Raw genomic sequence first — 226,283 nt, forward strand, 5'->3', positions numbered from 1 at the left:
CGGATCGGCGGCGCGATCGCCGGCAAGGCGACGAACAGCCTGATCGTCAAACACCGCCGGCTGGTACCCCGTCGGCCCCCGGTCGACCGTCTACGCCGGCCTGCTGGCCAACGGCAAGTACGCCGACCCGTTCTACTCGACGAACATGAAGAACGTGCCGACCGCGGACTTCAAGGTCCCGTGGTGGTACCGCACCGACCTCACCGTCACCGACACCACCCAGCGCACCTACCTCGACTTCAGCGGCGTCCTCTCGAAGGCCGACGTCTGGGTCAACGGGACGCGGATCGCGGACAAGACACAGGTCACCGGCGCCTACACGCGCCACGACCTGGACATCACCGCGCAGGTGAAGGCCGGGACGAACAGCATCGCGTTCAAGGTCTACCCGAACGACCCGAACAAGGACCTGTCGATGGGCTGGATCGACTGGGCGCAGACCCCGCCGGACCAGAACATGGGCATCGTGCGCGACGTCCTCGTGCGGCGCAGCGGCCCGGTGGCGCTGCGCGGCGGTCACGTCGTCACGAAGCTGACCGGCCTCAGCCACGCCGACCTCACGGTCAAGGCCGACGTCCGCAACGACTCGGCGAGCGCGGTGAGCACGACGGTGTCCGGCACGGTCGCCGGCAAGGCGATCAGCCAGACGGTGAGCCTGGCGGCCAAGGAGAAGAAGACCGTCACGTTCCCGGTGACCGGGATCGACAACCCGCAGGTCTGGTGGCCGGCCGGGATGGGCGGGCAGCCGCTCTACGACCTCGACCTGACCGCGAGCGCCGGCGGCACGGCGTCCGACTCCGCACACGAGAGCTTCGGCGTGCGCCAGGTGACGGCGAACAAGAACTCCAGCGGCGGCCGGTCGTACACGATCAACGGGCGCCCGCTGCTGATCAAGGGCGGCGGCTACTCGCCGGACCTGTTCCTGCGCTGGAACGAGCAGTACGCGGCGGACAAGCTGGCCTACGTCAAGGACCTCGGACTCAACACCGTGCGCCTGGAGGGGCACATCGAGCCGGACGAGTTCTTCGACCTCGCCGACCGGATGGGCGTGCTCACGCTGCCCGGCTGGGAGTGCTGCGACAAGTGGGAGGGCCAGGTCAACGGCGACGAGAAGGGTGACCCGTGGACGGCCGCGGACTACCCGGTCGCGAAGGCGTCGATGACCGCGGAGGCCGAGCGCCTGCGCGACCACCCGAGCGTCATCTCGTTCCTGATCGGCAGCGACTTCGCGCCCGACGCGACGATCGAGAAGAACTACCTCGACGCGCTCACGGCCGCGGACTGGCCCACCCCGGTGGTCCCGGCCGCGTCGGCGAAGTCGTCGCCGCAGCTCGGCTCGTCCGGCATGAAGATGAACGGGCCGTACGACTACGTCCCGCCGAACTACTGGTACGACAAGGCGCACACCGACCTCGGCGGCGCGTGGAGCTTCAACTCCGAGACCAGCGCCGGGCCGGACATCCCGACGATGGACACGCTCAAGCGGATGATGTCCTCGAGCGAGCTGGACACGCTGTGGAAGAGCCCGTCGACCGCGCAGTACCACCGGTCGTCGTCCTCGACGTTCGCCAACCTGAAGCTCTTCGGCGACGCGCTGACCGGCCGCTACGGCAAGCCCGCGAGCCTCGACGACTTCGTCCGGAAGGCGCAGCTGGCGCAGTACGAGAACGTGCGCGCCGAGTTCGAGTCGCACTCGCGCAACTTCAGCGACAGCTCGAACCCGGCCACCGGGATCATCTACTGGATGCTCAACAGCGGCTGGACGTCGCTGCACTGGCAGCTGTTCGACGCCTACCTCGACCAGAACGGCTCGTACTTCGGGGCGAAGAAGGCGAACGAGCCGCTGCACATCCAGTACTCGTACGACACCAAGTCCGTCGTGGTGGTGAACCACAACCACGACGCGGCGTCGAACCTCACCGCGTCCGTCAAGCTGTACAACCTGGACGGCACGGAGAAGTTCAACCAGTCGAAGGCCGTGTCCGTGGGCGGTGACGGTGCGAAGACCACCGCGCTGACCATCGGTTCGGTGAGCGGGCTGTCGACGACGTACCTGGCGAAGCTGGTCCTGACGGACGGATCGGGTAAGGAGGTCAGCCGCAACGTCTACTGGCTGTCCACCAAGGCCGACACGCTGAACTGGGACGCCAGCGACTGGTACTACACGCCTCAGTCCGCCTACGCGGACCTGTCCGGGCTGAACGGCCTGGCCCAGGTCAGCCTGGGGTCGACCGCGACGTCGACCACCAACGGCGACGGCACCACGACCACCAAGGTGACGCTGACGAACGGGTCGGCGAACAAGGTGCCGGCGTTCTTCGTCGACGCGCACGTCCTCGGCGCGGCGGGCGCGCCGGTGCTGCCGGTGCGGTGGACCGACAACCAGGTCACCCTCTGGCCCGGCGAGTCGACGACGCTGACGGCGACGTACCGGACCGCGGACCTCAAGGGCGCCAAGGCGTCCGTGCGGATCGCGGGCTGGAACACCGGGACGAAGACGATCCCGGCCGACGGCACCACCGGCCCGGGTCCGGGTGACCCGGTGGACTACCAGGCGGAGAACGCCACGATCACCAACGGCGTCGCGGAGTCGAACCACGCCGGGTTCACCGGCACCGGGTTCGTCAACTACGACAACGCGACCGGCAGCGCGGTGGAGTTCTCGGTCAACGCGGCGGCCGCAGGCTCGGCGAACGTCGTCCTGCGGTTCGCCAACGGCACCACGGTGAACCGGCCGATGGACGTCACGGTCAACGGCACCAAGGTGGCGTCCGCGGTGGCGTTCGGCGGCACGGGCAACTGGGACACCTGGCAGACGGTCACGATCCCGGTGACGCTGACCGCCGGGACGAACAAGATCAAGGCGACCGCGACGACCGCCAACGGCGGCCCGAACCTCGACAAGATCACCGTCTAGCGCGGTTTCCTGAGGGGCACCTTCACGGCGGTGAAGGTGCCCCTCATGCCATCCAGAGCAGGCGCTGCTCGCGGTCCGGGTCCGAGACCGTCGCGGAGACGTCGTCGAAGAGGCGCGTGACGCGGTCTTCCCGCGTGTAGCGAGGCCAGCCCGGGTCGCCGGTCGCGATGAAGCGGACCCAGGCGCCGAACATCTCGTTCGCCATCGCCTGCATGCGCTCGGCCGGGAACGTCCGGCCGGCGAAGAGGAACCGCCAGTTGCGGTTGCGGATGTCGTCGAACGTCAGCGGCAGGTCCAGTCCGTGCGGCGCGCCGAGCCCCTTCCCCCGCGGCGCGATCCGCCAGTCCAGCCGGTACATCCACGCGTCCGGCTGCTTCTCGGCGAAGCGGATCGCCGGGATCCACCAGTCCCCCGCGGTCAGCGCGCGGTTGCGGATCTGGTCCGCGGGCCAATCCAGCAGCTCGGCATAAGCCGCGACGGCCTTCTCGACCTCGGCGGCGTCCAGCATCGTCGAGCCGACGCCCAGGAGCTTCGCGCCGCCCGACTGCAGCCAGCTGAACAGGTCCTCTTCGTCGGCCGTCGTCCCGATCAGCAGCGGGACCTCGCGGACGGCGTCCAGCGGGCGTTGCGGCAGCAGCTCGTCCCCGACGACCACGCGGTAGGTCACCTTCGTGCCGGAGACCGCCGAAACCCGTTGCTGCGCCTGAAGAATCTCTTTCACCGGCAGCGTCGCGAGGTCTTCCGGCGAGGCGGCCAGCTCGGCGAGAACCGCCGAAGCGATCGCCTCGCCTTCGGCCGGGGTGTGCACGACCGAGCCGACGCCGGTCCCGCTCTGGACGATCGCCTGCCGCACCAGACCGCGCGTCGCGGGCACGGCCAGCAGCGTCCCGACGGTGCGGCCGCCGTTGGACTGCCCGGCGAGCGTCACGCGGTCCGGATCGCCCCCGAACGCGCCGACGTTGTCCCGCACCCACTCCAGCGCCGCGACCTGGTCGCGCAGGGACAGGTTGGAGTCGGCGACGCCGGGCAGGTGCAGCATCCCGAGCACCCCGAGCCGGTAGGCGACGGTCACCACGACGACGCCTCGCCGCGCGTACGCGGACCCGTCGAACTGGTGGGGCGCGCCCATCACGCCGCCCCCGCCGTGGATCCAGACGAGCACCGGGTACGAGCCGGGCGACGCCGGCGCGTAGACGTTCAGGTAGAGGCAGTCCTCGTCCCCGGTGAAGCCGCGCCCGGTCAGCTCGGGCTGCGGCGCGCGTGGCGCCCACCCGGTGGCGTCCCGGACCCCCGGCCACGGCGGCACCGGCCGGGGCGCGCGGAACCGCAGCTCGCCCACCGGCGGCTCGGCGTAGGGCACGCCGAGGAACGTCCGCACCCCGTCCCCTTCGGACCCGCGCAGGGCGCCGGCCGTGATCTCCACCGTCGTCACGAACCCAGCCTAGGAGCTTGCGCTGGAGCGCGCTCCAGCGTGTTGACTGGGCCACACACACTGGGAGGGAACCATGAGCGCGTCCGAAAACAAGCAGCTGCTGAGAACCGCCTTCGACGCCTGGGGCACCGGCGACATCCGGCCGCTGATCGCCGCGATGGCCGACGACGTCACGTGGACGGTCGGCGGCCACACCAGCTGGTCCGGCAGCTTCCGCGGCAAGGACTCCGTCCGCCGCGACCTGCTGGCGAAGCTCGGCGAGCAGTTCGACGGCACCTACACCAGCACCGCGAGCCGGTTCGTCGCGGAGGACGACGTCGTCGTGGTCGAGACGCGGGGCAGCGTCGCCACGAAGGCCGGGGCGCGTTACGACAACCAGTACTGCTTCGTCGTCCGGCTCGAAGGCGGCCGGATCCGCGAGATCACCGAGTACCTGGACACCCAGCTGGTCGCCGAAGTGCTCCCCGACCTGGCCAGGTGACATCCGGGGCGGCCGACGGGTAATGATTACCCCGTGCACATAGCGGCAGAGATAGTGGCGCTGGTCGTGACCGTCCTCGTCGTCAGCGCGGTGGCGCGGCGGCTGGACTGGTCCGCTCCGCTGTGCCTGATCGCCGTCGGCGTCGTGGCGTCGTACGTCCCCGGCGTGCCCGAGTACCACCTCGACCCCGAGGTCGTGCTGCTCGGCCTGCTCCCGCCGCTGCTGTACTCGGCGGCCATCCAGACGTCGCTGGTCGACTTCCGGAAGAACCGCGGGGCGATCGGGCTGATGTCGGTCGGGCTCGTCGTGTTCACCACCTTCGGCGTCGGGCTGGTCGCCTGGGCGGTGATCCCCGGGCTCCCGCTGGCCGGCGGCATCGCGCTCGGCGCGATCGTGGCCCCGCCGGACGCGGTCGCGGCCAGCGTCGTCGCCCGCCGGGTCGGCATGCCCCGCAAGCTGATCCGGCTGCTGGAGGGCGAGAGCCTGTTCAACGACGCGGCCGCGCTGGTCGCCCTCCGCACGGCCATCGCGGCGCTGGCCGGGTCGGTCAGCCTGTGGCAGGTCGGCGCCGACTTCTTCCGCGCGGCCATCGGCGGCGCGGTCGTAGGGCTCGTCGTCGGGTTCGCGGCCGCGTTCGTCCGCGCCCGGCTGAACGAGCCGGTGCTCGACACCGCGCTGTCGTTCGCCGTGCCCTTCATCGCCTACATCCCGGCCGAGGCGATCCACGGCTCCGGCGTGCTCGCGGTGGTCATCGCCGGGCTCATCCTCGGGCACAAGGCACCGCAGATCCTCTCCGGCTCGACGCGCCTGGCGTCGCGGCTGAACTGGCAGACCATCGCGTTCCTGCTGGAGAACATGGTCTTCCTGCTGATCGGCCTGCAGCTGCGCCGGATCCTCTCCGAGGTCGGCGAAAGCGGGCTGTCGCTGGCGATGCTCGTCTGGATCTGCGTCGCCGTGCTGGGCGCGACGATCGTCACCCGGGTGCTGTGGATGGCCGGGATCGGCACCGTGAAACGGCTGGAGCGGCGCCTGCTGCCGGCGAAACCGCGGGCGAAGATCTGGCCGTGGCGCTACTCGGCCGTCATCGCCTGGGCGGGCATGCGCGGCGTGGTCACGCTCGCCGCGGCGTTCGTGCTCCCCGCGGACACCCCGCAGCGGGCGGTGCTGGTGCTCGCGGCGTTCGTCGTCGTGGCCGGCACCCTGGCCGTGCAGGGCATGACGCTGCCGCCGCTGATCCGGAAGCTGCGCCTGCCGCGGCCGGACCCGGCGGAGGACGCGCTGCAGGAGGCGGCCGTCCTGCACGACATGACCAGCGCGGCGCTGACCCGGCTCGAGGAGATCCGGCAGCCCGACGACCCGCCGGAGATCATCCAGCGCCTGCGCGACCGGCTCCAGCACCGCACCGACTCGGCGTGGGAACAGCTCGGCCGGCAGAGCGCACTGACCGAGACGCCGAGCGACGCCTACCGCCGCCTGCGGCTGGACCTGCTCGACGTCGAGCGCCGCCAGTTCCTGAAGGCCCGCGACAGCGGCAGCGCCGACGACGAAGTCCTGCGCAAGGTCCTGGAGCGGCTCGACATCGAAGAGTCCATGCTGGACCGGGACGAAGAGGAGCCCGAGGTCGAAGGCCGCGAGCTGCGCACCCCGGCCGCGACGGCCGGTTCGTGCAAGCACCTGGCCCACGAGTGGGTCGAAAAGGAGCCGAGCTCGCCGGACGCGTGCGCCGCCTGCATCGCCGAAGGCACGACGTGGGTGCACCTGCGGATGTGCCTCAAGTGCGGCAACGTCGCCTGCTGCGACTCTTCACCGCGCCGGCACGCCACGCAGCACTTCCACGAAAGCCGCCATCCGGTGATGCGCAGCTTCGAGCCCGGGGAGACGTGGCGATGGTGCTTCGTGGACAAGCAACTCGGATAATGTCGGGGCCATGAGCACGCCCGAGCAGGAGATCGAGTACCGCCAGCACCGCTTCAGCCCACCGCCGGGCGCGACCGAGATCTTCCTGGTCCGGCACGGCGAGTCCGCGCCGGCGCGCGGGGACAACCCCTTCACGCTGGTCGAAGGCCAGGCCGACCCGGAGCTCGCGCCGGACGGCCGCGACCACGCCCGGCGCGTCGGCGACCGGCTGGCCGGCGAGCGGATCGACGCGATCTACGTGACGACGTTGCGCCGCACGGCGGAGACCGCCGCGCCGCTGGCCGAGAAGCTCGGGCTGACCCCGGTCGTCGAACCGGACCTGCGCGAGATCCACCTGGGCGACTGGGAGAACGGCCTCTTCCGGAAGTACACGGCCGAAGGCCACCCGATCGTCGAGCGGCTGTGGACCGAGCAGCGCTGGGACGTCATCCCAGGCGCGGAGTCCGACGAGCGGTTCGGCGCCCGGCTGCGCGGCGCGCTGACGAGGATCGCCGCCGCCCACCCGGACCAGCGCGTCGCCGTGTTCACCCACGGCGGCGTGATCGGCGAGGTGTTCGCGCAGGCCAGCCGGTCGGTCGAGCGGTTCGCGTTCCTCGGCGCCGACAACGGGTCCGTTTCGCACCTGGTGCTGCACGGCGACAACTGGATCATCCGGCGCTTCAACGACACTTCGCACCTGGCTACGCCGCTCGGCTGAGCTTCCCGGTCGCGACGAACTGGACGGTCACCAGGATCGAGACGGCTTCCGCGGCGAGCAGCCCGATCAGCACCAGCACCTGCGTCAGGCCCGCCTGGATCGGCCCGGCGCCGCCCAGCAGCACGCCGACGTAGGCGCCCGGCAGCGTCACCAGGCCGACCGTGCGGGTCTGGTCCAGCGCCGGGATCAGCGCGTGCCCGGCGCTCGGACGGCAGATTTCGAGAGCGGCCGCGCGCGGCATGAACCCCAGGGCGAGCGCGGCTTCGTACTCTCCGTGACGGGCCTTCAGCTCGTCGAGCGCCCGGCGCGCGGCCTGGGACGTCGCGGTCATCGCGCCGCCGATGACGATGCCGGCGATCGGCACGACCGCGATCGGTTCGAGCGGGACGACCCCGGCGCCCAGCACCAGCGCGAGCACCGGCACGACGCCGGCCGCGATCGCGAGTGCCGTCCACGGGAGGTTCGCCCAGGTGCCGGCGCGGCGCGCCGACGTCACCGCGGCGATGGCGAACATCAGCAGGACGAACAGGCCGGTGAGCGGGGCCGACCGCAGGACGGCGGTGATCACCAGCGACACGAGGGCCAGCTGCGCGACCGCCCGGACGGCCGCGATGACCACGTCCCGTCCGCGGCCGAGGCCACCGGCCTGGACGACCGCGGTGGCGGCGACGGCGAGCAGGACCAGCACCGCCACGAGGGCGGGCCCGAAGGTGATCGCGGCGTTGTTCACGCCGACGATCCTGCTCTCAGACGGCGCAGCTGAACTGGCGGCCCGGCTCGGCGACGCTCTTCTCGGCGACGACGACCCCGTCGACGACGATCCGGCAGCGCAGCTCACCGGGCCCGGGGTTGCGGGCGGCGATGCTGTAGAACTCGGTGCGCCCGGCCGGACCGACTCGGGTGAATTCCACCGACCACGGCGTCGTCACCTCGGCGTGCTGGGTCAGCGCGGCACCCGCGGCGGCGTAGGTGACGTCCTGGGCGCCGTGCGCGCCGAGCAGCTCGTAGACGACGGAGTGGCTCGCGGTGGCGACCGCGGCCGGCACGACCGGCGCGGCCACCGGCGCGGGCTGGGCCGGTCCGCGCGCGGACCGGGGCACGACGAACGCCGTCACCGCGACGGCGGCGGCGAGCACGCCCAGGACGACCACGACGCTGCCGGCCGACCTGGCGCGGCCAGGGCAGTCACGGCGGGGCGGGATCGCGGTGGGAACACCCATGAAGAGGTCTTCTCTCGTCGCGCGCGCTTCCGTCGAGCGCGTCGCCTATATCTCGCCGTGACCTCACGGCGCGTTAGCCCCTGATACGCGAGATGTCCAACTTTCACCCAATCGGGGGCCCGCGGTTTTGTCGTACCCGGGGTGCATCATCGGGGTGTGTACGAGGAGACGGCACCACCCGGTCCGCTGGCGGGCGTGGCCCGCTGCGTGTGGCGGTTGGCTTCGGCGGCGCCGAAGCGGATCGTCCCCGACGGCTGCCTCGACCTGGTCGTCGGCGACGGCGAGGCGTTCGTCGCGGGCCCGGACACGGCGGCGTGGTCGTCGGTGACCCGGCCGGGCGCTGAGCTGCGCGGAGTCCGGTTCACGCCGGGCCGGGCCCCGGCGGTCCTGGGCGTGGCGGCCGACGAGCTGCGCGACCGCCGGGTGCCACTCGGCGAGTTGTGGGGGCACGCCGGAGAGCTGCTGACGGAGCGGCTGCTGTCGGGCGACGTTACGCCGGCGCAAGCGGTTGCGTCGAGGCTGGCGGAGGTGCCACCGGCGGATCAGGCGGTGGCGGCGTTGATCGCGAGGCTGGACGCGGGAGCGGCGCGGGTATCGGAGGCGGCGGCGATGATGACGGGGGCTGCCGGGACTCCCGCAGCGCCGGAAGCACCCGAAGCCGCGACGCTCGCCCGGGGTGCCGATCCGGACCGGATCGCCGCCGCGGTCGCCCGCGGAGGCTTGAGTCCGAAGCAAGTCGCCGCCCTACTCGCCCGAGGCACCGACCCAGCCCGAGTCGCCGCCGCACGTCTCGAAGAGCCCGTCGCGGTGAGCGAACGGCGGCTGCGGCGGCGTTTCGTCCAAGCCGTCGGGTACGGGCCCGCCACCTACCTCCGCGTCGCCCGCTTCCAGCGGGCCGTCGCCCTCGCTTCGCGCGCCCCCGGGCTGGCCGCGCTGGCCGTCGCAGCGGGGTACGCCGATCAGGCGCACCTCAGCCGGGACTGCCGGGCCCTGACCGGCCTGACTCCCCGCGGCTACTTCGGCACGGCCTCCACTGTGGACTCGACGCACAGTGATCGACTCCGTTCGGCGTAACCCCTGCGGGCAACCGGAAGTGGGGCCTCACCCGAGAAGGTAAGCGGACGGTAAACGACTACCAAGAGCGCTATTCTCCGTTCGACCAGTGATCAGGGAGGGCGTGTGGCCACCATCAGCGACGTCGCGGCCAGGGCCGGCGTCTCCACGGCGACCGTGTCGCGCGCGCTCAACGGCAAGTCCACTGTGGACCCGATGCTCGCCGCGCGCGTCCAGGAGGCCGCCGCCGAGCTCGGCTATCACCCGAACGGGCTGGCGCGGAACCTCCGCCGCCAGGAGACCGCCGTGCTCGCGCTGATCATCTCCGACGTCGAAAACCCGTTCTTCACGGCCATCGCGCGCGGCGTCGAGGACCTCGCGCAGCGGTCGGGCTACTCCGTCGTGCTCTGCAACTCCGACGAGAACGAAGACAAGGAGCGGCGCTACATCGAGGTCGCGCTGCAGGAACGGGTGGCCGGGGTCGTGCTGTCCCCCACCGGCCGGTCCACGAACGTCGAGGGCCTGCGACGCCAGGGCACGCCGCTGGTGGCGGTGGACCGCCCGCTGCCCGCCGACACGGGCGACCAGGTCCTGGTCGACACGCGCCACGCGGCCGCCGAAGCCACCCGGCACCTGCTGGCGGGCGGCTACCGCCGGGTCGGCTGCCTGACCGGGCCGGCCGGTGTCCGCACCGCCGACGACCGCCTGGCCGGGTATGCCGACGTCGTCGGCGAGGCGAACGTCGTGTCCCGGCGGGCGGAATACCGCGCCGAGGGCGCCCGGCTGGCGGCGCTGGAGCTGCTCGACGAGCCGTCTCCGCCGGACGCGCTGCTGGTCGCGAACAGCACGATGGCGATCGGCGTGCTGGAGGCGTTGTCGTCGCGCGGCCTGCGTGCGGGCCGCGACGTCGGGATCGTCTCGTTCGACGACGCCCCGTGGACGACGCTCATCGACCCGCCACTGACGGTGGTCGCCCAGCCGGCGTATGAGGTCGGCCGCGTGGCGGCGCAGCTCCTGCTGGCCCGGATCACCGACAGCAGCCGCGAAGCGACGACCACGACGCTCGAAGCCCGGCTGATCGAGCGGAAGAGCTCCCGTCGCTGACCCGTGTGACCACCGGTTCGCACGCGGCAAGGGCCGACTCGCGTACCTGGATGGACGACTCACGTACGCAGACAGCCGACTCGCGTACCCAGACGGACGACACGCGTACCTGGAAGGCCGACTCGCGCACCTGGATGGACAACTCGCGTACCCAGACGGACGACTCGCGTGCCTGGATGGACGACACGTGTGACTGGGGAGCCGACTCGCGTGATTGAAGGGTCGACTCGCGTGATGGGGAGGTCGACTCGCCTGTGCCGGGGGAGCGACGTGCCTGGGGGCCGGCTCGTGCCGGGCCCCCCAGGCACGCCCCACCCCCTGTGTCCCCCATGGCCGGCGCCAACCCGCCGGATCCTGTGAGCACGGAGCGGAAATCGTTTACTCACCCGGAACGTAAGTCCGGGGAAGCACTCTGTCAAGCCTGGACAACGTCCTCCGATGCGGGCAAACTGGCCGGAAGTTGTTTACTCAACGTGTTGACTGATGTGCGGTAAGTGTCGATCTCTGGTGAATTCACCCACAGTCAGGGCAAGAAACCGCACGAACCCGCACACGCGCGCTGTTTCGGGTTAACCTCAGTCTCATGTCTGTAGCGCTGGAGAACATCCTCGCCAAGGCGGGCTTGAAAATCGACGCGAACGAGTTCCTCACGCTCGTCGAAGACGCGGCGCGCAGGCTGTCCCCGCCGAACCCCGATCCATCGCACTACTTCTCCGCCGATCAGCGCGCCGCGCTCACCGACGTCGGTCTCGACCTGTCGCCGCACCGCGAAGGCGAGCCGGACTTCCGGGCGCGAACCGTCGCCGCGCACGCCGTGCTCGCCGAGGGCGCGCTCAGCGTCAACGAGGCGGCGCGGGCCCTCGGCGTCGACGACAGCCGGATCCGCCACCGCCTCAAGGAAGGCAGGCTGACCGGCTGGAAGGACGGCGGGTGGCGGCTGCCGGCGTGGCAGTTCGCCGGCTCGGGCGTGCTGCCCGGCCTCGAAGTCGTGCTCAAGGCCCTCCCCGAAGACCAGCCGGCGCTCGTCGTCGCCGCGTTCATGAGTACCCCCCAGCCGGACCTCGTCATCAACGAGCATCCCGCGACCCCGCGCCAATGGCTCCTCTCCGGGGGTGACCCGGACCACGTCGCCCGCCTCATCGCCACGCTCGGCTCGCCGTTCTAGGCTGGAGCACCCCGAGCAAGATCACCGACAAGGACGGACCACCCCCGACCCATGGCCCGGCTCCCGCTGCCGCCCGCCCGATCCGTCCTGGTCCGGCAGCTGAATCGCGCCAATGACGTGGTGACGGTCCAGCCCACGACCAGGCTCGTCCGGATCTTCACCGCGCACGGCAACCACCCCCAGCAGTGGAACTCGTTCCGCTACACCGGCCCGCTCCCGCACGGCCGGTTCGACCAGCAGTCGCCCGGGCGCGGCGGCGCCCCGGTCACCGACCCCGCGAACGGGGTCCTCTACTTCGGCCTCACGGTGCGCACCTCGGTCGCCGAGGTCTTCCAGACGAGCTCCGCGGTCGACCGCCGCACGCGCGGTCCCCGGCTCGTCGTCGTCCGCCCGACGCGCACGCTGCGCCTGCTCGACCTGACCAGCCTGTGGCCGACGCGGGTGGGCGCGTCGCAGGAGATCTCCAGCGGCCCGAAGAAGCTGACGCAGGCGTGGGCCCGCGCGATCCGCGGCGCGTTCAGCGACCTGGACGGCCTCTGGTACCGCTCCTCGATGGACTCCGGCGACCCGGCGATCTGCCTGTGGGACCCGCCGGCGGGCGCGGCGCTGCCGATCGCGCCGGACGTGCTGCTGCCACTGGACCACCCGGGCCTGGACGTCCCGCTGGGCCGGGTCTGCGAAGAGCTGAACTACACGCTGCTGAACTGAGCTTCGAGCAGCGGGACGATCGCGGTCAGGTCACCGGAGTCGACGACGTGGGTCGCGACGGCGCGGGCCGGCGGCGAGGCGTTGAAGCCGATGCTCATCCCGACGGCGGCGAACAGCGGCAGCTCCGACCGGCCGTCCCCGACGGCGACGCACCGCTCGGGCGCGATGCCCTGGGTTAGCGCGAAGTCCCGACGCGATCAGCCCCGTCTGCTCCGCCGGGTCGGCGTCCAGGATCACGCGGGTCTCCGCCTCCGCCGTCCGGAAGAACGCCCACCACGGACGTTCGCAGGCGCCGACGACCGGTACAAGAGGCCTAAAGGTGCCGCCCCCACCACTCGAGGATCGCCTCGAAGCGCTGGACGCGGTGCCGCGGACGCCCCGACCGGGACAGTTCGTGGCCTTCCCCGGGGAACAGCAGGAACTCCGCCGGCGCGCCCGCGCGGCGCAACGCCACGAACATCCGCTGCCCCTGCTCCAGCGGGCACCGCCAGTCCTGCTCCGAATGCGCCACCATGAACGGGATCTTGATCTGCGCGGCGTATGACAGCGGCGAACGGGCGCGCTGCTCCGCCGGATCGGCGCCGATGTACGCGTCGACGAACGTGTAGCCGATGTCGGAGCTGCCGACCATCGAGTCCCACGCGTTGACCGCGCGCTCGCTCCACGCCGCCTTGAAGCGCTCGCCGTGGTGGGCCGCCAGCCAGCTCGTCATGAACCCGCCGTACGAGCCGCCCATGATGCCGACGCGGGAGGCGTCCAGCTCCGGGCGTTCGAGGGCCTTGTCCAGCAGCGCCAGGACGTCGTCGACGTCGACCGTGCCGAAGGCGTGCGTGATCGCGTGGCCGTGGGTCTGCCCGTAGCCCGCCGACCCGCGCGGGTTGCCGAGCACCACCGCGTACCCCGCGGCCGCGTACACCTGGGCCTCGTCGAACACCGCCCAGTCCTGCTGGGTGAACGGGCCGCCGTGCACCACGCGCAGGACCGGGTGCGGGCCGTCGCCTTCGGGCAGCACCAGCCAGCCGTGCACCGGGTAGCCGTCCGGCGCGGTGGTCTCCAGCTCGATCATCGGCCGGATGCCCTTGTCGCGCACCGGCTTCGCGTAGTCCGTCAGCACCTGCGGGGTGCCGTCCCGCAGCAGCACGACCTCGCCCGCGGTGTCCGGCGTCGCGATCACTGCCGCCAGCACCGAGCCGTCCAGGGTGAACGACCGGAGCGCGGTGCGGTCCGCGTAGACCACCGGCAGGTCGGCCAGCGGGGCGTCCGCGGCGTCGACGGCGACCGCGCGCAGCTCCACCGCGCCGCGGTGGCGGACGGCCACGAGCACGTCGCCCTCGCGCGGCGCCGGCGGGCCCGCCGAGGTCTCGCAGTCGACGGTCTCGATGTCGGTGAGCCGACGCGCCTTGACCGGGCCGGCGCCGAACTCGGGTACCGCCGTGTACAGGCCGGTCATCGCGGCTTCGTGGTGCTCGCCGAAGTCCTGCCCGAAGTAGAACAGCGTGCCATCGGCGCCGAAAACCGGGCGCTCCGAGTACCCCTCGCCCCGCACGAGAACCTCAGGCTCCCCACCGTCGGCGGAGATCGCGCAGACGTCGCGGAAGTCGCTCTCGGCCGCACCCCAGTCCGGCGGCGCGGTGAAGACGACGCGGGTGCCGTCCGGCGTCCACGCCGGGTAAGTCACGTCGAAGCCGTCGCCGGTCAGCGGCTCGGGCTCCGCCAGGTCCTCGGCCAGCGCGTCGACCACGAACAGCCGCTGCACGCGGTCGCGCAGGAACCCGAGGTCGTCGATCCGGTAGTCCATGCGCGTGATCCGGCGCGGGGCCTCGGCGGCCGGTTCCGGGGTTTCGCCGTCGGCGTCCGCCGTCCCGTAGCGGCCGACTTCGGGCACGCGCGCGGTGAAGGCGATCCGCCGGGAGTCCGGCGCCCAGACGGGTTCGCCTGCCCCGAGGTGCAGCGACGTCAGCCGGCGCGCGTCACCCCCGTCGGCCGGCATGACGTGCAGCTGCGGGCTGCCGTCGGCGCCCTTGCCCTCTCCCGAGCGGAGGAACGCCACCCAGCGCCCGTCCGGGGAGATCGACGGCGCCGAGTCGCGCGGACCGTGCGTCCACGCGGACTCGCCGCCGTCGAGCGAGACGCGGCGCAGCGCGCTGTGCGCGGCGTTCGTCTCGAGGTCGGGCTTCTTCAGCGCGGTGAGCAGCAGGTTCCCGCGCAGCGCGGGACGGCCGGGGACGACGAGGGTTTCGATGTCGGCAGGACGCACGTCCCCGACGGTACCGGAAATCCTTAGCGCTGCGAACGACCTTCGTCGGGTCTTACGCGGCGACCTGCTTGCGCTCGTCGCGCCGGGCCTTCGCCAGGCTCGCCACCGTGGTCACGGTGAGCACGACGATGATGACGCCGAGGGAGATCCAGTTGTTGATGTCCAGCCAGTCCGGCACGACGTGGTACTCGTGCAGCGCGTGCAGGAACAGCTTCGCGCCGATGAACGCGAGGATCACCGCGAGGCCGTAGGTCAGGTAGACCAGCTTCGTCACCAGGCCGCCGAGCAGGAAGTACAGCTGCCGCAGGCCCATCAGCGCGAACGCGTTGGCGGTGAAGACGAGGAACGCCTCCTGCGTGATGCCGAAGATCGCCGGGATCGAGTCGACCGCGAAGAGCAGGTCCGCCGAGCCGATGGCCACGATGACCAGCAGCATCGGCGTGATCATCCGCTTGCCGTTCAGCTTCACCGTGTAGTGGTGGCCGTGGTAGTCGTCGGTCACCGGGGCGAACTTGCGGACCTGCCGGGTGACGGCGTTCTCGTGGTACTCCTCGTCCTCTCCCTTGCCGCGCAGCATGCTGACCGCGGTCCAGACCAGGATCGCGCCGAAGAGGAAGAACACCCACACGAACTGCGCGATGAGCGCGGCGCCGACGGCGATGAAGACGCTGCGGAAGGCCAGCGCGAGCAGGATGCCGACCAGCAGCACGCGGTGCTGGTGGATGGCGGGCACCTTGAACGACGCCATGATGATCATGAAGATGAACAGGTTGTCGACGCTCAGGGAGTACTCGGTGATGTACCCGGTGAAGAACTCGACGCCCGGGTCGTGCCCGGCGAAGAACCACACACCCGCACCGAAGAGCACCGCGCAGGAGACGTAGAAGATCACCCAGCGAGCGGCTTCCCCCGTGGTGACTTCGTGCGGCTTGCGATCGACGATGACCAGGTCCAGCGCGATGAGCGCGAGCAGGCCACCGATCGTGGCGATCCACAGCCACAGGGGGACAGTCATGAAACCGAAACCTCCGGATAGTGCGCATGAGCAACTAACCGGAGGTCTCTCCCGCCGGTGAAAACACCGGCCGACGGTGCCGGGGGCGCAAGGCCACCGTGCTGACGACACCGCCGCGAAGGAATACTCCCCTCACAGCGCGTCCAGTTTGCCGGTTCTCCCGTCCTCAGCGCCAGTTGGAATCGCGCACGTCACCAGGTTGGTCCTGTAATTTCGGTCACCTCGGTCCACCAGGCGGTCTCGCGCGTGTGATCGAAGTGAGCCGGTGAGGACACTCTCAGGAAAGTTCACATACGGTCACCTCGTGCCCCGACTCCCGCTCCCGCGCACCCGCGGAGCCCGCCTCACCGCGCTCGCCGCCGTCGTCGTGGTCCTGGCCGCCGGTGCGGTCTTCTGGATCACGCGCCCCGCGGCGCCCGCGCCGGTGCCCACCCAGGACGCGCTGATCGACATGCCCGCCGCCCCCGGTTCGGCGGAGCAGGTCAAGATCGACACGACCACCTACCTGCCCGCCACCGTGCCCGCACCCGCGGTGCTGCTCGCGCACGGGTTCGGCGGGGACAAGAACAGCGTCGCCGACGACGCGCGCGAACTCGCCAGGAAGGGCTTCGTCGTCATGACGTGGTCCGCGCGCGGGTTCGGCAAGAGCACCGGCAAGATCGGGCTCAACGACCCGGACGGCGAGGTCGCCGACGCGAGCCGCCTGATCGACCGGCTCGTCGCGCAGCACCAGGTGACCACCGACGCCGGGGGTGACCCGAAGGTCGCCGTCACCGGCGCTTCCTACGGCGGTGCGCTCTCGCTGCTGCTGGCCGGCACGGACAAGCGCGTCGACGCGATCGCCCCGGTGATCACCTACAACGACCTCGCGCAGGGCCTGGTCCCGAACGCGGCCACGCCCGGCCTCCAGGCTTCGGGCACCCCGGCCGCCGGCGCCTTCGCGACGGACGGCGTGTTCAAGAAGAGCTGGGCCGGGATCTTCTTCTCGGCCGGCTCCGGCGCCGCCTCCAGCGGCTCGCCGTCGGCCGAAGCGCCGGAAGCCGGCCAGCCGACGGACGCCGGGTCCACCGGCGCGGCCGGGGGTGCCGCGGCAGCCGTCCCCGCCGTGCCCCCAGGGGCGGGCGGCGGCCGGCAGAGCGGCCCCGCCGACCCGTGCGGCCGGTTCACCGCCGCCGTCTGCCGCGCCTACACCGAGCTGGGCACCACCGGGCAGGCGAGCCAGGCGAGCGTCGACCTGCTGCGCCGCGTCTCCCCCGTGTCGGTGACCGGCAAGATCACCGTCCCGACCCTGCTGGTCCAGGGCGAGAGCGACACCCTGTTCGGCCTCGACCAGTCCGACGCCAGCGCGCGGCAGATCACCGCGGCGGGCGGCAAGGTGCGGACGATCTGGTACACCGGCGGCCACGACGGCGGCAAGCCGGGACCGCAGCTGCGCGGCAAGATCGGCGACTTCCTCTGGACCGCGGTGAACGGCGGCGACCCGGGCACCGGGTTCAGCTACGACGTCCAGGGCACGTTGCGCGCCAACGGGACGCCCTCGGTCCGCACCGTCAACGCCGACACCTACCCCGGCCTGACCGGCCCGGCCACCGAGCGGCGGATGCTGGCGATGGCCGGTCCCGCGCAGGCGATCGTGCGCCCGGCCGGGGCGAACCCCTCCGCGGTGAGCGGGATCCCCGGCCTCAACGGCGTCGCGAGCAGCACGTCGCGCCTCGGCGCGCTGTTCAGCAACGACCCGCCGGGCCAGGCGGCGCAGTTCACGACCACGCCGGTCGACGGGCAGATCGTCGTCAGCGGCTCCTCCACCGTGCGGCTGCAGGTCGCCGCCGACCCGGCGCACCCGCAGCCGGACGCGGTGCTGTTCGCGAAGCTCTACGACGTCGGCCAGGACGGCTCCCGGGTACTGCCGGCCAACGCGATCGCCCCGTTCCGGGTGAGCGGGCTGCCGGCCGACGGCACGCCGGTCGACGTCACCGTGACGCTGCCCGGCATCGTCCGGCCGATCGAGGGCGGGCACTCGCTGCGCCTGGTCGTCGGCACGACCGACCAGGCGTTCGCGACCCCGGCCGCGCCCGCGGTGTTCCGGGTCGCGCTCGCCGGCGGCACCGCGCTGGCCGTGCCGGTCGTGCCCGGGACGTCCGTCGGCTCGCCGGCTCCGGTCGGGCAGCTCGTGGGCATCGGCGTGACGCTGGCGATCGCCGGGGCCGCGGTGCTCTTCGCGGCCCTGCGCCGCCGCCGGGCCACCGACATCGACCCCGAGCTCGCCACCACCCCGCTGGTCATCGAGGGGCTGCGCAAGGAGTACCCGGGCGGGTTCGTCGCGGTGAACGACCTGTCCTTCCGCGTCGAGCCGGGCCAGGTGCTCGGCCTGCTCGGGCCGAACGGCGCGGGCAAGACGACCACGCTGCGTATGCTGATGGGCCTGATCACGCCGACGAAGGGCCAGATCCGGGTCTTCGGGCACAAGATCACCGGCGGCGCTCCGGTGCTCTCGCGCATCGGATCGTTCGTGGAGGGGTCCGGCTTCCTGCCGCACCTGTCCGGCCGGGCGAACCTCGAGCTGTACTGGGCGGCCACCGGGCGACCGGCGGAGAAGGCGCACTTCGGCGAGGCGCTGGAGATCGCCGGGCTCGGCGCCGCGGTGGACCGCCGGGTCCGCACCTACAGCCAGGGCATGCGGCAGCGGCTGGCGATCGCGCAGGCGATGCTCGGCCTGCCGGAGCTCATGGTGCTCGACGAGCCGACCAACGGGCTCGACCCGCCCCAGATCCACCAGATGCGCGAGGTGCTGCAGCGCTACGCCGCGACCGGCCGCACCGTGGTGGTCTCCAGCCACCTGCTGGCCGAGGTCGAGCAGACCTGCACGCACGTCGTGGTCATGCACCGCGGCGCGCTGGTCGCCTCGGGCGAGGTCGGCGAGCTGGCCGCGGCCGGCGGCGAGGCGACGTTCCGGGTCGACGACCCGGAGGCGGCGGCCGCCGCGCTGAAGGCGGCCGGCGGGGTCACCTCGGTCGACGTCGACGGCGACCTCGTGCACGCCGACCTCGACGGGCTGCCGCGCGCCGAGGCGGTCGCGGCACTGGTCCGCGCCGGCGTCGCCGTGGAGCAGGCCGGGCCGAGGCGCCGGCTGGAAGACGCGTTCCTGCAACTGGTCGGAGAGGAATCATGAGCGAGGGTGTGCACACCGACCCGCACGCGCTGGACGAGCTGAGCGACGTCGCGTCGCACGAGCACGCCGGGTTCGGGCCGGACGGTGCCGTCGAGGGCTACTCCGCCCGGCGGACGCTGGGGCTCGGCGTCGAGCTGCGGCGCCAGCTCAAGCGGCGGCGCACGCAGTTCCTGCTCGGGTTCGTCGCGATCCTGCCGTTCATCCTGGTGCTCGCGTTCGAGGCCGGGCAGTCGAACCCGAACCGCCGCAGCGGCGGGTTCGTCGACCTGGCCACAGCGTCCGCGCCGAACTTCGTCGTGCTGGCGCTGTTCGTGTCGGGGACGTTCCTGCTTCCGATGATCGTCGCGCTGTTCTTCGGCGACACGATCGCGAGCGAGGCGTCGTGGTCGAGCCTGAAGTACCTGCTGGCGATCCCGGTGCCGCGGCAGCGGGTGCTGCGGCAGAAGGCGATCGTGTCCGGGCTGCTGTCGGCGGCGGCGCTGATCCTGCTGCCCCTGGTGTCGCTCGGCGTCGGGGTGCTCTGGTACGGCGCGGGCGACGCGATCAGCCCGACCGGCGACGCGGTTTCGTTCGGCGACAGCCTCCTGGCGATCGCACTGTCCACTGTGTACATCATCCTGCAGCTGGCCTGGGTGGCCGGGCTGGCGCTCGCGCTGAGCGTGTCGACCGACGCCCCGCTCGGCGCGGTCGGCGGCGCGGTGCTGGTGGCGATCCTGTCGCAGATCCTGGACCAGATCACGGCGCTGGAGGGCCTGCGCAACTACCTGCCGACCCACTACGCGTTCTCCTGGATGGACCTGATCTCGACCGACGTCGACTGGACGAACCTGGCGAGCGGCATGCTGTCGGCGGTCATCTACGGGACGGTGTTCTTCCTATACGCCGGGCGCAGGTTCGCACGCAAGGACATCACGAGCTGAAGCCGGTACGGTCTGACCGTGCCGATCACCCTGGAGAGCCACCACGACCTCGCCGTGCTGCGGATCGACCACGGCGGCGGGAACACGCTCGACACCTCGTCGTGCCGCGAGCTCGTGCTCCGGCTGGAGGAGGCCTCGCAAGCCCGCGCCGTGGTGCTCACCGGGACCGGCCGCATCTTCTCCGCGGGCGTGGACCTCAAGCGGATCCACGACGGCGGCGCGGCGTACGTGTCGGAGTTCCTGCCGCTGCTGTCGGACGCGCTGCTGGCCGTGTTCGGCTGCCCGCGTCCGGTGGTCGCCGCGCTGAACGGGCCCGCCATCGCCGGCGGTGCCGTGCTCGCCGCGGCCTGCGACCACCGCGTGCTCGGGAGCGGCACCGTCGGCGTGACCGAGCTGCTGGTCGGGGTGCCGTTCCCGCTGGCCGCGCTGGAGATCCTGCGGTGCGCCTACGGCACGGCACCGCTGCCCGCCCTCACCTACTCGGGTTCGACGTACGGCGGAGAGGACGCCCTCGCCCGCGGGCTGGTCGACGAGCTGGCGCCCGCAGCCGAGGTGCTCGACCGGGCGCTCGCCGTCGCGGCCCGCCTCGGCGAGCTGCCCGCCGAGGCGTTCGCGCACACGAAGGCCCAGATCCGCCAGCCCTTCCACGAGCGGATCGCCGAGCACCGCCACACCGACGACCCCGAGGTGGAGCGGCTGTGGCGCTCGCCCGCGGCGCTCGCCGCCGTGAAGTCCTATGTGGACAAGGTGCTGCGCTAGGCGGCGCGGACGCCGGTTTCGGCGAGGGCCTTGATGCCTTCGACCGTCCGCTGCATGTTGCCCTGCAGCTCGCCCAGCCGCATCGCGACGATTTCTTCCTCGTGCTCGGGCATCGAGCCGATGATCGTCGTCAGGTTGGACGGGCCGGGGCCGATCTGGGCCCACTGGCGCAGGATCGTGCCGTCGCCGTCGGGGACGAGCTCGAAGCGCCACGACGCGGCCGGGTTCGCCACGTCCATCACGGCCCACGCGAAGAGCCGCTCGGGCTCGTAGCCGGTCACCGTCGAGACCGTCTCCCACTCCCCGGCGACCGGGTGGGAGTTGCGGCCGCGGAACCGAGCGCCCAGGCCGGGCTCGGTGCCCTCGACCCAGCCGCCTCCCTGGAACTCGGTGGAGAACCGGGCCGGCAGGTCGATGTCGAGCAGCCAGTACCAGACCTCGGCCGGTCGCGCGGCGATGCGGACTTCGACCTGCGTCGTAGGGCAGTCGGAAACCTTCATGGCGGACCCCTCGCTCGATGCCGGTGCCTACGGTTTCGGACCGTAACGTGGCGCTGATCACCCGGACAACTCGCACGGTGCCCGCGGTTGCGCACGGTTGAGGACGCGCGCGCCACCCGACGAAAGTCGGAACCTGACCGATTCTGCGCCCGGACAGCCGATTGCCGACCGCGGCCGGTTCTGTGAGGGTCCCACGGTGGGATCCGAAGCCGGGGAGGGTGCGTCCATGCGCAGACTGTTCACCGCTGTGGCGGCCGTGGTGATGGCGGTGGGCCTGGCGCCCGCCGCGAGTGCGGACACCGGCATCGAAACCGCGTTGGCCCGGATCCCCGGCCTGACGGTCGTCAAGGAGGACCCGGCGCCGGCCGGGTACCGGTTCTTCGAGCTGACCTTCACCCAGCCCGCCGACCACCGCCACCCCGGCGCGGGCGCGTTCCAGCAGCGGTTCACCCTGCTGCACCGCGACTTCGCGGCGCCGACCGTCGCCTTCACCAGCGGCTACAACGTCAGCACCGCCCCGAACCGCTCGGAGCCGACGCAGATCGTCGACGGCAACCAGCTTTCGATGGAGTACCGGTACTTCACGCCGTCGCGGCCGCAGCCGGAGAACTGGGCTCAGCAGCTGACGATCTGGCAGGCCGCGGCGGACGAGCACCGCGCGGTGCAGGCGTTCAAGGCGATCTACCCGGGCAAGTGGCTGGCCACCGGCGGCAGCAAGGGCGGCATGACCGCGACGTACTTCCGGCGTTTCTTCCCCGACGACGTCGACGCGACGATCCCGTACGTCGCGCCCAACGACGTCATCGACCCGCTCGACGTCTACAACCGGTTCCTCTCCCGCGTCGGCAACGACCCGGGCTGCCGGGACGCGTTGAAGGCGATCCAGCGCGACGCGCTGAAGCGGCGTGCCGAATTGGGCGTGATCGCCGCGGCCGACGCGGCTCGCCGCGGGTTGACGTTCTCGATCGTCGGCTCGGCCGACAAGTCCCTCGAGATCTCGGTGATCGACTCGTACTTCGCGTTCTGGCAGTACCAGAAGCAGGCGGACTGCGCGACGGTCCCGAAGGCCGGCGCGCCCGCGGCCGACGTCTACGCCTGGTACGAAAAGGTGGAGAGCCTCAACACCTACTCCGACCAGGACCTGGCGCCCTACATCCCGTACTACTACCAGGCGGCGGTCCAGCTGGGCTCCCCCGAGGCGTACGACGGCTACCTGCGCGACCTGCTCCGCTACCCCGGCGCCGACCAGCCGAAGACGTTCGTGCCGTCGTCGATCAAGCTCCCGCGGTTCGACTACCTGGCGATGCCGGACGTCGACTTCTGGGTGAAGTCCCGTGGCACCCGGCTGCTGTTCGTGTACGGCTCGAACGACCCGTGGGGCGCCGAGCCGTTCGAGCTGGGCTTCGGCAGCCGCGACTCGTACCGCTACTACGTCCCGGGCGGCAACCACGGCTCGAAGATCGCGCAGCTGCCCGCGGCCGACGCCGCCGCGGCGACGGCGACGGTCCGCCGCTGGGCCGGCTTGCCCGCCTCGGCTGCGTTGACGGCGAGGAGCGCCCCGGCCGGGTTCCCGGACTTCGACACCGACGTCACCCTTTCGGCGCGGCCGCCGCTGTGACTTGTGTTTCCCCGGGCCGGGCGTAGTCTCACGTCGACTTGACGGCCCCGGCCCGAGGAGACGCCCATGCCTCGTCCCGTCCACTTCGAGATCCACGCGGGCGACCCCGAACGCGCGGTCGCCTTCTACACGGCGGTGTTCGGCTGGAAGTTCGAGCGCTGGGGCGACGTCCCGTACTGGGTGATCACGACCGGCGAGGGTGACGGCATCGACGGCGGGCTCGTGCCACGGGTCGGCCCGGCGCCCGCGGAATCAGCGCCGGTGCACGGTTTCGTGAACACGATCGACGTCGCCGACCTCGACGCGTCCCTCGCCGCGGTGAGCGACGCGGGCGGATCGCTGGCGCTGCCGAAGAACCCGGTGCCGGGCGTCGGGTGGCTGGCGTACGTCAAGGACACCGAAGGCAACATCTTCGGCATGCTGCAGCCGGACTCCGAAGCGCCGGCGCCGTCTTAAGGACGTTTCGCCTTCGGCAGCCGCCGGACGACGTCGTCGTAGGAGGCGTCGATGAGCTCTTCGAGTTCGGCACCGGGAACAGCGGCGCCGAGCGCGACGCGGTTCCAGCCGTAGCGGCCGAGGTAGTCCATGACGGTGACGGAGTCGGGGTACCGTTCCCGGACCTCGGCGGCTTCGTCCCGGGTGGCACCGCATTTGAGGGCGACACTGCCGGGCTCGTCCTGCCCGATGAAGGCGAAGCCCTTGCCCCCGACCTTGGCGACGAGCACGTGGTCACCGAAGGGGTAGGTCTCCTCGGCCCCGGGTTTGCCAAGGCAGTAGGCGACGACGGCTTCGATGTTCACGGTTGAGGCCTCCTCAGTGCACAACGGACCAAGCACGAGCCGCCGACGACGGCCGGCGGAGGAACACTCGCGCCGCTGGGCGGCAGCGCTCGTCGGTGCGGCTGACCCAGCGGCGGGTAGCCGACCTCCGGGCAAGGCCACCGGTCAACGCCGCCGCTCGGCGGCGGCATCGTCGCGGCGGCACCATCGCGGCTGCCCCAGCGACGCCATCCGACGGCGGGTAGCCGACCTCGGGACAAGGCCACCGGTCAGCGCCGCCGCCCGGCGACGACATCGTCGCGGCTGCCCCAGCGACGCCATCCGACGGCGGGTAGCCAGCCTCGGAACAAGGCCACCGGGTCGGCGCCGCACCACCTCGCCAGCAGACCACTGCCCCGCTCGGCCCACAGCCCCACCGGCCCGCCAACCTCCCCCGGCCCAACCGGCCCGGCCCGCGCCCCACCTGCCCCTGCCCCTGCCCCTGCCCCTGCCCCTGCCCCGGCCCCGGCCCCGGCCCCGGCCCCGGCCCCGAGCGTCGCCTACTTGATGCCGGCCGCGTCCATGCCCCTCAGCTCCTTCTTCAAATCCTGGATCTCGTCGCGAAGCCGAGCGGCCAGCTCGAACTGCAGATCGCGGGCCGCCTGCATCATCTGGTCCGTCATCTGCTGGATCAGGTCCGCCAGCTGGGCGCGCGGCATGGCCGACACGTCCTTGTCCACCAGCATCCCCGAGCTGCGCACCCGGTCGCCCTGCTCCGGCTTCTTGCCGCGCGACGAGTTGCGGCCCGAGCCGCCCACCGAGACCTGCTCGGTGTCCTCCGCCTCGCTGTACACCCGGTCGAGGATGTCCGCGATCTTCTTCCGCAGCGGCTGCGGGTCGACCCCGCGCTCCACGTTGTAAGCGACCTGCTTCTCCCGGCGGCGGTCGGTCTCCTCGATCGCGTGCCGCATGGAGTCGGTGATCTTGTCCGCGTACATGTGGACCTCGCCCGAGACGTTTCGCGCCGCGCGGCCGATCGTCTGGATCAGGGACGTCCCGCTCCGGAGGAAGCCTTCCTTGTCCGCGTCGAGGATCGCCACCAGCGACACCTCCGGCAGGTCGAGACCCTCGCGCAGCAGGTTGATGCCGACCAGCACGTCGAAGTCGCCCGCCCGCAGCTGCCGCAGCAGCTCCACCCGGCGCAGCGTGTCGACCTCCGAGTGCAGGTAGCGCACCCGGATGCCCAGCTCCAGCAGGTAGTCCGTGAGGTCCTCGGACATCTTCTTGGTCAGCGTGGTGACCAGGACGCGCTCGTCCTTTTCCGCGCGCTCGCGGATCTCGTGCACCAGGTCGTCGATCTGGCCCTCGGTCGGCTTCACGACCACCTTCGGGTCGACCAGGCCGGTCGGCCGGATGACCTGCTCGACGAACTCGCCGCCCGCCTGGCCCATCTCGTACGGCCCCGGCGTCGCCGAGAGGTACACCGTCTGCCCGATCCGGTCGGAGAACTCCTCCCAGGTCAGCGGCCGGTTGTCGACCGCGCTCGGCAGCCGGAAGCCGTACTCCACCAGGTTCCGCTTCCGGGACATGTCACCCTCGTACATGCCGCCGATCTGCGGGACCGTCTGGTGCGACTCGTCGATGACCAGCAGGAAGTCGTCAGGGAAGTAGTCGATCAGCGTCGCCGGCGCCGTGCCCGCCCCGCGGCCGTCGATGTGGCGCGAGTAGTTCTCGATGCCGGAGCAGAACCCGACCTGCCGCATCATCTCGATGTCGTAGGCCGTGCGCATCCGCAGCCGCTGCGCCTCCAGCAGCTTGCCGGACTTCTCCAGCTCCGCCAGGCGATCCTCGAGCTCCTTCTCGATGCCCTGGATCGCCTTTTCCATCCGCTCCGGGCCCGCGACGTAGTGCGTCGCCGGGAAGATCCGGACCTCGTCGACCTCCTTGACGATGTCCCCGGTCAGCGGGTGCAGGTAGTACAGCTTCTCGACCTCGTCGCCGAAGAACTCGACGCGGATCGCCAGCTCCTCGTACGCCGGGATGATCTCGACCGTGTCCCCGCGCGCCCGGAACGTGCCGCGCGCGAACGCGATGTCGTTGCGCGTGTACTGCACGTCCACCAGCGCCCGCAGGAACACGTCCCGGTCGAGCTGCATGCCGACCTTCAGCATGGACGACCGGTCGAGGTAGGACTGCGGGGTGCCCAGGCCGTAGATGCACGAGACGCTGGCGACCACGATGACGTCCCGCCGCGAGAGCAGGTTCATCGTCGCCGAGTGCCGCAGCCGCTCGACGTCGTCGTTGATCGACGAGTCCTTCTCGATGTAGGTGTCCGTCTGCGCGATGTACGCCTCGGGCTGGTAGTAGTCGTAGTAGCTGACGAAGTATTCGACCGCGTTGTGCGGGAACAGCTCGCGCAGCTCGTTGGCCAGCTGCGCGGCCAGGGTCTTGTTCGGCGCCATCACCAGCGTCGGGCGCTGGACGCGCTCGATCAGCCAGGCCGTGGTCGCCGACTTGCCGGTGCCGGTGGCGCCCAGCAGCACGATGTCCTTCTCGCCCGCGCGGACGCGGCGTTCGAGCTCGTCGATGGCCGCCGGCTGGTCACCGGCGGGCTGGTAGTCACTGACCACCTCGAAGCGGCCGCCGGTCCGGGGGATCTCCGAGACGGGCCGGAAGTCGGACTGGGCGAGCACGGGGTGTTCGGTTGCGAAAGCCACGTCGACCAGAGTACGACTCACCACCGACAATTTCCGTCGGCCCTGGTCAGGAGGGTCGGAACACCGTGACGGACGTGACTTCGCCGCCGGTCACGACGCAGTGCAGGACGGCACCGGGCACGGGGGCGTCCCCGAAGCACGACACGAGCACCCGGTCGGGTCCGGTCGCCTGGACCTCGGTGCGCGGGAGCTCCCCGAGCACCTCGGCGACCTCGGCTTCGGGCTCCGCGAGGTACGTCAGCACGACCTCACGCGGCGACGGCGGAGGCGGGATCGGCAGGCCGTGGCCTTCGAAGAGGCGGTTCAGCTGGTCGGCGGCCGAAACCGCACGCGGGAAGCCCGCGAAGGCGGCCGTCTGGACGACGACTTCGCAGATCTCGGCCGGCGAAAGCCCCGAGGCGAGGCCGGTGCGGAGGTGGACGCTCAGCGGCGGCCCGACCATGCCCGCCGCGACGATCGCCGCCAGGGTGGCCGCCTCCCGCGTCCGGGCGTCCAGGGCCGGGCGTTCGTGCAGGTGGCCGTAGACGGTGCCGACCGCCAGCTCGCCCAGCGCCGGGACGGTGGCGAACAACGCGTCGAGCCGCTCCGCGCCGCCGTCGACGAGCCCGGCGAAGGTCTCGCGGCCCCGGTCGTGCAGGTCGTCCATCGTCATCTCGCTGCCCCCTTCAGCAACTGCAGTCACAGCAGTCGCAGCAACCACAGTCGCAGTCACAGCCGCCGCAGTCGCAGCCGCCGGTCGTGTGCGGTTTCCCGCTCCACGGCCCAGGATAGGGATCGCGGCAGCAGAATTGGCAGGTGCAGCACATGTAGGGAGTGAGTGCGCAGCCGAGGAGGAAGTTGCGCTTCTTCGCCGGGACGGCGAACTTCGGGTACCAGAGGCCGCCGCCTTTGCCGTCGAGCGGCTCCGGGCCGTGGGAATCGCCGGGTCCGTCGGGTCCATCGGGGCCGCCTGGACCACCGGGACCTCCAGGGCCGCCCGGGCCACCAGGACCTCCTGGGCCGCCCGGGCCACCAGGACCTCCTGGGCCGCCAGGGCCGCCGGGTCCGCGGCCACCAGGTCCGCCCGGGCCGGGTGCGCCGGGCGGCGGAAAGCCCTGCGGCACACCGGACCCCGGACCGCCCGGCGGCTGGTGCGGGTACTGCTGGGGCGTCGGCCCCCGGCCGATCCAGCCCGGCGGAGGCTGCTGCGGGTGCTGAGGTGGAGTGGGCCCCGGCCCGATCCAGCCGGGCGGCGGCTGCTGCCCGAACTCGACATCCGAGGTACTCCCGGTCGCCGGACCGGCACCGGAAGCCAGGCCGTGACTGTGGCTGTGGCCGTGCGCCGAACCGTGTCCGAAGGCGCGCCGGACCGCTTGCCGCAGCTCGTGGACCAGCAGTGCGTGCACCAGCCCCGGCTTCGCGAACTCGGCTTCGCGCAACGCCAGTTCCACCCCGAGCACCGCGTCGTCGCACAACCGGCGCGCCTCGTCCAGGGAAGTTCCCGTGGCCCGCAACGGGTTCCACGCTCCCGCCGCCGCGTCCGCCGCGTGGTCCTCGACCGCGTCCAGCAAGTGCGCCACCCGGCCGAACAGCCGGCCCGCCTCCGCCAGCGGGGCCACGTTCCCCGGGCGCCCGGCCAGCTCCGCCGTCCGCGCGAAAGCCGCGGAGGTGGCCAGCTCGGCGGGCTCGGTCGCGGCGAGCGCCGAATCCCCCACCCCGAGAGACCGCTCCAGCGAACCCTGCCGCGAGACCGCCTCCACCACCACCGAAGTGTCGAACCCCACCCGGCCACCGGTGCTGCTGCCCTGCGACGCCCACCGGGCCGCGCCCCGCCGCGCGGCCAGCGCCACCGGACGCCGGCCGAAAGCGCCGTCGCGGTCCTCGACGTGGTCGTCCACCTTCGCCGCCGCCAGCACCAGGGACACCGCCGCCGCGAGCTGGGCGCCCTCCCCGCGTGCCACCGACGCCGCCCGCATGCCCCGCAGCGGGCACGGCCCGGCGTCGCGGCGCAGCTCACCTCGCGGTGCCTGTGCCTCGACCAGCGCGGAGATGATCAGCCCGTCGTAGTTCGTGACGACGCGGGCGAGCTGCCCGTGCTCGTCACGCAGCGTGAGACACAGGCCGCACAGGTGGGCCAGCCAGTCCGCGTGCAGGCCTTCGGACAGCCGATGGCGGCACGGCCTGATGATCCCGAACATCCCCAGTCCCCTCACTCACAGTCGGCGCACCTTAGCCCGAACGTGTGGCGCGCGCGTCGCGTCTGCTCGATTCGTGACCCGCCGGGCAGGATGAGCGCCATGGCCGCACTGCACCCGCCGAAGGTCGAGGTCTTCGACCCCGCCGCGCGCGCGAACATCGACCCGAAGGGCATCGTCCGCGAGGTCGACGAGTACCGCGAGGAGCCGTTCGGCCTGTACCTCGCCCGCCCCGCGCCCGGCCGCGCCCAGTTCCACTACCTCGAGTCGTGGCTGGTGCCCGGGCTCGGGCTGCGGTTCACCGACTTCTGGTTCACCCCCGGCCACGAACGCGACCAGGACTTCTACCTCGACGTCGTCCGCGTCCGCCGCGACGGCCCGCGCTGGGTCGCGACCGACCTCTACGTCGACATCGTCCTCAAGGACAAGCTGTCGCTGCGGGTGATCGACACCGACGAGCTCCTCGAAGCCCACGCCGCCGGTCTCGTCACCGCCGAAGACGCGCAGTACGCCCTCGAAACCACCTACGCGGCGGTGGAGGGGCTGGCCGCGCACGGCTACGACCTCGCCGCCTGGCTGTCCACGAAGGACATCACGCTGACCTGGCGCCGGCACCCCTAGGGGCCGTCGCATCCACCGGATGACGGATGCGACGCGGACCGTTCCGACGACGTGCCGGACCGGGCCGGCGCGGGATTCTCGATCCAGCGACAACGGATCGAGAAGGGGGTCGGCGCCATGCCGGTCATCGAGGTCGAACACCTCCACAAGCGGTACGGGGACAAGGTCGCGGTCGACGACGTGTCGTTCACGGTCGAGCGCGGCGAGATCTTCGGGATCCTGGGCCCGAACGGCGCGGGCAAGACCACGACCGTCGAGTGCCTGGAGGGCCTCCGGACGCCCGACGGCGGCCGGCTTTCGGTGCTGGGTCGCGACCCGCACCGGGACCGGGCCGAGCTGCGCCAGCGCGTCGGCGTGCAGCTCCAGGAGGGGCGGCTGCAGGACAAGCTGCGGGTCGGCGAGCTGCTCGACCTCTACGCCGCCTTCTACCGCACCCCGGCGGACCCGGACACGCTGCTCGACACGCTCGGGCTCACCGAGCACCGCGACAAGGCGTACAAGAAGCTCTCCGGCGGTCAGCAGCAGCGGCTGTCCATCGCCCTCGCGCTGATCGGGAGCCCGGAGCTGGCGGTGCTCGACGAGCTGACCACCGGCCTCGACCCGCAGGCCCGCCGCGACACCTGGGACCTCATCGAAACCGTGCGGGCCCAGGGCGTCACGATCCTGCTGGTCACGCACTTCATGGCCGAAGCCGAGCGCCTCTGCGACCGGATCGCGGTCATCGACGCCGGGCGCGTCGTCGCCGTCGACACGCCGGCCGGGCTGGTGGCGCGGGTGGCCGACGAGCAGGTCGTGCGGTTCCGGCCGTCGGCTCCACTGGACCCCGCCGCGCTCGAGGCGCTGCCGGAGGTCCGGAAGGCCGAGCGCCAGGGCGACCGCCTCGTGGTCAGCGGCACCGGGAACGTGCTCCACGCGGTGACGGCGCTGCTGGCCCGGCTCGGCGTGATCGCCGGGGACCTGCGCGTCGAGCAGGCCGGCCTCGACGACGCCTTCGTCGCGCTCACCGGCCACCGGCCGGAATGAAGGGGGAAACCGTGTCCGTCCTGACCAAGCTGACCGCCGCCGAGGCCAAGGTGTTCCTGCGCGACCCGGGTGCCCCGGCCATCGTCGTCGGCATCCCGCTCGCCCTGCTGCTCGTGTTCGGGCTCCTGCCCGGCGCGAACGAGCCCGATCCGAAGTACGGCGGGCACAGCGCACTGGCCACGGTGATCGCGCCGATGGCCGTCACGATCCTGCTGGCCATGCTGGCCTTGACGCTGTTCCCGAACACGATGGCCACCTACCGTGAAAAGGGCCTGCTCAAAAGGCTTTCCGCGAGCCCGGTGCCGCCGAGCCGGCTGCTCATCGCGCAGCTGCTGGTGAACCTGGCGGCCGCGGTCGTCGTGGTCCTGCTCGTCGCGGGCGTCGGCCGGCTCGTGCTCGGCATCCCGTTGCCGGGCAACCCGGGCGGCTTCCTGCTCTCGATCGTCCTCGGCGCGCTCGCACTGTTCTCCGTCGGGCTCCTGGTCGCGGCCCTGGCACCGACCGGTCGCGCGGCGAGCGGCATCGGCAGCGCGCTGTTCTTCCCGATGCTGGCGCTGGGCGGGGTCTGGGTGCCGAAGGAGCAGCTGCCGGTCTTCCTGCAGCACGTCGCCGACGTCCTGCCGCTCGGAGCGACGCTCAACGCGCTGCGCGCCACCTGGGCCGGCGACGCCCCGGAGCTGTTGCAGCTCGGCGCGATGGCGGCTTTCGCCGTCGTCTGCACCACCATCGCGGTGCGGGTGTTCCGGTGGGAGTGACGCTCGCGCCCGCCCCGGCCCGGATCCGACCGGTCGCCGTCGTCCCGGTGGCGGTCGTCACGACGCTGATGGCGATCCCGTTGCTGCTGACGGCGAACCGCTACGGCTACTTCGGCGACGAGCTGTACTTCCTCGCCGCCGGACGGCACCTGGCCTGGGGGTACGTCGACCAGCCACCGCTGCTTCCCCTGCTGGCCAGGATCATGGACGAGGTCGGGCATTCGCCGTTCGTCCTGCGGATCCCCGCGATGCTGGTGACGCTCGGCGGGGTCGTGCTCACCGCGCTCATCGCCCGCGAGCTGGGCGGCGGCGCCAAGGCGCAGACGCTCGCCGCCGCGACCTTCGCCGTCTCGACGAACCTGCTGGCGGGCGGGCACTACCTCGCGACGTCCACAGTGGACCCGTTCCTGTGGACGCTGCTGCTGTGGCTGCTCGTCCGGTGGCTGCGCACCCGGGCCGACGGCCTGCTGGTCCTGGCCGGCGTGGTGACGGCGGTCGCGCTCTACGCGAAGTTCCTCATCGGCGGGTTCTGGCTCGCCGCCGGGGTCGCGCTCCTGGTCCGCGGTCCCCGCGAACTGCTGCGGCGCCCGGCGTTGTGGCTCGGCGCCGCGATCGCGGTGGCGGCGCTGGTCCCGACGCTGGTCTGGCAGGCCACGCACGGCTGGCCCCAGCTGGGCATGGGTGCGGCGATCTCGCGGGAGGTCGCCGACGGCGGGGGCGGACGGCTGCTGTTCCTGCCGACGGCGCTGCTCACCGCCGGGCTCCCGGTGGGTGCCGTCCTGCTCTGCTACGGCCTGTACCGGCTCCTGCGCAGCCGTGAGCTGCGCTTCCTCGGCTGGACGACGCTGCTGCTGACCGTCGTGTTCCTGACGGTGAACGGCCGGTTCTACTACCTCGCCGGGATGTACCCGCTCTGCTGGGCGATGGCCGCGGTCGCGCTCGAACGCCGGGAGCCGGCCCGCTGGTGGCGGTGGGTCGCGACCTGGCCGTGCTACGTGCTCGCGGCGGTGCTCGTCCTGCCCGTCTCGCTGCCGGTCTGGCCGCGGGCGTGGCTGACCGAACACCCGGCGCTGCCGGCGCCGGCGCTCGCTTTCGCGGAGATCGGCTGGCTGGAAGGGACGAACTCGGTGGCAGGCGCGTTCGCCCGGCTGCCCGGCCCGGAGCACACGGCGGTGGTGACCGAGACGTACTGGGAGGCCAGTGCGCTCGCCCGCTACGGCCCCGGTCTCGGCCTGCCCGAGCCGGCCAGCGGCAACCGCGGGTATGCGACCCTGGAAGTGCCGCCCGAGACGGCGACCGACGTCCTGTTCGTGGGCGCGGACCCGCGGCCGCTGCTCGGGCACTTCGCCGGCGTGCGGCCGATCGGCAAGGTGGACACCGGTGCCGCGAAGCCGAGCTACTTCGACGGCGTGCCGCTATGGCTGGCGACCGGCCGGACCGGGCCGTGGTCCGCGCTGTGGCCGGAGCTGGTCAACACCCACCCGTGAGCGTGTGCCCGGCGTCACCTTCCGCGCGGTGGCGCCGGGTGGGCCCCCGTAGGGTGCGGAAGGGACCGGGCCGGACGACGACAGGAGCATGATGGACGCCGTATCCACGGCCCCCGACCAGGCGAAAGCCGCCCTCGCGCCGTTCGCCCGGCTGCCGGTCGCCCTGCTCGCGGCGGGCACCGCCCTCGCGCTCCTGCTGACGGCCGGCCGCTACGGCTACTTCGGGGACGAGCTGTACTTCCTCGCCGCCGGCAAGCACCTCGCGTGGGGCTACGCCGACCAGCCGCCGCTCGTCCCGTTCCTGGCCTGGGCGATGGATTCCCTCGCGCCCGGGAACCTGGTCGTGTTCCGGCTGCCGGCGATCGCCGCGACCGCCGCGGGCGTGGTCGTCACCGCCCTGATCGCCCGCGAGCTCGGCGGGCAGCGCAAGGCGCAGGCACGCGCGGCGGCGGCGTACGCGATCTGCGGGCAGTTCGTCGGCAGCGGCCACTACCTGGCGACGTCGACGATCGACCCGCTGCTGTGGACGCTCGTGCTGTGGCTGCTGGTCCGCTGGGTCCGCACCCGGGCCGACGCGCTCCTCGTGTGGCTCGGGGTCGTGACGGCCGTGGCGCTGAACGGAAAGCTGCTCATCGGCGCGTTCTGGGTGGTGGCCGGGCTCGCGGTGCTCGTGTTCGGGCCGCGAGAGCTGCTTCGCCGCCCGAAGCTGTGGCTGGGAGCGGTGATCGCCGCCGTTTCGCTGGTGCCGACGCTGCTGTGGCAGCGCGCGAACGGCTGGCCGCAGCTCGGTATGGGCGACGCGGTCGGCGCCGAGGTCGACGCGGCGGGCGGGCGCGAGAGCTTCGTCCCGAACCTCCTGGCCGGCGCCGGCTGGGTGATCGGCGCGCTCGGCGTCCTCTACGGCGTCGCCGTGCTGCTGGGGAGCGAGCAGCTGCGGCCGTACCGGTTCCTCGGCTGGACGGCGCTGGGTGTCGTCGCGGTCTTCCTGGTCGCCAACGGGCGGTACTACTACGCCGCCGGCATGTTCGGCGTGCTGTGGGCCGCGGCCGCCGTGCACTTTGAAGCTCGCGAGCCGTCCCGCTGGTGGCGATGGGTGCCGACCTGGCCGATGTTCGTGCTGTCGGCGCTGTTCAGCCTGCCGTTCACGCTGCCGCTCTGGCCGGTGCACTGGCTGGCCGACCACCCGGCCGCGCCGCGGCCCGCCTACGCGGCCGAAGAGATCGGCTGGCCGGACCTCGCCGACGACGTCGCCGCGCTGTACCGGACCGCCCCGCCGGGCACGGCGATCGTCACCGGCGGCTACTGGCAGGCGGGCGCGCTCGGCCGCTACGGGCCCGAACGCGGCCTGCCCGAGGCGTACAGCCCCAGCCGCGGCTTCTGGTACTTCGGCCGGCCCGCCGACAACGCCGACACGGTGCTCTTCGTCGGCTACGACCCGTCGAAGCTCGCGAAGTACTTCGGCAGCACGCGCATCGCCGGGCAGGTCGGCAACCGGCTCGGCGTCGCCAACGCGAGCGAGCACATGCCGGTCTGGCAGCTCACCGGCCGGACCGCGAGCTGGGACGTGATCTGGCCCCGGTCGAAGGACATGAGAGCGTGAGCCTCGATGTCGACTGGAGCCGGCCGATGTGGCCGCCGGAGTCGGCGCGGACCCCGGATGGCTGGCAGCCGTGGCTGTTCCGGGCCGAACGGATCCTGCCCGGCGTGCTGCTCGCCGTCGCGACCGCGGTCACCCTGGGCGTCGGCGGCCACGACGCCCGCTGGTGGGCGGTCACCGGCGCCTGGGTCGCCGCGGCCGTGCTCTGGGTGCTCGGCACGGTGGTCCTCGCGCCGCCGCGGCTGCGCGAACAGCCGGCCTTCGCCCTGCTGACGTTCCTCGGCATCGCCGGGCTGGGCAGCGTCCTCGAAGTCCGGGACATCACGTTCCTCATCTTCATGATCTTCACGTTCCTGGCCGCCATGCGGCTGCGGCCCACGTGGCTCGCGTTCGCCGCGCTGGCGGTGACCTCGCTGCTGATCAACACCCTCGGCAACGGCGGTCCCGTGCACGCCCTGCGCGAGCGGCCGGCCATCTGGATCACGATCATCGTCGTGCAGACCGCGGCCATCGGGGGCGGCGGCCTGCTCTCGACGGCCATCGCCCGGCAGAACGAGGAACGCCGGCGCATGCTCGACGACCTCGCCGCGGCGCACGCGGAAAACGAAGGGCTGCAACGGCAACTGCTCAGCCAGGCCCGGGAAGCCGGGATCCTCGACGAGCGGCAGCGGCTGGCGCAGGAGATCCACGACACCCTGGCGCAGGGCTTCACCGGCATCATCACGCAGCTCGAAGCCGCCGCGCTGGCCAAGGACGAGCCCGCGGAGTGGCAGCGGCACCTGGACTCCGCGAACGCGCTCGCGCGCGAGAACCTCACCGCCGCCCGGCGTTCGGTGCGCGCGCTGCACCCGGAAGCCCTCGAGACCGCGTCGCTGCCCGAGGCGCTCGCCGGCATCGCGGCGCGCTGGAGCGAGCGGACCGGCGTGCCCGCCGCGGTCACGGCCACCGGCGACCCGCGTCCGCTGCACCCCGAGATCGAGTCGACCATCCTGCGGGTCACGCAGGAAGCGCTGTCCAATGTGGACAAGCACGCCGCGGCGGGCCGCGTCGGCCTCACCCTGTCCTACATGGACGACGAGGTGACCCTCGACGTCCGCGACGACGGCGCCGGGTTCACCCCCGGCCCCGGTCCGGGTTTCGGGCTGCCCGGGATGCGGCGCCGGGTCCAGCGGCTCGCCGGTACGCTCCACGTCGAGTCCGAGCCCGGCGGCGGTACCGCGATCTCGGCCGTCCTGCCCGCCGTCCCGTCCCCGCCGGAGGCCTCCGCATGACGATCACCGTGCTCATCGCCGACGACCACCCGGTCGTCCGCGACGGGCTTCGCGGCATCTTCACCGGCCGCGGCTTCGAAGTCGTCGGCGAGGCGGCGAACGGCGCCGAAGCCGTCGCGCTGGCCGAGCGGCTGCGCCCCGACGTCGTGCTGATGGACCTGCGGATGCCGGGCACCGACGGCGTCGCCGCGATCACCGAGCTGGCCAGGCTGGGCAATCCGGCGCGGGTCCTGGTGCTCACGACCTACGACACCGACTCCGACGTCCTGCCCGCCGTCGAGGCCGGCGCGACGGGCTACCTGCTCAAGGACGCCCCGCGCGAAGACCTCTTCCGCGCCGTCGAAGCCGCCGCCCGCGGCGAGGCGGTGCTCTCCCCCGCGGTGGCCAGCCGGCTGCTGGGCCGGATGCGCGCGCCGGTGCCGACCGCCCTGTCCCAGCGCGAACTCGAGGTGCTCACCCTGGTCGCCCGCGGCTCGACCAACAAGGAAGCGGCGAAGAAGCTCTTCATCAGCGAAGCGACGGTCAAGACGCACCTGATCCACGTCTACGCGAAGCTCGGCGTCAAGGACCGCGCGGCGGCCGTCGCGGTCGCGTTCGAACGCGGGCTGCTGGGGTCCTAGGGCGTCCAGCCGGTGGTCGCGGCCCACTTCTCCGCGCGGGCGAACACCCCGTTGACCCATTCCTGCTTCTCGTCCGCGTAGGCCGCGACGTTGCCGTCCTCGGCATGCTCGCCGGCCAGCCGCAGCTTGACGTCGCGGTAGTCGTCGCGCTCCTCCGGGTTCGCGCGCAGGTAGTCGCGGAACAGCAGCGCGAGCCGCCACGCGGGCGTCTCCTCGGACCGGACGTGCAGGTTCACCGGGCGTTTCGGGTCGGCGCCGACGTGCAGGCGCTTGGGCCACGTTCCGGTGCCGTCCTGGGCGTCGTCGACCCAGTCGCCCTCCATGCGCGGGAACCCGGCGTCGGACAGGAGCTCCCGGAGCGTGTCGGCGTCGTCCACCGTCGGCACCGTGAGCTGGAGGTCGAGGACGTCCTTGGCCGGCAGGCCCGGAACGGCGGTGGAGCCGATGTGGTCGGCGCGGCGGGCCAGCTCCCCCGCCGTGGCGCGGACCCGGGCGAGCACCCGCTCGGCCTGCACCGGCCAGGTCAGGTCGTACTCGGCGATCTTCGGGGACACCGGCGGCCGCGGCCGCCGGAGCCGGACGTTCGCCTCGAACGGCACGAGCCGGTCGGCCCACAACGCGTCGACGTCGGCGAGCACCGCGTCCTCGGCACCGCCGTTGTCCAGCCAGACGTCGGCGACGGCGCGACGCTGCTCATCGCTCGCCTGCGCCCGGATCCGGGCCCGCGCGTCCTCCTCGGCCATGCCCCGCGCCGTCACCAGCCGGCGGACCCGCACCTCGACCGGCGCGTCGACGACCACGACCAGGTGGTACGCCGTCGCGAGGCCGTTTTCGACCAGCAGCGGGATGTCGTGGACGATGACCGCGTCCGGCGCGGCGGCGGCCATCAGCTCGCCGGTGCGGGCGCCGACCAGCGGGTGCACGATCGCGTTCAGCCGGTGCCGCGACTCGTCGTCGGCGAACGCCTTCGCGGCGAGCGCGGGCCGGTCGAGCGACCCGTCGGCGGCCAGGATCTCCGGCCCGAACTCCTCGGCGAGCCGGGCGAGCCCTTCGGTTCCGGGTTCGACCACCTCGCGGGCGATCCGGTCGGAGTCGATCAAGACGGCACCGTGCTCCGCGAGCCGGTTCGCCACGGTCGACTTGCCGGCCCCGATCCCACCCGTCAGCCCCACACGCAACATGCCGATCACCCTAGTCAGGCCGGACGGCCCGCTGGGCGGTGCGCCCATTCGTGTGACGCACCGGCCTGCCCCGTAACACGGGTAATCGTTTTCCGATCGGACCGGCAGCGGGTTACCACCCGCCTGGTCAAGGGAGGGACCATGAAGATGACGAGGATCAGCCGGGCGGCGGTCGTGCTGCTGGGGGTGGGCGGCCTCGCCGTGGGGGCGCCCGCGTTCACGGTGGCCGCCCCGGCCGAGCCGGTTCACTGCCTGTCCGGCGTCTACCGGGTGCGGGCCCAGCCGTCGGGCCCGCTGTACGCGGTGAAGAGCGCCTGGATCCCATTCCCCACGACGTGCACGAACAGCGAGGTCAGCGGCCCGCCCGCCTGACGGCGGAGCGAGGGCATACGAACGGGTGACCCGCAAGGCGATCGTGACGCGTGACTCAACCGATATCCGGACACGCCGCGTTGCTTCCTCACCTTCACGGGCCCGGCTGCGTACCGTGCGCGCGACAGGGTCGCCCACACGGAGGAACGATGGCGGACAGCAAGCACGCCGGGAAGCACCGGCTCGGCACGCCGGGGCTGGTGCACTGCCTTCTCCACCGCACCGTGGCCGAGGCGTTGGCGGACTACCGCCGGACCTGGCTCAGCGCCCTGCTCGTACCGGCCAAGCACAGCTTCGCCGGCCTCCGCCGCAAGGCCCGCGCCGCGGCACTCGAGCGCATCTGGGTCCCCGCGGTGGGCACGGCGGCCATCCGCCCGGCCACCGTCCACGCCGCCGCGGCCTGACGGCCGAAGCCCCGCTCAACCTCAGCGACCGGTCTCGCGCGTCTCGATCGCGATCTCCGCGGACAGCGTCCGGTGCACCGGGCACTTGTCGGCGATCAGCATGAGCTTCGCGCGCTGGTCGTCGTCCAGTTCGCCCTCGAGCTCGATCTCGCGGGTGATCCGGCTCAGCATCCCGCGCTCGGTCTCGCACTTGGCGCAGTCCTCGGCGTGGATGCGGTCGTGCCGGAGCCGGATCGTCGCCCGGGTCAGCGGGATGCCCTTGCGGTCCGCGTACAGCCGCAGCGTGATCGCCGTGCACGAACCCAGGGACGCGAGCAGCAGCTCGTACGGGTTCGGACCGGCGTCGGCGCCCCCGACCGCGACCGGTTCGTCGACGAGCAGCTCGTGGGTCGCCGTCGTGACCTGCTGCGTGTAGGTGCCGTCGCCGGTCGCGGTGACGACGACCGTGCCGGGCTCGGGGTGCTCCATCGGTGTCAGTCCTCCCAGGGTGAGTCCAAGATCGTGGTGACGAAGTCCGTGCGCACGAAGCCTGGCACGAACCGGGCCAGCACATCGGCTTTGACGTTCCCGAACGCCGTGTCGGGCCGGTCACGGATGCCGTCGGTGAAGGCCGCGAGGATGCGGCGCTTGAAGTCCGGCCGCGGGTGCGCGGCCACGACCGCGGCCCGGGCGTCGGCGGGGAGGTCGTGGTACCCGATGCCCAGGACGTCGTACTCGACCCCGGCCGTCACCAGCGCGACCTCGGGTTCCATGTGCTCGGGGATGCCCGGGGTGGTGTGCAGCGCGATCGCCGTCCAGGCGACCCGGGCGCGTTCGGCGTCGACGCCGTGGCCGAGCAGGAACTGCCGGGCCTCGTCCGCGCCGTCGAGCTCGAAGCGCCGGTCGGTGCGGTGGCCCGCGACGAGCCCGAGGTCGTGGAACAGGGCCGCCACGTAGAGCAGCTCGGCGTCGAAGCCGAGGCCGCGGCGGCGGCCCTGGAGCGCGCCGAACAGGTAGACGCGGGCGGAGTGGTCGTAGAGGAGCGGGCCCGCGGTGTCGCGGACGTACTCGGCGGCTTCGCGGGCGAGGGCGGTGTCGGGGACGTCGATGGTCATGACGCCGACGATGCCCGCCCGCGCGGTGCTCGGACATGCGTCCACCGGACGGGAATCCCGCACATCCGGACATCGGGCACATTCCCAAGACGCGCCGGATATCGTATCTTTTGCTGCGAGTGGGTCACCCGGACGTCGTTGTGCGCGAAGGGGGTGCGCCGTGGCCACCAGGCACCTGTCGATGCGCCCCGCCGAGCAGGGCAACCGCGAGCGCTTCCTGGACGCGGCGCTGGCGGTGCTGTTCGACCGCGGCGTCACCGGGCTGACGGTCCGCGGGGTGGCCGAGGCGGCCGGCGCGTCGACGATCTCGGTGTACGCGCGGTTCGGCGGCCGCACGGGCCTGCTCGACGCGCTGTACGAGCGCACGTTCGACTCGCTGCGGGAGCTGCTGGAGGGCCTGCCGCCCGCCGGCCCCGACGGGGTCGCGGACCTGCTGCACCTGGCGGTCGAGTACCGGCTGTTCGCCCGGGAGAGCCCGGTTCGGTACGCGCTGATGTTCGAGCGCCCGGTCCCGGGGTTCGACCCCGATCCGGCGCTGCGCTCGGCGGTGCTGCGGACGACGTTCACCCTGTTCATCGCCCGGGTCCAGCGGGTGTGCCCACCGGGAGCGGACGCCCGCGAGACGGCGTACCAGCTGTGGACGGCGATGCACGGCCTGGTCGGGGCGGAGCTGATGCTGGCTTCGCGGACGCCGTTGCCGGACTGGTTCATCCCGCCGACGGACGAGGCGAACGAGCGCATGTACCGCCGCGGAGTGGTGGCGATGATGACCGGGCTGGGCCTGCGGAACCGCTGAGGCGGGCCGGAGTCAGCGGCCGAACCACCGCGAGACCCCCGGAACGCAGCGAACCCCCGGTCCACTCGGGACCGGGGGTTCGCTGTCAGCTCAGAGCGCTAGTGCTCACGCACCGCCGGAGAGCTTCTCGCGGAGCGCCGCGAGCTGCTCGTCGGAGGCGAGGGTGCCGCCGCTGCTCTTCGTGTCGGTCGAGGTCGAGCCCGAGGTGTAGCTCTCCGAGCCACCCTCGACGCCGGTCGCCGCGTCAGCGGCGGCTTCCGCGTCGGCCTCGACGGCCTTCACGACCTGCTTCATGTGGGCCTCGTAACGAGTGTGCGCCTCGGCGTACTGGCGCTCCCACTCCTCACGCTGCTTGTCGAAGCCTTCCTGCCACTCCTGGGTGTCCGGGTCGAAGCCCTCGGGGTAGATGTAGTTCCCCTCGGTGTCGTACTCGGCGGCCATGCCGTACTGGGCCGGGTCGAACTCGGTGTCCGGCGTGACACCCTCGTTCGCCTGCTTCAGCGACAGCGAGATGCGACGGCGCTCGAGGTCGATGTCGATGACCTTGACCATGACGTCGCCGTTGACCTGGACGACCTGCTCCGGGATCTCGACGTGGCGCTCGGCCAGCTCCGAGATGTGGACCAGGCCCTCGATGCCCTCTTCGACGCGCACGAACGCACCGAACGGGACCAGCTTGGTGACCTTGCCCGGCACGATCTGGCCGATCGCGTGGGTGCGGGCGAACTGGCGCCACGGGTCTTCCTGGGTCGCCTTCAGCGACAGCGAGACGCGCTCGCGGTCCATGTCGACGTCCAGGACCTCGACCGTGACCTCCTGGCCGACCTCGACGACCTCGGACGGGTGGTCGATGTGCTTCCAGGACAGCTCGGAAACGTGCACCAGGCCGTCGACGCCACCCAGGTCCACGAAGGCACCGAAGTTGACGATGGACGACACGACGCCCTTGCGGACCTGGCCCTTGGCGAGCGCGTTGAGGAACTCGCTGCGCACCTCGGACTGGGTCTGCTCGAGGTAGGCGCGGCGGGACAGGACCACGTTGTTGCGGTTCTTGTCCAGCTCGATGATCTTCGCCTCGAGCTCGCGGCCGACGTACGGCTGCAGGTCGCGGACGCGGCGCATCTCGACCAGGGACGCGGGGAGGAAGCCGCGCAGGCCGATGTCCAGGATGAGGCCGCCCTTGACGACCTCGATGACGGTGCCCTTGACGGGCTCGTCCTTCTCCTTGAGCTCCTCGATCGTGCCCCAGGCGCGCTCGTACTGCGCGCGCTTCTTGGACAGGATCAGACGGCCTTCCTTGTCCTCCTTCTGGAGAACCAGGGCTTCGACCTCATCGCCGACGGTGACAACCTCAGCCGGGTCGACATCGTGCTTGATGGACAGCTCACGCGAGGGGATGACGCCCTCGGTCTTGTAGCCGATGTCGAGCAGGACTTCGTCGCGATCGACCTTGACGATGGTGCCCTCGACGATGTCGCCATCGTTGAAGTACTTGATCGTCTTGTCGATAGCCGCGAGGAAATCTTCCTCCGACCCGATGTCGTTGATGGCGACCTGCGGGGCCGCGTTCGGGGCGGTCGGGGCGGTGGCGGTGTCGATGGTCATTAGGCGGGTTGCTCCGGTGGATGGGATCGAGGGTTGGCAGTTGTCGGCGCGATGGGCTGTTGTGAGCATGCGACGACCCTGCGAGCAAACGTCCACCAGTGAACGACCGCGGCATGACCCGCATAACGGTGCGCGACCCCGAGCCCGACCAGGAAAAGCTGAGCGGAAGGCAGCGCGAACCCACTGCGCTAACACTTATCCTACGCGGCGGCCGCTAGGCGGCACAATCAGGGTCCCCCTCGGTCGCTAAGGTCCTCGCGGAAGCAAATCGCAGGCACCAGGACGCAGGACCGGAGACCACCATCATGCCACCGGAGGAGCCGCCCGCGCCGGGGCGCCACGAAGCGGCCGAGCACCGGCTGGGCACCACGGCCGTCGCCTACCGCGAGGTCGGGGGCCCCGAAGCCGCGGCCGCGAACCTCGCCTGGTGGGACGCCGACGCCGACGACTACCAGGCCGAGCACGGCGGGTTCCTCGGCGACGCCGACTTCGTCTGGTGCCCGGAGGGTGTGCGGGAAGCCGATGCGCGGCTACTCGGCGACGTCCGCGGCAAGCGCGTGCTGGAGGTCGGCTGCGGGCAGGCCGCGTGCTCGCGCTGGCTGGCGGCCCAGGGCGCCCGCGCCGTCGCGACCGACCTGTCCGCCGGCATGCTCCGCCACGCCCGCGAGGGCAACGAGCGCACCGGCGCCGGCGTCCCGCTCGTGCAGGCGAACGCCGAGTACCTGCCGCTGGCGTCCGGCAGCTTCGACGCGGCCTGCTCGGCCTTCGGCGCGATCCCGTTCGTCGCCTCGGTGGACGCCGTCTTCGCCGAGGTGCACCGGGTGCTGCGGCCGGGCGCGCCGTGGGTGTTCTCGGTGACCCACCCGATGCGGTGGATCTTCCCGGACGACCCCGGCCCGCAGGGGCTCACCGTGACCCAGCCCTACTTCGACCGCACGCCGTACGTGGAGGTCGACGACGACGGCACCGCGACCTACGTCGAGTACCACCACACCCTCGGCGACTACGTGCGCGCGCTGGCCTCGGCCGGGTTCACCCTGACCGACCTCGTCGAGCCCGAGTGGCCGGCGGGGCACACGCGGGTATGGGGCCAGTGGAGCCCCTTGCGCGGCCGGCTCTTCCCGGGCACCGCGATCTTCCGCACGCACCGCTCGTGAACCCCCTGGAAAAGGAGCAGAACGCCCGGTTCGCCGCGCTCGACCCGCTGCTGCCGCCGATCGCCGCCCCGCCGTCGGCGGCGAGCGAGCCGCTCGTGGTGACCACCGGCGGGCGCCGGGCGGGCGGCCTGCTGACGCACGTGGTGCACGCGCCGGGGGCGTGGCCCGCGCTGTGGGGCCCGCTGGAGATCTGGGACCTGACCGCGGTACCGGGCGACAGCGGCGCGGCGGGCCTGGCCGCGCTGCTGGCGGCGTGGCGCGACCGGATGCGCGGCACGCGGCCCGAGCCGGACTCCGGCTGCACGCTGGCCTGGCCGAGCCGTGACGCCGAGGCGTCGGCGGTCCTGCTGGCGCACGGCTTCGCGCCGATGACGTGCCTGGCCGTGCGGCCCCCGGAGCCGCCCGCGGACGAGGGGCCGTCGCGGGTCACCGTCCGCCGCGCGGGCGACGGCGACGTCGAGGCCCTGACCGACCTGCGCGTGGCGGAATGGCGCTACACGTCGCTGGTCGGCACCGCGGTGCCGCGCCCCGGCGCGCGGGCGCTGCTGCGCGCGGAGGTCGTCCGCGCGCTGCGCTTCAGCGGCCTGGTCTGGCTGGCGGAGGACGACGGCGTGCCGGTCGGCCTGGCTTCGTGCGCGCTGGCCGCGCCCGCGCCGGGCGACGGCATCCACGGCCGGCTGCGGCCGGGCCGCTGGGGATACGTCGACACGCTGTCGGTCGCGCCCGGCGCGCGGGGCGGGGGCGTCGGCCGGGCGCTGATGGCGGTGGCCCATCGCGAGCTGCTCCGGCCGGAGCTGCGCGGTACGTTCCTCTTCTACCACCCGGCGAACCCGCTCTCGCCGGTGTTCTGGCACCGGCAGGGCTATCGTCCACTGTGGACGATGTGGATCCGGCGCCCCGCCTGGTCCTGACCGACGCACCACCAGGGGGACCCATGGACATCGCCGAGCCGCTGCTCGCCGCCCACCGCGCGCGCTTCGCGGCGGTCGACGCGCTGCTGCCGCCCGCCGCGCCCCCGGCCGAGGGACAGCGGCTGGACGTCGCGACCGCGGACGGCACCCGGATCACCGGGGTGCTGCAGCGGCACCGCTCGGCACCCGGCGACGTCACGATGCTGTGGGCGGCCGCCGACGTCCGGCAGCTCTTTCCGTACTTCGGCGCCACCGGCACCGAGGGCGTCGATCTCCTGCTCCGCGCGCTCAAGGGCGTGCTGGAGGCGGAGGAGATCGGCGACGACTCGTCGTGCGTCGTCCTCTGGCCCAGCCGGGACGCCGAGGCGATCCGCGCCTTCCTGGACCACGGTCTCGTCCCGCTCTCCGCGGTCGGCGTGCGCACGGCGCCCCCGGTCGGGGCGGCCCCGGCGGTCGCCGTCCGCCGCGCCCGGCCGGACGACTTCGCCGCGGCGCTGGAGCTGGCCGCGGCGACGTTCGACTACACCGGCCTGGTGGCCGCGCCCCGCCGGGCGAACACGGCCGAGCTGCTGGCCCCCGCGTTGCGCGACGCGCTGGCCGAGGACGAACCGGCGGTGTGGCTGGCCGAGGAAGACGGTGAGATCCGCGCCGTCGCGCACTGCGCGTGGATCGACGCGACCCCGGGGAGCGAGGCGGCCGAGCTGCTCCCGCCGGGGCGCTGGGGTTACGTGAACAACGTGGTGACGGCGCCCGGCGAGCGTGGCGGCGGCTTCGGCCGGGCGCTGATGGCCCACGTGCACCGGGAGCTGGACCGGGGCGGGGCGAGCAGGACGTACCTCTACTACAACCCGACGAACCCGCTCGCCTCGGTGTTCTGGCACCGGCAGGGCTACCGTCCACTGTGGACCAGCTGGGAGGTGCGCCCGGCGTCGGCGCTCCGCTGAGCGGCACCCCTCCCCCGGCCGGGGCCGCCGAGTGGGCACCGCGACCGGCGAGCTGCGAAAGTCACCCACGAGTGTGACGTGCGTCCGGTGATCTTGCCGCACCCCGCCGCGAGGGCTAGCTTTTGAACTGACCGGTCAGTTCAAAAAGTTCCCGACGCTGGAGTAACCGTGCAGGTCCGCGCCGATCGGGTGTCCCTCGAAGGACACCACGGCCCCTTGTTACCGCCCACCTCGCTGACCGTCGGCGAGGGCGACCTGGCGATCGTGCACGGCGAACCCGGCGTCGGCGTCACCGCGTTCGGCCTGGCGCTGGCCGGGCGGCTGAAGCCGACCACCGGCACGGTGCACGCCGAGGGAACCGACACCGCGCTGCCCGGGCTCGTCGCGGTCGTCGACGCCCCCGGCGTCAGCGAGCCCGACGACGCCCTCCCCCTGCGCGTCGTCGTCGGCGAGGAGCTGGCGCTGGCCCACCGCCCGGCGGGCAAGGAAGACGTCGCCCGCTGGCTCGCCGGCCACGACGCGGCGCCGTTCGCGGGCACGCGGTTCGAGAACCTCGCCCCGGTCCTGCGCACGCGGCTGCTGACCGAGCTGGCCGCCGAGCGCGAGGGCGTCCGGCTGCTCGTCCTCGACACCCCCGACCGGCACACCAGCGACGTCGAAAGCTGGGCCGGGCTGGCGCGCGAGCAGGCCGAGCGCGGCTTCGCCGTCGTCGTGCTCGCCGCGACGACCCCGCTGTCCGCCCTCCCCTTCACGCCCGCGCGCCTCGGCTCGGCCGAGCAGCCCGAGCCGCAGCACCACTCCCCCGAACCCACCCCCACCGAAGAGCTCCCCGCGAGCACTGACGAGGTCACCGAATGAACGCCTTCCGGATCGCGCGCAACGAGCTGCGCCGCCTCTCCACCGGCACGATGCCCAAGCTCGCGCTGGTCGCGCTCGTGCTGGTGCCGCTGCTCTACGCGTCCTTCTACCTCTACGCGAACTACGACCCGTACGGCCGCCTCGACAAGCTGCCCGCCGCCGTCTTCACCAGCGACACCGGTGCGAAGGACGCGAGCGGCCAGCAGCGCAACGTCGGCCGCGAGGTGACCGACGAGCTGACCAAGTCCGGCACCTTCCAGTGGCACGAGGTGTCCGAGCAGGAGGCGCGCGACGGCGTCCGCGACGACAAGTACTCCTTCGCGATCGGCATCCCCAGCGGCTTCTCCGCCGCGCTGCTCTCGGTCGGCAACTTCCAGCCGCAGCAGGCGACGATCACGCTGACCACCAACGACGCCAACAACTACCTGTCCGGCACCATCGCGAAGCAGGTCGCCGAGCAGGTGCGCAAGACGATCGCGGAGAAGGTCGGCAGCGAGGCCGCGGACCGGTTCCTGGTCGGCTTCTCCACGATCTACGCCAAGATCCAGGAAGCCTCGACCGGCGCGGCCCAGCTCGCCGACGGCGCCACCCAGCTCAAGTCGGGTCAGCAGAAGCTGGCCGACGGCGCGGCGAAGCTCGCGGACGGCTCGTCGACGCTGGCGACCGGCCTCGGCACGCTCAAGAGCGGCACCGCCTCCCTGCCTTCGCAGACGCAGCAGCTCGCCAGCGGTGCTTCGCAGGTGGCAGCCGGGGACCAGAAGGTCGCCGACGCGGCTTCGGTCGCCGCGACGGCGTCGTCCGACATCCAGGGCAAGCTCGACTCCTACCGCAGCCAGCTGCAGACCGACCTGCGCGACGCCGGCGTCCCGGAGGCGCAGGTGCAGGCGATCCTGGCGCACGCCGACCAGCTGCGCTCCCCCGTCGACCAGGCGAACAGCAAGATCCAGCAGGCCAACGGCGACCTCGCGAAGCTGGCCGACGGCGCCCGCCAGGTGTCCGACGGCGCGGCCAAGCTCGCCGCGGCGTCGCCGCAGCTGGCGAGCGGCATCGCGCAGGCGTCCGACGGCGCGAACCAGCTGAAGGACGGGGCGTCCCAGCTCAGCGACGGCGAGAAGACCGCCGTCAACGGCACCAACCAGCTGGCGGACGGCGCGGTGAAGCTGCGTGACGGGCTTTCGGCCGGGCTCAAGGAGATCCCGAACCCGGACGACCCGACCCGCTCGGCGACGGCCAACACCATCGCCGACCCGGTGGCGGTGAACGCCAACGGCGAGGCGTCGGCGGGGACGTACGGCGCCGGTCTCGCACCGTTCTTCATCTCGCTGGCCACCTGGATCGGCGCGTTCGTGCTGTTCCTGATCCTGCGGCCGCTTTCGACCCGGGCGCTGACCGCGGGCGCGGCCCCGTTCCGGGTCGCGGTGGGCGGCTGGCTGTCGTCGGCGTTGCTCGGCATCGCGCAGGTGGTGGTGCTGTTCGGCGCGGTGACGTGGCTGGTCGGCATCCACATCGCGCACCCGCTGGGCGCGATCGGCTTCGCCGTGCTCGTGTCGCTGACGTTCACGTCGGTGGTGCACGCGCTCAACGCGTTCTTCGGCGCGGTCGGGAAGTTCCTCGGGCTGGTGCTGCTGGTGCTGCAGCTGGTCAGCGCGGGCGGGACGTTCCCGTGGCAGACCATCCCGGACGCGCTGTACCCGCTGCACGTGGTGCTGCCGATGGGCTACGCGATCGACGGCTTCCGCCACCTGTTCTACAGTGGCGCCACTGTGCAGATCCTGGGGGACATCGGCGTGTTGCTGGCCTACCTGGTGGGCGGGATCCTCGTGTCCACGCTGGCCGCGCGCAAACGTCGCGTTTGGACGGTGTCCGCGCTCAAGCCCGAGCTGAGCCTGTGAGCGGCGGGACGAAGCAGAAGCTCTTCGAGGCCACGCTGCGGCTTTCGAAGAGCCGGGGCCTGGTCGGCCTGACGGTGGACGACATCGCCGCCGAGGCGGGCGTCGCGAAGGGCACGGTCTACTACAACTTCGGGTCGAAGGACGGCCTGGTCGACGGGCTCCTGCGGTACGGGGTGGACACGCTCGCCGAGCGGCTTCGTCTCGCGGTGTCCGACGCGGATCCGCTCGACGTGATCGAGGCGCAGGTCGACGTGACCTTGGAGTTCATCGCCCAGTACCCGGGGTTTTCGCAGATCCTGGTGAGCGAGCTGTGGCGGACGCCGGGCCAGTGGCACGGCACGCTTTCGTTGCTGCGCGAGGAGATCATCTCGATCGTGAAGGGCCAGCTGTCGCGGCTGGAGTCGGCCGGCCGGCTGCCGGAGGGAGTGCAGATCCCGACGGCGGCGGCCGGGCTGTTCGGCACGATGCTGGTGGTGGCGCTGGACTGGCAGGTGTTCGGACCGCAGCGAACGCGGGCCGAGGTGCGGGAAGCGGTGATGGTGCTGATCCGTGGCTTGGGTCGCCGCTGAACAGCACTGCTCGCGGGGCGCCCCCCGTTCTCTACTTTACGACAGTTTCGGCGCGCGAAAGCCGTGGCTCGGTCAGCCGCGATCCTCGATGCGGGCCCGGACCGCCGCCGCGTACGTGTCGACCGCCGTGGCCGCCGCCGTCAGCTCGCACGGGCCGTCGATCAGCAGTCTCTTCGCCGGCATGTACGCCTGCTCCAGCTCCGGGTCGCCGTCGAGGCCGTGCTCGCGGGTCAGTTCGTTGTCCGCCGCCAAGCGCGCACGCAGTTCCTCGCGGCGGGCGACCAGGCCGTCGAGCACCGCGCGCTGGCGGCGGCCGTCCTCGACCGCCGGGGCGACCGCGTGCTCGTGGCCGTCGATGTGCTTCTCGACCCACTCCGCGTCGCCGTCGACCTCGGCCGAGCGCAGCTGCTTCAGCGCGCCGCGCAGCCGCTGGGCGCGGGCCGGCAGCATCGCGACGCCGGTGAACCGGGTCGCCACGCGCAGCTGGTACGCCTCGATCTCGGCGAGCTCCTCCACGGACTGCGTCAATACGTCGAGACGGCCCGCGAGGTCGTCCCGCGCCGGGCGGGCCCCGAGGGTGCCCGCCTGGACCGCCGCGACGCCGGGCGAGGACTCTTCCCGGAACCCGAGCAGCAGGCGGATGCCGAGCTCGGCCGCGCGGCCGGCCAGCGGGGCCAGCACCTCACCGACGAGCCGGTCGGGTTCGGCGGAGTCGTCGATCGCGTCGATGACGAGGGTGCGGCCCGCGACGCCGGTCGTGAGCCGGTCGGCGATCCGGTGGCGGACGGCGTCCGCGGTGCGGCCGGTGGCGTCGACGGCGAGGTCGACGCTGCCCGCCGGCGGCATCTGGCCCAGGGCGGGCGGCAGGCCGGACACACCGAGGGAGCGTTCGCGGTCGGCGAGGACGATCCCGAACCGCAGGGCCGCGGCGACGGGCGACCCGGCCTCGCCGGTGTCGACGACCCAGACGGTGCCGGGCTCGGCCTTGGCGAACCAGTCGGCGACGCGCTGCACGAAGGAGACGTCGACGGCTTCGCCGACGGGCCGCGAAAAGCTGGCGTCCACGGCCGGGCTGCCCGAGGTCCAGATGCTCAGCTGCGGCAGGTGCCCGAGCATGGTCTCGACCGGGATCATCCAGGTGCCGGTGTCCTTGCCGACGACCACGCCGACGAGGTGGCCGGTCGCCTCGTCGAGCACCGCCGTGCCTCCGAAGCCGGGGCCGAGCGGTTCGGCTTCGGCGGTGCGGAACAGCCGGACCCACTCGCCGCCGGGGCCGCCGGGGTGCTCGGGACCGCCGAGCCGGGCGTGGGTCCAGCGGCCGACCGAGCCGGGCGGGAAACCGAAGGCGCGCACGAGCTGGTGCTCGCCGATCGGCATGCGGTGCAGCGGCGCGCGGAAGACGCGGGATTCGGGACGATCGAGGCGGAGCACGGCGAGATCGCCGCGCCCGCCGCCGTCGGAGGGCACCCAGCAACCTTCGACGACGGTGGCCGTGCCGGGCATCGCCTCGGCCAGGCCGACGAAGTCGACGCTCAGCGCGGACCGCGGTCCCCCGGCGGTTTCGACGACGTGCGCGCTCGTGAGGACGTGGTACTCGTCCAGCACCGTGCCCGCACCGCACACCCGGCCGAGTTCGTCGTGCAGCCGGACCCGCCAGCGTCGTCGCTCACGCTCGAACCCCATTCGGCGGACCCTACGCCGTGATCGTCGCGCCTCGGGCGCCGACCTCCCTACCCAGCGGTAATGGCTCACCCGAACGGAGTCAGCCGTTCGTAGTAATGCCAACGATTTCTGCGTCCGAGTGAGCGGACGGGCACGCTCGGAGACCGCTCAGCGGGACAATGGCCCGTTGAGCGACTGCCCGAACGATCACCGAAGAGTGCCCCGGCGCCTCAGACCCGGCCGAAGACCGCGCTCCCCGGGGCCGCCGGGTCGTCGCCCGCCCAGAACTCGTACCAGTGGCCCGTGAACTCGTCGTGCGAGAGGCGGCCGTCGCCGTCGGTGTCCAGCAAGGCGAACACCTCGGCCGTCGGGACGCCGGTGCCGCTCCAGGCCTCGATCATCCGGCGGTACTCCGCCGCCGAGATCGCGCCGTCCCCGTTTTCGTCCACCGCTTCGAACATCGCGTCGGCGGTCCCGGTGACCGCGCCGGGCATCTTCGGCAGCTCGTCGACGACGCTCAGGACTTCGTCGAGGGAGACCTTGCCGTCGCGGTCGCGGTCGGACGCGTCACGCAGCGTCGCCCACCAGCCCATCATGATGGCGGCGAGCTTCTCCCCTTCGGGCGTGCTGCCGTCGGTGCCGCGGAGGTCGAGCCACCTCGCCGTGAGCGCCCGGAAGTCGGACTCGGTCAGGTAGCCGTCGTCGTCGGCGTCCATCGCGCCGAAAATGCCGGAGATCTTGCGTCGCTGGAAGTCACTGGCCATGCACGACAGCTTCGCCGCGACGACCGCCACCCGACGACGTCCGCCCGAGTACACCCGCGCCACGACCCGGTGATCCGGGCCGTGACGCTCGGTGAGATCAGTGCGCGGCTTCGTTCCAGGACCGGCCGTAGCCGACCGAGACCTCCAGGGGCACGGCCAGGTCGTAGGCCGAGCCCATGCCGTGGCGGACGAGCTTCTCCAGCTCCTCGCGCTCACCTTCGGCGACCTCGAGCACCAGTTCGTCGTGCACCTGCAGCAGGATCCGGCTCTTCAGCTTCGCCTCGACCAGCGAGCGGTGGACGTTGAGCATCGCGACCTTGATGATGTCGGCCGCGCTGCCCTGGATCGGGGCGTTCAGCGCCATCCGCTCGGCCATCTCGCGGCGCTGGCGGTTGTCGCTGTTGAGGTCCGGCAGGTAACGGCGGCGGCCGAAGACCGTCTCGGTGTACCCGTTCTTCGCCGCGACGCCGACGACCGAGTGGAGGTAGTCGCGCACCCCGCCGAAGCGGTCGAAGTACGCCTCCATCTGGGACTTGGCGTCCTCGGTCGAGATCCGCAGCTGCTGCGAGAGCCCGTACGCCGACAAGCCGTACGCGAGGCCGTACGACATCGCCTTGACGCGGTAGCGCAGCTCCGGGGTGATCTCCTCCGGCGGCATCGAGAACGCGCGGGACGCGACGAACGTGTGCAGGTCCTCGCCGGAGTTGAACGCCTCGATGAGGCCCTCGTCCTTCGACAGGTGCGCCATGATCCGCATTTCGATCTGGCTGTAGTCCGCGGTCATCAGCTCGCTGAAGCCCTCGCCGACGACGAACGCGTCGCGGATGCGGCGGCCTTCTTCGGTGCGGACCGGGATGTTCTGCAGGTTCGGCTCGGTCGAGGACAGCCGCCCGGTGGCCGCGATGGTCTGCAGCAGCGTCGTGTGGATGCGGCCGTCGTCGGCGACGGACTTGATCAGCCCCTCGACGGTCGTGCGCAGCTTCGTCGCGTCGCGGTGCTCCAGCATGTGCTGCAGGAACGGGTGTTCGGTCTTCTCGAACAGGCCCTGCAACGCCTCGGCGTCGGTGGTGTAGCCGGTCTTGGTGCGCTTGGTCTTCGGCATGCCCAGCTCGTCGAACAGCACGACCTGCAGCTGCTTCGGCGAACCGAGGTTGATCTGCTTGCCGATCACCGCGTACGCCTCTTCGGCCGCCTGCGTGACGCGCGAGAGGTAGTGCGCCTCGAGCGTGGTCAGCTGCTCCAGGTCGACGGCGACGCCGGCGATCTCCAGCTCGGTGATGACCTCCAGCAGCGGCAGCTCCAGCTCGGCGAGCAGCCGGGCGCCGCCGATCTCGTCCAGCTCCTTCTCGAGCGCGCCGGCCAGCTCGAAGATCGCGCGGGCCTTGACCAGCTCCTCGTCGATCTCCTTCTGTTCGAGGCCTTCCGCGCCGCCGTCGAGCAGCGACAGCTGGCCGTCGCCGCCGTCGGTCTCCGAGCGCAGCTCGCGGTGCAGGTACCGCAGCGCGAGGTCGTCCAGCTCGAACGTGCGCTGCCCGGGCCGCACGAGGTACGCGGCCAGCGCGGTGTCCATGGCGAGCCCGGCCAGCGTCCAGCCGCGGGAGCGGATCGCGTGCAGCGGGACCTTGAGGTCGTGGCCGGTCTTGCGGACCTTCGGGTCGGCGAGCCACGCGGCGAGCGCGGCGTCGTCGGCCTGGTCCATCGCCGTCACGTCGACGTACGCGCCTTCGCCGTCGGCCGACGCGAAAGCGATCGCGCGCAGGTCCGACCGGACCGACGCGCCCGCGGTGCGGAAGGCCAGCGCCACCGGCTCGCCCTCGCCCGCGTGCGCCGCGAGCCACGCCGCGAGCGCGCCCGGCGCGAGCGCGGAACCCGAGACCTCGAAGCCTTCGTCGGCCTCCGGCTCGGCGCTCTGCAGCGTCGCGAACAGCCTGTCGCGCAGGACGCGGAACTCCAGCTCGTCGAACAGCGCGTGCACGGCCTCGCGGTCCCACGGGCGCAGCTCCAGCCCGGACGGGCCGACCTCCAGCTCGACGTCGCGGATCAGCTCGGTGAGCTGGCGGTTCAGCTGGACCGAGCTGAGGTGCGCGCGCAACGCCTCGCCGGCCTTGCCCTTGACCTCGTCGACGCGGTCGATCAGGTCGTCGAGCGAGCCGAACTGCTTGATCCACTTGGCCGCGGTCTTCTCGCCGACGCCGGGGATGTTCGGCAGGTTGTCCGAGGGGTCGCCGCGCAGCGCGGCGAAGTCCGGGTACTGCTGCGGGGTGAGGCCGTACTTCTCCTCGACGGCGTCCGGCGTGAACCGCGTCATCTCCGAGACGCCGCGCTTCGGGTACAGCACGGTGACGTGGTCGGTCACCAGCTGCAGCGCGTCGCGGTCGCCGGTGCAGATGAGGACGTCGAAGCCGTCCGCCGCGGCCTGCGTCGTGAGCGTGGCGATGATGTCGTCGGCTTCGAAGTTCTCCTTCGTCAGCGACGGGATGCCGAGCACGTCGAGGACCTCCCGGACCAGGTCCACCTGGCCGCGGAACTCGTCCGGGGTCGCGCTGCGGTTCGCCTTGTAGTCCGCGAAGGTCTCCGAGCGGAAGGTCTTGCGCGAGAGGTCGAACGCCACCGCGAGGTGGGTCGGCGCTTCGTCGCGCAGGAGGTTGATGAGCATCGAGGTGAACCCGAAGACGGCGTTCGTGACCTGCCCGGTCTTGGTCTTGAAGTTTTCCGCGGGCAGGGCGAAGAACGCCCGGTAGGCCATCGAATGGCCGTCGATCAGCAGCAGCTTCGGCCGCTCGGCGACAGTGGTCGTTCCTGTGGCGTTGGCAACGGTCGTCTTCTCACTCGGGCTCACGGAGCCGAGTCTAGGCTGAGGGTCCGACACTCTTACGTGTCGCATAGGAACAGGAGCATTGCGTGACCGAAAGTGCCCCCATCGACGTGGACCGGCTGTCGGGCATCGACCCGGCGGCCGCGGACCAGCAGCTGAACGACAAAGTCGGCATGAAGCTGCTGGAAGCGACGGCCGAACGCGTGGTCGGCACCATCCCGGTCGAGGGCAACCTCCAGCCGTACGGCCTGCTGCACGGCGGCGCCAACGCCGTGCTCGCCGAAGCGCTGGGCTCGACGGTCGCCGCGCTCAACGCGGGCCCGGGCCGCGCGGCGATGGGGCTGGAGCTGTCCTGCACGCACCACCGGGCGGTCCGCTCGGGCACCGTCACCGGGGTCGCGACGCCGCTGCACGTCGGCCGCGGCACCATCACCGCGGAGATCGTCCTGACCGACGACGAGGGCCGGCGCACCTGCACCGCGCGCCTCACCTGCGTCGTCCGGGACCGCCCGCCGGGCGCCTGAGCCGGTGGACCTCGACCTCGCCCAGGTGCGGGCGTTCGTCGTGACCGCGGACCAGCGCCACTTCGGGCGGGCGGCCCAGACGCTGTTCCTCACGCAGCAGGCGCTGTCGAAGCGGATCCGGAAGCTCGAGGAGACGCTGGCCACGCCGCTGTTCCTGCGCACCAACCGGTCGGTCGAGCTGACCGCCGACGGCGAGCGGTTCCTCCCGCACGCGCGCGAGCTGGTGCGGGTGGCCGACGCGGCGGTGGCCGCCATGAGCGCCGACGACCGGCCGCTGCGCCTCGACGTCGTCGACTTCCGGCTCTCCCCGATGTTCCTGCTGCGCCGGCTCGCCGAACGGGAGCAGGCGCTGCGGATCGACCGGGTCGCCGGCGGCGGGTTCGCCCACGCCGTCGAGCCGCTGCTGTCCGGGGAGCTCGACGCCGCCGTCGGCCGCGTCACCGGCTTCGGCCGGCCGCTGCCCGACGAGCTGGAGCACCGGACGGTCCGGCTCGAACCGCTGGTCGCGCTGCTCGCGCCGGAGCACCCGCTGGCCCAGCTGGACGCGCTGCGGCTCGACGAGCTGCGCGCCGAGGGCATCTGGCTGCCCGGGTCCGGCGGGGCGGCCGAATGGCTGTCCTACCTGCAGGCGATGTGCGGCCGGTTCGACGTGCCGATCGACGACTCCGGCGTCAGCTACGACCTGCGGCACACGCTCGAGCAGACGCGGTACGGCAAGCGGCGCGTCACGCTCGCCGGGGCCGACATGGAGCTCGCGCCCGACCTCGACCTGAAGGTGCTGCCGTTCGAGCCGTCCCCGCTGTTCCCGTGGTCACTGGTCTGGCGGCGCGGGAAGGCGCACCCGGCGCTGCGGCGGCTGCTGGCGCTGGCCGGGCGCACCAGCCGTGAAGAGAACTGGTGCGCCTACGACCCGGCGCACGCCTGGCTGCCCGACGACGACCTCAGGCTCGCAACCGCCGCGCGAACCACTCGCTGAACGCCGCGTCGACCTGCTTCGCTTCCGGGCTCCCCGGAGCGAACTCGTGCCCCATTCCTTCGACCGTCACCAGCTCGGTCCCCAGCTCCTCGCGCAGGGCTCGCGCCGGTTCGCGCACGGCGCTGTCGTCCTCGGCCCCGGCGACCAGCAGCAGCGGCGCGGTCAGCTCCCCGGCCCGGCGCACGAAGTCGTAGTGGTCGGCGACGGCCCGCGACCGCGGGGACCAGGGGTAGGTGACGTCGAAGAGCCGCTCGTTGCGCCCGATCACCGGGCCCAGCCGCGCGACCGGGCTGACCACCGCGGCGGCCTCGACGGCGACGTCCCCGCGGGCGAGCACCTCCAGCGCGACCAGCGAGCCCGCCGAGCCGCCGAAAACGCCGAGCGGGCCGTCCGCGCCCGGGAGCCGGTCCCGCAGCTCGGCCAGCGCCGCGGGGAACTCCGCCACCGCCTGCTCGGTGACCGGCTCGAAGACGTTGAGCACCGCGTCCTCGCTCGCCCGCCGGAACAGCTCCGCCGGACCGCCCTCGGGCAGCCGGGCCCCGGTCAGCGGCAGGCCGAAGTACACCCGCCACGCCTGCAGGCCGCTCATCGGCACCGCTTCGGCGAAGGCCCGCTCGCTCGCGGGCACCTCCATCAGGTGCCAGCCCGCCACCAGCGCCGCCGTCGCCCCCGGGTCCGCCGGCGCCAGCGCCACGAACGGCACGCCCGCCGCGACCCCCTCGACCACTTCCCGCATCCGTCTCTCCCTGTCTCTCGGCTGCCTCCAGCGAACCGCCGGGGACGGGTGCGGGTCCAACAGCCGTTCCGGCGTCCACGACAACCGGTGGTTGTGACGGCCGGGTGCCCCTTCGGGCAGACCTGAGGTTCCCGGTGACCGGGGGGTGGTCCGTTCGGCCGCCCGAACCGGACGTAAGGTGCATCCCTGCGGCGGTGCCCGCCGCGCGGGGCCCCCGCCAGGGTGAACAGCGGAAAGCCGGGAAACCGGCCACGCACCGCCCGGCGAAATGGACGATGACATACCGCGGAAACACGGCTGTCACCCATTCGCATAACGGGCCCCGATACTTAGTATCGCTACGTGACCAGCGGCGGGCTGTAACGAAACGTCGTTCGGCTTTTCGTGCAATTCGTGTCGGTTGCGATCGTCACGATGTGGACACAGAGTAGTGAGGCCGCCTGTGCACATGACGGGCGAGAGGGATATCTTCCTGCCCTAACCTAGCCCCTGTGTCGGGGGCAACGCCTACCGGCGGCTGGTTGGTCATGGGAGGTAGTCGGTGTCAGGAGTGCGTTTTGGACGGGTTCTCGCCCTCGCAGCGGCGACGTCGCTGGCGCTGGCGGGCTGTGCCGGCGGCAGCAGCTCGTCGGGCAGCGGTGACAGCAGCACGCTGAAGATCGGGTTCATGGGCGACCTGACCGGGGAGAACTCCGGGATCGTGATCCCGCCCAACAACGGGGCGAAGCTCGCCATCGACGAGTACAACGCCACGAACCCCAAGGTGAAGCTCGAGCTGAAGAACTACGACAGCCAGGGCAAGCCGGAGCAGGCCACCTCGCTGGTGCAGACCGCGATCGGGACGGACAAGATCACCGCCCTGATCGGCCCGGCGTTCTCGGGTGAGTCGAAGGCCGTGGGCGGCGTCCTCGAGCAGGGCAAGGTCCCGAGCGTGTCGCCGTCGGCGACCAACCCGGGCCTGGCCTCGAACGGCTGGAAGTACTGGCACCGCGTCGTCGCGAACGACAACGACCAGGGCCCCGCGATCGCGAACTTCCTCATCACGGCGAAGTCGCCGAAGAACGCGTACGTCCTCTCGGACGACCAGGAGTACAGCGTCGGCCTCGCGGACGCGTTCGAGAAGACCTTCAAGGACAAGGGCATCACGACCGAGCGCGACAAGTTCGCCAAGGACGCGTCGGACTACTCGTCGACGGTGCAGAAGGTCAAGGCGGCCAACCCGGACGTCATCACCTTCGGTGGCTACTACGCCCAGGGCGGCCGGCTGCTCAAGCAGCTCCGTGACGGCGGCGTGAAGGCCGTCTTCGCCACCGGTGACGGCTCGCTCGACCCGCAGCTGGTCTCGGGTGCGGGTGCCGCGGCCGCCGACGGCGCGGTCATCGGCTGCCCGTGCAACATCCCGGACGCGGGTGCCACCAACGAGTTCGCCACCAAGTACAAGGCCAAGTTCAACGTCGACCCGGCGATCTACGCCACCGAGGGCTACGACGCGGCGACCGCCATCATCAACGCGGTCAAGGCGGGCAACACCACCGGTGAGAAGATCAACGACTTCCTGAAGACGGAAGACTTCAAGGGCGCGTCGAAGCAGGTCAAGTTCAAGGAGAACGGCGAGCCGCAGACGAACGCGATCTACGTCTACCAGGTCGTCGGCGGGGTCATCAAGAACCTCGGCGACTCGACCACCGCCAAGATCACCGGCTGACGGAGCAGTAGAAACACCTAACGGGAGCGGGGGCGCTGTGAACCACAGCACCCCCGCTCCCCGCCAATGTGGCGACCATCCTCGCCCCGTCAGGTAAGGCAACTACGTCATGTTCCAAGATCTGCAGAGCCAGTTTCTGGGCAGCACCATCGGCGGCCTGGTAGCCGGCTCCATCTACGCCCTCATCGCCCTCGGCTACACGATGGTCTACGGCGTGCTGAGGCTGATCAACTTCGCGCACTCCGAAATCTTCATGATCGGGACGATGACGTCCCTGTTCATCCTCATCGCCATCGCCGGTGGCACCGCCCCGATCACGGTCGGCGTGTTCGGGATGATCGGCATCCTCCTGCTCATCGCGGTGGCTTCCGCGATCACGTCCGGCGGCTCCGCCATCGTGCTGGAGCAGCTGGCCTACCGGCCGCTGCGCAAGAAGGGCGCCACCCGGCTCGCCGCCCTGATCTCCGCGATCGGCGCCTCGCTGTTCCTGCAGGAGCTGTTCGGTCTCGCGATCATCCCCGCGCTGTCGGACAAGGCGGGCAAGGTCCAGCAGAACGCCCCCCGGTTCGTACCGCACGACGAGCTGTTCCGGATCGGCAACGGCGTCGTGCGCACCGACCACGTCTTCGTCATCATCGCCGCCGTCGTCGTGATGGTCGTGCTCGACCAGCTGGTCAGCCGCACGCGCATCGGCCGCGGCATCCGGGCCACCGCGCAGGACCCCGAAGCCGCCGTCCTCATGGGCGTCAGCATCGACCGCATCGTCCGGATCACGTTCCTGCTCGGCGGCGCGATGGCCGGCGTCGCCGCGGCGCTCTACGTCATGGAATACGAGAACACGGACTACCGGGTCGGCTTCCTGCTCGGCATCAAGGCGTTCACCGCGGCGGTGCTCGGCGGCATCGGCAACCTGCGCGGCGCCCTGCTGGGCGGCATCGTCCTGGGCCTGGTCGAGAACTGGAGCTCCATCTTCCTCGGCTCCGAGTGGAAGGACGTCACCGCGTTCGTGGTCCTCGTCCTCGTGCTCATGCTCCGGCCCACCGGCATCCTCGGTGAATCCCTGCAGCGAGCACGCGCATGAAAGGCGACGGAGTGGCTGACAACAACGAAACCCCGGCGCGCAAGGGTTTCCATCCCATCGACGGGATGCGTGACTGGTGGGCCGACGCGCCCACGTGGCAGCGCTACGGCGTGTACCTCGCCCTGATCGTCCTGGTGCTGATCCTGCCGGCGCCGTGGATCGGCTCGTTCATGTCGCCGTACTCGGACTGGACGACCGTCCTGATCTTCCCGGTCGGCACCTACATCCTGCTCGCCGTCGGCCTCAACATCGTGGTCGGCCACGCGGGCATGCTCGACCTCGGGTACGTGGCGTTCTTCGCGATCGGCGCGTACACGTGGGCGTCGATCGGCACGACCTACGGCTGGTCGTTCTGGCCGACGGTGCTGATCGGCATCTTCCTGGCCTCGGTGTCGGGCGTCATCCTCGGCGCGCCGACGCTCCGGCTACGCGGCGACTACCTGGCCATCGTCACACTGGGCTTCGGTGAGATCGTCCGGATCACGGCGAACAACACCGACGGCATCGGCGGCGCGCGCGGCATCACGAACGTCCCGCACCCCGAGCCGCTGTTCGGCATGGAGTTCTTCCTCGACCCGGCGCCGTACTACTACCTGATGGTGTTCGCGATCGCGCTCGTCATCGTCTTCTCGGTGCGGCTCACCAAGAGCCGGGTCGGGCGGGCGTGGGCGGCGATCCGCGAGGACGAGGACGCGGCCGAGCTGATGGGCGTGCCGACGTTCAAGTTCAAGCTCCTCGCCTTCGCCATCGGCGCCATGATCGGTGGCTTCGCCGGCACGATCTACGCCAGCAAGGCCGTGTTCATCGAGCCGAACAACTTCCCGTTCATCCTGTCCGCGACCATCCTGGCCGCGGTCGTGCTCGGTGGCTCCGGCAACCTGCCCGGCGTCATCCTCGGGGCGTTCGTGATCGCGTGGCTGCCGGAGCGCTTCCGCCAGTTCAACGACTACCGCGTCCTCATCTTCGGTGCCGTGCTGGTGCTGATGATGGCGCTGCGGCCCGAAGGCCTGCTGCCGTCGCGGCAGCGCAAGGCCGAACTACGGGAAGGAACCGGCGGCATGGGCGCCATGGGCGCGGAAGTGGCCGGCCCCGACTCCGAGGCTTCGGCGGAGGTGACGAAGTGAGCCCGCTGCTCGAATTCGACAACGTGACCATGCGCTTCGGCGGCGTCACGGCGTTGCGCGAGGTCAACCTCACCATCAACGAGGGCGAGATCTTCGCCCTCATCGGGCCGAACGGCGCCGGCAAGACCACGGTGTTCAACGTGGTCACCGGCGTCTACCAGCCGACCGAGGGCGAAGTCCGCTTCGACGGCGACCGCATCGACGGCATGAAGCGGTTCAAGGTCACCAAGCGCGGCATCGCCCGGACGTTCCAGAACATCCGGCTGTTCCACAACATGACGGCGCTGGAGAACGTCATGGTGGGCGTCGACGCGCACCACAAGACGGGCGCGATCGGCGCGACGCTCGGCCTGCCGTGGCACCGCAAGGAAGAGAAGCACGGCCGCGAGCGGGCCCGGGAGCTGCTCGACTTCGTCGGCATCGGCCGGGTCGAGCACAACGTCGCGAAGAACCTCTCCTACGGCGACCAGCGCCGGCTGGAGATCGCGCGTGCCCTGGCGACCGACCCGAAGCTGCTCCTGCTCGACGAGCCGGCCGCGGGCATGAACCCGGCGGAGAAGAACGCCCTGCAGGCGCTGATCCGCAAGATCCGGGACGACGGCCGCACCGTGCTGCTCATCGAGCACGACATGGGCCTGGTCATGCACATCAGCGACCGGCTGGCGGTGCTCGACTTCGGCCAGAAGATCGCAGAAGGGCTGCCGCACGAGGTGCAGAACAACCAGAAGGTGATCGAGGCGTACTTGGGGGTGTCCGAAGATGCTTCTTGAGGTCGAGGACATCAACGTCCACTACGGCAAGATCGCGGCCCTGAAGGGCATGAGCATCCAGGTCGACGAGGGTGAGATCGTCTCCCTCATCGGGGCCAACGGCGCCGGCAAGACCACGACGCTCAAGACGATCTCCGGGCTGCGGCCGCTCACCAGCGGCCGGATCCTGTTCAACGGCCAGGACATCTCGAAGACCCCGGGGCACAAGCGCGTGCTGCTCGGGATCGGCCAGTCGCCGGAAGGCCGGGGCGTGTTCCCCGGCATGACGGTGCAGGAGAACCTCCTGATGGGTGCCTACACCCGCAAGGACGACCTCGACGCCGACCTGGAAGAGGTCTTCGAGCTGTTCCCCCGGCTCGCGGAGCGGAAGACCCAGTTCGGCGGCACGATGTCGGGCGGCGAGCAGCAGATGATCGCCATCGGCCGCGCGCTGATGACGAAGCCGAAGGTGCTGCTGCTCGACGAGCCGTCGATGGGCCTGGCGCCGATGCTGATCGCGCAGATCTTCGACATCATCCGGGAGATCAACAAGCGCGGGACGACGGTGCTGCTGGTGGAGCAGAACGCCCAGCAGGCGCTGAAGCTGTCGGACCGGGCGTACGTGCTCGAAACGGGCCGTGTGGTCCAGAGCGCGCCCGGGGCCGAGCTGCTGAACGACCCGAAGGTGCGGGCCGCCTACCTCGGTGGCGACCTCGGCGTCTGAGTGTTTCTTTGGTGAGGGGCCCGGCATTCGTGCCGGGCCCCTTTTTTTCACAGCTTGATGTCGGTGCCGTTGACGTTCTTCATGTCGGTGATGGTGGGGCCGCCGAACACCCTGAGCGCGACCGGTTTCCGGTCCTTGGGGAGGTCCCAGTAGAGGTCGAACTCGACGCGCACGCTGTGCCCGAGGTCGAACTGGGCGGGCTGGCGCTTGATCAGCATGGCCTGCTCGTCCGGGGGGTGGGTCGCGCCCTGGTCGTCGACGAGCAGCTGCCGTTTCGGGTCGAACAGGACGCTCGAGGTCCCGGTGTTCGTCACGACGAGCCGCAACCGGACGTACTGGCCCTTGGGGAGCATTTCGGCGTGGCTCCCGGTGATGCTGGGCAGGCCGGCAGCGAGGCCGATCAGGGTGAACTCGGTGTCACCGTTCTTCGCGGGCGGCACCTTGAGGGCGGTCTCGTCGGGCCGGACCGGCCGCGGCGGCAGCTCGTAGGTGGTCGTCGGCGCGGGGGTGCTGGGGGCGGCTTCGCACCCGGCCAGCAGTGCGAGGGCGACGACGGCCGGCAGCAGTTTCACGCTGGTGATTCTGCCCGCCGGCCGTCGGTCCGGCTAGGTTCCGATGCTCTCGACAACGGCCTCGGCGACGGTCTTCATGGTGGTCCGGCGGTCCATGGCGGTGCGCTGGATCCAGCGGAAGGCGTCGGGCTCGGTGAGGCCTTGCCGGCTCATGAGCAGGCCCTTGGCGCGGTCGATGACCTTCCGCGTCTCGAGCCGGTCGGTGAGCCCGGCGACCTCGGCCTCGAGGGCCTGCAGCTCGGAGAACCGGCTGACGGCGAGCTCGATGGCGGGCACGAGGTCCCGCTTGGCGAAGGGCTTGACGAGGTAGGCCATGGTGCCGGCATCCCGGGCGCGTTCGACGAGATCACGCTGGCTGAAGGCGGTGAGGATGACGACGGGCGCGATCCGGTCACCGGTGATCTTGGCCGCGGCCTCGATCCCGTCCAGCTTGGGCATCTTGACGTCGAGGATCACGAGGTCGGGCTTGAGATCGGTGGCGAGGGAGATGGCCTGTTCGCCATCCCCGGCCTCGCCGACGACTTCGTAGCCCTCTTCGCGCAGCATTTCGACGAGGTCCAGCCGGATGAGCGCCTCGTCTTCCGCGACGAGCACCCGACGCTGCGGCACGGTGGCGGCACCGTTGGCCTCGGTAGCCTGATCGGTCACCGGGGTCCTCCTGAAGTGTCGGCGGGACGGTCGGTTTCGCGGCTTCCCGCGAACCTGAAGCCTACCGGGAACGATCCAGAAGCAGAGATGGCGTTCACCACGTAGTGGCGGGCGCGACACTCCCCGCCCCGGTAGCTGTCGGCGCCCGGTGATCCCGTAGAGTCACTGCGTCACGCCCCCGTAGCCCAACTGGCAGAGGCAACGGATTCAAAACCCGTCCAGTGTGAGTTCGAATCTCACCGGGGGCACGATCCAGAACCCCAACAGCACGCCCCTCGGGCGTCCTTGCCGGGTTCATCTGGTCGCCAATCCTCTCTGCTGTGCCCGCGACCTCGCTGACGTGGTCGGCGGGCAGGGTGATCGTCATTGTCGCACGCTCGCCCTCATCGTGGACCTGGATGCTGAGCTGAACCACCTCGAAGAGGGTCCTCAGGAGATCTTCTGGCGCCTTCGCGAGGTTCACCGCCAAGACCGGCAACGCATCGAGGAGCGACAACGCATCGTGCCCCGGCTTGTCGGACTCTGTCCCGGCCGACTGGTCGACGGCTGCCAGTTTCGCGGCCAGATCGGCACGCTGGGCTTCCAGGTCGTTGTACCGCCCTCTCAGCGCCTTCGTGAACGCGTCATCGGGGTCTCCGTTCATCGCTTGCCCGAGGACCGACTCCTGTTTCTTGACGAGATCAGCCATGGCCTTCTTCAGCTGCGTACGTTGAGCTTCACGCTCGTCGGCCTCGCCGGTGTCCATACCTGCCAGCTGGGCATCGAAGATCGCTCGGCGTTCCGGGCCGAAGACGCGGTCGGCGAGGAAGGCGGCGACGGCATCGAGGAGCGCATCTTCGCGCAAGTAGAGCGTCTTGGGATGGCCGAGGTAGTTGTCCGGCCGGCCGCGGTTGTTGTTGCTCGGTCGACATAGGTAGTAGGCGCGTTCGCGGCGAACTTCGCCGACCATGCGACGGCCGCAAGGGCAGAACACTTTGCCGCGGAAGAGGTAGGTCCGTTTCGTCTGCGGGTGCGAGTTCGGCGCGTTGCTCGTGCGGGATCGCTCCTTGCTCCTCCGGCGACCGATGAGCTCGTCGTACATCCACTTCGGGATGAGCGGCTCGTGAGCGGGCTCGGGCGACCAGACCCACTTGACCGGGTCGTTGTGCTTGCCCCGGCCCGACCTGGTGGCTCGGCGGTTGTAGACCTGGTAGCCGGTGTACTTCGGGTTCCTGAGGATGTCGTTGATGCTCGACCGGCTCCAGCACCCCCGCGCCCGGCGACCACCGGGTGGACTCGGCGGCGGATGCTTCACGAGGTCTTGGTTGAGCAGGTCCGCGATGACGTCGGTGCCCAAGTGGTCGCAGTAGACCCAGGATGCGATCTGCGTCACAGTCTCGCCGCACGGTCCGTCGGGCTCGAGGCGGGTCTTCGTGATGCCCTTGGCCGCCTTCGCCGGGTTCGGGTGCCGGAAGGTCTTGGCCTTGTAGCCGTAGCAGGGCTTGCCGATGTTCCAGCCTTCTCGCACGTGGGTGCAGAGGCCACCCCATGACTGCTCGAGGGTGTTCAGGACTTCGTACTCGGCGACGGATTGGTTGATTCGGCGCTGCAGGATTCTCTGCGCTCGGCTGCCCGAGACGCTGATGGTCTCGTTGGCCGCGAACAGCGAGACCTCGTACCGCTCGAGGTCTCGCTCGACCGAGAGTCCCTCGTAAGCGCGGCGAGCCACCCGCGCGATGCTCTCGCAGATGACGACGTCGAACCGGCGGTCCGGTCTCGCTGCTTCCGAGAGCAGGTCGGTAATGCCGCCATCGCGGGCAATCGGGATGTCGAAGCGGTCGTAGTGGTCGCCGCGTCCACGGCGCTCGAGGTCCATCCGTCCCGACTCGACGTCGTAGAAGTGCGCGACGATGACCCAGGATTGGGGCAACGCGGTCTTGGAGTTGCCCAGCTGGCGCAGGATCGACTGCCGGGGGTCCTGCTGCTCTTCGGTGGACGTCCGGCCCAGAAAGGCGACGCGGACTTCGTCACGCAGGAGGGCAAGGGGCATGCCGAGGGGCGAGACAGCGTGGTCGGAGAGTCCCGATGGCCCCGAGACAGCTCGGTCTCGCTGGCCGAAGTTCGTCAGGCCGGGCACCGGCGGGTTGATGATCACACGATCGTATGAAGTCATGGCGGGTCAGGTGTCCTCAGAAGACTCGGTGGAATGCATGTCCGCAGCCCAGCGGAGGAGGTCTACGGATACGCGGGCAAGGCGCGCATGCAGGTTTTCCGCATTTGCTCCGTGAATTAGTTCGACGTGGCCAGAGAAACGACATCCTTCGCCGAGCGAACGCCCCTGATCGTAACACCATTCAGACGCAGTCAGCCGAGTCGTCATCTCCGATACAGCGAGATGACTCCGTCCGACTTGCCCCTTCGTGCCAACAGATTCATCCATCGAGACCTGCCCCGAGACGTCGAGCGAGACCGCCGAGACCCTGAAGTCCTGAGATCTGCACTCTTGCGAGACTCGACGAGATTGGCTAACTGTCCGAGACACGCGGAACCACACATGCCGTTCATTCACGGGGATACGAGAGCACTCAGACGCCCAGGTCTCGTAACAGCGGACGGTGCCGGCACGACTAGCAAGAAGCAGAAGTCTGCGCGCCGTCGCGTGGGACTGCTCGTTTGGAGGTGCGGTGCGCACGGACCAGGTCTTCAATGAAATCAGCCGCTTCGTTTACAGCAAGTGGGGCTTTCTGAGCGGGTTCCTGATTGGACTCTTGGTCATGATCGGCACTCGCTACTGGCCTTTCGGCGACGACTCGGACAGCTGGGCCGGACTCGGCCAGTGGATGGGCGGCTTCGGAGCGTTCTCCGCCGCCTGGGCAGCTCTTCGGATAGCCCGGAAGGAAGTGACCCGCGCCAACCGGCGTGAAGCCGAACGAGCTCGGGTGCAGGCGTTCTATGTGAAGGTGTCGCAGCTCCAGACCACCGATCAGGGCGTCCGCGTGCAGGTCGAGAACAGAGGTGACACACCGATCATCGATGTCGATGTCGTCGCCATCCACATCCACCTGCCGTCCGAAGACCGCCGAGTTCCCTGTGCGGCCACCGGCGGGAAGCGTTCGGTCCTTCTGCGAGAGGACGGGCTGTGGGAACCCTGGGCATGGCCCGCGGACGGCGAGGTCGACGAAACGATCGCGGCCATGACCGCCAGCAACGGCAATACCGAGATCGAGATCGAGTTCAACGACGTCGGCGGCACAAGGTGGCACCGAATCGGTTCCCGGCCGCCCGAGCAGACGGAGTCTGGGAGGCCGTCGTCGCGACGTATCGGTCAGCCGGTCCGTAAGGCGCTCACCAGCTGAATCGTCTCTTCATCGAGTTCGGTTTCGAGCGCGGCGGCGGTCGAACTCAGCCTGTCCGTGATCTCGCGCACCGCGGCCGCGTTGCCGGCGCGGTGTTCGGCCCGGAGCAGGTCTCGGTAAAGGAGCTCGCTCACCGGATCGGCTTGGATGCCGCGGCCGGCCGCGCGACGCGCAGTCGTGAGGTCGCCGGCCGCCAAGCTGACGGCGGCCAATGCGTGAGCCACCTCGACGACGGCGTCGATCATCTCCCGCTGGATCCACGAGCTCCACGCATACCGATCCGCTGGCACGTTGCTCAGCGGCAGGCCCGAGACCAGCTCCATAGCCTGTTTCAGGTAGTCGACCGAAGTCTCGGGGTCTGCGAGACCGCGCCGAGAAAGGTCTCGGAACTGGTCCCAGTCGCTCTCGAAGGAGTCTGAGAGGCGGTAGCCGCCTCGTCTCGCGTCGACGTTCGGGAGGTACAGCTCGCCGTTGGCGTCTCGGCCGAGCCAGGTGCGCAGGCGCGAGATGTAGCCCTGGCGGGTCGCTGCCGACCACGGCGCGGTGTCGGTGCCGAGCTGGCGGGAGATCTCGTCGGCGTTCGCTCCGGGGTGGAGGCTGAGGAACGCCGCCAGTTCGGTCAGCCGGTTGATCTTCTTCGCCTCGACCGCCGTAGGGTCGACGCCGGTCAAGCTGACCGGGCCGAGCAGCCTGATCGCGGGAGTCGGGATCTCGTGGGTAGCAGCAGGTGGCTCGCGTTCAGGTTCCGGCTCGCGGATTGTCGGTTCGATGAGGTTCGTGGTGAGCTGGGCGACCTGATCAGGCGTCAGCCGTTGCAGCTCGACGTCCGTGCCGAGCTCGTCGACGAATGTCCTGTCACCCCCGACGTCCAGTCGCCAAGCACCCGGCAGCAGAGCGGTATCGGGGGCGGCCGTCACGATGGCGGCGACGCGTTCCGCCACGGCCGCGAGGTCGCTGAGCTCGGCGTGGTCGAGCGGTAGAGCCGAGAGGACCACGGAGCGACGTAGCTCGGTCGCAACGGCGTCGAGGGCGTCACTCCATGTTTCCGCGAGCCGGATTCGGTCTGCGGTGCGCTCGCCGGTTCCGACCAGGACGATCACGATGTCGCTGGTCCACGGAGCGGAGAGAAGGTCCCTTGCCATCGCGGCCAGCACAGCGTGGACCTCCTCCAGCTCGCCTCGGAGCGCGATCACGCCCGCTTGCTCGAGATTGGCCAGCACCAGTTCGCCTTCGCTCGTGTGGCCGAGCGAGACTAAGGCTGGATAAGGGGCTGGCTCCTGGTTGTCCACCTCGGATCCGCTTGGCTGCTCGCTCAGTACCCATTCGCTGTCCGAAGCAGCGGTGAAAGGGCGGATGGCGTCGGCAGGGCGAGCGAGCCGGAGACGGATCCCGTTTGCTCCGATGCGTGCCCCCGCGACCGCGGGTAGCTCGATGCCGCGGTGGCGAGCGTTCTCGGCCATCTCTCGCAGCGCGTGGTCGAGCTGGTTGACCGTGGGTACCTCGATGACGACTTGCTGGCGCACGCGGCCGCGGCGGGTGGTCATCAGCAAGAGCAGCGACGCGACGAGTACTCCCCCAGCACCGGCCAGCAGGGCGGGGCTCACGCCGCTGCCCTGCTCGGGCGGAGACGCGACCTCGGTGGGCGGTGGCGTCGCAGGCGGGACGGCGGCCGCAGGATGCGGCGGAGACGAGGGAACCACCGAGACCGCCGGCGGGGGCGGGGTGGGCTTCGGGTGGCTTCCCGGCAGCTGGAGGACGTCGCCGGGGTACAGACGGTCCGGACTGGTGAGCGGCCGTCCGAACGGCTGCGGGCGGTCGCGATTGAGGTCGAAGATCTCCTGGTAGCGGTCGGCGTCGCCGAGCCGGTCGCGGGCGATCTGGGACAGGGTCTGGCCTGGCCGGACGGTGACCTCGTCGGATCCGGGCAGCTGGAGAACCCAGCCCGGCTTCAGCAGGTCAGGGGCGCGAAGTGCATCGCCGTCGGGCTGTGGGGCTCCGTGGTTGAGCTCGTAGATCTCTTGGTAGCGGTTCGCATCGCCGAGTTCGGCCGCGGCGATCGAACTCAGCGTGTCGCCGGTGACGACGACGTAGGGTGGCGCCTCGGCGGCTTCGGCCGTTGCCGTGCCGGCCAGCAGCAGGAGCAGCGCTCCGGCGGCGAGCCGCTGCGCCCAGCCGAAGCCCGGCAGCCGCACAGCCGTTGCCCCGCGAAGAGCCGCCGCGGCTTCGACGCCGAAGGCCACGAGCAACTGGAACCACGCGATGACACCGACGACCGCCAGCAGGAGCAGAAACAGGCTGCCGTCGTCACGGATGGTCAGCCAGGTGACGAGGTCGTCGAACCGGTCCGGCAGGTACACGGTGCGGAAGTGCCATAACGCCGCGGGCGGTCCGCCGATCAGGGCAGCGATCGCCGCGATGCCAGCGAGGGTTCGGGATGTCGTGCGCATGGTGGGCTCCTCCCGGCTCAGTCCGCCGAGACGAGGACGGCGGCGCCGTGGCCGTGAACGGTGAACTCGGCGATCCCGATGGAGCCGAGAAAGATCGTGGTGCGGGTGATGACGGTGTCGACGACGACCTGGTACTCGTCGGCGTGTGCGGTGCCGGTGGCGCCGGACGTCGCGATGTACCGCTGTGCTTCCGCTTCGGCGACGGCCGGCTCGACGGCGGCGTCGGTGCCGTCGGCGAGGGCGCGGACGCGCAACGCCTGCGCGCCGGCGCGGGCGGCTTCTTCGGCGATCGCCGTCGCCTGCGAGTAGGCCAGGCCTTTGCGTGTCCCGTCGACCGCGAAGCCGAGCGCGGTGAGCAGCGCGAGGCAGAGGCCGACGATCAGCACCGACGTGGAGCCGCGCTCGTCGCGCAGGACGTTCATGATCGTGCGCCGTAGCGATCGATCGGCGAGCGGAACTGCGCTTGCAGGGTCTTCGCTCCGCTGATGCCGGGGATGGCGAGGTCGTCCAGCGGGACGTCGCAGGTGATCGTCGCGACGACGTAGCCGGTGTCGCCGAAGGGTTTCGCGAAGTCCGCGGCGTCGACCACCACGTCCAGGCTGACGCAGGTCAGGTGCTGCTCGGCCAGGACCGCCCGGGCACGGCGGTCGGCGGCGACCGCCGCGGCGTGGCCGTCGCGGGCGATGGACGCGGCGCGGGCGGCCGAGCGGGCGGCTTCGTCGATCGCCGCGTCGGCGACCATGACGCGAATGCCGACCAGGCCCAGTCCGAGGAGCAGGAACAGTGCGGTCACGCCGATCGCCGTCTCGACCGTGAGGTCGCCGCGCTCGTCGCCGGTCATGGCTCGAGCCGTTCGATCGGGCCGGACGCGGTCTGGCTGATCGGGAACCGGGCGAAGGGCACCAGCGAAGTGGCCCGGCCGGTGACAGTCACGGTGACGCGCTCGCCGTCGGTGCTGGCGTTCGCGTGCACGTCGGACAGCCAGGTGCCGGTGGCGTCGCGGGTGTAGGTCTCGGCTGCCGCGGCCGCGGTAGCCGGGTCTGCCGGAGGGAGCCGGGCCGAGCGCACGCCGTCTCGTGCGGCTTCGAGGGCTACGCCGCGGCCGAGCAGGACGACGGCGATCTGGATGACGGCCCAGGCCACGAGCAGGATCGCGCTGTAGATGACCGCGGCGGCGACGTTGTCGTCGCCGCGTTCGCCACGCATCAGTGGCCTCCGATCAGCGGGAGCTTGCCGTTGATGAACGCGGTGATACCGGCGCCGATGAGCGTCGCGACGGTGATGCCGAGGGCGGCGTAGAACGCCTTGGTGATGTTCTCGTCCCCGCGCTCGTCGCGGGCGAACTGTGCGGCCCGGTCGCGGACGGCGAGCCAGAGCTTCAGGGCAATGGTGTTGATCATGTTCTTCTCCTGTTCAGACGTGGAGCATCAGGTAGATCCCGGGGAACGCGAGGAAGCCGATGAAGGCCAAGCCGAGCAGGGCGAGGGGCATGTCCATGCGGTCGGAGCGGACCGACGCGCCGGTCTTGCGGGACGCCAGCTGCTGCTGGGCCAGCGATGTCGCTTTGGCGCGGAGGGTGTCGGCGATTCCGGCGCCGTCGTGGCCGGCGCTGGCGATGATTTGGCCGATGTCCTTGAGCTCGCGGACGCCCGTGGTCTCGGCGAGGTCGATGAGGCCGTCCCAGGGCATCCGGCCGCGCAGCGCGGCCTCGTCGATGGCGAGCTTGATCCGTTCGAACGCCCAGCCGGATCCGAGCGTCGCCGGGTAGCGCAGGGCTTCGGCCGGGCCGCGGTCGCCGAGCCTGCCCAGCGCGACCAGCCGGCAGTACGCGGCCAGCGCGGTCGTGAACGTCGTCCGGGCGCGCTGGACCTTGGCTTTCAGCAGGAGCGCCGGGAGTTGCCAGCCGAGCAGAGCGGCTCCCAGGGAGGCTGCTCCGGACAGGAACACCGGCGGCGCCGCGCCGAGCGCGACCAGCAGCATCGCCAGGAGCGGGATCCAGAGGGCGCCGCCGAGCAGCAGGCCGACGCGCTGCAGTAAGAATTTTTCCCGCGTTTGACCGACCAGTTCCAAGTCCGTCGGCGACGCGGCGAGGTGCCACCGGTCCGCGTACTGGATCGCCAGTTTGGCGAGGCCGGGTTCGGCTGCGCGGTCGTGCAGGATGTCCGCGAGCCGCGGTCGCGTCGGGGCGAATGCGGCGACGACGAGCGTGACGCCCGCCGAAGCACCGATCGCCGCGAGGATGAGGATCACCTGGGCGGTCATGCCCGATCTCCCGGCGTGAGGAATCGCGATGTGCGTGGTTCGAGGCCGAGCCGGCGCAGCCACACGACAGCGAGAGCGACGACGCCCAGCACGGCGGCGAGGACGACTTGGCCGCCGGGACTGTCGTAGACGGAGGTGTAGCTGGAGCTGTCGAAGGCGGCGAAGCCGACGAACATCGCGCTCCACAGACTGAGCAGGATCCTGGCGGCGGATCGGCGGCGCGCGCGTTCGGCTTCGGCGTCGCGGCGGGCGGCGACGTCGTCGGCGATCTGACCTGCCAGGGTCCGCAGCAGGTCGACCATGCCGCTCCCCTGGGCGTAAGCGACGCACAGACCGGCGGCCGCGGCGTCGCCGACTTCGTCGTCCAGGTCGTCGGCGAGGCTCAGCAGCGCCTTCGGGACGTCCCACGTCCGGAGCCGCTGCGCGAGCTGGGCGACCTCGCCGGCGATGGCGGCCGGCGCCTCGGGCGCGGAACCTTGCAGCGCGCCGACAAGTCCTGCGCTGCCGGCCTGCAGGACGTCGGCGAGGCCGCGGAGCCAGTCCGCCAACGCTTCCAGCCGCTCGATGCGCTGTGCCGCGGTATTCCCAGCACCGAACAGCCACGGCCACAACATGACCAGCGCCGCGACGGCGAGCCCGGCGACCGGCCAGCCGCTCGTCAGCCAGGTGCCGGCGCCGAGGCCTCCGGCCGCTCCGCCGCGCATCGCGGTGCGGCGGTCTGTCCGCCACCGACGAGGCCGCCGGAAGCTCGGACGCTGCGGTTCGTCGCTGCCGAGTGCGCCGGCGACGATCATGGTCACGGCCGCCCCGCCGAGGAGGACCGCGACGGCCAGGATGAGTTCGCTCATGGCGTGCTCCAGCCGCCGTCGCCGCTCGCGGTGAGCCAGGCGCGGTCGACTCCGCCGCGTTCGTAGTCGGCGAGGTCGGTCGGCAGGTTGCCGGTAGGCTGCCCGCGCCGGTCGTTGGCGCTGGCCTTGAACAAGTAGGTTCGCGCGGGTCTTCCGTACTCGCCGGGCTCGATCGAGACGATCTCGGCGACGTGCCGGTCCAGGCGGTCCTGCTGCTGGACGAGGTCGACGTGCACGATGAGGTCGATCGTGTTGGCGACGAGCACGTAGGCGAACTCCGGCGTCCACGCCGCGTTCGCTTCCAAGCACAGCAGGACCATGCGGTGCACGGCTTGCGCGGCACTGCGTGCGTGCACAGTGGACAGAGAGCCGGCGCCGCCGGAGGACAACGCGTTCAGCATCGGGATGATCTCGTTGCCGCGCACCTCTCCCACGACGGTTCGTGCTGTGTGCATCCGCAGCGACTGCGACACCAGCCGCGGGAGGTCCACCCCGCCGTCCAACCGCTCAGAGTTAGCTTCGCGTTCCTCGAACGCGATCACGGCCGGAAAGCGGTCGCGGTGGCGGTGCAGGCCCAGCTCGAACTCGGTCTCGAGCGTCGCGAACCGCTCGGTCGGCGGGATTTCCCAGCAGAGCGCACGCAGAAGCGTGGTCTTACCGGCCTTCTGGCGGCCGCAGACGACGACGTTCTTGTCCGCGCGAACGGCCGCGCGCAGGAGCATCAGCTGCGCGGCCGAAATCATCCCGCGCTGCCGCAGCTCCTCGAGTCCCGCGGTCGGCAGCCGGTGCCGGCGGATCGAGATGTGCGGCCGGTTGGTGACGCCGATGGCTGCCGCGAGCCGCTCCCCTCCCGGCAGCTCCATGTTCAGCAGGGGCCGGGCGTCGTTGATGGTGTGCTCGGTGCGCCCCATCCGCGCGGCGATGCGCTGCAGCCACTGGACGACCTCGGCGTCGGTGGCCGCAATGCGAGGGCCGCGCGTGACCCGGCCGTCGTGGTGGGACAGCCAGGCGGGTTCGTTGCCGATGATGTCGATGTTCTCGATGGCCTCGTCGGCCAGGAGCTGGTCGAGGCTGCCGAGGCCGAACATCTCCGCGAGGACGGCCTGCCTGACGGTCTGCTCCTCGCGGGCGTTCAAGAACTGCTGCCCGGAGCTGGCCCAGTCTTTGCCGACCGCGGCCAGCACGTTGTCGACCAGTTCTTCGGCCACCTCCCGCTCGGAGCGGGACTGCCGTGCGGCCTCTTGCTGGACCAGCGGTGCGAGCTGCTGCTGGGCGCGGGCGACGAGCTCGTCAACGGACATGGCGCACCGCCCTCCGGCCGATCTCGTCCGCGGCCTTGCGTGCGGTGGTCAGCAGCGGCGAGGACTCGAAGCGCCGTCCCGGCCGGTGCAGGTTCGTGAACTGCGCCGCGCTGACCGGATCCCACGGCAGCCAGCCGGCCATCGGCACGCCCTCGGCGGCGAACTGGTCGGCGATCTCCCGGTGCGGGAACCGCTGGTGCGTGCGGGGGTCGGGGTCGACGACCAGGAGCGCCAGGTCGTCGCCGGCCCGGCCTGTCTCCTCGCGCAGGACGTCCAGCGACGCAGCGAGTTTGCGCAGTGAGCTGCGGGAGTTGGTGACGACCAGGACCATAAGCGCGGCGCCGGTGAGGACCGCGTAGGGTGCGCCACCCGCTCGGACGCGACCGCAGTCGGCGAGGACGTCGACGGTCTCCAGCTCGAGGAACAAGTCGGTCAGCCGTCGCCAGTCCAGGCTCTCGGCTTCCCGCGGCGAGCGGGCCCCCGGCAGCAGGTGATGGCACGCCGTGCCATCGGGCAGTACCACCAGTTGGCTGGACATCGCCCGGTGCAGCGGCATCGAACGGGCTTGGACCAAGACCTCGAAGACGCTGGGCTGGCCGTGACCCCCGTCGGGGTCGAAGACGTCCAGCGCTTGAGCGCCGGTCGGGTCGCACTCGGCCAGCACGGCGTGGCGCGGCCAGACCCAGGTCAGCGCCGCCACCGCCGTGGAGACGCCGGGGCTGCCCTGCAGGGAAGCGAACGCGATCAGCATGCCGGTCACCCGCCCTTCGGCAGGGCAACGATCGCGACACCGCCGGTCGACGCGCGTGCGGCAACCTGGGCGCCGTCGTGCTCTCGAACGACGATGTCGACCACCTGCAGCGACGAGCTGTCGCGGGCACCGACGCGCAGCACCGAACCGCGGACCGGTGTCCAGGCGTTGTCCGTCGAGCCGACCGGGACCAGCAGCACGGGCTGCCGGGGCTCGAGAGGTGTCGTCGGCAGCTGACCCGGCTTGACCGCGACGCCGACCAACTGCTCACCCGGCGCCGGAATCGACGGGCTGTCGGCCGCCAGATCCGAGGTGAGGATCGCGCCTGGTCGCAGGTCGGTCGGGGCCGGTTTGCCGATGAGTTCGAACCGCTGGTCCCAGGCCAGGGCGTGCACGCCGGGATCCGGTCGCACGTGGACCTCCAGCAGCGCTTCGGCCGTGATGACCTCGCCGTAGCGGACCGGGGCCGCGACGCCAACGGCCGCGATCGAGTCGTCGACGGTTCGGAACACCCAGACCACGCCGATGGCCGAGACCGCGGAGAGGACCAGGCCGAGCAGGATGAACAGCTTCGACCGGCGCCGCCGCGGCGGTCGTAGTGGTGCTGGCTCGGGCGGTGGGGTTTCCGGGACGGTTCGCAGCGGACCTCGGGTGGTCATCGCGGCCCTCCCGTGTTCAGCGTCCGGACCTCGCGAAGGGCCAGCCGTGCCGAGGACGTCAGGTTCAACGTCCGGAACGCGCTCTGGCCGCCGCCGGACCAGCTGATCTCCCACCTACTCGTCGCGTTGATCTCGGCCACGCCGCCGGCCACGAGCCGTTCGTAGACGTGCCCGCAGGTCGGCGACGGCTTCCCTGCCTGATCGTCGGTGAACGGCGTTCCCGGATTTGAGCAGCGCGTCGTCGTTTCGTCGCCCATCGACCAGTCGATCCGCGCGAGCGTCGCCGTGGCGGTGACGCTGATCGGGCCGGCGGTCGCCGTCCGGGTCACGGGGCCGGTTGTCGCCTCTCGGCGGGCGGTCCACATCCAGACCGGAAAGCCGATCGTGGCTCCGCGCGGCGAGTTCGCGGATGGGCTCAGCTGGATGTCCGGAGCCGACAGGCTCATTTCGGCGATCGCTTGCTCGGCCAGCTCCACCGGGGAAACCTGCGGCACGGCGATCGGCTGCCCGTTCGGCGCGAACACCACCCGCGGCCACCCCTGCAGCGCGCCGCCACCTCGGCAGATCAGCAGCTTCAGCGACCCTTGCGACGGATCATGGCCACCCCACAGCGGGTCCCCGGCAGGTGGCGGCGTCCAAGGTTGGTCGACGCACGGATACTGCGGAGCGCCGCTGTTCCGGCCGCCGGATGCGGTCGCCGGACCTGCGGGCCCAGCTGGACGGCCCGGATTCGCCGCTGTCACCCAGCATCGACCTTGGCTTCCTGCGGCGGTGCATCCACCGGCTTCCTGAGCATGCGCCATCGCTGGAACCGCGGTCATGCCGAGCACAGCCAGAACGCGCAACCACGCCTCAACATGGCTTCTCCAATCGCGCCTGTACCTGCTGGACGAGCCAGCGGTCCGGATTCGGGTAACGGACGATCTGGGCTTCGAACTCGTAGCGCTTGGGCTGGTCGGGATGGTCCAAGCTCCGCCCGCCATCGCCCGGCTTCTCGCTGATCAGGTGCTCATTCGTCGCGTCGAGGCAGTCGATCACGACGACCCGTGGCGGTGGCGCCAAGGCCACGGTCGTCACCTTGGGCGATCGGCCGTATTGCCCCCTGCTGTGCGCCGGCACGGAGGCGAGGTTCGCCAGCTCGCCGATGTAGGCGGACAGCGCTGGGTCCGCCATCACCTTCGCCAGCTCCGTGGGCCAGTCCACGCCGCGCGGCGAAGCAGCAGCTTCCTCGCTGATCCGCCAGTACCGCTCGTACACGCGCAGGGCCTGCTCGACTGCCTGATCCTCCGGCCCGTGTGGCTTCGGCGGCGAGGGCGCCGCAGCCGGCGGGCCGACCACCGTCGGCTCGCCCCCGCCGGTGCACGCGGTCATCGGCGCCAGCAAGCAGAGCAGCCCGATGAGTCGAGTTCGGAACACCTCAGGCCTCGCCGTAGAAGCCCGGGATGCAGTTGACTCCGCCGTTCCACCAAGCGCCGGTCACGCGCCACCTGATCACCGGCTGGAGGTCGGTAATGCCGGGACCGACGCAGTAGTGGTAGATGTTGCCCCAGATGTCTTCGACGTCGAGCATGACGGTGGAGCCGGTGCCGCCGTCGCAGTGCCGGTACTCCCCCCAAGCCAGGTAGCCGCACTTGTCGCGAAGCTTCACCTGAGTTGCAGCGTCAGCCGGAGTCGCGACGACGCCGAAGGCGGTTGAGGCGACCAGGGCGACGCAGAGCACCCTGGCCAATGTCCTGAAGCGAAGAGTGCGAGAGCTCATTTGTCCTCCGCGAATTCGTTCTGAGCCAACGAGAACTCGATGACTTGATAAATCCACTGTGGAACGAACAGCGATTCTGCGGAACCGCGCGAGCGACCCAGCGCTGTGCCGATTTTGTGCCAGAGGTGTGCCAATCGAGTCAAGACGAGAACGATTTTCAAGTCCCTGAGATCGTTACGTTCGCCATGGCTGCGACGACTTCATCAACATGGCGAACTCTGAGCCCTTCGCTCGGCACCGGCGGCCGTTCTACGCGATGGCCATCGCACCGGACGGCCGCTGGCTCGTCGCTAGTGGCCGCGACGGCTTCCTCACGCGCTGGGACACGACCAACGGCCGCCCCAGTGGTGCGCCCATCGAGGCCGACTCGAACTCGGTGCTCGCTGTGACCGTGACACCGGACGGCCGGCAGATCGTGAGCGGCGGTTACGACGGCGTGGTACGCGTCTGGGACGTCGAGACAGGTAACCTCACCCGCTCGTTGGGCAACAGCATGCGCGCAGTCTGGACGGTCCGAGTCAGCTCAGATGGCACACGCGTACTCGCCGGTGGTGCTGATGGAGAGTTGCACGTGTGGAACCTCACCGACGGTCAGCTCACCAACACGTTCTCACACGCAGGATCGATACGAGCGATCTGCGTTTCGCCCATCACCGAAGAAATCATCTGGGCCGGCAAGGAGACCTCAATCCGACGCGCGTCGTACGATGGACGACTCAAGGAGCCTCTCCTCGGCCACGTCGGCTTGATCCATGCCTTGACCTTGACGCCCGACAGCGCACGGCTTGTCAGCGGTGGCGGCGACGGCACGATCCGTCAGTGGGACCTCAGCAGTGGTATGGAGATCGGCGAAGCCGTTCACGGCCACGAGGGTGCAGTGTTCGCAGTAGCCGTCACCTCGGACGGAAGCCAGATTCTCAGCGGCGGCGGTGACGGCACCGTTCGTCGCTGGAACCTCGCTTCTGGCACAGCAATCGGTGACCCGCTTCGCGGTCACACGGACTCGATCCGCTCCATACAGGTCAGCCCGACCGATAATCGAGCGTTCAGCTGCAGTAACGACGGCACAATCATCCAGTGGTCCTTCAATGCCACGACAGTAACCCGGGAATCGCTTCCGGGACCGAGCGTGCCGGTCAACGCACTTGCCGTCCAAAGCTGGCCGCCAGAAGTGTTCAGCGCGAGCATCGACGGAGCCATCCGCCGATGGGATGGGGCGACCGGTCGCTCGCTCGGCCGATTCCGAGCCCCGGACGGCTGGGTCAACGCGATCGCGCTGTCACCCGATGGCAGACTCCTCGCTCGAGTCGGCGAAAGCGACACCATTGTCTGCTCGAATGCCCACACCGGCGAGTACGTCGGCGAGCCGCTGACCGGCCACCCCGGCGGCGTTCGCGCAGTCACGTTCACGCCCGACAGCCAGTTGCTTGTCAGCGCAGGCGCAGACGGCACCGTACGTCGATGGAACTCTTCGACGGGAGAACCCCTCGGTAAGCACTTGACCGGGCACCGTGGCCCAGTGAACTCCGTTTGCGTGAGCCCGGACGGGAGCCAGATCATTGCGGCCGGCAGCCAGGACGGTCGGTTGCTGCGTTGGGACGTCGCAACCGGAGACCGTGTTGGTGACCCGATCAACGCGCACTCGCCGGCTGCTTTGACCGTATCGATCGATCGGACCGGGCGGCGCATCGTCAGCGGCGGCAGCGACGGCCGAATCCGAGTGTGGGACGCCAGTAGCGGCCGAGCAATCACCTCGCCGAAAGTAGGTCACATCGGATCCGTGACCGTCGTCCGGTTCAGTCCTGACGGAAACCGAATCTTCAGCGGCGGAACGGACCATGTCATCTCCGAGTGGGACACCGTAACGGGTGAGCGTGTCGGTGACGCCTATATAGGGCACGAGGGCACGATCACGTCACTTGCCTTCCTCGACGACGGCGGCGCCGTACTCCTCTCCGGTTCCGCCGACGGGACCGTGCGCAGATGGGATATCGCCCACCAAAAGGAGCTTCCCGCCGGAGCCGATCTTCCGACCGTCGTGAAGGAAGTAGTCGCCGACGTCCAGAGCGATTTGGAAAGCAGCGACGATCGCCTGGGCATCGGCAACGACGTCCGCCTGATCGGCGCGATGCTCGCGGCGACCACCGTGCGACCACCGTTGTCCGTGGCACTCCTCGGCGACTGGGGGTCGGGTAAGTCGACCTTCATGGTGCAGTTGCGGCGATGGCTTGTGGATGCTGCAGAGCGCGCCGAAGGGTCACTCACCAGCACATTCGTCTCAAACCTCAGGCAGGTGACCTTCAACGCTTGGCACTACAGCGACGACCACCTGTGGGTCGGGCTCGTCGAGCACATGTTCCAGGAGCTCGCCGTAACCGATGCGGTGGTCGACCAGGCCACCGCGGAGCGGGTCACCGAGCTCAAAACGGCCCTCTCGACACGTAAATCCGATCGCGAACGGCTGACAGCAGACCTCGAAGCGATCGATCGAATCGAAGCCGACCGAGGCTGGTTCGCCGCCGCCCGGGCGCCGCTGCGCAGCGCCCGCGTGGCAAGAGCCGCGGTGACCAGCGGCTGGCGGGAGCTCCGCACCCACCGAGGCTGGCCGTTCCTTCTCGTAGCTGTTGTCGGCATTGCCGGCGTGGTTTTCAGCATTCGGTTCGGACAGGATCAGCTCGCGTGGATCGCTGGCGCGATCGCGGCGCTGGCGCCGGTCGCCGCTGCCTGGCGCACGTTACACGAGTCCACGGAGAACGTCCGAAAGCAGTTGTTGCGCCGGAAGGACGAACTCGACGCCGATATCAAGAAGACCGATGACGCACTCGCTCGCGTCGAGCCGGCGCACCGGCTCGACCGGTTGCTCGCGGAGATCAGTACGGCCGAGCGGTACGAGAGCTTCCGCGGTCTCACCGGTCGCATCCACCATGACCTTCGTCGCTTGAGCGACGACCTGGCGATGGCTCGAGCAGCCTGGTCCGACGACGGCGCGCGGGGCAGGCCACCATTGCAGCGCATCGTCCTCTACGTCGACGACCTCGACCGCTGCACGCCCCAGCGGGTCGCTGACGTACTGCAGGCCATCAACCTCCTGCTCACCATGGACTTGTTCATGGTCGTCGTGGCAGTCGACCCGCGATGGCTGATGAAGGCGCTGAAGCGGTACCACCTGGGTCTTCTGCACGATGCGGTCACGCCGTTGGACTACTTGGACAAGATCTTTCATATTCCCTTCGCGTTGCGACCGATGGGCGCCCAAGCTTCGGACTACCTGAGATCGATGCTGCCGGTAGACACTGGGCCACGACCGGCAATTTTGCCCAGGGTCGGCTACCGGCAAAACCCTGCGCAGCCTGATACAGAGAGCACCGCCGTCGAAGCCGACACCTCCACCGAGATCGAGCAACCAGACCCGGTTCAGTTCCAGAACCGCCCGCGCCGGCGCCCGGCCAATTATTCGCCGAGCGACCTCGCTCCGGAGGGCATGAAGCTTCAGCCCTTCGAGCAGGACTTTCTGGCGAACCTCGTGTCCCTGCTCCCGACACCCCGCGCGGTCAAGAAACTGGCAAACCTCTACCGGCTCATTCGCCTGTCCGTAGCACCGGAGCAGCTCGACATGTTCCTCATCAGGCAAGAGTTCCACGCCGCGGCGCTGCTCCTTGCTGCACTGGTCAGCGACCCACGGGGGACCCGAGAACTAATGATCCGGCTCGGCGACGCAGCCGGTCAGGACATCGTCGATGTCTTGGAGGGCAATGGACTCCCCCATCGATTGTCCGTGCTGATCAAGGCTGAGCGCGTCGCGGGGCGAGAGGTCCACGGCGAACTCGGGACGTACCAGAGATGGGCGACTGCGATCGCTCGGTACGGATTCGAAACCTACGACCTCTTCGTCGCCACTCGCTGATCGCTTGATATCCAGCACGTCGTCAAGCGGAGATCGCCCCGAGAGAGGCAAGGCGCGTTCGGACCTCCAACGCACGTACATCTCGGAGGCCTTCGAGGATGCCCAAGCTTCGCACGTACGCGTCGCAATCTTGGTCGACCTGCCGAATTTCGAGAAGCGCATCAGCCCGGGAAATGAGCGTGTCGGCAGCACTCCACCGCTGCCAGCTCTTGCTACGAAGCGCCAGCGCTTCATCAAAGTGCTTCAGTGCCGTGCGGTGGCGGCCGCGCCGGCTGAGCAAGACACCGAGCCGTTGGTGTGCGATGCCGAGCGCCGCCTTCGACGTGAACATCTGCGCGCGATTCGGCGCGTCAAGGGCGCACTCCATCCCCAATTCAAGATCGACAATAGTCGAGATTCCGCGCTGACGTCCGAGATCGACAGACGACGTCAGCGTGTCGGCAGACAGCCGTAACAGCTCGCACACCCTGCGCGACTCTACTCAACAACGGTCTCGATTACGGAGGACGGCTCGTTCACGAGCGATACCCGACACCGCTCAGCACCAGCGAGCCAGTTACTTGCACCAAGGGTTACCGAGGATGCCTACCCGTTCCAGTCACACACGAAATATCAGGAAGGTCAGCTTAATGAGCCTCTTGCGAAGAATAACGCGGGGCATCCTGATATTTTCTACACTATCTTTCCTAACGCTCTCGATGTTCTTCCTAAACAACATCTTCGACTCGGATAACTTGCCGATTCTATTCGGAAATGAATCCGAATCAACATTTTACAACGAGCTCACAGAGGAGAAGTTCACAGGATCCAGATCGAACGATACCACTATCTCGTACATAAATGATTCCGACGACTGCCCGATAGCAAAGCCGTCAAAACTGGCACGCACCACCGAAACGCACGTAAGCGTGAAATTAGTGCCAGGAAAAAAGGACAGCACAAAAGTATACGTTGAGTCACAACTCTTACTGGACAAGCTCGACCCCCTCCTGACTTGCTTGAATAGCACAAGGTTTGAGCAGGTCGAGAGGTTCATGAGCAATGCAGCAGGATTGGTGCAAATTCAACTCAGGTCACACATATCGAATATAGCCGTAAGCAATCTGACAACTACCATACCTGTCGAAAATGGATTGGCGAAGGTAACCGCATCAGCAGAGGGTGAAACACCCACATCTCACCTGAACATCAGCATTCTAAAGAACAGGAAATCGGTTGCCGACCTAGGAATCGATCGCTCCTCGGCGCAGATCGAAGTAGACGGCTATCAGATCATCGGCGCCGACGGAGCTCCGATAAGCAGTCAGAATTCGACCTCAGTATCATTCTTACCAACAGCACCAACCGCATCGGGAAATGTCTCCCTGAGCCCGCGCGACGGCAGCAATAATTCCTCCATCCCGGGATCCGATCCTGACGATCAGGACGTTCCAAATTCTGTGCTACTTTTCCCCCTTGCAGCACTCTTTCCATGGTTGGGATTCCTCTACAGCGGTCGGTCCTCCAAGTCCGAAGCACATCGGCGAGTGAAGAAGGTTCTACCATGGCTGGCGATCGCGGTTGTCACCGTCGGAGCCTTGACAACCGTTGGCTTCCCAGTCTTGAGCTCGAGCTTCTCATTGGTGATCCTCCTGATTCTTGTGCCGATCTTGTTGGGCTTCGCCTCGATGCGAAATGACGCCGAATCAGGTCGATCAGTTCACGGTAGAATCGTGCTTTCTCTCACCATAATTGCAGTAGCCACAGTGCTGGCGATAATCTTAGAAGGAAGAGCCTTTCTGAACCCTAAAATCGCACTATTCACCACAACTTGCATTCTGGGCGGCATACTACTGGCGAGCACATGGACACGGAACCTGCAAAATTGGCGGTACGGGTTGGAACTTGGCATCTCCTGCGCTACCGGAGTTATTCTGCTCCATGCATGTCGACTGGAACCCTACTCGATACTTACACCACTATGCTTGATCGCTTGGGCGGCATACATATATTTCGCATCGAGGCGACTCAAAGTACGCAAGTACTTTTCATTCATACTGGCCGCACTGACAATGCTTTCCTTTTCTCCAGTTCAAACAATACTTGACAACTGGTCAAAGTCGACATTTACACCTTGGGCTTGGCCTTTCGGTTTTACGACACACAAAAATTGGCCATGACCATGCTTCTTATGGCCAACGTATTTTTCCTATCCTACTTGGTCAGGATCTTGTGGCTACTTCGAGACGAAGCACTGTCCAGAAATAGAATCTTGATCAAAGCTGCCGCCATCGGCATTCTTCTGGTCGTATCATCCGTTCAAGTGGAGTTGATCTCGACTTATTCGGCCATCGGCGCCGCAGTGGCATGCTTGGCCGGATTTCATTGGTTGATCAATATCGACGAAAAATCGAGCAGACTCGCCCGAGTCACCCGTTCGGCGCATGCTCGCCTCCTGCGCCTAAGTGGCCAGCGATCCAAAATATCGAATCTCGCGTCCGCGACGTTCAGGACGCAGGTGAGTCGAAATGAGTCCGGGGAGTTCGATTTACAAAAACTTGTCCAAGAACAGTACCGACTCGATCGGGCCGCTGGCATGTATCGAGCGGTCCCGGCAGAACATATCGGAATAACCCACGCCGCACAGGGGTCCAACGGTGGATACAGTGAGGCGGAAAACGCCAAATTTGGCTTGGTCGTAGCGTTCTCGGTCAGCTTTCCATTCATGATTTATGAACTACTTCCCTTCATTTCATCGCTTGCCGCAAACCTATCTTCGTATGCCCCATTGGAAATCCTTGTGACAGTAGTGCATTATCTCCGATGGGTTGCTTTTGGCGGCGTTTTTGGCTATTTTTACCCGGCGATCCGGGGTCAAGTTCCGATCAGAAAGTCCATGGCCTTACTCCTGACCCTCGTTCCGATCGAATTTTTCAGCGTAGATTTTGCAGCTCCCGCTGGCGTGGTTATCCCAGCCCTTGCGATCAAAACCGGGTTCCTGCTTTTCTTCGCCTTGAGCCTCGGACTGGCATGGGAATGGCGCCTGGCCAAAGCGGCAAGCGTGCACTGGGGAAGAGTCCGGGATTTCAGCCGCGTCAAGTCCTTCTTTGTCCCTGTATCGACGATAGTAATCGCTGGAGTTACAGCCTTGGCGACCAGCCTGGCCAGTGCCGCGGTGAACGAGATGGTCCAGCCCAGTCCGCCACAAAACGGAACGTCGTCCCTTCCCACCCAGCCAGCGAAATAGTTCCGGCGTAACGACTTCGCATTTGGCCGCATCGCAGTCTCGGAGCCAGTCTCGCCTGTTTCCCGGCCTCACGCGCCCAGACCGACACCGTCGCCTCATCAGGCGCATGGTCAGGCACCGAGACGGCGGCCGAGGCGGCCGGTGCCGCCAGCACCGGCAAACCGGCGACGCCGACGACGGCAGGCAGGAAAAGAGCGCGCCAAGGCACGCCGGAAACCCCCACGAGATCCCCCTCGTCCAAGAGCGCCAGCACACAGCCGGGCCCCCGACGAACCCAAGATCACCTTGCCAAATCGGCCTACCGGCGAAAATAGTTCAACCAGCTCAATCGGTGCAAAGTTACCGAATCTCCATAATGGACGGCAACATGGTGTCGTTCGTGACTTATTGGACGTTTTGTTCGATTAGGCCAAGCCGTCGGCGCCCGAGCACACGCCGCCCGTAGTTGCCGTGCCGGCGACACGATCGAGATCCGGCCCGGTTGGAGTACGCCCAGCGGCTTGTTCCTCGATGTGACTCCGCAGCAAGCAAAGGGTCAGCGGAGGGCAAGCAGCGATGACCACCGAGAACACCGATCCCGAACCACAGCGACCTCGGTCCGGCGTTGCGGACTCAGCCGGCCGGCTCCAGCCGGATCCGGACGTCCAGGTTCCGCTCGACCTCGCCGCGGCTGTACAGCAGCGGGAACGACCCACCCGAGGCCCACAGGCCGTTCAAATCGCTGAAATGCGGACTACGCGGGTCCCCCGACTGCCCCGGCGCGTTGATCGCCGCCGAGTCGTTCCAGTTGCCCACGTCCAGGGCGATCTTGAACGTCGCTCCGATGATCTGCGCGTACGTCAGCGGGTGGAAGAACGACGGGTGGATCGTGTGGTAGTCGCCGCCGATCGGGGTGGGGCCGACGTTCGGGGTGCCCAGCGGGTGCTTGAACTCGTTGTGGTGCAGCGTCCCCCAGTGCCACGTCGAGGGGTCCGGGCCGAGCTGGCCGGCGACGTCGCGGAAAGCCACCGGCAGCGAGCTCAGGATCAGCTGGTCGCGCACCGCTGCTCCGTCCGGGCCCAGCCATCCGGCCGGGTCGCGGAATGAGGCGATGATCAGGCTGAAGTCGGGGTTGATCGTGCGGACCAGCGCGTCCGCCGCGGCCTGGGGCAGCACCGCGTGCGCCCACACGTAGTGCAGGTATTTCATGATCCACGTCTCGTACAGCGCGGCCGCCGGCGATCCCGCCGATGCGACGCCGTCCCAGCCGCGCAGCAGCTCCAGCGCCTTCGCGGTGTCCGGGTCCGATGAGGACAGTCCGCGCACGAACTCGAGGAGCTGCGTGGCCACCAGCGACTTCTCGTCCTTCTGCAGCGCCAGCGAGTCGGCGACGGTCGCGCCCGGGTGGGACTCGATCAGCTCGTCGATGCGCTGCTTGCGGTACGGCAGCTGCCATTCGTAGTTCGACACCACCGGGTGGCCCGGCGGGATGTTGAAGTCGTTGGCCGAGGCGAAGTAGCCGGACGGCGGGTTGTACTGCCCCGGCAGCTCGCGGTTCGCGTAGAAGCCGTTCCAGTCGTAGCGACCGTCACCGGGGACCGGCAGCAGGCCGTCGTAACCGGCGCCCGTACGACGCGGCGTCAGCCCCGCCGGGACGTAGCCGATGTTCCCCCGCACGTCCGCGTAGACCAGGTTCGAGCCCGGCGTGCCCCACTTCCGCATGCCCGCGGTGAACTCGTCGAAGTTCGTGGCGCGCTGGTAGTTCAGGCTGCCCAGGTACGCCGCGCTGCCCGGCTGGGTCCACGCCGTGCGGACCGCGAACGCCCGGTGCGCCGCCTCGTCGACCTTGACGACCGGGCCGTGCCGGGTGAAGGACAGCTCCCGGGTCACCGGGGTGCCGCCGCGCACCGGAATGGACTCGGTGAGCGTGGTCATCCGCTCCCAGCCGGTGCCGTAGCGGTAGCGGGTGTGGTCGTTCGGGTCGAGCTCGTAGACGTAGAGGTCGGTCTGGTCGATCGGCAGGTTGGTCAGGCCGAACGCGATGTTTTCGTTGTGCCCGATGGCGATCCCCGGGTTCCACGGCTCACCCGCCCCGGCGAGGTTCAGCCCGGGCGCCGACAGCTGGGCGACGTAGCGGCCCGAGGGCAGGGCGTCCGCGCCGCGGTGCGGGTCGTTGGCCAGGATCGGCCGGCCCGACGCCGTCCGGCCCGGCCCGATCGCCCAGGCGTTGCTGCCGGATGTCGCGTCGGCGATGTCCTTGGTCTGCAGACCGGCGCCGGTGAAGTTCACCGAGGCGGTCGCCAGGTCGTACACCTTGAGCACGTCGTCCGGCACCGAGCACGGGTCGAGCCCCGCGGGCACCGCCGCCTCGTGGTCCGGGTGGAGGGAACGCAGGTAGCGGCTCGCGCCGGGGCCGGCCAGGCAGACCAGCTTCGCGCGGGCGACCTCCCACATCAGGTTCTCCCCGATGGCGTGCGTACGGATCCGGACCACGTCCTGCGGGCGCCAGCGGGCGGGCTGGTAGCCGAGCTTGGCGAACTCCGGCGGGAGCGCGGCGGGGTTGCGGCCCAGCCAGTCGACGTAGGAGTTGATGCCCTCGGCGAACCGGGTCGCGGCGAGCCTGCCCTCCGGACCGTAGGACGCCCACTCGGCGTCCATGTCGCCGCGGTAGAGGAACAGCCGGGCGGCGCGGTCCTGCTCCACATAGGACGGACCGAGCACGTCGCTGAGCGTCCCGAGCCCGCGGCGGCGCCAGGTGTCGATCTGGAACAGGCGGTCGCGGGCGATGTTGAAGCCCTGGGCGAAGAAGAGGTCGCTGGTGTCGGCCGCGTAGATGTGCGGCACGCCCCACTTGTCGACGAGCAGCTCGACCGGCCGGTGCAGGCCGGCGACGGCGTACCGCGGGCCGGTCGCCGCCTCGACACCCGGGACCGGCGCCAGGAGGAGCACGACCAAGGCGAGGATCAGGCCGCGGATGACCGGCCGGCGTGTGGCCATGGTGCTCTCCTCGTTCGGGGCTCGATACCGGGTTCGTCCGGTATGTTCCCCGCCCGCGGCACGGTCCCACGAGCCCCTTAGGGGTCCAGGGCCGCGAGCGCGAGCCCCGATCGGCTAGGGCTCCACGAGCACCGCTTCCGGGTCCTGCGGGTCGTACCGCACCGTCACCGCCGAGCCGCGGGACGGCGCCTGGAACAGCGACGTCACCATCGTCGCCACCACCGTGCGCTCCCCCGTCTCCGCCGGGAACCGGACGTGGACGACGAACCGCGGGTTCCCCATCACCCAGACGTTGGTGAACTCGACGTGCACCACGTGCCCGGTGACCCGCCGCCCCCGCTGCCGCAGCGCCTCGGTCCGGTCCTCCGCCTCCGCTTCGCTCAGGAACGCCCGCAGCAGCACGACGATCAGGACCAGGGCCACCAGGGCGGACACCGCCGGGACCAGGTACGGCTCGTAGTACACGACCCAGTCCACGTCGGACCACGGCTCGGCCTTCCCGTCGAGGAACGGCAGCCGCTGCCCCACCGACTCCGGCGGGGTCCACGACGGGATCGCGACGCCACTGCCCAGCGCCACGCCCAGTGCCGCGGTCAGCGAGCTCGCCCGGAAGCCGATGCCGAGGCGGTTCACCGACATCCCCGCGCCCCACAGCATCGCGAACCCCAGTGACGACGCCACCGTGACCGCGACGCTGAAGAACAGCACCAGCGACGCCGCCGAGCCCGCGTCGACCCCCCACGAGTCGAGGCGGTTCAGCGACATCAGCCGGAAGCCGTCCAGCATCCCGAGCGCTCCGGACCAGCCCGCGGCCGCCCACGCGAGCGTCGTCGGGATCCCCAGGAGCCACAGCCGACGGCCGGCCCGGCGGCCGCTGCGAGGCGGGTCCGACAGGCTGGACATGAATCCGTACACGGCGGCCGCCTAGTCGATCGGGCCGAACACGGCGACCTTCGCCGGGTCGGCGGGGTCGACGCGGGCCTCGTGCCGGGTGCCGGGCGCGTACTGCTGGATCGTCGCCTGCGGCGCGATCAGCCGGGTCACCGTCCGGTAGGGGGTGCCGCCGGTGCGGGTGACCTCCAGCGTCGCCGTGTACTGCGCCTGCCCGGCGATCGTCTTGCCGGTCGGCTCGAGGGCGCGGATCACCAACGTGGCCGGCTCGCACGTGTCGTACAGCCGCCGCAGCTCGGTGCCGTAGGCCTGCAGCTCCTGCTGCTGGCGCAGCTGCTCCTCCGGAGGGAGCGCCATGAACGCCGCCATGTCCGGGTCGGCGGCCAGGCCGCGCAACGCCTGCGCGGCCAGCTGCGGCGTCGGCAGCTGCGGGGTGATGTCGTACCCCTGCGCCGCCGCGGCCTGCCGGAACTGCTCGGCGTGCTGCCGGAAGTCCTGTGCGCCGCGGGCCATGCCCTGCTGGGTGGCTTCGTTGACCTTGTCGCGGATCTTCTTGAACATCGGTCCCGCCTTTCGCTGTGTGTTGTGCACACAGCTTCGGCGGAGCGCGCTGCTACCGAACCCAGGTTTGGCCGTCATCGGAGGCATCGAGGCAGGTCAGCGCCGCCCAGAAGACCGGCGAACGCGCCGGCTCGGCCCGTTCGCGCCACCGCGCGAGCCGGGTCCGCTGCCACGCGCAGAGCTCTCCGACCGGGTCGTCGCCGGCCAGTGCCGTGTCGACGGCGATCACCAGCTCGGCCATCGGGTCCGCGCCGGGGACGGCCGCCGACGTCGGCAGCGCCCACAGCGTCGCGGCCACCAGCCGGGCCCCGGCCGCGACCGCGGCGAGCAGGACGCCGAACGGCTCGGGCAGGCCGAAGTCGCTCGCGCTGGCGCAGCCGATCAGCGCCACCCGCGCCGGCATCGCGTCCACTTCGGACAGGGCGAGGTCCGCGGCCGTGAAGGGCCGGTGCGCCCCGATCGGCTCGGCCGTGCCGGGCAGGTCGGCCGCGCAGGACAGGTGCAGCGCGGTCTGCGCGCCGTGTTCGTCGCGGACCCGGCTGACGTGCCCGGCGTACACCAGCCGCGAACAGGGCCCGGCCAGCAGCCGCGCGAGCAGCCGCCGGTCGGTGTCGGTGCGGCGGACCAGGTCGAGGCCCCGTGCGGCGGCCGGCCGGACCGCGCCTTCGGCGATCCGCGCGTCCAGGTGGCGGATCAGCGGCGACGCCGGGTCCTGCTTGCCGAGCACCGAGCCCAGCTCGCCGAACGCGCTCTGGCCGGGGATCCGCGGGTCGAGCAGGTACACCGGTGGCCCGGGCGGCGCCGGGGGACGGCGCGGGATCCCGACGGGCGCGAGCAGCGAGACGTCGGCGACGTCCAGGACACGCTCGTCGCCGTCGAAGCAGCTGCTTTCCTCGCCGGGTTCGAGCACGCGGTCCGGCCGCCGGTCGGGCAGGGCGAGCAGCGCCCACGGCACCGCGGCGAGGCTCGGCGACGGCTGCACGCGCAGCAGCGGACGCCGTCCTCCGGCCGCGGCCTCCCGCAGTCGCGCGACGAGATCGGCCGGCAGCAGGTTCAGGCCGAGGACCCGGGCCAGGCGTTGTTCGCCGGCGAAAGCGGACAGCGCGCGGCCGACGGCGTCGGGCACGCTCTCACCCTCGTGCGGCGTCGGGGAAGCCGCGTCCAGGTACTCGCGAGCCGTCGCGACGAGGGCGGCGTCGACCGGGTGGGTGTGGACGTCGTCGAGGTCGCCGGTCGTCCGCCAGGTGAGGTAGGTGTGCCCGGCGTCGGCGTAACGCAGGAGGAACGTCTCCCTGGCCGTGGCCGGCCAGGTGCGCACGACCGGAGTTTCCTTCGGGGGCAAAGAGTACCGCTCGGCGGCGATGTCGAGCCAGCGATCGAGTTCCATCGGCGACGCCGGGGACCACCGCAGGGCGGGCGGCGGGGCGAGGCGCAGCGGCAGCGACGCGGTCACGCTGCCCAGCGCGGCGAGCGGGAGCCGGTCGCCGTCGGGCGCCCCTTCGAGCGGGGGAACCGTCCCGGTGAGTTCGAGCGCCGGTCCCTCGGTGTAGGCCCCGACGGCGCAGGTGCGTTCGACCAGCTCCGCCGCCAGCCGCGGCTCCCGCAGCCGCATCAGCAGCGCCATCACCAGTTCGGTCGCCGGTCCCGCGACGTCGCGCGCCCACGCCGTGCGGGCCCGCGGCGACGCGAACTCGAAGCGGTAGTCGGCCGCCGCCAGCGCCAGCGGCAGCAGCAGGTCGAGCAACGCGCGCAGGTCGTCGCCGCGCGCGTAGCCGATCGTGGCCGCGACGAAGTCCGTGTGCAGGCACTCCAGCCACTCGCCGGACGCGCGCGCCGACTCCCACGCCCGCGTCGCGTGCTCCTCGGCGGTCGTCCAGTCGCCGTCCGCCGCGGCGCACCGGGCCAGCGCCACGTCGAGCCGTCGCAGGCCGGGCGTGTCTTCGTGGGCCGTCCAGATCTTGCCCGCGTGCTCGAACTGGTCCCGCGCCTGCCGGGCGTCGCCCGCGAGCAGGAGCAACGTCCCCAGCGCGTGGCTCGCCTCCGCCACGTCGCCGGACGCGCCCGCCGTCGCGAGGTCGTCGCGGGCGGCGACGATCGCGGCGACCGCGCCCGGGAAGTCACCGGCCAGCGCACGGTCCGTGGCCAGGTCGACGGCGTACTTCGCCGGGTGGTCCGTGGTGAGCCGGAGGAGGTCGGCGCGCGCGTCGGCGTCCTGACCGCCGGCGCGGCGAAGGCGGGCGCGCTCGGCCTGGGCCATCGCCTTCAAGGACGGCGCGTGGTCGCAAGCCGGCGTGCTCAGGATCTCGTCGAGCGCGGTCAGCGCCCCGGCCGGATCGCCGGCGGCCACCTGGACGCGTACCTCGAGGATGCGCAGCTCCAGCTCGTCGGTGCCGTGCGGGTCGAGCAGCTCGGGCGGGTACTGCTCCGGCCCGGCGGCCTTCCGCAGCGCCGCCCGGTGCCGCTGTCCGGCGATCAGCTCACGGGCCCGCGCGATCTCACCGTCCTCGGTGGACAGTGAGATCAGCACGCGATCGGCCACCTCACGGGAACCTTCCATCGTCCGCAGCTCGGCGTACTGTCCGAAGTGGACGGCGGCGGCCGCGCCCACCTCGAAGGCGGCGAGCACGGCTTCGGCGCATTGCCGGGCGTTGCGCAGGTCCCCCGCGGAGTAGCAGACCGTGGCGAGGTCGCTGACCGCGGCGAGTTCGAAGTCGCTCCGGTCGAGCCGCTGCGCGATCTGCCGCATCCGGCCGTACAACCGTTGTGCGCCCCCGATGTCCCGTGCCGCGGCGAGCCGTTTGGCCTCCCGCTGGATCTCGACGGCTTCACCGGCCAGCTCCTGGTACTCGGCGTCGGTGAGCGAGCACGCGGGCAGTTCGCCGTAGGGTGCCGGGTCCAAGCCGAAATGAGCGGCGACGCACCGGCAGTTGTAGCCGTGCGAACTCGCCCCGGCCAGCGCGTCCGGCACCGGCCGGTCCGGCGGGGAAAAGGGCGGCGGCAAGCCGACGAGCACGTCAGAACTCCCCGTCGGTGGCCGCGCGCTCGGCCAGCGTCCGGGCTTCCGGCGGCAGCGCCTCGCGCGCCCGCACGAGCGCCACCACCTCGGCCCGGTCTTCGGCCGTCGTCCCGGCGAGGTCCTCGGGAGTCACGCCGACGAACAGTCCGATGGGGACGGGAGGGGCGAGATCGACGGCGCCGGCGAACCGCCCGACGCCCCAGCGCAACGGGACTTCCGCGACGACCTCGCCGTCCCGGGTCGCGAAGGCCGACAGCGTCGCGTCGGCGAACGCCCCGGCGACCTCGACCTCCAGCCGGGTGGCCGTCGGCGCCGCGACGACCCGCCAGGTCACGGTGTTCTCGGCGGCGTCGAGGATGCCCGGCGGCACCCGCGCCCAGTCGACGCTCTCCCGGCCCTCGGTCACGACACCTTCCCCGGACGCGGCCGGCTCGATGCCCGCGGCCAGGGCATACGCGCGCTGCCCCGGCGTCACGGCGGCCGCCAGCCGGGCCGCGGCTTCGGCGCGCACGACGTCGTCCTGGCCGTCGAACCAGGCCGACAACCTGGTGCACAGGCCCCGGACCTCGTCCGCCACCGGCGTCGCGGCGAGCCCGTCGACGGCCGCGTCGAACAGGTCCGCCGGGGTGGCTTCGAAACCATCGAGCATGCCTTCGGCCACCTCCGCGGTGGCGACCGCGGCTTCGAGGTCCAGCAGCGCCGGGTCCAACGCGGGAATCCCGAGCGTCGGGCTCGCGGGCCACCACCGGCGAGCCCACAGCAGCAGCGCGAGGGTGGCGAGTTCCGGCCGGGCGGGGACGTCCACGCGCCCGGACACGAGGGCCTCGAGGGCGTGTTCCTCGCCGACGAGCCGGGTCAGCCAGGGTTCCGCGGCCCCGGCGTCGGTGAGTTCGACGCGCATCGAGCCGGGGACACCGGCGAGCAGATCGGCGAGGGCGAAGCGGACGAGGCCGCCGTCCGCCGCGACGACGGGGGTGTGCACCGGGTGCGTCACGAGACCGCCTCCAGGTCCGGCAGCCGGGCCACGAGCGCGCGGCGCACCTTCGTCCGCAGGTCCAGGGAGGTCGACCGGACGACGCCGGTGACGAGGTCCCGCACGTCCGCCGCGTCGGCCGGGAGGTCACCGCGCACGTCGAAGCCGTGCAGGCGGATCCACAGCCGGCCGAGGAACTGCTTGCCGAACTCACGCAGCTCGCGCAGCAGCTCGTCGTCGGGCCGCGGGGTGAGCGGCGTGGTGCCGGCCAGCGCGCGGCGCGCGTGGAGCACGTACCCCTCGCGCGCGACCTGGGCGTTGAGCTGCCGCGCGAACCCGGGGACGGTCCCGGGTGCGACGCCGTCGAGCGGCCGGAGGGCGGGCGCGAGGACGACGCCGAGCGCGAAACACGTGGCCAGCGCGGGCAAACCGAGCCCGAACCCGGCGACGACGCGGCGGGCTTCGTCGTCGACGAGCTCGGCGACGGCTCCCCGTTCGCCGGCGGGGAGCCGGCGCAGGGTGGCGCGCACCCGCCGTTCGACGCTGCGTTCGAGGAGCTCGGGGCCGGCTTCGTCCTGCCGCCGCAGCGGCGGGACGGCGGTGCGATCCCCGCGCTGCAGACCGAGATCCGGCGCCGGGGAGCCGGAAACGGCCTCGGCGGCCCGGGCGAGCGCGTCGGCTCCCCCGGGCCGGCGCAGCGCCAGGCCGAGGGCGTGCCCCGCGGCGGAACCGGCCAGCCACGCGGCATCGGTGAGGGTTTCGGCGAACCGGCCGAGCAGCACCACGGCGTCATCCGGCGAGAGACCGGCGTCGGTGTGCCAGCGGCGGTGCAGCGCGGCGGTCAGGTCCGCGGCCGCCCGGGGATCGGCGAGATACGCGATCAGCTGCGCTACGCCGGCTTCGTCGCCTTCGCCGTGCAGCTCGCGCAATGCCGACGCCGCGGCTTCCGGGGCGTCCGGTCCGGGCATGCCGTACCCCGTCGCCAGCTCGTACGCCAAGGGGAAGCAGACGTCCTGGACGTCGCCCGCGGTGATCCGCAGCGCGCGCCGCTGCCGTTTGAGGTGCACGAACCACGCGGCCGTCGCCCGCAACCGCGATGCGTCGGCGAGGACCAGCTCGGTGACCTCGGCCGCCGCGGCGGGCTCCAGCAGCGGACGGCCCAGCTTCGGCCGCGCCGCCGTGCGGACGACGAGCGGGTCGATGATCTTCTTGACGGTGCGGGTCAGCGGGCCGCCGTCCCCGGCCGAGAGGACCTCGACATCGGGAATCCGCCGCCACACCGCCGCGAGCACGACCGAGCGCAGCCGGGGCTTGCCCGCTCCCGTCACCGCCACCCCCTCGCTCCGATCGCACCCTACGCGACGGCCCCGTCAGTTCCGCCGCTCCGGCGGCACGTACTCGAAGGTCGGCCCCGCCGTCGTCCGCCCGTCCCCGCTCGGCAGCTTCATCAGCGCCACCGCCTGGGCCCGCAGCGCGTACATCGTGCCGATCGCGTCCCGCAGCTGCCCCGGTTCGCCGGTGAACGCCTGTTCCAGCTGGTAAAGCAGCACACAGTAGGTCTGGTTGAACGCCTCCTGCGCGACGCGGACCGCGCTGCCTTCCGGGTAGTCGGCCGTCCGCGGATCGGGACGCATCGGCAGCACCCCGTCGGGGTCGATCGCGATCTCGTCCCCGGTCGGGCCGGACGCCGGGGTGTCGCCCGTGCGGTAGCGGCGGCCGAGACGCAGCTCCTGGAAGCGGTAGTAGTGCGCCACCTCCTCGCGGTCGGGGTGGAAGACGTCGCGGTCGCCGTCCCAGACGTCGGTGCGGGCCGCGCCCTCGCCCTGCTCGACGACCTCCGCCAGCGCCGCCACCGCGGACTTCAGATCGTGCACCGCGATGACCTCACCGCCTCCGCCGCGGAGGTGGAACGCGTCGATCTGCCGGGCCGGGTCGCCGGTGAAGACCGCGGCTTCGCCCAGCTCGTCGCACAACGTGTGGAAGCCGGCCTCGATGGCGGCGTAGAACTGGCCGATCGTCTCGTACTCGTCCGATTCCGGCGGCGCGTCCGCCGACGCGGGCCGCTCGATGCGCAGGAACAGCTCAAGAGCTTCGGCACCGAACGGCGCCAGGTGGACGTGCACGGAACGGTCGCCGTGCGGCAGCGGATGCGGGTAGGGCGGCAACAGCGCGGGGGTGTCGAGCGCGGGCGAACCGCCCACGGCGTTGAGCAGGTTCGCGGCCAGCGCGAGGTGCAGCATCTCCTCCGCCAGGACCGACCCGACCACCTGCACGGCTTCGGGATTGCGGGCCGGGTCGAGCGAATACAGCGCGCACAGGTAAGGGGGAATCGTCGCGTGCTCGAGCTCGATCGCCCACTGCAGGTGGCGGCGGAGATCGTCCAGCGTGTCCATGGCTACCTCGGTTCGTCAGGTCGGTTGCGGCAGCTGAGACAAGACGCCGCACCGGCTTGTGACTACTGAGGGCCGTTGGTCAGCGAGAGGTTGAACGCGTAGCGGGACGCGCGGTAGACGTGCCAGCCGTACTCGACCACGCGGCCGGAGTCGTCGTACGTCGTGCGCTGCATGGTCAGCAGAGCCGCTCCCGGCGTCTCGTCCAGCAGCTCCGCGTCCTCTTCGGTCGCCAGCCGGGCGCCGATGTGCTGCTCCGCCGCGTGCAGGCGGACCCCCGCCGAGCGCAGCAGCTGGTAGAGACCCTTGTCGCGCAGCTCTTCGTCGGTCGGGTCGATGACGCCGTCGGGCAGGTAGTTGTTCATCAAGGCGAGCGGTTCGCCGTCGGTCGAGCGGATGCGGGTCAGCCGCCGCACGCGCGTCAGGCCCGGCGCTTCCAGCAGCTCGGCCACCTTCGCGTCGGCGTCCGCCACGCTGTTGGCCAGCACCACCGACTCCGGCTTGCCGCCGAGGCCGGCGAGGTCGTCGAACAGGCTGCTCAGCCGCAGCGGCCGCGCCACCTTGGTGCGGACGACCTGGGTGCCGACGCCGCGCCGTCGCACGAGCAGGCCCTGGTTGACCAGCGTCTGGATCGCCTGCCGGACGGTCGGGCGCGACAGCCGCAGGTTCGCCGCCAGGTCCACCTCGTTGCCCAGCCGGGCACCCGCCGGGAGCCTGCCGTCCTCGATCGCGGCGTGCAGCTGCTGCGAAACCTGGTGGTACAGGGGCTCGGGGCTACCCGGGTCCAGCACGATCTCCCGGCCGGGGTCCCAGGCCGGGTGCGTGACGTCCACGCGGGACGACGGCGGCGGGGTGCTCATCGGGGGAAGCCTACCGCGCTCCGCGGTGCGGTAGGGATGACCTGTTGTCCATATGTCTTGACAAAGTCTCCGGGACTCTGGCACTGTCGTTCTCGGACCGGCCGAAGGAGCGGAACTGTGACCGACATGCTGCGACGTCTCGTCGCGAAACGGGTGCACGACCCGGAAGCGATCGCTGAGGCGGCCGCGAACCGGGTGCGGGCGAGGTCGCCGTTCAACGACAAGGGCCGGACGATGATCATCGCCGCCGACCACCCCGCCCGCGGCGCCAACGCGGTGGGCGGCAACCCGTCGGCGATGGCCGACCGGGGCGAGCTGCTCGAGCGCCTGTGCCTGGCCCTGGAACGGCCGGGGGTCACCGGCGTGCTCGCGACCGCGGACGTAATCGACGACCTGCTGCTGCTCGGCGTCCTCGACGGCAAGACCGTGATCGGGTCCATGAACCGCACCGGGCTGGCCGGGTCGAGCTTCGAGATCGACGATCGCTTCGCCTGCTACGACGCCGAAGCGATCGAGCGGATGCGGTTCGACGGCGGCAAGACGCTCACCCGGATCTGCCTCGACGACCCGGCCACGCCGAGCGTCCTGGAGAACACCGCGAAGGCCGTCAACGCGCTGGCCGACCGGAAGCTGATCGCGATGGTCGAGCCGTTCCTGTCGGTCCGGACCGACGGCCGGATCAAGAACGACCTCTCCCCCGACGCCGTCATCAAGTCGATCACGATCGCCGCCGCGCTCGGCCGCTCGTCGGCCTACACCTGGCTCAAGCTGCCGGTGGTGGACGACATGGAGCGCGTGCTCGCGTCCTCGTCCCTGCCGGCCGTCCTGCTCGGCGGCGAGGTGAAGGACGCGGACGCGGCGTTCGCGGCCTGGCAGCGGGCACTGGCGCTGCCGACCGTGCAGGGCCTGGTCGTCGGGCGCTCACTGCTCTACCCGCACGACGGGGACGTCGCCAAGGCCGTCGACACCGCGGTGGGGCTGTTGTGAACCCAGCAGGCTCAGCGCCACTACCGGTAGGGAGCACCGTGAACACCATCGAACACTGGATCGACGGCACCGCCACGTCCGCGGGCTCGACCCGCACGGCCCCGGTCTACGACCCGGCCACCGGGAAGCGGCAGGCGCGGGTCCTGCTCGCCGAAGCGTCCGATGTGGACACCGCGGTCGCGTCCGCGAGCAAGGCTTTCGAGGCGTGGGGCGACTCCTCGCTGTCCCAGCGGACCAAGGTGATGTTCGCCTTCCGCGAGTTGCTGGTGAAGCACGAGGACGAGCTCGCGCGGATCATCTCCGGCGAGCACGGCAAGGTCGTCGAGGACGCCCGCGGCGAGATCGTGCGCGGCCGCGAGGTCGTGGAGTACGCCTGCGGCATCGCCGACGCGCTCAAGGGCAGCTTCTCCGACCAGGTCTCGCGCGACGTCGACGTGCACGACTTCCGGCAGCCGCTCGGGGTCGTCGCCGGGATCACGCCGTTCAACTTCCCGATCATGGTCCCGCTGTGGATGCACCCGGTCGCGATCGCCACCGGCAACACGTTCGTCCTCAAGCCGAGCGAGCGTGACCCGTCGGCGTCGAACTTCGTCGCGCGGCTCTACGCCGAGGCCGGTCTGCCCGACGGTGTGTTCACCGTCGTCCACGGCGACAAGACGGCGGTCGACGCGATCCTGGACCACCCGGACATCGCGGCGGTGTCGTTCGTCGGCTCGACCCCGGTCGCCAAGTACGTGCACGAGCGCGGGACCGCGGCCGGCAAGCGCGTCCAGGCACTCGGCGGGGCGAAGAACCACGCGGTCGTCCTGCCCGACGCCGACCTGGAGTACGCGGCTAACCAGCTGACCGCCGCCGCGTTCGGCTCGGCCGGGCAGCGGTGCATGGCGATCTCGGTCGGCGTCGCCGTCGGGGCGGCCGGCGACAAGCTGGTCGAGATCCTCGAGCGCAAGGCCCGCGAGGTGAAGGTCGGTCCCGGCTCGGACCCGGCCAGCGACATGGGCCCGGTGGTCACCGAGGCCGCTCGCGAGCGCGTGGTGAACGCCGTCGCGCGGGGCGCGGAGCAAGGGGCGTCGGTGGTGGTCGACGGCCGCGGCCTGACCGTCGACGGGCACGAGGAGGGCTTCTTCGTCGGACCGTCCCTGCTGGACCACGTCACCACGGACATGCAGGCCTACCGGGAAGAGATCTTCGGACCGGTGCTGGCGGTCGTCCGCGCGGAGACCGTGGCCGAGGCGATCGCGATCATCAACGCCAACCCCTACGGCAACGGCACGGCGATCTTCACCGGCAGCGGCGAAGCGGCGCGCACGTTCCAGCGCGAGGTCAAGGTCGGCATGATCGGGGTCAACGTGCCGATCCCGGTCCCGATGTCGTACTACTCCTTCGGCGGCTGGAAGGACTCCCTCATCGGCGACAGCCCCATCCACGGCCCGGCGGGCGTCAACTTCTACACGCGCGCGAAGGTGGTCACGACGCGCTGGCCGCACACGAGCACCTCGGCGGCGGGGTTCACCTTCCCCACCTCCAGCTGAGGCCCCGGGCAGAAGCGGAACACTGGTCTCCGTTTCTTGGTAGGGTGGCCGTCATGGGTTACCGAGGTCCACTCCCGAAAAACGCCGTCGTCCGCTTCAACACGTGCGTCGGCTCGCTGCGGACGTCCCCGCGCTGGGGAGGGCTGGTCCGTCGCCACCTCACCCAGGTCACGTACACGGGCCGGCGGTCGGGCCGCACGTTCAGCACTCCCGTCGGCTACCGGCGGACGGGCGATGTCGTCACCATCGGCGTCATGCTGCCGGAGGCGAAGAAGTGGTGGCGCAACTTCACCGGCGACGGCGGTCCGCTGTCCCTCGAACTCGACGATGCGGAACGCACCGGTCACGCCGTCGCCCGGCGCGACGAGAAGGGCCGCGTCACCGTGACGGTCCGGCTCGACGGCGACGCCTAGGACGCCATCCCGTGCCAGAGCAGCTCGGCGAGCCCCGCCGCGTCGCCGCGCCAGTCGGCGTTCGGGTCGAGCAGCAGCAGCCCGGCCAGGCCTCGCAGCACCACCAGCGGGTCGAGGTCCGGCCGCACGGTGCCGGCCGCCTCGTTGGCCTTCAGCAGCTCCGACACCGCGCCGACCATCGCCTCGTACGCGCTCGCCGGCAGCTCGCCGCGGGATGCCGTCGCGCGGCGCAGCGCGTCGGCCAGCCCCTTCTTGGTCATCATGTAGTGCGCCAGATGATCGGTCACCCACACCCGGAACGCTTCGTCCGGGGCGTGTCCCTCCAGCAGCACCGGCACGATGTCGACGATCTGCCGCACCTCGCGCTCGTACACCGCGAGGATCAGCGACTCCGGCGTCGGGAAGTGCCGGTACACCGTGCCGACGCCGACCTCGGCCTGTTTCGCGATCGCGTTGAACGAGACCTCGCCGGTGCGGGCCAGCGACTCCGCGGCCACGACGAGGATGCGCTCGTGGTTGCGCCGGGTGTCCGCGCGCCGGGGGCTGACCGAACCCGTCGTCATCGTCCCTCCCGTCCACCGAAGTTGTCGTTCGCCGAATCTAACCCAGACCTGGAGCGACTCCAGCGTGACTGGTTCGTTGCGAACCGGATTGTAATCCGCTAGCCTCACGAACGGGTGAAGCGGATGACTATCCGCTCCCCGTTCGCCGCCACCACCACCGTCAGGCACCCACCCGGACGAGCTGCGGAAAGAGACCAGTGGACATCTCACTCGAAGTCAACGGCAGTACCGAACACCTGGACGTCGATCCCGGTGTGACCCTCCTCGACGCGCTGCGCGAGCGCCTCGACGTCACCGGCCCGAAGAAGGGCTGCGACCGCGGGCAGTGCGGCGCCTGCACCGTGCACGTCGGCGGCCGGCCCGTGCTTTCCTGCCTCACCCTGGCCGCCACCGTCAAGCAGCCGGTGACCACCGTCGAAGGACTGTCCACAGAGAACCGGCTGCACCCGGTGCAGCAGGCGTTCGTCGACCAGGACGCCCTGCAGTGCGGGTTCTGCACCGCCGGGCAGGTCATGTCGGCGGTCGCCGCCGTCGAGCAGGACGTCGAGGACGTGCGGGAGTTCATGTCCGGCAACCTGTGCCGGTGCGCGGCCTACCCGAACATCGTCAAGGCCGTCGAGCAGGCGAGGCGGGCCGATGCGTCCCTTTGAGCTGACCGCCCCCACCACCGTCGACGAGGCACTCGCGACGCCCGGCACCTTCCTGGCCGGCGGCACGACGCTGGTCGACCTCATGAAGCTCGACGTCCTCACGCCCCAGCACGTCCTGGACATCAACCAGGTCCCGCTGCGCGGCATCGACACGAGCGACGGCCTGCGCTTCGGCGCGCTGGAGCGGATGAGCGCCATCGCCGCGCACCCGCAGGTGTACCCGGCGATCTCGCGCGCACTGCTGCTGAGCGCGTCCCAGCAGATCCGGAACATGGCCAGCATCGGCGGGAACCTGCTGCAGCGCACGCGCTGCTCGTACTTCCGCGACGTCGCGATGCCGTGCAACAAGCGCGAGCCCGGCACCGGCTGCTCCGCGATCGAGGGCGCCAACCGGATGCACGCGATCCTCGGCACCAGCGACTCCTGCGTCGCCACGCACGCCAGTGACGTCGCCGTGGCCCTGGTCGCGCTCGACGCGCGCCTGCTGCTGGCCGACGCCGAAGGCACCCGCGAAGTGGCGCTGCGCGACTTCTACCAGCTGCCCGGTGACACCCCGGCGCTGGAGAACGACCTGCGTCCCGGCGAGCTGATCACCGAGGTCGTCGTGCCGCGGCTGGACTGGGCGGCGAACTCCACCTACGTCAAGGTGCGCGACCGGCAGTCCTACGAGTTCGCGCTGTGCTCCGCCGCCGTCGCGCTCGACGTCCGGGACGGGAAGATCGCCGACGCCCGGGTCGCGGCCGGCGGCGTCGGGACGGTGCCGTGGCACCTGCCCGCCGTCGAGGACGCCCTGCGCGGCGCCCCGGCGACCCAGGCCTCGTTCGAAGCCGCCGCGGCCGTGGCCGCCGACGGCGCGCACCCGTTGTCCGACAACGGTTTCAAGGTGTCGCTGCTGAAGCGGACGATCGTCCGCGCCCTGCTCGAACTGACCGAGGGGAGCTCCCGATGATCACCCGGCTCGACGCGCCGCAGAAGGTCACCGGCGAGGCCAAGTACGGCGCCGACCGCACCTTCTCCGGCATGGTCTACGGCTACGTCCTGCTCAGCACGATCGCGCACGGCGAGATCGAGGCCGTGGACGCCACCGCGGCGAAGAGCGCACCCGGCGTGCTCGAGGTGTACACGCCGTTCGACCCCCTGACGCTGCAGACCCCGAGCATGCCGCCCTTCGGCGAGACGTGGGTTCCCTTGCAGAACAAGGAAGTCACCTACTACGGCCAGCCGATCGGGTTCGTCGTCGCGGAGACGTTCGAGCAGGCCCGGGACGCGGCGGGGCTCGTCGAGGTCGCCTACCGCGAGCGGCCCGCCCGGACCTCGCTCGCCGAACACCTCGACTCGGCCGAACCCGCGCCCCCGGCCATGGACGGCGCACCGCCGGAAATCGAGGTGCTCGAAGACGGCGTCGAATCCTTCGACGCCGCCCTGGCCGCGAGCCCGGTGGTCGTCGAGGCGACCTACACGACCGCGACGCAGAACCACGCCGCGATGGAGCCGCACTCGGCGGTCGCGGTGTGGGACGACGGCGAGCTGACCATCTACAGCGGGAACCAGGCGTCGAACATGCAGGCGGCGGAGGTGTCCACCGCTCTCGAGCTGGCACCGGCGGCCGTCCACGCGATCAACCCGTTCGTCGGCGGCGCGTTCGGCGGCAAGGGGCGGACGTCCACGCCGGCGTTCCTGGCCGCGGCCGCGGCCCGCGCCCTCAACCGGCCGGTGAAGGCCGCGCTCACCCGCGAACAGGTCTTCACCGCGACCGCCGGCCGGGCCGCGACAGTGCAGAAGCTCGCGCTCGGCGCCGAGCCGGACGGCACCCTGGTGGCCCTGCGCCACGACTCGTGGTGCCACACCGACACCGCCCGGTCGTTCGTCGAACCGACGTCGCACGGCACCTCGCGCGAGTGGTACGCCACGAAGAACCTGTCCATCTCCCAGAAGATCGTGCCGCTGAACGTCCCGCCGACGACGTTCATGCGGGCTCCCGGCGAGGCACCCGGGTCGTTCGCGCTGGAGAGCGCGGTCGACGAGCTCGCCGTGAAGCTGGGCATGGACCCGATCGAGCTGCGCGTCCGCAACAACTCGACCGCCCCGCCCGGCCACGACCTGCAGTGGTCGAGCAAGCACCTCGACGAGTGCTTCCGCGTCGGCGCGGACCGCTTCGGCTGGGCGCACCGCCCGGCGGGCTCGCGCACCGACGGCGACTGGCTCGTCGGCATGGGCGTGGCCACCGCGGTGTTCCCCGCCCTGCGGTTCCCGGCCACCGTCGGCATCACGCTGCGGGCGGACGACACCGCCGTCGTCGCGACGAGCGGCGCGGACCCCGGCACCGGCCTGCTCACCGTGCTCTCCCTGGTGGGCGCCGAATCGCTGGACATCCCGGCGGACCGGATCACCCCGCGCCTCGGCGACTCCGCCCTCCCGCCGGGCGGCATGTCCGGCGGCTCGACGGCGACGGCGAGCGCCGGCACGGCGATCATGCTCGCCGCCACCAAGGCGATCGACGAACTGACCGCGCTCGCCGCCGACCCCGGCGCGCCGTTCGAAGGGCGGGAGGTCACCTACGCCGACGGACAGGTCTTCGCCGACGGCGAGTCGATGACCTTCGGCGAGCTGCTGCGGACCGTGGGGCGCGAATCGCTCGAGGTGACCGGCACGTCGGCACCCGGGGAGGAGCTGACCAAGCACTCCTTCGCCTCGTGGGGCGCCCAGTTCGTCGAGGTCCGCGTGCACAAGTGGACGCGCGAGGCCCGGGTGTCGCGGATGCTCGGCGTGTTCGACGCGGGCCGGATCATCAACGACAAGGCGGCCCGCAGCCAGATCATGGGCGGCATGATCTGGGGCGTCTCGGCCGCGCTGCACGAGGGCTTGGAGATCGAGGCGAACGGCCGGCTCGCCAACGGCGACTTCGCGAGCTACCTGCTCCCGGTCAACGCCGACATCCCCGAGGTCGGCGTCCACTTCGTCGAGTACCCGGACACCCTCCACAACGCGGTGGGCGCGCGGGGCCTCGGCGAAATCGGCACGGTCGGCATGGCGGCGGCGGTGGCCAACGCCGTGTACAACGCCACCGGCATCCGGGTCCGGCACATCCCGATCACCATCGAAGATCTGCTCGAAGACTGATCGCCCGGGGTGGGACGCGCGTGCGTCCCACCCCGGCGTTCGGCCACCTGGCGCAACGAGCCCGGCGCCGTTATCCATCCGCGACAACTCTCGGCGGATCGCCCATGACGGCGGCCCGTCCCCGGTCCTAGGCTGACGGGCGCTCGCCCGATCTTCCTCGAAGGGACCCCCCGGCATGACCGACCCCGTCGTCCCCACCACGTCCGGCGCGGTCCGCGGTCAAGTCACCGCCGCCGGCTTCGCGCTGTTCCGCGGCATCCCGTACGCCGCCGCGCCCGAGGGCGACCTGCGCTTCGCCGAACCCGTCCCGGCCCCGCCGTGGGAGGACGTCCGCGACACGAGCAGACCCGGACCGACCGCACCGCAGCGCCGGCACGACGTGCCCGGCCTCGACCTCTCCCCCCTCACCGGCACCGGCTGGCGGCCGGGCCCGGAGTACCTGACGGTCGACGTCTGGACCCCGCAGCTCGGCGCGGCCGGACTGCCGGTCCTGGTGTTCGTGCACGGCGGCGCGTTCCTCGGCGGCACCGGGTCGGCGCCGGTCTACGACGGCACCTCGTTCTCGCACGCCGGCGCGGTGCTCGTGACCGTCCAGTACCGGCTCGGCGTCGACGGCTTCCTGCCGCTGGACGGCGGCACGACGAACCTCGGGCTGCGCGACCAGCTCGCGGCCCTGCGGTGGGTCCAGGAAAACATCGCCGGGTTCGGCGGCGACCCCGGCAACGTCACCTTCTTCGGCGCCGCCTCCGGCGCGGTCAGCGTCGCCTGCCTCCTCGGCTCCCCGCTCTCGACGGGACTCTTCCACCGCGCCATCGTCCAGAGTGGACACCCGGACATGGTGCGCGACGGCGTCCAGTCCCGCCGTCTCGCCCGGGTGATCGCCGACGAGCTGAAGGCCGAGCCGACCGCCGAGGCGTTCCGGAAGGTCTCGACCGAGCAGCTGCTCGACGCCCAGGACGCCGTCCTGCGGCCCGGCGGCGCCCCCGACCTGCGCGACGCGCTCGGCTATGACCGCGGGTACGGCCTCAGCCCGTTCCTCCCCATGGTCGGCGACGACGTCCTGCCGCAGCACCCGGCCAAGGCGATCCGGGCGGGCGCCGGGCGCGACGTCGACCTGGTCGTCGGCAGCTGCAGCGAGGAGATGCGGCTCTACCTCGTGCCCACCGGCGCGCTGGACGCCGTCACCGACGACCAGGCCGTGGCGTCGCTGGCGGTGTCGCACCCCGACCCGGCCGGCGTGCTCCAGCGGTACGGCCTCGGCTCGGACCGCTCGGCGGGCGAGGTCCTCGTCGCGGCCCTCACCGACCTGGTCTTCCGTGACGGCGTCCGAGACCTGGCCGAGCACCACGGCGGCCGGACCTTCCGGTACGAGTTCGAGTGGGGTTCGCCGCTGCTCGACGGCGCGCTGGGCGCGTGCCACGGGCTCGAGCTGCCGTTCGTGTTCGACGCGCTGGGGCCGGTGTCCGGGCCGCGTGGCCTGCTGGGCGAGCAGCCGCCGCGGGAGCTGGCCCGCGACCTGAACGGCGCCTGGTACCGCTTCGCCGCCACCGGCGCGCCCGGCTGGGCGGAGTACACGGACGAGGACACGCTGTTCCACACCTACTGACCCCTGCTCGGCCCCACCCCGCGAGCGGTTGACGACGCCCCTGCCGCGCTGCCAGGCTCAGACCGCCCGGACGGCCGGATGAAATGGGGACCACCGATGCCCGAGGCGGGCTCCGCCGCGCCGCCGCGCGCGCTCGTTCGCACGCTGTTGCGCAGCGGCACACCCGCGGAACCGGCCGAGCCTCCCGACGACCACAGTGATCTGGCCGCCATCGGGGACGCGACGCTCGCTCGTGCCGCGCGCTACTGGGTCGTCGTGCCGCTGGCCTACCGGATCGCGGCGTTCGTCAAGGTGTTCATCGGGTTCGCCGCGGCCAACGGCGGGCTCGGGCTCGGGCCGGTGCTCGCCGCCACGGTGTTCGCCGTCGCGGCCAACGCCGGCGCGGTGGCCTGGGTGCTGCGCGCGGGCGGCCTGCGGGCCCGCGTCACCGGCCGCGCGCTGGCGCTGGACCTGGCCGTCGGGGTGGCGCTCAACTTCGCCGTCGCCGCGACGGCCCCGGCGGCGGTGCAGCCGTTCGCGGTCGACGTGGCCTGGACCTGGGTGGTCAGCGCGGTGGCCATGTGGGCGGGTACGTCCGGGCTGCCCTCGGCGCTGTGGCTGGTGGTAGCGGCCGTCCCGCTCCGGGCGGCGCTCACCCTGGCCGGCGGCCTGCCGCTGACGAACCAGCTCGCGATCACGCGGTCGATCGGCTGCATGGTCGCGCTGGGCGTGGCGATCGTGCTGGCCGCGGGCATCCTCATCCTGCTCGGCGCCGGCACCCGGTTCGCGGTCGACATCGGGATCCGGCGCGGGCGCGAGGCCGAGCGCCGCCGGACGCGGCGCATCATGCACGACAGCGTGCTGCAGACGCTGGAAGCGCTGGCCATCTCCGCGCCGGGCGACGACACGCACGCCGTGAGCCGGCTGTCCGAGGTGCGGTCGGTGGCCAAGGCCGAGGCCGCCGAGATCCGCCGCCAGATCACCGAGCCGATCCCGAACGGGACGGCGCGCGGGTTCGCGGTCGAGCTCGCCGACGTCGCGACCGAGATGGCCCGCGACGGCCTGCGCACCCAGCTCGTCGCCGCGGACTTCGCCGACGACGACAAGCTGTCCCAGGACCGCCGCACGGCGATGTGCGAGGCGGTGCGGGAAGCGTTGCGCAACACGGTGAAGCACTCCGGGACGAAGCAGGTGGTGCTGCGAGTGGAGGAGCGCGACGGCGGGATCGCGGTGGTGGCGCGCGACCAGGGCCAGGGCTTCGACGTCCGCGACCGGCCGCCGGGCTTCGGCATCACCCAGTCGATCGTGGCCCGCCTGGCCGAGGTCGGCGGCCACGGCACGGTGGACTCCCAGCCGGGCCGCGGCACCCGCGTGACGATGTGGGTGCCGAGCTAGTCAACGCTTCTGCGCTGGGGTCCAAGACCGCGGTGACCTCCCGGGCGCACCATGCCCGGACAAGCCACCGCGGGAGGAGATTCCCATGTCCGACGGACTGCGCCGGGACGCGCTGGGCACGCCGGGTGTCGTCTTCCTCGTGCTGGCCGCCGTCGCGCCGCTCACCGGCATCGTCGTCATCGCGGCGCTGGGCATCGCGCTCGGGAACGGCGGGGGCATGCCCGGCGCGTTCCTGCTCGCCGCCGTCATCCTCGTGCTCTTCGGCGTCGGCTACGCGCAGATGAGCAAGGTCGTCACCGGCGCCGGCGGGTTCTACGTCTACGTCACCAAGGGCCTCGGCCGCCCGCTGGGCCTGGTCGCGGCACTGATCGCGCTGCTCGGCTACAACTGCTTCGTCGCCGGTGCGGTCGGGACGAGCGGGTTCTTCACCGCGAACGTCGTCGAGCAGGTCTTCGGGTGGCACACGCCGTGGCAGCTGTGGAGCCTCGCCTCCGCCGCCGCGGTGTTCGCGCTCGGCCGGCGCGGGGTCGACGTCAGCGCGAAGGTGCTCGGGGTCTCACTGGTCCTGGAGGTGTCGATCCTGCTCGTCCTCGACGTCGCGGTCGCCGTCCGGACCGGGCTGGACGTCCACGCCTTCGCACCCGGCGTGGTGTTCTCCGGCTCGGTCGGGGTCGCGTTCCTGTTCGCCTTCAACGCTTTCGTCGGCTTCGAGGCCACCGGGCTGTTCAGCGAGGAGGCCCGGGACCCGCACCGGACGATCTCCCGCGCGACCTACACGGCGATCGTGCTCATCGGCGTCTTCGCCGCGTTCACGACGTGGGCGGTCGTCAGCGCGACGAGCGTCGCCGAGGCCGGCAAGACCGCGCAGGACCACCTCGCCACCGGGGACCTTGTCTTCTCGATCAGCCACACCTACCTCGGCTCGCTCCTCACCGACGTGATGATGCTGCTGCTGGTCGTCAGCCTGTTCGCGGCGCTGCTGGCCCTGCACAACTCGGCGACGCGCTACCTGTTCGCGCTCGGCCGGGCCCGGGTGCTGCCCGCGGTCCTCGGCCGGACGAACGCGAGCAACGGCGCGCCGTACGTCGCCAGCGGGACGCAGATCGGGGTGGCGACGCTGATCGCCGCGGTCTACGCGCTGGCCGGGCTGGACCCGCTCGCCGACCTCACGGCCAGCATGACCGGCATCGGGACGCTCGGCGTGATCGCTCTGCAGGCCTTGGCCGGGGTCGCCGTCGTGGCGTTCTTCCGCCGGCGGCGCGACCCCCGGATCTGGCGCACGGCGGTGGCGCCCGGCCTCGGTGGGCTCGGCCTGATCGCCGTGACGACCCTGGCGTTCCTCAACTTCCCGACCCTAGCCGGGTCCGACGCGCCGGCGATCGCGCTGCTGCCGTGGCTGCTGGCCGTCGCGGTGGCCGGCGGGCTCGGGCTCGCGGTGTGGCTGCGGCGCCGCCGGCCGGACGTCTACGCGGGCTTGGACGAACTCGGCCTCGAACCCGCGTCCAGCTAGGCGGCGCGCCGGGCGTCGCGCTCGGCGGCCAGGCTCGCGCGGCAGGCCGTCGTCAGCCGGGAGGTGGCGGCGCTGCCGCCGTGGCCGCAGCGCGGGCAGGTCATGGCGACGGCCAGGGACAGCTCGTCGACGGCGACGCACAGCTCGGTTCGGCAGCCGCGGCACCAGCGGTGGCGGGTGACCGGGCTGACGTGCGCCGGCGAGGCGACGCACTGGTGGATCCACCGGCCGTGCACGTGGCAGGTCAGGCGATCGTCCGGCGCCAGCAGGCCCATGTCCTCGGCGTCGTCTTCGGTGGCGAGCAGGACCGGCAGGCTGCGGATCCGGGCGGTGGTGCGGGTCGTGGCGGTCATCGTGGTCCCCTTTCGCTACCTGTTCGTCGAAGGGCGGCGATCGGATTCGACATCCGGAGGTGGTTGGCCGGAACTCGGTGGTTCTTGGCATTCCAGCCACTGCCCGGCCCGCGCGAAGATCGGTAACTTCGGCGCGTGTCGAAAATCCTGCTCTCGGTCCACGTCCTGGCGGCGATCCTCGCCGTCGGCCCGGTCGCCATCGCGGCCAGCATGTTCCCCGCCGCCGTCCGGAAGGGCGATCTCAAGATCGCGAAGGTGCTGCACCGGATCTGCCGCGTGTACGCCTACGCCGCCATCGCGGTGCCGGTCTTCGGCTTCGGCGTGGCGGGCACGATGCACGTGACGGGCGACCCGTGGCTGCTCACGTCGATCGGGCTGACCGCCGTCGCCGCCGCGGTGCTCGCGCTGCTGGTCCTGCCCCGGCAGCGGCGGCTGCTGGCCGAAGAGTCCACCTCGGGCAAGCTGAGCAGGCTCGCCATGGTGACGGGCGTGTTCAACCTGCTGTGGGCCGCGGTGACGGTGCTGATGATCGTGCGGCCCGGCTCCTCGACCGGCGCCTAGCCGGGCACGCGGACCGCGACGAAGTCCGGCCGCTGCCGCAGGGCGAAGCCGAGCGAAAGGTAGAGGCGGATCGCGGAGGTGTTGCTCGCGGCCGCGTGCATCATCGGCGTCTCGCCGCGCTCGCGGATGCCCGCCGCCACGGCGAGCACGAGCCGCGTCCCGAGACCCTGCCCGCGGTACGCCGGGTCCGTGCACACCGCGCTGATCTCCGTGAAGCCCGGCGGGTGCAGCCGCTCGCCGGCCATCGCCACCAGCGCGCCGCCGCGCCGGATCCCGAGGTACGTGCCGAGCTCGACGGTCCGCTTCCGGAACGGCCCGGGCTTCGTCCGCTCGACGAGGTCCAGCATCTCCGGCACGTCCGCGAGCCCCAGCCGCACGGCTTCGGGGTCCGGCGCGGCCGCGACACCCTCGTCCACGAGCTGGACGCCGGGAAGCGCGTCGAGCACCTCCCAGCCGGACGGCGGCCGCGGCGCGGTGGCGGCAGTGAGCACGACGACTCCCGGCCCGGCCAGCTCGGCGACGTCCCGCCAGTCCTGCTCGTCCGGGTCGCCGGGGAGGCCGAGGAAGGGCGCGACGTCCTCGGGGTAGCGCACCACGCGCCCGCGTCGTTCCGCGAAGCGGGCGTGCGGCCCGGTCAGCGACGCCCAAACGGGGTTGTCCAGCGGAGAAGCCATGCCGCCAGGATCCCCGGAACCGCCGGTCGCGCGGCGGCGCTCCCACATCCTGAGCAAGCGCTCAGCCGACGGTGGTCAGCTCGTCGTCCGAAAGCACGCCGGACCCGGCCGACACGACCAGCCTGCCGCCACCGACCTGGTACGTGTAGTCCCCGTTCTTCGCGACGAACCCGTCGCCCGAGGCCTCGGCGGGCAGCATGATGTGGGTGTCGCCCGAGGCCGCCTGCCCGCGGGCCTGACCGTCGTAGAAGATCCGCCCGTCGGGCACCCGGCAGATCGTGATCAGCGACTTCACCGTCTGCGCCACCAGCAGCGCCGTCCCCTGGCCGCCGGGCAGGTAGCGGGCGGCGTCACCCGGGCACGGCTTCCCCGCCGGCGTGGGCGACGGCGAGGTCGACGTGGACGGCGTCACCGGCGGGGTGACGCCGTTCGCGGTCGTGACGACGGTCTTGGTCGTCGGGAGGGCGGGCGTCGTGTACGAGGGGAACGGCCCGGCCGAGTCCGGCGTGGGCTTCGAGCGCGCGCTGAACAACAGGACCCCGCCGATCGCGACCCCGGCCACCAGCATCAGGGTCAGCAGCACCCACAGCGCCCGCGCGCGAGCCCGGCCGGGAGCCAGGCTCTGGCAGGTACCGCAGCGTCCGGCCGCGGGGTCGTTGACCGCGCCGCACTGCGCGCACGTCCAGGGGACACCCGCCATCGGGCCTCCTTCTCGCCCGGCGCGGAAGCACGCCGGCCCCTCATCGTCACCGACGCGGGTCCCGGCTGCAACGTCCCGTTACGCTTGATGGACGACGTTGACCATCCACGGGATGCCGAACTTGTCGATGCAGGAGCCGAATTCGTCGCCCCACATCTGCTTTTCGAACGGAACCGTCACGGTGCCGCCCTCGCTCAGCTTGTCCCAGTAGCCGCGCAGGTCGTCCGCGTCGTCGCCGCTGAGGCTGACCGTGATGTTCGTGCCCGGGTTGTGGTCCATCCCGGTCGGGGTGTCGGCCGCCATGAGCCGGTAGCCCTTTTCGGTCTCCAGCTGAGCGTGCATGATCTTGTCCGCGTCCGCCCCTTCGGGTGAACCGAATTCCCCGAACGTGTTCACGGTCAGAGTGCCGCCGAAGACGCTTTTGTAGAACTCCATGGCCTGCCGCGCCTCGGCGCGGAAGCTCAGGTACGGGTTGAGCACGGAAGCCACTGCGGTCTCCTTCTCGTCGGAAGAGAGCAGCATCTTCGCAGAAGCCCGTGACCTCGACAAACGCGAGAATTTCAGACGACGAACCGGCGGTGCGCGTGCGGTTCCAACGGCAGCGCGCCGTGCAGGGCGGCGCGGGCGCGCAGCTCCAGCGCGGGGTCGAGGGGCGCGTTCCCGGCGACGGGGGCGGTGTGGAACGTGCCGCGGTCGAACAGGTACACCAGCGCGAGCTTGCGGTCGCGGCGGCCGCCGGGCTCGGCGAACTCGACGGTCGCCGACCGCAGGCAGCCGCCGTAGCCCGCCCGGGCCAGCCGGTCCGCGACGTCGACCAGGTCGCCGGTCAGCACGCGCAGGTCGTGGTTGCGGCGCCAGCACCGGACCGTCGAACGCCCGTACAGGTCCTGCGTCACCAGCGGGTGCACCGGCAGCCGGGCCGACGTCGCGGCGAGCAGCTCCGCCTCGGTGCGGGCCAGCGCGTCCCCGTCCACCTTGAAGCCGATCGTGCCGCCGCCGGTCGGCGTGAGGCCGAGCGCGGCGCGCATCCGCGGGGCGGCCGCGGCGAGGGTGTAGAGGGACTGCAGGTGCGGACGGGACGTCCAGCAGCGGACGAGCTTGCTGTCCAGCAGGGTCACGACGGTGTGTCCTATTCCGGTAGTGAAGGACCGCCGGGCCGGGCGCACTGGCAGTGTCCACTGTGGACGTCAGGCGCGGGGACGCGGGGTCGGAAAGGACAGCATGCTCCCGCGGCCGCCGGTTCCGGACCGGAACCCCGCGATCACGCGGCGAGCGGCAGCACTTCGCCGCCGAACGGTCACTCCGCGTCAGGTTCAGCCGATCAGCGGTATCCCTTTCGCCTCACGCGGCGAACGGATCCCGACTTTCGCCACCATTTTTCCACTACCAGACATTTAGCGTTGCTAATAGATCTGAGTCAGAGCTACCTTGACGGTATGACCGAACTCGCCGAACGCCTGCTCGGCGCCGTCCAGGGGATCCGCCGGGTCGTGCGCCGCCGCGTGCGCGCCGAAGTGCCCGGCTTCCCGCTGCCCGGCGCGCAGGTCGAGGTCCTGCGCGTCGTGGCCGACCGGCCCGGCATCGGTGTCGCCGCGGCCGCGCGCGAACTGCACCTGGCCGCCAACTCGGTCAGCACGCTGGTGAACCAGCTCGTCGACGGCGGCCTGCTGCGCCGGGAGGCCGATCCCGCCGACCGGCGCGCGGCCCGGCTGGAGATCACCGACGCCGCGCGTGACCGGATGGCCTCGTGGCGGCGCGCCCGCACCGGGCTCGTCGCCGAAGCGCTCACCGGACTGTCCGAAGAGGACACGGCGGCGATCGAACAGGCGTTGCCGGCCCTGGAAAAGCTCATGGGCATCCTGAAGGAGCAGCCATGACCGAACCCGCGGTGCGATGCACCGGCCTGAGCCACTCGTTCGGGACGACCCGCGCGGTGGACGGCGTCGACCTGGAGATCTCCCCCGGCGAGGTGTTCGGCCTGCTCGGCCCGAACGGCGCCGGCAAGACGACGACGCTGCGCATGATCACCACGCTGCTGCCCACCGCGACGGGCCGCATCACCGTCTTCGGCGTCGACGTCGCGCGCCGGAGGATGGCCGTGCGGCGGCTGATCGGCTACGTCCCGCAACAGCTGTCCGCCGACGGCGCGCTCACCGGGCGCGAGAACGTCGCGTTGTTCGCCCGGCTCTTCGACGTGCCCCGCGCCCGGCGCGCCGGCGAGGTGCGACGGGCCCTGGACCTCGTCGGGCTGGCCGACGAAGCCGATCGCGTCGCGAAGGGCTACTCCGGCGGCATGATCCGCCGGCTCGAGCTCGCCCAGGCCCTGGTCAGCTCGCCGCGGCTGCTGATCCTCGACGAGCCGACGATCGGGCTCGACCCGGTCGCCCGCTCGGCCGTGTGGGAGCGGATCACGCAGATCCGCACCGACACCGGCATGACCGTGCTGGTCACGACGCACTACATGGACGAGGCCGAGCAGTACTGCGACCGCGTCGCGCTCATGCACGCCGGCCGGATCCGGGCGCTGGGCACCCCCGCCGACCTCGAGACCGACCTCGGCCCCGGGTCCACATTGGACGACGTGTTCCGGGCGGTCACCGGCGACCGCCTCGAAACCGACGAAGGAGGGATCCGCAGTGTCCGTGCCGCTCGCCGCACCGCCCGCCGTCTCGGCTGACCCCGGCCCGCTGCGCCAGGCGCGGATCCTCGCCGCGCGCGTCGGCGCGATGTGCCTGGTGGAACTGCAGAAGCTGCGCCGCGACCAGACCGAGCTGCTCACCCGGGCGATCCAGCCCGCGCTGTGGCTGCTGATCTTCGGCGAGACGTTCACCCGGCTCAAGGCGATCCCGACCGGCTCGACGCCGTACCTCGACTACCTCGCGCCCGGCATCCTCGCGCAGTCGGCGTTGTTCATCTCGATCTTCTACGGCATCCAGATCATCTGGGAACGCGACGCGGGCGTGCTCGCCAAGCTCCTGGTGACCCCGACCCCGCGCGCCGCGCTCGTCGCGGGGAAGGCGTTCGCCGCCGGCGTCCGCGCGCTCGTGCAGGCGTTGATGGTGCTGTTCCTGGCGGCGATCCTCGGCGTCGGGCTGACCGTGAACCCGCTGAAGCTGCTGGCGATGGCCGTCGTGCTCGTGCTCGGGTCGGCGTTCTTCTGCTGCCTGTCCATCGTGATCGCCGGGATCGTGCTGTCGCGCGAACGGCTGATGGGCATCGGCCAGGCGATCACGATGCCGCTGTTCTTCGGCTCGAACGCGCTGTACCCGGTGGACCTCATGCCGTCGTGGCTGAAGGTGCTCAGCCACGTCAACCCGCTGAGCTACCAGGTCGACGCGCTGCGCGGGCTGCTGATCGGCACCCCGTCGCACCTCGGGCTCGACTTCGCCGTGCTTGCCGCGGCGACGGTCGCCGCGGTTTCGGTCGCTTCGGCCCTGCTCGGCAGGTTGGCCCGTTGAGGCACATGTCTCACCGAACGGAAGCTTCATTCCCGGATGGCTAATCTCGGATTCGTGAATGGTCGCCCGGGCGTGTTCTCTTTTGCCGGTTTGTGCGTTCTCGCCGGAATCCTGGTGGCGGGCACGATGGCGCCCGCCGCCATCGGCGCCGGCCTGCTGTCGAATCAGGTCAGCGATTCGGTGGACGCCATTTCCGCCCAGCTGGCCGCGGCCGATCCGCCGCTGACCACGACGGTGACCGACCGGGACGGCACACCGATCGCGACGCTCTACGCGCAGTACCGGCTGCCGGTCACCGCGGCCGGGATCGCGACGACGATGAAGGCCGCCATCATCGGGATCGAGGACCGCCGCTTCTACACCGAAGGCGGCGTCGACGTGCAGGGAATGCTCCGCGCGGCGGTCAACGACAGCGCGGGCGGCTCGCTGCAGGGCGCGTCGACGATCTCGCAGCAGTTCGTCAAGAACTACCTCGTGAACGTCGTCGACCGGAACGACCCGGTCGCGCAGCAGCAAGACCGCGAAGACTCGCTCGCGCGCAAGCTGCGCGAGGCGAAAATGGCCGTCCAGCTCAACAACACCATGAGCAAGGACGACATTCTGGCGAATTACCTCAACGTGGTCGAATTCAGCGGAACGGTGTACGGGGTCGGCGCCGCGGCGAAAGCCTATTTCGGGACGACGGCGGACAAACTGACCGTCCCGCAGGCGGCGTTGCTCGCCGGGATGGTGAACAACCCCAGTGTCTACAACCCGTACACCCACGCGGACAAAGCACTGCAGCGCCGCAACCTCGTCATCGACGCCATGGTCACCAACGGCTCCATCCCGGCGTCGTACGCGGCGACGGCGAAGGCGGCGCCGCTCGGGCTGCTGCCGGACGGCCCGGTGACGCCGTCCGGGACGTGCATGGGCGCGGCGCCGGACGCGGGCTTCTTCTGCGCGTACGCCGAGAGCTACCTCGTGCACGCCGGGTTCACCGCGGACCAGCTCGCCACCGGCGGCTACACGATCAAGACCACCCTCGACCCGCGCGTCTCGCAGGTGGCGAAGGACTCCGTCGACGCGAACGTGCCGACCACCCAGGACGGCGTCGCCAACACCTTCGCCGTCGTGCAGCCGGGCTCGACCGGCCACCAGGTGCTCGCCATGGTCGCCAACCGGAACTACGGCACCGACCCGGCGCGGGGCGAGACGTCCACGGACATCGTCGCCGACGCGAGCAACGAGTTCGGCGCGGGCTCGTCGTTCAAGATCTTCACCTCGGCCGCGGCGCTCGTCACCGGCAAGGCGGGCCTGGAGACGCCGCTGCCCAACCCGGACAGCCAGTGCTTCCCGGTGCCGGACACTCATTCGGCGTGCTACACCGTCCACAACGACGGCCACTACGCCGACCCGATCAGCCTCGCCGACGGCCTCGCGACGTCACCGAACGTCGCCTTCGTCGGGCTCGAGAGCCAGGTCGGGATGCCCGCCGTGCTCGACATGGCCTACAAGCTGGGCCTGCGGAACACCCTCGCGACCAACGACGCGGGCGCCGTCCCGGACCCCGCGTCGGGCAACCCGCAGTACAACGAACCGCAGTCGAAGTACTTCCAGAACCTGCTGTCGTTCACCCTCGGCAACAGCCCGGTCAGCCCGCTGGAGATGGCGAACGTCTCGGCGACGCTGATGAGCGGCGGTGTCTGGTGCCCGCCGAACCCGATCCTGTCGATGACCGACCGGAACGGGAACGCCGTCCCGGTGCCGCAGCAGGCGTGCGAGCAGGTCATCCCGACCGGCGTGGCGGACACCCTCGAAGCGGGCCTGAGCAAGGACACGACGGACGGCACATCGGCCCAGGCCGCCCACGCGGCCGGCTGGACGCGCCCCGACATCGGCAAGACGGGCACGACGCAGCAGAGCGAGTCCGTGGCGTTCGTCGGCGGCGTCGACGGCTACGCGGTGTCGTCGATGGTCTTCGCCGACGGCCCCCGGCCGCGCGAGATCTGCCCGGGCACCCCGGTGCACCTGGGCAACTGCGGCCACGGCGCGTTCGGCGGCACGGTCGCCGCGCCGCCGTACTTCCACGCGATGAGCCAGTTGCTCGCGGGGGTGCCGGACCAGCCGATCCCCGGTCCGGACCCGGAGTACCTGAGCGCCCGGAGCTAGCGCGGCTCGAGGAAGACGAGCGGGATCTCGCGCTCGGTCTTGGTCTGGTACTGCGCGTAGTTCTTGAACTCGCCGGAGATCTTCGGCCAGAGCTCGGCGCGTTCCTCCGCGTCGGCGACCCGGGCGAGCATCGGCCGCTTCGGCGAGCCCTTCAGGGAGACTTCGACGTCGGGATTGTCGCGCAGGTTCAGGAACCACGCGGGGTGCGTGTCGTCCCCGCCGCGCGACGCCACGACGACCAGGGTGTCGCCTTGCTGGTGCGGCGAAGTCAGCAGCACCGACCGCGGCTGGCCGCTCTTGCGGCCGATCGTGGTGAGCTCCAGGACGGGCATGGCCGCGTGCCAGCCCACCTTCCCGCGGGTGAGCTTGATCAGGCCGCGGTGCACGGCGTTCATGGTCTTGAGGGCGAAATCGCTCGGCATGATCACAATCTAGTCCCCGAGTTCCGCGAAACCGCCACGCGGCGGCGCGCCGGTGTGCGAGGCTGCGCGGCGGAACAAGACCTGGGAGAAAGAAGTACCGATGCTGATCTGGGGCTGGCGGACGCGGATCTACGTGCTGGCGATGACGACCTTCCTGTGCGGCCGGTGCGGCAACCCCGCCTCGCACGCCGTGCGCAAGGCGGTCACGAAGTTCACCCTCTTCTTCATCCCGCTCTTCCCGATCAGCGTGAAGTACTCCGCGCAGTGCACGTTCTGCGGGATCGAGAACCGGATCCCCAAGGAGGACGCCGTCCGCCTGCAGGCGCAGGAGGAGCAGGGTCAGGGTGCCCAGTCCGGCTACCCGCAGCAGCCGCCGTCGCAGGGTTTCCCGCAGCAGGGGGCTCCGCAGGGCTTCCAGCCTCCGCACCCCTCGCAGCCGCAAGGTTTTCCGCAGCCGCAGCACCCGTCGCAGCAGCAGTACCCGCAGCAGGGTCAGTTCCCGCAGCAGGGCAGCTGAGCGCTCGGTCGCCGTCCTTTTCGGACAACCGGGGCGAGTTCGACTTTTCCGGCATCTTCCGCTGCTCCCGTCAAGCGCCGACCGGCGCGAATCCCGAGGCCCGGCGGGCGATCACGGCCGAGGTCCCGGCGAACCGGCCGTAAACCGCCGCCAGCAGCACCACGTCGACGGCGGCCCCCGCGCCACACCCGCGCGCTGCTTCGCGCAACCCACGCTCCGCGGCCTCGGCGAGCACGACCGCATCGGCCGGCCCGGCACCGCCTCCCCCGGCGAGCAGCTCCTGCAGCGCCCGGACCGCGGCCACCGCATGCCCACCCAGCCGCCCGAGCGCCGGCCGCACCTCCACCGGCACCCGCCGCGGCTCCGCGACCTCCCGCGCAAGACCACCCATCCGAGTGAGATCCGCGGCGGTGTGGACCGCGGCGACGACCGCCTTCACGTCCGCCTCCCGCGGCGCGTGCAGGGCCAGCAGCGCACACGCCTGGTCCTCGCACGCGGCCCCGAGCGCGGCGACCGCGGCGACGTCTTCCCGCACGCGTCCGCCCAGCGTGTGGTCACTTTCGAGCACGGAACGCGTGGCCCCTTCGAGCGCGGTCGCGACCAGCGCACACAGGTCCGCGAGCCGGTGGGCGAGCGTGCCCAGCTCCTTCTGAAACGCCGTCGGCATGGCGGCAGGAAACCAGCCCGGCCGGGTACCGGCATCTCGTCGCCCGGCCCGGAACTGTCGGTCCCCCGTGCTCTCCTCATCGGCGAGAGCGGTGCACCCCGCACCCGGAGGAGAAGGAGGAGCCCGATGGCAGGCGAAACGCTGGTCACCGTGGTCGGCAACCTGACGAGCGACCCCGAGCTGCGGTTCACCCCGGCCGGCGCCGCGGTCGCGAACTTCACGGTCGCGTCCACGCCCCGCACGTTCGACCGAGAGTCCGGCGCCTGGCGCGACGGCGAGGCGATGTTCCTGCGCTGCAGCCTGTGGCGGCAGTACGCGGAGAACGTCGCGGAGTCGCTCGGGCGCGGCGCCCGCGTGCTCGTCCAAGGCCGGCTGAGACAGCGGTCGTACGACACGAAGGAGGGCGAGAAGCGCACCGTGACGGAGCTGGACGTCGACGAGATCGGCCCGGCCCTGCGGTACGCCACGGCGAAGGTGACCAGGCTCAGCCGGGCCGCCGGCGGCGAGGCGACGAGTTCGTGGACGCCGGAGCCGGCGGTCGCGGGGTCGCCCCCGTTCTGAGCCCATCCGGTCGCGTCCTGAGTCCGAACAGCCGTCGACGGGGAGTCGACCCGGGCTCGACCGGCGGCGGTGACGATGGACGCACGCTTCTGGCCGGGCCGTTCCGGATGTGCTGTCGAAATCCCCTCAGCTGGTTCGACGCACGGGTAGGACGAGATCGGACCACGAGCGGGAGGGACCGAGATGAACAGGAACGAACAGCCCGGAACACCGGTCGTGCGACCCCTGGTGAACCACCGGATGCTGGCGATGCTGCGTGCGGTCGGCGCGGGCCGCGGCCAGGTGTCCTGCAGCAGCGAGCCCGACCTGTTCATCGACGGCCTGTCGTGCGGCGACCAGTTCGCGGCCCACGCGCTGGCCCACCAGGGCCTGGTCCGCGCGGCCCGCCCCGGCCTGCCGGGCGAGCTGGTCCCGGCGGTCCTGACGGCCGACGGACAGGCGATCGTCACGGCGCAGCAGCACCACGCCGCCTGACCCGGCGGCGCGCAGCTTGACAACTCCACAACGCAAACGCGGCCGCGTTGCCCGCAACCGGTCAGCGCGACTCGGGTCGCCGTGGGCCCGGCTCGCGTGTCCCGCCCGCCGAGGCCGGGTCCCCGTCGCGACTACCGTGGCGGGCATGAGCAACACCGAGGCCGCGCCCACCGAGCTCGCCTGCGTCGACCGGCCCGCGACCGCCGATCCCGAGCACCCGGCCGTCGAGATCCTCACCCCGCGTGAGGTGCCCCTGGGCGGCCCGCGGGCGATGCGGGTCCGGCGGACGCTCCCGCAGCGCTCCCGGTCGCTGATCGGTGCCTGGTGCTTCGCCGACCACTACGGCCCGACCGAGATGACCGGCGCGATGGACGTCGCCCCGCACCCGCACACCGGCCTGCAGACGGTGAGCTGGTTGTTCGAGGGCGAGATCGAGCACCGCGACAGCCTGGGCACGCACGCGCTGGTCCGGCCCGGCGAGCTGAACCTGATGACCGGCGGGCACGGCATCTGCCACTCGGAGGTCTCGACCGAAGCCGCGAAGACACTGCACGGCGTCCAGCTCTGGGTGGCGCTGCCCGAGCGGCACCGGCACACCGCACGCGCTTTCGACCACTACGTGCCGTCGGTGAACCGGATCGAGGGCGCCGAGATCCGGGTGTTCCTCGGTTCGCTGGCCGGGCGCACGTCCCCGATCCCGACGTTCACCCCGCTCCTGGGCGCGGAGATCGTCCTGGGCCCGGACGCCCACATGTCCCTCGGGGTCGACCCGCGCTTCGAGCACGGCGTCCTGGCCGACACCGGCGACGTCGTCGTGGCGGGCACGCGCGTCCGCCCGGCCGAGCTGGGCTACGTCGGCACCGGCGTGCGCTCCCTGACGCTGAGCAACCGGGGTACCGGGCCGGCCCGGTTCCTCCTGCTAGGCGGGACCCCGTTCGACGAAGAAATCCTGATGTGGTGGAACTTCGTCGGCCGGACCCACGAGGAGATCGCGGCGTTCCGGGAGGCCTGGCAGGCGGAGTCCGACCAGTTCGGCAGCGTGACCGGCTACACGGGCACCCCGGCGCGGCTGCCGCCGCCGGAGCTGCCGGCGGTCCGCATCAAACCGCGCCGGAACCCGGCTTCAGGCCAGGAAGCCGGCCACAGCTGAGACGAACGCGGGCGAGTCGTCCAGCCAGGGATAGTGCGCGGCGCCGGGCAGGACGGTGACCCGCGCGTCCCGGAACAGCGCGGCGAACTCGTCGGCGACGGCCGGGCTGGCGATCCAGTCCAGCTCACCGGCCAGCACGAGCACGGGAGCCTCGACCACCCCGAGCTCGGCCCGCGTGCGCTCGGGTTCGAAGGCACCGTCGGCGTTGTAGACGCGGGCGGCGGCACCGTTGCGCTGGCCGGCCTCGGCGGCCTGGTGCCGCCGGGCGGCCTCGTCCCACCGGCCGTAGTACATCGGGGCCATGGCGGCCCAGTCGGCACGGGTCGCGGTCCGGGCGGCAATGGACTCGTAGGCCGCGGCGGCGGCATCGAACCAGGGAGCACCGGCCCGCCGCGCCATGATCCGCCGCCGATCGGCCACGGACAGCTGCAACCCCACGGCCCGCGGACTGGGCGCGACGAGCACAAGCCGGCGCAGCCGCCCGGGATACCGAGCGGCGTAGAGAACGGCAAGACTCGCCCCGGCCGAGTGCCCCAGCAGGTCGAGCTGTTCGAGGCCGAGGTGCTTGCGCAACGCTTCGACGTCCTCGACCTGCCGGTCGCACCGATAGGTCGAGGGATCACCGGGCACCTCGGAGCCCCCGGTCCCCCGCGCATCGAGCACGGCGAGCCGACGCCGAGCACCCAGCCCCCCGAGATCCCCCAGATAGGCCCCGGCCCGCATGGGCCCACCGGGCAGGCAGACAAGGGGCGCACCACCGGAGCCGAAGAGACCGAAACAGAGCGCAGTCCCGTCCGGCGCGGAGAAGATCGGCATCCCCGACCCTGACACTCCGAAGGCGGCCCGGGCAACCCTCACCCGAGCACCAACCGGCCACACACTCCGGCGGCCACGCTCGCGCGGCAATTCCGTGCCAGCCCGGCACGCGACCAGACCAACCCCCACGCCTACCGCACATCACCGGGCTACCCGCACCTGCCCACCACTCGCGCAACCTCGGCTACGCCAGCCGGGCAACCCAACCCGCGCCCGCCAGGCACCTCGCGGCACGTCTGCCGGACAACAATCGGGCCAGCCAGCGCACCCAACCCGGCATCAACCCCGCCCAGCCAGTCCCGGCGCCCTCACCGCTCCCGCGCGAGATAAGCCTCCAAGGTCGCCAACCGATGCCCCCGCGCGAACCGCTCGACCTCCGCCGGATCGCCCCCGCCCTCGATCAGCTCGAGCAGCCGCTCGTGTTCCTCGACCGACTGCGGCGCCCGGCCCGGCACGGACGCGAACGTGCTGTCGCGGACCGCCGCCAGCCTGGTCCAGCAGCGCTGGACCAGGTCGACCAGGTTCGGGTTGGGGCAGGCGCCGAACAGCACCTCGTGGAACTCCGCGTTCAGCGCCGTGAACGCGAGCGGGTCGAACTCGGCCAGGCTCCGCCGCATCCGCTCGTTCAGCGACCGGGCCCGCGCCAACGCCGAAGGCGTGAGCAGCGGCGCGGCCAGCCCGGTCGCCGCGCCCTCGACGATCGCCACCGTCTCCATCGCGTGCCGGTACTCCGTCGGGTCGATGGCGACCACCCGGGCGCCGACGTTCCGCTCGAACTCGATCAGCTCCTCGGCCTCGAGCCGGCGCAGGGCCTCGCGCACCGGCACCGCGCTGACCTCGAGCTCGCGGCCGATCTGGTCGAGCACCAGCCGGTACCCGGGCCCGTAGCGGCCGTCGAGGATCCTGGCCTTGATCGTCTCGTAGGCCAGCTGGGACTTCGTGACCGGTCTTCCCGAGGACGCGCTGATCATGTAGGAAACCATATATGGTCCCGCCGACGGACGACGCCCAGGAGGCCGTGCCGATGCCGCTTACCCCGCCCGCCCCCACCGCGGCCGACCTGATCGTCGACGGGCTGCGGGCCCACGGCGTCGACACCGTCTTCGGGCTCCCCGGCGTGCAGACCTACGACCTGTTCGACAGCCTCGCCCGCGCTGGCGAAGACATCCGGGTGATCGGCGCCCGGCACGAGCAGACCGTGGCCTACATGGCGTTCGGGTACGCCCAGGCGACCGGCCGCACCGGCGTCTACACGGTCGTGCCCGGCCCCGGCGTCCTCAACGCTTCGGCCGCGATGCTCTCGGCGCACGGGGCCAGCGCACCCGTGCTGTGCCTGACCAGCGAAATCCCCCGCGCGTACCTCGGCCGCGGCCTCGGGCACCTGCACGAGATGCCCGACCAGCTGGCCACTCTCCGGACTCTGACCAAGTGGTCGGCGCTGGTGGAGCACCCGGTCGAGGTCCCGGACGCGCTGGCGACCGCCTTCCGCGAAGCCGCGGGCGGGCGGCCGCGGCCGGTCTCCCTGGCGGTGCCCTGGGACGTGCTCGGCCTGCGCGCACCCGCCGAAGCGGCCGGTCCGCTGCCGCTGCCCCGCCCGGCCGTCGACCCGGCGGCCGTCGCCGCGGCCGCGGAACTGGTGCAGGGCGCGAAGAACCCGATGATCATGGTCGGCGGCGGCGCGCGGCACGCGGCCGCCGAGGTCCGGGCGCTGGCCGAACGGCTGCAGGCGCCGGTGGTGCCGTTCCGCGGCGGGCGCGGCATCGTCGGCGACGACCACCCGCTGGGCTTCACCTGCGTCTCCGGCTTCGAGCGCTGGGCGGAGACCGACGTCGTGATCGGCATCGGGTCGCGGATGGAGCTGTCCTGGTTCCGCTGGCCGGACAAGCCCGCGGGCCTGAAGACGATCCTGCTCGACATCGACCCGCGGCAGGCGACCCGGCTGGAAGCGGACGTGGCGATCGTCGCCGACGCCGCCGACGCCACGGCCGCGCTGACCGAGGCCGCCGGTCCACAACGGACGGACCGGACCGAGGAGTTCGTGGCGCTGAAGGCGACCGTGGCCGAGCACTTCGCCGACGTCGGCCCCGAACTGGAGTTCCTGCGGGCGATCCGGGACGTGCTGCCGCGCGACGGGTTCTTCGTCGAAGAGATCTGCCAGGTCGGCTTCGCGTCCTACTTCGGGTTCGAGGTCTACTCGCCGCGCACCTTCGTCACGTGCGGCCACCAGGGCACGCTCGGCTTCGGCTACCCGACGGCGCTCGGCGTGCAGGCGGCCTTCCCCGGCCGCCCGGTGGTTTCCGTGGCCGGGGACGGCGGCTTCATGTTCGCGGCGCAGGAGCTGGCCACGGCCGTCCAATATGGACTCAACGTGGTGGCGGTCGTGTTCGACAACGGCTACTACGGCAACGTCCACCTCGACCAGGAGCGGCTGTTCGAGGGCCGCGCGCTGGGCGGACGGCTGCGGAACCCGGACTTCGCCCGGCTCGCCGAGACCTTCGGTGCGCTCGGCCTGACCGCGCGCACCCCGGACGACCTGCGCGGCGCGCTGGACAAGGCGTTCGCAGCAGGCCGGCCGGCGCTGGTCCACGTGCCGTGCGAGCTGGGTGCCGGCGCCTCGCCGTGGAAGTACCTGATGCCGAAGTCGGACCGCAGCTAGCCGGCGGCCACGCGCTCGAGCGCGGCGAAGACGCGGTCGACGTCGGCCGCGGTCGTCCGCCAGTTGCTGAAGGCCGCACGCAGCGCCGGGCGGCCGTCGTACACGGTCGGGGTGAGGAAGGTGGTCCCGTCTTCGGCGATCGCGCGGACGAGGGCGTCGATGCGGTCCTGGGTGACGTCCTCGGCCGGGGCGAAGCACACGACGTTGAGCCGCACCGGCGCGAGCAGCCGCCAGTGGGGCGAACCGTCGAGCCGCGCGCCGAGGTCGCGCGCGAGCGAGACGCAGCGCTCGACGATCTCGCGGTGCCCGTCCCGGCCGTAGGCCACGAGCGAGAACCAGGCCGGGAGGGCGCGCAGCCGCCGGGAGTTCTCCGGCGTGAGGTGCAGGAAGTCCGGGGTTTCGCCGATCTCGCCGAGGTAGGCCGCGTTGTTGCCGAACACGCGCAGCTGCAGGTCGCGGCGGCGGGTGAACTGGACGGCGGAGTCGTAGGGCACGTTGAGCCACTTGTGCAGGTCGACGACCACCGAGTCGGCCTGGTCGAGGCCCGCGGTCAGCACCGCGTGCTCCGGCGCGAGCGCGGCGAACCCGCCGAACGCGGCGTCGACGTGCAGCCAGAAGTCGTACCGCTGCTTGAGAGCGGCGATCGCGCGCAGGTCGTCGAAGTCGACGGTGTTCACGGTGCCCGCGTTCGCGACGACGACGGCCGGCCCGTCGAGCGATCCGAGCGCTTCGGCCAGCTTGGCGACGTCGACGGCTTCGCGGCCCGGAAGCACCGGCACCTTCCGCAGCGCCGACCGGCCCATCCCGAGGAACGACAACGCCTTCGGGATGCTCGAGTGCGGCGAGCCGGACAGCACGGTGACCGGGCCGAGCGCGGCGGCGCCGTCGTCGGACACCGACACTCCGGCGCGCTCGCCGAGCCATTCGCGGGCGATCGCGAGGCCGGTGACCGTGGACATCGTGGCGCCGGTGACGAACGCGCCGGAGAACTCCGCACCGAGCCCGAACAGCTCGGCCAGCCAGCCGACCGTCTCGCGCTCCAGGTTCTGCGCCGAGGAGTCCATGCCGTTGGCGGGGTTCTGGTCGAAGGCGGACGTGAGCCAATCACCGGCCAGCGACGCCGGAGTCGCACCACCGGTGACGAACCCGAGGTAGCGAGGCCCGGCGCTGCCTGCGAAGCCGGCTTCCCAGCGCTGCGAGAACTCCTCCAGCGCGGCCCGGCCCCCGCCACCGCCGAGCGGCAGCGGCGCCCGGGCCACGGCACCGGGCGGGACGGCAGCGGGCCGGTCGGGCAACCCGGCCAGCGCTTCACCGGCGAGCTTCCGCGCGGCGTCGAGCAGCTCGGGCAGGGAGTTCAGGTCTTCGGCGAGCCTCGGATGCACGGCACCGACGCTAAGCGCCGCGACCAGCGCTGTCGCGGTCCAATCCCCCGAAACTGGCCCGCTCGCCGGCGGTGCGCGCTGCCCGCTACCGACCGTGGAGCACGTATCGTTCCTCTGTAACGACCGGAATCGCCGAACCGATCACCCAACGGCGCTCCGGACGGCCGGGAGGGGGTGGCGACGTGCTGGTCGTGGTGCAACACCCGGTCGTTGACGTGCGCGGGCTGCTGCCCGGTCCGGACCACCGCATCGACTCGCCGAAGTGGCCGCACCCGCTGCGGGTCCACCCCCGCGGCTCACAGGACGACTGCCGGACGGACTTCATCCGCGGCCTCGGACCGGTCCGGCGGCGGATGCGCGGAAACCCGTCGCCCTGGTTGAACGAGTCGTTCTACGTCGACGCCCGGAACAGGATCGTCCTGTCGAGGATGCGCGGGACGGAACCCCGGCTCCCTTTCCGGGTCCGGCTCAAGCCCTTGTTCCGGCGGTTCTACAGCGACGGTGTCGTCGGCCGGTTCGAGATCGGGTTCTTCTGCGATCTCGACTTCCGGGGGTTGGACCTGGCGACGATCACCTCGGGAGCGCGGACAGCGCTCGGTGTGCTCGCACGGATCCGCGGCGGCGCGGCCGAACCACAACCCCTGGCGCACTTCGGCCAGGCTCTCGCCGGCCACCTGCTGAGCGCCACGACGCGCCGCACCGCCGACGGTTTCACGCCGCCACGCTGGTGGGTTTCGGTGGGCACTCCCGGCGTCTTCCTGGAACTGCAGCAACGCTCGAAGGACGAGCCGCCGCCGGTCCGGCTCTGGCACACCTCGCCCATCGTCACGAACACGCCGGTGTCGTGCTGGACCATCGCCGACTCGGCGGATTCGGACCGTGAACTCCTGCGGCGGCTGCGCGTCCAGGTGTCGCACCTGCACGCGGACCTGGCGGCGCTGGAGACCGTGCTGGGGTTCTGCCGGTCCGGCCGGCTGGCACCCGGCGCCGGGATCGAGGATTTCCTCGACGACATGTGCGGCAAGCTGCTGCGCCCCGAACGGCACGGGCTGACGCAGCGCGAGTACCTGACCGAGGTGATCGACGCGGCGCACGGCTACTACGCCGACCGCATCTGGATGCTGCAGGTGCTGAGCAACCAGGTGTCGAGCAAGGGTCTCGCCCGCAAGCTGACCGACGCGGCGACCATGCTGTCCGAGGCGCTGGAGCGCCCCAGGGGAAACTTCTACCTGATCAACGGAGGAGATCTCGTGCAGGAGAAGAACGAAACCGTCGTCCACGGCTCGGCGGGCGTCGTCGCGTCCAAGTCCACGGTCACCATGCGCGACGTGAACATGGGCACGCAGGGAGCCGACCTCGCGGCGCTCGTGGAGAAGCTCGAGGCGGAAGTCGCCGCACTGCGCGGCAAGGTGACCGACGAAGCCGCCGACCAAGCCGAAGACGCTGTCGCGAGCGTGAACAAGGAACTGGCGGCCAAGGAGCCGGACAAGCCCGGGATGCTGCGCCGGCTCAACGCCCTGGTCGCTCTCGCCAAGGGTGCCGGTGGAGCGGGAACGGCCGTCGCGGCGGCGGTCACCGCGCTGCGGGCGGCACTGGGTCTGTGATCGCCGGGTAGTCCCCGGCCGATGACGGACGACCGGGGAAGCACCGGATCTGCACTCGGCGGTGCCGCTCCCCCCGAGTGGCCGGTCAAGCGCCGGCGCCATGAGGGAACTGTTACCGCCTACCCTGTACCAGTCGGTATCTCATCCTCTGGATCTCACACGCAGGCCGACTCTCTCGAGCCGACCTCCGGTCGGGACGCGATGCCCATGCCTTCATCGCCGCAATCGGGCACCCGATGTGCTGTCGATCCCGGCAGGCGTTTCGAACGATAACACGGACTCCCGGTCCCGCCGGGGCGATCAGCGGCGCCGGAGCCGCCGGACCCGGGCCTCGGCCGGGTCGAACGCCACCCGCCGCAATGGCGCCGCCAGCAGCAGCACCACCGCCATCGCCGACAGCGCGGCGAGGACCATCGCGGCGACGAACTGGGCGGCGCCGGACGTCGCCGTCCCGAGGATCAGGTAGCCGGCCAGAACCAGCGCCACCGGCGCCAGCAAGCCGCAGAGCACCGGGACCGGCGGCACCCGGTCACCGTCGGGGCGGCGGGCGGACACCACCGCCGCCCCGGCGCAGGTGACCGCGGCGACCAGGAGACAGCCGCCGACGGTGTCGCTCAACCGGTGCCAGCCCAGCGCCACGGCCGCGGCCGAGACCCAGGCGACGCCGACCCCGCCGGCGATCAGGGCCTGCAGGCGGAAGCGGCGTGGCAGCACGATCGCGAGCGCGACCAGGACGGCCATCGCCGCGCTGACGTGCCCGCTGGGGAAGCTGTTGTGGCTCGCGACACCGAACCGGTCGCCCGTGCTCGGGCGGTCCAGGACGTACAGCTTGAGCAGCTGCGCCACCATCAGTGGCGCGGCGAGCATGAGCAGGGCCGTCACGCCGAGCGCGAACCGGCGCCGCACCAGGGCGATCACCACCAGCAGCACCGCGACGCCACCGAGCACGACCACCAGATCGGTGTCCCGGAGCGAGGCCGCCCACTCGACCGTCGCCCCCGCGGACTGGGCGCTGCGGACGACGCCGTTCTCGACGCCGCGCCCGGCCTCCGTGCGGACGAAGAGCAGGTAGGCCGCGACGAAGGCGAGAGCGAACCCGCCCGCGCTCGCCGCGAGCACGGCGGTGCGGGACACGGCCCGGGTCACGAGCGCATGGCGCCCGGCCGGCGGGGTGGCGGGGCGTACGTCGGAGATGATCACTGCCATGTCTTCGAGTCTGGCTCCGGCATTTCGAGATCCCGTCAGGGCGATGTCATGGTTTTGCTACAAGATCGGCCCGGGTCGCCACGACGTGCGCTTTTCCGAATAATGGCGCCGTGGCCGAGGTACTGGTGGTGGAAGACGACGCGGCGGTGCGGGAAGGACTCCAACTGGCCCTGCGCCGGCAGGGACACGTGGTGCACACCGCGGAGTCGGGTGAGCGCGGCATCGAGGTGCTCGTGCACCAGCATCCCGACATCGTCGTGCTCGACCTGATGCTGCCCGGGATGGACGGCTTCGAGACGTGCCGCCGGATGCGCGCGTCGGGAGCGATCCCGATCATCATGCTCACCGCGCGCAGCGACGACTTCGACGTCGTGGCCGGGCTCGAAGCGGGCGCGGACGACTACGTCGCCAAGCCGGTCGAACCCCGCGTGCTGGACGCGCGGATCCGGGCCGTGCTGCGCCGGGCCGTCAGCGAGCGGCCGGGTGAGCGTCCCGGTGAGCAGCCGGCGCCCGAAGAACGCCACGGCGACCTGGTGATCGACCGGGCCGCGCTCGAGGTGACCAAGCGCGGCGCCCCGGTGTCGCTGACCCCGACCGAGCTGAAGCTGCTGCTGGAGCTCTCGCGCACGCCCGGGCAGGTGTTCAGCCGCCAGCAGATCCTCTCTTCCGTCTGGGACCACGACTACCTCGGCGACTCGCGGCTCGTCGACGCGTGCGTGCAGCGGCTGCGCGCGAAGATCGAAGACGTGCCGGCGAAGCCGGAACACGTGCAGACGGTCCGGGGGTTCGGCTACCGGTTCGGCCGGTCGTGATCCGGCAGGTCCGCTCGTGGCTCGCCGGGCTGAGGCCCCGGCTGGTCGCCGCCTTCGCGGTCATCATGATCCTCGGCGCCACCGCCGCGGCCGGCGCGAGCTACGTCTCCGCGCGCAACGCCATCCTCAAGGGCATCCAGGACCAGACGATGCTGAAGCTGCGCGACCAGATCGTCGCGTACCTGCCGACCGTGTCACTGCCGCCCACCCAAGCCACGCTCGACGCGTTCGCGGCGGCGCTCAAGCCGAGCGGCGCGCTGGTCGTCTACCACAACCTGCACTCGACTTCGGGCATGTCGCTGGAACAGGTGCCCGCCGAACTGCGCCAGACCGTGGCGAACAGCACGTACACCCAGTTCCAGCGGGTCGACGCCCAGGGGTTCCCGCAGTTCTACGTCGGGATCCCGGTGCAGACGGCGTCGGGCACGCCGAGCGGCCTCGAGGTCTTCGCGGGGACATCGCTCGACCAGCAGCAGGCCGCGATCGACGAACTGGCCCGCCAGGCCTGGCTGGTCTCCGCGCTCGCGCTGCCCTTCGCGGTGGGGGTGGCCCTGCTGGCCGCGCGGCAGGTGCTGCGGCCGGTCCGCGCGCTGAACACCGCGGCCGACCAGCTCGGCCGGGGCCGCCTCGACGTGCGGCTGCGGGTCAAGGGCTCCGACGAGCTCGCGCAGCTGGTCACGACGTTCAACCACACCGCGGCGGAGCTGGAGCGCACGGTCGGCACGCTGCGCTCGATGGAGGCCGACGCGCGGCGGTTCGTCGCCGACGTCTCGCACGAGCTGCGGACGCCGCTGGCGGCGATGAACGCCGTCACCGACGTCCTCGACGAGGACGCCGGCCAGCTGCCCGCGGACACCGCGGTCGCCGCGCGGCTGGTGTCGGCGGAGACGAAACGGCTGACCCGGCTGGTGCAGGACCTGATCGAGATCTCCCGGTTCGACGCCGGGCGGGCCGAGCTGCGCCGGGAGGAACTGGACGTCGCGGCCGCGGTCACCGACAGCCTCGCCGCGCGCGGGTGGGAACCCGGTTCCGAAGACTCCGCGGTGGTCGCCGACCTGCCGGCCGGGATCACGGCCGCGCTCGACCGGCGACGGCTGGACATCGTCGTGGCGAACCTGGTCGGCAACGCGCTGCGGCACGGCGCGCCCCCGGTCGAAGTGGTGCTGCGGGCTGAGGGTGCCGACGTCGTGCTGACCGTCACCGACCACGGGCCGGGCATCCCGGACGAAGTCCTGCCCCGGATCTTCGACCGCTTCGCTAAGGCGGACACGGCCCGGGCGCGGTCGGAGGGCAGCGGGCTCGGGCTGTCCATCGCGCGCGAAAACGCGCGGCTGCACGGCGGCGACATCCTCGCGGCCAACACCGGCGTGGGAGCCCGCTTCGAGTTGCGCCTGCCCCGGCAGGCCCTGGTCGTGGAGGCGCGGTGAAGAAGCTCTTCGTCCTGGTCGTCCTGCTGCTGGTGAGCGCGTGCGGCGTCAAGCCGACCGGTGTCGTCTCGGCCGGGCCGGCGCCGACGCTGCGGAACCCGGGCAGCAGCGGGCGCGGCACCGACGCGATCCTGTACTTCGTCATCGGCGGGCGGGTCGCCCCGGTGACGCGGTCGACCGGTACCACCGTGGGGGTCGAAACGGCGCTGTCGATGCTGCTGGCCGGGCCGAGCACCGACGAGGCGGCCGACGGCTACGTGACGAACCTGCCGTACCGGACCGGACCGATCGAGCTGGCTCCCGGCCCGAAGGCGACGATCACCTTCGCGTTCCCGCTGAAGCCGATCGCGGGCACCGGGATCAACCAACTGGTCTGCACCGCGTTCGCGGCGCTGGCCGCGCAGGGCGGGTACTCGGTCGACGGCACCATCGCCCTCGTCGGGACGGACGTCCAGCTGCCGTACCAGGCGTGCCAAGCATTCTGAGCACTGTCTATAGTGGACTGACCGCCACAGTGGCCCAGGCACGAAGATCGGGACGGCCCGGAAGACCCGACCGGGTGCGCCCCCCTCAAACCGACCTGAAGTCAAGCTCCGGGGTACGGCCGGACCGTCCGGGCCTCCGCCAGCGACCGGGCCCACCAGCCCAGCTGGTCGAGCATCGCCTTCGCCGCGACCGCCGCCGCCGCGTCGGTCGGCGTTCCGTCCGCGCCGAAGCGGGCGTGGGCGCCGTGGAAGCTGACCGTGTCGCGGATCGTCACCGCGTGGAGCTCGGCGAAGACCGCCCGCAGGTGCTCGACCGCGCGCAGGCCACCCGACATCCCGCCGTACGAGACGAACGCGACCGGCTTGGCCGTCCACTCCGCGCGGTGCCAGTCGATCGCGTTCTTCAGCGAGGCCGGATAACTGTGGTTGTACTCCGGGGTGACCACGACGAACGCGTCGGCGGCGAGAAGCCGCGGCGTCACCTTCGCGACCTCGGCGACCACCGCCGCCGGCGGCACCGCGCCGAACGCCGGCAGCACCATCGGGAGGTCGGGCTCGGCGAGGTCGACGACGTCGACCTCGAACCCGCCGTGGTCGCCCGCGACGCCGGCCAGCCAGTCCGCCACTACCGGGCCGAACCGTCCTTCCCGGACACTTCCCACGATCACCGCGACCCGCACGGGAGCTTCGGACACACTTCCTCCTTGGCACAGCGGCGTTGTTGCCGTCCGGACCAGGATCAGACCTCAAGCTCGCTTGAAGTCAAGCGTGTGGCTGTGATTGGCTGGAAACCATGGTCACCACCAAGCTGCCCGAGCTCACCGTCGGCGAACTCTCCCGGCGCAGCGGGGTGCCCGCGTCGGCCCTGCGGTTCTACGAAGACGAAGGCCTCATCCGCAGCCGCCGCACCGCGGGCAACCAGCGCCGCTACTGCCGCGACGCGCTGCGGCGGGTGACCTTCATCCGGATGTCCCAGCGGGTCGGCATGCCGCTGTCGACGATCCGGGAGGTGCTCGCCCTGCTTCCCGACGACCGCACCCCGACCCGGGCCGACTGGGCCCGGATCTCTCAGTGCTGGCAGCACGACCTGAACGCGCGGATCCGTCAGATGGAACAGCTGCGCGACCAGCTCACCGACTGCATCGGCTGCGGCTGCATGTCCCTGGCCAAGTGCCGGCTCGCCAACCCGGGCGACCAACTCGGCGCCGACGGGCCCGGCCCGCGGCGCCTGGCCGATCACCGTGGGGACGGCTACGAAGATTAGCGGCGTTCCAGCACGCCGCGGACGAACATCGCCTGCCCGGCGTGCTGGATGTCGTCGTCGAGGACGCTGACCAGCCGCACGCCCAGTGTCACCGGCGGATCCCACGCCTCGTCGACGACCCGGTCGAGCGCCGAGTCGTCGAGGTTCTCGAGGTAGCGGACGGTCTGCTCGTGCACCGCGTCGTAGTAGCCGGTGAGCAGGTCCGGCCGGTCGACCCGGACGGCCTCGACGTCGGCCGGGCGGTGCCCGTAGCCGGTGTCGGCCGCCGGGAACGGGAGACCGAACCGCGAAAGCCAGTCCTGGCCGGTCCACACCTGCTCGGTCCCGGCCACGTCCGCGACGTGGTCGTCCTGGACCCGGGTCAGGTGCCACACCAGCCAGGCGATCGAGTTGGCCTCGTCGTCCAGCCGGGTCCGGAGCTGCTCGGCGGTGAGACCTTCCACCGCCGCGTGCACGTTCTCCCGGACCCGGCCGAAGCCGTCGACGAGCAGATCGGCCACGTTCATCGACTGCCTCCCGTTGCTGAAGCCGTTCACCGGCGTGCTACCCGATCATGCCCGCCGGCAAACGGTTCCGGCTACCGGGGCAGCAGCTGGTCGAAGAACGAGCGGTAGCGGCGCAGCGCGATCCGCAGTTCCTCGGTGGCCGGTTCGCCCTGCCGCCACTGGCCTTCCAGCTCGCTCTTGTGCTCGGCGAACGTGGTGGCCAGCGCGCTGATCACGGCCGCGACCAGCTCGTCGGCCTGGTGCACCGCCTGCTTCGGGTCATCGACGAAGCCGGTCTGCACGTTTTGCCAGCGGTCCCGGAAGCCGGTGACCTTGTCCTCGTCGATCAGCGGCTGCGCCTCGACGTCACCGCCCGACTTCGCGGGTGCCTCGACGTCGCCACCCGACTGGGCGGGCGTGGCGTCGGTGTGGCCGTCGTCGGCGGTGGGCTGGGCCGACGCCGAAGCCAGGTCGGCCGTGCTCAGGTTCTGGTCGCCGTCGCGGTCGAGGTCGGTGTCACGATCGGTGTCGCGGTCGGCGTCGCGATCGGCGTCATAGCCCTCGTCGACGCCCGGTTCGCGGAAGTCGGCCCGGTCCCCGGGAACTCCGGCGGTGTCCGGCTCGCGGCCGTCCTCGTGTCCGGTGAAGTCGTCGTCGTGTTCGGCGCTGTGCCGGGTCAGGTGCTCGGTCATGGTCAGCGTCCTCCGTTCCACTCGGTCCGCGGCTGCGCGGACGCCTGGCGTTCGTCCTGTCCGGTTTCGTGGGTCTCGTGCCGGTCGTCGTCGCGACGGTCGGCGCGGTCACGGTCGTGCCCGTTGTGGTCGTGCCCGTTGCGGCGGTCGTGGTGGCCGTGCTGGTCGTCATCCGCGCCGTCGGTCAGCAGGTCCTCGAACACGGTGCGGTAGCGCACCATCGCGTCGCGCAGGTCCTCAGTGGACGCTCCGTCGCGCTTCTGCTGCGTGGTGTGCGCGGCACGGTAGTGCTCGAGGGTCTTGGCGTGGCGCACCGAAAGGTCGGCCACCTGCTGCTCGTACCCCTCGGTGGGATACCCGCGCTCACCCATCAGCGCCACGAGGAGCTGGTCCGCTTCGGAGACCGCGGTGGACGGCTCGTCGACGAACTTTTCCTGCACCTGCGTCCATTCCCGGGCGTAGCGCTCCCGCGCCGACGCCGACAGCGGACGGATGTCGAGTTCCTTGTGCCGGCGCTCGCGCTCGGCGAGTTCACGCTGTGCGGCACGCGGGTTTTCGCTCTCCTCGACCGTCCGGTCGTACTCCGGGCCGAACCGCTGCTGCAGCCGCTTGCGCTGCATCTCTTGCGACACAAGCCAAATCACGGCACCGAGCACCGCGATGGCCACGACGACGATCACGACGATCAGCCATGTGGGCATTGCACAAACTCCTTAACGGATGTCGCCCCCGACGCGTCCGGAGTTCCCGCCCACCGGGGCCGGAAACCGTGTTGACCCGCGATTCGGCCGACCGGCCGCGCGGATACGGCCGGATGCCGACCACGACCCACGGGTGTAACGACGATAACACCAGATGACTAGCGCCGTTACCATCTCGGTGCTATCGTCGATAACAGAATGACGGAAGCGGTGATACCACCACCGCACTGACCGGAAGAAGGAAGACCATGACCACCACCGGAACCCGCGTCGCGATCGTCACCGGCGGCTCCCGCGGCATCGGCCGCCAGGTCGCCGAGCGGCTGGCCGCCGACGGCATGGCCGTCGTCGTCAACTACGCCGGCAACGAGAAGGAGGCCCAGGCCGCGGTCGACACCATCACCGAGCGGGGCGGGCGGGCGATCGCCGTCCGCGCCGACGTGGCCGACCCGGCCGCGGTCGCGGAGCTGTTCGACACCGCGGAGGCCACGTTCGGCGGCGTGGACGTCGTCGCCCACCTGGCCGGCGTGATGAACCCGCCGACCCCCATCGCCGACACCGATTTCGAGGTCCTCGACCGGGTGCACCGCACCAACATCCGCGGCACCTTCGCCGTGGCCCAGCAGGCCGCGAAGCGGGTGCGCGACGGCGGCGCGGTGATCACCACCTCGACGTCGGTGCTCGGGCTGAACCTGCCCGGCTACGGGATCTACAACGCGACCAAGGGCGCGGTCGAGGCGATCACCATGATCCTGGCGCGCGAGCTGCGCGGCCGCGACATCACCGTGAACACCGTGGCACCGGGCCCGACGGCGACCGCACTGTTCCTCGACGGCAAGGACGAGGAGACCGTCGGCCGGATGGCCAAGCAGCCGCCGCTCGAGCGGCTCGGCAAGCCCGAGGACATCGCCGAGGTCGTCGCGTTCCTCGCCGGCCCGGCCCGCTGGGTCAACGGCCAGGTGCTGCGCACCAACGGCGGAATCGTCTGAGAGGGAAGACCGTGATCATCGTCGTCACCGGCGCCTCCAGTGGGATCGGCGCCCTCTCCGCCCGGGCGCTGGCCCGCAACGGCCACACCGTCTACGCGGGGATGCGCGCCACCGGCGGCCGCAACGCACCCCAGGTCGAGGCCGCCGTCGCGTTCGCCCGTGAGCACGGCGTGGACCTGCGCCCGGTCGAGCTGGACGTCTCCAGTCAGGACTCCGCCGACGCCGCCGTCGAGCGGATCGTCGCCGAGCAGGGCCGGCTGGACGTCGTCGTGCACAACGCCGGGCACATGGTGCTCGGCCCGGCCGAGGCGTTCACCCCCGAGCAGCTCGCGCAGCTGTACGACACCAACGCGATCGGCACTCAGCGTGTCAACCGGGCCGCGCTCCCCCACCTGCGCGCGCAACGCGACGGGCTGCTGGTGTGGGTGTCGAGCAGCAGCGTCCGCGGCGGCACCCCGCCCTACCTCGCGCCGTACTTCGCGGCGAAGGCGGCGATGGACAGCCTCGCCGTCTCCTACGCCGCCGAAGTGGCCCGCTTCGGCATCGACACCACGATCGTCGTGCCGGGCGCGTTCACCTCGGGCACCCGGCACTTCCCGAACTCCGGGCACCCGGCCGACGAGGCCGTCGCGGCCGCCTACGAGGAGCGGTACGCGGGGTTGGTGGACCACGTCGCGGAGAAGCTGGCCGACATCACCCCGGCCGACGCCGACGTCGCGACCGTCGCCGAGGAGCTGGCTAGGGTCGTCGACCTGCCCAAGGGGAAGCGGCCGTTCCGGGTGCACATCGACCCGTCCGACGACGGCGGGTGGCTGGTCGCGGAGGTCGGCGACCGGATCCGGAGCGAGTTCCTGCGCCGGATCGACCTGGGCGACCTGCTCAGCCCGGCGGCCGGCTGAACCGCGTGACGATCACGTGGTCCTTCGCCGGGCCGCGGACCGCCCACTCCTGCCGCCAGCGCCGCGCGTCGAGCACCCGGTAGCTGCCGCGGTAGAGGTCGTCGCGGCAGGGGTGGTCGGTGGTCCAGTGCCCGGCGCGCAGGTCGACGGCGTGGAAGAACCCGCCGTGGTCGAAGTGCACGTCCGCACGCCCGGGCGCGGTGGGCCGGTAGTGCAGCGTGCGGGTCACCGGTCCGGTATAGGCGCCGAGCCGCATCTCGCCGGCTTCGCGGTAGACGAGCACGCCGTCCTCCTCGGTGAAGGTGGCCGTGCCGGTCACCTCCCCCGCCGGATCCCCGCCGGCGGTGAGGATTTCGCGGTCGAGCCGCCACTCGCCGGCGAAATGCGCGGCGAGATCGGGCACCGGGAAGCACTCGTCCATCACGACCAGTGTGTCATCCGGCCGTGACCGGGCCGGGATAGGTTCGGATCATGCGTCTTCCGAGGGGGATGGCCGCCCTGTGCGTGCTCGCCTGCGTCACCGCCTGTTCCGGCCCGCCGCCCGCGGTCACGCCGCCCGCGGTCCCGCCGCCACCGGCCACGACGAGCCACCCGCCGACGCCGGCCCGCACCACGACCAGCCCGCCGCCGGCCTTCGTCAGCCCCGCGGAGGTCACCGCGGCGTGCCCGTTCGTCACGGTGGACGACATCACGCACGCGATCGGCGGCAGCTGGTCGGCCACCGCGGTCGAGCAGCCGGCGGAGAAGGATTCGTTCCTCTGCACCTACAAGAGCGAATTCCACGACGCCGCGGCATTCCAGCTGCGGATTCTCGTGCCCGTCGGCCGGTCTCCCCGGGGACTGTCCGCCGACATCGCGAAGTCGTGCGCGAAAAGCCCGGTCGCCGTTCCCGGCACCGGTGACGCCGCGTTCCACTGCCAGGGCCCCGACCAGGACATCGACGGGATCGCGGAGAAGCAGACGCGGATCGTCGTCACCAAGACGAGTCACGGCCGGACCCGGGCCGGGGTGCTGGATCTGCACACGATCCGCGACGACGTCTACGTCGCCCTCGCGAAACTCCTCGGCGAACGGCTCTGATCCCGCCGCGCCGGAGAGGGCGGCCGGAAGTTGTCGGACCCCCGCTCTAGACTCGGCCGGGTGGCAGAGACCGAGTTCGCAACTGCGTCCGACGCGCTGGAGACCCTCCGGCGCGTGTTCGGCTACGACGCCTTCCGCGGCGACCAGGCGGCGATCGTCGAGCACGTGATCGCGGGTGGCGACGCGCTCGTCCTGATGCCCACCGGTGGCGGGAAGTCGTTGTGCTACCAGATTCCCGCGCTGGTGCGGCCGGGTGTCGGCGTGGTCGTCTCCCCCCTGATCGCGCTGATGCAGGACCAGGTCGACGCGTTGCGCAACGCCGGTGTCCGCGCCGGTTTCCTCAACTCCACGCAGGACTACGCGGCCCGCCAGGAGGTCGAGTCGGCGTTCCTGTCCGGGGAGCTCGACCTGCTCTACCTGGCCCCGGAACGGCTTTCGGTGGAATCCACCGTGCGGCTGCTCGACCGCGGCAAGATCTCGCTGTTCGCGATCGACGAGGCGCACTGCGTCGCCCAGTGGGGCCACGACTTCCGGCCCGACTACCTCCAGCTTTCCGCGCTGCACGAACGCTGGCCGGACGTGCCGCGGATCGCGCTCACCGCCACCGCGACCGAGGCCACGCACCAGGAGATCGCGGCCCGGCTGAACCTCGACGAGGCCCGCCACTTCGTCGCGAGCTTCGACCGGCCGAACATCCAGTACCGGATCGTCGGCAAGAACTCGCCGCAGCGGCAACTGCTGGAGCTGCTGCGCACCGAGCACCAGGGCGACGCGGGGATCGTCTACTGCCTGTCCCGGAATTCGGTCGAGAAAACCGCGGAGTTCCTGGTGCAGAACGGGATTCCCGCGGTCCCCTACCACGCGGGCCTCGACGCGCGCACCCGCGCGAAGCACCAGTCGCGGTTCCTCCGCGAGGACGGCCTGATCGTGGTCGCGACGATCGCGTTCGGCATGGGCATCGACAAGCCGGACGTCCGGTTCGTCGCCCACCTCGACCTGCCGAAGTCCGTCGAGGGCTACTACCAGGAGACCGGGCGCGCGGGGCGTGACGGCCTGCCCTCCACCGCCTGGCTCGCGTACGGCCTGCAGGACGTCGTGCAGCAGCGCAAGATGATCGACACGTCCGAGGGCGACGACGCGCACCGGCGGCGGCTGGGCGCGCACCTGAACGCGATGCTCGCGCTGTGCGAGACGGTGGAGTGCCGCCGCGTGCAGATCCTCAACTACTTCGGGCAGAAGAGCGAACCCTGCGGCAACTGCGACACGTGCCTGAGCCCGCCCGAGAAGTTCGACGGCACGATCCCGGCGCAGAAGCTGCTGTCGACGATCGTGCGGCTGCGCAACGAACGGCGGCAGAAGTTCGGAGCCGGGCAGGTGATCGACATCCTGCTCGGCAAGTCCACGCCGAAGGTCACGCAGTTCCAGCACGACACACTCAAGACGTTCGGCATCGGTACCGAGCTGCGCGAGCCCGAGTGGCGCGCGGTGGTGCGGCAGCTGCTGGCCCAGGGCCTGCTCGCGGTCGAAGGCGACTACGGCTCGCTGGTGCTCACCGAGGCCAGCGCCGAAGTCCTGAGTGGCGACCGTGACGTGATGCTGCGCCGCGAGCCCGAGCGCGCGGCGGCCGCGAAGGTCCGCGGCAGCAGGAAGACCGCCCCCGCGGTGGACATGCCCGCGGAGGCGGCCCCGGTGTTCGAGCGCCTGCGTGCCTGGCGGGCCGGCGTCGCGAAGGAGCAGGGCGTGCCCGCGTACGTCATCTTCCACGACGCGACCCTGCGCCAGATCGCCACGCAACGGCCGGCTTCACTGGCCGACCTGGGCACGGTCAGCGGCGTCGGCGAGAACAAGCTCGCCAAGTACGGCGAGGGCGTCCTCGAGGTGCTGACCGCCGGGTGACTAGCGGGTGGCCGGCCCCGGCTGCCCGTCCGGCCCGGTCACGGAGTTGACCTTGCGGACCGCGCCGGCGATCTGCTCGTGGTACTTGCCCTTGGTCTTGTCGTCGACGAACTTGGCCGCCTTGCCGACGGCCCCGTTCACCTTTTCGGGGTTTTTCTTGGCGTACGCGCGGGCGGCGCCGGCCGCGCCGGCCAGCACGGTGAGCTTGCGCAGGAAAGCCATGGTCGTCTCCCTCGTCGGTGTGCGGTCATCCTGACAACGCGGACGAACCACCCGGAGGTTCCCCGTGTGACGACCGCCAAACCTCGGGGGCTCAGCGTGCCGGGCCGGGGACGCACCGTGGCCGGGGGCGGAAAATGCCGCGCGACCTGCCGCCACCCGCCTCTAGGCTCGCGCTCATGCGCGACCTGGCGACCCTGCCGAAGGCCCACCTGCACGTCCATCTGGAGAGCACCGTCCGGCCGGGCACCCTGCGCGAACTGGGCGAGGCCAACGGCGTCGACGTCCCGGCCGAGCCGCCGGTGTTCGACGGCTTCCGCGCCTTCGCCGACTACAACGCGCTCATCCGCTCCTGCCTGCGGCGGCCCGAGGACTTCGAGCGCATCGCCCGCGAGTACTGCGAAGACGAACTCGCCCAAGGCACGCGCTACGCGGAGATCACGTTCACCGCGGCTTCGCACGGGGAGCGCCTCGGCGACCTCGAAATGCCGCTCGCGTCCGTCCTCAAAGGACTATCCGGCACCGGGCTCGGGTGGCGGCTCCTCCTGGACCACTCGCGACGCCGTTCGGTCGAGCGGGCCGAGCGCACCCTCGACCTCGCGCTGAAGTACGACGAAGTCTTCGCGATCGGCATGGCCGGTGAGGAAAACCACTCCCTGCGTCCCTTCGCGACGGTCTTCGAGAAAGCCCGCGCGGCCGGCCTCCACCTGCTGCACCACACGGGCGAGGACGCCGGCCCGGACAGCATCCGGGAAGCCCTCGAAGTCGGCCGGACCGAACGGCTGGGCCACGGCATCCGCGTTCTCGAAGACCCCGCGCTGGTCGCCGAGGTCCGCGACCGGGGGCTCGCGCTGGAGGTCTGCCCGTCCTCGAACGTGACGCTCGGGCTCGTGCCGTCCCTGCCCGGGCACCCGCTCCCCCGGCTCCTCGACGCCGGGCTGACGGTCACGCTCAACACCGACGTCCCGTCGGTCACCGGCGCGAACCTGGCCGCGGAGTACGCCCGCGTCCGGGACGCCTTCGGCTACGACGACGCCGTGATGGCGGGCTTCGCGCGGGCGAGCGTCACCGCGTCCTTCGCCCCCGAGGCGACCAAGGACGTGATGCTGCGCGACATCGACGCGTGGCTCACACCGGCAGCAGGCGGGTGACCAGCGTGCCGAGCTGGTGCACCGTGCGGCACTCGTGCATCTCGACGACCTCGGCGTACTCCAGCGCGGCCGAGTCGCCGGTCGACCACAACGACCGCCGTTCCGGGTTCAGCCAGTAGACGTGCCGGGCGCGGGCCTTGATCTCGCGGACGGCGTCGAGGTTCGGGTCGCCGCCGTTGGTGCGGGCGTCGCCGAGGATCAGCACCGACGTGCGCGGACCGACCGCGTCGAGCCAGTTGGCCGTGAACTGGCGCAGCGAGCCGCCGTAGTCGCTGTGGCCGTCCCAGCGCACCAGCGCCGCTTCGGACAGCATGCGCGCGCCCAGGTGCTCGGGGTCGGCGGTGCCCGTGGTGACCAGGTGGGTGACCTCGTCGGCGCTGTCGACGAAGGCGAACACGCGGATCTTGCTGAACTGGTCGCGCAGGGCCTGCACCAGCAGCATGGTGAAGTTCGCGAACCCCGCCACCGAGCCGGAAAGGTCGCACAGCAGCACGATTTCCGGCCGGCCGGGCCGCCGGTGGCGGTAGGCCGGGCGCAGCGGCACCCCACCGGTCGACAGCGACCGCCGCAGCGTGCGGCGCAGGTCGATCTGCCCGCGCGTCGTGCGCTTGCGGCGGGCGGCGAGGCGCGTCGCGAGCTTGCGGGACAGCGGCTGGATCGTCCGGCGCAGCTCGGCGAGCTGGGTCCGGCTGGCGATGAGGAAGTCGACGCGGTCGGGCGCGGGCGCGATGGCGTGCTTGGCGACGCGCTCGCGGCCACGGACCTCGGCCGCGCGCCGGCGCGCCTCGGTGCGGACCTGACCGCGGAAGCCTTCGACGCGACGCCGGATCTCGTCGCGGTCGAACCGATCGGTGAACTCGCCGCGCGCGCCGCCGCCGCGCACCGCGGCCAGCACCCGCGCGATCAGCGTCTGCGGCTGGAGCCGCTCCAGGGTCTGGTGGGCCGAGAACCCGCCGCCCGGGCCGGAGGACGAGCCGTACTGGCCGAGCATGTCCACCGCGAGCCCGGCGAGCTGGGAGAGGGCCTGCTGGTCGCCGTCGGCGAGTGCGGCGGCGAGTTCCTCGCGCAGCTCTTCCAGCGTCGACGGCTGGTCTTCCCGGGCCCGCTCGGGCGTGCCGATCCCGGCCGGGAAGTAAAGGTCGAACGCGGCGTCGAACACCGCGCGCTGCCCGCCGCGCCGGACCAGCGCCGCGGCCAGGCCTTCGCGGACCAGCTCGCGGTCGTCGAAACCGAGGACCTCCAGCGCGGCCGCGGCGTCGACCGTCTCGGCGGGGCCGGCCGGGATGCCCTGGGCCCGCAGTGCCTTGACGAACGACGCGAGCCGCTCCGGCACGCCGCCGGTCACGACGCGTCCAGGACCTGTTCGAGCTTCAGGCCGGCGCCGGCCTTGGCGATGTCGTCCTGGTGCTTGAGGACGACGCCGAGGCTCTCCCGGACGACCTGCTCGTCCAGGGCGTCCGCGCCGAGCGCGAGCAGCGTGCGGGCCCAGTCGATGGTCTCGGCGACCGACGGCAGCTTGCGCAGGTCCATCGCGCGCAGCGCGGCGATCACCCGGACGACGGAATCCGCGAGCGCTTCGTCGATGCCCGGGACCTTGAGCCGGACGATGTCGCGTTCGAGCTCTTCGTCCGGGAAGTCGATGTGCAGGAACAGGCACCGTCGGCGCAGGGCCTCGGACAGCTCGCGCGTCGCGTTGGAGGTCAGCACGGCGAACGGCGCGCGCGTCGCGGTGATCGTGCCCAGCTCCGGCACCGTCACCTGGAAGTCGCCGAGCACCTCCAGCAGCAGGCCCTCGACCTCCATGTCGGCCTTGTCGGTCTCGTCGATCAGCAGCACGGTCGGCTCGTCGGAGGAGATCGCGGTGAGCAGCGGGCGGCGCAGCAGGAACTCCTCGCCGAAGATGTCGGTGCGGGCGTCCTCCCACGTCTCGTCGCGGCCGGCGGTGATCCGCAGCAGCTGCTTCGCGTGGTTCCACTCGTACAGCGCGCGGGCCTCGTCGATGCCCTCGTAGCACTGCAGGCGCACCAGCCGCGAGCCGCTGACCTGGGCGACGGCCTTGGCGAGCTCGGTCTTGCCGACGCCGGCGGGGCCCTCGACGAGCAGCGGCTTGCCGAGCCGGTCGGCCAGGAACACCGTGGTCGCCACCGCCGTCGAGGCCAGGTAGCCGGCTTCGGCCAGTTTCGCCGACACGTCGTCGACGGAAGCGAAGAATCCGGTGCCCACCACTGACCTCCTAAGCGGTCGCTCACCAGGAGCGTACCCGACAGCCGGGCTAGCATCGGCCGCGTGACCTACGTTGCGGCATCCGGCCGATACGAATCGATCCCCTACCGGCGCTGCGGGCGGTCCGGGCTCAAGCTGCCCGCGATCTCGCTCGGGCTGTGGCACAACTTCGGCCACGACCGTCCGCTGCAGACCCAGCGCGACATCACCCGCCGCGCCTTCGACCTCGGCATCACGCACTTCGACCTGGCCAACAACTACGGCCCGCCGTACGGCTCGGCGGAAGAGAACTTCGGGCGGCTGCTGGCCACCGACTTCAAGCCGTACCGCGACGAGCTGGTGATCTCGACCAAGGCGGGCTACGACATGTGGCCCGGCCCGTACGGCGAGTGGGGCTCCCGCAAGTACCTGCTGTCCTCCCTGGACCAGTCGCTCGGCCGGCTGGGCCTGGACTACGTCGACATCTTCTACTCCCACCGGTTCGACCCCGAGACGCCACTGGAGGAGACGGTCGGGGCGCTCGACTCCGCCGTCCGCGCCGGGAAAGCGCTTTACGTCGGGATTTCGTCGTACAACTCGGAGCGGACCGCCGAGGCCGCGCGGTTGCTGCGCGAACTCGGCACGCCGCTGCTGATCCACCAGCCGTCGTACTCGATGCTGAACCGCTGGATCGAGGAGGACGGGCTCCTGGACACCCTGGAGGAGGTGGGCGCGGGCTGCATCGCGTTCTCGCCGCTGGCGCAGGGGCTGCTCACGGACAAGTACCTCAAGGGCGTCCCCGCGGATTCGCGGGCGGCGCAGGGCAAGTCGCTCGACCCGGACACCCTCGACGAAGACCGGCTGGGCCGGGTCCGCGCGCTCAACGAGATCGCCTCGCGCCGCGGCCAGTCGCTGGCCCAGCTGGCGCTCGCGTGGGCCCTGCGCGACCACCGCGTGACGTCGGTGCTGATCGGCGCGAGCAGCGTCAAGCAGCTCGAAGACAACGTCGGCGCGCTGGGCAACCTCGACTTCAGCTCGGAGGAGCTGACCGAGATCGACGGCCACGCCACCGACGCGGACATCAACCTCTGGAAGCGGTCCTCGGACGGCTGACAGCCGGCGAACTGACGACGGCGGGGCGCCCAGTGTGTCCCGCCGTTTTCGGGTCGACGTTTGACCAGATTTCGTATTTGGTCATACGATGGCGGCATGCCTCCTGCCGAAGACCGCGCCGAGCGGGCCGAGCGGATCCTCACCGCGGCCGCCGAGCTGCTGCTGCGGGCCGGCTACCGGCGCACGACGATCGAGGACGTCGCCGAGCGCGCGGACGTCGGCAAGGGGACCGTCTACCTGCACTGGAAGAACCGTGAGGAACTGTTCCTCGCGGTGCTGCTCCGGGAGTCCGTGCGCACCATCGAGGACCTCGTCCGGGCGGTCGAAGCGGACCCGCTCGCCGCGCGGCTGTCGCGGCTGACCGAGGTCCAGTACGCGAACGTGCTGGGTCGCCCGCTGCTGCGCGCGGGGTACGCCGACGACGCCGGCACACTCGGGAAGCTCCTGCCGAAGCTGCACGCCCAGCTCGACCCGCGGCACGACGAGGCGTTCGTCGAGTACCTCGAGCTGCTGGCGGCCAACGACCTGCTGCGCGCCGACCGGCCGGCCCGCGAGCTCGCCGTCGCCTACCAGGCGGTGTTGCACGGCTTCCTCGTCAGCACACCCCCGCCGGCGTCCGCGCTGATCGCCGACACCGTCGCGCACGCCTTCGAGCCGGCCGCCGTCTCGACGAGGCAGCTGCGCGCGGTGGCGCCGCGGGTCGTCGGGCTGTTCACCGAATCCGTCGCGCTCGACCGGAAGCAGCTCGAGCGGGCTTACTAGAACCGGGGAGACACATGCGTACCGGGATCCTGATCGACGAACTGGGCGTCGGCTTCGACGACATGACCGCCCAAGCACGCGAAGCCGCGAAGCTCGGCTACGGCACGCTGTGGCTGGCGCAGCGCGGCGGCTGGGACGCGCTCACGGCGTTGCCCGCGCTCGGCGCCGCGGCGCCCGGCGTCGAGCTGGGCACGTGCGTCGTGCCGACCTACCCGCGGCACCCGATCACGATGGCCGCGCAGGCGCTGACCGTCCAGGCCGCGACCGGGGCGCCAGTCCACCTCGGCGTCGGGCTGAGCCACCGGTACGTCGTCGAGGGGGAGTTCGGGTACTCGTACGACCGGCCGCTGCGGCACCTGCGCGAGTACCTCGAGGCGCTGAACCCGTTGCTGCGCGGGGAAAAGGCGGACGTCCACGGCGAGGCGCTCACCGCGGCGGGCGGCTTGACGACGCCGGGCGCGGACCGGCCCGCGGTCCTGGTCGGCTCGGTCAGCCCGCGGTCGACGCGCCTGGCGGGCGAGCTGGCCGACGGCGTGATCACGACATGGGCGGGCCCGCGGGCGATCGGCGAGTTCGTGCTGCCGACACTGGGCCCGGACCGGCGGGTCGTCTCGGGGCAGCTGATCTGCGTGACGTCCGAAGTGGACGAACGACGCGCGTGGGTGGAAGAGACCTACGGCGCGGCGGCGGGGGTCCCGGCCTACCGGTCCATTTTGGACCGGGACGGCTACGGCCGGGTTTCGGACAGCGTCATCACCGGCGACGAGGAAACCGTGCGCCGCCAAGTGGAATCCCTGGAAGACGCGGGGGCGACCGAGCTGCTGGTGATGCCGTTCGGATCGCCGGCGGAGCGGGCCCGCACGCGAGAACTGCTCGCCGCGTGACCGGCCTCTGGGTGGACGACCTGCGGCCGGCGCCGCCGGGGTGGACGTGGGCGAAGTCGAGCGCGGAGGCGATCTCGCTGCTCAGGGCCGGCGACTTCACGGCAATCTCGCTGGACCACGACCTCGGCGGCGACGACACGACCCGCCCGGTCGTGCTGTGGCTGTGCGAGCACGACCGGTGGCCGCCGGAAGTGCGGGTACACACGGCGAACCCGGTGGGCCGGGAGTGGCTCACCGGCATGGCGCGGCGGTACGGGCCCGGAGTCCGCTAACCGGCGCCGCGCGCACGCCGGGCCTCGACCAGGTCCTCGCGGGCACGGGCGACTCGCGAGCGGACGGTCCCGACCGGGCAGCCGCAGACGTCGGCGGCCTCGGCGTAGGACAGGCCGAGGACCTGGGTCAGCACGAGGACCTCACGCCGTTCCGGGTCGAGGCCGTCCAGGAGGAGGCCCAGCTCGACCAGTTCCTCGAAGCCGGCCGCCGGGTCTCGGGTGCGCTCGGCGGCGGCTTCCCAGTCGGTGTCGGCGATCTTCGGGCGGGCGCCCGCGGCCCGGATCTGGTCGACGACCACCCGGCGCGCGATCGACAGCAGCCAGGTCCGCGACGACGAACGTCCGGCGAAGCGGCGAAGGCTGCCGAAGGCGCGAAGGTAGGTCTCCTGCGTCAGGTCGTCGGCCGAGGACGCGTCGGTGAGGTGGGCGAGGAAGCGCCAGACGTCGGCCTGTGTCGCGCGGACCCACTCCTCCCGGGCGAGCCGGTCGCCGCGGCCTGCCGCCATAGCCAGGGCCGTGACGCGCTCGTCGTCTTCACCGCGGGTCATGATCCGGAACTTAGCAGTGACGACGACCCTCGCGGATCCGCCGTCCGGCGGCCGGGAAAACCCCGTCACTCGACCTGCTTGACCGCCCATTCCGCCCACTCGCGCTGCATCGCCGAGAACCGCTTGCCCCACTCGAGCACCAGGCGGCCGTAGAGCGACTGGTTGTCGTCGCCCCAGTCGATCGTGCCCTCCAGCTCGGCCAGCCGCTCTTCCCGCGCCCGCGCCGACTCCCCCATCGACGCGACGTAGCCGCGCGCCTGCGCCGGCGAGACCGAGCCGAGGAAGTACACGCGCAGCAGACCGGCGCTGCGGGGCGGGCCGCCCGGGTCGACGTCGATCAGCCAGTGCCGCAGCTCTTCGAGCCCGGCCTCGGTGATCTCGTACTCCTTGCGCCCGCGCGGGCCCTCGGCGAGGACGTGGATCATGCCCGCCGCCTCCAGCTTGCCCAGCTCGCCGTAGAGCTGGCTCTGCGTCGCGGGCCAGACGTTGGCCATCGCCCGCTCGAACCGCTTCAGCAGGTCGTAGCCGCTTCCGGGCTCGTCGGCCAGCATGCCGAGCACCGCGTGTCGAAGGCTCATGCGCCCATCATGACATTCCACTCTTGACATGTCGAACCAGGAGATTCTAGTTTCGACATGTCAAAGTTGGAATGTCAGGGGAGACCGGCATGAACTACCTGAAGAGCTTCCTTCCGTGGATCGCCTTCGCCGTGGTCGCGACGCAGTTCGACTGGCGCTGGTCCGGCCTGACCGGGCTGGTCATCTCGGCCGCGCTCCTCGTGCTCGCCCGCCGCGAAGGCCGCAAGGCGGACGCCCTCATCATCGAGTTGAGCGCGCTCGCCTTCTTCGCGCTCCTCACCGCCGTCGCGTTCGCCTTCCCGGCGTCGCCGCTCAAGACCTACACCGGCGCGCTCACCGACGCCTGGCTCGCGCTCACCGCCTGGGGCTCACTCGCCCTGCGCCGGCCGTTCACCCTCGGCATCGCCCGCACCATGACGCCGCCGGAGCTCTGGGACAACCCGATCTTCAAGCGCGTCAACGTGGTCATCACGCTCGTGTGGGCCGCGAGCTTCACCGTCACCGGCCTCGCCGGCATCGCGCTGCTGAACTTCGCGCCGCACGCGACAGCCGCGCTGATCGCCCTCAAGGTCCTCGGCTTCGCCGTCCCGGTCGCCTTCACCATCCGCTACCCGCGCATCGTCCGCGCCCGAGCCGAAAAGGCCGCCTGACATGACCACCAGCGACTTCCACCTGAGCGGCGCCTACGCGCCCGTCCACGACGAGCTGACGGCGTTCGACCTCCCGGTGACCGGCGCCCTGCCGCCCGAGCTGACCGGCTGGTACCTGCGCAACGGCCCGAACCCGCGCGAGGACAGCAAGCACTGGTTCACCGGCGACGGCATGGTCCACGGCGTCCGGCTCGAAGGCGGCCGCGCCGCCTGGTACCGCAACCGGTGGGTGCGCACCGAGAGCTTCGACGACCCGGATCTCGGGCTGTACAACGAAGACGGCTCGCGCAACCTCCACTCCAGCGTCGCGAACACGCACGTGGTGAACCACGCCGGCCGCACCCTCGCGCTCGTCGAATCCTCGCTGCCGTACGAGATCACGACCGACCTCGAAACCGTCGGTGCCTACGACTTCGGCGGCGAGCTGGCCGACTCGATGACCGCGCACCCGAAGATCTGCCCCACGACCGGGGAACTGCACTTCTTCGGCTACGGCAGCATCACCGCGCCGCACGTCGGCTACTACCGGGCCGACGCCGCCGGCGAGCTCGTCGTCAAGCAGCCGATCGACGTCCCGGGGCTGACGATGATGCACGACTTCGCGCTCACCGCGGAGCACGTGGTCTTCTACGACCTGCCCGTGGTCTTCGACCGGGCGTCGGTCGGCCAGGGCATGCCCTACCGGTGGGACGCGGGCTACGGCGCCCGCCTCGGCGTGCTGCGCCGCGACCGGCCCGAAGCCGGCGTGCGCTGGCTGGAGATCGAGCCCTGCTACGTCTTCCACACGCTCAACGCCTTCGACACGCCCGACAGCCGGATCGTCGTGCACGTGATGCGCTACGACCACCAGTGGTGGGCGGGCCACGACGACCCGCCGGCGTCGCTGTGGCGCTGGACGATCGACCTCGCCGCGGGCACGGTGACCGAGGACCGGCTCGACGACCGCCCGGGCGAGTTCCCCCGCATCGACGACCGGCTCGCCGGGTCCGACGCGCGGTTCGGCCACGTCACCGGCCACGACGTCCTGCGTCGCTACGACCTGCACGCGGGGACCGCCACCGAGCACGTCTTCGGGGAAGGACGCGTCCCGGGCGAGGCGGTGTTCGCCCCGGCGGAGCACGGCGAAGGCTGGCTGCTGACGTACGTCTACGACGCGACGGAAGACCGCAGCGACCTCGTCGTGCTCGACGCGGGGAACGTCGGCGCGGCGCCGGTCGCCACGGTCCACCTCCCGCAGCGCGTTCCCGCGGGCTTCCACGGGAACTGGCTGCCGGACGCTTAGGCGAACTTGGTCTTCGGCCGGTCCTGCCGGACGTCGTCGACGTAGACGTCGACCTTCTCGTCGAGGAAGGCCACCAGCCCGGCGGTGCGCTCGCTCTCCGGCAACGGCGTCGGGTAGCTCCAGGCGAGGTCCTCGTGCCCGGTCACGTCGAAGTGCTCGGCGGCGCCCTTGTACGGGCAATGCGTCACGGTGTCGATCTTCGTGAGCAGGTCCATCCGGACGTCGACGCGGGGCAGGTAGTAGCGGGTCGGCAGGCCGGTCTCGAAGAGCAGGTGCGGCCGCACGGTGTCGGCGACGGTCACGCCGTCGACCTCGATCCGCACGTGGCGCGAGCTCGGCAGGATGTCGACGCGGACGCCGGGGTCACGCGGGTGCGTGAAGATCTGTTCGTCCTCCTCGAACCAGTCGAAGGCGCCGAACTCGAAGCGGACGTGGTCCCGGAGCTCCTCGATGGGCGAATCCGGGTATTCCAGCGCGGCGTCCACCGCCTCCGCTCCCCCACCCTTTATCGTCGACAGAACACCTTCTCCGCGGCTGGGCGAGTGCGACGTCCGGCCGGAGGGTGCGAGAACGCCGCTGACGACGTCCGCGCGCGGGAAGTAGTACGTCGGGTAGTAGGGAACTTCCCACACCAGAAGGGGGTGCACCGTGTCCGCGACGACCTGCCCGCCGAGGAACACGCGTACCCGCTTCGCGCCTTGTGCCACGCGGACCCGGCCGCGTACCGGAGTGCTCATGCCCCGGTCAACGGGTCCCGAAGCGGGCGTATTCCGGCGGAACCGGGGTTCGGGCGGCTAGCGTGGCAGGAAGCAAGCGGACGACAGGAGGCGGGCACGGGTGGCCGGCGTAGAAGTTCCAACGGTCGGGACCCCCGCCGGGATGCGCAAGATCAACCAGCGGGCGGTGCTCGACCTGCTGCGCCGCAGCGGACCGGCGACCCGGCCGCAGGTGGCGAAGGACACCGGGCTGTCGAAGCCGACGGTGAGCCAGGCGCTGCTCGCGCTGGAAGCCGCCGGGCTGGCGCGCCCGACCGGGCACACCTCCACCGGCACCGGACGCTCGGCCGTGCTGTACGAGGCCGACCCGACCGCGGGGTACGTGCTGGGCGTCGACATCGGACGCGAGCACATCCGCGTCGCGGTGTCGGACCTCGGCCGCACGATCGTCGCGCGCCGCGACGAACGCAACACGGCGCGTTCCGGCGCCGCGCTGGTCACGGCGGTCGGGAAGATCGCGGCTTCGGCCGTCGCGGAGGCGCGGCTGGCGCAGTCCGACATCGTTGTCCGCGTGGTCGGCTCCCCCGGCGTCGCCGACCCGGAGAAGCGCTGCTTCCGGCACGCGCCGAACCTGCCGGGGTGGGGCCGCGCCGGGCTGATCGACGACCTCGAGGCCGCGCTGGGCCCGGACCTGATGGTGGAGAACGACGCGAACCTGACGGCGGTCGGCGAAGGCGAAGGCGGCGCCGCGCGTGGGGCGTCGGTGTTCGGCTGCATCACGATCGGCACGGGCGTCGGCATGGGCATGATGGTCGACGGCCGGGTGTTCCGCGGCGCGACGGGCGCGGCGGGCGAGATCGGCTACCTGCCGTACGGCCGCACCCGATCGTCCCTGGAGGACGGCGCCCCGCCGGCCCGCGGCCACCTGGAGGAGGCGACGGCGGCCCAGTCGGTGGTCCGCGGCGCGCGCGAACTCGGCTTGGGCACGGCGAAGTCGGCCCGCGAGGTGTTCCGCCTGGCCCGCGAGGGCGACGAACTGGCGCGGCGGGCCCTGGAGGCGGAAGCGGACCGGCTGGCGTACACGGTGGCCTCGGTGGCGGCGGTGATCGACCCGGAGCTGATCGTCCTGGGCGGCGGGATGGGAACGGCGGCGGATCTGCTGCTGGAGCCGCTGGATCGCGCGCTGCGGGCGTTCACGCCGTTGGTGCCGAAGGTGGTGCAGGGCGAGCTGGGCGAGGACGCGGTGCTGGCGGGGGCGATCAGCGTCGGGCTGCGGGCGGCTCAGGGGTTGGTGTTCGACCGTCGCGTGGGTGCCGCTTAGGCCGCGCGCCAGGCTTGGCCGCCGGTCGAGAGGCGCCACGGCGTCAGCTTCAGCACCGTGATCTTCGGGTCGCGGAAGTCCGCGCCGCCCAGGATCTTCGGGTCGTAACCCAGCGGCTCCGGCGCCGAGGCGAACCGGCCCCACAGGTACTTCCGGGTCTCCTCGTCGTCGGTGAACTCCGCCCGGCACTCCGCCACCGCCACCTCGTGCCGCGGGTCCCAGTACGAGCACGACACGTACGGCGATTCCGCCAGGTGCGCGACCTTCAGCGGCGTCGGGCGGGTGAACACCCAGCCGGTCAGGCCGTCCGGGCCGAGGTCCCAGATCGGGTGGACCACCCGCGACCGCGGCCGCCCGCGCCGGTCGACGGTCACCAAAGTGCACCACACCACGCGGTGCGCCACGCGAACGAACGCTCCGGCCAGTTCAGCCGGCGCTCTGCTAGATTCCACAACCATGGTTGTGCACCCTACGCCGGACGGCTTGGACTTGTCACTCACCAGCCTCTTCGCGGGCTGGGTGATGACCGACGAGGTCCAGCGGCGGCTCACCGAAAACAGCTTCGGCGACTTGCGGTTCAACGACGGCGTGGTGATCCAGCACGTCCTCGCCGCTCCGCTGTCCATCACCGCGCTCGCCGAGCGGATGGGCGTGACCCAGCAGGCGGCGTCGAAGGCCGTCGCGGACCTCGAACGGCGGGGACTGCTGCGCCGCGAGCCCGATCCCGCCGACGCGCGCACCAAGCTGCTGCACCTCACCGGACACGCGCTCGACGCCGTCGAAGCCACTCGCGACCGCAGGCAGGAGCTTCAGGACGAACTCGTTGCGGAGTACGGGAAAGAGCGCGTCGATGACGCGCGAGAACTGCTGGCGTCGATCATCACACGCTTCGGCGGCGGTGAGGCGATCCGGGGCAGGCGGGTCCGGCCACCACGCTAGTTACCCGGCAGGCAATCGACCACCGCGCCCGGACCGCCGACGATGAACGGCATGAGTGAAACGAACCGCACCATCGTCGTCGACTGCCTGGAAAACCTGTTCACGCACAAGGACTTCGACGCCGCGAAGGCCGCGCTGCACCCCGACTTCGTCACCCACAGCCCCGGCCTGCCGAACGGCCGCGACGCGTTCGCCGAGGCCGTCAAGAACTCGCCGCTCGCCGGCGCGACCGCCGAGATCAAGCACATCGCTGCCGAGAACGACCTCGTCATGGTGCACCTGCACGTCGCCGGGCAGGCCATCGTCGACATCCTGCGCGTCGAGGACGGCCTGCTCGTCGAGCACTGGGACGTCAAGCAGCCGCTGGGCGCGTGATCACGCAGGTCCCCGACGCCGTCGCCAGCAGCTTGCCCTCGGCGTCGCGGATCTCCCCCTCGGCGAACGCGATCCGCGAGCCCTCCTTCACGACGCGCCCGGTCGCCCGGATCTCGCCGCGGCCCGCGTGGATGGCGCGCAGGTAGCTCACCTTCAGCTCCACCGACGAGTAGCCGACGCCCGCGGGCAGCGTCGTGTGCACCGCGCAGCCGACGACCGAGTCCAGCATCGTCGCCGCGACGCCGCCGTGGACCATCCCGATCGGGTTGTACAGCGACTCGTCGGGCTCGATGACCGCGACGACCTCGCCGTGGCCGATGTGCGTCCAGCGCATCCCGAAGTGCGCGGCGATCGGCGGCCCCGGGATGCGCCCCTCGGCGATCGCGGTCAGGTACTCGAACCCGGTCATCGTGGCGCCGAGGCGGGCGGTCGGCAGCGGATCCTGCCAGGTGATGGTCTTCGAGCGGGTCTGCGCCCCGGCGGCCACGTCGGTCATCTCGGCTCCTCGATTATGACAACTGTCTTAATCGCAGCGTCGCCCGCGCGCCCGCCCGCGTCAAGCGCGGCGTGACCCAGGCCACGGCGGGCGACCCGCGGGTGGAATCATCCGGGGGGTGGACAACGACGCCGGCCGCAAGCTCATCGACCCGGAACGGGTGAGCGCGGCGATCGACGGGCTGGGCGACCGCGCCGTCATCGCCGAGTGGGCCCAGCGCTTCTCCGTGGTCGCCGACCCGTCCCGGCTGGCCCTGCTGGTCTCGATCCACTACGCCCGCGAAATCAGCGTCACCGACCTCGCCGCCGTCACCGGCATGACCGACACCGCGGTTTCGCAGGCCCTGCGGCTGCTGCGCGCGCACGGGCTGGTCACCACGCAGCGCACCGGACGCGTCGTGCGCTACCGGCTCGCGGACGCCACCGTGCACGAACTCATCCACCGGGTGCGGCCGCACCCGGAACAGCCCGTGCAGGAGGAAGAACGGTAGCGTGCCGACATGACGGGATTGCCCGAGACCATCACCGCCTGCCTGTTCGATCTCGATGGAGTTCTTACCGGTACGGCCGTTCTGCACAGCCAAGCCTGGAAACGGACTTTCGACGAGTTTCTTCGCGCCCGCGACGGTGACGACTTCCAGGAGTTCACCGACCGGGACTACGCGACCTATGTGGACGGCCGCCCGCGCGCCGACGGGGTCCGCGAGTTCCTGCGCTCACGCGGGATCGAACTGCCGGAAGGCACCCCGGACGACCCGCCGGACGCCCCCACCGTCAACGGCGTCGGCAACCGCAAGAACGAGCTCGTCCTGAAGATCATCGACGAGAACGGGGTGAACACCTACCCCGGCTCGGTCCGCTACCTCGAAGCCGTGAAAGCCGCCGGCCTGCGGATCGGCGTCGTGACGTCGTCGGCGAACGGCGCCAAGGTGCTCGACGCCGGTGACCTGACCAAGTACGTCGAGGCCCGCGTCGACGGCCTGACCATCCGCGAGCAGCACCTCAAGGGCAAGCCCGCGCCCGACTCGTTCCTGGCCGGCGCCGCGGCGCTCGGCGTCGAACCCGCCCACGCGGCCGTGTTCGAGGACGCCCAGTCCGGCGTCCAGGCCGGGAAAGCCGGCAACTTCGGGTACGTCGTGGGCGTGAACCGCGCGGACCAGGCCGAAGCGCTGAAGGCGCACGGCGCCGACATCGTCGTCGACGACCTCGCCGACCTGCTGGAGGATTGATGACCGAAGAAGAACCCCGCGGCTACGAATGCGCGGCGTGGGAGCTGCGCTGGCGCGGGATGGACGTCGACGCCCTGCAGCGCACCGAGTCGGCGTTCGCCGTGTCCAACGGCCACATCGGGATGCGCGGCACGCTCGAGGAAGCCGAGCCGCGCGGCCTGCCCGGCACCTACCTCAACGGCTTCTACGAGCAGCACGAACTCCCCTACGCCGAAGCGGGATACGGCTACCCCGAAGAGGGCCAGACCGTCGTCAACGTGACCGACGGCAAGATCATCCGGCTGCTCGTCGAGGACGAGCCGCTCGACATGCGCTACGGCGCCGCCACCAAGCACGACCGGGTGCTCGACTTCCGCAAGGGCACGCTGTGCCGCAGCACGGAGTGGTCGTCGCCGACCGGGCGGCGGGTCCGCGTGCGCACCGAGCGGCTGGTGTCCTTCACCCAGCGCGCGGTCGCCGCGATCCGGTACGAGGTCGAGCCGCTCGACGAGGACCTGCAGCTGGTCGTCCAGTCCGACCTGCTGGCCAACGAGCCGATCGAGTCCGACACCAGCGACCCGCGGGTGGCCGCCGCGCTGAACTCGCCGCTGGTGGGCGAGTTCCACCGCGCGTCCGACTACAACGCCGTGCTGGTGCACCAGACCCGCCGGTCCGGGCTGCGGATGGCCGCGGCGATGGACCACAAGATCGAGGTGGACGACGGGATCCGCGCCCGCATCCACTCCGAGGAGGACCTCGCGCGGCTCACCGTCGCGGTCGACGTGCCGAAGGGCGGGCGGCTGCGCATCACCAAGTTCCTCGCCTACGGCTGGTCCGCGCAGCGTTCGGTCCCCGCGCTGCGGTCCCAGGTCGAGGCCGCGCTGGCGGGCGCGCGCCAGACCGGCTGGAAGGGCCTGGTCACCGAGCAGCGCCAGTTCCTCGACGACTTCTGGGCCACCTCGGACATCGAGATCGAGGGCGACCCCGAGCTGCAGCAAGCCGTTCGCTTCGCGCTGTTCCACCTCCTGCAGGCCGGGGCCCGCGGCGAAAGCCGCGCGATCGCGGGCAAGGGGCTGACCGGCCCGGGCTACGACGGGCACGCCTTCTGGGACACCGAGTCGTTCGTCCTGCCGGTGCTCACCTACACGATGCCGGACGCCGCACGCGACGCCCTGCGCTGGCGACACTCCACAATGGACAAAGCGCGGGAACGCGCACACCAGCTGGGGTTGCGCGGCGCGGCGTTCCCGTGGCGCTCGATCAACGGCGCCGAGTGCTCGGCGTACTGGCCGGCGGGCACGGCGGCGTTCCACGTCAGCGCGGACATCGCCGACGCCGTCCTGCGGTACCTCAACGCGACCGGCGACGAGGAGTTCGAGCGCGACTACGGCACCGAGCTGCTGCTGGAAACCGCGCGGCTGTGGGCGTCGCTCGGGCACCACGACCGGCACGGCGACTTCCGCATCGACGGCGTCACCGGGCCCGACGAGTACTCGGCCGTGGCGGACAACAACGTCTACACGAACCTGATGGCGCGCCGGAACCTGATGGCCGCCGCGGATTCGTGTGAGCGTCACCCGGACGTGGCGGCACACTTCGGCGTCGACACGGTCGAGCTGGACAGCTGGCGCGCGGCCGCCGCGGCGATGTACCTGCCCTACGACGCGGAGCTCGGCGTGCACCCGCAGTCCGAGGGCTTCCTCGACCACGACGAGTGGGACTACGAGCACACCGACCTCGCGCACTACCCGCTGCTGCTGCACTTCCCGTACTTCGACCTGTACCGCAAGCAGGTCGTGAAGCAGGCGGACCTGGTGCTGGCGCTGTACATGTGCGGCGACTCGTTCAGCCCGGAGGAGAAGGCCCGCAACTTCGCCTACTACGAGGCTCGCACGGTGCGGGACTCGTCGCTCTCGGCGGGGACGCAGTCGGTGGTCGCGGCCGAGGTCGGGCACCTCGAGCTGGCCTACGACTACCTCGCCGAAGCCGCGCTGACCGACCTGCACGACGTGCACAACAACGTGCGCAACGGCCTGCACATGGCGTCGCTGGCCGGGGCGTGGCAAGGCGCCGTGGCCGGCTTCGGCGGCCTGCGCGACCACGGCGGGAAGCTGGCGTTCGCGCCGCGGCTGCCGCCGCAGCTGGACCGGATCACGTTCCGGCTGATGTTCCGCGGCACCCGGTTCCAGGTCGAGGTCGACCGCGACCAGGCGACCTACCACGTGCTGGACGGCGACCCGATCGACGTGCTGCACCACGGCGAGCGCGTCACGGTCACCGCCGAGCCGAAACGGTTCACGATCCCGAAGATCGACGCGGGCGACCCGCCGACCCAGCCCCCGGGCCGCGCCCCGATGCGGCGCGACTCGGAAGAGGCCCGTCAGTACGCGGAACCGGCGAACCCGATCACTGCGGAAGGTCGCTGACCGCGTCCCGTCCGGGTGGGGCCGGAACGTCTTCGGTCCCACCCGGGTTCACGTCCGGGTCGGGCGCGGTGGGCACGTCGTGGGTCAGCTGCCCGGGGGTCGGGAGCTTCGGGAGCTCGTCGTCTTCGTCGTCACGGGCGTGGAGGCGCTGCTGCTCGCTCATGGTTCCGGAATACCCGGTTTTCCCGGCCGGGACCAGTGGTCAGGCCGCGGCGGCCTTGCCCCGTGCCTTCTCCCGCGCTTTGTCCTGCAGCGTAAGCAGCAGGCCGTCACGGGTCGACCAGGGGCAGATGGCGACCTTGCCGCCCGCGACCGTCAGCAGCGCTTCCGCCACGATCGCGCCCGCCAGCGCCTGGTGGGCGCGGCTGCGGGAGATGCCCGGCAGCTCCGCGCGCTTCGACGGCGGGAGCGCGGCCAGCCGCGGGATCCAGGCCCGCAGGTCGTCGAGCCGCAGCTCCTTGCACTTGTTCGGGCGGGCGCCCGACAGCCGCGCGAGCTGCTGCAGCACCTTCGAACAGCCGACGACGCGCGGGTCGTCGACGTCCGCGGCGCCCAGCGTGGTGGACACGACGTCGAGCGCGTGCGCGCGCAACGCCTTGACCCGCTTGGCGGACACGCGTTCGCCCGGCAGCCAGTCGCGGGTCATCGACCGCGCGCCCAGCGGCAGCGACCGCGCGAACGTGGCGTGGTCGCCGCGGCCCGCGGCCAGCTCGACCGTGCCGCCGCCGATGTCGAGCACCAGCAGCGGCCCGGCGTCCGCGCCGAACCAGCGGCGGGAGGCCACGTAGGTCAGCTCGGCTTCACGACAGCCGGAGAGGAACCGCAGCTCGACGCCGGTTTCACCGGCGACGTACCGCACGATGTCGGCCGCGTTGGCGGCGTCGCGGATCGAGGACGTCGCGAGCGGGTAGATGTGGCTCACGCCGTGGCGGTAGGCGGCGCCCATGCCCGCGGCGACGGCGGCGGTGACGTCGGCGATGCCGTGGGCCGAGAGCCGGCCACGGGCGTCGAGCTCGCGGTCGAGGCGCAGCCGCGTCTGGTGGTTCAGCACCGGCTCCCGCGGCGAACCGTCGACCGGGACCACCACCAGACGGGCGCTGAACGATCCCACGTCGAGTACGCCCACCGTGGGCTCTTCGATTTTTCGCACGGCTCGGCGCACCTCGCTTCCGGACTAGTGAATATCCCCAGTTGGACAGGTCGAAACACGCAATAATGCCGGAAATCGACGCGGTTTGCCGCATTTACCACCTCCGGAAGTGCCTTGGTGAAGCGAAGGTCACAGTCCGATAACCCAATCGAGTGAACCGTGCCACTGCTGGACACGATTCGGTAACGCCCGCTCTCCGCGTTCCGACTTACCGGCGTGGGGCAGGGGAACGTGGGCGAGCGGCATTCGATGCTCGTACGGCCGGCCGCCGCCGTGCTCGCGGTGGTGGCCGGGCTCGGTTGTGTCCTGCTCGGCGTCACCGCGGTGCTGACCCCGGGCGATCCGGGAGCCCCCGGAGTGGCCGCGGACCGGCCCGTGACCGTCGGCGCCGGGGTCCTGCCGGCCGCGCTGGCGATCCCCGACCTGGGCCTGGCCGTGAACCACCTCGTCGACCTCGGCCACATCGGCGGCCGCCGGGAGCAGCCCGGCACGGCGCTGGGCGTCGGCTGGTTCGCCGACGGCCCGGCCCCGGGCGCACCGGGCGTCGCCGTGCTGTCCGGGCACGCCGAGTTCGGGTACTCCGGCGGCGCGTTCGGCCGCCTCGGCACGCTGAAGCCGGGCGCACCGGTCGTCGTGCGCGACGACGAAGGGCGCGAAGCCCGCTTCACGGTCCGCAGGACCGCGATGTTCCCGGCCAGTGAACCCGACAGCACGCTCGTCGCGCCGGAAGGCCCGGGCCCCGAGCTGCGCCTGATCACCAGCGACGGGACCCACGACCTCGCCGGGATCGACTCCCCGCGGATCGCCGTCTACGCGGTCCCGGTCTGAGGCTCAGCCCAGAAGCTCCCGCAGCTGGGACACCGCCGAGACCCGCGCTTCGCGGCCGGGCAGCATCGGGTTGACGACGAGCGTCGTCGCGCCGGCCTCCTTGAACGCCGCCAGCCGCTCCTTGACGTACCCGGCCGGGCCGACCAGCGAGATCGAGCGCAGCAGCTCGAGGGGCACGGCCGCCGCGGCCTCGTCCTTCTTGCCGTCGAGGTAGAGGTCCTGGATCAGCTTCGCCTCGGCCTCGTAGCCGTAGCGGCGCGCGAGGTCGTTGTAGAAGTTCTTGCCACGCGCGCCCATCCCGCCGACGTAGAGCGCCACGATCGGCCGCAGGTGGTCGAGCAGCGGCTCGACGTCGTCACCGATCGCCAGCGCGGCGCTGACGAACGTGTCCAGCTCGCCCAGCGCCGGGTCGCGCTTGGCCTTGCCGGCGGCCAGGGACTCGCCCCAGACGTCGGCGGCCTTCTCCGGGTGGAAGAAGATCGGCTGCCAGCCTTCGGCGATCTCGGCGGTGAGCGCGACGTTCTTCGGCCCGAGCGAGGCCAGCAGCACCGGAATGCGCTCGCGCACCGGGTGGTTGATCAGCTTGAGCGGCTTGCCGAGGCCGGTGCCCTGCTCCGGCGGCAGGGGGATCGTGTAGTGCTTGCCGTCGTGGACGACGCGTTCGCGGCGCCACACCTGGCGGCAGATCTCGACGATCTCGCGGGTCCTGGCCAGCGGCGCGTCGTACTTCACGCCGTGGAAACCCTCGATGACCTGCGGGCCGGAGGCGCCGAGCCCGAGGATGAACCGCCCGTCGGAGACGAAGTCGAGCCCGGCCGCGGTCATCGCGGTCAGCGTCGGGGTCCGGGTGTAGATCTGGAAGATGCCCGACGCGAGCTGGACGCGCTCGGTCTTCGCCGCCAGGAAGCCGAGCTGGCTGACGGCGTCGAAGGAGTAGGCCTCGGGAACGAACGCGACGTCGAGCCCCGCCTTCTCGAGTTCGACGATGTCGGCGACGCTTTCGGCGAAGCCTCCGGCGTAGTTGATCCCGGTCCCGATCCGCATGGCCACCTCCGTTGCTGAGCAAGCGCTTAGTGGCGGATCCTAACGGGGCCGGGCGGGCCGCGCGCCGGCGATGTGCGCGCCGCCACTCAGCGGCCGCTGAGCGTGCGGACCACCAGCTCCGCCGAAGCCCCGGCCCCGAGCGTCGTGCCGGCGTAGCGGACGTCGGCGGCGAGCGTGCCGGCTGGTGGCTCGGCGCGGACCGTGAGCCACACCGCGACCATCAGCAGCCAGCGGACGACCAGGTAGACGAACAGCAGCACGCCGACGAGCGTGCCGAAGGCCGCCACCGCGGGCGACCGGCCGAGCAGGTGCAGGTACAGCCCGCCGGCCTGCTGGAGCGCGGCGAGCCCGACGGCGGCGGCCCCGGCCGGACGCAGCGTCGAGCGCAGGGGCAGCGGACGGCGCGGCAGGCGGGCCAGGCACCAGGCGATGACCAGCCAGTTCGCCGCGAGGCCGAGCAGCAGGGAGCCCGCGACGAGGACGAAGTGCGCGAACCCGCCGGTCAGCCCGGTCAGGTGCAGGAGCCCGGTGCCGGCCGCGCCGGTGAGTGCCGCCAGCCCGAAGGACACGGCCATCGCGAGCCCGACTCCGGCCAGCACCACGACGTCGGCGGCGATGCCGCGCAGCAGCGGCCGCGGGGTGCGGTCCTGGCCGAGCATCGCGGTGACGGCGTCGCGGACGTTGCTGATCCAGCTCCAGCCCGAATACGTGGCCACGGCGAGCGCGAGCAGCCCGATCCGGCCGCGTTCGCCGACGACGGTGTGCACGACGCCGGTGACCTGCCCGCCGATCTCGGGCGGTAGCGAGCCGTCGATGACCCGGTCGAGCTCGGTCGCGAGCAGCCGGTCGCCGGCCAGCACGAACCCGGCCACCGAGACGGCGACCATGACCAGCGGGACCAGCGCGAGCAGGCTGAAGAAGGTGACCGCGGCCGCGTAGTGGTCACCGTCGCGTTCGCGGTACCGGGCCAGCGTCGCCCCGGCCCGCCGAACCCCCTTGCCCACGACGGCTTTCCCCGCTCCACGTCCCACCGGCCGACCCTCTCATTCGCGCGTGTCCCCCGCAGTCCGACACCGCGGCGGGGAAAACGTCACGGGATCACGGCCGGATCTCGCGCGATTGTTTCTTCGCGGCATCAATCCCGTGGGTGCGGATTCCCGAATTCGGGGACCACCGTGCCCCGGACGTCGCCGAAACCGATGCGGGTGCCGTCCGGGCCGGGAGCGGTCGCGGTGATGACGACCTCGTCGCCGTCTTCGAGGAACGTCCGCTGCCCGCCGGGGAGGTCGAGGGGCTCGCGGCCGCCCCAGGACAGTTCCAGGAACGAGCCGCGCTGGTCGCGGTCCGGGCCGGTCACCGTGCCCGAGGCGAACAGGTCACCGGTGCGCAGGCTCGCGCCGTTGACCGTCAGGTGGGCCAGCTGCTGCGGCGCCGTCCAGTACTGCGTCGCGAACGGCGGGCTCGACACGAGGTGGCCGTTGAGCCGGATCTCGATCGCCAGGTCCAGTCCCCATTTTTCGCTGGTGCGCAGGTACTCGAACGGCTCCGGGTCCTGTGGCGGGCCGTCGACCCGGGCGTGCTCCAGTGCCGCGAGGGGGACGATCCACGGCGACACCGACGTCGCGAACGACTTGCCGAGGAACGGGCCCAGCGGCTGCGACTCCCAGGCCTGGATGTCGCGGGCCGACCAGTCGTTGACCAGGCAGACGCCGAAGACGTGGTCCGCGAAGTCCTCAGTGGACACTCGCGTGCCGGGCGTGGACGGGACGCCGACGACGAACCCGACCTCCGCCTCGATGTCCAGCCGTTGCGAGGGGCCGAACGAAGGATCGTCGGCGTTGCGCGGCTTGCGCTGCCCGTGCGGGCGGACGACCGGCGTGCCCGACGCCACCACCGTGCCGGCCCGGCCGTGGTAGCCGATCGGCAGGTGCTTCCAGTTCGGCGGCAGCTCGGCCGCGTCCGGCCGGAAGATCCGGCCGGCGTTGAGCGCGTGCTGCTCGCTGGAGTAGAAGTCGACGTAGTCGGCGACCTCGAACGCCAGGTGCGTGGCCACCTCCGTCAGCGGTACGAGGTGCGGGCGCAGCGAGTCGGCGTACCGGGGCTCGGTCAGCCAGGTCCGGATCGTCTCACGGACCTCCCGCCAGGTGTCCGGCCCGGCGGCCAGCAGCGGGTTGAGCACGCCGGAGGTGAGCAGCGGCGCGAAGGCCGACGCGGTCTCGGCGGCCGCGGCGGTCAGATCGAGGACGTGCTCGCCGACGGGAACGCCGACCCGCCGCTCGGGCGCGCCGCCGACCGAGAACACGCCGTAGGGCAGGTTGTCCAGGCCGAACGGCGTGTCGTCGGGGAGGTCGAGCCAGGTCACGTCTGCTCCTCGTTGTAGTGGTACCGAGTCGGCGCGGAGGTCGTATCCGGTTACGACCGCTCGCCGGCTCGGTCGTGCGGGCTCGGCGGTGTGCCGCCGAGCCCGGTCACGTCTGCTCCTCGTCGTCCGCGCCAAGCCGGACCAGCTCACGCGTGATCAGCGAGCCGACACGCGTGTTTGGGCAGTCGACACGCGTGATTGCGGGGTCGACACGGCCGGTCTTCACTCGGTGCCCTCCGCCGAGCGCGTCGCCACCCAGGTGGCCACCACGTCCGCCAGGACCGGGAGCGGGAGGGTTCCGCTGCCCAGCACCGTGTCGTGGAACTCGCGGATGTCGAACCGCTCGCCCAGCGCCCGCTCGGCGTCGGCGCGCAGGCGCTCGATCTCCAGGCGGCCCACCATGTAGCCGAGTGCCTGGCCCGGGTGGCCCGCGTAGCGGTCGATCTCCGCCTCGATCTCGATCTGCGCCATCGGCGTGTTCTCGACCAGGAAGTCCACCGCCCGTTGCCGGCTCCAGCCCAGCGCGTGCAGACCGGTGTCGACGACCAGCCGGGCCGCCCGCATCGAGTCCTGGGTCAGCAGGCCGAGGCGGGACACGTCATCGGAGTACAGCCCCATCTCGTCGGCGAGCCGTTCCGCGTACAGCCCCCAGCCTTCGGCGTACGCGTTGAAGATGGCGATCCGCCGCAGCAGCGGGACTCCGGTGAGCTGCTGCGCGAGCGTCAGCTGGAAGTGGTGCCCGGGCACGGCTTCGTGGAACGCGACCGACTCGCCCAGCGTCCGCTGCCGCTGGTCCGCCTCGTGCGTGTTGGCGTAGTACGTGCCCGGCCGCGAACCGTCGAGCGACGCGTCGATGTAGTAGGCGATCGAGCCGCTTTCGGCCTCGGCGGCGGGCACCGGGGCGACCTGGCACTGCTGCTCCGGAACGCGCGAGAACCACTGCGGCGCCACGGCTTCCGCCCGCGCGATCGTCCGCCGGGCGGCGTCCAGGAGCTCGTCGCCGTCGCGCCAGCGCAGCGCCGGGTCCGTGCGGATCCGCTCGAAGATCCGCGCGAGATCCGTCGTGCCGAACACCTTCTCGCCCAGTTCGCGGTACTCCCCCGCCAGCCGCTCGATGATCGCCAGCCCGGTGTCGTGCAGATCCTGGGCCGTGCGCTCGGTCGTCGTCTCCGCGCGGATCAGCGCCGCGTAGCGCGCCGGCCCGCCCGGCAGGTCGCCGATGCCCGGCGACGTCTCCGGCCGCCCGGCCGGGACCACTTCGCCGGCCAGGAAGTCGCGGTAGCGCGCGTACGCCGGCCGCACGACTTCGGCCAGCAGCCGGTCGCGCTCGGCCTCGAGCCCGTGGACCGGCACCTTCAGCGGGTCGGCTTCCGGGGTGGCGAGGTAGCGCTCGACGTACCCGACGCCGATGCGCGCCAGGAACTCCGGCGGCGTGAGGCCTTCGGCGAGCGCCGCCCGCTGACGCTCGATCAGCTGGTCCACATACGTGCCGACCGCGGCCAGCCGGCTCAGGTAGCCGCGGGCCTTGGCCTCGTCGTCGAGCACCGTCTGCGGCAGCATCATCAGCAGTTCCAGCGCCGGCGCGGCGAGCCCGTCGCTCACCGCGATGTCGGCGCGGCCCGAGTCGAGCACGTCGATCAGCGTGCGCGCCTGCCAGATCACGACGTCGCGGGTGACGCGCTCGTCCGGCGACAGGGCCGCCGCGTCGAGTGCTTCGGCCCGCGAGATGATCCCGGCGAACGCGGTGCGCTGCCGGGCGCCCGCCTCGGCGGACTGGTCGGCGAGCCGGTCGTGCGTGCCGGGGAGGCCGTAGAGCGACGGCAGCAGCGGCTGCGCCTCGAACATCAGCTCCAGGCACTCGTCCGCGAGCGAATCCGGGGTGTCGGTCCGGCTCGCGACCCAGTCCGTGACGACCTTGGCCAGCGCCGACAGCGGCAGCATGCCGTGGCCCAGCACGACTTCGTGGAAGTCCCGGATGTCGAAGCGCTCGCCGAGCGCCGCCTCGGCCTCGGCGCGCAGCCGCTGGATCTCCAGCCGCCCCACCATGTACCCGAGGGCCTGGGCCGGCCAGCCGGCGTAGCGGTCGATCTCCGCCTCGATCTCCATCCGCGCCATCGGCGTGTTGTCGACGAGGAAGTCGATCGCGCGCTGCCGGCTCCAGCCGAGGGCGTGCATCCCGGTGTCGACGACGAGCCGGCCCGCCCGCATCGAGTCCTGCGTCAGCATGCCCAGCCGCGCGACGTCGTCGGAGTACAGGCCCATCTCGTCGGCCAGCCGCTCGGCGTAGAGCCCCCAGCCTTCGGCGTAGGCGTTGAACATGCCGATCCGCCGCAGCAGCGGCAGGTCGCTCAGCTCCTGGGCCAGGCTGAGCTGGAAGTGGTGGCCCGGCACGGCTTCGTGGAACGCGATCGCCTCGCTGGTGAACCGCGGGCGCTTGTCGGCTTCGTGCGTGTTGGCGTAGTAGGTGCCCGGCCGCGAACCGTCCAGCGACGGCTGCAGGTAGTACGCGATCGTGCCGCTCGCCGCGTCGGCCTCGGGCACCGGCGCGACCTCGCACTTCTCCGCCGGGATGCGTGAGAACCACTGCGGCGCCACGGCTTCGGCGCGGGCGATGGCGTCCCGGGCCGCGGACAGCAGCTCCTCGCCGTCACGCCAGCGCAGCGCCGGATCGGTGCGCAGGCGCTCGAAGATCTGCGCGAGATCCGTCGTGCCGAACACTTTCTCGCCCAGTTCGCGGTACTCCGCCGAGAGCTTTTCGATGATCGCCAGCCCGGTGTCGTGCAGGTCCTGGGCCGTGCGCTCGGTCGTCGTCTCCGCGCGGATCAGCGCGGCGTACCGCTGCTCGCCGCCCGGCACGTGGCCGATGCCGGGCGCGGTGTCGGGCCGGCCGACCGGCTCGACTTCGGTGCGCAGGAAGTCGCGGTAGCGGGCGTACGCCGGGTGGACGACCTCGGCGAGCAGCCGGTCGCGGTCGGCTTCGAAACCCTCGACGGCGGCCGTCGTGCTCACCTTCAGCGGGTCGCTGTCCGGCGCGGCGAGATAGCGGTCGATGTACTCGATACCCACGCGCGCGAGGTAGGCGGCCGGCACGAGACCGTCGGCCAGGCTCTCCCGCTGCCGCTCGGTCAGCTCTTCGAGGAACGTGCCGATCGCGCCGAGCCGGGCCAGGTAGCCGCGGGCCTTCTTCTCGTCGTCGAGCTTGTAGTACGGCAGGTACAGCAGCAGGCCCAGCGCGGGCGCGGTCAGCCCGTCGCTGACCGCGATGTCGGCGCTGCGGGCGCCGAGCCGGTCGGCCTCGACCTCGGCGGAGGCGATGACGACCTCGCGCGTCACGGCCTCTTCCGCGTTCAGGGCGTCGGCGGGCAGCGCCCGGGCACGCGCGGCCAGGTCCCGGTAGGCGGCGCGGAACCGTTCCTGCGCTTCCCGGGTCTGCTCGCCGAGCCGGTCGTGGTCGCCGGGCAGGCCGAAGACCGACGGGTACAGCGGCTCGTGCTCGAAGGTCAGCTCGACGAGCTCGCCGGCCAGGCCGTTGGCCGTGTCGCCGTGCCCGGCCACCCAGTCGTCGACGGCGGAGGCGAGCGCCGAGAGCGGCAGCGCACCCCCGGCGAGCACGAGGTCGTGGAACGCGCGGATGTCGAACCGGGACCCGAGCCGTTCCTCGGCGCCGGTGCGGATCCGCTGGATCTCCAGCCGCCCCACCATGTACGCCAGCGCCTGGCCCGGCCACGCGATGTAGCGGTCGATCTCGGTCTCGACCTCGACGCGCGCCTCCGGCGTGTGCTCGAGCAGGTAGTCCACGGCCTGCTGCCGGCTCCAGCCCAGCGCGTGCAGGCCGGTGTCGACGACCAGCCGGGCCGCCCGCATCGAGTCGCCGGTCAGCATGCCCAGCCGCGCGACGTCGTCGGAGTACAGCCCCATCTCGTCGGCGAGGCGCTCGCTGTAGAGCCCCCAGCCCTCGGTGTAGGCGGTGAAGTTGCCGATGCGGCGCAGCAGCGGCAGCCCGGTGAGCTCCAGCGCGGTGCTGAGCTGGAAGTGGTGCCCGGGCACGGCTTCGTGGAACGCCGTCGACTCCGCCGTGTGCCGGAACCGCTCGCCGGCGTCGTGGGTGTTCGCGAAGTAGATGCCCGGCCGGGAGCCGTCGACGGCCGGGCGCAGGTAGTACGCCGCGGGCGCGCCGGGCGCGGTCTCCTCCGGCACCGGCTCGACCGCGCACTCCTGCGCCGGGACGCTGCCGAACCACTTCGGGGCCTCGGCGGTGGCCCGCGCCACGGCCGTGCGGGCGGTGTCCAGCAGCTCGTCACCGCTGGTCCAGCGCAACGCGGGATCGGTGCGCAGGCGCTCGAAGATCGCCGCCAGGTCGTCGGTGCCGAACACCTTCTGCCCCAGCTCGCGGTACTCGGCGGCGAGCGAGTCGATGACGTCGAGCCCGATCCGGTGCAGCTCCTCCGGGGTGCGGTCGGTGGTCGTGTGCACCTTCGCGAGCCGCGCGTACGCCGCATCCCCGCCGGGCAGCCACTTCAGGCCGGGCCGGTCGGCGGGCCGCCCGTGCGGCCGCACCTCGGTGGCGAGGAATTCGCGGTACTCGGCGAAGGCCGGACGGACGACCTCGGCCAGCAGCTCGTCGCGCCGGCGCCCGAACTCCTCGTCCGGCGCCGGCTGGCGGCGCAGCGGGTCCGCGGCCGGGTCGGCGAGGTAGCGGTCGAGGTGCGCGATCGCGGCATCGACCAGGTGCGCCACCGGGACGAGCCCGGCGGCGATGCCCTCGGCGTGGCGCCGCGCGGCCTGGCGCAGGTACTCCGGGACCGCGGCCAGGCGGCCGAGCTGGGCCTCCGCGGCCTCGCCCGCCGTCACCGCCGTCATCGGCAGCGCCATGAGCAGCGACGCCGCGGGCGCGATCAGCAGGTCGGTGACCGTGAACTCGGCCATCCGGGTGTCGATCGACGCGACGCGGTCTTCGGCCGTGGCGATCAGGACCGCGCGGGTGACGCGGTCCTCCGCCGACAACCCCTCGGCGTCCAGCGCGCGGGCCCGCTCGGCGAACCCGGCGAGCCGCGCCCGGTGCGCCCGTTCGGCGTCGGCGGACAGATCCGGCAACCCCGGCTCGGCCGGGCGGATGCCCAGCAGCGCGGGCGTCAGCGGATCGGCGGCGAACAACGCTTCGACGAACTCGTCGGCGAGTTCGGTGACCGCGGTCATGGCAGGACCCCCAGCGTCGGTGTTGTGCTCCACGGCCGACCCTAACGGAGATCACCGACAGGAACGGTGTGCTGTTCGCCGGGGGCGGACCACCTCGGCGTGGTCACGGCGGCGAGGCGGTAGCGTTCAGCGGGTGGCCGTGACCGATCCCGTGGATACCCGCCTGCTCGCCGCGCTCGCCGAACTCGGCAAGGCGGCGGTGCACGAGCTGGCGGCCAAGGTCGGCATGGATCCGCGCGAGGTCGCCTACCGGCTGGTGGCGCTGTCCGGCAGCGGGCTGCCGCTGCTCGTCGGCGTCGAGAGCGACCCCCAGGGACTCCGGGCGGCGATCGCGGGCTCGCCGCCGTCGTGGGCGAACCGGCCGCCCCAGCAGTTCCCACCGCCGCAGCAGTTCCCGCCGCCGACGTCCCAGCCGGTGCCGCAGCAACCCGCGCCGCCGATGCCGCCGCCGGGCCCGCACGGTGTCCCGTCCGGGCCGTACAACGTGCAGGGCGTGCCTTCGGGGCCGTACAACGTGCAAGGCGCGCCGTCCGGGCCGTACAACGTCCAGGGGACGCCGTCCGGGCGGTACCCGGGCCCGCCGCCCGGGCCTCCCCAGCAGCGCCCGCCCCAGCAGTTCGTCCCGCCGCCGGACCCGGTCGTGAGCACGTGGGGCCTGCCGCAGACGGCGTCGTGGGCCCGCGGCGACGAGCCCGCCCGCCCCGCGGCCCCGGCCGGTGGCAAGCGGGGCCGGATCCGCGAGGTCCTGGAGACCCAGGGCCTGGAGGGCGAGCAGCTGTCGGTGCAGCTGCTGGAGGTCCAGGACCCGGCGGACTCCCTGTTCAGCGCGGCCGGCTACCGCCTGGAAGAGGGCGAGCGCTCGGTGGTCGTGCACACCGAGATCACCAACCGCGGGGCGATCCCGTTCGCGTCGCTGCCGGACAACTACCTCGAGCTGCTCGCCGCCGACGGCACCGCGATCGGCAAGGCCCCGGTGTCGCTGACGTCGCGGCCGCCGCACAAGATCGGCGTCCAGCCCGGCGAAACCCTGGGCGGCCACACGGTCTACGTCCTCCCGGACGCGACGCGGGTGGTGTCGGTCCGCTGGAGCCCGCGGCCGGAACCGGACGAGCGCACGCTGACCTGGTCGATCGAAGACTGAGGCTTGTTCTGGTCAGCCCGCCGCGACCCGCGCGGAAACCGCCGGCCACCGGAGGAGCCATGCGGCGGGCGACGGCTGAACAAGCCTCACTAGTAGCTCTCGTCCCGCAGAGTTTCCAGAGCCTTCGCCAGGTCGTCCGGGTACTCCGACTCGAACTCGACCCAGCGGCCGTCGGCCGGGTGCGCGAACGCCAGGGTCTTCGCGTGCAGCCACTGCCGGCTCAGGCCGAGGTGGCGGGCCAGTACCGGGTCCGCGCCGTACGTCAGGTCACCGACGCACGGGTGCTTCAGCGCCGAGAAGTGGACGCGGATCTGGTGCGTCCGCCCGGTTTCGAGCTTGATGTGCGCCAGCGACGCCGCGCGGAAGGCCTCGACGACCTCGTAGTGCGTCACGCTCGGGCGGCCGCCCTGGACGACCGCGAACTTGTAGTCGTGGCGCGGGTGGCGGTCGATCGGGGCGTCGATCGTGCCGCGCATCGGGTCGGGGTGGCCCTGGACGATCGCGTGGTAGCCCTTGTCGACGGTGCGTTCCTTGAACGCGCGCTTGAGCACCGTGTACGCGTGCTCGCTCTTGGCCACCACCATCACGCCGGTCGTGCCCGCGTCGAGGCGGTGCACCACGCCCTGGCGCTCGGCCGCGCCCGACGTCGCGATCCGCAGGCCGGCCGCGGCGAGGCCGCCGACCACCGTCGGGCCGGTCCAGCCGGGGCTCGGGTGCACCGCGACGCCGACCGGCTTGGAGATCACGACGATGTCGTCGTCGTCGTGGAGGATCTGCATGCCGTCGACCGGCGCGGCGATGATCTCGACGGGGTTCGCCGGCTCCGGCAGCGTGATCTCCAGGAGACCGCCCCCGGACAGCCGGTCGGACTTGCCGGCGGGCCGGCCGTCGAGCAGCACGTCGCCGGATTCGGCCAGTTCCGCGACGACCGTGCGGGAGAGCCCGAGCAGCTTGGCGAGGCCGGCGTCGACCCGCATCCCGTCGAGCCCGTCGGGCACCGGGAGCATCCGCGCGCTCACGCCTGCTCCTCGGTCTTCTTCTTGTCCTTGGTCGACGTGCCGTCATAGTCCTTGCCCAGCAGGGACAGCAGCACGATCAGCGCGCCGCCGACGCAGATCGCCGAGTCGGCGATGTTGAAGATCGCGAAGCCCTTGCCGTTCGGGGCGAACGCCGAGATGAAGTCGACGACGTGGCCCCGCAGCCCGCCCGGCGCGCGGAAGACGCGGTCGGTCAGGTTGCCGAGAGCGCCGGCGAGCACGAGGCCGAGCCCGATGGCCCAGCCGATCGAGCGCAGCCGCCGGGACAGCCAGATGATCGCGACGACGACGGCCAGCGCGACGAGCGCGAGCACCCACGTCATGCCGGTGGCCATCGAGAACGCGGCACCCGGGTTGCGGATCACCTGCAGGTAGACGAGACCGCCGAGGATCCGGACCGGCTCCTTGCCCTCGAGGTTGGCGGCGACCAGGTTCTTCGTCACCAGGTCGATCGCCCAGAACACGACCGCGACGGCGAACACCCAGCCCACGCGGCGCTTCGGCAGCGGCTTCGCCGGCGCTTCCGGTGTCTCCCGCACGGTCTCGGGCACCGCCTCTTCGGGCGCGGCGGTGTCGGGTTCGGAGTGGCTGGGGTCGGTGCTCACCGCTCCATTGTCCACGGCTGGTCAGGGCGCGTCGGCGGCAGTGTCACGGGGCCGCCGCAGGAGCACCGCGAACGCGGCGGCGAACAGCACGCCCGCCGCGCCCAGCGCACCGCTGACCGGCGGCTGGAAGAGCACGGTGACCAGTGCGAACACCACGGCCACGGCCAGCACGAACCGGCTGCGCTCGTACGCCGCCAGCACCAGCAGCCCCAGCGCCGCCACGAGCGGGCCCCGGACGTCGCCGGACAGCCGCAGCTCCAGCGCGCCGACCAGGTCGAGCAGCGGGAGGGCGACCAGTGCGCCCAGCGTCCCGAGCACGAAGCGGACCGGCCGCGGCGGTGTGCCGGCGCGGCGCAAGCCCAGCCAGTACCACCCGGCCACGGCGAGCACGACGGCGGCGAGACCGGCGAGCCAGCCGAGCGTCGCCGACGGCACGACGTCGGTGGAAGTGGCGATGGCGACGGCCGAGAGCCGGTTCTCGGGCAGGCCCGCGCCGCCGAGCCCGCCGGTGCCGAGGGACACCCCCCGGCTCAGCTCGTAGCCGCGCATAGTGGCGAACTCGCCGGCCACCGGGGTGGCCGGGACCAGCGCCACCACCGCCATCACGAGCAGGGCGAACCCCAGCGCGGCCAATGGGAACCAGAGTCGTCGTCCATCCCCCATCGGGGCAGGTTAGCGCTCAGCAGAACGGCGGCAGCTCGCGCGGGTCGCCGACCGGGGCCCAGCGGCCGTCGACCTTCGCGTACTCCCAGCGAGCCCCGCGCGCCACGATCTGGCGCAGCGCCAGCACCACCCGGTCGACGTGCTCTTCGGTGCTGCCCAGGCCGAGGCTGACGCGGATCGCCTGCTGCCCGCTGCCGCCGGCGACGCCGATGAGGCGCTTGGCCGCGATGTGGGCGCAGAACGCGCCGTCGCGCACGCCGATGCCGTATTCGGCGGACAGCACCGCCGCCACCCAGCCCGGGTCGAAGCCGTCGACGACGAAGCTGAGCGTGCCGACGCGGTCGACCGGCGCGTCGAACAGCCGCAGCTCGGCGCAGCCCGGGATGCCCTCGAGTCCCTTGCGCAGCCGGGTGAGCAGGGCCTGCTCGTGCGCCACGACGGCGTCCCAGTTCTCGCTCAGCGTCTCGCACGCGACGCCGAGCGCGTACACGCCGACGGTGTTGGGCGAGCCGGCTTCGTGCCGCTCGGGGCCGGTGTTCCAGACCACCGCGTCCTCGGTGACGAGCTTGGTCGCGCCGCCGCCGGCGAGGTACGGCCGGGCGGCGCGCAGCCAGTCGGCGCGGCCGATCAGCGCACCCGCGCCGAAGGGCGCGTACAGCTTGTGGCCGGACAGGGCGACGTAGTCGACGTCCAGCTCCTTGATCGAGATCCGGCGGTGCGGGACCAGTTGCGCGGCGTCGAGCGCGATGCGGGCGCCGTGCTTCCGGGCCACCGCGGCGATCTCCGCCACCGGCAGGAGCTCACCGGTCACATTGGACGCTCCGGTGACGACGACCAACCGGGGCCCCTGTGGGGAATCCGCGAGGGCTTCGTCCACAGCGGACACCGCGGCGAGGCGCGTGCGCGGGGTCGGGATCCGCCGGACGTTCGGGCCCTGCCACGGCAGCAGCGCGGCGTGGTGCTCGGTGTCGAAGACGACGACCGTGGTGTGCCGCGGCAGGCTGCGGGCGAGCAGGTTGAAGGAGTCGGTGGTGTTGCGGGTGAAGACGACGGTGTCGGTGCGACGGGCGTCGACGAAGCGGCGCAGGACGTCGCGGGTGCGCTCGTAGAGGCGCGTCGAGACCTGCGACGCGAAGCCGGCACCGCGGTGGACGCTGGCGTACCAGGGCAGGAACTCGTCGACCTTCGTGCGGACGGCGTCGAGGCAGGGGGCGCTCGCGGCGTGGTCGAGGTTGGCGTAGCCGATGGTTTCGCCGGTGACCAGCGGGACCCGCAGCGCGGCCCCGGCGACGGCCGGGATGTCGTGCGTGGCAAGGCTTTCGGCGAAGACGACCCGGGCAGTGGCGGTGCTGGTGGTGCTGGTGCGATCGATGGCGAGAGTCATCGGTGCCTCCTCGGCGGTCCGGGGGACCCCGGCGAGGGGCCCGCGCTTGCCCGTCGCACGGCGCGACCGGCCCGGTCTTCACCCGGGGCACCCCACCGCGGTAGGAGGGTTGCCGGCCAGCAAGCCGGGGCTGAACGCTGGCACTCATGACCTGAGCCAGAAGGTAACCGAGAACGCCGCCGCCGGCCAACCCCCGCCTCACATTCTGAGACGCCGCTCACACACCGTGAGGACCTCAGAGCTTCGCGCGGAAACGTCCCGGGAGCTGCGTCACGGCGTTGTCGGCGAGGTGGGTCGCCGTGCCGGTGTACTGCTCGGCGCCCGCGGTGAAGCGCCAGCCGCCGATCGACTTCCCGTCGACCGGTTCGCCGCTGGCCGCCGCGACGACCGTCGAGACCTCGGCGAACGACTTGCCGTCCCAGTTCGCCGCCGCCGGGGCATCGGGGAGGGTCCAGAGCGTGAAGTGCACGTGGGCGCCGGTGCTGCTGCCGCCGCACGGGAGCGCGTTGCCGGTCGAGCCGAGCTCGGCTCCGGCCTCGACGTGCTCACCGTCGGTGACCTCGATGCCCTCCATGTGGTAGTACCCGGTTCGCCAGCCGCCGTCGTGGTCGATGGTCACCCAGTCGCCGCCCGCGCAGTGCTGCAGGTGGACGGTGCCGGCCAGCGGCGCGCGCACGGTGCGGTCGGCCGGGCTGAAGTCGATGGCGTTCTTGACGCCGGTGCTGCCGTCGTCGGAGTGGATGCCGGCCGAGTAGACCTGCTGACCGGCTTTGAACGGCAGGGCGAGCGCCGGGAACGGTGCCACTTCGGCGGTCGCGGTGGCGGGGACGGCCAGCCCGAGTCCGGCCGTGGCAGCGACGAGCAGAACCGCGAGACGAAGCTTTGTCACCGTGCGTACTCCTTTGACTTGATGTTCACCCATTCGAACTAGCCGATTCGGGCGCACTGTAATCCAAAAGAGGGAACGTTGGGAAGATCGAGTGAGATTTTCGTGAACCGGGGCGAGTACCACCCCGGCCGGCTCAGCGGCCGGACTCGCCCTTCCAGCGGGCCAGGCGGCCGGCCCGGTCCACCGCGCGGAGCCGGCGCTCGACGGAGTCGCGGACCTCGCTGGTCGTGACCACCAGCAGCTGGTCCAGCTCCTGCAGCCGGCTGGTCTTCTGCGGGGTGAAACCGGCGCCTTCGCGCACGAGCAGGCTGACCGTCGCGCCGACCGGCAGCCGCAGCTCCGACAGGTACACGCCGTGCAGCTTCGACCCGGGCTGGATGCGGACCTGCAACAGCTCGGCACCCAGCTCGTCCAGCGGCGCGGAGTCGACTTCGATCTCGTGCGGCTCGGACTTCTTCGCCAGCCCGAGCCAGCGCCCGAGCGGCCCGAGCGTCGCCCCCTGGACCAGCGTCAGCACGATGACCAGCACGAACACCGCGTTGACCAGCCGTTGCGCGCCGGGCACCCCCTGCGACAGCGGGATCATGGCGAGCACGATCGGCACCGCGCCGCGCAGCCCGGCCCACGACAGGAACGCCTGCTCCCGCCACGGCAGGCGGAACGGCAGCATCGCCAGCACGACCGAGATCGGCCGGGCCAGCAGCAGCACGACGGCCCCGGCGACCAGGCCCGGTACCACCGCCTCGAGCACCCGGCCCGGCGAGGCGAACAGGCCGAGCAGCACGAACAGCCCGATCTGCGCCAGCCAGCCGAGGCCCTCGGCGAACGACAGCGTGTCCGAGCGGTGCGGCAGCCGCGAGTTGCCGAGCACCAGCGCGGCGACGTAGGTGGCGAGCAGCCCGGACGCGTGCAGCAGCTGCCCGGACGAGTAGGCGACGACGCACACCGCGACCGTGGCGAGCGGGTAGAGCCCGGTCGCCGGCAGCGCGGCGCGGCGCAGCGCGATCCCGCCGAGCCAGCCGAAGGCGAGCCCGATCGCCAGGCCCGCCCCGAGCTCGTAGACGACCAGCAGCGGCAGCGTCCAGTCCACAGTGGCGCCTTCGGCCAGCACCACGACGGCGATGTACGCCGGCGCGTCGTTGATGCCCGACTCGAGCTCCAGCGCCCCGGTGAGCCGTTTGCCGATCCCGGCCGAGCGCAGCACCGAGAACACCGCGGCCGCGTCGGTCGAGGCGAGCACCGCGCCCCACAGCAGCGCGAACCGCCAGTCGAGGCCCAGCAGCCAGTGCAGGGCGGCGCCGGTCACCGCGACGCTCACCACAACGGCCACAGTGGACAGTGCGATACCGATGCCCAGCGCGGGTTTCACCGCCGACCAGCGCGTCGTCAGGCCGCCTTCGGCGAGGATCATGACGAGCGCGGCGAGGCCGAGCGACTGGGTCAGCTCGGGGTTGTCGAACCGGATGCCGAAGCCGGCTTCGCCCAGCAGCACACCGATCGCGAGGTAGAGCAGCAGCGAAGGCAGGCCCAGCCGGATCGACACGCGCACGGCGAGCACGGAGGCGAGCAGCACGACACCTCCGACGCCGAGCAGCAGGGGGAGCTGGTCCATGCCGCCTCCCTCCGAGTGCCGTGGGCCCTCAGAATAGTGAAGCGGTCGAGTTAACTCCTTCGTGTACCGCTGGGGCGCGCCGAGGGCGTGGTGTGTTAAGGCCCACCGAGCGCGGCGAGGTCGACACCGAGCGCCGCGAACGGCTTCTCCGCCGCCGGAAACACCTTCACCGCGCGATGCCCGTCGCGGCCGACCCAGCCGGCGGCGACCGCGCGCTCGAGCAACGCCGCGGGCACGGCCCCGGCGAGGTGGTCGCGCCGCTCCGTCCAATCCAGACAGTCGCGCAGCGGCGACCGCCGTCCGGCCTCGACCGGGACGCCGAGCTCGGCCAGCACCTCGCGGCCGCGGCCGGTCAGCGCCAGCCCGCCGTCGGCGTCGACCAGGCCGGTGGCCAGCATGCCGTCGCGGACGGCGACGCCGAGCACGCCGGCGAGGTGGTCGTAGCAGGTCCGCGCGAACCCGAGCCGCTTCACCCGCAATGAGGACTTCAGCCCGGTCACCGGCTGGTGCCCGCCAGTTCGTCGGGGGCTCCGGGTGGCGGAGCCCCCGGCCCGGGGCAGCGCCCCGGATGTCACAGCGTGCTGGGCCAGGTGCTCGATCAGCTCGGCGACGCGCGGGTCGACGATCCGGACGTAGCTGGCCCGGCCCTGCTTGACCCGGGCGACGAACCCGGCGTCGACCAGGCGGGTGACGTGCTCACTGGCCGTGGAGAGCGCGATCCCGGCCGCCTTGGCCAGCTCGCCGACGGTCCACGCCCGCCCGTCGAGCAGGGAGAGGCACATGGTGGCGCGGCTCGGGTCGGCGAGCACCGCGGCGACCTCGGCGAGAGCGATCGTCTCCATCCGCCCACGGTACGGCGGCGGGACTTCGCCCGCGGCCGAACCTTCGCCCGGACAACACCCGCACCCAGCCAGCCGACACGCGTACCCAGCCGGACGACACACGTACCTAGCCGGACGACACGACCGAGGCCCGGCGTGTCGTCCATCGGGGTACGCGTGTCGTCCGGGCAGGTACGCGTGTCGTCCATCGGGGTACGCGCGTCGGCCGGGCGGGGGCGGGTGTCGGCCGGGCGGGTGCGCGTGTCGGCCGGGCGGGGGCGGGTCAGAGGGCTTTCAGGAACTTGGCGGCCAGGGTGACGGCCGGGCCCGAGTCGTTCGAGTCCTCCAGGAGCACCGCGAACGCCACGGTCCCGCGGTACCCGACGAACCAGCCGGTGGCTTGAGAGCCGTCGCCGAACTGGGCCGTGCCCGTCTTGCCGAACACCTCGCCCGCGCCCGCGGCACCGCGGGCCGTTCCGCTCGTCACCACCGCGCGCATCATCGTCCGGACCTGGCCGAGCACCGCCGCGGGCGGCGGCGAGTAGCCCTTGACGACCGTCGTCTTCAGGTCGTGCCACAGCCGCGGCGTGATCGCCTTGCCGGACGCCACCGTGGCCGCCATCAGCGCGCCGCCGAGGCAGCTCGCCTGGATCCGGCCCTGGCCGAACCCGTCCTCGACCTGCTCGTCCTTGCTCGCCGCCGGCTCGACCTTGCCCAGCTCGGTGTCGATCCCCGGGATCTCGTAGTCGGCGTTGAGGCCCAGCTCGTTCGCGGCTTTCACCAGCCCGTCGGCCGGCAGGTCCAGCGCGAGCTGCCCGAACGTCGTGTTGCACGACCGCGCGAACGCCGTCTGCAGGTTCGTCGCGCCCAGCTCGAAGCCCTCGTTCTTGACCGTGCGCGTGCCGACCGTCGCGACACCGGGGCAGTCGACGGGTGAGGCCGCTTTGAGCCCGCTCTGCTGGATCGCGGCGACCGACGTCGCGATCTTGAACGACGATCCCGGCTCGTACAGGCCGCTGAGGGCCTTGGGCGACTGCCCGGCGGCGGAGTTCTGCGCGACGGCCAGGATGTCGCCCGACGCCGTGTCGAGCGCGACCATCATCGCCGAGCCCGCGGTGTAGCCGTCGACCGCGGCCTGCGCGGAGTTCTGCGCGGCCAGGCTCAGGCTCGAGGTCAGCGGCTTCGCGTCGCCGTCGGCCTTGCCGAACAGCGTCTCCACGTTCTTGCCTGCGGTGTCGACGCGCTCGACGGCGAAACCGCCCCCGGCCGCCGCCGTGACCTGCCCGCCCAGCGCCGAGTGCAGCAGCGGAGCGGGGTTGCCCGGCACCGTCCGCAGGCCCTGGGCCCCGCTGACGAGCAGCGGCTTGCCGTCGCGGTCGGCCACCGCCGTCGTGTCCTGCACCGCCGTGCTGACCACCAGCCGCTGCCCCGCCTCCAGCTTCGGGTGCAGCAGCGACGGCGCCCAGTGCACGAGCCACTTGCCGCCGGCCTGGGTCAGCTCGAACGGCACGTCGTAAGTCCAGGTGCCCGGCTTAAACGCCCACGCCATGCTGAACGTCCCGCCGGTCCGCTGGGCCCCGGCCGGGGTCGGCTGCAGGACGGTCAGCTTGGCCGCGACCGACGACGGGTTCAGCGTGTTCCGCGCGTCCCGCAGGGCCACCGCGGCCGCCGGGGCGGCGTCGGTCAGCCGGCTCGCGGCGTCCGGGTTGTTCTCGGACAGGTCCTGCAGGTACTCGGTGATGGCCGAGTGCGGGTCGATCGCGCCCGGGCTCTCGACGCTGGTGGCCCCGGCTTCCGCCTCAGGCGTCGAGCCCCCGCCGTTCAGCAGGAAGAACGCCGCCGCCACGACCACGACGACGAGCAGCGCGCCGCCGATCAGGATGCCCCGTCTTCTCGCAGGACTCATTTCCGCGTACCCCTCCCCCAAGGAACCGCCACCGTCGTGGGTGACCGGCCGATCTTACCGGTCACCCACGACAGCCGGTCAGGCTTTTACGACCGAAACCGTCACCTTCGTGCCGTCGCCGACGGTGCCGGCCGAGCCGTCGGCCACCGGGGCGTGGGTCACCGACGTCGCCAGCGTCTCCGACGCCAGGAAGTCCTGGTGCGTCCGGGCTGCTTCGACCACGTCGGCCGGCGCGTCCACGGTCAGCGCGATCCGGTCAGCAACGTCGAGCCCGGCGTCGCGGCGGGCCTGCTGCACGACCCGGACCAGGTCGCGGACCAGGCCTTCCGCCGCCAGCTCCGGCGTCACCTCGGTGTCGATCAGGACCAGCCCGGACCCGCCGGGCAGCTCCGCCGCCGCCCCGCCGCTCTTGGCGACCAGCCGCCGCTCGAACTCGCCTTCCCGCAGCGAGATCCCGGCCGCGACGACGGTGTCGCCCCGCAGCGACCAGTCGCCCGCCTTGACGGCCTTGATCACCGTCTGGACGTCCTTGCCCAGGCGGGGACCCGCCGCCCGCGCGTTGACCGCGACCTCGAACCCGCCGTGCGCGGCGACGTCGGTGGTCAGCTCGACCGCCTTGACGTTCACCTCGTCCCGCAGGATGTCCGCGAAGGGCGCCATCGAGTCGGCGTCGCCGGCCGCCACGACCAGCGACGACAGCGGCAGCCGCACGCGCAGCTTGTTCGCCTTCCGCAGCGACAGCGCCGACGACGCCACCTGCCGCACCCGGTCCATCGCGGTGACCAGCGCCGCGTCGGCCGGCAGGTCGAGCGCGTTCGGCCAGTCGGTGAGGTGCACCGAGCGGCCGCCCGTGAGCCCGCGCCAGACGACCTCGGTGGTCAGCGGCAGCAGCGGCGCCGCGACCCGTGACGTCACCTCCAGGACGGTGTGCAGCGTGTCGATCGCGTCCCGGTCGCCGGCCCAGAAGCGCTCGCGGGAGCGCCGGACGTACCAGTTCGTGAGGACCTCGAGGAAGTCCCGCACGGTCTGGCACGCGCCCGCGACGTCGTACTGGTCCATCGCGTACTCGACGTCGGTGACGAGTTCGTGCGTCTTCGCCAGCACGTACCGGTCGAGCACGTTCGGCGAATCCGTGCGCCACTTGCCTTCCACGCCTTCGGCGTTCGCGTACAGCGCGAGGAAGTAGTACGAGTTCCACAGCGGCAGCACGGCCTGGCGGACCGCGTCGCGGATGCCCTTGTCGGTGACGACCAGGTTGCCGCCGCGCAGGATCGGGCTCGACATGAGGTACCAGCGCATGGCGTCGGAGCCGTCGCGCTCGAAGACCTCGTTGACGTCCGGGTAGTTGCGCAGCGACTTCGACATCTTCGCGCCGTCCGAGCCCAGCACGATGCCGTGCGCGACGCAGGCTCGGAACGCCGGCCGGTCGAACAGCGCCGTCGCGAGCACGTGCAGCAGGTAGAACCAGCCGCGGGTCTGCCCGATGTACTCGACGATGAAGTCGCTCGGGTAGTGGTGCTCGAACCAGTCGGCGTTCTCGAACGGGTAGTGCACCTGGGCGTAGGGCATCGAGCCGGAGTCGAACCAGACGTCGAGGACGTCCGGGACGCGGCGCATGGTCGACTTGCCGGTCGGGTCGTCCGGGTTCGGCCGGGTCAGCTCGTCGATGTAGGGCCGGTGCAGGTTGTCCAGCCGGACCCCGAAGTCCGCCTCCAGCTCGTCGAGCGAGCCGTAGACGTCGGTGCGCGGGTACTCCGGGTCGTCGGACTGCCACACCGGGATCGGCGTGCCGAAGTACCGGTTGCGGGAGATCGACCAGTCGATCGCGTTCTCCAGCCACTTCCCGAACTGGCCGTCCTTGACGTTCTCCGGGTACCAGGTGATCTGCTGGTTGAGCTCGACCATCCGGTCCTTGAACTGCGTCACCGCGACGAACCACGACGAGACCGCCCGGTAGATCAGCGGGTTCCGGCAGCGCCAGCAGTGCGGGTAGGAGTGGTCGTAGGTCTCGTGCCGCAGCAGCACGGCGCCCTGCTGCCCCGCGGAACCCGTGCCGTTCTTGAGGTCCCGCACGATGTTCGGGTTGGCGTCGAAGACCTGCTGACCCTCGTAGTCCGGCACGGTCGCGTCGAACTTGCCGTGCGCGTCGACCGGCGTGACCGGCGGGATGCCGGCGGCGTCGGTGACCACTTTGTCGTCGGCGCCGTAGGCCGGGGCGATGTGGACGATCCCGGTGCCGTCGTCGGTGGTGACGTAGTCCGCGGCCAGCACCTGGTGCGCGTTTTCGGTGCCGGTGAAGTACGGGAACGGTGGGACGTAACGGGTTCCGAGCAGCTCGGCGCCGGTGTAGCGCGCGACGACGGCCGGCTCTTCGCCGAGTTCACGCTCGTACGCGGCGACCCGCGCTTCGGCGAGCAGGAACCGCTTGCCGTCGTGCTCGACGACGACGTACTGCACCTCCGGGTGCACGGCCGTGGCGAGGTTGGACGGCAGCGTCCACGGCGTCGTCGTCCAGATCAGGAGGTAGGTGCCGTCGAGGTCGTTGTCGTTGCCCTCCAACCGGAAACCGACCGTGACGGCCGGGTCCTGGCGGTTGCGGTAGACGTCGGCGTCCATGCCCAGCTCGTGGTTGGACAGCGGCGTCGCGTCGCGCCAGCAGTACGGCAGGACGCGGTAGCCCTCGTAGACGAGTCCCTTGTCCCACAGGCGTTTGAAGGCCCAGAGCACCGACTCCATGTACGTGACGTCGAGGGTCTTGTAGTCGTCGTCGAAGTCGACCCAGCGGGCCTGGCGGGTGACGTAGTCGCGCCACTCGTCGGTGTAGCGCAGCACGGACTCCTGCGAAGCCGCGTTGAACTTCGCGATGCCCATCTCTTCGATCTCGGACGTCTCGGTGATGCCGAGCTGGCGCATGGCCTCGAGTTCGGCGGGCAGGCCGTGGGTGTCCCAGCCGAAGCGGCGCTCGACCTTGCGGCCCTTCATCGTCTGGTAGCGCGGCACCAGGTCCTTGACGTACCCGGTGAGCAGGTGGCCGTAGTGCGGCAGGCCGTTGGCGAACGGCGGGCCGTCGTAGAAGACGTACTCGTTGTCGCCGTGCTCACCCGCGGGCCGGGCGTCGATGCTCGCCTGGAACGTCCGGTCGCTCTCCCAGTAGGCGAGGACCTGCTTCTCCAGCGCGGGGAAGGACGGCTGCGAAGGAACTCCTGCGCCGTCGTCCAGACTGGCCTGGGGATACATCCGGGTGCTCCTCGGTTCGTCGCTCTCGTACGGACGACCGGCTCCCGGTCACCCACACGGGGACGAGACGCCTCACGGCGTTCCGCGGTACCACCCCGCTTGCCCGGCACTTGCTCCCGGGCCGCTCGTTCGACGGCTGTCACGGGCCGCACCCGTCCGGTTCTACTGAGAGCGGTGACGCTCGGTTCTTCCGGAGGCTCCCCGGTGATGGCCGGATCGACGCCTTGCTGGTTACCAGGTTAACCGGCCCGCGCAACCCGGTTGTCACGAGGGGCACGTAGGCCGGGGAGAGTTCGGGACGGACCGGGGGTGCGATGGCGTGTCGTCGCACCGCACTCGCGTGTCGTCGCTCAGCGGTGAGCGGAGACCAGGTTCGCGTCGGGACGGCAGCGGTCACAGGGGGTGAAGCCGAGCTGACGCGCCTCGCCGACGCCGATCGGGATCGTGTCGCGGGTACCCAGCCAGACGCACGTCGTCAGGTGGTAGCGCGGGTGCTCGTCGACCACCACGACCTCGTCCTCGAGGTCGGCCAGGACGGCGATGTCGGCCGCCGGGGTCTCTTCCTCGCCAGGGTCGGTCTCGGGTTCGGCCGGAACCTCCGCCGCAGCGGGTTCCGCCGGCACCTCGGGCTCGGGGGTGTCGGCCGGATCCCCCAGGTCACCGGCCGCGGGGATGAGGACAGTCTGTTCCGCGTCGGCCGGAGGCTTCTCCGCCGACGACTCCTCGGAGACCGGCTCCTCGGCAATCGGCTCCTCGGAGCCCGGCACTTCGGCGACGGGCTCTTCGGAGGCCGGTTCTTCGGCCGCGGGTGCGGCGGGTGCGGGTTCGGCAGGTGCCGCGGACCGACGCCGGCGGCGCAGCCAGTCGGCGACCAGCAGCAGCCCGGCCAGCACCGAGAGTCCGATGGAAACCCACGCCCACAGCGAAGAAGCGGTGATGAGCGCGGTGACGAGCAACCCCAGAGCCGCCAGTACCAGTACCAGCACGATGTAAAGCACGCTGAATTACAGCACGAACGGGGCAAGATCGTCGGTCGACCCGCCCACCTGCGGTATCGGATCGACTCCGAACCGTGGCTCACCCCGCCGGCTCGCGCCGGCGGGGTGAGCCCGGAGGAAAATCAGCCCGCTTCGGCCCGCGGGCCGAACGAGTAGCCCTGGCCGCCGCTCGTCGAACCGGACGACTGCCCGGAGTTCGACGACGCCGACGCCGGGGCCGCGGAGCCGCGGTCGTCGAGCTCGCGCAGCTGGGACTCGAGGAACCCGCGCAACCTCGTGCGGTACTCCCGCTCGATCGTGCGCAGCTCTTCGATCTTCTTGCCCAGCCCGCCCTTCTCGGCGTTGAGGCTGTTCATCGTCTCGGTGTACTTCCGCTGCGACTCGCGCTCCAGCGTCGTCGCCTTGTCGCGCGCCTGGCGCTCCAGCGTCTCCGCCCGGGTCCGCGCGTCGTTCAGCATCGTGTCGACCCGAGTACGGGCCTCGTTGACCATCGAGTCGGACTTCGCCCGGGCGTCCGAGAGCAGCTGCTCGGACTTGGTGCGGGCCTCGGCCAGCATCCCGTCGGACTCGGTCTTCGCCTCGGCGGTCAGCCGGTCGGCCATCTCCTGGGCGAGGCCCAGGACCTTGGCGGCCTGCACGTTCGGCTCGGCGCTGTCGCCGACCATCGAGTGCGCCTGGGTCTGCTCCATGGCGGACTGCGGCGGCGGCACCGGCGCCAGCCGGCGCGACGGCTCTTCACGCATCGGGGGGGCCGACTTGGCGTTGTCGAGCTCGCCACGAGTCGACTCCAGCTCGGCGTCGAGCTGCTCCATCTGCTGGCGCAGCTCGTTGTTGTCTTCGATCAAGCGGGCCAGCTCGGTCTCCACCAGGTCGAGGAACGCGTCCACCTCGTCCTCGTTGTAGCCCCTCTTGCCGATGGGCGGCTTGCTGAACGCAACGTTATGCACGTCAGCGGGGGTCAACGACATCAGATCACCTCACGCACTCCATGGCCTGCAGGGTCCATCCAAGTTCTTCCCCGATCAACTTGGAGTCGCCAGTTGCATCGCGAAGAACACAACCAGCAGCAGAACCATAATCGACAAGTCCAGTCCGACGCCGCCGATTCGAACCATCGGAATGATTCGTCTGAACAGACGAACCGGCGGGTCCGTCACTGTGTAGATGGTCTCGAGCGTCACCGCAACCCCCCCGGCCGGATGCCACTCACGGGCGAACGTCCGGACGAGTTCGATCACGATCCGCGCCGTCAGCAGCAGCCAGAAGGCGAACAGCACGTACCAGACGACCAGCCACACAGCTTCCACGTACCTACTCTAACCGGGCGTCCTCGTAGAAGACGCTGTTGAGGGGGTCGACGCGGCATCGGGTCGACAAAATCACGTCTGCTTGCGCTCAGCGGTCCGCGCGACTTCAGCCCCGCAAGAATAATCCGCCCTCGGCAATCCGCCGACGGTCTTCGGCGGTGACGTCCACATCGGGCGGTGAGAGAAGGAACACCTTGTTGGTGACCTTGTCCATCGACCCGCGCAGCGCGAAGGCCAGCCCGGCGGCGAAGTCCACCAGCCGCTTGGCGTCCGCGTTCTCCATCTCGGTGAGGTTCATGATCACCGGGATGCCCTCGCGGTAGTGCTCGCCGATCGCCCGTGCCTCCGCGTAGCTGGTCGGGTGCAGCGTGGTGATCCGGCTCAACGGGTCACGCACCGGCTGGCGCACGACCGGTTCGGTGACCGGTCGCAGGCGCGCCACGGGCTCGGGCTGCCGGTCCATCGCGAGCGCGCCGTGAACGGCCGGCTCCGCACTGGCCACGGAGCGTGACCGGCTGCGGCTGACAGGCTCGTCGTAAGTGTCGTCGACGTCGCGGTACCGTGAACGCGACGACCGAGGAGCCGGCTCTTCGTAGGAGTCGTACTCGTCGTCGTAGCCGCGTCGATAGTCGTCCTCGACTTCGTAACCGTCGTCGTCAGCGGGCACCATCCCGAAGTAGGCCTTCAGCTTCTGCAGCGCGCTCATGCCTCTCCCTAGCCCTAGCCGCTCCCGCACCAACGTTTCTCCACGCCGTCAGTGCCCCGTACGGCCGACCACTAAACGTGACCGCGTACGGGCTCCCTACGGCGAGGCTAAACCGCGTCCGCCGAGCAACGCGGTTCCGACACGCACACAGGTCGAGCCGTGCGTGATCGCCTGCTCGAGATCATGGCTCATCCCGGCGGAGACTTCTGCGGCATTCGGGTGATCTTCGCGGAGCCGCTCACCGGCGCGAGCGAGCCGTTCGAAGGCCTCCGACGGGTCGGCGCCGAGGGGTGCGACGGCCATCAGACCCCGAAGCCGCAGTTCACCCATGTGAGTGACGCGCTCGGCGAGCGCGCCGAGCTCGTCCAGCGGGCAGCCGCCGCGCTCCGGATCGTCGTCGAGGCTCGCCTGGATCAGCACGTCGAGGGGTTCGTCACGTATCTGGGCGTCCCTCGCCGCACGGACCGCCTTCGCCAGCGCGTCGGCGAGCCGGGCCGAGTCGAGGGACTGCACCTCCTGCGCCCACTCGACCACGGAACGTGCCTTGTTCCGCTGCAGCCGGCCGACCATGTGCCAGCGCAGCGTGGCGCCGGGCCGCAGCCCGGCGACTTCGACCGTCTTCGGACCGGCGTCCTGGTCGCGGTTCTCGCCGAGGTCGGTGACGCCGAGGTCGGCGAGCAGCGCGGCGTCCGAAGCCGGGAATGTCTTGGTGACCGCGATCAGCTTGACGTCTTCGCGTGCCCGTCCGGCGGCGCGGCAGGCGGCGGCGATGCGTTCCTCGACCGCGGCGAGGTTCGCGGCCAGCTCGGCCCTGCGCTCGGTCATGCCTCGACCCAGGTGATCCCGGCGATCCGCCCGGTCGTCCCGTCGCGGCGGTAGCTGAAGAGCGTCTTGTCCTCGTTCGTGCACCGCGGGTCGACGCCGATCTTGCCGACGCCCAGGTCCGCGAGCTGCCGCCAGAGGCCTGCGCGCAGGTCGAGGCCGGGTGTCCCCTGGCGCGTCTTGCAGGCACTGCCGGGAACGTGCTTCTCGACGTCGGCGGCCATGGCGGCCGGGACCTCGTAGCAGTCGCCGCAGATGGCCGGCCCGAGCAAGGCTTCGATGCGGCCCACGTCGGCGCCCGCCTCCCGCATCGCGGCGACCGCCGCCGGGACGACGCCGACCCGGGTGCCGACGCGCCCGGCGTGCACCGCCGAGACCACCCCGGCCTCGGCGTCGGCCAGCAGGATGGGGACGCAGTCGGCGACCAGCACCACGAGCGCGACGCCCGGGGTCGCGGTCACGAGCGCGTCGGTCGCTTCGGCGGCCCGGGTCTCGGAGCCGTCCACAGTGGTCGCGGTGCGGCCGTGGACCTGTTCCATCCAGGCCAGCTTGTCCTCGGCCAGGCCCAGCTCGGCGGCGAGGCGCTTGCGGTTCGCGAAGACGTTCCCCTCGTCGTCGCCGACGTGGTCGCCCAGGTTGAACGTGTCGTACGGCGGCCGGGACGCGCCGCCCGCCCTGGTCGTGACCACTCGCCGAACCCGCATGCCGCCATCCTCCCAAACGCGGTGAAGGCCTCCTGATCGGCCTGGAAAGCCGGCCAGGAGGCCTTCACGGAACAGTGTCGTCAGCGCCGCATGAACGGCGGGACGTCGACCTCGTCGTCCGACGGGTCGTCGTGCACCGGCATCGCGCGGCCGGGCAGGCTGCCCTGGGTCGCGTTGGAGCCCATCGGCGAGTAGCCGCGCGAGCCGCCACCCGGCTGCGGGAGCCCGCCCGAAGACTGGCTCCCGGTGGCCGAAGGCAGCGGCGAGTGCGACCGCGGCGGCGCGACCGGGTAGCCGGAGCTGCCGGCCGACGGCACCGGCGTGGCTCCCGACGGCGGCGTCGGCGGGTGCGACACCTGGCCGGCCGAGGCCGACGCGGTGGTCGAGCCCTGGCGCGAGCCGGAGCCGAACGTCGACGGGTCGAGCTTCTTGTGCGTCGGTGCGCCCGCGTCGAACCCGGCCGCGATCACCGTGACGCGGACCTCGTCGCCGAGGGAGTCGTCGATGATCGTGCCGAAGATGATGTTGGCGTCCGGGTGCGCCGACTCCTGCACCAGCGAGGCGGCCTCGTTGATCTCGAACAGACCCAGGTCCGAACCACCCGCGATCGAAAGCAGCGCGCCGTGCGCACCGTCCATGGAGGCCTCGAGGAGCGGCGAGTTGATCGCCTTCTCGGCCGCCTGGATGGCCCTGCCTTCACCGCGTGCGCTCCCTATCCCCATCAACGCCGAGCCCGCGCCGGACATGACGCTCTTGACGTCGGCGAAGTCGAGGTTGATCAGGCCCGGCGTGGTGATCAGGTCGGTGATGCCCTGGACACCGGACAGCAGCACCTCGTCCGCGGAGCGGAACGCGTCCATCAGCGAGACGCCGATGTCGCCGAGCTGCAGCAGCCGGTCGTTCGGGATCACGATGAGGGTGTCGCACTCGTTGCGCAGCGACTGGATGCCGTCCTCGGCCTGCTTGCCGCGGCGCTTGCCCTCGAAGGTGAACGGGCGGGTCACGACGCCGATGGTCAGCGCGCCCAGCTTGCGGGCGATCTGCGCCACGACCGGGGCGCCACCGGTGCCGGTGCCGCCGCCTTCGCCGGCCGTCACGAACACCATGTCGGCGCCCTTGATGACCTCTTCGATCTCTTCACGGTGGTCTTCGGCGGCCTTCTGGCCGACCTCGGGGGCGGCGCCCGCGCCGAGGCCCCGGGTGAGTTCGCGGCCGATGTCCAGCTTGACGTCGGCGTCGGACATGAGCAGTGCCTGGGCGTCGGTGTTCACCGCGATGAACTCGACACCCTTGAGGCCGACCTCGATCATGCGGTTCACGGCGTTCACGCCGCCACCGCCGATGCCGACCACCTTGATCACCGCAAGGTAGTTGTGCGGGGGCGTCATCGAAGTCCGCCTTCCTGATCGTTGTGCCCGTACAGCCCGCCGGCGGATGATCGACTCTCAACCTAAACCGCAGATCGAGAGTTATGTCAACTGCCGACGTTAGGCAGGACGGTAGGCACCAGGCACGCTCTAATCCAGTAGGCACGCCGTGTGTCGCAAAGGTGTTTTGCCACAACACGTTCGAGCGCGCAAGAGCGAGGAGCCGGGAGCACCGCTCCGGCCGCGTCTGCTATGGCGCTCCGGTCAGGCCGGGACGGGCATGCTCATGAGCACCTCGGTGGGTGCCCCGCTGGGCGATCCGCCGGCCTGCTCGAGGCTCACCGCCAGGTGGTCGGCGCTCCCGACACCCTCCGCGACGACCAGGCCGCCGTCGGCCGCCGAGGCGATCACGCCGGCCGAGCGCGGCGCGTTCTTGCCGGTGATCAGCCAGGCCTCGTAGACCTTCCCGCCCGCCTGCGCCGGCAGCCCGGCGTCCATCACCATCACGCGGTTCAGCGACTTCGACAGCACGACCGTCACGCCGCCGCCGGTCGGTGCCTCGCCGTGCGCGGTCTTCGCGTCCGGGGCCGCGAGCAGCGCGGCGACCGGCGCGTACCGGTCCTTCGCCTGGTCGAGCTGGGTCTGCGCGGACTGCAGCTCCTGCTGCTGGGTCAGCGCGATCCCGCCGAACACCCCGCCCGCGGCGAGCCCGACGACGGCGGCCGCGGCCGCCACGACGACCGCCCAGCGCGGGGCGCGCGCCGACCGCCGCTGCCGGTCCGGCGAGCCGGGCCGCGTCCGCGGCGGCAGCTGGCGGGTGGCGTGCATGGCGGTCATGACGCGGTCCTTGAACTCCGGCGGCGGCTCCTCGGCCATCGCCGCGCCCAGGCGGGCCGCGGTCGCGCGCAGCTCGGCGACCTCCTGCGCGCAGGAGTCGCACTGCTCGAGGTGGCGGGAGAACTCCGCCCGCTCGATGTCCGACACCGCGTCGAGCGCGAACGCGCCCGCCAGGGTGTGCATCTCCGGCGTGCTCACGCGGTCACCCCCAAGCAGTCACGCAGGCGGATCAGGCCGTCCCGAAGCCGCGTCTTGATGGTTCCTTGCGGCGTCGACAGCACTTCCGCCACCTCGCGATAGGTGTAGCCCTGGTAGTAGGCGAGCAGCACGGATTCGCGCTGCAGATCGGTCAGGAAGGACAGGCACCGGCGTACCTGGGAGCGTTCGAGCCGCGCGGTGACGGACTCGGCGACCTCGTCGAACGGCCGGCCGCGGGCGGCTTCGAAGGTCGCCTTCTGCTCGCGCTCGGTGCTGGCACGCGCCGAGCGGACGCGGTCGACCGCGCGGCGGTGCGCCAGCGTCATCGCCCAGTTCAGCGCCGAGCCCTTGTCCGGCGCGTACCGCGTCGCGGTGCGCCAGAGCTCGACAAGCACCTCCTGGGCGACCTCCTCGGACTGGGCCGCGTCGCGCACGATCCGCCGCACCAGACCGAAGATCGGCCCGGCGAGCTGGTCGTAGAGCAGCTCGAAGGCCCGCTCGTCACCCTTGGCGACGCGCGCCATCAGCTCTTCGGCCGTCGGACCGGCCGGGACTTCGGCGGGCACCGGCGCGATGTGGCGCTGGCGGGCCTGCTCATCCATGCAGCTGTCCTCCGGCGTTCTGCGGGGTGCGCGCGATGACCGGCGCCTTCCGCAGCCACAACGCGACGCCGTGGCGGCGGATCAGCGCGGACACCCGCTGCGGGAGCAGCGGCCGGGCCAGCACGAGCCGGACCAGCCACCGCGGGTCCACCGGGCGGCGGACTCCCCGCAGCGTAGCGACCAGCGGCGTCGAACTCCCGCGGCGCAACGCCACGGTGAGGTCGAGCAACGCTTCCGGGCGGGGCAGGCGCATCCGGTACTCGCCGTCCATCTCCTGGAACGGCGAGACGTAGAACTCCTTGGCCGCGCGGGCGCACCCGGCCTCGTCGGGGTTCAGCAGGTAGGCGTGCCGGCCGCCGTAGGTGTTGTGCACCTCGGCGACGACGCACGCGAGCCGGCCCTCCGGGTCGTGGCACCAGTAGACGCTGATCGGGTTGAACACGTACCCGAGCACGCGGGCGGCGGCCAGCATGACGACCTTGCCGCCGCGCAGGTCGACGTCGCGCTCGGCGAGCCACGCGTCCAGCTTCTCCCGGATCCCCCGCGGGTCGCCCGCGACGAAGTGGTCCCGGCGGTCGAACCGGGCGAACGGCCGCAGCCACCACGGCAGCCGCGGCGGCGCGTCCAGGTCCACCAGCCACAGGTACACGCGGTGCGCGAAGGAGTGCGGCGGGTCGATCCGCCGCACGTGCGCGACCGTGGCGTCGTAGAGCGCGTTCGTCACCAGGCGACTCCGAGGCTTTCGGCGGCGCGGGCCCCCGACGAGCAGCCGTCTTCGTGGAAGCCCCAGCCGTGGTAGGCGCCGGCGTAGGCGAAGACGCCGTCGTTGAGCTCGGGCAGTCGTCGTTGCGCCGCAACGGATTCCGGGGTGTAGACCGGGTGCTCGTAGTGCATCTTGGCGACCAGCGCCTCCTTGCCGGTGCCCTCGCCCGGGTTGAGCGTGACGACGTAGCCGGTCGGCTCGTCGAGGCGCATCAGGCGGTTCATGTCGTAGCTGACCTGGACCGCGCCGGTCGGGGCGCCGCACACCGGGGCGCGGTAGTTCCAGCCCGCGCGGGCGTCGGCCAGCGACGGCAGCACGCTCGTGTCGGTGTGCAGCCAGGCCTCGTTGGCCGAATAGCGGAAGGCGCCGAGCACCTCGCGCTCGGCGGCGGTCGGGTTGGCCAGCAGGGACAGCGCCTGGTCGGCGTGGGTGGCGATGACGACCCGGTCGACGCGGTGCGGGGTGTCGGCGTCGTCGCGGATCTCCACGCTGCCGCCCGCGGTCCGCAGCACCGACCGGACCGGCGTGGACAGGTGCACCGCGGTGAGCTGCTTGGCCGCGCGCTCGACGTACTCGCGGGACCCGCCGACGACGGTCCGCCAGGCCGGCGAGTTCTTGACCGAGAGCATGCCGTGGTTGCGGAGGAACTCGAACAGGTAGCGCGCCGGGTAGCGCAGCGTGTCGCTGCGGTCGGCCGACCAGACCGTCGAGACCAGCGGCAGCATGAAGTGGTCGGTGAAGTAGCGGGTGTAGCCGCCGATGGCGAGGAACGCGCCGAGCGTGACGTCGCCGGCGTCTTTCGCGTCCAGCAGGCGCTTGGCGTGCCGGTGGAACTTCTTCACCTCGGCCAGCATCCGCAGGTAGCGGGGCCGCGCGAGGTTGCCGCGCTGGGCGAACAGGCCCGGCAGCCCCTTCGCGCCGGCGTACTGCAGGCCGCAGCCGTCGCACCGGATGCTCATCGACATCTCGGTGTCGCGGGTGCGCACGCCGAGCTCCGCGAACAGCCTCAGCAGCGTCGGGTACGTGCGCTCGTTGTGGACGATGAACCCCGAGTCGACCCCGATGGTGCCGCCGTGGGCACTGGGGACGTCGTGGGTGTGCGCGTGCCCGCCGAGCCGGTCGTCGGACTCGAAGAGCAGGACCTCGTGCTTGCGTTGCAGCAGGTATGCCGCCGTCAGCCCGGCCACCCCGCTGCCGATGACGGCGATGCGTTCTCCCGTGATCTCCACACCGGTGATTCGCCGCCGCCCCGGTTGTGGATTGGATGGACGCGGCACCAATCCACCGCGCAGGAGAGAGCGAATCCCGGACATGCCGAACACCACCGCGCACCGCCTCGCCTCATTCGCCGAAAAGCTGCTCGGCGGGCAGCTCCCCGTGGGCCTGCGGACCTGGGACGGAACCCGCGCCGGCCCAGTTGACGCGCCCACGGTGGTGCTGCGCAACCGCCGCGCCCTCCGTCGTCTCCTCTTCGCGCCGGGTGAGCTGGGTCTCGCCCGCGCCTACGTCACCGGTGATCTCGACGTCGAAGGAGATCTGGCGGACGGCTTCCGCCGGATCTGGGACCTCACCCGCTCGGGTGAGCTCAACCGAGTGAAGCTCGGCCCGCGCGACTGGGCCGAAGCCGCTTCCCTCGCCGCTCGCCTCGGCGTCGTCGGGCCGCCGCCGAAGCCGCCGGCCGAAGAGGCCCGGCTGACGGGCAAGCTGCACAGCCTGCTGCGGGACAAGTCGGCCATCGCCCACCACTACGACCTGGGCAACGCCTTCTACCAGCTGCTGCTGGACGAGTCGATGGCCTACTCCAGCGCGTACTTCACCGCCGAGTCGCAGAGCCTCGAGCAGGCGCAGCACGACAAGCTGGAGATGATCTGCCGCAAGCTGGGGCTGCGGCCGGGCATGCGGCTGCTCGACATCGGCTGCGGCTGGGGCTCGCTGCTGGTCCACGCGGCCAAGCACCACGGCGTGCACGCCGTCGGCATCACGCTCTCGGCCGAGCAGCTGCAGCACATCCGCGGGCGGCTCGCCCAGCACGACCTCGAAGACCGCGTCGAGGTCCGGCGCCAGGACTACCGCGAGCTGCCGGACGCGCCGTTCGACGCGGTGGCGTCGATCGAGATGGGCGAGCACGTCGGCGAGGTCAACTACCCGACGTACGCGGCGACGCTGCACAAGATGGTCAAGCCGGGCGGCCGCGTGCTGATCCAGCAGATGTCCCGCGGGAACGTCGCCCCGGGCGGCGGCGCGTTCATCGAGCGCTACATCGCCCCCGACATGACCATGCGGCCGGTCGGCCGGACCGTCGAGCACCTGGAGAACGCCGGGCTCGAGGTCCGGGACGTGCACGCGATGCGCGAGCACTACGTCTGGACGGTGCGGGCCTGGGCCGACACCCTGGAGGAGAACTGGGCCGACGTCGTCGCGCTGATCGGCGAGACCGGCGCGCGGGTCTGGCGGCTGTACCTGGTGGGCGGGGCGCTGGCGTTCGAGGAGAACCGGATGGGTGTGGACCAGATCTTGAGCGTGCGACCGGACGACCACGGCGCGAGCGGCATGCCGGCGACGCGGGAGTGGCTCTGATGGCGCTCGGCGGGACGCTGCTCTTCACCGCCGGCGTCACGCTCGTGGCGGTGGTGCTGACCTTCGGGATCGCGCGGGCGCGCAAGCGCTACGACACGGTCGACACGTTCTGGGGGCTCGGGTTCGCGATCGTCGCGCTCGCCGCGTTCCCCTTCGGCGACGGGCCGTTGACGCTGCGGCTGGTGGTCACGGTGCTGACCGTCGTCTGGGGCGGGCGGCTCTCGCTGCACCTGCACCTGCGCAACCACAAGCTGCCCGAGGACCCGCGGTACGCGCGGATGCGGCAGGAGCCGCTCCGGATCTTCACGCGCGTGTACCTGTTCCAGGGGCTGATCCTGTACTTCGTGTCGCTACCGGTGCAGTTCGCGATGTACGGCACCGGGATCGGGGTGCTCGGCTGGCTCGGCATCGCGGTGTGGCTGGTCGGGTTCGGGTTCGAGACGATCGGTGACGACCAGCTGCGCCGCTTCAAGGCCGACCCGGAGAACAAGGGCAAGGTCCTCGACACGGGGTTGTGGCGCTACACGCGGCACCCGAACTACTTCGGCGACGCGTGCGTGTGGTGGGGCCTCTACCTGCTCGCCTGCTCGACGTGGCCGGGCGCGCTGACGATCCTCTCCCCCGTGGCGATGACGTTCACCCTGGCCCGCGGCACGGGGAAACCCATGCTGGAGAAGGGGATGGCGCGCACGCGCCCGGCGTACGCGCACTACGTCGAGCGGACCAGCGGGTTCTTCCCGTTGCCGCCCAAGAAGGTCACTCCCCGGTGAGCCCGTCGGTCAGCTCGCGCAGCACGTCGAGGTGGCCGACGTGCCGGGCGGTCTCCTCGATCATGTGCGCGAGCACCCAGCGGACGTTGAAGGTCTCGTCCTTGTGGGTCACCTCGTCGTCCAGGCCGTGTTTCGCGACGATCTCGCGGCTGCGGGCGGACTGCTTTTCGTAGTCGGCGAGCAGCGTTTCGAGGGTCGTCCCGGACGGGACCCGGAACTCGGCGTCCGGGTCCTGCTCGAGCTTGGCCTCCCAGGTGTCTTCTTCGCCGTCGACGACCACGGCGAACCAGAACCACTCGTTCAGGGTGAGGTGGGCGACCAGGCCGGCGACGGTCGTCAGCTCGCTGGGCAGGTGCGCCTGGCGGGCTTGGGCTTCGGTCAGCCCGCCGGACTTCCACGCGACGGTGGCGCGGTGGTAGTCGAGCAGGCTCGTCAGGATTTCGCGCTCGCCGCCGGTGAGCGGAACCTCCGGGCGCTGCGGTCGTTCGGTCATGGGCCGGACTCTGCCAGAGTGGTCCGACACTTCCGATACCTTGCGCACGATGTAATCGTGGGCTAGGTTTATCGGCGTGCCGGATGAGTTCCTCTTGGACGAGCAAGCCTGCTTCGCGCTCTACGCGGCGTCGCGTGCGGTGACGGACACCTACCGTCCCCTGCTCGGCGAGCTGGGGCTCACCTACCCGCAGTACCTCGTGCTGCTGGTGCTCTGGGAGTCCGACGTCCGGCCGGTCAAGGAGATCGGCGAGGCGCTGCACCTGGACTACGGCACGCTTTCCCCGCTGCTCAAACGACTCGAGGCCAACGGGCTGGTCACGCGGGCGCGCCTGCCCGAAGACGAACGCACCGTGGTGATCAGCCTGACCGAGGAGGGCCGGGCGGTGCGCACGCGCGCCGCGGGCGTTCCGTCGGCGATCGGCTGCGCGCTGGGCCTCGACGACACCGAGCGGCGGCACCTCATCGCCACCCTGCGGCGGCTGACGGCGTCGGCCGCCGCCTACTCACATGGAGGCCCTGATGCCCAGCCGTGACGCGACCACCCACTGGGTCGGCGGACTGCAGAACGGGAAGGGCGAGGTCACCCTCGACTCGTCCAACGCCGGCACGTTCTCCGTCTCGTTCCCGACCCGCGCGGGCAACCCGGACGGCCAGACGAGCCCCGAGGAGCTCATCGCGGCGGCGCACTCGTCGTGCCTGGCGATGAACCTGTCGGGCGTGCTGGAGGCCCAGAAGCTGACGGCGGACTCGATCGACGTCAGCGCGGAGGTCACGCTCGGCCCGGCCGCCGGCGGCGGCTTCGAGATCAGCGGCATCGCGATCACGCTGCGCGCCTCTTTGCCCGGCGTGAGCGCGGAGCAGTTCGCGGAGTACGCCGAGACGGCCGAGAAGACGTGCCCGGTGTCGAAGGCACTGGCCGGCACGACGATCACGATGGACGCGGCGCTCGTCTGAGGCTCGTCGCGAACGGCCCCCTCCTTTTCGCCGAGGGGGCCGTTCCCGTGTCAACCGGCGAACTTGGCGAGGTGTTCCGCCACCCAAGCCCGGCCGAATTCCGCCAGCACGACGCCGGACCACCGTCCGGAGATCCTGACGTCGTTCCACAGCCCCATCTTCGGACCGGCCAGCGTTCCGTGGCCGACGTGGACGACCGAGGCGCCTTCGGCCCAGCAAAACACGAAGTGCGCGTACATGTACATCCACACCTTTGCACCTGACGCAGCCTGCGCTTCCGTCGGCCCTTCGGCCGGATAGGGGGCGCGGTAGAACATCTGCGTTCGAGCACCGAAGCGAAATTCCTCGGGAACAAGACCGGGGTGGAGCGACAGCTCAGTCTTCGACAATGGTGATCGTGCCAGTGCCACCGCAGTTCCCACAGCCCTTTCCCTTGCAATCGCCGCATGTGCGAGTAATGTTTTCCATGACTGCGAACCTACGATCGCAGAAGCGGCGCGCGCCAGGATTACTCGCGAACACGAATCTACCCGTCGGCGGCCGGCAGGTTCCGCCTGCGAAGATCTTCGGCGACAGCCCGCAGGAATCCGATCGCTTCTTCCTCTTGCAACGCCCGCGCCCGGAAGAACTCGAACAATTCGATGTGGTAGGCGATATCGCGCGGATCCCGGAGGGCGACACCGCCCGAGAACAGTTCGACCGTCACCAGTCGCTCGTCGTAGACGACGAAAGTGTTGAGAGGTGCGGCGAAGACCTCGGTCGTTCGCGGGAGGATCGCCAAGTCGACCGAGTCAAGGGCGGCCGTGTCGGCCAAGTGCTCGATCTGGTCGACCATGACCTCAAGCGGCGCACGCCGCCACGTCACTGCCTGTTCGGTCAACACACAATGAAAGACCCGGCCAGGCCCGGCCATCGTTTCCTTCCAGCCCATGCGCACCTCGAGCATCTTCTCGACGTCACGGTCAGGCGCACCTTTCACGACTGACGCAAGCGCATAGCGGGCATATTCGCGAGTCTGCAGGTTTCCGCTGGGAATGGCCGGGAGGAACTGGCGAACAACGCCGGAGGCCGCTTGGAGTGCCTTGATCTCCCGCTGACGGTGCCAGCTTCCGACACGCGCCGCCGAGCGCCAAGACGTATAACCCACGTTCGCGACCCGGGCCAAGGACAGCAGGCGTTCGGCGTCCGCGGGCGGCACATCCAGGGCGCGCACGATCTGATCGACATCGACCACCGAAGGCAGGACCTTCCCGGTCTCGATACGGCTGATCTTGGCCTGGCTCATCGCGCACCGGGCAGCCAATCGCTCGCCGGACAAGCCTGCGGCGCGGCGCAACTCCCGCAGCGACTCGGCGAGAGTCGCACGCTGCTCAGCCTGCTGCTCCGGCTCCAGCGGTCCAGTCGTCAAAAGGCACCCCGTGGTTCAAAGCCGCGTCCCGCCAAGCACGGTACCGCCCCAGATCAGGGCTTTCGACCAGGTCACGCCCCACGAAGGCGCCGTCGGCCGAGAAATCCAAGCGAACGACGTGTTCGTCGTCGAACAACCAGAAGTCGTGATCGGGCAATGCCAGCTTGCGATCGGTGTCGTCGACGATCGAGTACTGTTCGCCCGCTTCGATGTTGTCGGGAATCCCCCAGGCAAGCAGGTAGCGGGTGTAGCCGGTCAGGGGCCGCCGGACGACCTTCGCGCGAAGCACCGAACCGCCGGCCCGGGTCTTCGCCCGCACCAAATGACGCCACGGAGCGTCGACCACGGGCTTCGGCTCGCCCGCCAGGTACTTCGCGAGCCGCTCCTGCTCTTCGGGGATCCGGTAGGTTTGCCGAAGTTCGAGCCGGAACGCCGATTTCGCGAATTCCCGGAAGAGAGCGGTGATCCGCTCAGCGTTCGAGTTCACCCGCGGCCTCCTCCAGCAGGCGCAGCGGCAGTTCCACAGCCTGTTCGCCGGGCCCGACCGCGAGACCGGCTTGGTCGGCGACAGTCGCACCGATGACGAGCACGCTCCCCCTGTCGGTCAGGTATACGGCCGGGCAGTTGTCGTACTCGCAGTCACCGGCGAGCTTCTTCAGCTTCATGACCAGCACCCTAGCGAGCACTCTCGGTGTCGACTATGTCACTCAGTGATTAGTCTCGTGTTCGCATAAATTCCTGTCAACCTGCCGTCGCCTTGGCTCGATAAGTCGACTTCTTCGCCTGGTTCCCGCAGATCTCCATCGAGCACCACCGCCGTGTCCCGGGCCTCGACGTGTCCAGGAACAGCGCCCCGCACCGCTCTCCCGCGCAGCGGCGCACGCGCGCGAACTGCGGGGACGTCACCAGATCCAGTGCGTCCCGGGCGAGCAGCGCCAGCATCGCCTCCGCGGGATCCGCGGCCTGCCACCGCACCTCGCCCGACGGAGCCAGCGACGGCGCGGGCACCGGCAGCGCGGCGAAGCGGTTCAAGCGACGGCGGACCGGGTCGCGCACCGCGGACGTGAGCACCGCGTGGATCGCCTCGCGCGCCTCCCGCGCGTCACCCACCACGAGGGGGCGGACCGGTGACGAGAACGGGCCGAACTCGTCGATCCACGCTCCCCACGCCGCCTCGTCGGGCAGCTCCTCCAGCTCCGCCGGCGTCCCCCGGTAGCGCAACGTCCGGATGAAGTCGAGGCACAGTCTGCCCGCTCCCGCGCGGAATCGTTCCGTCATAAGGGTCACAGTACTCCGGAACCGGTTTGACTGGTACCGTCGGGAACCGATCAAACCGGTTCCACAAGGGGGCACGCATGACGGACACGAAGCAGCAAGCGCCGCCCGGCTGGCTCGTGCTGCTGCTGGCCGTCTCCTGTGGACTGACCGTCGCCAACCTCTACTACGCCCAGCCGCTGCTCGCCGAGCTGCGGCACACCTTCGGCGTCGGCGAGGCCGCCGCGGGCGGGGTCGTCACCGCCACCCAGATCGGCTACGCCGCGGGCATGCTGCTGCTCGTCCCGCTGGGCGACCGCCTCGAGAACCGCGGGCTCGTCGCGACGCTGCTCGCGGTCGCCTGCGCCGGCCTCGTCGTCACCGGGGTCGCCCCCGGGTTCGCCGTGCTGCTCATCGCCTCCCTGGTCGTCGGGGCCACGTCGGTGGTCGTGCAGATCCTCATCCCGTTCGCCGCCGACATCTCCCCCGACGCCATCCGCGGCCGGATCGTCGGGCGCGTCGTGAGCGGGCTGCTGTTCGGCATCCTGCTCTCGCGCGTGGTCGCCAGCTTCCTGGCCGAGGTGACGAGCTGGCGCGTGGTGTTCCTGATCTCGGCGGCCGCGATGGCCGCACTCGCCGTCGTGCTGCGGTTCATCCTGCCGCGCCGGGCACCCAAGACCGACGTCCACTATGGACAGCTGCTGCGTTCGACGCTCGCGATGTGGAAGAAGCACCCCGCGCTGCGCCACCGCGCGCTGTACCAGTCGGCGATGTTCGGGGCGTTCAGCGCGTTCTGGACGACGATCGCCTTCGTGCTCACCGCCCCGCCGTTCGACTACACGCAGCTCGGCGTCGGCCTCTTCGCACTCGCCGGCGCGGCGGGCGCCGCGGTGGCGCCGCTGGCCGGGCGGTGGTCGGACCACGGCCACGGCCGCCGGCTCACCGCGGGCGCCTTCGTGCTCTGCGCGGCGGCCTTCGCGCTCGCCGGGTTCGGCGCGCACAGCGTCGTCCTGCTGGCGATCGCCGCGATCGCGGTCGACATGGCCGTCCAGGCGACGCTGGTCACCGGCCAGCACACGATCTACCAGCTCGACCCGTCCGCCCGCGCCCGGGTCAACAGCATCTACCTGGGCACGTTCTTCATCGGCGGCGCGATCGGCTCCCAGGCGGGCTCGATCGCCTACCACCTCGGCGGCTGGACGGCGGTCGTCGTCTTCGCCGGCGTCCTCCCGCTGCTCGGCCTGGCCGGGATGACCCGCACCCGGGTCTAGCCGAACACCTCCCGGTTCGCCGCGGCCCAATCCGCGTACGTCGTCCCGGGACGGCCCAGCAGCTCTTCGACCACACCGGTCGGCACCTGCGGGTGCCGCAAGGTTTCCTCGAAGCCGTCCAGGATCCAGTCGACCGCCTGCTCCGGGACGCCGTACCCGACCCACTGCGCGCGCTGCTCGGCGCGGGTCAGCTCGCGGAACCGGATTTCCTTTCCCAGCACGGACTCCAGTGTCGCGACCTGGCCGCGCAAGCTGACCGCCTCCGGTCCACTGAGGACGTACGTGGCGCCGACGTGGCCTTCGGTGGTGAGCACCCGGGCGGCCACCGCGGCGATGTCCCCGAGGTCGATCGGGGTCTGCGTCGCGTCACCGTAGGCCACGGCGACCTCGCCCGCGCGGACCATCGGCGCCCAGTCGAGCGTGTTGTTCATGAAGACGCCGGGCCGCAGGAACGTCCACGCGAAGCCGGCTTCCCGGACCGCGGCTTCCACGGTGCCGTACTCGTTGCCACTGGAGCCCTCGTGGTCGTCGCCGACGCTGCTGCCCGACAGCGCCACGACCCGCTTGATGCCGGCTTCGGTGGCCAGCTCGCAGAACCGCCGGACGGTCCGCGCCATCGGGGCGAGGTACACGGCGTCGACACCGTCGAGGGGCACCGTCGACGGCCGCGCGAGCGAACCGACCACGACTTCGGCGGCCGAAGGCAGGTGCGCGCGCTCGGGATCGACGGTCAGCGCCCGCACCGGCGCCCCCAAGGCCAGCAGTTCGTCGACCAACAGGCGGCCCACGCTGCCGGTCGCCCCCGTCACCAGGATCGTCATGACACCCTCCTCGTTCTCGTATGCCGTACGAGATCGTACGACATACGAGAACCCCGGCGCATCCAAACGAGAGATCAGGAGGTGATGGTCGGCAGCTCGGGCGCCGCGACGTCGTAGACCTTGCCGTCTTGGGTGAGCAGCGCCGCCAGGACCTTCGCCTTGCGGTCCGTCTGCTCCGCCGTGCCCCAGCGGACGATCTTCCCGCTCGACAACGTGAACTCCACGCTCGCCGGGGTCTTCGCCGTCGCCGTCGTGACCTGCTTCAGCAGCTGCTCCGGGATCACCCCGAGGACCGCGGTCACCGCGCGCGTCACCGGGTCGTCCGCCGACACCTTGGGCAGCTTCAGCTCGGGCAGCCCCGCCGGCCGCGCCGGGACCGTCTTGAACACCACGCCGCCGCCGTCGACGAGGTGGACGCCGTCGCCACCCGGGCCGCTGTCGAAGAACGCGATCGCCGTCCGCTCGGTCACCGTGATCTCGACCGTGTTCGGCCACGACCGCGACACCTCGACCGTCGCGATGCCCGGCATCCCGGCCACCTTGTCGCGGATCTCGTCGGTGCTCAGCCGCAGCAGCGGCTTGTCCATCGGCACCGCCGCGACCGCGCGGATCTGGTCGGCGGTCACCGTGCGCGAGCCGCTGACCACGACGTCCTTCGCGCCGAGCATCGAGCTGAAGAACAGCAGGTAGACCGACGCGACGACGGTCAGCACGGTGAGCAGCGCGACCCACCGGCGGCGGATCTCCACCTGCCGGGTGGGCCGGGCGCGCACACCGGTCTTCGGGCGCGGGCCGGTCTTCGGGCGCGCGGCGCGGGTGCGGCGGCGTTCCTCGTCGGAGCGCCGCCCCCGGCGTTCCCGCGCCAGGGCGGCACGATCCCGTTCGTCCTCTTCGGACGGACGGCGGCGTTCCCTGGTCGGACTCATCGGCTCAGCGCTTGTCCAGCTCGGCGAGGATCTCCGGGCCCAGCTGCGTCACGTCCCCGGCGCCCATGGTGACGACGAGGTCGCTGCCGCGCACCAGGCCGGCGACCAGCCGCGCGGCGACGTCGAACGCGGGCTCGTAGTGCACCGGCACGGTCACCGCGTCGGCGATCAGCGCGCCCGTCACGCCCGGCTCCGGCTCCTCGCGAGCGCCGTAGACGTCCAGCACGACGACCTCGTCGGCCAGGGACAACGCCGCGGCGAACTCCTTCGAGAACAGCTTCGTCCGCGAGTACAGGTGCGGCTGGAACACGACGACGACCCGGCCGGACCCGGCCGCGGTGCGCACCGCGCGCAGCTGCGCGTCGACCTCGGTCGGGTGGTGGGCGTAGTCGTCGTAGACGCGGATGTCGCCGGACCGGCCCTTGAACTCGAACCGCCGCCGGACGCCGCCGAAGGCCGCCAGGCCCTCCGCCAAACCGTCGGCGGGCGCGCCCAGCTCCAGCCCGGCCAGCAGCGCCGCGACCGCGTTGAGCGCCATGTGCTCACCCGGCACGGCGACCCGCACCGACAGCTCCGAACCGTCCAGCGCGAGCCGGACGACACCGCCGTCCGGGGCCGGCGCGTAGTCGAGGATGCGCGCGTCGCCCTCGTCGGTGACCGTGCGGCCGTAGCGGCGCACGCGCACGCCCAGCTCCGCGGCCTGCTTGCCCAGCTCGTCCGCCGCGGGGTCGTCCCCGCAGACGATCAGCAGCCCGCCCGGCACGATCCGGCCCACGAACTCGGTGAACACCTTCGTGTAGGCCTCGGCGGTGCCGTGGTGGTCCAGGTGGTCCGGCTCGACGTTCGTCACGACCGCGACCGACGGCGAGTAGGTCAGGAACGAACCGTCGCTCTCGTCGGCCTCGGCGACGAAGATGCCGCCCTCGCCGTGGTGGGCGTTGGCCCCGGATTCGTTGAGGTCGCCGCCGATGGCGAACGACGGGTCGAGCCGGCAGCGCTGCAGCGCCACGGTGAGCATCGACGTCGTCGACGTCTTGCCGTGCGTGCCCGCGATGCAGGCGACGCGGTGGCCTTCCATCAGCCCGGCCAGCGCCTGGGCCCGGTGCAGCACCGGGATCCCCGCGGCCCGCGCCGCGGCCAGCTCGGGGTTGGTCTCCTTGATGGCCGTCGAGACGACCACCGACGAAGGCGGCTCGGAAAGCGCGGTCAGGTTCTCGGCGGCCTGGCCGACGAACAGCTCGGCGCCCTGGGCCCGCAGCGACAGCAGCGCGCGCGACTCCTTGGCGTCCGAGCCCGACACGAAAGCGCCCCTGGCCAGCAGGATCCGCGCGATGCCGGACATGCCGGCGCCGCCGATCCCGATCAGGTGCGCCCGGCGCAGCTCTTCAGGCAAGTCAGGCACCGGCGGCCTCCAAGACGATGCGGGCGAGGGTCTCGTCGGCCTCGCGGTGGCCCATGCCGGCCGCCGCCGCGCTCATCTTCGCGACGCGGTCGGCGTCGACGACCAGCGGGACGACCAGCTCGGCGACCTTGGCCGGGGTCAGGTCGGCGTCTTCGACCATCAGCGCCGCACCGGCATCGACGGCGGGACGGCCGTTGGACGCCTGCTCGCCGTTGCCGATCGGCAGTGGGACGAACACCGCGGGCAGCCCGACCGAGGTCACCTCGGCGACCGTCATCGCGCCCGAGCGGCAGATCGCGACGTCCGCGGCCGCGTAGGCCAGGTCCATCCGCTCCAGGTACGGCACCGGCACGTACGCCGGCTTGCCCGGGAACTCCTGGACGACCAGCGTGTTCTTCGGCCCGTGCGCGTGCAGCACGCCGATCCCGGCGTCGGCCAGGTCCTTGGCCGCGCCGGACACCGCGGCGTTGATCGACTGCGCGCCCTGCGAACCGCCGAACACCAGCAGCGTCGGCGCGTCCGGGTCCAGCCCGAAGTGCTCGCGGGCCTCGGCGCGCAGCGCGGCGCGGTCCAGCGAGGTGATCGACCGGCGCAGCGGGATCCCGACGACCTCGGCCTTCGGCAGCGGGGTCCCCGGGACGGCGACGGCGACGCGCTTGGCGAACCGCGCGCCGACCTTGTTCGCCAGGCCCGCCGACTTGTTGGCCTCGTGCACGACGATCGGGACGCGTCCGCGCGCGGCGAGGTAGGCCGGGAGGGCGACGTAGCCGCCGAAGCCGACGACGACGTCCGCGCCGACCCGGTCCAGCACCTCACGGGTCTTGCGGACGGAGTCGCGCACCTTCAGCGGCAGCCGCAGCAGCTCCGGCGTCGGCTTGCGGGGCAGCGGCACCGGCGGGATCAGCTCCAGGGGGTAACCGCGGGCCGGGACGAGCTTGTTCTCCAGGCCGCGCTCGGTGCCCAGCGCCACGACCGTCGCGTCGGGGCGCAGCCGCATGACGGCGTCGGCCAGGGCGAGGGCGGGTTCGATGTGTCCTGCGGTGCCACCACCGGCGACCACGACCACGGGCCCCTTGCCCGCGGCAGACCGCTCGGTTCCCTTGACGGGCTTGCTCACCAATGACCTCTCCGGTTCGCGGTACTCCGGGTACCACGGCTCGCTGTTGTCCGCGCGGCCCCGCCGCGAGACGTGGCCGTGCTCGTCCGTGCCGCGCTGCGGCGCACCGGCTCGCGGACCGACCTGCGTCGTTCCTGCGCCGGGGCGGGCCGCGCCGCACGGGGCGCGGGCCTGGCCGCCTTCGCCCCGGTGCGCGCCGCACCCTTGCGGGTGGCGGGCGGGCGGTACGGATCGGGCGCGGGCAGCCGCAGCAGGCGTCCGAATTTACCCGGCCCCTGTGTGCGCAGTGCGGCCACCGCCTCCGGTTCGTGCCGGGCGGCGTTCGCGAGCACGCCCATGATGAGCATGGTGATCACCAGCGAGGTGCCGCCGTAGGAGATCAGCGGCAGCGTGACGCCGGTGACGGGCAGCAGGCCGACGACGTAGCCGATGTTGATGCCGGCCTGCGCCACGAGGAACACGGTGAGCGTGCCGGAGACGATCCGGATCCACGGGTCGATGTTGCGGGTGGCGATCCGCAGGCCCACGACGGCGACCGCGGCGAACAGGGCGAGCACGACGACGCAGCCGATCAGCCCGAGCTCCTCGCCGATCAGGGCGAAGATGAAGTCGTTCTGCACGTTCGGCAGGTAGTTCCAGCTGGCCGCGCCCTGGCCGAGGCCCTTGCCGAACAGCCCGCCGTCGGCGAGCGCCAGCTTGGCCTGGTTGGCCTGGAAACCCTCGGCGCTGGTGTCGGCGTCCGGCGAGAGGAACGACATGACGCGGGCGAGCCGGTAGGGCGCGATGAGGGCGAGCACGAGCACGCCGGCCAGGCCGCCCGCGAGGATCACGCCGAACAGCCGTTTCGGGGCGCCGGCGAACCACAGCAGGGCCAGCAGCACCACGGCCAGGGTGACCGTGCCGCCGAGGTCCGGTTGCAGCATGACCAGGGCGAACATCAGCAGCGCGATCGGCACCACGGGCACCAGCAGGTGCCGCCACTGGTGGATCACGTTGTACTTGATCACCAGGATGTGCGCGCCCCAGAACGCCAGCGCGACCTTCGCGGCCTCGACGGGCTGGAAGGTGAACTCGCCGATCCGGAACCAGCCCTGCGAGCCGTTCACCGTCGAGCCCAGCGGCGTCAGCACCAGCACCAGCAGGCCCAGGCAGATCACCGTCGCGGTGGCCGACATCCGCCGGATCCGCTCCAGCTTGACCCGCATGCCCAGCCAGAACACCACGCCACCGAGCGCGACGAACACCAGGTGCTTGGTGAACAGGGCGTACACGCCGCTGCCGGTCTTGGGGTTGTACGAGCCGACCGACGACGCCGAGAGCACCATGACGATGCCGATGACGGTGAGCACCCCGGTCAGCGCGAGCACGAGGTGGAACGACGCCAGCGGACGCGAGAGCCACGCGGTCAGCGCGGTCCGGAACGCGACGAAGCCGCTCTCCTTGCGCTCGCGGCGCGGGCGCTTCGGCGGGACCTTCGGCTTGGGCTCAGCTACCGTCACTCGGCTCCCCCGCCGCGTCGTCGCGGAGGACGTGCACCGCCGCGGCGAACGCGTCGCCGCGCTCGCCGTAGTTGCGGAACATGTCCAACGACGCCGCGGCGGGTGCGAGCAGCACCACGTCACCAGGCCGGGCCATCGCGCTGGCCGCACTCACCGCCGCAGTCATGGGTTCATGGTCACCCGGACGGAGGCTGTTCACCGGGACATCGGGCGCGTGTCGCGCAACAGCGGCGGCGATCACGGGTGAATCGACGCCGAGTAGCACGACTCCGCGGAGACGGCCCGCGATGCTGCTCACCAGTTCTTCGACGGAGGCGCCCTTGAGCTGGCCCCCGGCGATCCAGACGATGCTCCGGTGCGCGCGCAGCGACCCGGCGGCGGCGTGCGGGTTGGTCGCCTTCGAGTCGTTGACGTACCGGACCCCGGCGACCTCGGCCACCTCGACGGCCCGGTGCGGGGCCGGCTGGTACTCGCGCAGGCCCTTCAGCACGGCCTCCGGCGGGACGCCGTGGGCCCGGGCCAGCGCGGCCGCGGCGAGGGCGTTGGAGACGTTGTGCGGGCCGGCCGGGCGGACGTCCGACAGCGTGGCGAGCTCCTCGGCGCTGTTCGCCGGGTCGGCGACGAAAGCGCGGTCGACCAGCAGGTCTTCGACCAGGCCCAGCTCGTCGGCGGCCGGGGTGTCCAGCCGGAAGCCGACGCGGCGGGCGCTCTCGGGCGCGTGCTCGCCGGCGATCCGCGTGGACCACTCGTCGTCGGCGTTGTGCACGGCGACCTTGGCGCGGGTGTACACGCGGCCCTTGGCGGCGGCGTAGGAGTCCATCGAGCCGTGCCAGTCGATGTGGTCCTCGGCCAGGTTGAGCACCACGGCCGCGTCCGGGGCGAGGGTCGAGGACCAGTGCAGCTGGAAGCTCGACAGCTCCACGGCCAGCACGTTGTAGCCCGCGCGGACCGCGTCGAGGGCCGCGTAGCCGATGTTCCCGCAGGCCACGGCGTTGGAGCCGGCCGACTTGAGGATCGACTCCAGCACGCCGACGGTGGTCGTCTTGCCGTTGGTGCCGGTGACCACCAGCCACGACGGCGGGTGCTCGCGCAGCTGCCCGACCCTCCAGGCCAGCTCGACGTCGCCGATCACCTCGACCCCCGCCTCGGCGGCGGCCACCAGCAGCGGCGACGTCGGCCGCCAGCCGGGACTGGTGACGACCAGGACGACGTCGGACGGCGGCTCGGTCAGCCCGGGCACCAGCTCGGCACCCAGGCCGTCCAGCTCGGCCAGGCGCTCGGCGTTGCCGTCGGTGACCGTGACGCGAGCGCCGAGGTCGACCAAGACGGGCACGATCGACTTGCCGGTGACCCCCGCACCGGCGACCAGGACGTGACGACCGGCGATGTCCACGGTCAGCCTCCGAAGCCCAGCTGCTCGCTGTAGAACAGGCCGAGCCCGAACATGCAGCAGATCGCGGACAGCAGCCAGAACCGGATGATCACCGTGGTTTCGGCCCACCCGGCGAGCTCGAAGTGGTGGTGGAACGGCGCCATCCGGAACAGCCTTCGCCGGGTCGTCCGGAACACCGCGATCTGCGCGACCACCGAGATCATCTCGACCATGAACAGGCCGCCGATGACGATGGCGAGCAGCTCGGTGCGGGTGGTCATGGACAGCCCGGCGACCAGGCCGCCGAGGGCCAGCGAGCCGGTGTCGCCCATGAAGATCTTCGCCGGGGCCGCGTTCCACCACAGGAACCCGACGCAGGCGCCGGCGGCCGCGGCGGCGACCACCGCCAGGTCGAGCGGGTCGCGGACGTCGTAGCAGGCGGGCGCCGGTCCGTTGGCGCAGTTCAGCCGCTCCTGCCAGAACGCGATCACGACGTAGGTCGCGAGCACCATCGCCGCCGAGCCGCCGGCCAGGCCGTCGAGACCGTCGGTGAAGTTCACCGCGTTCGACCAGCCGGAGATCACGATGTAGCAGAAGATCACGAAGATCACCGAGGGGAAGGTGATCAGCGCGAGGTCGCGGACGTAGGAAAGGCTTTCCGACGCCGGCGTGATGCCGCGCGAGTCCGCGAAGTTCAGCGCCAGGACCGCGAAGGCGATGGTGACCACCAGCTGGCCGACCAGCTTCGCGGTCTTGTTCAGCCCGAGGTTGCGCTGCTTGCGGATCTTGATGAAGTCGTCGAGGAACCCGACGATCCCCAGGCCCACCGCGAGCATCAGCACGAGCAGCCCGGAGGCCGTCGGCGCGCCGCTGCGGGAGTTGAACATCCAGTTGATCAAGTGCGCGGCGAAGTACCCGACGACCATCGCGATGATGATCGCGACGCCACCCATCGTCGGCGTACCGCGCTTGGACTTGTGTCCCTGCGGGCCTTCCTCACGGATCTCCTGGCCGAAGCCCTGCCGGGAGAACACCCGGATCAGGTAGGGCGTGAGCAGGATGGAGATCAGCAGGCCCGCCCCGGCCGCGATCAGGATGCTGATCACGCGTCACCACCGTTCGAGCGATTCTCGGAGTTGTCGGTTTCCCGCGGTTCGAGCAGGGCTTCGGCGACCCGCCAGAGGCCGGCGGCCTTGGAGGCTTTCACCAGCACTGCGTCCCCCGGGCGGAGCTGATCATGCAGCAGGGCGATCGCGGCCTCGACGTCGGGTACCAGAGTCGATTCCTCGCCCCAGGAGCCTTCCTGGTGCGCGCCCTGGTGCATCGCCGCCGCCTCGGGGCCGATCACGACGAGCTTGGCGATGTTGAGCCGGACGACCAGGCGGCCGATCTCGTCGTGCGCGGTGACCGCGTCCGCGCCGAGCTCGCCCATCACGCCGAGCACGGCCCAGGACCGGCGGCCGGACTCCCGCGTCATCGCCGCGAGGGCCTTCAGGCCGGCCCGCATCGACTCGGGGTTGGCGTTGAAGGAGTCGTTGAGGATCGTGACGCCGTCGGCGCGGGTGACGACCTCCATGCGCCGCGCCGAGCGCCGTTCGAGGTTCGACAGCCCGGTGGCGATCTCGGCCGGGGTCGAGCCCAGCTCGAGGGCGACGGCCGCGGCCGACAGCGCGTTGCCGACGTGGTGCTCGCCGTGCAGCGGCAGCGTGACGTCGGCTTCGCCGGCCGGCGTGACCAGCCGGAAGGAGGCGCGGGCTTCGTCGTCGAGGGTGATGTTCTCCGCGCGGACCTGCGCCGAGGCGCTTTCGCCGACGAACACGACGCGGGCCTTGGTGCGGCTGGCCATGGCGGCGACCAGCGGGTCGTCGAGGTTGAGGATCGCGACGCCGTCCTCGGGCAGGGCCTCGACCAGCTCGCCCTTGGTCTTCGCGATGCCTTCGCGCGAGCCGAACTCGCCGACGTGCGCGGTGCCGACGTTGAGCACCACGCCGATCTTCGGCGGCGCGATCTCGGCGAGGTGGGCGATGTGCCCCGGCCCGCGCGCGGACAGCTCCAGCACCAGGTGCCGGGTCCGCGCGTCGGCCCGCAGGGCGGTCCAGGGGTGGCCCAGCTCGTTGTTGAACGACCCGGGCGGCGCGACCGTCGGGCCGAGCGGCTCGAGCAGCTGCGCGATGACGTCCTTCGTGGACGTCTTGCCGGACGAGCCGGTGACGCCGACGACGGTCAGGGTGCCCTCGGAGAGGCGCTGCACGACGAACCGGGCGAGCTTGGCGAGGGCGGCGAGCACCGCGGCGCCGGAGCCGTCCGTGTCGCCGGTCAGCGCGACCGACCGCTCGTGGGCCTCGCCCGGGGCCAGGGGCGGGACGACGATCGCGGGCGCGTCCACTTCGCGAGCGGCCAGCACGGCCACGGCACCGGCCTCGACGGCCTGCGCGGCGAAGTCGTGGCCGTCGACCTTCTCCCCCGGCAGGGCGACGAACAGGCCGCCGGGCGTGAGCTTCCGGGTGTCGAACTCCACGCTGCCGGTCACCTGCGTGCCCGGGTCGGCGCGGTGCAGCCGGCCGCCGACGACGTCGGCGATCTCGGCCAGGCTGAGCACGATCACACACTCACCTCGAGTTTGTTGCGGATGGCCGCGGCCAGCTCGTCGCGGTCGGAGAACGGGTGCACGACGCCGCCGGCCTCCTGGCCGGACTCGTGCCCCTTGCCGGCGAGGAAGACGATGTCGCCCGGCCCGGCGAGCGCGACGGCGTGCTCGATGGCTTCGCGGCGGTCGCCGATTTCGACGATCTCGCCGCCTTCGGCGGGCCCGACGGCGCGGGCGCCGGCGAGCATCGCGGCACGGATCGCCGCGGGGTCTTCGGAGCGCGGGTTGTCGTCGGTGACGATCAGGACCTCGCTGCGGCGGGCCGCCGCCTCGCCCATCATCGGGCGCTTGGCGGTGTCGCGGTCGCCGCCGCAGCCGAGCACGGTGATGATCCGGCCTTCGGTGCGCGCCCGGAGCGCGTCCAGGCCCTGGGCGACCGCGGCCGGCTTGTGGGCGTAGTCGACGACGGCGGTGAACTCCTGGCCGACGTAGACGCGTTCCATCCGGCCCGGCACCTGCACCTGGGCGAGCCCGGCGACGATGTGCTCGAGGCCCACCCCGGCCGTGCTGAGGATCGCGGCGGCGAGCACGGCGTTGGCGACGTTGAACTCGCCGGGCAGCGGGATCCGCGCGGGCGCGCTGAGGCCGTCCGGGCCGTGCAGGGTGAACGTCTGCTCGCCGTGCGGGGTGGCCTGCAGGTCGGTGGCCTTCCACGTCGCGTCGGTACCGGGGTCGGTGGTCACCGTGACCGTCTGCGGCGTGAGCAGGGCCTGGCCCCAGGCACTGTCGACCACGACGACCTCGGTGGTCGAGCGGCCGTCGAACAGCAGTGACTTCGCGGCGAAGTACTCCTGCATGTCCTTGTGGAAGTCCAGGTGGTCCTGGGAGAGGTTGGTGAAGGCGCCGACCGCGAACCGGGTGCCGTTGGCGCGGCCCAGCGCGAGCGCGTGGCTGGAGACCTCCATCGGCACGTGCGTGACGCCGCGCTCCAGCATCACCGCGAGCAGCGCCTGCAGGTCCGGCGCCTCCGGCGTGGTGAACCCGCTGACCAGCCGCTCGCCGGCGATCCGGGTCTCGACGGTGCCGATCAGGCCGGTGGTCAGGCCGGCCGCCTGCAGGCCGGCGTCGACCAGGTAGGACGTCGTGGTCTTGCCGGACGTGCCGGTGACGCCGAGGACGGCCAGCCGCAGCGACGGCTCCCCGTAGATCCAGGCGGCGATCTCGCCGAGGGCGGCGCGCGGGTCGGCGTGCACGAGGATCGGGACGCCGGCGTCGCGCAGCGCGGGGCGCTCGGCCCCGTCGGCGTCGGTGAGGACCGCGACGGCGCCCGCGGCGATCGCCTGGTCGCTGAAGTCGGCCCCGTGGGCCCGCGCCCCGGGCAGGGCGGCGAAGAGGTCGCCGGGCAGCACGTGCTGCGCGCGCAGGGTGGTGCCGGTGACGGTGAGCTCGGCGGCGTCGGGACGGTCGGCGATCAGCCGCGCGTCCGCCCTGGCGAGGAGGGTCGCCAGCGGGACCGGGTCGATGCGCGCCGGGCGCGGCGGCGCGGGGACCGCTTTCACCGGGCTTTCCGGCACCTGGGAACTGGACGATGACACGGACACGGCCAAGAGGCTACCGGCGGGCGTTCGGGGGGCCCGCACGCGGTACGGCGATTGCGCGCGGCTGAGGCAGATGTGCTAGACGGCGGCCCGCACCCCGTTGCGCCGCAACACTTTCCCCGGCGCTCGGGACCGATGTGGACGTTGGACGCGGAAAAGCCCCCTCACGCAGGTGAGGGGGCCTTCACGGACTGTGCCTACGGCACGATGAGCGGGACCTCCGGCGACGGCCCGTCCGACAGCGGGATCTGGTACCGCTGCGTCAGGTACGAGGCGATGCTGTGGAACAGCGGCGCCGCGGAGTGTCCCACCGGCAGCGTCGTGTCGGGGGCGTCCAGCCGGATGCCGACCACGAACCTCGGGTGGTCCGCGGGCAGGATGCCGGCGAAGGTGATGTTGTAGAGGTGGTCGCTGTAGCCCTTGTTCCGCGGGTCGATCTGCTGGCCGGTGCCGGTCTTGCCGGAGACCTGGTAGCCCTCGACCGCCGCCGTCGGCGCGGTGCCCTTCTGCAGGCCCTTGCCGTTCTGCGCGACCGCGCGCATCATGTCGCGCACCGTCTTCGCCGTCTGCGGGGGCACCACCTGCACCGTCTTCGGCGCCGGCTCGGGCACCGTCGTGCCGTCCGGGTTCACCTTCGCCTTGACGATCCGGGGTTCGACGCGCAGGCCATCGTTCGCGATCGTCTGGTACAGCCCGGCCATCTGCAGCACGGTCATCGACAGGCCCTGCCCGATCGGCAGGTTGCCGAAGGTCGTCGCCGACCACTGGCTGCGCGGCGGCACCAGGCCCGCGCTCTCACCGGGCAGGCCGACGCCGGTGCGCTGGCCGAGGCCGAACTTCTTGAGCAGGTCGAGGTAGCGGTCCTCACCGATCTTCTGCGCCAGCAGCAGCGTGCCGATGTTGGACGACTTGGCGAAGATCCCGGTGGTGGTGAACGTCTGCGTCCCGTGCGTCCAGGCGTCGTGCACGGTCTTGTCGGCGACCTGCAGCTGGCCGGGCACCTGGACGGTCGACTCCGGGGTCGCGATGCCGTAGTCGATCGCCCCGGTGGCGGTGACGATCTTGTTGACCGAACCCGGTTCGAACGGCGTGGTGACCGCGGGGTTGGCCAGGTCGTCGGCCGTCCAGGTGGACTGGTCGTTGGGGTCGAACGACGTGTTGTTGGCCAGCGCGTAGACCTCGCCGGTCTTGGCGTCCATGACGACCGCCTGGCCGCCCTTGGCGTGCGACTGCTGGACGTAGTCCGAAAGCTGGCGCTGCACCTCGTACTGCAGGTCGGAGTCGATGGTCAGCTCGAGGTCCGACCCCGGCACGGCGGCCTGCAGATCGCGCTCGGTACCCGGGATGACGACGTTGTCGCTGCCGTTCTTGGTGTTGACCAGCATCCGGCCCGGGGTGCCCGCCAGGTCGTTGTCGCGGAGCTGCTCCAGCCCGACCAGGCCGTGCAGGTTGTGCTTGGACACGTCCGGGTCGTCGGAGCGCCAGTTCGCGGCGCCGACGATGTTGGACGCGAGGCTGCCGCCCGGGTACTCGCGCAGGGCGCGCTTCTCGACGCCGATCCACGCGAACTTCTTGACGATGTCGGCGGCGACCGACGGCTCGACGTTGTGCTCGAGGTAGGTGAAGGACGCCGGCTTGTGGAACAGGTCCAGCAGCTGCTGCTCGGTGAGCGTCGGCACCTTGGTGGCGATGTACTTGGCGGCCGCGGCGGTCTCGGCGTCGAACGTCTTCTTCGTGCCGGGGTTCTTGGCGGCGAAGTCGTCCATGCTCTTGTGCAGCGCCTTGAGGTTCACCGACAGCGAGCGCACCTCGACGCTGAACGCCAGCTTGGCACCGTTGCGGTCCACAATGGACCCGCGCTGGGCGGGGATGTCGATGGTCTGGGCGCGCTGCTTCTCGGCCGCGGCCGAGAGCGCCGCGGCGTCGAACCACTGCACCTGCACCAGTTTCACGCCGGCGACGAGCAGCAGGGCGACCAGGATGAGGCGCACGGCGGAGAACCGGCTGCGGTTCCCGCCGTTGCCCCGGCGCGCGGTCGCGCTGCGCGTCCCGGCGGCGTAGGTCCGCCGCGCGCTCCCGGTGGTGCGCGCGCGGGCCTGTCCCCGGCTCGAAGCCATCACTGGCCGCCTCCGGGCTGCGCCGGCGGCGCGGGCTGCTCGTCGGCGGGCACGGCGGGCTGGTCGCCCTCGATCGGCACACCCTGCTGCGACTGCGTGCCCGCCGCGGGCGCGGCCGGTGGCGCGACGGGCACCGCCGGCGCGTCCGCCTTGGCCTTCTTGGGCTCGCCGACGAGCGAGGTCTTCCCGTCCGGGCCCACGAGGATCCGCGCCGGGTCGCCGCCCGGCACCATGCCCAGCTGCTGGGCCGCGGGGGCCAGCGACGCGGGCGACTCGGCCTTCGCGACGTCGCGCTGCAGCTGTTCCTTCGTCTCGGCCAGGTTCGAGTTGGTCGTGCGCAGCTGCTCGAGCCGGTAGGAGTCGGCGATCGCCTGCGTGGTCAGCCACAGCGTGGTCGCCACGCCGGCGGCCAGCAGCGCCATCATCAGCAGCACGAACGACGCGCGCGACTTCGGCAGCCGCAGCTTGAGCCGGACCGTGGACTCGCGAGCCTCGCCCGGCTCGGCGGTCTTCGGCGCGGGCCGCGGCTCGCGCTCCTTGAGCAGGTCGGCTCGCTGGGCACGGCGCGCGTAGGCACGCTCGGCCGCGGACGTGCGGCCTCGCGACGCGCGGCGCGGCGCGGCCTTGCCCGGCTCGGTGGTCTGCGGGTCCGGCTCGACAGTGGTCGAGGTGCGGGCGGCCTCGCTGCGGCCCCGCGTCGCCGGCGCGGCCGGGCGGCGGGACTTCGCGGGAGCGGTCATCGCGGCTCTCCGATCCTCTCTGCGGCCCGCAACCGCACCGAAGCGGCGCGCGGGTTTCGTTCGGTCTCCTCTTCGCCGGCCTTTTCGGCGCCCCGGGTCAGCAGCTTCAGCTCCGGTCCGTGTCCCGGCAGCTCGACCGGAAGTCCCTCCGGGGTGCGGGACTTCGCGAGCTCGGCCAGCGCCTGCTTGACCAGCCGGTCTTCCAGGGACTGGTAGGACTCGACGACGATCCGCCCGCCCACGGCGAGCGCGCCCAGCGCGGCGGGCATGGCCCGGCGGAGCACCTCCAGCTCGCCGTTGACCTCGATCCGCAGCGCCTGGAACGTCCGCTTGGCCGGGTGCCCGCCGGTCCGCCTGCTGGCCGCCGGGACGGCGTCGTAAAGCAGCTCGACCAGGCGGCCGCTCATGGTGAACGGCTCCTTCTCGCGGGCGTTCACGACGGACCGGACGATCCGCTGCGCGAACCGCTCCTCGCCGTAGTCCCGCAGGATCCGGATCAGCTCGCCGGGCGCGTAGGTGTTGAGGACGTCGGCGGCGGTGAACCCGGTGGTCGGGTCCATCCGCATGTCGAGCGGCGCGTCCTTCGAGTAGGCGAAGCCGCGCTCGGCGCGGTCCAGCTGCATCGAGGAGACGCCGAGGTCGAACAGGATGCCGTCGGCCTTGGCGATCTTCAGCCCGGCGAGGGCTTCGGGGAGTCCGTCGTAGACGGTGTGCACGAGGTGGACGCGGTCGCCGTGGCGGGCGAGGCGTTCGCCGGACTTCTCCAGCGCGGCCGGATCCCGGTCGAGCGCGACGAGGCGCATGCGCGGGAAGGAGTCGAGGAGGGCGTCGGAGTGGCCGCCGAGGCCCACGGTCGCGTCCACGAGGACGCCGTCGCGCTCGGCGAACACGGGAGTGAACAGCTCGACGATGCGGTCGAGCAGCACCGGGACGTGCTCGGGTGCCGTCATGTTCCCTCCCCCTTTCTCGCCTGGTCGGCCCGGGGGAAATATGGCGGATGCCGTCAGGTCCCTGTCCGCCCGCTGCCGACCTGGTACCGGGGAAGGTGCACCAGGGCTGTTGAGCGGACAGAGGCCTCACGGCATCCGGGTGGGCGTCTCCCACGGCGCGGGCGGCGAACCTCTTCGTCCCCCGACGACGAAGGTGCACCGCGACCGCACGCCTAGAAGACGCCCGGCAGTACTTCCTCTCGAGCCTTCGCGTAGCTGTCTTCGTGTTCTTCCAGGTAGCCCTGCCACGCTTGGGCGTCCCAGATCTCGAGCCTGGTGATCGCCCCGATCACCACGCAGTCCTTGCTGAGCCCCGCGTAGCGGCGGAGCTCGGACGCGATGCTGATGCGCCCCTGGCCGTCCGGTCGTTGCTCGTCCGTGCCCGCGAACAGGTAGCGCTGGTAGGCCCGGACCGCCTCGTTGGTGAACGGGGCGTCGGCGACCTTGCGCGCCATCTGCTCGAACTCGGCACGGGGGAAGATGAAGAGGCAGTGATCCTGCCCCTTGGTGACCATCAGCCCACCCGCCAAGGCGTCACGGAACTTCGCGGGCAGCGCGAGCCGCCCTTTGTCGTCCAGTTTCGGGGTGTGGGTGCCGAGGAACACGGCCTCCACCTCCCTACCGCGACCGGTGGCGGACCACTGACTGCGGCTACGGGGCTTCCCTTCCGCCCCACTGGCCACCACCGTACCCCACTTTTCACCACAGTCAACGCGTGAAACCGGCGACTCACTCCGTCGAGTGCTTTGTTTGCGCAGGTCAGCAGGGTGGGGGCCGGTGGGGGGTGCGGTGGGGCACGGTGGCCAAGATCCCCCGCGCCGGGGGCCGGAGCAACCTCAGCTGTACCCCATGCGTCCGCATAACGGCCGCGAAAGAACCCACAGGCTGTTCCGTGGGGCCGGGTGGGGAGCCCGGGTGGGGCCCGGTGGGGGCAAGAGGTGGGGCCCAGTGGGGACCCCCACGTGATCAGCCGGGCATCACGCGTGACCCAGCAGGCATCACCCGTGATCCGGAGGTCGACACGCGTGATCCGAGGGTCGACACGGCACCGCCGCAGTGTGTCGACCCCGCAATCACGCGTGATGCCCCTCCAGTCACGCGTGATGCCTCTTCAATCACGCGTGATGCCTCACTGGACACGCGTGATGCCCCCGCGGGCTCAGTCCTCGGCGGTGAGGAGGGAGGCGATGCGGGACGCGAGCCGGGCGCTGTCGACCGGGGTCACGTTCACCCACTCCTGCCCACCCCGCCCCGGCGTCTTCGTCGCGCAGTACGCCCCGACGTCCGTGTCGAACCACGTCAGCCCGCCCACCCGGGACACCCGGCCCGACGCCGCCCGCCGGCTCACGCTGAACTGTCCCGCCGCGTACACCGGCCGGGCCTGGATCGCCAGGACCTCCTGCTGCTGCGCGGAAGCGGAAGCCGAGCCCGAAGCCGAAGCCGGGCCGGAAGCCTCCGCGAGCGCCGACGCCGCGAGGTTGACGCCGTAGCCCGGCCCCGCCGTCAACTCCGGCAACACGTCGACGAGCGCCGTGCACAGCTCGCCCGAGCCGATCGAGTCCAGGCCGATCGTCTGCTCCGGCTGGGTCGCCAGCACGCCGCGGCGGCCGCGGGTCGCCGTCACCGCGCGGAACGGGGCCGGTGCCGTCATGTCCGCCAGCGCCTCGCACGCCACGAACACCTCGCCGCCCGCCAGCAGGTCCAGGCGCGCGGCCAGTTCCGGTGCCAGTGAGCCGTCGTACAGCCCGCGCTCGGCGAGGTTCTCGTACACCGCCTTCCGCACCTCGGCGCGTTCCTCGTCGGTCCCGCCGACGCTGCGGACCGTCAGCGGCTCCGGTGGGCGGTCGTGGCCGAGGTCGGTCCAGAGGATGTCGAACGCCGACGCCGAGACGCGGATCAAGCCGGCCCCAGCGTGGGCGGGTCCGCGAACGTCTCGGCCGGCACGTGGCCGCGCAGGGCCGTGTCGCGGGTCCGCAGCACGTCGATCGCCTTCTGCCGCGCGGCTTCCGCCTCGGCGCGGCGGGCCGCCATCTCGTCGGCCAGCCCGGCCAGGACGAGCACGTTCCCGGACGAGGCGGCGTCGCGGATCATCGACGCCGGGTCGTAGGCCACCGGCGGCGGCATGTCCGCGCGGGCCCGCGCGGCCGCGTCCGCCTGCGCGCCGACCGCGCCGCCCACCGACGCCGAGACGGCGGCCGAGTGCGAAAGCCACCGGGCGGCCCGGCTCACGGCCTCACGCGCGGCGTCCCCCGCGGCGCCGCGCCAGTTCTCCTGCGAGGACGCGATCAGCCCGGCGAGGTCGGCGGTCGACTCGTGCAGCCGTTTCGCCAGCCCCTCCCAGCGCGCGGCCGCCTCGCCCGCGGCGACCGGGTCGTTGTCCCGCTCGACCTCCGCGGCCATCGCCTCGTGGCTGTAGGCCTCGTACCTCGCGGCGGGCACAGGGGGTTCGGACACGGCGCACCTCCCGGGTTCAGGGCAGCTTGGGCTCGACCAGCCCGGCCACCGTGCCCGCGCGGCGGCACGCGAGCGGGGTGTCCGAGAAGCCGGTGTTGCTGACGTCGATCTGGACGCTGGCGGCGTCGCCCACCCCGAGCAGCACGGCGCAGGTGCCGTCGGCGGCCTTCTTGTCCGCGACCTGCAGCGCCGGGTGGGTGCCGACCTTGGTCTTCGTGGCCGTCTTCTTCGCGACCTCGAGGTCGGCCAGGCCGTCGGTCTCGCTCAGGGTCACGGTGACGCCGAAGGTGCCGGGCACCGTCCAGTCGCACGCGCGGGCGCCGGCGATCTCCTTGGGCTTGCCCAGGACGCTCACCCCCGCGGTCGAGCGGTCCTGCGGGTCCAGCAGCGTGCAGGGATCGATCGCGGCGAGGCCGGTCCACGCGACGACGGGCGGCTTCCCGGCCGTCGCGGAGGCAAGGGCCGAAGCGTGCCCGGCGGCGGCCGGCTCGGCGGCTCGCTGCTGCCCACATCCGGCGACCAGTACGAGAAAGACGGGTACCCACAGCAGTCGCATCCGGTCAGCCACCCGTGCAGTCCACCCCTTCGGCCGCCTGCTCGTCGGCGTGCTGGTACTTCGCCAGCGCCGTGCCGATCCGGTGCTTCAACGTCTCGAGCTCCTTGCCGAACGCGGTCAGCTGCTGCACGGCCGAGCCGCGCCCGCCGATGCCGTACTCGGCCATGAACTTGCCGATCTCCCCCGCGTACCCGCCGCCGAGCGGCACGGTCCGGCCGAGCACCTTCGCCTCGCGGACCATCTCGCCGACGACGTCCTGCAGGGCGCCGATCTTCGCGTAGGCATCCGTCGCCAGCTCGGGCGCGACCGCGAACCCGCGGACGTCGTACGACTGCTGCCGCACCTCGCTCATGAGCGGTTACGCCTCTCTGTAGCCGGGCGAACTCGTATCGGAGCATAGAACAGAGCGGGGTGTCAGCGGGAGCGCCCAGAATCGGGTGACAACACACCCGTTCGGGGTATCGTCGCTGCTTGCGCAGTGTCATCAACCGACGTGCCGGGCGTGATGCCCCGGGCTTCGCGGGGTTCCGCCCCCAGGTTCGCCCGGGTTTGACACACTGGATGGAAGGCTGGTCGCTGCGCGCGGACAGCAGCGATGGGGGCCGTTCGGGCCCGGCGGTGCGCACAGTGCGCGCGGCCATGCGCCACCAGGAGGTCGAGTGACGTCGAGAATCCAGTCTGCGGCGCCCGGATCGGGCGAGCAGGCATCCGGACGGCCGCCTTACCCGGCGGAGTCCACGGGTAACGGCCGGGCCTCCGGCCGTCCCGCGAGAGTGTCGCTGGACGAACTGCACGAAACCGCGCGGCGCATCGCCGCGAACGTGGAGCGCGTGCTGGTCGGCAAGCCCGACGTCATCCGGATCGCGCTGGTCACGCTGCTCGCCGAAGGCCACCTCCTGGTCGAGGACGTGCCCGGCGTCGGCAAGACGTCGCTGGCCAAGGCCCTCGCCCGGTCGATCGACTGCACCGTCAGCCGCATCCAGTTCACCCCGGACCTGCTGCCGAGCGACGTCACCGGCGTCTCCATCTACAACCGGCAGAGCGGCGGGTTCGAGTTCCGGCCCGGCCCGGTGTTCGCGAACATCGTGGTCGGCGACGAGATCAACCGCGCCTCGCCGAAGACGCAGTCGGCGCTGCTGGAGTGCATGGAAGAGCACCAGGTCACCGTCGACACCTCGACGTACTACCTCGACGAGCCGTTCATGGTGATCGCCACCCAGAACCCGATCGAGATGGAAGGCACCTACGCGCTGCCGGAAGCCCAGCGCGACCGGTTCACCGCGCGGGTCTCCATCGGCTACCCCGACCAGCAGGCCGAGCTGGCCATGGTCGACGAGCACGCCGGGCACAACCCGATGGACGACCTGCAGCCGGTTTCCGACGGCGAGACCGTGCACCGGCTGATCGAGACGGTCCGCGGCGTGCACATGGCGCCGGAAGTCCGCCGCTACGCCGTCGACGTCGTCTCGGCCACCCGCCAGGTCCCGGAGATCCGGCTCGGCGCGTCCCCGCGCGCGACGCTGCACCTCGTCCGCGCGGCGCGGGCGCAGGCGGCGCTTTCGGGCCGCGACTACGTCGTGCCGGACGACCTGCACACGGTCGCCGTGCCGGTGCTGGCGCACCGCCTGGTGCTGACCACCGAGGCCCACGCGGCGCGCCGGTCGGCGACCGACGTCGTGCGGGCGGTGCTGCACCGGGTGCCGGTGCCGCAGGGCTCCCGGCCCGGTGCAAATCCGACCCAAAAGTAGGCCGGCCCCGGAGCGGAACTTGTCCATCGCCGCAAAAGCCATCCGGCCGTGACTGTGGTCGGATTGGCACCAACTGCACAGTAAACCGCGAACGGGAGAGAACGACGTGCTGCGTGCCCTGTCCGGCTTGACCACTCGCGGCCGCTGCCTGCTGGCCGCGGGGCTGGCGGCCGCGGTGTGCTCGTTCGTGCTCAACGAACGCGACCTGCTGCGGGTCGCCGTCTTCGTGGTGGCGCTGCCGTTGCTGGTCGCCGTGTTCATCTCGGCGACCCGGCTGCGCATCGGCGCCACCCGCGCGCTGCACCCCCAGCGGGTCGCGGTCGGCGGCGCCGGCGAGGTGCAGCTGGAACTGTGGCGCAGCGGGCGGCTGCCGGCCGGCGAGATCCTCCTCGAGGACGGCGTGCCGTACGCGCTGGGTTCGCGGCCGCGGTTCGTCGTCGAACGCCTCCCGCACGACCGGCGGGTCGCGCTGCGCTACCCGCTGCAGCCGGTGCTGCGCGGGATCCAGCAGGTCGGACCGCTGCGCGCGACCATCACCGACCCGTTCGGGCTGTGCGAGTTCGAGCGCGAGCTGATCGGGCACTCGCGGCTGGTCGTGGTGCCCCGGGTGGTCCCGCTGTGGGGCCTGCCGAGCGGCGCGGGCATCGGCGTCGGCGACGACGGCACGGTCCGGCTGCACGCCGGGCAGGGCGAGGCCGACGTGATCGTCCGCCAGTACCGCCAGGGCGACGACCTGCGCAAGGTCCACTGGCGCTCGACGGCCCGCCGCGACGAGATCATGGTGCGCGTCGAGGAACGGCCGTGGCGCGGCGGCACGACGGTGCTGCTCGACCACCGCGCGGCCGCCCACCACGGCAGCGGCCCGGCCGCCAGCCTGGAGTGGGCGGTGTCCTTCGCCGCGTCGGCCGCGCTGCACCTGCGCCGGGCCGGGCACCGCGTCCGCCTGGTCAGCGAGCACGGCGTGACGCTCGCCGACACCCCCGGCGACGGCGGCGACCACTACGACCACGTGGTGCTCGACGCGCTGGCGGCGCTGCAGCCCGCCCACCAGCGCGACATCACGCTGGCCAGCGACCCGGCCGACGGCCAGGAGCTGATCGCGGTGCTCGGCACGGTCAGCACGGAGGCGGTGCACGAGCTGGCCCAGTTCCGCCCGCGCGGGATCCGCAGCCTGGCTGTCCTGCTCGACACGCCCACGTGGTCGGCCGGGGTGACCGCGCCGGAGCAGAGGGCGGCGGCCACGGAGGACTCGGCGGCGTTGCTGCGCGCGTCCGGCTGGGGCGTGGTGATCGCCGGGCCGGGTTCGCCGATGCCCCAGGTGTGGGCGGAGCTGTGCCGCAGCGGCGCCCGCCGCGGCACGCTGATCGGCGGTCCGCGATGAGCACCGACCCGCGGCTCACGAACCCGCGCGACCACCATCCCGCGACGAACCCCTCCGCCACCCCGGCCCCGATCGGCGGTTCCCGATGAGCACCGCCGCCCCGCCGCGCCCGGCGAAGCGTCCCTCCTCTCAGCACCCGCTCTCCGCCTGGCGGGGCAGCCTGCTCGCGCCGTCCGCCGCCGGGATTGCCACCCTCTGCGCCGCGACCTCCGTGACCAGCGTCGTCTCCGGCCTGGCCTGGTTCGGCTACCTGTTCGTCGCCGTGCTGCTGATCGCCGCGACCGGCCTCGCGCTGCGGTCGCTGCAGGTGCCGACCGTGCTCGTCGGCCTCGGCCAGCTGCTCGTGCTGCTCTTCCTGATCACCGGCGCGTTCACCACGCACGGGATCCTGCAGGTCATCCCCGGCCCGGAGGCGTTCGGCGAGATCGGGAACACGCTCTCGGCCGCCGCCGAGCAGATTCGCGTCGGGCTGCCGCCGGTCGAGGGCAGCCAGCCGATCCTGTGCCTGGTGACCATCCTCGTCGGCCTGGTCGCCGTGCTCGTCGACACGCTGACGGTGGCCGCCGCGGCCCCCGCCGCGACCGGGCTCGTGCTGCTCTGCGTCTACGCCGTGCCCGCCGCGCTGAGCGAAGAAATGCTGCCGTGGTGGACGTTCCTGCTCGGCGGGGCGGCGTTCGCCGGCCTGCTGGCCGTCGACGGCAACCACCGGCACCGGCGCTGGCGGACCCGGGAAGCACCCGGGCGCAGCGGCAAGCCGGGCGTGCTGTCCGCGCCGGTCGCGGTCGTCGCCGCGGCGATCGTGCTCGGTCTCTTCGGCGGCGCGATCACCTGGGTCGGCACGGTCGGGCGGATCCCGTTCGGCAACGGCGGCGACGGCCCCGGCGCGGGCGCCGGCGGGTTCGGCATCCAGCCGTTCACCGAGCTGCGCGGCATGCTCGACCAGGGGTCCAACCGCGAGCTGTTCAAGGTCCGCGGCCTCGGCACCGACCGGCGGCTGATGCGCGCGATGACGCTGGACACCTACTACCCCAACAAGGGCTGGGGCCTGCACGACGAAGGCCGTTCGCAGCAGGGCGTCCCGGTCGGGCCGCAGCTGCCGGCCGCCCCGGGCGACGACGGCAGCGGTGCCGCGCGCAAGATCGACGTCGAGCCGGCCAGCTGGCGCGACAACTGGCTGCCGGTGTACGGCGCGCCGCGGGTGATCGACGGCGCCCCCAACGGCTACCTCTACGACCAGGTCAGCGGCACGGTGTTCACGACGCGCAGCGAGGCTCCGCCGTCCTACACCGAATACGCGTCGCTGAAGGAGCCCACGGCCCAGGAGCTGCGCGTGACCCCGCAGGTCGACGACCTGCCGCCGCGCTACACGCAGATCGACCGCGTCGACGACCGCGTCCGCGCGAAGACGCAGCAGCTGATCGAGGGCGCGTCCAACGACTTCGACAAGGCGTCGGCGATCTGGCGGTACTTCACGGCGCAGAACGGGTTCGTCTACGACACGAAGACCGCGCCGGCGAACGACGCCGACGCGCTCGCGGACTTCATACTCAACGGCAAGCGCGGCTTCTGCGAGCAGTTCGCGTCGGCGATGGCCGTGATGCTGCGGGTCGCGGGCATCCCGTCGCGGGTGGCCATCGGGTTCACTCCCGGGGTGCCGGTCAACGACTACCTGTCGATCAGCACCCAGGACGCGCACGCGTGGGTCGAGGCGTACTTCGGCGGCAAGGGCTGGGTGACGTTCGACCCGACGCCGCTGTCGGACGGCCGCGGCATCACCCCGTCGTACCTGCAGGCCGGTTCGCAGGACGGCAACCAGCCCGACGACACCCAGATCGCGCCGAGCACGGTCCAGTCGAGCGCCGCGCCGACCGGCGCGCCCCGGGACACCGAGCAGAACCCGCAGGCGCAGGGCCCGCAGGCGGTCGACGACGGCACGCCGACCTGGGTGTGGGTGCTCGCGGGGGTGCTGGCGGCGCTCGCGCTGGCGGCGACGATCCTGGTGGTCGCCGGCGGGCGTCGCGGCCGGCCGGACCGCGAGCCCGCGGCCACCGGGCTCGGGGCGGTGCTCAAGAACTGGCTGCCGCTGATCGCCGCCGCGTTGTGGATGGCGGTGCTCGGCGTGCTGACGTGGCAGGTCGGCTGGTGGTTCAGCCTGCTCGTGGTGCTGCTGCTGGCCGGGCTGCTGGGCCCGTCGGCGGCGCGCGACGTCGGACGGCGCCGCCGGCTGCAGGAGATCGTCGGGCAGCGCCCGGGTGCGGCGGACGCGGCGTGGTCCGAGCTGCGGGCCGAGTGCGCCGACCGCGGGCTGCCGATCCCGCCTAGCGACACGGTCCGCGTGGCGGGTCAGAAGCTGGCGGCGAAGCACCACCTGGACGACGAAGGCCGCGACGGCCTGCGCACGGTGATCGGCGTGGTGGAGAAGTCCTGGTACGGCGAGGACGGCAACGCCGACCCGACGCTCCCCCCGGCGTTCGACCACCTTCGGCGGAGCCTCCACCGGAACGCCCCGCTGTCCTGGAAGGGCCGGTTGTTCCCGAAGTCCCTTTTCCGCAACCGCGACTGAGGTGTGCGGCACCAGGCATCTCGCGTGATCAGACCGGCATCTCGCGTGTCTGGAGGGGCATCACGTGTGTCTGGACGGGCATCACGTGTGTCTGGACGGGCATCACGCTGATGCCCCTCGGATCACGCGTGATGCCCGCTCGATCACGCGAGATACCTCTCTGATCACGTGAGTTCCGGGCCTGGTCAAGTCGGTCACCCGCCCGGGCGTCACCCGTTGTCACCGCGGGCGGTGCGGGAGCGGCGAAACCGGGTGAGCACACAAGAAGATCCGCGTCCCGCCCGGGGAGGCGTGACGCGGATCTCGATGGTCTTGCGGCGCTACTGCTCCTCGAAGCGCTGGCGGAAGCGCTCTTCCATCCGCTGGGTGAAGGAGCTGCGGCGGCCCGACTGCTTGGCCCCGCGAGATCCCGCTCCACCGCCCTTGCCGTCCGATTCGGCGCCGTGCCGGATCGATGTGACGGCCAACATGACCCCGAAGAACATCACGAGGAACCCGAGCACGCTGATCAGCGGGATGTCGGCCACCCGGAACTGCGGCACCACCACGCCCAGCACCAGCAGGGCCACGCCCACTACGAACAGGGCGATGCCCTGGATACGCCGTCGGCGAGCGGGGCGACGCAACCGGGTGCCACGCACCGTGGATGCGAACTTGGGGTCCTCGGCATAGAGCTCGCGCTCGATTTGATCGAGCAGCCGCTGCTCATGCTCGGAGAGTGGCATCTTTCCTCCTCCGGCACAGCTGTCGCGGGCGCCGGGCCGCGCAACGTTCTGGACCCAACAGCCAACCCCAGGCGGGGTGGCACTGTCCAGGATACGAGGCCCGCGCCCGGACGACTACCCGATCCCGCATCCAGTAGGGATCGAATTGGGCTAAATCCCGCCGGAGAGGGGTTGCGGACGGTCACCGCCACCGAAAGTGACCGATTTACGGCCTGCGTGGCGGTGTGGGGGAACGTCACCGAGCCGAAGATCACGCGGAGTGCGCGACGCCGATCGAGCCGCCTCCCGGCCGGCGAACTCCACGATCACTTCGCCGCGAAACCGAGCCCGGCGCACCGACGCGCCCGCGCCGGCCGCCTCAAGTCTCCCGTGGCCCCAGCAGGGATGCCGGCCGCACCGCGGCCGACCCGAACTTCGACCGCGCCACGTCCGCCGCCACCTCCGCGTCGCGCCACCGGGGCTCCGGGGAGTCGAACACCAGCTGCTCCCCCTCCTCCCCCGTGTCGAGCCCCTCGACCCGCACCCCGATCAGCCGGACCGCTCCCGTCGGCGCGTGCTCCGTGAGCAACGCCACGGCCACCGCGTGGATCTCGCGCGCCACGTCGGTGGCCGAGACGAGCGTGCGGGCGCGGGTGATCGTGCGGAAGTCCGCGAACCGGACCTTGATCGAGACCGTCCGGCCGCGCACGCCCCGCTCCCGCAGCGTCGCCCCCACCCGCGACGCCAGGCGCAGCAGCTCGAGACCCAGCTCGGCACGCGAATGCCGGTCCACGTCGAACGTGTGCTCTGCGCCGATCGACTTCTCCGGTGAGTCGACCACCACCGACCGCTCGTCGACGCCGTGCGCGAGCCGGTACAGGTGCTCGCCCGCGGCCACGCCCAGCGACTTCTTCAGCCGCTCCGGCGGGAACGCCGCGACGTCGGCGATCGTGCCCAGCCCGAGCCGCCGCAGGTGTTCCTCCGTGCGCGCGCCGACGCCCCACAGCGCCGACACCGGCAGCGGGTGCAGGAACGCCAGCGTCTCCGCCGCGGGCACGACGACCATGCCGTCCGGCTTCGCCATGCCCGACGCCAGCTTCGCGACGAACTTGACCTTCGCGACACCCACCGAGCAGGTGATCCCGTGCTCGGCCTCGACCCGGGAGCGGATCCGGGCGCCCAGCGACGCCGGTGTCGCGCCCAGGCGCCGCAAAGCCCCGCTGACGTCCAGGAAGGCCTCGTCCAGACTCAACGGCTCGACCAGTGGGGTCAGCTCGCGGAAGATCTCCATCACGCCGCGGGAGACCTCGCCGTAGAGCCCGCCGGTCGGTGGGATGTTGATCAGGTGCGGGCACAGCCGCTTCGCCGTCGAGAACGGCATCGCCGAGCGCACGCCGAACTTCCGCGCCGGGTAGTTCGCCGCGGCCACGACGGCGCGCGGCCCGCCGCCCGACACGACGACCGGCTTGTCGACCAGCTCGGGCCGGGTGCGCAGCTCGACGGACACGAAGAACGCGTCCATGTCGACGTGCAGCATCCCGCACCCGGTGTCGTCCGGCGGCGGTTCCCCCGGCCGGACGCGGAACCGGCCCATCCCGCCCGGCAGCTCAGCATTTCGCCCCACGCCCGGGACGCTACCGGCCACCACCGACAGTTTCGGCGACCGCCGGCACCACGGCGGAAATCCGCTACGAAAGCCGGGCGACCGCGTGCAGCCGGCCGGCGATGTCCCGCAGCGCCGGCGACCCCGCCGCCACCCGCTCGAACTCCGCCAGCTCGTCCTCGCGAACGTCGCCGCCGACCAGGTCCGAGATCACCCGGTCGCCCTGCAGCAGCGTCACGTCCAGGCCCGCGGCCTCCAGGTCGGCCCGCAGCCCGGAAGCGGAGTACCGCCGCAGCACCGTGTCGCCCGGGGCGACCCCGTCCGCGCTCTCGAGCAGCCGCTGGGCCTCGCCCACCCGGCCCGAGAGCGCGCGGTTCAGCACCGCCGCGTGCCGGTTGGCGACCAGCACCGACACCGCTCCACCGGGCGCGACCGCCGTGGCCAGCGCGGTGAGCACCGCGGCCGGGTCGTCGACGATCTCCAGCAGCCCGTGCGCCAGCACCAGGTCGGCCGAGCCGGCCTCGACGTACCGGCCCAGCGCGTCGGAGTCGTCCGCGACGACCGTGATCAGCTCGGAGACGCCCTCTTCCTCGGCCCGGCGCTGCAGCGTGGCCAGTGCGTTCGGGCTCGGCTCGACGACGGTCACCCGGCAGCCCGCGGCCGCGAACGGCACCGCCCAGCCGCCGCTGCCGCCGCCCACGTCGACGACGAGGGGGTGCTCGGCGCCCCGGGCGCGGGCGGCCTTCAGCTCGGCCTCGAGCACTCGGCGAACGGCGCCCGAACCCCGGGCGGCCACGGTGTCCGTCTTCATGCCGCACAGGGTAATGCCCGCCCCGGTCCCCCTCCCCGGCTCCTCCCTTCGAGTGAACGCCCCTTGCCCGGCGGCGGCCCTCGCGCGCACCCGTAGGCTGGTCTTCGTGCACACGGTCGCCGTACTCAGCCTCAAGGGAGGCGTCGGCAAGACGACGGTCGCTCTCGGTATCGCGTCCGCCGCCCTGCGTAGGGGCACGCGGACGCTGGTGGTGGACCTCGACCCGCAGGGCAACGCCACGACCTCGCTCGACCCGCCGTACACCGACGCGACCCTCGCCGACGTGCTCGAGACCCCGACGCGCGAGATGCTGGAACGCGCCATCGCGCCGAGCGTCTGGAGCGAGGACGTCGACGTCCTCGTCGGCACCGAAGAGCTGGAAATGCTCAACGATCCCGACGCCGACAGCGAGCGCCTGGCCAACTTCTCCCGCGCGCTGGACGAGCTGCACCGCACGCCGCTGCGCGAAACGCCGTACGAGCTGGTGATCCTCGACTGCCCGCCGTCGCTGGGCCGGCTGACGAAGTCGGCGCTGGTCGGCGCCGACAGCGCGCTGATCGTCACCGAGCCGACGATCTACGCGGTCGCCGGCGCGCACCGGGCCCTGGAAGCGATCGAGAAGATCCGCAAGGAGCTCAACCCGGACCTGCGCGCGATCGGCGTCCTGGTGAACAAGCTGCGCGTGCGGTCCTACGAGCACCAGTTCCGGATCGCCGAGTTGCGCGAGAACTTCGGCTCGCTGGTGATGCCGACGGCGATCACCGACCGGCTGGCGGTGCAGCAGGCCCAGGGCGCGTGCAGCCCGATCCACGAGTGGCACTCGCCCGGCGCGCAGGAGATCGCGCTGACGTTCAACATGGTGCTGGCCAAGATCCTCCGCTCCAACCGGGCGGGCCGCCACCGCATCGCCGGCGAAGAGCCCGAGGGCCCGGACTGGCCCGAAGGCCCGGCGCCGGAGACCCCGGAGGCTCCCGCCGAGGTATCCGAAACCACGGGGTGAGCCGTGCCCGAAGGTGACACCGTCTACCTCGTCGGAAAGCGGGTCCGCGAGGCGTTGACCGGGAAGACGTTGCTGCGCGGCCAGTTCCGCGTGCCCCAATTGGCCACTGTGGACCTCACCGGGCGCGAGGTGCTCGGCGTCGGGACGGTCGGCAAGCACCTGTTCACCCGCTTCTCCGGTGACCTCACCCTGCATTCGCACCTGATGATGGACGGCATGTGGGACGTCTACCCGGCGGGCGCGAAGTGGCGCCGGCCCGGCCACCACGCCCGCGTGGTGCTGACCGCGGCCGACGTCCAGGTGATCGGCTTCCGCGTCCACGACCTCAAGCTCGTGGCCACGCCGAAGGAACACGACCTCGTCGCGCACCTCGGCCCGGACCTGCTGGATCCACAGTGGACGGACGGGCACGCCGATCGCGCGGTCGCGAACCTGACCGCGAAACCCGAGCGCGAGCTCGGGCTGGCCCTGCTGGACCAGCGGGTGATGGCGGGCGTCGGGAACCTCTACAAGTGCGAGATCGCCTTCCTCCTCGGCGTGACCCCGTGGACGCCGGTGTCCGAAGTGGACGCTCGGGCCACGGTCGCGCTCGCCCGCAAGCTGTTGCTGGTCAACGCGACCGCCGGGCGCTTCGACCAGAGCACCACCGGCCACCTCGACCGCAACCGCAAGAACTGGGTCTACGAGCGCACCCGTCAGGGCTGCTTCCGCTGCGGCGGCAAGCTCCTGGTCCGCACGCAGGGGTACGACGTCCAGCGGCGGCCGACGTGGTTCTGCCCGAAGGACCAGCACGGCCCTTCCCCCGCGAGCTGAGCCGCTGTTCGCGCTGGGCGAAAGGCCACCGTCCGGACCGGGATCTCGAAAATCACGTTGCCGGACACCGGGAAGTTCGCCTAGCGTGGCAGTACACAAGAGAGGAGGTGGTCCTAAGTTGTATTCCAACAGGACTTGTGAGGTGGCTGTCCGCTAGCGGATGGCACGTGGAGGACTTTGAGCAGCGTTACAGCTGAGCCACCTTCGGCTCATCGCCTGCTCCACGTGATGCCTGATAGCGAATACCAGGCAGTCACCGTGCCCCCGGGGTTTCCGAGCACCAGTCCGGCTCGGGCTCGAGCGTTTCACGACGTTCGAGAGACACCCCGGGGGTTCCTTAATGCGCTCATTTGTGCAGGTCACGCCACCCGGCGACCCGGGACGACCGTCCGGCGATCCGACGCCAGGATTCGACGAACGCACTACGCCGTTCTGTCCCCCGGACGGCTGAAGGTCGCTAGCCTGGAAGCATGCTCAGGCCCGACTACCCGGTCACCACGGCTCGGCTGCTCCTGCGCCCGTTCACGCCCGACGACCTCGACGCGCTGAACTCCTTCCAGTCCCGCGCCGACGTCGCCCGCTACCTCTACTGGGGCCCGCGCAGCCGCGCCGAATCGGCCGCGGCGCTCGCGAAACGGGTGCACAGCTCGACGTTGACCAAGGAAGGGCAGTTCCTGGCCGTGGCGGTCGAGCTGGCCGCGACCGGCCAGCTGATCGGCGACCTGAACCTGGAGTGGCTCAGCAGCGAGCACCGGCAGGGCGAGATCGGCTTCGTCTTCCACCCGGACCACCACGGCAAGGGCCTGGCCGCTGAAGCGACCACGGAACTGCTGCGGCTGGGCTTCGAGGATCTGGGGCTGCACCGCATCATCGGCCGGTGCGACGGCCGCAACGGCGCGTCCGCCGCCCTGATGGAGCGGCTCGGGATGCGGCGGGAAGCGCACCTGAGGGAGAACGAGATCGTCAAGGGCGAGTGGACCGACGAGCTGGTCTACGCGATGCTCGAAGACGAGTGGAAGGACCTCCAGGCCGCCGGCGAGTAGTGGCCCGCTTCACGCGGACGTGACGCTCCGGTCGCGCGGTTCACGCGATTTGGCAGCATGGGCACGTGTTCTTCGACAAGATCGTCCGCCCGGCGCTGTACCGGCTGTCCTACCACGACCCCGAGCTGGTGCACGAGCGCACGGTCCGCGTCCTCGCCCGGCTCGGCAAGGCCGCACCCGCGCTCGGCGGCGCCCTGCGGGTCGACGACCCGGTGACCGTGCTGGGCCTGCGGTTCCCCAACCGCGTCGGCCTCGCCGCCGGGATGGACAAGAACGGCCGCGCGCTGCCCGCGTGGGCCGCGCTGGGCTTCGGTTTCGTCGAGGTCGGCACGGTGACGCGGCTGGCCCAGCCGGGCAACCCGAAGCCGCGGCTGTTCAGCCTCCCCGCCAGCGACGCGGTGATCAACCGGATGGGCTTCAACAACGACGGCGCGGAAGCGCTGGCGGCCAAGCTCGCCCGCGACGGGAAACCGGCCGTGCCGCTCGGGATCAGCATCGGCAAGTCGAAGGTCACGCCCCTCGAAGACGCCGTCGAGGACTACCGCTTCTCGCTGCGCGCGCTGCACCCCTACGCCGACTACTTCGCCGTCAACGTCAGCTCACCGAACACCCCGGGGCTGCGGCAGCTGCAGGACCGCGCCGCGCTCGGCGAGCTGCTCGGCGAGCTGCGCACGACGTCCGCGGAGCTCGCCGGCCCCGGCACGCCGACCCCGGTCCTGGTGAAGGTCGCGCCGGACCTGACCGACGGCGCACTGGCCGAGCTCCTCGAGGTCGCGCTCGAGCACGGCGTCGCCGGGATCATCGCCACGAACACGACGCTCGCCCGCGACGGCATCGCGCCCGCGGAGAGCAGCCTGGCCGGACAGGCGGGAGGACTGTCCGGCCGGCCGCTGACCGCCCGCGCGGCCGAGGTCGTGCGCTTCGTGCACGACCACACCGGCGGGAGCCTGCCGATCATCGGCGTCGGCGGGATCATGGGCCCGGACGACGCCGTCCGCCTGGTGGACGCGGGGGCGTCGCTCGTGCAGCTCTACAGCGGGTTCGCGCTGCACGGGCCGGGCCTGGTGCGCCGGGTCAGCCTGGGGCTCGCAGCCCGGCGGTAGAGGTGAACCGGACGTAGCCGCGCCAGGATTCGTAGCGGTCCAGACCGGTCCCGTCCGCCGTCTCGGCGCAGCGGACCGCCAGGGGCCGGGAGCCGTCGTCGAGCTCGACGCGGCCGAGCACGAACGGCTCCTCCAGCGTCGTGACGAACCGCTCGAACGCGGCCGGGGACAGCCGCCAGCTTTCGCCGTCGAGGCTGCTGCCCTCGGCGTGGTCGAGCACGCCCGGCTGCGGCGGTTCGGTGTCCAGCAACACCATCCGGTAGCTCTCGGTGGTCCGGACCGGCCGGGTGAACCGGGCGCCGAGCTCGGTGAGCCGGGCGTTGAGCGGCTGGCCGCGCAGGTGCGCGCCGAACACGACGACGTCCTCGCCCGGCTCCGGGTAAGGCGTCATGGGCTCGTCCGTGCAGACCGTCGCGAGATCCAAGCCGATCTGGTCCTCGAACGCCCGCGTCAGGAACGTGACGCCGAACGGCCGTTTGTCGCCCGGCAGCACCGGGACGGTGACCGCCGCGACGTCGAGCAGGTTCGCGAAGGCGGTGCAGCCGGCCAGGCGGTGGTGGACGGCGGCCGGGTCGGCCAGTGCCTCGGCGAGCTCCGGGTGGTCCGGCACGGTGGGCAGCAGGAGCGCGTCGAAGCCGTCCGGCACCCCTCCCGAAACGGTGACGGGTTCGAGGACGACGCCCGCCGCGGTCAGCCGCTTCACGGTGTTCTCGAACGCGAGGGCCGCGGCGGGGCCCAGGGGCAGGCCGCGGGCGTAGGCGACGCGGGGGTGCTCGCCGGCGCCGAGGCGGACGTCGGCGGGCCAGGTGCGGGCCGCGGAGATGCCGTCCGGTCCGGTCATCAGGGCGAGCGCGCGGCGGCCGGCGACCAGGCCGGTCGCGTACACCGAGACGGCCTCGGAGGAGCGGACACCGGTCATCGGCAGCAGGCCGCGGGTCGGCTTCAGCGCGACGACGGCGTTCAGGGCCGCCGGGACGGGCCCCGCGGTGCTCAACGCCAGGTCGACGATGCCCAGCGCGACGGCGACCGCCGCGCCGCGGCCGCCGGTCTTGGTGCGGTCCCAGGCCGAAGCCACGGTGGCCGCGCCCGTCTTGCCGAGCACGACGGCGCCGGCCGCGGTCAGCCGCGCGACGATCGTGGCGCTGGTTTCGGGGACCGAGCGGCCGGACGGCTGCCCGGCGACGTCGATCAGCTCCGGCACGGCGAAGACGGTGCCCGCCAGCGGCAGGTCCTCCCCCGCCTGGACGCGTTCTTCGACGGCCTTGGCGTCGACGAGGACGTCTTCGACGGCGCGGAGGGTGGACCAGAGCTCGGGACGGTTGGCTTCGGTGAGGCGCTCGAAGGCCGCGATGACGCGCTGGGAGGCGGTGGGCGGGGTCGGCGGTGCGGGATCGGAGTCCGGCGGGAGCGTGTTCACGGGGCGTCCTTTCCTCGGCGGTCGAGAAAGTCCACTGTGTACGGTCGGCACCGGCG

216 protein-coding genes, 1 tRNA gene, 1 pseudogene and 1 riboswitch are annotated in these 226,283 nt (G+C 71.5%); of the genes and pseudogenes, 97 read left to right on the forward strand and 121 right to left on the reverse strand.

Going from position 1 to position 226,283, the window contains the following annotated elements:
- The first annotated feature begins 145 nt into the window (after positions 1–145).
- Positions 146–2,917, forward strand: a complete 2,772-nt coding sequence (locus ABZ342_RS00005) for a CBM35 domain-containing protein (protein ID WP_360467903.1) — start codon at positions 146–148, stop codon at positions 2,915–2,917.
- Between the two features lie 43 nt (positions 2,918–2,960).
- Here ABZ342_RS00005 and ABZ342_RS00010 read toward each other — a convergent pair whose 3' ends face one another.
- Entirely contained in the window at positions 2,961–4,349 is a 1,389-nt protein-coding gene (locus ABZ342_RS00010; protein ID WP_360467904.1) for a carboxylesterase family protein, read from the reverse strand.
- A 73-nt stretch (positions 4,350–4,422) separates the two neighbouring features.
- On the opposite strand from ABZ342_RS00010, the gene ABZ342_RS00015 reads away from it, so the two are divergent.
- The 3 genes from ABZ342_RS00015 to ABZ342_RS00025 are packed head-to-tail and all read left to right on the forward strand — an operon-like array spanning position 4,423 to position 7,444.
- The gene (locus ABZ342_RS00015; RefSeq protein WP_360467905.1) at positions 4,423–4,830 is read left to right on the forward strand and encodes a nuclear transport factor 2 family protein; all 408 of its coding nucleotides are present in this window, start codon (positions 4,423–4,425) and stop codon (positions 4,828–4,830) included.
- 33 nt (positions 4,831–4,863) lie between these two features.
- Positions 4,864–6,747: a Na+/H+ antiporter gene (locus ABZ342_RS00020; protein ID WP_360467906.1), complete on the forward strand. Its 1,884-nt coding sequence runs from the start codon at positions 4,864–4,866 to the stop codon at positions 6,745–6,747.
- Positions 6,748–6,757: 10 nt separating this feature from the next.
- Positions 6,758–7,444 carry a histidine phosphatase family protein gene (locus ABZ342_RS00025; protein ID WP_360467907.1) on the forward strand — a complete coding sequence of 229 codons (687 nt, stop codon included), beginning with the start codon at positions 6,758–6,760 and terminating at the stop codon, positions 7,442–7,444.
- On the opposite strand, the gene ABZ342_RS00030 is transcribed toward ABZ342_RS00025, so the two are convergent.
- Both ABZ342_RS00030 and ABZ342_RS00035 read right to left on the reverse strand, forming a co-directional pair.
- The gene (locus ABZ342_RS00030; RefSeq protein WP_360467908.1) at positions 7,428–8,174 is read right to left on the reverse strand and encodes an ABC transporter permease; all 747 of its coding nucleotides are present in this window, start codon (positions 8,172–8,174) and stop codon (positions 7,428–7,430) included. The two genes, ABZ342_RS00025 and ABZ342_RS00030, sit on opposite strands and share 17 nt — an antisense overlap.
- Before the next feature lie 16 nt (positions 8,175–8,190).
- Positions 8,191–8,664 carry an MmpS family transport accessory protein gene (locus ABZ342_RS00035; protein WP_360467909.1) on the reverse strand — a complete coding sequence of 158 codons (474 nt, stop codon included), beginning with the start codon at positions 8,662–8,664 and terminating at the stop codon, positions 8,191–8,193.
- A 156-nt stretch (positions 8,665–8,820) separates the two neighbouring features.
- Here ABZ342_RS00035 and ABZ342_RS00040 point away from each other — a divergent pair, with 156 nt between their 5' ends.
- From ABZ342_RS00040 to ABZ342_RS00055, 4 genes are all read left to right on the forward strand, one after another.
- Positions 8,821–9,738, forward strand: a complete 918-nt coding sequence (locus ABZ342_RS00040) for a helix-turn-helix domain-containing protein (RefSeq protein WP_360467910.1) — start codon at positions 8,821–8,823, stop codon at positions 9,736–9,738.
- A 105-nt stretch (positions 9,739–9,843) separates the two neighbouring features.
- Positions 9,844–10,821 carry a LacI family DNA-binding transcriptional regulator gene (locus ABZ342_RS00045; RefSeq protein WP_360467911.1) on the forward strand — a complete coding sequence of 326 codons (978 nt, stop codon included), beginning with the start codon at positions 9,844–9,846 and terminating at the stop codon, positions 10,819–10,821.
- A gap of 583 nt (positions 10,822–11,404) precedes the next feature.
- Positions 11,405–11,986: a DNA-binding protein gene (locus tag ABZ342_RS00050; RefSeq protein WP_155546164.1), complete on the forward strand. Its 582-nt coding sequence runs from the start codon at positions 11,405–11,407 to the stop codon at positions 11,984–11,986.
- Positions 11,987–12,037: 51 nt separating this feature from the next.
- Positions 12,038–12,694 carry an RES family NAD+ phosphorylase gene (locus tag ABZ342_RS00055; RefSeq protein ID WP_155546163.1) on the forward strand — a complete coding sequence of 219 codons (657 nt, stop codon included), beginning with the start codon at positions 12,038–12,040 and terminating at the stop codon, positions 12,692–12,694.
- A 313-nt stretch (positions 12,695–13,007) separates the two neighbouring features.
- On the opposite strand, the gene ABZ342_RS00060 is transcribed toward ABZ342_RS00055, so the two are convergent.
- Positions 13,008–14,951, reverse strand: a complete 1,944-nt coding sequence (locus ABZ342_RS00060) for a S9 family peptidase (RefSeq protein ID WP_360467912.1) — start codon at positions 14,949–14,951, stop codon at positions 13,008–13,010.
- Positions 14,952–15,003: 52 nt separating this feature from the next.
- Positions 15,004–15,966, reverse strand: a complete 963-nt coding sequence (locus tag ABZ342_RS00065; RefSeq protein ID WP_155546160.1) for a TerC family protein — start codon at positions 15,964–15,966, stop codon at positions 15,004–15,006.
- Positions 15,967–16,270: 304 nt separating this feature from the next.
- On the opposite strand from ABZ342_RS00065, the gene ABZ342_RS00070 reads away from it, so the two are divergent.
- The 3 genes from ABZ342_RS00070 to ABZ342_RS00080 are packed head-to-tail and all read left to right on the forward strand — an operon-like array spanning position 16,271 to position 20,814.
- Positions 16,271–19,135, forward strand: coding sequence for an alpha/beta fold hydrolase (locus tag ABZ342_RS00070; RefSeq protein ID WP_360467913.1), 2,865 nt, complete (start codon positions 16,271–16,273; stop codon positions 19,133–19,135).
- Complete coding sequence (locus tag ABZ342_RS00075; protein ID WP_360467914.1) at positions 19,132–20,055, forward strand: ABC transporter permease subunit; 924 nt, start codon at positions 19,132–19,134, stop codon at positions 20,053–20,055. Before ABZ342_RS00070 ends, ABZ342_RS00075 begins: the two co-directional genes overlap by 4 nt.
- A gap of 18 nt (positions 20,056–20,073) precedes the next feature.
- Positions 20,074–20,814, forward strand: coding sequence for an enoyl-CoA hydratase/isomerase family protein (locus ABZ342_RS00080; protein ID WP_360467915.1), 741 nt, complete (start codon positions 20,074–20,076; stop codon positions 20,812–20,814).
- On the opposite strand, the gene ABZ342_RS00085 is transcribed toward ABZ342_RS00080, so the two are convergent.
- The gene (locus tag ABZ342_RS00085; protein ID WP_360467916.1) at positions 20,811–21,314 is read right to left on the reverse strand and encodes an SRPBCC family protein; all 504 of its coding nucleotides are present in this window, start codon (positions 21,312–21,314) and stop codon (positions 20,811–20,813) included. The genes ABZ342_RS00080 and ABZ342_RS00085 overlap by 4 nt on opposite strands.
- Positions 21,315–21,540: 226 nt before the next feature.
- Here ABZ342_RS00085 and ABZ342_RS00090 point away from each other — a divergent pair, with 226 nt between their 5' ends.
- Together ABZ342_RS00090 and ABZ342_RS00095 are read left to right on the forward strand one after the other, a co-directional pair.
- Positions 21,541–22,932: a S28 family serine protease gene (locus ABZ342_RS00090; protein ID WP_360467917.1), complete on the forward strand. Its 1,392-nt coding sequence runs from the start codon at positions 21,541–21,543 to the stop codon at positions 22,930–22,932.
- Between the two features lie 66 nt (positions 22,933–22,998).
- A complete protein-coding gene (locus ABZ342_RS00095; RefSeq protein WP_155546153.1) occupies positions 22,999–23,388 on the forward strand; it encodes a VOC family protein in 390 nt (129 codons plus the stop codon).
- Here the strand turns inward: ABZ342_RS00095 and ABZ342_RS00100 are convergent.
- The 4 genes from ABZ342_RS00100 to ABZ342_RS00115 all read right to left on the reverse strand — a co-directional run bounded on the left by ABZ342_RS00100 (position 23,385) and on the right by ABZ342_RS00115 (position 28,584).
- On the reverse strand, positions 23,385–23,732 hold the full coding sequence (locus tag ABZ342_RS00100; protein WP_360467918.1) for an MmcQ/YjbR family DNA-binding protein: 348 nt from the start codon (positions 23,730–23,732) through the stop codon (positions 23,385–23,387). The genes ABZ342_RS00095 and ABZ342_RS00100 overlap by 4 nt on opposite strands.
- Before the next feature lie 518 nt (positions 23,733–24,250).
- Positions 24,251–26,407, reverse strand: coding sequence for an excinuclease ABC subunit UvrB (uvrB, locus tag ABZ342_RS00105; protein ID WP_277875426.1), 2,157 nt, complete (start codon positions 26,405–26,407; stop codon positions 24,251–24,253).
- A gap of 46 nt (positions 26,408–26,453) precedes the next feature.
- Positions 26,454–27,059: a carboxymuconolactone decarboxylase family protein gene (locus ABZ342_RS00110; RefSeq protein ID WP_360467919.1), complete on the reverse strand. Its 606-nt coding sequence runs from the start codon at positions 27,057–27,059 to the stop codon at positions 26,454–26,456.
- Positions 27,060–27,072: 13 nt separating this feature from the next.
- Positions 27,073–28,584 carry a DUF5685 family protein gene (locus tag ABZ342_RS00115; protein ID WP_360467920.1) on the reverse strand — a complete coding sequence of 504 codons (1,512 nt, stop codon included), beginning with the start codon at positions 28,582–28,584 and terminating at the stop codon, positions 27,073–27,075.
- A 99-nt stretch (positions 28,585–28,683) separates the two neighbouring features.
- Here ABZ342_RS00115 and ABZ342_RS00120 point away from each other — a divergent pair, with 99 nt between their 5' ends.
- The 7 genes from ABZ342_RS00120 to ABZ342_RS00150 all read left to right on the forward strand — a co-directional run bounded on the left by ABZ342_RS00120 (position 28,684) and on the right by ABZ342_RS00150 (position 35,955).
- Positions 28,684–29,202, forward strand: coding sequence for a DUF402 domain-containing protein (locus tag ABZ342_RS00120; RefSeq protein WP_155546148.1), 519 nt, complete (start codon positions 28,684–28,686; stop codon positions 29,200–29,202).
- A 117-nt stretch (positions 29,203–29,319) separates the two neighbouring features.
- Positions 29,320–30,225 carry an ABC transporter ATP-binding protein gene (locus tag ABZ342_RS00125; RefSeq protein WP_360467921.1) on the forward strand — a complete coding sequence of 302 codons (906 nt, stop codon included), beginning with the start codon at positions 29,320–29,322 and terminating at the stop codon, positions 30,223–30,225.
- Between the two features lie 11 nt (positions 30,226–30,236).
- A complete protein-coding gene (locus ABZ342_RS00130) occupies positions 30,237–30,980 on the forward strand; it encodes an ABC transporter permease (protein ID WP_360467922.1) in 744 nt (247 codons plus the stop codon).
- Positions 30,971–32,467, forward strand: a complete 1,497-nt coding sequence (locus tag ABZ342_RS00135; protein ID WP_360467923.1) for a glycosyltransferase family 39 protein — start codon at positions 30,971–30,973, stop codon at positions 32,465–32,467. The genes ABZ342_RS00130 and ABZ342_RS00135 overlap by 10 nt, the downstream gene beginning before the upstream one ends.
- Positions 32,468–32,558: 91 nt before the next feature.
- Positions 32,559–34,067 carry a glycosyltransferase family 39 protein gene (locus ABZ342_RS00140; protein ID WP_360467924.1) on the forward strand — a complete coding sequence of 503 codons (1,509 nt, stop codon included), beginning with the start codon at positions 32,559–32,561 and terminating at the stop codon, positions 34,065–34,067.
- Complete coding sequence (locus ABZ342_RS00145) at positions 34,064–35,335, forward strand: sensor histidine kinase (protein WP_360467925.1); 1,272 nt, start codon at positions 34,064–34,066, stop codon at positions 35,333–35,335. Before ABZ342_RS00140 ends, ABZ342_RS00145 begins: the two co-directional genes overlap by 4 nt.
- The gene (locus ABZ342_RS00150) at positions 35,332–35,955 is read left to right on the forward strand and encodes a response regulator transcription factor (RefSeq protein WP_155546144.1); all 624 of its coding nucleotides are present in this window, start codon (positions 35,332–35,334) and stop codon (positions 35,953–35,955) included. Before ABZ342_RS00145 ends, ABZ342_RS00150 begins: the two co-directional genes overlap by 4 nt.
- On the opposite strand, the gene coaE is transcribed toward ABZ342_RS00150, so the two are convergent.
- Complete coding sequence (gene coaE, locus ABZ342_RS00155) at positions 35,952–37,136, reverse strand: dephospho-CoA kinase (RefSeq protein WP_360467926.1); 1,185 nt, start codon at positions 37,134–37,136, stop codon at positions 35,952–35,954. The genes ABZ342_RS00150 and coaE overlap by 4 nt on opposite strands.
- 141 nt (positions 37,137–37,277) lie before the next feature.
- Here coaE and ABZ342_RS00160 point away from each other — a divergent pair, with 141 nt between their 5' ends.
- Together ABZ342_RS00160 and ABZ342_RS00165 are read left to right on the forward strand one after the other, a co-directional pair.
- Positions 37,278–37,508: a hypothetical protein gene (locus ABZ342_RS00160; RefSeq protein ID WP_360467927.1), complete on the forward strand. Its 231-nt coding sequence runs from the start codon at positions 37,278–37,280 to the stop codon at positions 37,506–37,508.
- A gap of 149 nt (positions 37,509–37,657) precedes the next feature.
- On the forward strand, positions 37,658–37,912 hold the full coding sequence (locus ABZ342_RS00165; protein ID WP_360467928.1) for a hypothetical protein: 255 nt from the start codon (positions 37,658–37,660) through the stop codon (positions 37,910–37,912).
- A gap of 21 nt (positions 37,913–37,933) precedes the next feature.
- Here the strand turns inward: ABZ342_RS00165 and ABZ342_RS00170 are convergent, their stop codons facing one another.
- Together ABZ342_RS00170 and ABZ342_RS00175 are read right to left on the reverse strand one after the other, a co-directional pair.
- Positions 37,934–38,380 (reverse strand): OsmC family protein, encoded by a 447-nt coding sequence (locus ABZ342_RS00170; RefSeq protein WP_155546140.1) that lies wholly within the window; start codon positions 38,378–38,380, stop codon positions 37,934–37,936.
- Between the two features lie 5 nt (positions 38,381–38,385).
- Complete coding sequence (locus ABZ342_RS00175) at positions 38,386–39,006, reverse strand: HD domain-containing protein (RefSeq protein WP_360467929.1); 621 nt, start codon at positions 39,004–39,006, stop codon at positions 38,386–38,388.
- 181 nt (positions 39,007–39,187) lie between these two features.
- On the opposite strand from ABZ342_RS00175, the gene ABZ342_RS00180 reads away from it, so the two are divergent.
- A complete protein-coding gene (locus ABZ342_RS00180) occupies positions 39,188–39,802 on the forward strand; it encodes a TetR/AcrR family transcriptional regulator (RefSeq protein ID WP_155547402.1) in 615 nt (204 codons plus the stop codon).
- Positions 39,803–39,907: 105 nt separating this feature from the next.
- On the opposite strand, the gene rpsA is transcribed toward ABZ342_RS00180, so the two are convergent.
- A complete protein-coding gene (gene rpsA / locus ABZ342_RS00185; protein ID WP_155546138.1) occupies positions 39,908–41,407 on the reverse strand; it encodes a 30S ribosomal protein S1 in 1,500 nt (499 codons plus the stop codon).
- Between the two features lie 305 nt (positions 41,408–41,712).
- Here rpsA and ABZ342_RS00190 point away from each other — a divergent pair, with 305 nt between their 5' ends.
- The 6 genes from ABZ342_RS00190 (at position 41,713) to ABZ342_RS00215 (ending at position 47,738) form a co-directional block, all read left to right on the forward strand.
- Positions 41,713–42,564 carry a class I SAM-dependent methyltransferase gene (locus ABZ342_RS00190; RefSeq protein ID WP_360467930.1) on the forward strand — a complete coding sequence of 284 codons (852 nt, stop codon included), beginning with the start codon at positions 41,713–41,715 and terminating at the stop codon, positions 42,562–42,564.
- Positions 42,561–43,475 carry a GNAT family N-acetyltransferase gene (locus ABZ342_RS00195; RefSeq protein ID WP_360467931.1) on the forward strand — a complete coding sequence of 305 codons (915 nt, stop codon included), beginning with the start codon at positions 42,561–42,563 and terminating at the stop codon, positions 43,473–43,475. Before ABZ342_RS00190 ends, ABZ342_RS00195 begins: the two co-directional genes overlap by 4 nt.
- A gap of 23 nt (positions 43,476–43,498) precedes the next feature.
- The gene (locus ABZ342_RS00200; RefSeq protein WP_360467932.1) at positions 43,499–44,419 is read left to right on the forward strand and encodes a GNAT family N-acetyltransferase; all 921 of its coding nucleotides are present in this window, start codon (positions 43,499–43,501) and stop codon (positions 44,417–44,419) included.
- Between the two features lie 168 nt (positions 44,420–44,587).
- The gene (locus ABZ342_RS00205; protein WP_360467933.1) at positions 44,588–45,277 is read left to right on the forward strand and encodes an ABC transporter ATP-binding protein; all 690 of its coding nucleotides are present in this window, start codon (positions 44,588–44,590) and stop codon (positions 45,275–45,277) included.
- Entirely contained in the window at positions 45,274–47,169 is a 1,896-nt protein-coding gene (locus ABZ342_RS00210) for a YhgE/Pip domain-containing protein (protein ID WP_360467934.1), read from the forward strand. Before ABZ342_RS00205 ends, ABZ342_RS00210 begins: the two co-directional genes overlap by 4 nt.
- Positions 47,166–47,738, forward strand: a complete 573-nt coding sequence (locus ABZ342_RS00215) for a TetR/AcrR family transcriptional regulator (RefSeq protein WP_155546132.1) — start codon at positions 47,166–47,168, stop codon at positions 47,736–47,738. Before ABZ342_RS00210 ends, ABZ342_RS00215 begins: the two co-directional genes overlap by 4 nt.
- Positions 47,739–47,810: 72 nt before the next feature.
- Here ABZ342_RS00215 and ABZ342_RS00220 read toward each other — a convergent pair whose 3' ends face one another.
- From ABZ342_RS00220 to polA, 3 genes are all read right to left on the reverse strand, one after another.
- Positions 47,811–49,421, reverse strand: a complete 1,611-nt coding sequence (locus ABZ342_RS00220; RefSeq protein WP_360467935.1) for a serine protease — start codon at positions 49,419–49,421, stop codon at positions 47,811–47,813.
- A 209-nt stretch (positions 49,422–49,630) separates the two neighbouring features.
- The gene (locus ABZ342_RS00225; protein WP_155546130.1) at positions 49,631–50,164 is read right to left on the reverse strand and encodes an EF-hand domain-containing protein; all 534 of its coding nucleotides are present in this window, start codon (positions 50,162–50,164) and stop codon (positions 49,631–49,633) included.
- Positions 50,165–50,261: 97 nt separating this feature from the next.
- Positions 50,262–53,003 (reverse strand): DNA polymerase I, encoded by a 2,742-nt coding sequence (polA, locus tag ABZ342_RS00230; protein WP_360467936.1) that lies wholly within the window; start codon positions 53,001–53,003, stop codon positions 50,262–50,264.
- Positions 53,004–53,065: 62 nt separating this feature from the next.
- On the opposite strand from polA, the gene ABZ342_RS00235 reads away from it, so the two are divergent.
- Both ABZ342_RS00235 and ABZ342_RS00240 read left to right on the forward strand, forming a co-directional pair.
- Entirely contained in the window at positions 53,066–53,503 is a 438-nt protein-coding gene (locus ABZ342_RS00235; RefSeq protein ID WP_360467937.1) for a hotdog fold thioesterase, read from the forward strand.
- A 4-nt stretch (positions 53,504–53,507) separates the two neighbouring features.
- Complete coding sequence (locus ABZ342_RS00240) at positions 53,508–54,479, forward strand: LysR family transcriptional regulator (protein ID WP_360467938.1); 972 nt, start codon at positions 53,508–53,510, stop codon at positions 54,477–54,479.
- On the opposite strand, the gene ABZ342_RS00245 is transcribed toward ABZ342_RS00240, so the two are convergent.
- On the reverse strand, positions 54,445–55,215 hold the full coding sequence (locus ABZ342_RS00245; RefSeq protein ID WP_360467939.1) for an alpha/beta hydrolase: 771 nt from the start codon (positions 55,213–55,215) through the stop codon (positions 54,445–54,447). The two genes, ABZ342_RS00240 and ABZ342_RS00245, sit on opposite strands and share 35 nt — an antisense overlap.
- 550 nt (positions 55,216–55,765) lie before the next feature.
- On the opposite strand from ABZ342_RS00245, the gene ABZ342_RS00250 reads away from it, so the two are divergent.
- From ABZ342_RS00250 to ABZ342_RS00270, 5 genes are all read left to right on the forward strand, one after another.
- A complete protein-coding gene (locus ABZ342_RS00250) occupies positions 55,766–56,920 on the forward strand; it encodes a branched-chain amino acid ABC transporter substrate-binding protein (RefSeq protein ID WP_155546126.1) in 1,155 nt (384 codons plus the stop codon).
- Between the two features lie 109 nt (positions 56,921–57,029).
- Complete coding sequence (locus ABZ342_RS00255) at positions 57,030–58,001, forward strand: branched-chain amino acid ABC transporter permease (RefSeq protein ID WP_155546125.1); 972 nt, start codon at positions 57,030–57,032, stop codon at positions 57,999–58,001.
- Positions 57,998–59,125 carry a branched-chain amino acid ABC transporter permease gene (locus ABZ342_RS00260; protein ID WP_360467940.1) on the forward strand — a complete coding sequence of 376 codons (1,128 nt, stop codon included), beginning with the start codon at positions 57,998–58,000 and terminating at the stop codon, positions 59,123–59,125. The genes ABZ342_RS00255 and ABZ342_RS00260 overlap by 4 nt, the downstream gene beginning before the upstream one ends.
- Positions 59,122–59,895 carry an ABC transporter ATP-binding protein gene (locus ABZ342_RS00265; protein WP_155546123.1) on the forward strand — a complete coding sequence of 258 codons (774 nt, stop codon included), beginning with the start codon at positions 59,122–59,124 and terminating at the stop codon, positions 59,893–59,895. Before ABZ342_RS00260 ends, ABZ342_RS00265 begins: the two co-directional genes overlap by 4 nt.
- A complete protein-coding gene (locus tag ABZ342_RS00270; protein WP_155546122.1) occupies positions 59,885–60,598 on the forward strand; it encodes an ABC transporter ATP-binding protein in 714 nt (237 codons plus the stop codon). Before ABZ342_RS00265 ends, ABZ342_RS00270 begins: the two co-directional genes overlap by 11 nt.
- Before the next feature lie 47 nt (positions 60,599–60,645).
- On the opposite strand, the gene ABZ342_RS00275 is transcribed toward ABZ342_RS00270, so the two are convergent.
- On the reverse strand, positions 60,646–61,170 hold the full coding sequence (locus tag ABZ342_RS00275) for a hypothetical protein (protein WP_360467941.1): 525 nt from the start codon (positions 61,168–61,170) through the stop codon (positions 60,646–60,648).
- 33 nt (positions 61,171–61,203) lie between these two features.
- The gene (locus ABZ342_RS00280) at positions 61,204–61,818 is read right to left on the reverse strand and encodes a response regulator (RefSeq protein WP_360467942.1); all 615 of its coding nucleotides are present in this window, start codon (positions 61,816–61,818) and stop codon (positions 61,204–61,206) included.
- Between the two features lie 174 nt (positions 61,819–61,992).
- On the opposite strand from ABZ342_RS00280, the gene ABZ342_RS00285 reads away from it, so the two are divergent.
- Both ABZ342_RS00285 and ABZ342_RS00290 read left to right on the forward strand, forming a co-directional pair.
- Positions 61,993–62,066 (forward strand) — tRNA-Leu (locus tag ABZ342_RS00285).
- Positions 62,042–62,731, forward strand: a complete 690-nt coding sequence (locus ABZ342_RS00290; protein WP_360467943.1) for a hypothetical protein — start codon at positions 62,042–62,044, stop codon at positions 62,729–62,731. Before ABZ342_RS00285 ends, ABZ342_RS00290 begins: the two co-directional genes overlap by 25 nt.
- Here the strand turns inward: ABZ342_RS00290 and ABZ342_RS00295 are convergent.
- Positions 62,681–63,970, reverse strand: a pseudogene (locus tag ABZ342_RS00295) (recombinase family protein); the annotation flags it as partial. The gene ABZ342_RS00290 and the pseudogene ABZ342_RS00295 overlap by 51 nt on opposite strands.
- Before the next feature lie 511 nt (positions 63,971–64,481).
- Here ABZ342_RS00295 and ABZ342_RS00300 point away from each other — a divergent pair.
- A complete protein-coding gene (locus ABZ342_RS00300) occupies positions 64,482–65,153 on the forward strand; it encodes a hypothetical protein (protein WP_360467944.1) in 672 nt (223 codons plus the stop codon).
- Here the strand turns inward: ABZ342_RS00300 and ABZ342_RS00305 are convergent.
- The 13 genes from ABZ342_RS00305 to ABZ342_RS00365 form a co-directional block, all read right to left on the reverse strand.
- Entirely contained in the window at positions 65,123–67,600 is a 2,478-nt protein-coding gene (locus ABZ342_RS00305; RefSeq protein WP_360467945.1) for a LysM peptidoglycan-binding domain-containing protein, read from the reverse strand. The two genes, ABZ342_RS00300 and ABZ342_RS00305, sit on opposite strands and share 31 nt — an antisense overlap.
- Positions 67,601–67,617: 17 nt before the next feature.
- Positions 67,618–68,022 (reverse strand): pilus assembly protein TadG-related protein, encoded by a 405-nt coding sequence (locus tag ABZ342_RS00310; protein ID WP_360467946.1) that lies wholly within the window; start codon positions 68,020–68,022, stop codon positions 67,618–67,620.
- Positions 68,019–68,441, reverse strand: coding sequence for a hypothetical protein (locus ABZ342_RS00315; RefSeq protein WP_360467947.1), 423 nt, complete (start codon positions 68,439–68,441; stop codon positions 68,019–68,021). The genes ABZ342_RS00310 and ABZ342_RS00315 overlap by 4 nt, the downstream gene beginning before the upstream one ends.
- Entirely contained in the window at positions 68,438–68,806 is a 369-nt protein-coding gene (locus ABZ342_RS00320) for a hypothetical protein (RefSeq protein WP_360467948.1), read from the reverse strand. Before ABZ342_RS00320 ends, ABZ342_RS00315 begins: the two co-directional genes overlap by 4 nt.
- The gene (locus ABZ342_RS00325) at positions 68,806–69,000 is read right to left on the reverse strand and encodes a hypothetical protein (RefSeq protein WP_360467949.1); all 195 of its coding nucleotides are present in this window, start codon (positions 68,998–69,000) and stop codon (positions 68,806–68,808) included. Before ABZ342_RS00325 ends, ABZ342_RS00320 begins: the two co-directional genes overlap by 1 nt.
- Positions 69,001–69,013: 13 nt before the next feature.
- Positions 69,014–69,862 carry a type II secretion system protein gene (locus tag ABZ342_RS00330; protein ID WP_360467950.1) on the reverse strand — a complete coding sequence of 283 codons (849 nt, stop codon included), beginning with the start codon at positions 69,860–69,862 and terminating at the stop codon, positions 69,014–69,016.
- Positions 69,859–70,710, reverse strand: a complete 852-nt coding sequence (locus ABZ342_RS00335) for a type II secretion system protein (RefSeq protein ID WP_360467951.1) — start codon at positions 70,708–70,710, stop codon at positions 69,859–69,861. The genes ABZ342_RS00330 and ABZ342_RS00335 overlap by 4 nt, the downstream gene beginning before the upstream one ends.
- Positions 70,707–72,011, reverse strand: coding sequence for a CpaF/VirB11 family protein (locus ABZ342_RS00340; protein WP_360467952.1), 1,305 nt, complete (start codon positions 72,009–72,011; stop codon positions 70,707–70,709). Before ABZ342_RS00340 ends, ABZ342_RS00335 begins: the two co-directional genes overlap by 4 nt.
- A complete protein-coding gene (locus ABZ342_RS00345) occupies positions 72,001–72,762 on the reverse strand; it encodes a hypothetical protein (protein ID WP_360467953.1) in 762 nt (253 codons plus the stop codon). The genes ABZ342_RS00340 and ABZ342_RS00345 overlap by 11 nt, the downstream gene beginning before the upstream one ends.
- Positions 72,763–72,767: 5 nt before the next feature.
- Positions 72,768–73,421 (reverse strand): flagellar biosynthesis protein FlgA, encoded by a 654-nt coding sequence (locus tag ABZ342_RS00350; protein ID WP_360467954.1) that lies wholly within the window; start codon positions 73,419–73,421, stop codon positions 72,768–72,770.
- A complete protein-coding gene (locus tag ABZ342_RS00355; RefSeq protein ID WP_360467955.1) occupies positions 73,418–73,948 on the reverse strand; it encodes a hypothetical protein in 531 nt (176 codons plus the stop codon). Before ABZ342_RS00355 ends, ABZ342_RS00350 begins: the two co-directional genes overlap by 4 nt.
- 325 nt (positions 73,949–74,273) lie before the next feature.
- Positions 74,274–74,804: a hypothetical protein gene (locus ABZ342_RS00360; RefSeq protein WP_360467956.1), complete on the reverse strand. Its 531-nt coding sequence runs from the start codon at positions 74,802–74,804 to the stop codon at positions 74,274–74,276.
- 34 nt (positions 74,805–74,838) lie between these two features.
- Positions 74,839–75,069, reverse strand: coding sequence for a DUF6355 family natural product biosynthesis protein (locus ABZ342_RS00365; RefSeq protein WP_360467957.1), 231 nt, complete (start codon positions 75,067–75,069; stop codon positions 74,839–74,841).
- A gap of 319 nt (positions 75,070–75,388) precedes the next feature.
- On the opposite strand from ABZ342_RS00365, the gene ABZ342_RS00370 reads away from it, so the two are divergent.
- Positions 75,389–79,084 (forward strand): P-loop NTPase fold protein, encoded by a 3,696-nt coding sequence (locus ABZ342_RS00370; protein ID WP_360467958.1) that lies wholly within the window; start codon positions 75,389–75,391, stop codon positions 79,082–79,084.
- Positions 79,085–79,106: 22 nt separating this feature from the next.
- On the opposite strand, the gene ABZ342_RS00375 is transcribed toward ABZ342_RS00370, so the two are convergent.
- Positions 79,107–79,550, reverse strand: coding sequence for a tetratricopeptide repeat protein (locus ABZ342_RS00375; protein WP_360467959.1), 444 nt, complete (start codon positions 79,548–79,550; stop codon positions 79,107–79,109).
- Between the two features lie 163 nt (positions 79,551–79,713).
- Here ABZ342_RS00375 and ABZ342_RS00380 point away from each other — a divergent pair, with 163 nt between their 5' ends.
- Together ABZ342_RS00380 and ABZ342_RS00385 are read left to right on the forward strand one after the other, a co-directional pair.
- Positions 79,714–81,243: a hypothetical protein gene (locus ABZ342_RS00380; RefSeq protein WP_360467960.1), complete on the forward strand. Its 1,530-nt coding sequence runs from the start codon at positions 79,714–79,716 to the stop codon at positions 81,241–81,243.
- Positions 81,240–82,310 carry a hypothetical protein gene (locus ABZ342_RS00385; protein WP_360467961.1) on the forward strand — a complete coding sequence of 357 codons (1,071 nt, stop codon included), beginning with the start codon at positions 81,240–81,242 and terminating at the stop codon, positions 82,308–82,310. The genes ABZ342_RS00380 and ABZ342_RS00385 overlap by 4 nt, the downstream gene beginning before the upstream one ends.
- Before the next feature lie 612 nt (positions 82,311–82,922).
- On the opposite strand, the gene ABZ342_RS00390 is transcribed toward ABZ342_RS00385, so the two are convergent.
- The 8 genes from ABZ342_RS00390 to ABZ342_RS00425 all read right to left on the reverse strand — a co-directional run bounded on the left by ABZ342_RS00390 (position 82,923) and on the right by ABZ342_RS00425 (position 93,977).
- A complete protein-coding gene (locus ABZ342_RS00390) occupies positions 82,923–85,286 on the reverse strand; it encodes a penicillin acylase family protein (protein ID WP_360467962.1) in 2,364 nt (787 codons plus the stop codon).
- 114 nt (positions 85,287–85,400) lie between these two features.
- Positions 85,401–86,189: a DUF3592 domain-containing protein gene (locus tag ABZ342_RS00395; RefSeq protein WP_360467963.1), complete on the reverse strand. Its 789-nt coding sequence runs from the start codon at positions 86,187–86,189 to the stop codon at positions 85,401–85,403.
- 21 nt (positions 86,190–86,210) lie between these two features.
- On the reverse strand, positions 86,211–86,738 hold the full coding sequence (locus ABZ342_RS00400; protein WP_155546114.1) for a hypothetical protein: 528 nt from the start codon (positions 86,736–86,738) through the stop codon (positions 86,211–86,213).
- A gap of 52 nt (positions 86,739–86,790) precedes the next feature.
- Positions 86,791–89,751 (reverse strand): hypothetical protein, encoded by a 2,961-nt coding sequence (locus tag ABZ342_RS00405; protein WP_360467964.1) that lies wholly within the window; start codon positions 89,749–89,751, stop codon positions 86,791–86,793.
- 1 nt (position 89,752) lies between these two features.
- Complete coding sequence (locus ABZ342_RS00410) at positions 89,753–90,748, reverse strand: hypothetical protein (RefSeq protein ID WP_360467965.1); 996 nt, start codon at positions 90,746–90,748, stop codon at positions 89,753–89,755.
- The gene (locus tag ABZ342_RS00415; protein WP_360467966.1) at positions 90,745–92,061 is read right to left on the reverse strand and encodes a hypothetical protein; all 1,317 of its coding nucleotides are present in this window, start codon (positions 92,059–92,061) and stop codon (positions 90,745–90,747) included. The genes ABZ342_RS00410 and ABZ342_RS00415 overlap by 4 nt, the downstream gene beginning before the upstream one ends.
- 36 nt (positions 92,062–92,097) lie before the next feature.
- On the reverse strand, positions 92,098–93,120 hold the full coding sequence (locus ABZ342_RS00420; protein WP_360467967.1) for a ferritin-like protein: 1,023 nt from the start codon (positions 93,118–93,120) through the stop codon (positions 92,098–92,100).
- Between the two features lie 62 nt (positions 93,121–93,182).
- Positions 93,183–93,977 carry a GntR family transcriptional regulator gene (locus ABZ342_RS00425; protein ID WP_155546110.1) on the reverse strand — a complete coding sequence of 265 codons (795 nt, stop codon included), beginning with the start codon at positions 93,975–93,977 and terminating at the stop codon, positions 93,183–93,185.
- A 117-nt stretch (positions 93,978–94,094) separates the two neighbouring features.
- Between ABZ342_RS00425 and ABZ342_RS00430 the strand changes: the two genes are divergently transcribed.
- The 3 genes from ABZ342_RS00430 to ABZ342_RS00440 are packed head-to-tail and all read left to right on the forward strand — an operon-like array spanning position 94,095 to position 96,909.
- Positions 94,095–94,964 (forward strand): aldolase, encoded by an 870-nt coding sequence (locus ABZ342_RS00430; RefSeq protein ID WP_360467968.1) that lies wholly within the window; start codon positions 94,095–94,097, stop codon positions 94,962–94,964.
- Positions 94,965–95,002: 38 nt separating this feature from the next.
- Positions 95,003–96,496 carry a CoA-acylating methylmalonate-semialdehyde dehydrogenase gene (locus tag ABZ342_RS00435; RefSeq protein ID WP_360467969.1) on the forward strand — a complete coding sequence of 498 codons (1,494 nt, stop codon included), beginning with the start codon at positions 95,003–95,005 and terminating at the stop codon, positions 96,494–96,496.
- 53 nt (positions 96,497–96,549) lie between these two features.
- Positions 96,550–96,909: a hypothetical protein gene (locus ABZ342_RS00440; protein WP_360467970.1), complete on the forward strand. Its 360-nt coding sequence runs from the start codon at positions 96,550–96,552 to the stop codon at positions 96,907–96,909.
- Here the strand turns inward: ABZ342_RS00440 and ABZ342_RS00445 are convergent.
- Positions 96,906–97,472 (reverse strand): TetR/AcrR family transcriptional regulator, encoded by a 567-nt coding sequence (locus ABZ342_RS00445; protein WP_155546106.1) that lies wholly within the window; start codon positions 97,470–97,472, stop codon positions 96,906–96,908. The two genes, ABZ342_RS00440 and ABZ342_RS00445, sit on opposite strands and share 4 nt — an antisense overlap.
- A gap of 197 nt (positions 97,473–97,669) precedes the next feature.
- On the opposite strand from ABZ342_RS00445, the gene ABZ342_RS00450 reads away from it, so the two are divergent.
- From ABZ342_RS00450 to ABZ342_RS00475, 6 genes are all read left to right on the forward strand, one after another.
- Positions 97,670–98,122, forward strand: coding sequence for a (2Fe-2S)-binding protein (locus tag ABZ342_RS00450; protein ID WP_360467971.1), 453 nt, complete (start codon positions 97,670–97,672; stop codon positions 98,120–98,122).
- Positions 98,109–99,071, forward strand: a complete 963-nt coding sequence (locus ABZ342_RS00455) for a xanthine dehydrogenase family protein subunit M (RefSeq protein ID WP_360467972.1) — start codon at positions 98,109–98,111, stop codon at positions 99,069–99,071. The genes ABZ342_RS00450 and ABZ342_RS00455 overlap by 14 nt, the downstream gene beginning before the upstream one ends.
- Positions 99,068–101,242, forward strand: coding sequence for a xanthine dehydrogenase family protein molybdopterin-binding subunit (locus tag ABZ342_RS00460; RefSeq protein ID WP_360467973.1), 2,175 nt, complete (start codon positions 99,068–99,070; stop codon positions 101,240–101,242). The genes ABZ342_RS00455 and ABZ342_RS00460 overlap by 4 nt, the downstream gene beginning before the upstream one ends.
- Positions 101,243–101,417: 175 nt before the next feature.
- Positions 101,418–102,848 (forward strand): carboxylesterase family protein, encoded by a 1,431-nt coding sequence (locus ABZ342_RS00465; protein ID WP_360467974.1) that lies wholly within the window; start codon positions 101,418–101,420, stop codon positions 102,846–102,848.
- 96 nt (positions 102,849–102,944) lie between these two features.
- Complete coding sequence (locus ABZ342_RS00470) at positions 102,945–104,222, forward strand: ATP-binding protein (RefSeq protein ID WP_360467975.1); 1,278 nt, start codon at positions 102,945–102,947, stop codon at positions 104,220–104,222.
- Positions 104,223–104,307: 85 nt separating this feature from the next.
- Positions 104,308–105,732, forward strand: coding sequence for an APC family permease (locus tag ABZ342_RS00475; protein ID WP_360467976.1), 1,425 nt, complete (start codon positions 104,308–104,310; stop codon positions 105,730–105,732).
- Here ABZ342_RS00475 and ABZ342_RS00480 read toward each other — a convergent pair.
- Positions 105,729–106,085, reverse strand: coding sequence for a hypothetical protein (locus ABZ342_RS00480; protein WP_155546100.1), 357 nt, complete (start codon positions 106,083–106,085; stop codon positions 105,729–105,731). The two genes, ABZ342_RS00475 and ABZ342_RS00480, sit on opposite strands and share 4 nt — an antisense overlap.
- A 135-nt stretch (positions 106,086–106,220) precedes the next feature.
- On the opposite strand from ABZ342_RS00480, the gene ABZ342_RS00485 reads away from it, so the two are divergent.
- Complete coding sequence (locus ABZ342_RS00485; protein ID WP_360467977.1) at positions 106,221–106,646, forward strand: DUF2269 family protein; 426 nt, start codon at positions 106,221–106,223, stop codon at positions 106,644–106,646.
- On the opposite strand, the gene ABZ342_RS00490 is transcribed toward ABZ342_RS00485, so the two are convergent.
- From ABZ342_RS00490 to ABZ342_RS00505, 4 genes are all read right to left on the reverse strand, one after another.
- Positions 106,643–107,320 carry a GNAT family N-acetyltransferase gene (locus ABZ342_RS00490; protein ID WP_360467978.1) on the reverse strand — a complete coding sequence of 226 codons (678 nt, stop codon included), beginning with the start codon at positions 107,318–107,320 and terminating at the stop codon, positions 106,643–106,645. The genes ABZ342_RS00485 and ABZ342_RS00490 overlap by 4 nt on opposite strands.
- A 61-nt stretch (positions 107,321–107,381) precedes the next feature.
- A complete protein-coding gene (locus ABZ342_RS00495) occupies positions 107,382–108,020 on the reverse strand; it encodes a hypothetical protein (protein ID WP_155546097.1) in 639 nt (212 codons plus the stop codon).
- 78 nt (positions 108,021–108,098) lie between these two features.
- Entirely contained in the window at positions 108,099–108,509 is a 411-nt protein-coding gene (locus ABZ342_RS00500) for a VOC family protein (RefSeq protein ID WP_155547400.1), read from the reverse strand.
- 71 nt (positions 108,510–108,580) lie between these two features.
- Positions 108,581–109,138, reverse strand: a complete 558-nt coding sequence (locus ABZ342_RS00505) for a hypothetical protein (RefSeq protein ID WP_360467979.1) — start codon at positions 109,136–109,138, stop codon at positions 108,581–108,583.
- Positions 109,139–109,456: 318 nt separating this feature from the next.
- Here ABZ342_RS00505 and ABZ342_RS00510 point away from each other — a divergent pair, with 318 nt between their 5' ends.
- The 4 genes from ABZ342_RS00510 (at position 109,457) to ABZ342_RS00525 (ending at position 113,629) form a co-directional block, all read left to right on the forward strand.
- Positions 109,457–109,897, forward strand: a complete 441-nt coding sequence (locus ABZ342_RS00510) for a MarR family transcriptional regulator (RefSeq protein ID WP_360467980.1) — start codon at positions 109,457–109,459, stop codon at positions 109,895–109,897.
- Entirely contained in the window at positions 109,894–110,697 is an 804-nt protein-coding gene (locus tag ABZ342_RS00515; RefSeq protein WP_360467981.1) for an ATP-binding cassette domain-containing protein, read from the forward strand. The genes ABZ342_RS00510 and ABZ342_RS00515 overlap by 4 nt, the downstream gene beginning before the upstream one ends.
- The gene (locus tag ABZ342_RS00520; RefSeq protein ID WP_360467982.1) at positions 110,657–111,478 is read left to right on the forward strand and encodes an ABC transporter permease; all 822 of its coding nucleotides are present in this window, start codon (positions 110,657–110,659) and stop codon (positions 111,476–111,478) included. The genes ABZ342_RS00515 and ABZ342_RS00520 overlap by 41 nt, the downstream gene beginning before the upstream one ends.
- A 126-nt stretch (positions 111,479–111,604) precedes the next feature.
- Positions 111,605–113,629: a transglycosylase domain-containing protein gene (locus ABZ342_RS00525; RefSeq protein ID WP_360468140.1), complete on the forward strand. Its 2,025-nt coding sequence runs from the start codon at positions 111,605–111,607 to the stop codon at positions 113,627–113,629.
- Here ABZ342_RS00525 and ABZ342_RS00530 read toward each other — a convergent pair.
- Positions 113,626–114,051 (reverse strand): nitroreductase/quinone reductase family protein, encoded by a 426-nt coding sequence (locus ABZ342_RS00530; protein WP_360467983.1) that lies wholly within the window; start codon positions 114,049–114,051, stop codon positions 113,626–113,628. The genes ABZ342_RS00525 and ABZ342_RS00530 overlap by 4 nt on opposite strands.
- 100 nt (positions 114,052–114,151) lie before the next feature.
- Here ABZ342_RS00530 and ABZ342_RS00535 point away from each other — a divergent pair, with 100 nt between their 5' ends.
- On the forward strand, positions 114,152–114,568 hold the full coding sequence (locus ABZ342_RS00535) for a zinc-ribbon domain-containing protein (protein WP_155546091.1): 417 nt from the start codon (positions 114,152–114,154) through the stop codon (positions 114,566–114,568).
- 70 nt (positions 114,569–114,638) lie between these two features.
- On the opposite strand, the gene ABZ342_RS00540 is transcribed toward ABZ342_RS00535, so the two are convergent.
- The gene (locus ABZ342_RS00540) at positions 114,639–115,235 is read right to left on the reverse strand and encodes a PhoU domain-containing protein (protein ID WP_360467984.1); all 597 of its coding nucleotides are present in this window, start codon (positions 115,233–115,235) and stop codon (positions 114,639–114,641) included.
- Between the two features lie 126 nt (positions 115,236–115,361).
- On the opposite strand from ABZ342_RS00540, the gene ABZ342_RS00545 reads away from it, so the two are divergent.
- The 3 genes from ABZ342_RS00545 (at position 115,362) to ABZ342_RS00555 (ending at position 117,420) form a co-directional block, all read left to right on the forward strand.
- Positions 115,362–115,796: a single-stranded DNA-binding protein gene (locus ABZ342_RS00545; protein ID WP_155546089.1), complete on the forward strand. Its 435-nt coding sequence runs from the start codon at positions 115,362–115,364 to the stop codon at positions 115,794–115,796.
- 183 nt (positions 115,797–115,979) lie between these two features.
- The gene (locus ABZ342_RS00550; protein WP_360467985.1) at positions 115,980–116,270 is read left to right on the forward strand and encodes a hypothetical protein; all 291 of its coding nucleotides are present in this window, start codon (positions 115,980–115,982) and stop codon (positions 116,268–116,270) included.
- 145 nt (positions 116,271–116,415) lie between these two features.
- Entirely contained in the window at positions 116,416–117,420 is a 1,005-nt protein-coding gene (locus tag ABZ342_RS00555) for a pirin family protein (protein WP_360467986.1), read from the forward strand.
- Here the strand turns inward: ABZ342_RS00555 and ABZ342_RS00560 are convergent.
- Both ABZ342_RS00560 and ABZ342_RS00565 read right to left on the reverse strand, forming a co-directional pair.
- Entirely contained in the window at positions 117,394–118,236 is an 843-nt protein-coding gene (locus tag ABZ342_RS00560) for an alpha/beta hydrolase (RefSeq protein ID WP_360467987.1), read from the reverse strand. The two genes, ABZ342_RS00555 and ABZ342_RS00560, sit on opposite strands and share 27 nt — an antisense overlap.
- Positions 118,237–118,544: 308 nt before the next feature.
- The gene (locus ABZ342_RS00565) at positions 118,545–119,219 is read right to left on the reverse strand and encodes a GntR family transcriptional regulator (RefSeq protein WP_360467988.1); all 675 of its coding nucleotides are present in this window, start codon (positions 119,217–119,219) and stop codon (positions 118,545–118,547) included.
- Positions 119,220–119,221: 2 nt separating this feature from the next.
- Here ABZ342_RS00565 and ABZ342_RS00570 point away from each other — a divergent pair, with 2 nt between their 5' ends.
- Entirely contained in the window at positions 119,222–120,892 is a 1,671-nt protein-coding gene (locus ABZ342_RS00570) for a thiamine pyrophosphate-dependent enzyme (RefSeq protein WP_360467989.1), read from the forward strand.
- Here ABZ342_RS00570 and ABZ342_RS00575 read toward each other — a convergent pair.
- Positions 120,889–122,274, reverse strand: coding sequence for a pyridoxal-dependent decarboxylase (locus ABZ342_RS00575; protein WP_360467990.1), 1,386 nt, complete (start codon positions 122,272–122,274; stop codon positions 120,889–120,891). The genes ABZ342_RS00570 and ABZ342_RS00575 overlap by 4 nt on opposite strands.
- A 182-nt stretch (positions 122,275–122,456) precedes the next feature.
- On the opposite strand from ABZ342_RS00575, the gene ABZ342_RS00580 reads away from it, so the two are divergent.
- Positions 122,457–123,878, forward strand: coding sequence for a hypothetical protein (locus tag ABZ342_RS00580; RefSeq protein WP_360467991.1), 1,422 nt, complete (start codon positions 122,457–122,459; stop codon positions 123,876–123,878).
- A 300-nt stretch (positions 123,879–124,178) separates the two neighbouring features.
- Here ABZ342_RS00580 and ABZ342_RS00585 read toward each other — a convergent pair whose 3' ends face one another.
- A complete protein-coding gene (locus ABZ342_RS00585) occupies positions 124,179–125,078 on the reverse strand; it encodes a phosphatase PAP2 family protein (protein WP_360468141.1) in 900 nt (299 codons plus the stop codon).
- Between the two features lie 116 nt (positions 125,079–125,194).
- On the opposite strand from ABZ342_RS00585, the gene ABZ342_RS00590 reads away from it, so the two are divergent.
- From ABZ342_RS00590 to ABZ342_RS00600, 3 genes are read left to right on the forward strand one after another with little or no spacing between them, the layout of a single operon-like run.
- The gene (locus ABZ342_RS00590; RefSeq protein ID WP_360467992.1) at positions 125,195–125,896 is read left to right on the forward strand and encodes a response regulator transcription factor; all 702 of its coding nucleotides are present in this window, start codon (positions 125,195–125,197) and stop codon (positions 125,894–125,896) included.
- Positions 125,893–127,323, forward strand: a complete 1,431-nt coding sequence (locus ABZ342_RS00595) for a HAMP domain-containing sensor histidine kinase (RefSeq protein WP_360467993.1) — start codon at positions 125,893–125,895, stop codon at positions 127,321–127,323. The genes ABZ342_RS00590 and ABZ342_RS00595 overlap by 4 nt, the downstream gene beginning before the upstream one ends.
- Complete coding sequence (locus tag ABZ342_RS00600) at positions 127,320–127,808, forward strand: hypothetical protein (RefSeq protein ID WP_360467994.1); 489 nt, start codon at positions 127,320–127,322, stop codon at positions 127,806–127,808. The genes ABZ342_RS00595 and ABZ342_RS00600 overlap by 4 nt, the downstream gene beginning before the upstream one ends.
- A gap of 101 nt (positions 127,809–127,909) precedes the next feature.
- Here ABZ342_RS00600 and ABZ342_RS00605 read toward each other — a convergent pair whose 3' ends face one another.
- A complete protein-coding gene (locus ABZ342_RS00605) occupies positions 127,910–128,503 on the reverse strand; it encodes an NAD(P)H-dependent oxidoreductase (RefSeq protein WP_360467995.1) in 594 nt (197 codons plus the stop codon).
- Between the two features lie 98 nt (positions 128,504–128,601).
- Between ABZ342_RS00605 and soxR the strand changes: the two genes are divergently transcribed.
- Positions 128,602–129,072, forward strand: a complete 471-nt coding sequence (gene soxR, locus ABZ342_RS00610) for a redox-sensitive transcriptional activator SoxR (RefSeq protein WP_360467996.1) — start codon at positions 128,602–128,604, stop codon at positions 129,070–129,072.
- On the opposite strand, the gene ABZ342_RS00615 is transcribed toward soxR, so the two are convergent.
- The 3 genes from ABZ342_RS00615 to ABZ342_RS00625 all read right to left on the reverse strand — a co-directional run bounded on the left by ABZ342_RS00615 (position 129,069) and on the right by ABZ342_RS00625 (position 130,950).
- Positions 129,069–129,578: a DUF664 domain-containing protein gene (locus ABZ342_RS00615; RefSeq protein WP_360467997.1), complete on the reverse strand. Its 510-nt coding sequence runs from the start codon at positions 129,576–129,578 to the stop codon at positions 129,069–129,071. The genes soxR and ABZ342_RS00615 overlap by 4 nt on opposite strands.
- A gap of 71 nt (positions 129,579–129,649) precedes the next feature.
- Complete coding sequence (locus tag ABZ342_RS00620) at positions 129,650–130,249, reverse strand: hypothetical protein (protein ID WP_360467998.1); 600 nt, start codon at positions 130,247–130,249, stop codon at positions 129,650–129,652.
- 2 nt (positions 130,250–130,251) lie between these two features.
- Complete coding sequence (locus ABZ342_RS00625; RefSeq protein WP_155546075.1) at positions 130,252–130,950, reverse strand: hypothetical protein; 699 nt, start codon at positions 130,948–130,950, stop codon at positions 130,252–130,254.
- 248 nt (positions 130,951–131,198) lie between these two features.
- Here ABZ342_RS00625 and ABZ342_RS00630 point away from each other — a divergent pair, with 248 nt between their 5' ends.
- Positions 131,199–131,939, forward strand: a complete 741-nt coding sequence (locus ABZ342_RS00630) for an SDR family oxidoreductase (protein WP_360467999.1) — start codon at positions 131,199–131,201, stop codon at positions 131,937–131,939.
- A gap of 11 nt (positions 131,940–131,950) precedes the next feature.
- Positions 131,951–132,838, forward strand: a complete 888-nt coding sequence (locus tag ABZ342_RS00635) for an SDR family oxidoreductase (RefSeq protein ID WP_360468000.1) — start codon at positions 131,951–131,953, stop codon at positions 132,836–132,838.
- On the opposite strand, the gene ABZ342_RS00640 is transcribed toward ABZ342_RS00635, so the two are convergent.
- Positions 132,819–133,259: a DUF6314 family protein gene (locus ABZ342_RS00640; protein ID WP_360468001.1), complete on the reverse strand. Its 441-nt coding sequence runs from the start codon at positions 133,257–133,259 to the stop codon at positions 132,819–132,821. The two genes, ABZ342_RS00635 and ABZ342_RS00640, sit on opposite strands and share 20 nt — an antisense overlap.
- Before the next feature lie 50 nt (positions 133,260–133,309).
- Between ABZ342_RS00640 and ABZ342_RS00645 the strand changes: the two genes are divergently transcribed.
- Entirely contained in the window at positions 133,310–133,918 is a 609-nt protein-coding gene (locus ABZ342_RS00645) for a hypothetical protein (protein ID WP_360468002.1), read from the forward strand.
- 60 nt (positions 133,919–133,978) lie between these two features.
- A complete protein-coding gene (gene recQ, locus ABZ342_RS00650) occupies positions 133,979–135,814 on the forward strand; it encodes a DNA helicase RecQ (RefSeq protein WP_360468003.1) in 1,836 nt (611 codons plus the stop codon).
- On the opposite strand, the gene ABZ342_RS00655 is transcribed toward recQ, so the two are convergent.
- A complete protein-coding gene (locus ABZ342_RS00655) occupies positions 135,815–136,036 on the reverse strand; it encodes an antitoxin (RefSeq protein WP_155546069.1) in 222 nt (73 codons plus the stop codon). It lies immediately after the preceding gene.
- 176 nt (positions 136,037–136,212) lie between these two features.
- Between ABZ342_RS00655 and add the strand changes: the two genes are divergently transcribed.
- Positions 136,213–137,184, forward strand: a complete 972-nt coding sequence (gene add / locus ABZ342_RS00660) for an adenosine deaminase (RefSeq protein WP_360468004.1) — start codon at positions 136,213–136,215, stop codon at positions 137,182–137,184.
- Here the strand turns inward: add and ABZ342_RS00665 are convergent.
- Together ABZ342_RS00665 and ABZ342_RS00670 are read right to left on the reverse strand one after the other, a co-directional pair.
- On the reverse strand, positions 137,162–138,529 hold the full coding sequence (locus ABZ342_RS00665) for a VWA domain-containing protein (RefSeq protein ID WP_360468005.1): 1,368 nt from the start codon (positions 138,527–138,529) through the stop codon (positions 137,162–137,164). The two genes, add and ABZ342_RS00665, sit on opposite strands and share 23 nt — an antisense overlap.
- Complete coding sequence (locus ABZ342_RS00670) at positions 138,526–139,407, reverse strand: MoxR family ATPase (RefSeq protein ID WP_360468006.1); 882 nt, start codon at positions 139,405–139,407, stop codon at positions 138,526–138,528. Before ABZ342_RS00670 ends, ABZ342_RS00665 begins: the two co-directional genes overlap by 4 nt.
- 63 nt (positions 139,408–139,470) lie before the next feature.
- Here ABZ342_RS00670 and mgrA point away from each other — a divergent pair, with 63 nt between their 5' ends.
- The 4 genes from mgrA (at position 139,471) to ABZ342_RS00690 (ending at position 142,417) form a co-directional block, all read left to right on the forward strand.
- Positions 139,471–140,499, forward strand: coding sequence for an L-glyceraldehyde 3-phosphate reductase (gene mgrA, locus ABZ342_RS00675; RefSeq protein WP_155546065.1), 1,029 nt, complete (start codon positions 139,471–139,473; stop codon positions 140,497–140,499).
- 96 nt (positions 140,500–140,595) lie between these two features.
- Complete coding sequence (locus ABZ342_RS00680; protein ID WP_360468007.1) at positions 140,596–141,261, forward strand: helix-turn-helix domain-containing protein; 666 nt, start codon at positions 140,596–140,598, stop codon at positions 141,259–141,261.
- 14 nt (positions 141,262–141,275) lie between these two features.
- Positions 141,276–142,145: a TIGR03564 family F420-dependent LLM class oxidoreductase gene (locus ABZ342_RS00685; RefSeq protein WP_360468008.1), complete on the forward strand. Its 870-nt coding sequence runs from the start codon at positions 141,276–141,278 to the stop codon at positions 142,143–142,145.
- Positions 142,142–142,417: a cyclic-phosphate processing receiver domain-containing protein gene (locus ABZ342_RS00690; protein WP_360468009.1), complete on the forward strand. Its 276-nt coding sequence runs from the start codon at positions 142,142–142,144 to the stop codon at positions 142,415–142,417. Before ABZ342_RS00685 ends, ABZ342_RS00690 begins: the two co-directional genes overlap by 4 nt.
- Here ABZ342_RS00690 and ABZ342_RS00695 read toward each other — a convergent pair.
- Entirely contained in the window at positions 142,414–142,965 is a 552-nt protein-coding gene (locus ABZ342_RS00695; RefSeq protein WP_360468010.1) for a sigma-70 family RNA polymerase sigma factor, read from the reverse strand. The genes ABZ342_RS00690 and ABZ342_RS00695 overlap by 4 nt on opposite strands.
- A 65-nt stretch (positions 142,966–143,030) precedes the next feature.
- A complete protein-coding gene (locus ABZ342_RS00700; protein WP_155546062.1) occupies positions 143,031–143,543 on the reverse strand; it encodes a PadR family transcriptional regulator in 513 nt (170 codons plus the stop codon).
- 89 nt (positions 143,544–143,632) lie between these two features.
- Here ABZ342_RS00700 and ABZ342_RS00705 point away from each other — a divergent pair, with 89 nt between their 5' ends.
- Positions 143,633–144,193 (forward strand): hypothetical protein, encoded by a 561-nt coding sequence (locus ABZ342_RS00705; RefSeq protein ID WP_360468011.1) that lies wholly within the window; start codon positions 143,633–143,635, stop codon positions 144,191–144,193.
- A gap of 1 nt (position 144,194) precedes the next feature.
- On the forward strand, positions 144,195–145,475 hold the full coding sequence (locus ABZ342_RS00710; RefSeq protein WP_360468012.1) for a carotenoid oxygenase family protein: 1,281 nt from the start codon (positions 144,195–144,197) through the stop codon (positions 145,473–145,475).
- On the opposite strand, the gene ABZ342_RS00715 is transcribed toward ABZ342_RS00710, so the two are convergent.
- Positions 145,472–146,212, reverse strand: a complete 741-nt coding sequence (locus tag ABZ342_RS00715; protein WP_360468013.1) for a DUF427 domain-containing protein — start codon at positions 146,210–146,212, stop codon at positions 145,472–145,474. The genes ABZ342_RS00710 and ABZ342_RS00715 overlap by 4 nt on opposite strands.
- A gap of 100 nt (positions 146,213–146,312) precedes the next feature.
- Between ABZ342_RS00715 and ABZ342_RS00720 the strand changes: the two genes are divergently transcribed.
- Positions 146,313–147,512 (forward strand): ROK family protein, encoded by a 1,200-nt coding sequence (locus ABZ342_RS00720; protein WP_360468014.1) that lies wholly within the window; start codon positions 146,313–146,315, stop codon positions 147,510–147,512.
- Here the strand turns inward: ABZ342_RS00720 and ABZ342_RS00725 are convergent.
- Positions 147,509–147,970, reverse strand: a complete 462-nt coding sequence (locus ABZ342_RS00725; protein WP_360468015.1) for a pyridoxamine 5'-phosphate oxidase family protein — start codon at positions 147,968–147,970, stop codon at positions 147,509–147,511. The two genes, ABZ342_RS00720 and ABZ342_RS00725, sit on opposite strands and share 4 nt — an antisense overlap.
- On the opposite strand from ABZ342_RS00725, the gene ABZ342_RS00730 reads away from it, so the two are divergent.
- Both ABZ342_RS00730 and ABZ342_RS00735 read left to right on the forward strand, forming a co-directional pair.
- Positions 147,969–148,451, forward strand: a complete 483-nt coding sequence (locus ABZ342_RS00730; RefSeq protein WP_155546057.1) for a MarR family transcriptional regulator — start codon at positions 147,969–147,971, stop codon at positions 148,449–148,451. The genes ABZ342_RS00725 and ABZ342_RS00730 overlap by 2 nt on opposite strands.
- A 51-nt stretch (positions 148,452–148,502) precedes the next feature.
- Complete coding sequence (locus ABZ342_RS00735) at positions 148,503–148,826, forward strand: nuclear transport factor 2 family protein (RefSeq protein WP_360468016.1); 324 nt, start codon at positions 148,503–148,505, stop codon at positions 148,824–148,826.
- Here the strand turns inward: ABZ342_RS00735 and ABZ342_RS00740 are convergent.
- Complete coding sequence (locus ABZ342_RS00740; RefSeq protein ID WP_155546055.1) at positions 148,804–149,322, reverse strand: PaaI family thioesterase; 519 nt, start codon at positions 149,320–149,322, stop codon at positions 148,804–148,806. The two genes, ABZ342_RS00735 and ABZ342_RS00740, sit on opposite strands and share 23 nt — an antisense overlap.
- 118 nt (positions 149,323–149,440) lie before the next feature.
- On the opposite strand from ABZ342_RS00740, the gene ABZ342_RS00745 reads away from it, so the two are divergent.
- The 3 genes from ABZ342_RS00745 to ABZ342_RS00755 are packed head-to-tail and all read left to right on the forward strand — an operon-like array spanning position 149,441 to position 152,955.
- Positions 149,441–149,812: a metalloregulator ArsR/SmtB family transcription factor gene (locus ABZ342_RS00745; protein ID WP_155546054.1), complete on the forward strand. Its 372-nt coding sequence runs from the start codon at positions 149,441–149,443 to the stop codon at positions 149,810–149,812.
- 9 nt (positions 149,813–149,821) lie between these two features.
- Complete coding sequence (locus tag ABZ342_RS00750) at positions 149,822–150,550, forward strand: beta-phosphoglucomutase family hydrolase (protein WP_360468017.1); 729 nt, start codon at positions 149,822–149,824, stop codon at positions 150,548–150,550.
- On the forward strand, positions 150,550–152,955 hold the full coding sequence (locus ABZ342_RS00755; RefSeq protein ID WP_360468018.1) for a glycosyl hydrolase family 65 protein: 2,406 nt from the start codon (positions 150,550–150,552) through the stop codon (positions 152,953–152,955). Before ABZ342_RS00750 ends, ABZ342_RS00755 begins: the two co-directional genes overlap by 1 nt.
- On the opposite strand, the gene ABZ342_RS00760 is transcribed toward ABZ342_RS00755, so the two are convergent.
- On the reverse strand, positions 152,936–153,118 hold the full coding sequence (locus ABZ342_RS00760) for a hypothetical protein (RefSeq protein WP_155546051.1): 183 nt from the start codon (positions 153,116–153,118) through the stop codon (positions 152,936–152,938). The genes ABZ342_RS00755 and ABZ342_RS00760 overlap by 20 nt on opposite strands.
- Positions 153,119–153,157: 39 nt before the next feature.
- On the reverse strand, positions 153,158–154,105 hold the full coding sequence (locus ABZ342_RS00765; protein WP_360468019.1) for an exopolyphosphatase: 948 nt from the start codon (positions 154,103–154,105) through the stop codon (positions 153,158–153,160).
- Between the two features lie 249 nt (positions 154,106–154,354).
- On the opposite strand from ABZ342_RS00765, the gene ABZ342_RS00770 reads away from it, so the two are divergent.
- Positions 154,355–154,933 carry a class F sortase gene (locus ABZ342_RS00770; protein WP_360468020.1) on the forward strand — a complete coding sequence of 193 codons (579 nt, stop codon included), beginning with the start codon at positions 154,355–154,357 and terminating at the stop codon, positions 154,931–154,933.
- A 3-nt stretch (positions 154,934–154,936) separates the two neighbouring features.
- On the opposite strand, the gene ABZ342_RS00775 is transcribed toward ABZ342_RS00770, so the two are convergent.
- The 4 genes from ABZ342_RS00775 to ABZ342_RS00790 form a co-directional block, all read right to left on the reverse strand.
- Positions 154,937–155,977, reverse strand: coding sequence for an LLM class F420-dependent oxidoreductase (locus ABZ342_RS00775; protein WP_155546049.1), 1,041 nt, complete (start codon positions 155,975–155,977; stop codon positions 154,937–154,939).
- A gap of 86 nt (positions 155,978–156,063) precedes the next feature.
- Positions 156,064–156,981, reverse strand: a complete 918-nt coding sequence (locus ABZ342_RS00780) for a YhjD/YihY/BrkB family envelope integrity protein (RefSeq protein WP_360468021.1) — start codon at positions 156,979–156,981, stop codon at positions 156,064–156,066.
- Between the two features lie 131 nt (positions 156,982–157,112).
- Positions 157,113–158,339, reverse strand: coding sequence for a fumarylacetoacetase (gene fahA / locus ABZ342_RS00785; RefSeq protein ID WP_360468022.1), 1,227 nt, complete (start codon positions 158,337–158,339; stop codon positions 157,113–157,115).
- Positions 158,340–158,561: 222 nt separating this feature from the next.
- Positions 158,562–163,535: a DUF885 domain-containing protein gene (locus ABZ342_RS00790; RefSeq protein ID WP_360468023.1), complete on the reverse strand. Its 4,974-nt coding sequence runs from the start codon at positions 163,533–163,535 to the stop codon at positions 158,562–158,564.
- Between the two features lie 133 nt (positions 163,536–163,668).
- On the opposite strand from ABZ342_RS00790, the gene ABZ342_RS00795 reads away from it, so the two are divergent.
- On the forward strand, positions 163,669–164,676 hold the full coding sequence (locus ABZ342_RS00795; RefSeq protein WP_360468024.1) for an AsnC family protein: 1,008 nt from the start codon (positions 163,669–163,671) through the stop codon (positions 164,674–164,676).
- An 89-nt stretch (positions 164,677–164,765) separates the two neighbouring features.
- Here the strand turns inward: ABZ342_RS00795 and ABZ342_RS00800 are convergent, their stop codons facing one another.
- The 20 genes from ABZ342_RS00800 to ABZ342_RS00895 all read right to left on the reverse strand — a co-directional run bounded on the left by ABZ342_RS00800 (position 164,766) and on the right by ABZ342_RS00895 (position 186,363).
- Positions 164,766–165,695: an RluA family pseudouridine synthase gene (locus tag ABZ342_RS00800; RefSeq protein ID WP_155546044.1), complete on the reverse strand. Its 930-nt coding sequence runs from the start codon at positions 165,693–165,695 to the stop codon at positions 164,766–164,768.
- Positions 165,692–166,252, reverse strand: a complete 561-nt coding sequence (gene lspA, locus ABZ342_RS00805) for a signal peptidase II (protein WP_360468142.1) — start codon at positions 166,250–166,252, stop codon at positions 165,692–165,694. The genes ABZ342_RS00800 and lspA overlap by 4 nt, the downstream gene beginning before the upstream one ends.
- A gap of 87 nt (positions 166,253–166,339) precedes the next feature.
- On the reverse strand, positions 166,340–166,981 hold the full coding sequence (locus ABZ342_RS00810; RefSeq protein ID WP_360468025.1) for a hypothetical protein: 642 nt from the start codon (positions 166,979–166,981) through the stop codon (positions 166,340–166,342).
- 16 nt (positions 166,982–166,997) lie between these two features.
- Positions 166,998–168,365 (reverse strand): aminotransferase class V-fold PLP-dependent enzyme, encoded by a 1,368-nt coding sequence (locus ABZ342_RS00815; protein WP_360468026.1) that lies wholly within the window; start codon positions 168,363–168,365, stop codon positions 166,998–167,000.
- Positions 168,366–168,402: 37 nt separating this feature from the next.
- Positions 168,403–168,517: riboswitch (SAM riboswitch) on the reverse strand.
- Positions 168,518–168,600: 83 nt separating this feature from the next.
- On the reverse strand, positions 168,601–169,254 hold the full coding sequence (locus ABZ342_RS00820) for a M23 family metallopeptidase (protein ID WP_360468027.1): 654 nt from the start codon (positions 169,252–169,254) through the stop codon (positions 168,601–168,603).
- 133 nt (positions 169,255–169,387) lie between these two features.
- A complete protein-coding gene (locus ABZ342_RS00825; RefSeq protein WP_155546039.1) occupies positions 169,388–170,866 on the reverse strand; it encodes a potassium/proton antiporter in 1,479 nt (492 codons plus the stop codon).
- A 95-nt stretch (positions 170,867–170,961) separates the two neighbouring features.
- A complete protein-coding gene (locus ABZ342_RS00830) occupies positions 170,962–171,708 on the reverse strand; it encodes a metalloregulator ArsR/SmtB family transcription factor (protein ID WP_360468028.1) in 747 nt (248 codons plus the stop codon).
- Between the two features lie 262 nt (positions 171,709–171,970).
- On the reverse strand, positions 171,971–173,593 hold the full coding sequence (locus ABZ342_RS00835) for a penicillin-binding transpeptidase domain-containing protein (protein WP_360468029.1): 1,623 nt from the start codon (positions 173,591–173,593) through the stop codon (positions 171,971–171,973).
- Positions 173,594–173,671: 78 nt separating this feature from the next.
- The gene (ileS, locus tag ABZ342_RS00840; protein WP_360468030.1) at positions 173,672–176,830 is read right to left on the reverse strand and encodes an isoleucine--tRNA ligase; all 3,159 of its coding nucleotides are present in this window, start codon (positions 176,828–176,830) and stop codon (positions 173,672–173,674) included.
- A gap of 350 nt (positions 176,831–177,180) precedes the next feature.
- Positions 177,181–177,828: a hypothetical protein gene (locus ABZ342_RS00845; RefSeq protein ID WP_360468031.1), complete on the reverse strand. Its 648-nt coding sequence runs from the start codon at positions 177,826–177,828 to the stop codon at positions 177,181–177,183.
- A 122-nt stretch (positions 177,829–177,950) separates the two neighbouring features.
- The gene (locus ABZ342_RS00850) at positions 177,951–178,796 is read right to left on the reverse strand and encodes a DivIVA domain-containing protein (protein ID WP_155546034.1); all 846 of its coding nucleotides are present in this window, start codon (positions 178,794–178,796) and stop codon (positions 177,951–177,953) included.
- 54 nt (positions 178,797–178,850) lie between these two features.
- A complete protein-coding gene (locus ABZ342_RS00855) occupies positions 178,851–179,126 on the reverse strand; it encodes a YggT family protein (RefSeq protein WP_072477845.1) in 276 nt (91 codons plus the stop codon).
- 115 nt (positions 179,127–179,241) lie between these two features.
- Positions 179,242–179,841 (reverse strand): cell division protein SepF, encoded by a 600-nt coding sequence (sepF, locus tag ABZ342_RS00860; protein ID WP_155546033.1) that lies wholly within the window; start codon positions 179,839–179,841, stop codon positions 179,242–179,244.
- 96 nt (positions 179,842–179,937) lie between these two features.
- Complete coding sequence (locus tag ABZ342_RS00865; protein WP_360468032.1) at positions 179,938–180,666, reverse strand: YggS family pyridoxal phosphate-dependent enzyme; 729 nt, start codon at positions 180,664–180,666, stop codon at positions 179,938–179,940.
- Positions 180,663–181,367: a peptidoglycan editing factor PgeF gene (gene pgeF, locus ABZ342_RS00870; protein WP_360468033.1), complete on the reverse strand. Its 705-nt coding sequence runs from the start codon at positions 181,365–181,367 to the stop codon at positions 180,663–180,665. The genes ABZ342_RS00865 and pgeF overlap by 4 nt, the downstream gene beginning before the upstream one ends.
- 80 nt (positions 181,368–181,447) lie before the next feature.
- Positions 181,448–182,755, reverse strand: coding sequence for a cell division protein FtsZ (ftsZ, locus tag ABZ342_RS00875; protein ID WP_155546030.1), 1,308 nt, complete (start codon positions 182,753–182,755; stop codon positions 181,448–181,450).
- Between the two features lie 243 nt (positions 182,756–182,998).
- Positions 182,999–183,754, reverse strand: coding sequence for an anti-sigma factor (locus ABZ342_RS00880; protein WP_360468143.1), 756 nt, complete (start codon positions 183,752–183,754; stop codon positions 182,999–183,001).
- An 11-nt stretch (positions 183,755–183,765) separates the two neighbouring features.
- A complete protein-coding gene (gene sigK, locus ABZ342_RS00885) occupies positions 183,766–184,371 on the reverse strand; it encodes an ECF RNA polymerase sigma factor SigK (protein ID WP_155546029.1) in 606 nt (201 codons plus the stop codon).
- Positions 184,364–185,098, reverse strand: a complete 735-nt coding sequence (locus tag ABZ342_RS00890) for a DUF1365 domain-containing protein (RefSeq protein ID WP_360468144.1) — start codon at positions 185,096–185,098, stop codon at positions 184,364–184,366. The genes sigK and ABZ342_RS00890 overlap by 8 nt, the downstream gene beginning before the upstream one ends.
- Positions 185,092–186,363 carry an FAD-dependent oxidoreductase gene (locus tag ABZ342_RS00895; protein WP_360468034.1) on the reverse strand — a complete coding sequence of 424 codons (1,272 nt, stop codon included), beginning with the start codon at positions 186,361–186,363 and terminating at the stop codon, positions 185,092–185,094. The genes ABZ342_RS00890 and ABZ342_RS00895 overlap by 7 nt, the downstream gene beginning before the upstream one ends.
- An 82-nt stretch (positions 186,364–186,445) precedes the next feature.
- On the opposite strand from ABZ342_RS00895, the gene ABZ342_RS00900 reads away from it, so the two are divergent.
- A complete protein-coding gene (locus ABZ342_RS00900; protein ID WP_360468035.1) occupies positions 186,446–187,711 on the forward strand; it encodes a cyclopropane-fatty-acyl-phospholipid synthase family protein in 1,266 nt (421 codons plus the stop codon).
- On the forward strand, positions 187,711–188,481 hold the full coding sequence (locus ABZ342_RS00905) for a DUF1295 domain-containing protein (protein WP_360468036.1): 771 nt from the start codon (positions 187,711–187,713) through the stop codon (positions 188,479–188,481). Before ABZ342_RS00900 ends, ABZ342_RS00905 begins: the two co-directional genes overlap by 1 nt.
- Here ABZ342_RS00905 and ABZ342_RS00910 read toward each other — a convergent pair.
- A complete protein-coding gene (locus tag ABZ342_RS00910) occupies positions 188,468–188,974 on the reverse strand; it encodes a DinB family protein (RefSeq protein ID WP_360468037.1) in 507 nt (168 codons plus the stop codon). The two genes, ABZ342_RS00905 and ABZ342_RS00910, sit on opposite strands and share 14 nt — an antisense overlap.
- A gap of 76 nt (positions 188,975–189,050) precedes the next feature.
- Here ABZ342_RS00910 and ABZ342_RS00915 point away from each other — a divergent pair, with 76 nt between their 5' ends.
- Together ABZ342_RS00915 and ABZ342_RS00920 are read left to right on the forward strand one after the other, a co-directional pair.
- Positions 189,051–189,509: a MarR family transcriptional regulator gene (locus ABZ342_RS00915; RefSeq protein WP_155546024.1), complete on the forward strand. Its 459-nt coding sequence runs from the start codon at positions 189,051–189,053 to the stop codon at positions 189,507–189,509.
- Positions 189,496–189,930 (forward strand): OsmC family peroxiredoxin, encoded by a 435-nt coding sequence (locus ABZ342_RS00920; protein WP_360468038.1) that lies wholly within the window; start codon positions 189,496–189,498, stop codon positions 189,928–189,930. The genes ABZ342_RS00915 and ABZ342_RS00920 overlap by 14 nt, the downstream gene beginning before the upstream one ends.
- Before the next feature lie 50 nt (positions 189,931–189,980).
- On the opposite strand, the gene ABZ342_RS00925 is transcribed toward ABZ342_RS00920, so the two are convergent.
- The 5 genes from ABZ342_RS00925 to ABZ342_RS00945 all read right to left on the reverse strand — a co-directional run bounded on the left by ABZ342_RS00925 (position 189,981) and on the right by ABZ342_RS00945 (position 192,616).
- Entirely contained in the window at positions 189,981–190,352 is a 372-nt protein-coding gene (locus ABZ342_RS00925; protein ID WP_360468039.1) for a hypothetical protein, read from the reverse strand.
- A 104-nt stretch (positions 190,353–190,456) separates the two neighbouring features.
- The gene (locus ABZ342_RS00930) at positions 190,457–191,338 is read right to left on the reverse strand and encodes a helix-turn-helix transcriptional regulator (RefSeq protein WP_360468040.1); all 882 of its coding nucleotides are present in this window, start codon (positions 191,336–191,338) and stop codon (positions 190,457–190,459) included.
- On the reverse strand, positions 191,301–191,825 hold the full coding sequence (locus ABZ342_RS00935; RefSeq protein ID WP_360468041.1) for a DUF6879 family protein: 525 nt from the start codon (positions 191,823–191,825) through the stop codon (positions 191,301–191,303). The genes ABZ342_RS00930 and ABZ342_RS00935 overlap by 38 nt, the downstream gene beginning before the upstream one ends.
- A complete protein-coding gene (locus ABZ342_RS00940; RefSeq protein WP_360468042.1) occupies positions 191,809–192,003 on the reverse strand; it encodes a hypothetical protein in 195 nt (64 codons plus the stop codon). Before ABZ342_RS00940 ends, ABZ342_RS00935 begins: the two co-directional genes overlap by 17 nt.
- 76 nt (positions 192,004–192,079) lie before the next feature.
- Complete coding sequence (locus tag ABZ342_RS00945) at positions 192,080–192,616, reverse strand: CGNR zinc finger domain-containing protein (protein ID WP_360468043.1); 537 nt, start codon at positions 192,614–192,616, stop codon at positions 192,080–192,082.
- 77 nt (positions 192,617–192,693) lie between these two features.
- Here ABZ342_RS00945 and ABZ342_RS00950 point away from each other — a divergent pair, with 77 nt between their 5' ends.
- Complete coding sequence (locus ABZ342_RS00950) at positions 192,694–193,863, forward strand: MFS transporter (protein WP_360468044.1); 1,170 nt, start codon at positions 192,694–192,696, stop codon at positions 193,861–193,863.
- On the opposite strand, the gene ABZ342_RS00955 is transcribed toward ABZ342_RS00950, so the two are convergent.
- The 17 genes from ABZ342_RS00955 to ABZ342_RS01035 form a co-directional block, all read right to left on the reverse strand.
- On the reverse strand, positions 193,860–194,684 hold the full coding sequence (locus ABZ342_RS00955) for an NAD(P)H-binding protein (protein ID WP_360468045.1): 825 nt from the start codon (positions 194,682–194,684) through the stop codon (positions 193,860–193,862). The genes ABZ342_RS00950 and ABZ342_RS00955 overlap by 4 nt on opposite strands.
- Positions 194,685–194,758: 74 nt before the next feature.
- On the reverse strand, positions 194,759–195,610 hold the full coding sequence (locus tag ABZ342_RS00960) for an FtsQ-type POTRA domain-containing protein (RefSeq protein ID WP_360468046.1): 852 nt from the start codon (positions 195,608–195,610) through the stop codon (positions 194,759–194,761).
- Positions 195,611–195,614: 4 nt separating this feature from the next.
- Positions 195,615–197,012 (reverse strand): UDP-N-acetylmuramate--L-alanine ligase, encoded by a 1,398-nt coding sequence (murC, locus tag ABZ342_RS00965; RefSeq protein ID WP_155546018.1) that lies wholly within the window; start codon positions 197,010–197,012, stop codon positions 195,615–195,617.
- Positions 197,005–198,129 (reverse strand): undecaprenyldiphospho-muramoylpentapeptide beta-N-acetylglucosaminyltransferase, encoded by a 1,125-nt coding sequence (gene murG, locus ABZ342_RS00970; protein ID WP_155546017.1) that lies wholly within the window; start codon positions 198,127–198,129, stop codon positions 197,005–197,007. Before murG ends, murC begins: the two co-directional genes overlap by 8 nt.
- Positions 198,126–199,628, reverse strand: coding sequence for a putative lipid II flippase FtsW (gene ftsW / locus ABZ342_RS00975; RefSeq protein ID WP_360468047.1), 1,503 nt, complete (start codon positions 199,626–199,628; stop codon positions 198,126–198,128). Before ftsW ends, murG begins: the two co-directional genes overlap by 4 nt.
- The gene (murD, locus tag ABZ342_RS00980) at positions 199,615–201,021 is read right to left on the reverse strand and encodes a UDP-N-acetylmuramoyl-L-alanine--D-glutamate ligase (RefSeq protein WP_360468048.1); all 1,407 of its coding nucleotides are present in this window, start codon (positions 201,019–201,021) and stop codon (positions 199,615–199,617) included. Before murD ends, ftsW begins: the two co-directional genes overlap by 14 nt.
- A gap of 2 nt (positions 201,022–201,023) precedes the next feature.
- The gene (gene mraY / locus ABZ342_RS00985) at positions 201,024–202,106 is read right to left on the reverse strand and encodes a phospho-N-acetylmuramoyl-pentapeptide-transferase (RefSeq protein WP_155546014.1); all 1,083 of its coding nucleotides are present in this window, start codon (positions 202,104–202,106) and stop codon (positions 201,024–201,026) included.
- Positions 202,103–203,605 carry a UDP-N-acetylmuramoyl-tripeptide--D-alanyl-D-alanine ligase gene (gene murF, locus ABZ342_RS00990; protein WP_360468049.1) on the reverse strand — a complete coding sequence of 501 codons (1,503 nt, stop codon included), beginning with the start codon at positions 203,603–203,605 and terminating at the stop codon, positions 202,103–202,105. The genes mraY and murF overlap by 4 nt, the downstream gene beginning before the upstream one ends.
- Positions 203,602–205,146, reverse strand: a complete 1,545-nt coding sequence (locus ABZ342_RS00995; protein ID WP_360468145.1) for a UDP-N-acetylmuramoyl-L-alanyl-D-glutamate--2,6-diaminopimelate ligase — start codon at positions 205,144–205,146, stop codon at positions 203,602–203,604. Before ABZ342_RS00995 ends, murF begins: the two co-directional genes overlap by 4 nt.
- Before the next feature lie 236 nt (positions 205,147–205,382).
- A complete protein-coding gene (locus ABZ342_RS01000) occupies positions 205,383–207,302 on the reverse strand; it encodes a penicillin-binding protein 2 (protein WP_360468050.1) in 1,920 nt (639 codons plus the stop codon).
- A complete protein-coding gene (locus tag ABZ342_RS01005; RefSeq protein ID WP_155546011.1) occupies positions 207,302–208,042 on the reverse strand; it encodes a hypothetical protein in 741 nt (246 codons plus the stop codon). Before ABZ342_RS01005 ends, ABZ342_RS01000 begins: the two co-directional genes overlap by 1 nt.
- Positions 208,039–208,992 (reverse strand): 16S rRNA (cytosine(1402)-N(4))-methyltransferase RsmH, encoded by a 954-nt coding sequence (gene rsmH, locus ABZ342_RS01010; protein ID WP_360468051.1) that lies wholly within the window; start codon positions 208,990–208,992, stop codon positions 208,039–208,041. Before rsmH ends, ABZ342_RS01005 begins: the two co-directional genes overlap by 4 nt.
- A 212-nt stretch (positions 208,993–209,204) precedes the next feature.
- Positions 209,205–209,636, reverse strand: a complete 432-nt coding sequence (mraZ, locus tag ABZ342_RS01015; RefSeq protein WP_155546009.1) for a division/cell wall cluster transcriptional repressor MraZ — start codon at positions 209,634–209,636, stop codon at positions 209,205–209,207.
- Positions 209,637–210,190: 554 nt separating this feature from the next.
- Positions 210,191–210,931, reverse strand: coding sequence for an ESX secretion-associated protein EspG (locus ABZ342_RS01020; protein WP_360468052.1), 741 nt, complete (start codon positions 210,929–210,931; stop codon positions 210,191–210,193).
- On the reverse strand, positions 210,928–211,485 hold the full coding sequence (locus tag ABZ342_RS01025) for a PPE domain-containing protein (RefSeq protein ID WP_360468053.1): 558 nt from the start codon (positions 211,483–211,485) through the stop codon (positions 210,928–210,930). The genes ABZ342_RS01020 and ABZ342_RS01025 overlap by 4 nt, the downstream gene beginning before the upstream one ends.
- 16 nt (positions 211,486–211,501) lie before the next feature.
- Positions 211,502–212,053 carry a DUF3558 domain-containing protein gene (locus ABZ342_RS01030; RefSeq protein ID WP_230862759.1) on the reverse strand — a complete coding sequence of 184 codons (552 nt, stop codon included), beginning with the start codon at positions 212,051–212,053 and terminating at the stop codon, positions 211,502–211,504.
- Entirely contained in the window at positions 212,046–212,393 is a 348-nt protein-coding gene (locus ABZ342_RS01035; RefSeq protein WP_155546006.1) for a hypothetical protein, read from the reverse strand. The genes ABZ342_RS01030 and ABZ342_RS01035 overlap by 8 nt, the downstream gene beginning before the upstream one ends.
- A gap of 307 nt (positions 212,394–212,700) precedes the next feature.
- Here ABZ342_RS01035 and ABZ342_RS01040 point away from each other — a divergent pair, with 307 nt between their 5' ends.
- From ABZ342_RS01040 to ABZ342_RS01050, 3 genes are all read left to right on the forward strand, one after another.
- A complete protein-coding gene (locus ABZ342_RS01040) occupies positions 212,701–213,789 on the forward strand; it encodes a MoxR family ATPase (RefSeq protein ID WP_360468054.1) in 1,089 nt (362 codons plus the stop codon).
- A gap of 106 nt (positions 213,790–213,895) precedes the next feature.
- On the forward strand, positions 213,896–215,170 hold the full coding sequence (locus ABZ342_RS01045) for a DUF58 domain-containing protein (RefSeq protein WP_360468055.1): 1,275 nt from the start codon (positions 213,896–213,898) through the stop codon (positions 215,168–215,170).
- Positions 215,171–215,255: 85 nt separating this feature from the next.
- Positions 215,256–217,733 (forward strand): DUF3488 and transglutaminase-like domain-containing protein, encoded by a 2,478-nt coding sequence (locus ABZ342_RS01050; RefSeq protein ID WP_360468056.1) that lies wholly within the window; start codon positions 215,256–215,258, stop codon positions 217,731–217,733.
- A gap of 320 nt (positions 217,734–218,053) precedes the next feature.
- Here the strand turns inward: ABZ342_RS01050 and ABZ342_RS01055 are convergent, their stop codons facing one another.
- The 3 genes from ABZ342_RS01055 to ABZ342_RS01065 all read right to left on the reverse strand — a co-directional run bounded on the left by ABZ342_RS01055 (position 218,054) and on the right by ABZ342_RS01065 (position 220,851).
- Positions 218,054–218,458, reverse strand: coding sequence for a DUF3040 domain-containing protein (locus ABZ342_RS01055; protein ID WP_360468057.1), 405 nt, complete (start codon positions 218,456–218,458; stop codon positions 218,054–218,056).
- Between the two features lie 358 nt (positions 218,459–218,816).
- Positions 218,817–220,031 carry a DNA polymerase IV gene (gene dinB, locus ABZ342_RS01060; protein ID WP_360468146.1) on the reverse strand — a complete coding sequence of 405 codons (1,215 nt, stop codon included), beginning with the start codon at positions 220,029–220,031 and terminating at the stop codon, positions 218,817–218,819.
- 94 nt (positions 220,032–220,125) lie between these two features.
- Complete coding sequence (locus tag ABZ342_RS01065; RefSeq protein WP_360468058.1) at positions 220,126–220,851, reverse strand: methyltransferase domain-containing protein; 726 nt, start codon at positions 220,849–220,851, stop codon at positions 220,126–220,128.
- Between the two features lie 106 nt (positions 220,852–220,957).
- Between ABZ342_RS01065 and ABZ342_RS01070 the strand changes: the two genes are divergently transcribed.
- The 4 genes from ABZ342_RS01070 (at position 220,958) to ABZ342_RS01085 (ending at position 224,810) form a co-directional block, all read left to right on the forward strand.
- Positions 220,958–221,851: a ParA family protein gene (locus tag ABZ342_RS01070; RefSeq protein ID WP_155546001.1), complete on the forward strand. Its 894-nt coding sequence runs from the start codon at positions 220,958–220,960 to the stop codon at positions 221,849–221,851.
- 3 nt (positions 221,852–221,854) lie between these two features.
- On the forward strand, positions 221,855–222,664 hold the full coding sequence (locus ABZ342_RS01075) for a DNA-formamidopyrimidine glycosylase family protein (protein ID WP_360468059.1): 810 nt from the start codon (positions 221,855–221,857) through the stop codon (positions 222,662–222,664).
- A 470-nt stretch (positions 222,665–223,134) separates the two neighbouring features.
- Complete coding sequence (locus tag ABZ342_RS01080) at positions 223,135–223,707, forward strand: GNAT family protein (protein ID WP_155545999.1); 573 nt, start codon at positions 223,135–223,137, stop codon at positions 223,705–223,707.
- 65 nt (positions 223,708–223,772) lie between these two features.
- On the forward strand, positions 223,773–224,810 hold the full coding sequence (locus ABZ342_RS01085) for a quinone-dependent dihydroorotate dehydrogenase (protein ID WP_360468060.1): 1,038 nt from the start codon (positions 223,773–223,775) through the stop codon (positions 224,808–224,810).
- On the opposite strand, the gene ABZ342_RS01090 is transcribed toward ABZ342_RS01085, so the two are convergent.
- Complete coding sequence (locus tag ABZ342_RS01090; RefSeq protein WP_360468061.1) at positions 224,782–226,227, reverse strand: amidase family protein; 1,446 nt, start codon at positions 226,225–226,227, stop codon at positions 224,782–224,784. The two genes, ABZ342_RS01085 and ABZ342_RS01090, sit on opposite strands and share 29 nt — an antisense overlap.
- Between the last annotated feature and the right edge of the window lie 56 nt (positions 226,228–226,283).

This window comes from Amycolatopsis sp. NPDC005961 (genome assembly GCF_040629235.1).
Lineage (GTDB): Bacteria > Actinomycetota > Actinomycetes > Mycobacteriales > Pseudonocardiaceae > Amycolatopsis > Amycolatopsis camponoti.

Bases quoted from the DNA above. Each gene is read 5' to 3' on its own strand.
- ABZ342_RS00125 (WP_360467921.1), top strand. From the start codon at position 29,320: ATGCCGGTCATCGAGGTCGAACACCTCCACAAGCGGTACGGGGACAAG.
- ABZ342_RS00710 (WP_360468012.1), top strand. From the start codon at position 144,195: ATGACCACCAGCGACTTCCACCTGAGCGGCGCCTACGCGCCCGTCCAC.
- ABZ342_RS00645 (WP_360468002.1), top strand. From the start codon at position 133,310: ATGCGTCTTCCGAGGGGGATGGCCGCCCTGTGCGTGCTCGCCTGCGTC.
- ABZ342_RS01035 (WP_155546006.1), bottom strand. From the start codon at position 212,393: ATGAGCGAGGTGCGGCAGCAGTCGTACGACGTCCGCGGGTTCGCGGTC.
- ABZ342_RS00470 (WP_360467975.1), top strand. From the start codon at position 102,945: ATGCCCGAGGCGGGCTCCGCCGCGCCGCCGCGCGCGCTCGTTCGCACG.
- ABZ342_RS01055 (WP_360468057.1), bottom strand. From the start codon at position 218,458: ATGCCACTCTCCGAGCATGAGCAGCGGCTGCTCGATCAAATCGAGCGC.
- ABZ342_RS00220 (WP_360467935.1), bottom strand. From the start codon at position 49,421: ATGGGGTTCGAGCGTGAGCGACGACGCTGGCGGGTCCGGCTGCACGAC.
- ABZ342_RS00775 (WP_155546049.1), bottom strand. From the start codon at position 155,977: ATGCGGATCGGGACCGGGATCAACTACGCCGGAGGCTTCGCCGAAAGC.
- ABZ342_RS00630 (WP_360467999.1), top strand. From the start codon at position 131,199: ATGACCACCACCGGAACCCGCGTCGCGATCGTCACCGGCGGCTCCCGC.
- ABZ342_RS00625 (WP_155546075.1), bottom strand. From the start codon at position 130,950: ATGCCCACATGGCTGATCGTCGTGATCGTCGTCGTGGCCATCGCGGTG.
- ABZ342_RS00950 (WP_360468044.1), top strand. From the start codon at position 192,694: ATGACGGACACGAAGCAGCAAGCGCCGCCCGGCTGGCTCGTGCTGCTG.
- ABZ342_RS00385 (WP_360467961.1), top strand. From the start codon at position 81,240: ATGACCATGCTTCTTATGGCCAACGTATTTTTCCTATCCTACTTGGTC.
- ABZ342_RS00900 (WP_360468035.1), top strand. From the start codon at position 186,446: ATGCCGAACACCACCGCGCACCGCCTCGCCTCATTCGCCGAAAAGCTG.
- ABZ342_RS00835 (WP_360468029.1), bottom strand. From the start codon at position 173,593: ATGAGTCCTGCGAGAAGACGGGGCATCCTGATCGGCGGCGCGCTGCTC.
- ABZ342_RS00090 (WP_360467917.1), top strand. From the start codon at position 21,541: ATGCGCAGACTGTTCACCGCTGTGGCGGCCGTGGTGATGGCGGTGGGC.
- ABZ342_RS00455 (WP_360467972.1), top strand. From the start codon at position 98,109: ATGCGTCCCTTTGAGCTGACCGCCCCCACCACCGTCGACGAGGCACTC.
- ABZ342_RS00260 (WP_360467940.1), top strand. From the start codon at position 57,998: ATGAAAGGCGACGGAGTGGCTGACAACAACGAAACCCCGGCGCGCAAG.
- ABZ342_RS00920 (WP_360468038.1), top strand. From the start codon at position 189,496: ATGCCCAGCCGTGACGCGACCACCCACTGGGTCGGCGGACTGCAGAAC.
- ABZ342_RS00255 (WP_155546125.1), top strand. From the start codon at position 57,030: ATGTTCCAAGATCTGCAGAGCCAGTTTCTGGGCAGCACCATCGGCGGC.
- ABZ342_RS00560 (WP_360467987.1), bottom strand. From the start codon at position 118,236: ATGCCGATCTTCTCCGCGCCGGACGGGACTGCGCTCTGTTTCGGTCTC.
- ABZ342_RS00960 (WP_360468046.1), bottom strand. From the start codon at position 195,610: ATGAGTCCGACCAGGGAACGCCGCCGTCCGTCCGAAGAGGACGAACGG.
- ABZ342_RS01005 (WP_155546011.1), bottom strand. From the start codon at position 208,042: ATGACCGCTCCCGCGAAGTCCCGCCGCCCGGCCGCGCCGGCGACGCGG.
- ABZ342_RS00305 (WP_360467945.1), bottom strand. From the start codon at position 67,600: ATGCGCACGACATCCCGAACCCTCGCTGGCATCGCGGCGATCGCTGCC.
- ABZ342_RS00695 (WP_360468010.1), bottom strand. From the start codon at position 142,965: ATGACCCGCGGTGAAGACGACGAGCGCGTCACGGCCCTGGCTATGGCG.
- ABZ342_RS00620 (WP_360467998.1), bottom strand. From the start codon at position 130,249: ATGACCGAGCACCTGACCCGGCACAGCGCCGAACACGACGACGACTTC.
- ABZ342_RS00905 (WP_360468036.1), top strand. From the start codon at position 187,711: ATGGCGCTCGGCGGGACGCTGCTCTTCACCGCCGGCGTCACGCTCGTG.
- ABZ342_RS00110 (WP_360467919.1), bottom strand. From the start codon at position 27,059: ATGACGATGGACGACCTGCACGACCGGGGCCGCGAGACCTTCGCCGGG.
- sepF (WP_155546033.1), bottom strand. From the start codon at position 179,841: ATGAGCGCGCTGCAGAAGCTGAAGGCCTACTTCGGGATGGTGCCCGCT.
- ABZ342_RS00615 (WP_360467997.1), bottom strand. From the start codon at position 129,578: ATGAACGTGGCCGATCTGCTCGTCGACGGCTTCGGCCGGGTCCGGGAG.
- ABZ342_RS00150 (WP_155546144.1), top strand. From the start codon at position 35,332: ATGACGATCACCGTGCTCATCGCCGACGACCACCCGGTCGTCCGCGAC.
- sigK (WP_155546029.1), bottom strand. From the start codon at position 184,371: ATGGATGAGCAGGCCCGCCAGCGCCACATCGCGCCGGTGCCCGCCGAA.
- ABZ342_RS00050 (WP_155546164.1), top strand. From the start codon at position 11,405: ATGTCTGTAGCGCTGGAGAACATCCTCGCCAAGGCGGGCTTGAAAATC.
- ABZ342_RS01065 (WP_360468058.1), bottom strand. From the start codon at position 220,851: ATGAAGACGGACACCGTGGCCGCCCGGGGTTCGGGCGCCGTTCGCCGA.
- ABZ342_RS00350 (WP_360467954.1), bottom strand. From the start codon at position 73,421: ATGACCACCCGAGGTCCGCTGCGAACCGTCCCGGAAACCCCACCGCCC.
- ABZ342_RS00055 (WP_155546163.1), top strand. From the start codon at position 12,038: ATGGCCCGGCTCCCGCTGCCGCCCGCCCGATCCGTCCTGGTCCGGCAG.
- ABZ342_RS00735 (WP_360468016.1), top strand. From the start codon at position 148,503: ATGAGTGAAACGAACCGCACCATCGTCGTCGACTGCCTGGAAAACCTG.
- ABZ342_RS00730 (WP_155546057.1), top strand. From the start codon at position 147,969: ATGGTTGTGCACCCTACGCCGGACGGCTTGGACTTGTCACTCACCAGC.
- ABZ342_RS00120 (WP_155546148.1), top strand. From the start codon at position 28,684: ATGGCCGCACTGCACCCGCCGAAGGTCGAGGTCTTCGACCCCGCCGCG.
- ABZ342_RS00515 (WP_360467981.1), top strand. From the start codon at position 109,894: ATGACCGAACCCGCGGTGCGATGCACCGGCCTGAGCCACTCGTTCGGG.
- ABZ342_RS00655 (WP_155546069.1), bottom strand. From the start codon at position 136,036: ATGGCTTTCCTGCGCAAGCTCACCGTGCTGGCCGGCGCGGCCGGCGCC.
- ABZ342_RS00005 (WP_360467903.1), top strand. From the start codon at position 146: ATGAAGAACGTGCCGACCGCGGACTTCAAGGTCCCGTGGTGGTACCGC.
- ABZ342_RS00550 (WP_360467985.1), top strand. From the start codon at position 115,980: ATGAACAGGAACGAACAGCCCGGAACACCGGTCGTGCGACCCCTGGTG.
- ABZ342_RS00910 (WP_360468037.1), bottom strand. From the start codon at position 188,974: ATGACCGAACGACCGCAGCGCCCGGAGGTTCCGCTCACCGGCGGCGAG.
- ABZ342_RS00495 (WP_155546097.1), bottom strand. From the start codon at position 108,020: ATGGCGGGTGTCCCCTGGACGTGCGCGCAGTGCGGCGCGGTCAACGAC.
- ABZ342_RS00940 (WP_360468042.1), bottom strand. From the start codon at position 192,003: ATGAAGCTGAAGAAGCTCGCCGGTGACTGCGAGTACGACAACTGCCCG.
- ABZ342_RS00790 (WP_360468023.1), bottom strand. From the start codon at position 163,535: ATGACCGCGGTCACCGAACTCGCCGACGAGTTCGTCGAAGCGTTGTTC.
- pgeF (WP_360468033.1), bottom strand. From the start codon at position 181,367: ATGCGGGTTCGGCGAGTGGTCACGACCAGGGCGGGCGGCGCGTCCCGG.
- ABZ342_RS00310 (WP_360467946.1), bottom strand. From the start codon at position 68,022: ATGAACGTCCTGCGCGACGAGCGCGGCTCCACGTCGGTGCTGATCGTC.
- ABZ342_RS00270 (WP_155546122.1), top strand. From the start codon at position 59,885: ATGCTTCTTGAGGTCGAGGACATCAACGTCCACTACGGCAAGATCGCG.
- ABZ342_RS00825 (WP_155546039.1), bottom strand. From the start codon at position 170,866: ATGGACCAGCTCCCCCTGCTGCTCGGCGTCGGAGGTGTCGTGCTGCTC.
- ABZ342_RS00740 (WP_155546055.1), bottom strand. From the start codon at position 149,322: ATGACCGACGTGGCCGCCGGGGCGCAGACCCGCTCGAAGACCATCACC.
- ABZ342_RS00335 (WP_360467951.1), bottom strand. From the start codon at position 70,710: ATGAGCGAACTCATCCTGGCCGTCGCGGTCCTCCTCGGCGGGGCGGCC.
- ABZ342_RS00440 (WP_360467970.1), top strand. From the start codon at position 96,550: ATGGGTTACCGAGGTCCACTCCCGAAAAACGCCGTCGTCCGCTTCAAC.
- ABZ342_RS00770 (WP_360468020.1), top strand. From the start codon at position 154,355: ATGCTCGTACGGCCGGCCGCCGCCGTGCTCGCGGTGGTGGCCGGGCTC.
- ABZ342_RS01080 (WP_155545999.1), top strand. From the start codon at position 223,135: ATGCTCAGGCCCGACTACCCGGTCACCACGGCTCGGCTGCTCCTGCGC.
- ABZ342_RS00750 (WP_360468017.1), top strand. From the start codon at position 149,822: ATGACGGGATTGCCCGAGACCATCACCGCCTGCCTGTTCGATCTCGAT.
- ABZ342_RS00570 (WP_360467989.1), top strand. From the start codon at position 119,222: ATGGTCCCGCCGACGGACGACGCCCAGGAGGCCGTGCCGATGCCGCTT.
- ABZ342_RS00345 (WP_360467953.1), bottom strand. From the start codon at position 72,762: ATGCTGATCGCGTTCGCTTCCCTGCAGGGCAGCCCCGGCGTCTCCACG.
- ABZ342_RS00170 (WP_155546140.1), bottom strand. From the start codon at position 38,380: ATGGAGCACCCCGAGCCCGGCACGGTCGTCGTCACCGCGACCGGCGAC.
- ABZ342_RS00095 (WP_155546153.1), top strand. From the start codon at position 22,999: ATGCCTCGTCCCGTCCACTTCGAGATCCACGCGGGCGACCCCGAACGC.
- ABZ342_RS01050 (WP_360468056.1), top strand. From the start codon at position 215,256: ATGAGCACCGCCGCCCCGCCGCGCCCGGCGAAGCGTCCCTCCTCTCAG.
- ABZ342_RS00555 (WP_360467986.1), top strand. From the start codon at position 116,416: ATGAGCAACACCGAGGCCGCGCCCACCGAGCTCGCCTGCGTCGACCGG.
- ABZ342_RS00200 (WP_360467932.1), top strand. From the start codon at position 43,499: ATGGACATCGCCGAGCCGCTGCTCGCCGCCCACCGCGCGCGCTTCGCG.
- ABZ342_RS00865 (WP_360468032.1), bottom strand. From the start codon at position 180,666: ATGACCGAGCGCAGGGCCGAGCTGGCCGCGAACCTCGCCGCGGTCGAG.
- ABZ342_RS00760 (WP_155546051.1), bottom strand. From the start codon at position 153,118: ATGAGCGAGCAGCAGCGCCTCCACGCCCGTGACGACGAAGACGACGAG.
- ABZ342_RS00025 (WP_360467907.1), top strand. From the start codon at position 6,758: ATGAGCACGCCCGAGCAGGAGATCGAGTACCGCCAGCACCGCTTCAGC.
- add (WP_360468004.1), top strand. From the start codon at position 136,213: ATGCGCGACCTGGCGACCCTGCCGAAGGCCCACCTGCACGTCCATCTG.
- ABZ342_RS00425 (WP_155546110.1), bottom strand. From the start codon at position 93,977: ATGAGCACCCCGCCGCCGTCGTCCCGCGTGGACGTCACGCACCCGGCC.
- dinB (WP_360468146.1), bottom strand. From the start codon at position 220,031: ATGGGCCGGTTCCGCGTCCGGCCGGGGGAACCGCCGCCGGACGACACC.
- ABZ342_RS00945 (WP_360468043.1), bottom strand. From the start codon at position 192,616: ATGACGGAACGATTCCGCGCGGGAGCGGGCAGACTGTGCCTCGACTTC.
- ABZ342_RS00545 (WP_155546089.1), top strand. From the start codon at position 115,362: ATGGCAGGCGAAACGCTGGTCACCGTGGTCGGCAACCTGACGAGCGAC.
- ABZ342_RS00075 (WP_360467914.1), top strand. From the start codon at position 19,132: ATGAGCGAGGGTGTGCACACCGACCCGCACGCGCTGGACGAGCTGAGC.
- ABZ342_RS00225 (WP_155546130.1), bottom strand. From the start codon at position 50,164: ATGGCCAGTGACTTCCAGCGACGCAAGATCTCCGGCATTTTCGGCGCG.
- ABZ342_RS00535 (WP_155546091.1), top strand. From the start codon at position 114,152: ATGCTGATCTGGGGCTGGCGGACGCGGATCTACGTGCTGGCGATGACG.
- ABZ342_RS00510 (WP_360467980.1), top strand. From the start codon at position 109,457: ATGACCGAACTCGCCGAACGCCTGCTCGGCGCCGTCCAGGGGATCCGC.
- ABZ342_RS00955 (WP_360468045.1), bottom strand. From the start codon at position 194,684: ATGACGATCCTGGTGACGGGGGCGACCGGCAGCGTGGGCCGCCTGTTG.
- ABZ342_RS00460 (WP_360467973.1), top strand. From the start codon at position 99,068: ATGATCACCCGGCTCGACGCGCCGCAGAAGGTCACCGGCGAGGCCAAG.
- ABZ342_RS00015 (WP_360467905.1), top strand. From the start codon at position 4,423: ATGAGCGCGTCCGAAAACAAGCAGCTGCTGAGAACCGCCTTCGACGCC.
- ABZ342_RS00180 (WP_155547402.1), top strand. From the start codon at position 39,188: ATGCGCCCCGCCGAGCAGGGCAACCGCGAGCGCTTCCTGGACGCGGCG.
- ABZ342_RS00490 (WP_360467978.1), bottom strand. From the start codon at position 107,320: ATGGCTTCTCCGCTGGACAACCCCGTTTGGGCGTCGCTGACCGGGCCG.
- ABZ342_RS00160 (WP_360467927.1), top strand. From the start codon at position 37,278: ATGAAGATGACGAGGATCAGCCGGGCGGCGGTCGTGCTGCTGGGGGTG.
- ABZ342_RS00715 (WP_360468013.1), bottom strand. From the start codon at position 146,212: ATGAGCACTCCGGTACGCGGCCGGGTCCGCGTGGCACAAGGCGCGAAG.
- ABZ342_RS00705 (WP_360468011.1), top strand. From the start codon at position 143,633: ATGAACTACCTGAAGAGCTTCCTTCCGTGGATCGCCTTCGCCGTGGTC.
- ABZ342_RS00175 (WP_360467929.1), bottom strand. From the start codon at position 39,006: ATGACCATCGACGTCCCCGACACCGCCCTCGCCCGCGAAGCCGCCGAG.
- ftsZ (WP_155546030.1), bottom strand. From the start codon at position 182,755: ATGACGCCCCCGCACAACTACCTTGCGGTGATCAAGGTGGTCGGCATC.
- ABZ342_RS01000 (WP_360468050.1), bottom strand. From the start codon at position 207,302: ATGGCTTCGAGCCGGGGACAGGCCCGCGCGCGCACCACCGGGAGCGCG.
- ABZ342_RS00320 (WP_360467948.1), bottom strand. From the start codon at position 68,806: ATGCGTGGCGAACGCGGCGACGACAACGTCGCCGCCGCGGTCATCTAC.
- ABZ342_RS00640 (WP_360468001.1), bottom strand. From the start codon at position 133,259: ATGGACGAGTGCTTCCCGGTGCCCGATCTCGCCGCGCATTTCGCCGGC.
- ABZ342_RS00400 (WP_155546114.1), bottom strand. From the start codon at position 86,738: ATGTTCAAGAAGATCCGCGACAAGGTCAACGAAGCCACCCAGCAGGGC.
- ABZ342_RS00390 (WP_360467962.1), bottom strand. From the start codon at position 85,286: ATGGCCACACGCCGGCCGGTCATCCGCGGCCTGATCCTCGCCTTGGTC.
- ABZ342_RS00035 (WP_360467909.1), bottom strand. From the start codon at position 8,664: ATGGGTGTTCCCACCGCGATCCCGCCCCGCCGTGACTGCCCTGGCCGC.
- ABZ342_RS00850 (WP_155546034.1), bottom strand. From the start codon at position 178,796: ATGTCGTTGACCCCCGCTGACGTGCATAACGTTGCGTTCAGCAAGCCG.
- ABZ342_RS00530 (WP_360467983.1), bottom strand. From the start codon at position 114,051: ATGCCGAGCGATTTCGCCCTCAAGACCATGAACGCCGTGCACCGCGGC.
- rsmH (WP_360468051.1), bottom strand. From the start codon at position 208,992: ATGACGGCACCCGAGCACGTCCCGGTGCTGCTCGACCGCATCGTCGAG.
- ABZ342_RS00830 (WP_360468028.1), bottom strand. From the start codon at position 171,708: ATGGAGACGATCGCTCTCGCCGAGGTCGCCGCGGTGCTCGCCGACCCG.
- ABZ342_RS00340 (WP_360467952.1), bottom strand. From the start codon at position 72,011: ATGTCCGTTGACGAGCTCGTCGCCCGCGCCCAGCAGCAGCTCGCACCG.
- ABZ342_RS00325 (WP_360467949.1), bottom strand. From the start codon at position 69,000: ATGATCAACACCATTGCCCTGAAGCTCTGGCTCGCCGTCCGCGACCGG.
- coaE (WP_360467926.1), bottom strand. From the start codon at position 37,136: ATGTTGCGTGTGGGGCTGACGGGTGGGATCGGGGCCGGCAAGTCGACC.
- soxR (WP_360467996.1), top strand. From the start codon at position 128,602: ATGGTCACCACCAAGCTGCCCGAGCTCACCGTCGGCGAACTCTCCCGG.
- ABZ342_RS00445 (WP_155546106.1), bottom strand. From the start codon at position 97,472: ATGACGACGGGTTCGGTCAGCCCCCGGCGCGCGGACACCCGGCGCAAC.
- ABZ342_RS00465 (WP_360467974.1), top strand. From the start codon at position 101,418: ATGACCGACCCCGTCGTCCCCACCACGTCCGGCGCGGTCCGCGGTCAA.
- ABZ342_RS00065 (WP_155546160.1), bottom strand. From the start codon at position 15,966: ATGACTGTCCCCCTGTGGCTGTGGATCGCCACGATCGGTGGCCTGCTC.
- ABZ342_RS00370 (WP_360467958.1), top strand. From the start codon at position 75,389: ATGGCGAACTCTGAGCCCTTCGCTCGGCACCGGCGGCCGTTCTACGCG.
- ABZ342_RS00725 (WP_360468015.1), bottom strand. From the start codon at position 147,970: ATGGTTGTGGAATCTAGCAGAGCGCCGGCTGAACTGGCCGGAGCGTTC.
- ABZ342_RS00245 (WP_360467939.1), bottom strand. From the start codon at position 55,215: ATGCGGGAAGTGGTCGAGGGGGTCGCGGCGGGCGTGCCGTTCGTGGCG.
- rpsA (WP_155546138.1), bottom strand. From the start codon at position 41,407: ATGACCATCGACACCGCCACCGCCCCGACCGCCCCGAACGCGGCCCCG.
- ABZ342_RS00140 (WP_360467924.1), top strand. From the start codon at position 32,559: ATGGACGCCGTATCCACGGCCCCCGACCAGGCGAAAGCCGCCCTCGCG.
- ABZ342_RS00540 (WP_360467984.1), bottom strand. From the start codon at position 115,235: ATGCCGACGGCGTTTCAGAAGGAGCTGGGCACGCTCGCCCACCGGCTC.
- ABZ342_RS00480 (WP_155546100.1), bottom strand. From the start codon at position 106,085: ATGACCGCCACGACCCGCACCACCGCCCGGATCCGCAGCCTGCCGGTC.
- ABZ342_RS00810 (WP_360468025.1), bottom strand. From the start codon at position 166,981: ATGGGGGATGGACGACGACTCTGGTTCCCATTGGCCGCGCTGGGGTTC.
- ABZ342_RS00815 (WP_360468026.1), bottom strand. From the start codon at position 168,365: ATGACTCTCGCCATCGATCGCACCAGCACCACCAGCACCGCCACTGCC.
- ABZ342_RS00565 (WP_360467988.1), bottom strand. From the start codon at position 119,219: ATGGTTTCCTACATGATCAGCGCGTCCTCGGGAAGACCGGTCACGAAG.
- ABZ342_RS00085 (WP_360467916.1), bottom strand. From the start codon at position 21,314: ATGAAGGTTTCCGACTGCCCTACGACGCAGGTCGAAGTCCGCATCGCC.
- ABZ342_RS00420 (WP_360467967.1), bottom strand. From the start codon at position 93,120: ATGGACACGCTGGACGATCTCCGCCGCCACCTGCAGTGGGCGATCGAG.
- ABZ342_RS00525 (WP_360468140.1), top strand. From the start codon at position 111,605: ATGGCGCCCGCCGCCATCGGCGCCGGCCTGCTGTCGAATCAGGTCAGC.
- ABZ342_RS00115 (WP_360467920.1), bottom strand. From the start codon at position 28,584: ATGTTCGGGATCATCAGGCCGTGCCGCCATCGGCTGTCCGAAGGCCTG.
- ABZ342_RS00685 (WP_360468008.1), top strand. From the start codon at position 141,276: ATGCGTACCGGGATCCTGATCGACGAACTGGGCGTCGGCTTCGACGAC.
- ABZ342_RS00315 (WP_360467947.1), bottom strand. From the start codon at position 68,441: ATGACCGGCGACGAGCGCGGCGACCTCACGGTCGAGACGGCGATCGGC.
- ABZ342_RS00680 (WP_360468007.1), top strand. From the start codon at position 140,596: ATGCCTCCTGCCGAAGACCGCGCCGAGCGGGCCGAGCGGATCCTCACC.
- ABZ342_RS00880 (WP_360468143.1), bottom strand. From the start codon at position 183,754: ATGCACACCCTGGCGGGCGCGTTCGCGCTCGACGCGGTGTCGGACATC.
- ABZ342_RS00755 (WP_360468018.1), top strand. From the start codon at position 150,550: ATGACCGAAGAAGAACCCCGCGGCTACGAATGCGCGGCGTGGGAGCTG.
- ABZ342_RS00700 (WP_155546062.1), bottom strand. From the start codon at position 143,543: ATGAGCCTTCGACACGCGGTGCTCGGCATGCTGGCCGACGAGCCCGGA.
- ABZ342_RS00165 (WP_360467928.1), top strand. From the start codon at position 37,658: ATGGCGGACAGCAAGCACGCCGGGAAGCACCGGCTCGGCACGCCGGGG.
- ABZ342_RS00395 (WP_360467963.1), bottom strand. From the start codon at position 86,189: ATGTCCAGCCTGTCGGACCCGCCTCGCAGCGGCCGCCGGGCCGGCCGT.
- ABZ342_RS00475 (WP_360467976.1), top strand. From the start codon at position 104,308: ATGTCCGACGGACTGCGCCGGGACGCGCTGGGCACGCCGGGTGTCGTC.
- ABZ342_RS00190 (WP_360467930.1), top strand. From the start codon at position 41,713: ATGCCACCGGAGGAGCCGCCCGCGCCGGGGCGCCACGAAGCGGCCGAG.
- ABZ342_RS00210 (WP_360467934.1), top strand. From the start codon at position 45,274: ATGAACGCCTTCCGGATCGCGCGCAACGAGCTGCGCCGCCTCTCCACC.
- ABZ342_RS00330 (WP_360467950.1), bottom strand. From the start codon at position 69,862: ATGACCGCCCAGGTGATCCTCATCCTCGCGGCGATCGGTGCTTCGGCG.
- ABZ342_RS00380 (WP_360467960.1), top strand. From the start codon at position 79,714: ATGAGCCTCTTGCGAAGAATAACGCGGGGCATCCTGATATTTTCTACA.
- ileS (WP_360468030.1), bottom strand. From the start codon at position 176,830: ATGTATCCCCAGGCCAGTCTGGACGACGGCGCAGGAGTTCCTTCGCAG.